The 230686-nt window shown below is 43.0% G+C and carries 215 protein-coding genes, 1 tRNA gene, 1 pseudogene and 1 riboswitch (1 of these 218 cut by a window edge); of the genes and pseudogenes, 130 read left to right on the forward strand and 87 right to left on the reverse strand.

The features are described from left to right. Positions 1-313: cation efflux transmembrane domain-containing protein (locus QQL60_RS04885; protein ID WP_284722608.1), on the forward strand; the 313-nt coding region annotated here is incomplete at its 5' end. Positions 314-316: 3 nt separating this feature from the next. Beyond that, positions 317-616, forward strand: a complete 300-nt coding sequence (locus QQL60_RS04890) for a signal peptidase II (RefSeq protein WP_431356884.1) — start codon at positions 317-319, stop codon at positions 614-616. 261 nt (positions 617-877) lie between these two features. On the opposite strand, the gene QQL60_RS04895 is transcribed toward QQL60_RS04890, so the two are convergent. The 4 genes from QQL60_RS04895 to QQL60_RS04910 form a co-directional block, all read right to left on the reverse strand. Then, a complete protein-coding gene (locus tag QQL60_RS04895) occupies positions 878-1126 on the reverse strand; it encodes a hypothetical protein (RefSeq protein WP_284722609.1) in 249 nt (82 codons plus the stop codon). An 828-nt stretch (positions 1127-1954) separates the two neighbouring features. Next, complete coding sequence (locus QQL60_RS04900) at positions 1955-3232, reverse strand: ATP-grasp domain-containing protein (protein WP_136554454.1); 1278 nt, start codon at positions 3230-3232, stop codon at positions 1955-1957. Between the two features lie 391 nt (positions 3233-3623). Continuing rightward, positions 3624-5033 (reverse strand): heavy metal sensor histidine kinase, encoded by a 1410-nt coding sequence (locus QQL60_RS04905; protein WP_284722610.1) that lies wholly within the window; start codon positions 5031-5033, stop codon positions 3624-3626. Beyond that, entirely contained in the window at positions 5020-5712 is a 693-nt protein-coding gene (locus tag QQL60_RS04910; RefSeq protein ID WP_284722611.1) for a heavy metal response regulator transcription factor, read from the reverse strand. The genes QQL60_RS04905 and QQL60_RS04910 overlap by 14 nt, the downstream gene beginning before the upstream one ends. 154 nt (positions 5713-5866) lie before the next feature. On the opposite strand from QQL60_RS04910, the gene QQL60_RS04915 reads away from it, so the two are divergent. The 7 genes from QQL60_RS04915 to QQL60_RS04945 all read left to right on the forward strand — a co-directional run bounded on the left by QQL60_RS04915 (position 5867) and on the right by QQL60_RS04945 (position 13941). Then, the gene (locus tag QQL60_RS04915) at positions 5867-7672 is read left to right on the forward strand and encodes a copper resistance system multicopper oxidase (protein ID WP_284722612.1); all 1806 of its coding nucleotides are present in this window, start codon (positions 5867-5869) and stop codon (positions 7670-7672) included. Continuing rightward, entirely contained in the window at positions 7669-8634 is a 966-nt protein-coding gene (locus QQL60_RS04920) for a copper resistance protein B (protein ID WP_284722613.1), read from the forward strand. Before QQL60_RS04915 ends, QQL60_RS04920 begins: the two co-directional genes overlap by 4 nt. Before the next feature lie 39 nt (positions 8635-8673). After that, positions 8674-8943, forward strand: coding sequence for a hypothetical protein (locus QQL60_RS04925; RefSeq protein WP_226069897.1), 270 nt, complete (start codon positions 8674-8676; stop codon positions 8941-8943). A 29-nt stretch (positions 8944-8972) separates the two neighbouring features. Beyond that, entirely contained in the window at positions 8973-9518 is a 546-nt protein-coding gene (locus tag QQL60_RS04930) for a c-type cytochrome (protein WP_284722614.1), read from the forward strand. Positions 9519-9771: 253 nt separating this feature from the next. Then, positions 9772-11124 carry an APC family permease gene (locus tag QQL60_RS04935; protein WP_284722615.1) on the forward strand — a complete coding sequence of 451 codons (1353 nt, stop codon included), beginning with the start codon at positions 9772-9774 and terminating at the stop codon, positions 11122-11124. Between the two features lie 32 nt (positions 11125-11156). Beyond that, the gene (locus QQL60_RS04940) at positions 11157-13496 is read left to right on the forward strand and encodes a heavy metal translocating P-type ATPase (RefSeq protein ID WP_284722616.1); all 2340 of its coding nucleotides are present in this window, start codon (positions 11157-11159) and stop codon (positions 13494-13496) included. 208 nt (positions 13497-13704) lie between these two features. After that, positions 13705-13941 carry a hypothetical protein gene (locus QQL60_RS04945; protein WP_104935211.1) on the forward strand — a complete coding sequence of 79 codons (237 nt, stop codon included), beginning with the start codon at positions 13705-13707 and terminating at the stop codon, positions 13939-13941. 499 nt (positions 13942-14440) lie between these two features. Here the strand turns inward: QQL60_RS04945 and QQL60_RS04950 are convergent, their stop codons facing one another. Beyond that, positions 14441-14605 (reverse strand): carbon storage regulator, encoded by a 165-nt coding sequence (locus QQL60_RS04950; protein ID WP_284722617.1) that lies wholly within the window; start codon positions 14603-14605, stop codon positions 14441-14443. Positions 14606-15229: 624 nt separating this feature from the next. Between QQL60_RS04950 and QQL60_RS04955 the strand changes: the two genes are divergently transcribed. The 7 genes from QQL60_RS04955 to QQL60_RS04985 all read left to right on the forward strand — a co-directional run bounded on the left by QQL60_RS04955 (position 15230) and on the right by QQL60_RS04985 (position 21725). Beyond that, positions 15230-16354 (forward strand): AAA family ATPase, encoded by a 1125-nt coding sequence (locus QQL60_RS04955; protein WP_284722618.1) that lies wholly within the window; start codon positions 15230-15232, stop codon positions 16352-16354. Positions 16355-16435: 81 nt separating this feature from the next. Beyond that, positions 16436-16939 carry a hypothetical protein gene (locus QQL60_RS04960; RefSeq protein WP_284722619.1) on the forward strand — a complete coding sequence of 168 codons (504 nt, stop codon included), beginning with the start codon at positions 16436-16438 and terminating at the stop codon, positions 16937-16939. Between the two features lie 141 nt (positions 16940-17080). After that, positions 17081-17584 (forward strand): hypothetical protein, encoded by a 504-nt coding sequence (locus QQL60_RS04965; RefSeq protein ID WP_284722620.1) that lies wholly within the window; start codon positions 17081-17083, stop codon positions 17582-17584. A 691-nt stretch (positions 17585-18275) separates the two neighbouring features. Further along, positions 18276-19481, forward strand: coding sequence for a DNA polymerase Y family protein (locus QQL60_RS04970; protein WP_284722621.1), 1206 nt, complete (start codon positions 18276-18278; stop codon positions 19479-19481). Then, entirely contained in the window at positions 19481-19921 is a 441-nt protein-coding gene (locus tag QQL60_RS04975; RefSeq protein WP_284722622.1) for a hypothetical protein, read from the forward strand. Before QQL60_RS04970 ends, QQL60_RS04975 begins: the two co-directional genes overlap by 1 nt. A gap of 46 nt (positions 19922-19967) precedes the next feature. Continuing rightward, the gene (locus QQL60_RS04980) at positions 19968-20753 is read left to right on the forward strand and encodes an endonuclease (RefSeq protein WP_284722623.1); all 786 of its coding nucleotides are present in this window, start codon (positions 19968-19970) and stop codon (positions 20751-20753) included. 6 nt (positions 20754-20759) lie between these two features. After that, positions 20760-21725: a DUF2971 domain-containing protein gene (locus QQL60_RS04985; RefSeq protein WP_284722624.1), complete on the forward strand. Its 966-nt coding sequence runs from the start codon at positions 20760-20762 to the stop codon at positions 21723-21725. A 127-nt stretch (positions 21726-21852) separates the two neighbouring features. Here QQL60_RS04985 and QQL60_RS04990 read toward each other — a convergent pair whose 3' ends face one another. Further along, the gene (locus tag QQL60_RS04990) at positions 21853-22299 is read right to left on the reverse strand and encodes an NIF family HAD-type phosphatase (protein WP_284722625.1); all 447 of its coding nucleotides are present in this window, start codon (positions 22297-22299) and stop codon (positions 21853-21855) included. Positions 22300-22654: 355 nt separating this feature from the next. Between QQL60_RS04990 and QQL60_RS04995 the strand changes: the two genes are divergently transcribed. The 12 genes from QQL60_RS04995 (at position 22655) to QQL60_RS05045 (ending at position 28075) form a co-directional block, all read left to right on the forward strand. After that, on the forward strand, positions 22655-22960 hold the full coding sequence (locus QQL60_RS04995; RefSeq protein ID WP_284722626.1) for a hypothetical protein: 306 nt from the start codon (positions 22655-22657) through the stop codon (positions 22958-22960). A gap of 2 nt (positions 22961-22962) precedes the next feature. Further along, positions 22963-23094: a hypothetical protein gene (locus QQL60_RS05000; RefSeq protein ID WP_284722627.1), complete on the forward strand. Its 132-nt coding sequence runs from the start codon at positions 22963-22965 to the stop codon at positions 23092-23094. Positions 23095-23130: 36 nt separating this feature from the next. Next, on the forward strand, positions 23131-23724 hold the full coding sequence (locus QQL60_RS05005) for a metallophosphoesterase (protein ID WP_284722897.1): 594 nt from the start codon (positions 23131-23133) through the stop codon (positions 23722-23724). Between the two features lie 315 nt (positions 23725-24039). Next, the gene (locus QQL60_RS05010; RefSeq protein ID WP_284722628.1) at positions 24040-24666 is read left to right on the forward strand and encodes a DUF2026 family protein; all 627 of its coding nucleotides are present in this window, start codon (positions 24040-24042) and stop codon (positions 24664-24666) included. A gap of 98 nt (positions 24667-24764) precedes the next feature. Then, a complete protein-coding gene (locus QQL60_RS05015; protein ID WP_284722629.1) occupies positions 24765-25184 on the forward strand; it encodes a hypothetical protein in 420 nt (139 codons plus the stop codon). Positions 25185-25275: 91 nt separating this feature from the next. After that, a complete protein-coding gene (locus QQL60_RS05020) occupies positions 25276-25722 on the forward strand; it encodes a hypothetical protein (protein WP_284722630.1) in 447 nt (148 codons plus the stop codon). 2 nt (positions 25723-25724) lie between these two features. Beyond that, positions 25725-26096, forward strand: a complete 372-nt coding sequence (locus QQL60_RS05025; RefSeq protein ID WP_284722631.1) for a hypothetical protein — start codon at positions 25725-25727, stop codon at positions 26094-26096. A 91-nt stretch (positions 26097-26187) separates the two neighbouring features. Beyond that, positions 26188-26547 (forward strand): transposase, encoded by a 360-nt coding sequence (locus QQL60_RS05030; protein WP_284722632.1) that lies wholly within the window; start codon positions 26188-26190, stop codon positions 26545-26547. Positions 26548-26666: 119 nt separating this feature from the next. Further along, positions 26667-26876: an IS3 family transposase gene (locus tag QQL60_RS15280; RefSeq protein WP_379006030.1), complete on the forward strand. Its 210-nt coding sequence runs from the start codon at positions 26667-26669 to the stop codon at positions 26874-26876. After that, the gene (locus QQL60_RS05035) at positions 26851-27414 is read left to right on the forward strand and encodes a hypothetical protein (RefSeq protein ID WP_284722633.1); all 564 of its coding nucleotides are present in this window, start codon (positions 26851-26853) and stop codon (positions 27412-27414) included. Before QQL60_RS15280 ends, QQL60_RS05035 begins: the two co-directional genes overlap by 26 nt. A 97-nt stretch (positions 27415-27511) precedes the next feature. Beyond that, positions 27512-27793: a hypothetical protein gene (locus QQL60_RS05040; protein ID WP_284722634.1), complete on the forward strand. Its 282-nt coding sequence runs from the start codon at positions 27512-27514 to the stop codon at positions 27791-27793. Positions 27794-27910: 117 nt separating this feature from the next. Continuing rightward, the gene (locus tag QQL60_RS05045) at positions 27911-28075 is read left to right on the forward strand and encodes a hypothetical protein (protein WP_284722635.1); all 165 of its coding nucleotides are present in this window, start codon (positions 27911-27913) and stop codon (positions 28073-28075) included. Between the two features lie 415 nt (positions 28076-28490). Here the strand turns inward: QQL60_RS05045 and QQL60_RS05050 are convergent, their stop codons facing one another. The 9 genes from QQL60_RS05050 to QQL60_RS05090 form a co-directional block, all read right to left on the reverse strand. Continuing rightward, entirely contained in the window at positions 28491-30947 is a 2457-nt protein-coding gene (locus tag QQL60_RS05050) for a TniQ family protein (RefSeq protein ID WP_284722636.1), read from the reverse strand. 10 nt (positions 30948-30957) lie between these two features. Beyond that, complete coding sequence (locus QQL60_RS05055; RefSeq protein WP_284722637.1) at positions 30958-32031, reverse strand: TniB family NTP-binding protein; 1074 nt, start codon at positions 32029-32031, stop codon at positions 30958-30960. Beyond that, on the reverse strand, positions 31985-34012 hold the full coding sequence (locus tag QQL60_RS05060; RefSeq protein ID WP_284722638.1) for a Mu transposase C-terminal domain-containing protein: 2028 nt from the start codon (positions 34010-34012) through the stop codon (positions 31985-31987). Before QQL60_RS05060 ends, QQL60_RS05055 begins: the two co-directional genes overlap by 47 nt. Then, positions 34009-34659, reverse strand: a complete 651-nt coding sequence (locus tag QQL60_RS05065; RefSeq protein ID WP_284722639.1) for a TnsA endonuclease N-terminal domain-containing protein — start codon at positions 34657-34659, stop codon at positions 34009-34011. Before QQL60_RS05065 ends, QQL60_RS05060 begins: the two co-directional genes overlap by 4 nt. 119 nt (positions 34660-34778) lie before the next feature. Further along, positions 34779-35945: a ribonucleotide-diphosphate reductase subunit beta gene (locus tag QQL60_RS05070; RefSeq protein WP_007145184.1), complete on the reverse strand. Its 1167-nt coding sequence runs from the start codon at positions 35943-35945 to the stop codon at positions 34779-34781. Beyond that, complete coding sequence (locus QQL60_RS05075; protein WP_040576223.1) at positions 35945-38848, reverse strand: ribonucleoside-diphosphate reductase subunit alpha; 2904 nt, start codon at positions 38846-38848, stop codon at positions 35945-35947. The genes QQL60_RS05070 and QQL60_RS05075 overlap by 1 nt, the downstream gene beginning before the upstream one ends. Before the next feature lie 351 nt (positions 38849-39199). Further along, positions 39200-39727: a hypothetical protein gene (locus QQL60_RS05080; RefSeq protein WP_284722640.1), complete on the reverse strand. Its 528-nt coding sequence runs from the start codon at positions 39725-39727 to the stop codon at positions 39200-39202. Between the two features lie 87 nt (positions 39728-39814). Beyond that, the gene (locus QQL60_RS05085) at positions 39815-41962 is read right to left on the reverse strand and encodes a methyl-accepting chemotaxis protein (protein WP_284722641.1); all 2148 of its coding nucleotides are present in this window, start codon (positions 41960-41962) and stop codon (positions 39815-39817) included. A 190-nt stretch (positions 41963-42152) separates the two neighbouring features. Beyond that, positions 42153-42620 (reverse strand): peroxiredoxin, encoded by a 468-nt coding sequence (locus QQL60_RS05090; RefSeq protein WP_284722642.1) that lies wholly within the window; start codon positions 42618-42620, stop codon positions 42153-42155. A gap of 119 nt (positions 42621-42739) precedes the next feature. On the opposite strand from QQL60_RS05090, the gene dapA reads away from it, so the two are divergent. From dapA to QQL60_RS05115, 5 genes are all read left to right on the forward strand, one after another. Beyond that, positions 42740-43618 (forward strand): 4-hydroxy-tetrahydrodipicolinate synthase, encoded by an 879-nt coding sequence (gene dapA / locus QQL60_RS05095; RefSeq protein WP_007145178.1) that lies wholly within the window; start codon positions 42740-42742, stop codon positions 43616-43618. 24 nt (positions 43619-43642) lie between these two features. Further along, a complete protein-coding gene (gene bamC / locus QQL60_RS05100; RefSeq protein ID WP_007145177.1) occupies positions 43643-44674 on the forward strand; it encodes an NlpB/DapX family lipoprotein in 1032 nt (343 codons plus the stop codon). Then, positions 44674-45441 carry an MBL fold metallo-hydrolase gene (locus QQL60_RS05105; protein ID WP_284722643.1) on the forward strand — a complete coding sequence of 256 codons (768 nt, stop codon included), beginning with the start codon at positions 44674-44676 and terminating at the stop codon, positions 45439-45441. The genes bamC and QQL60_RS05105 overlap by 1 nt, the downstream gene beginning before the upstream one ends. Before the next feature lie 10 nt (positions 45442-45451). Beyond that, positions 45452-46162, forward strand: coding sequence for a phosphoribosylaminoimidazolesuccinocarboxamide synthase (gene purC, locus QQL60_RS05110; protein ID WP_007145175.1), 711 nt, complete (start codon positions 45452-45454; stop codon positions 46160-46162). Between the two features lie 152 nt (positions 46163-46314). After that, entirely contained in the window at positions 46315-47271 is a 957-nt protein-coding gene (locus QQL60_RS05115; protein ID WP_007145174.1) for a sensor domain-containing diguanylate cyclase, read from the forward strand. A gap of 1 nt (position 47272) precedes the next feature. On the opposite strand, the gene pyrC is transcribed toward QQL60_RS05115, so the two are convergent. Further along, positions 47273-48322 carry a dihydroorotase gene (gene pyrC, locus QQL60_RS05120; RefSeq protein ID WP_284722644.1) on the reverse strand — a complete coding sequence of 350 codons (1050 nt, stop codon included), beginning with the start codon at positions 48320-48322 and terminating at the stop codon, positions 47273-47275. Positions 48323-48486: 164 nt separating this feature from the next. Between pyrC and QQL60_RS05125 the strand changes: the two genes are divergently transcribed. The 10 genes from QQL60_RS05125 to argF all read left to right on the forward strand — a co-directional run bounded on the left by QQL60_RS05125 (position 48487) and on the right by argF (position 58099). Then, a complete protein-coding gene (locus QQL60_RS05125) occupies positions 48487-50229 on the forward strand; it encodes an acetolactate synthase 3 large subunit (protein WP_284722645.1) in 1743 nt (580 codons plus the stop codon). Between the two features lie 2 nt (positions 50230-50231). Further along, entirely contained in the window at positions 50232-50726 is a 495-nt protein-coding gene (ilvN, locus tag QQL60_RS05130) for an acetolactate synthase small subunit (RefSeq protein WP_007145171.1), read from the forward strand. 48 nt (positions 50727-50774) lie between these two features. Further along, positions 50775-51788 carry a ketol-acid reductoisomerase gene (gene ilvC / locus QQL60_RS05135; RefSeq protein WP_040576429.1) on the forward strand — a complete coding sequence of 338 codons (1014 nt, stop codon included), beginning with the start codon at positions 50775-50777 and terminating at the stop codon, positions 51786-51788. 112 nt (positions 51789-51900) lie between these two features. Continuing rightward, positions 51901-52650 carry a CDP-diacylglycerol--serine O-phosphatidyltransferase gene (gene pssA, locus QQL60_RS05140; protein ID WP_007145169.1) on the forward strand — a complete coding sequence of 250 codons (750 nt, stop codon included), beginning with the start codon at positions 51901-51903 and terminating at the stop codon, positions 52648-52650. Between the two features lie 37 nt (positions 52651-52687). After that, positions 52688-54220, forward strand: coding sequence for a 2-isopropylmalate synthase (locus QQL60_RS05145; RefSeq protein WP_007145168.1), 1533 nt, complete (start codon positions 52688-52690; stop codon positions 54218-54220). Next, entirely contained in the window at positions 54220-54681 is a 462-nt protein-coding gene (locus tag QQL60_RS05150) for a DNA polymerase III subunit psi (protein WP_284722646.1), read from the forward strand. Before QQL60_RS05145 ends, QQL60_RS05150 begins: the two co-directional genes overlap by 1 nt. Positions 54682-54693: 12 nt before the next feature. Next, positions 54694-55164 (forward strand): ribosomal protein S18-alanine N-acetyltransferase, encoded by a 471-nt coding sequence (gene rimI, locus QQL60_RS05155; protein ID WP_007145166.1) that lies wholly within the window; start codon positions 54694-54696, stop codon positions 55162-55164. Positions 55165-55263: 99 nt separating this feature from the next. Next, positions 55264-55845, forward strand: a complete 582-nt coding sequence (sodB, locus tag QQL60_RS05160; RefSeq protein ID WP_007145165.1) for a superoxide dismutase [Fe] — start codon at positions 55264-55266, stop codon at positions 55843-55845. A gap of 155 nt (positions 55846-56000) precedes the next feature. Then, positions 56001-57200, forward strand: a complete 1200-nt coding sequence (locus QQL60_RS05165) for an aspartate aminotransferase family protein (protein WP_007145164.1) — start codon at positions 56001-56003, stop codon at positions 57198-57200. Between the two features lie 2 nt (positions 57201-57202). Next, the gene (argF, locus tag QQL60_RS05170) at positions 57203-58099 is read left to right on the forward strand and encodes an ornithine carbamoyltransferase (protein WP_284722647.1); all 897 of its coding nucleotides are present in this window, start codon (positions 57203-57205) and stop codon (positions 58097-58099) included. A 21-nt stretch (positions 58100-58120) separates the two neighbouring features. Here argF and murU read toward each other — a convergent pair whose 3' ends face one another. After that, the gene (murU, locus tag QQL60_RS05175; protein WP_284722648.1) at positions 58121-58792 is read right to left on the reverse strand and encodes an N-acetylmuramate alpha-1-phosphate uridylyltransferase MurU; all 672 of its coding nucleotides are present in this window, start codon (positions 58790-58792) and stop codon (positions 58121-58123) included. Further along, on the reverse strand, positions 58789-59781 hold the full coding sequence (locus QQL60_RS05180; protein WP_284722649.1) for an aminoglycoside phosphotransferase family protein: 993 nt from the start codon (positions 59779-59781) through the stop codon (positions 58789-58791). Before QQL60_RS05180 ends, murU begins: the two co-directional genes overlap by 4 nt. Before the next feature lie 189 nt (positions 59782-59970). Here QQL60_RS05180 and QQL60_RS05185 point away from each other — a divergent pair, with 189 nt between their 5' ends. Continuing rightward, positions 59971-60381, forward strand: a complete 411-nt coding sequence (locus tag QQL60_RS05185) for a hypothetical protein (protein WP_007145160.1) — start codon at positions 59971-59973, stop codon at positions 60379-60381. 5 nt (positions 60382-60386) lie between these two features. Here QQL60_RS05185 and QQL60_RS05190 read toward each other — a convergent pair whose 3' ends face one another. Together QQL60_RS05190 and QQL60_RS05195 are read right to left on the reverse strand one after the other, a co-directional pair. After that, complete coding sequence (locus QQL60_RS05190; protein ID WP_284722650.1) at positions 60387-60977, reverse strand: Maf family protein; 591 nt, start codon at positions 60975-60977, stop codon at positions 60387-60389. 23 nt (positions 60978-61000) lie between these two features. Further along, positions 61001-62635, reverse strand: a complete 1635-nt coding sequence (locus QQL60_RS05195) for an alpha-D-glucose phosphate-specific phosphoglucomutase (protein ID WP_284722651.1) — start codon at positions 62633-62635, stop codon at positions 61001-61003. Between the two features lie 117 nt (positions 62636-62752). Here QQL60_RS05195 and QQL60_RS05200 point away from each other — a divergent pair, with 117 nt between their 5' ends. The 9 genes from QQL60_RS05200 to lon all read left to right on the forward strand — a co-directional run bounded on the left by QQL60_RS05200 (position 62753) and on the right by lon (position 72747). After that, positions 62753-63616 (forward strand): cation diffusion facilitator family transporter, encoded by an 864-nt coding sequence (locus tag QQL60_RS05200; protein WP_284450793.1) that lies wholly within the window; start codon positions 62753-62755, stop codon positions 63614-63616. A gap of 139 nt (positions 63617-63755) precedes the next feature. Further along, complete coding sequence (locus tag QQL60_RS05205; protein WP_273182924.1) at positions 63756-64280, forward strand: nuclease-related domain-containing protein; 525 nt, start codon at positions 63756-63758, stop codon at positions 64278-64280. After that, positions 64280-65188, forward strand: a complete 909-nt coding sequence (locus QQL60_RS05210; RefSeq protein ID WP_007145155.1) for a 5'-nucleotidase — start codon at positions 64280-64282, stop codon at positions 65186-65188. The genes QQL60_RS05205 and QQL60_RS05210 overlap by 1 nt, the downstream gene beginning before the upstream one ends. 6 nt (positions 65189-65194) lie before the next feature. Continuing rightward, positions 65195-66628 carry an HDOD domain-containing protein gene (locus QQL60_RS05215; RefSeq protein WP_284722652.1) on the forward strand — a complete coding sequence of 478 codons (1434 nt, stop codon included), beginning with the start codon at positions 65195-65197 and terminating at the stop codon, positions 66626-66628. A gap of 70 nt (positions 66629-66698) precedes the next feature. Beyond that, positions 66699-66783 (forward strand) — tRNA-Leu (locus tag QQL60_RS05220). Positions 66784-66844: 61 nt separating this feature from the next. After that, positions 66845-68146, forward strand: coding sequence for a trigger factor (gene tig / locus QQL60_RS05225; RefSeq protein ID WP_284722653.1), 1302 nt, complete (start codon positions 66845-66847; stop codon positions 68144-68146). An 88-nt stretch (positions 68147-68234) separates the two neighbouring features. Continuing rightward, positions 68235-68867: an ATP-dependent Clp endopeptidase proteolytic subunit ClpP gene (gene clpP / locus QQL60_RS05230; protein ID WP_007145152.1), complete on the forward strand. Its 633-nt coding sequence runs from the start codon at positions 68235-68237 to the stop codon at positions 68865-68867. Between the two features lie 49 nt (positions 68868-68916). Then, positions 68917-70188, forward strand: coding sequence for an ATP-dependent protease ATP-binding subunit ClpX (gene clpX / locus QQL60_RS05235; protein WP_091713735.1), 1272 nt, complete (start codon positions 68917-68919; stop codon positions 70186-70188). 138 nt (positions 70189-70326) lie between these two features. Continuing rightward, the gene (lon, locus tag QQL60_RS05240) at positions 70327-72747 is read left to right on the forward strand and encodes an endopeptidase La (RefSeq protein WP_273182928.1); all 2421 of its coding nucleotides are present in this window, start codon (positions 70327-70329) and stop codon (positions 72745-72747) included. A gap of 226 nt (positions 72748-72973) precedes the next feature. On the opposite strand, the gene QQL60_RS05245 is transcribed toward lon, so the two are convergent. After that, positions 72974-73834, reverse strand: a complete 861-nt coding sequence (locus QQL60_RS05245) for a hypothetical protein (RefSeq protein WP_284722903.1) — start codon at positions 73832-73834, stop codon at positions 72974-72976. On the opposite strand from QQL60_RS05245, the gene QQL60_RS05250 reads away from it, so the two are divergent. The 17 genes from QQL60_RS05250 to QQL60_RS05330 all read left to right on the forward strand — a co-directional run bounded on the left by QQL60_RS05250 (position 73780) and on the right by QQL60_RS05330 (position 86975). Further along, positions 73780-74016, forward strand: a complete 237-nt coding sequence (locus tag QQL60_RS05250; RefSeq protein WP_284722898.1) for an SPOR domain-containing protein — start codon at positions 73780-73782, stop codon at positions 74014-74016. The two genes, QQL60_RS05245 and QQL60_RS05250, sit on opposite strands and share 55 nt — an antisense overlap. A 108-nt stretch (positions 74017-74124) precedes the next feature. Further along, positions 74125-74616: a CvpA family protein gene (locus QQL60_RS05255; RefSeq protein WP_007145148.1), complete on the forward strand. Its 492-nt coding sequence runs from the start codon at positions 74125-74127 to the stop codon at positions 74614-74616. A gap of 19 nt (positions 74617-74635) precedes the next feature. Beyond that, positions 74636-76141, forward strand: a complete 1506-nt coding sequence (purF, locus tag QQL60_RS05260; protein WP_284722654.1) for an amidophosphoribosyltransferase — start codon at positions 74636-74638, stop codon at positions 76139-76141. A 27-nt stretch (positions 76142-76168) separates the two neighbouring features. Continuing rightward, a complete protein-coding gene (locus QQL60_RS05265; protein WP_273180321.1) occupies positions 76169-76732 on the forward strand; it encodes a YceD family protein in 564 nt (187 codons plus the stop codon). Positions 76733-76767: 35 nt separating this feature from the next. Further along, positions 76768-76947, forward strand: a complete 180-nt coding sequence (gene rpmF, locus QQL60_RS05270; RefSeq protein ID WP_007145145.1) for a 50S ribosomal protein L32 — start codon at positions 76768-76770, stop codon at positions 76945-76947. A gap of 13 nt (positions 76948-76960) precedes the next feature. After that, the gene (gene plsX / locus QQL60_RS05275; RefSeq protein ID WP_007145144.1) at positions 76961-77980 is read left to right on the forward strand and encodes a phosphate acyltransferase PlsX; all 1020 of its coding nucleotides are present in this window, start codon (positions 76961-76963) and stop codon (positions 77978-77980) included. Next, on the forward strand, positions 77977-78936 hold the full coding sequence (locus QQL60_RS05280; protein ID WP_273180324.1) for a beta-ketoacyl-ACP synthase III: 960 nt from the start codon (positions 77977-77979) through the stop codon (positions 78934-78936). The genes plsX and QQL60_RS05280 overlap by 4 nt, the downstream gene beginning before the upstream one ends. Positions 78937-78954: 18 nt before the next feature. Continuing rightward, complete coding sequence (gene fabD / locus QQL60_RS05285; protein ID WP_284722655.1) at positions 78955-79890, forward strand: ACP S-malonyltransferase; 936 nt, start codon at positions 78955-78957, stop codon at positions 79888-79890. A gap of 1 nt (position 79891) precedes the next feature. Continuing rightward, positions 79892-80635: a 3-oxoacyl-ACP reductase FabG gene (gene fabG, locus QQL60_RS05290; protein ID WP_284722656.1), complete on the forward strand. Its 744-nt coding sequence runs from the start codon at positions 79892-79894 to the stop codon at positions 80633-80635. 141 nt (positions 80636-80776) lie between these two features. Further along, entirely contained in the window at positions 80777-81013 is a 237-nt protein-coding gene (gene acpP, locus QQL60_RS05295) for an acyl carrier protein (protein WP_007145140.1), read from the forward strand. 93 nt (positions 81014-81106) lie between these two features. Then, on the forward strand, positions 81107-82348 hold the full coding sequence (gene fabF, locus QQL60_RS05300; RefSeq protein ID WP_284722657.1) for a beta-ketoacyl-ACP synthase II: 1242 nt from the start codon (positions 81107-81109) through the stop codon (positions 82346-82348). A 13-nt stretch (positions 82349-82361) separates the two neighbouring features. Beyond that, positions 82362-83180, forward strand: coding sequence for an aminodeoxychorismate lyase (gene pabC, locus QQL60_RS05305; protein ID WP_284722658.1), 819 nt, complete (start codon positions 82362-82364; stop codon positions 83178-83180). A gap of 1 nt (position 83181) precedes the next feature. Next, on the forward strand, positions 83182-84192 hold the full coding sequence (gene mltG, locus QQL60_RS05310) for an endolytic transglycosylase MltG (protein ID WP_007145137.1): 1011 nt from the start codon (positions 83182-83184) through the stop codon (positions 84190-84192). Further along, positions 84189-84818 carry a dTMP kinase gene (tmk, locus tag QQL60_RS05315; protein WP_273180334.1) on the forward strand — a complete coding sequence of 210 codons (630 nt, stop codon included), beginning with the start codon at positions 84189-84191 and terminating at the stop codon, positions 84816-84818. Before mltG ends, tmk begins: the two co-directional genes overlap by 4 nt. 2 nt (positions 84819-84820) lie before the next feature. Continuing rightward, the gene (locus tag QQL60_RS05320) at positions 84821-85783 is read left to right on the forward strand and encodes a DNA replication protein (RefSeq protein WP_139031894.1); all 963 of its coding nucleotides are present in this window, start codon (positions 84821-84823) and stop codon (positions 85781-85783) included. A 12-nt stretch (positions 85784-85795) separates the two neighbouring features. Then, positions 85796-86149, forward strand: coding sequence for a PilZ domain-containing protein (locus QQL60_RS05325; protein WP_007145134.1), 354 nt, complete (start codon positions 85796-85798; stop codon positions 86147-86149). A 46-nt stretch (positions 86150-86195) separates the two neighbouring features. Continuing rightward, entirely contained in the window at positions 86196-86975 is a 780-nt protein-coding gene (locus QQL60_RS05330; protein WP_284722659.1) for a TatD family hydrolase, read from the forward strand. Here the strand turns inward: QQL60_RS05330 and QQL60_RS05335 are convergent. Both QQL60_RS05335 and QQL60_RS05340 read right to left on the reverse strand, forming a co-directional pair. Further along, positions 86972-87346 (reverse strand): Hpt domain-containing protein, encoded by a 375-nt coding sequence (locus QQL60_RS05335; RefSeq protein ID WP_007145132.1) that lies wholly within the window; start codon positions 87344-87346, stop codon positions 86972-86974. The two genes, QQL60_RS05330 and QQL60_RS05335, sit on opposite strands and share 4 nt — an antisense overlap. Positions 87347-87512: 166 nt before the next feature. Next, positions 87513-87887 (reverse strand): sirohydrochlorin chelatase, encoded by a 375-nt coding sequence (locus tag QQL60_RS05340; RefSeq protein ID WP_284722660.1) that lies wholly within the window; start codon positions 87885-87887, stop codon positions 87513-87515. 120 nt (positions 87888-88007) lie between these two features. On the opposite strand from QQL60_RS05340, the gene QQL60_RS05345 reads away from it, so the two are divergent. Next, positions 88008-88313 (forward strand): hypothetical protein, encoded by a 306-nt coding sequence (locus QQL60_RS05345; RefSeq protein WP_284722661.1) that lies wholly within the window; start codon positions 88008-88010, stop codon positions 88311-88313. Here QQL60_RS05345 and QQL60_RS05350 read toward each other — a convergent pair. The 5 genes from QQL60_RS05350 to QQL60_RS05370 form a co-directional block, all read right to left on the reverse strand. After that, the gene (locus tag QQL60_RS05350) at positions 88310-88690 is read right to left on the reverse strand and encodes a hypothetical protein (RefSeq protein ID WP_284722662.1); all 381 of its coding nucleotides are present in this window, start codon (positions 88688-88690) and stop codon (positions 88310-88312) included. The genes QQL60_RS05345 and QQL60_RS05350 overlap by 4 nt on opposite strands. A gap of 135 nt (positions 88691-88825) precedes the next feature. Beyond that, positions 88826-90484 (reverse strand): energy-dependent translational throttle protein EttA, encoded by a 1659-nt coding sequence (gene ettA / locus QQL60_RS05355; protein WP_284722663.1) that lies wholly within the window; start codon positions 90482-90484, stop codon positions 88826-88828. 81 nt (positions 90485-90565) lie between these two features. Beyond that, complete coding sequence (gene dacB / locus QQL60_RS05360; RefSeq protein WP_284450809.1) at positions 90566-91972, reverse strand: D-alanyl-D-alanine carboxypeptidase/D-alanyl-D-alanine endopeptidase; 1407 nt, start codon at positions 91970-91972, stop codon at positions 90566-90568. A gap of 79 nt (positions 91973-92051) precedes the next feature. After that, positions 92052-92741, reverse strand: coding sequence for a response regulator (locus QQL60_RS05365; RefSeq protein ID WP_273180346.1), 690 nt, complete (start codon positions 92739-92741; stop codon positions 92052-92054). Next, on the reverse strand, positions 92741-94216 hold the full coding sequence (locus QQL60_RS05370; RefSeq protein ID WP_284722664.1) for a sensor histidine kinase: 1476 nt from the start codon (positions 94214-94216) through the stop codon (positions 92741-92743). The genes QQL60_RS05365 and QQL60_RS05370 overlap by 1 nt, the downstream gene beginning before the upstream one ends. A gap of 157 nt (positions 94217-94373) precedes the next feature. Here QQL60_RS05370 and QQL60_RS05375 point away from each other — a divergent pair, with 157 nt between their 5' ends. The 11 genes from QQL60_RS05375 (at position 94374) to QQL60_RS05425 (ending at position 107510) form a co-directional block, all read left to right on the forward strand. After that, entirely contained in the window at positions 94374-95819 is a 1446-nt protein-coding gene (locus QQL60_RS05375; RefSeq protein WP_284450811.1) for a TrkH family potassium uptake protein, read from the forward strand. Between the two features lie 16 nt (positions 95820-95835). After that, a complete protein-coding gene (trkA, locus tag QQL60_RS05380) occupies positions 95836-97212 on the forward strand; it encodes a Trk system potassium transporter TrkA (RefSeq protein WP_284450812.1) in 1377 nt (458 codons plus the stop codon). A gap of 408 nt (positions 97213-97620) precedes the next feature. Further along, positions 97621-97959: a type 2 periplasmic-binding domain-containing protein gene (locus QQL60_RS05385; RefSeq protein WP_273180350.1), complete on the forward strand. Its 339-nt coding sequence runs from the start codon at positions 97621-97623 to the stop codon at positions 97957-97959. Then, positions 97956-100184 (forward strand): EAL domain-containing protein, encoded by a 2229-nt coding sequence (locus QQL60_RS05390; RefSeq protein WP_284722665.1) that lies wholly within the window; start codon positions 97956-97958, stop codon positions 100182-100184. The genes QQL60_RS05385 and QQL60_RS05390 overlap by 4 nt, the downstream gene beginning before the upstream one ends. A 104-nt stretch (positions 100185-100288) precedes the next feature. Then, positions 100289-100591, forward strand: coding sequence for a DUF1840 domain-containing protein (locus QQL60_RS05395; protein ID WP_284722666.1), 303 nt, complete (start codon positions 100289-100291; stop codon positions 100589-100591). Between the two features lie 194 nt (positions 100592-100785). Then, a complete protein-coding gene (locus QQL60_RS05400) occupies positions 100786-102177 on the forward strand; it encodes an aminotransferase-like domain-containing protein (RefSeq protein WP_284450815.1) in 1392 nt (463 codons plus the stop codon). A 50-nt stretch (positions 102178-102227) separates the two neighbouring features. Continuing rightward, positions 102228-103646: a cytochrome c oxidase accessory protein CcoG gene (gene ccoG / locus QQL60_RS05405; RefSeq protein ID WP_284722667.1), complete on the forward strand. Its 1419-nt coding sequence runs from the start codon at positions 102228-102230 to the stop codon at positions 103644-103646. A gap of 29 nt (positions 103647-103675) precedes the next feature. Continuing rightward, positions 103676-105340, forward strand: coding sequence for a nitrite/sulfite reductase (locus QQL60_RS05410; protein ID WP_284722668.1), 1665 nt, complete (start codon positions 103676-103678; stop codon positions 105338-105340). Continuing rightward, positions 105340-105861, forward strand: coding sequence for a DUF934 domain-containing protein (locus tag QQL60_RS05415; RefSeq protein ID WP_273180358.1), 522 nt, complete (start codon positions 105340-105342; stop codon positions 105859-105861). Before QQL60_RS05410 ends, QQL60_RS05415 begins: the two co-directional genes overlap by 1 nt. 27 nt (positions 105862-105888) lie before the next feature. Beyond that, entirely contained in the window at positions 105889-107304 is a 1416-nt protein-coding gene (gene ccoN, locus QQL60_RS05420; protein ID WP_273180359.1) for a cytochrome-c oxidase, cbb3-type subunit I, read from the forward strand. Between the two features lie 17 nt (positions 107305-107321). Beyond that, the gene (locus tag QQL60_RS05425; protein WP_273180360.1) at positions 107322-107510 is read left to right on the forward strand and encodes a hypothetical protein; all 189 of its coding nucleotides are present in this window, start codon (positions 107322-107324) and stop codon (positions 107508-107510) included. A gap of 31 nt (positions 107511-107541) precedes the next feature. Here the strand turns inward: QQL60_RS05425 and QQL60_RS05430 are convergent, their stop codons facing one another. Beyond that, positions 107542-108147, reverse strand: coding sequence for a response regulator transcription factor (locus tag QQL60_RS05430; protein ID WP_284722669.1), 606 nt, complete (start codon positions 108145-108147; stop codon positions 107542-107544). Positions 108148-108237: 90 nt separating this feature from the next. Between QQL60_RS05430 and QQL60_RS05435 the strand changes: the two genes are divergently transcribed. From QQL60_RS05435 to QQL60_RS05445, 3 genes are all read left to right on the forward strand, one after another. Beyond that, positions 108238-110421 carry a CHASE domain-containing protein gene (locus QQL60_RS05435; RefSeq protein ID WP_284722670.1) on the forward strand — a complete coding sequence of 728 codons (2184 nt, stop codon included), beginning with the start codon at positions 108238-108240 and terminating at the stop codon, positions 110419-110421. 90 nt (positions 110422-110511) lie between these two features. Beyond that, positions 110512-111018 (forward strand): SRPBCC family protein, encoded by a 507-nt coding sequence (locus QQL60_RS05440; protein ID WP_284722671.1) that lies wholly within the window; start codon positions 110512-110514, stop codon positions 111016-111018. Between the two features lie 136 nt (positions 111019-111154). Then, a complete protein-coding gene (locus QQL60_RS05445) occupies positions 111155-112342 on the forward strand; it encodes a YbfB/YjiJ family MFS transporter (protein WP_284722672.1) in 1188 nt (395 codons plus the stop codon). A 300-nt stretch (positions 112343-112642) separates the two neighbouring features. On the opposite strand, the gene QQL60_RS05450 is transcribed toward QQL60_RS05445, so the two are convergent. The 8 genes from QQL60_RS05450 to QQL60_RS05485 all read right to left on the reverse strand — a co-directional run bounded on the left by QQL60_RS05450 (position 112643) and on the right by QQL60_RS05485 (position 123267). Continuing rightward, positions 112643-113527 carry an AraC family transcriptional regulator gene (locus tag QQL60_RS05450; RefSeq protein ID WP_284722673.1) on the reverse strand — a complete coding sequence of 295 codons (885 nt, stop codon included), beginning with the start codon at positions 113525-113527 and terminating at the stop codon, positions 112643-112645. Between the two features lie 55 nt (positions 113528-113582). Beyond that, on the reverse strand, positions 113583-114629 hold the full coding sequence (locus QQL60_RS05455; RefSeq protein WP_284722674.1) for an NAD(P)-dependent alcohol dehydrogenase: 1047 nt from the start codon (positions 114627-114629) through the stop codon (positions 113583-113585). Between the two features lie 207 nt (positions 114630-114836). Then, positions 114837-116813 carry a PhoX family protein gene (locus QQL60_RS05460; protein WP_284722675.1) on the reverse strand — a complete coding sequence of 659 codons (1977 nt, stop codon included), beginning with the start codon at positions 116811-116813 and terminating at the stop codon, positions 114837-114839. A gap of 16 nt (positions 116814-116829) precedes the next feature. Continuing rightward, the gene (locus QQL60_RS05465) at positions 116830-117657 is read right to left on the reverse strand and encodes a TonB family protein (protein WP_284722676.1); all 828 of its coding nucleotides are present in this window, start codon (positions 117655-117657) and stop codon (positions 116830-116832) included. Beyond that, positions 117650-118099, reverse strand: coding sequence for a protein TolR (gene tolR / locus QQL60_RS05470; protein ID WP_284722677.1), 450 nt, complete (start codon positions 118097-118099; stop codon positions 117650-117652). The genes QQL60_RS05465 and tolR overlap by 8 nt, the downstream gene beginning before the upstream one ends. 7 nt (positions 118100-118106) lie before the next feature. Next, on the reverse strand, positions 118107-118808 hold the full coding sequence (gene tolQ / locus QQL60_RS05475; protein ID WP_007145101.1) for a protein TolQ: 702 nt from the start codon (positions 118806-118808) through the stop codon (positions 118107-118109). A 10-nt stretch (positions 118809-118818) separates the two neighbouring features. Continuing rightward, positions 118819-120741, reverse strand: a complete 1923-nt coding sequence (locus QQL60_RS05480; protein WP_284722678.1) for a phytase — start codon at positions 120739-120741, stop codon at positions 118819-118821. 27 nt (positions 120742-120768) lie between these two features. Beyond that, entirely contained in the window at positions 120769-123267 is a 2499-nt protein-coding gene (locus QQL60_RS05485; protein WP_284722679.1) for a TonB-dependent receptor, read from the reverse strand. A gap of 371 nt (positions 123268-123638) precedes the next feature. Between QQL60_RS05485 and QQL60_RS05490 the strand changes: the two genes are divergently transcribed. From QQL60_RS05490 to QQL60_RS05550, 13 genes and pseudogenes are all read left to right on the forward strand, one after another. Then, positions 123639-124553 carry a GGDEF domain-containing protein gene (locus QQL60_RS05490; RefSeq protein ID WP_284451127.1) on the forward strand — a complete coding sequence of 305 codons (915 nt, stop codon included), beginning with the start codon at positions 123639-123641 and terminating at the stop codon, positions 124551-124553. Between the two features lie 3 nt (positions 124554-124556). Next, positions 124557-125588 (forward strand): AraC family transcriptional regulator, encoded by a 1032-nt coding sequence (locus QQL60_RS05495; RefSeq protein WP_284722680.1) that lies wholly within the window; start codon positions 124557-124559, stop codon positions 125586-125588. A gap of 140 nt (positions 125589-125728) precedes the next feature. Beyond that, the gene (locus QQL60_RS05500; protein ID WP_007145096.1) at positions 125729-125923 is read left to right on the forward strand and encodes a hypothetical protein; all 195 of its coding nucleotides are present in this window, start codon (positions 125729-125731) and stop codon (positions 125921-125923) included. Positions 125924-126087: 164 nt separating this feature from the next. Next, on the forward strand, positions 126088-128118 hold the full coding sequence (locus QQL60_RS05505) for a molybdopterin-containing oxidoreductase family protein (RefSeq protein WP_284722681.1): 2031 nt from the start codon (positions 126088-126090) through the stop codon (positions 128116-128118). A gap of 76 nt (positions 128119-128194) precedes the next feature. Continuing rightward, positions 128195-128806, forward strand: coding sequence for a TetR/AcrR family transcriptional regulator (locus QQL60_RS05510; RefSeq protein WP_284451130.1), 612 nt, complete (start codon positions 128195-128197; stop codon positions 128804-128806). A 180-nt stretch (positions 128807-128986) separates the two neighbouring features. Next, a complete protein-coding gene (locus tag QQL60_RS05515; RefSeq protein ID WP_284722682.1) occupies positions 128987-130144 on the forward strand; it encodes an efflux RND transporter periplasmic adaptor subunit in 1158 nt (385 codons plus the stop codon). A gap of 28 nt (positions 130145-130172) precedes the next feature. Beyond that, positions 130173-133358, forward strand: a pseudogene (locus QQL60_RS05520) (efflux RND transporter permease subunit). A gap of 12 nt (positions 133359-133370) precedes the next feature. After that, positions 133371-134792: an efflux transporter outer membrane subunit gene (locus QQL60_RS05525; RefSeq protein WP_284722683.1), complete on the forward strand. Its 1422-nt coding sequence runs from the start codon at positions 133371-133373 to the stop codon at positions 134790-134792. A gap of 238 nt (positions 134793-135030) precedes the next feature. Further along, a complete protein-coding gene (locus tag QQL60_RS05530; RefSeq protein WP_284722684.1) occupies positions 135031-136179 on the forward strand; it encodes a cysteine desulfurase family protein in 1149 nt (382 codons plus the stop codon). An 80-nt stretch (positions 136180-136259) separates the two neighbouring features. Next, positions 136260-136559, forward strand: coding sequence for an EF-hand domain-containing protein (locus QQL60_RS05535; protein WP_050797519.1), 300 nt, complete (start codon positions 136260-136262; stop codon positions 136557-136559). A gap of 129 nt (positions 136560-136688) precedes the next feature. Beyond that, a riboswitch (cyclic di-GMP riboswitch) is annotated at positions 136689-136770 on the forward strand. An 18-nt stretch (positions 136771-136788) separates the two neighbouring features. Further along, the gene (locus tag QQL60_RS05540; protein WP_284722685.1) at positions 136789-140127 is read left to right on the forward strand and encodes a beta strand repeat-containing protein; all 3339 of its coding nucleotides are present in this window, start codon (positions 136789-136791) and stop codon (positions 140125-140127) included. A gap of 121 nt (positions 140128-140248) precedes the next feature. Then, positions 140249-140866, forward strand: a complete 618-nt coding sequence (locus QQL60_RS05545) for a response regulator transcription factor (protein ID WP_273180394.1) — start codon at positions 140249-140251, stop codon at positions 140864-140866. Between the two features lie 521 nt (positions 140867-141387). After that, entirely contained in the window at positions 141388-142635 is a 1248-nt protein-coding gene (locus QQL60_RS05550) for an ATP-binding response regulator (protein ID WP_379008253.1), read from the forward strand. Here the strand turns inward: QQL60_RS05550 and QQL60_RS05555 are convergent. Together QQL60_RS05555 and QQL60_RS05560 are read right to left on the reverse strand one after the other, a co-directional pair. Next, the gene (locus QQL60_RS05555) at positions 142632-145364 is read right to left on the reverse strand and encodes an ATP-binding protein (protein ID WP_284722687.1); all 2733 of its coding nucleotides are present in this window, start codon (positions 145362-145364) and stop codon (positions 142632-142634) included. The genes QQL60_RS05550 and QQL60_RS05555 overlap by 4 nt on opposite strands. After that, complete coding sequence (locus QQL60_RS05560; RefSeq protein WP_007145083.1) at positions 145361-146665, reverse strand: ABC transporter substrate-binding protein; 1305 nt, start codon at positions 146663-146665, stop codon at positions 145361-145363. The genes QQL60_RS05555 and QQL60_RS05560 overlap by 4 nt, the downstream gene beginning before the upstream one ends. Positions 146666-146861: 196 nt before the next feature. Here QQL60_RS05560 and QQL60_RS05565 point away from each other — a divergent pair, with 196 nt between their 5' ends. The 3 genes from QQL60_RS05565 to QQL60_RS05575 all read left to right on the forward strand — a co-directional run bounded on the left by QQL60_RS05565 (position 146862) and on the right by QQL60_RS05575 (position 150150). Further along, positions 146862-147779 (forward strand): GGDEF domain-containing response regulator, encoded by a 918-nt coding sequence (locus tag QQL60_RS05565; RefSeq protein WP_007145082.1) that lies wholly within the window; start codon positions 146862-146864, stop codon positions 147777-147779. A 69-nt stretch (positions 147780-147848) separates the two neighbouring features. Continuing rightward, a complete protein-coding gene (locus QQL60_RS05570; protein WP_284722688.1) occupies positions 147849-149936 on the forward strand; it encodes a two-component system response regulator in 2088 nt (695 codons plus the stop codon). Beyond that, positions 149926-150150, forward strand: a complete 225-nt coding sequence (locus QQL60_RS05575; protein WP_007145080.1) for a cysteine-rich CWC family protein — start codon at positions 149926-149928, stop codon at positions 150148-150150. The genes QQL60_RS05570 and QQL60_RS05575 overlap by 11 nt, the downstream gene beginning before the upstream one ends. Before the next feature lie 68 nt (positions 150151-150218). Here the strand turns inward: QQL60_RS05575 and QQL60_RS05580 are convergent, their stop codons facing one another. Genes QQL60_RS05580 through QQL60_RS05590 form a run of 3 tightly spaced genes read right to left on the reverse strand, consistent with a single transcriptional unit; the run spans position 150219 to position 155971 of the window. Then, on the reverse strand, positions 150219-151631 hold the full coding sequence (locus QQL60_RS05580) for an efflux transporter outer membrane subunit (protein ID WP_284722689.1): 1413 nt from the start codon (positions 151629-151631) through the stop codon (positions 150219-150221). Further along, positions 151628-154798 (reverse strand): efflux RND transporter permease subunit, encoded by a 3171-nt coding sequence (locus QQL60_RS05585; RefSeq protein WP_284722690.1) that lies wholly within the window; start codon positions 154796-154798, stop codon positions 151628-151630. The genes QQL60_RS05580 and QQL60_RS05585 overlap by 4 nt, the downstream gene beginning before the upstream one ends. Positions 154799-154804: 6 nt before the next feature. Further along, on the reverse strand, positions 154805-155971 hold the full coding sequence (locus QQL60_RS05590) for an efflux RND transporter periplasmic adaptor subunit (protein ID WP_007145077.1): 1167 nt from the start codon (positions 155969-155971) through the stop codon (positions 154805-154807). Positions 155972-156158: 187 nt separating this feature from the next. Between QQL60_RS05590 and QQL60_RS05595 the strand changes: the two genes are divergently transcribed. From QQL60_RS05595 to QQL60_RS05605, 3 genes are read left to right on the forward strand one after another with little or no spacing between them, the layout of a single operon-like run. Next, positions 156159-156821, forward strand: coding sequence for a response regulator (locus QQL60_RS05595; RefSeq protein WP_007145076.1), 663 nt, complete (start codon positions 156159-156161; stop codon positions 156819-156821). Next, on the forward strand, positions 156821-158194 hold the full coding sequence (locus tag QQL60_RS05600; RefSeq protein ID WP_284722691.1) for an ATP-binding protein: 1374 nt from the start codon (positions 156821-156823) through the stop codon (positions 158192-158194). The genes QQL60_RS05595 and QQL60_RS05600 overlap by 1 nt, the downstream gene beginning before the upstream one ends. 6 nt (positions 158195-158200) lie before the next feature. Next, positions 158201-158746: a DUF3750 domain-containing protein gene (locus tag QQL60_RS05605; protein WP_284722692.1), complete on the forward strand. Its 546-nt coding sequence runs from the start codon at positions 158201-158203 to the stop codon at positions 158744-158746. Here QQL60_RS05605 and QQL60_RS05610 read toward each other — a convergent pair. Then, complete coding sequence (locus tag QQL60_RS05610) at positions 158743-159744, reverse strand: amidohydrolase family protein (RefSeq protein WP_284722693.1); 1002 nt, start codon at positions 159742-159744, stop codon at positions 158743-158745. The two genes, QQL60_RS05605 and QQL60_RS05610, sit on opposite strands and share 4 nt — an antisense overlap. A gap of 155 nt (positions 159745-159899) precedes the next feature. On the opposite strand from QQL60_RS05610, the gene QQL60_RS05615 reads away from it, so the two are divergent. Further along, positions 159900-160367, forward strand: a complete 468-nt coding sequence (locus QQL60_RS05615; protein WP_284722694.1) for a protein tyrosine phosphatase family protein — start codon at positions 159900-159902, stop codon at positions 160365-160367. Between the two features lie 38 nt (positions 160368-160405). On the opposite strand, the gene QQL60_RS05620 is transcribed toward QQL60_RS05615, so the two are convergent. The 4 genes from QQL60_RS05620 to QQL60_RS05635 all read right to left on the reverse strand — a co-directional run bounded on the left by QQL60_RS05620 (position 160406) and on the right by QQL60_RS05635 (position 162715). Next, positions 160406-160879: a nuclear transport factor 2 family protein gene (locus QQL60_RS05620; protein ID WP_284722695.1), complete on the reverse strand. Its 474-nt coding sequence runs from the start codon at positions 160877-160879 to the stop codon at positions 160406-160408. An 18-nt stretch (positions 160880-160897) separates the two neighbouring features. Continuing rightward, the gene (locus tag QQL60_RS05625; protein ID WP_284722696.1) at positions 160898-161503 is read right to left on the reverse strand and encodes a glutathione S-transferase family protein; all 606 of its coding nucleotides are present in this window, start codon (positions 161501-161503) and stop codon (positions 160898-160900) included. 55 nt (positions 161504-161558) lie between these two features. Further along, positions 161559-162119: a pyridoxamine 5'-phosphate oxidase family protein gene (locus tag QQL60_RS05630; RefSeq protein ID WP_284722697.1), complete on the reverse strand. Its 561-nt coding sequence runs from the start codon at positions 162117-162119 to the stop codon at positions 161559-161561. Positions 162120-162229: 110 nt separating this feature from the next. Next, positions 162230-162715 (reverse strand): peroxidase-related enzyme, encoded by a 486-nt coding sequence (locus tag QQL60_RS05635; RefSeq protein ID WP_284722698.1) that lies wholly within the window; start codon positions 162713-162715, stop codon positions 162230-162232. A 124-nt stretch (positions 162716-162839) separates the two neighbouring features. Here QQL60_RS05635 and QQL60_RS05640 point away from each other — a divergent pair, with 124 nt between their 5' ends. Continuing rightward, positions 162840-163739, forward strand: coding sequence for a LysR family transcriptional regulator (locus tag QQL60_RS05640; protein ID WP_284451169.1), 900 nt, complete (start codon positions 162840-162842; stop codon positions 163737-163739). 52 nt (positions 163740-163791) lie between these two features. Here QQL60_RS05640 and QQL60_RS05645 read toward each other — a convergent pair whose 3' ends face one another. The 6 genes from QQL60_RS05645 to QQL60_RS05670 all read right to left on the reverse strand — a co-directional run bounded on the left by QQL60_RS05645 (position 163792) and on the right by QQL60_RS05670 (position 167011). Beyond that, positions 163792-164244 (reverse strand): DoxX family protein, encoded by a 453-nt coding sequence (locus QQL60_RS05645; protein WP_284722699.1) that lies wholly within the window; start codon positions 164242-164244, stop codon positions 163792-163794. Next, the gene (locus tag QQL60_RS05650) at positions 164241-164993 is read right to left on the reverse strand and encodes an HvfC/BufC N-terminal domain-containing protein (RefSeq protein ID WP_284722700.1); all 753 of its coding nucleotides are present in this window, start codon (positions 164991-164993) and stop codon (positions 164241-164243) included. Before QQL60_RS05650 ends, QQL60_RS05645 begins: the two co-directional genes overlap by 4 nt. After that, entirely contained in the window at positions 164986-165828 is an 843-nt protein-coding gene (locus QQL60_RS05655; RefSeq protein WP_284722701.1) for an MbnB/TglH/ChrH family RiPP precursor modification enzyme, read from the reverse strand. The genes QQL60_RS05650 and QQL60_RS05655 overlap by 8 nt, the downstream gene beginning before the upstream one ends. 29 nt (positions 165829-165857) lie before the next feature. Further along, entirely contained in the window at positions 165858-166133 is a 276-nt protein-coding gene (locus tag QQL60_RS05660) for a BufA1 family periplasmic bufferin-type metallophore (protein ID WP_007145063.1), read from the reverse strand. Positions 166134-166155: 22 nt separating this feature from the next. Next, on the reverse strand, positions 166156-166473 hold the full coding sequence (locus QQL60_RS05665; protein WP_007145062.1) for a thioredoxin family protein: 318 nt from the start codon (positions 166471-166473) through the stop codon (positions 166156-166158). Between the two features lie 61 nt (positions 166474-166534). Then, a complete protein-coding gene (locus QQL60_RS05670; RefSeq protein WP_007145061.1) occupies positions 166535-167011 on the reverse strand; it encodes a YHS domain-containing (seleno)protein in 477 nt (158 codons plus the stop codon). Between the two features lie 291 nt (positions 167012-167302). On the opposite strand from QQL60_RS05670, the gene QQL60_RS05675 reads away from it, so the two are divergent. Then, a complete protein-coding gene (locus QQL60_RS05675; protein WP_284722702.1) occupies positions 167303-168784 on the forward strand; it encodes a phospholipase D family protein in 1482 nt (493 codons plus the stop codon). A gap of 73 nt (positions 168785-168857) precedes the next feature. Here the strand turns inward: QQL60_RS05675 and hflC are convergent, their stop codons facing one another. Together hflC and hflK are read right to left on the reverse strand one after the other, a co-directional pair. Continuing rightward, positions 168858-169799: a protease modulator HflC gene (hflC, locus tag QQL60_RS05680; RefSeq protein WP_284722703.1), complete on the reverse strand. Its 942-nt coding sequence runs from the start codon at positions 169797-169799 to the stop codon at positions 168858-168860. Continuing rightward, a complete protein-coding gene (gene hflK, locus QQL60_RS05685; RefSeq protein ID WP_284722704.1) occupies positions 169796-170848 on the reverse strand; it encodes an FtsH protease activity modulator HflK in 1053 nt (350 codons plus the stop codon). The genes hflC and hflK overlap by 4 nt, the downstream gene beginning before the upstream one ends. A gap of 510 nt (positions 170849-171358) precedes the next feature. On the opposite strand from hflK, the gene QQL60_RS05690 reads away from it, so the two are divergent. The 8 genes from QQL60_RS05690 to QQL60_RS05725 all read left to right on the forward strand — a co-directional run bounded on the left by QQL60_RS05690 (position 171359) and on the right by QQL60_RS05725 (position 183753). After that, the gene (locus QQL60_RS05690) at positions 171359-172906 is read left to right on the forward strand and encodes a type I restriction-modification system subunit M (RefSeq protein WP_284722705.1); all 1548 of its coding nucleotides are present in this window, start codon (positions 171359-171361) and stop codon (positions 172904-172906) included. After that, the gene (locus tag QQL60_RS05695; RefSeq protein ID WP_284722706.1) at positions 172903-174108 is read left to right on the forward strand and encodes a restriction endonuclease subunit S; all 1206 of its coding nucleotides are present in this window, start codon (positions 172903-172905) and stop codon (positions 174106-174108) included. The genes QQL60_RS05690 and QQL60_RS05695 overlap by 4 nt, the downstream gene beginning before the upstream one ends. A 151-nt stretch (positions 174109-174259) precedes the next feature. Further along, on the forward strand, positions 174260-174382 hold the full coding sequence (locus QQL60_RS05700) for a hypothetical protein (RefSeq protein ID WP_284722707.1): 123 nt from the start codon (positions 174260-174262) through the stop codon (positions 174380-174382). Further along, positions 174375-175415: a virulence RhuM family protein gene (locus tag QQL60_RS05705; protein WP_284722708.1), complete on the forward strand. Its 1041-nt coding sequence runs from the start codon at positions 174375-174377 to the stop codon at positions 175413-175415. Before QQL60_RS05700 ends, QQL60_RS05705 begins: the two co-directional genes overlap by 8 nt. Continuing rightward, positions 175412-178543: a type I restriction endonuclease subunit R gene (locus tag QQL60_RS05710; protein WP_284722709.1), complete on the forward strand. Its 3132-nt coding sequence runs from the start codon at positions 175412-175414 to the stop codon at positions 178541-178543. The genes QQL60_RS05705 and QQL60_RS05710 overlap by 4 nt, the downstream gene beginning before the upstream one ends. Positions 178544-179336: 793 nt before the next feature. Continuing rightward, positions 179337-181853, forward strand: coding sequence for a protein translocase subunit SecD (secD, locus tag QQL60_RS05715; RefSeq protein WP_284722710.1), 2517 nt, complete (start codon positions 179337-179339; stop codon positions 181851-181853). An 11-nt stretch (positions 181854-181864) separates the two neighbouring features. Beyond that, positions 181865-182932: a calcium/sodium antiporter gene (locus QQL60_RS05720; RefSeq protein WP_284722711.1), complete on the forward strand. Its 1068-nt coding sequence runs from the start codon at positions 181865-181867 to the stop codon at positions 182930-182932. A 524-nt stretch (positions 182933-183456) separates the two neighbouring features. Next, positions 183457-183753: a hypothetical protein gene (locus QQL60_RS05725; RefSeq protein WP_284722712.1), complete on the forward strand. Its 297-nt coding sequence runs from the start codon at positions 183457-183459 to the stop codon at positions 183751-183753. Positions 183754-183877: 124 nt separating this feature from the next. Here the strand turns inward: QQL60_RS05725 and QQL60_RS05730 are convergent, their stop codons facing one another. Further along, positions 183878-184696, reverse strand: coding sequence for a DUF5677 domain-containing protein (locus QQL60_RS05730; RefSeq protein ID WP_007145048.1), 819 nt, complete (start codon positions 184694-184696; stop codon positions 183878-183880). Positions 184697-184831: 135 nt separating this feature from the next. Between QQL60_RS05730 and QQL60_RS05735 the strand changes: the two genes are divergently transcribed. Together QQL60_RS05735 and QQL60_RS05740 are read left to right on the forward strand one after the other, a co-directional pair. Continuing rightward, entirely contained in the window at positions 184832-185215 is a 384-nt protein-coding gene (locus QQL60_RS05735; protein ID WP_007145047.1) for a 4a-hydroxytetrahydrobiopterin dehydratase, read from the forward strand. A gap of 17 nt (positions 185216-185232) precedes the next feature. Beyond that, positions 185233-185604, forward strand: a complete 372-nt coding sequence (locus QQL60_RS05740; protein ID WP_272941592.1) for a DUF2237 family protein — start codon at positions 185233-185235, stop codon at positions 185602-185604. Positions 185605-185610: 6 nt separating this feature from the next. On the opposite strand, the gene yoaA is transcribed toward QQL60_RS05740, so the two are convergent. From yoaA to fae, 5 genes are all read right to left on the reverse strand, one after another. Beyond that, a complete protein-coding gene (gene yoaA, locus QQL60_RS05745; protein ID WP_284722713.1) occupies positions 185611-187521 on the reverse strand; it encodes a DNA repair helicase YoaA in 1911 nt (636 codons plus the stop codon). Beyond that, positions 187518-188429, reverse strand: a complete 912-nt coding sequence (locus QQL60_RS05750) for a hypothetical protein (protein WP_284722714.1) — start codon at positions 188427-188429, stop codon at positions 187518-187520. Before QQL60_RS05750 ends, yoaA begins: the two co-directional genes overlap by 4 nt. Then, on the reverse strand, positions 188430-189005 hold the full coding sequence (locus QQL60_RS05755; protein ID WP_284722715.1) for a LemA family protein: 576 nt from the start codon (positions 189003-189005) through the stop codon (positions 188430-188432). A gap of 18 nt (positions 189006-189023) precedes the next feature. After that, positions 189024-189557 carry a hypothetical protein gene (locus QQL60_RS05760; protein WP_237701193.1) on the reverse strand — a complete coding sequence of 178 codons (534 nt, stop codon included), beginning with the start codon at positions 189555-189557 and terminating at the stop codon, positions 189024-189026. Positions 189558-189677: 120 nt separating this feature from the next. Next, a complete protein-coding gene (fae, locus tag QQL60_RS05765; RefSeq protein ID WP_091714082.1) occupies positions 189678-190226 on the reverse strand; it encodes a formaldehyde-activating enzyme in 549 nt (182 codons plus the stop codon). 131 nt (positions 190227-190357) lie between these two features. Between fae and QQL60_RS05770 the strand changes: the two genes are divergently transcribed. After that, positions 190358-190759, forward strand: a complete 402-nt coding sequence (locus tag QQL60_RS05770) for a group II truncated hemoglobin (protein WP_284722716.1) — start codon at positions 190358-190360, stop codon at positions 190757-190759. After that, the gene (locus QQL60_RS05775) at positions 190756-191505 is read left to right on the forward strand and encodes a competence/damage-inducible protein A (RefSeq protein ID WP_273180463.1); all 750 of its coding nucleotides are present in this window, start codon (positions 190756-190758) and stop codon (positions 191503-191505) included. The genes QQL60_RS05770 and QQL60_RS05775 overlap by 4 nt, the downstream gene beginning before the upstream one ends. Here QQL60_RS05775 and QQL60_RS05780 read toward each other — a convergent pair. Beyond that, on the reverse strand, positions 191487-192410 hold the full coding sequence (locus QQL60_RS05780; RefSeq protein WP_284722717.1) for an AEC family transporter: 924 nt from the start codon (positions 192408-192410) through the stop codon (positions 191487-191489). The two genes, QQL60_RS05775 and QQL60_RS05780, sit on opposite strands and share 19 nt — an antisense overlap. 206 nt (positions 192411-192616) lie before the next feature. Here QQL60_RS05780 and QQL60_RS05785 point away from each other — a divergent pair, with 206 nt between their 5' ends. Together QQL60_RS05785 and QQL60_RS05790 are read left to right on the forward strand one after the other, a co-directional pair. Continuing rightward, positions 192617-194515 (forward strand): bifunctional diguanylate cyclase/phosphodiesterase, encoded by a 1899-nt coding sequence (locus QQL60_RS05785; protein ID WP_284722718.1) that lies wholly within the window; start codon positions 192617-192619, stop codon positions 194513-194515. Between the two features lie 14 nt (positions 194516-194529). Next, positions 194530-195201 (forward strand): transglutaminase-like cysteine peptidase, encoded by a 672-nt coding sequence (locus QQL60_RS05790; RefSeq protein WP_007145036.1) that lies wholly within the window; start codon positions 194530-194532, stop codon positions 195199-195201. On the opposite strand, the gene QQL60_RS05795 is transcribed toward QQL60_RS05790, so the two are convergent. The 17 genes from QQL60_RS05795 to rapA all read right to left on the reverse strand — a co-directional run bounded on the left by QQL60_RS05795 (position 195191) and on the right by rapA (position 216687). Then, entirely contained in the window at positions 195191-195487 is a 297-nt protein-coding gene (locus QQL60_RS05795) for a DUF3240 family protein (protein ID WP_273180467.1), read from the reverse strand. The genes QQL60_RS05790 and QQL60_RS05795 overlap by 11 nt on opposite strands. Then, positions 195484-198546 (reverse strand): efflux RND transporter permease subunit, encoded by a 3063-nt coding sequence (locus QQL60_RS05800; protein ID WP_284722719.1) that lies wholly within the window; start codon positions 198544-198546, stop codon positions 195484-195486. Before QQL60_RS05800 ends, QQL60_RS05795 begins: the two co-directional genes overlap by 4 nt. A gap of 2 nt (positions 198547-198548) precedes the next feature. Then, positions 198549-199646 carry an efflux RND transporter periplasmic adaptor subunit gene (locus QQL60_RS05805; protein WP_284722720.1) on the reverse strand — a complete coding sequence of 366 codons (1098 nt, stop codon included), beginning with the start codon at positions 199644-199646 and terminating at the stop codon, positions 198549-198551. Positions 199647-199980: 334 nt separating this feature from the next. Next, entirely contained in the window at positions 199981-200667 is a 687-nt protein-coding gene (locus QQL60_RS05810; RefSeq protein WP_007145031.1) for a hypothetical protein, read from the reverse strand. Then, positions 200667-201443: an FTR1 family protein gene (locus QQL60_RS05815; protein WP_284722721.1), complete on the reverse strand. Its 777-nt coding sequence runs from the start codon at positions 201441-201443 to the stop codon at positions 200667-200669. The genes QQL60_RS05810 and QQL60_RS05815 overlap by 1 nt, the downstream gene beginning before the upstream one ends. Before the next feature lie 5 nt (positions 201444-201448). Then, positions 201449-201772, reverse strand: a complete 324-nt coding sequence (locus QQL60_RS05820; RefSeq protein ID WP_007145029.1) for a cupredoxin domain-containing protein — start codon at positions 201770-201772, stop codon at positions 201449-201451. Continuing rightward, entirely contained in the window at positions 201765-203096 is a 1332-nt protein-coding gene (locus QQL60_RS05825) for a sensor histidine kinase (protein WP_284451199.1), read from the reverse strand. Before QQL60_RS05825 ends, QQL60_RS05820 begins: the two co-directional genes overlap by 8 nt. After that, positions 203093-203752, reverse strand: a complete 660-nt coding sequence (locus QQL60_RS05830; protein ID WP_007145027.1) for a response regulator — start codon at positions 203750-203752, stop codon at positions 203093-203095. Before QQL60_RS05830 ends, QQL60_RS05825 begins: the two co-directional genes overlap by 4 nt. After that, entirely contained in the window at positions 203733-204395 is a 663-nt protein-coding gene (locus QQL60_RS05835; protein ID WP_007145026.1) for a tetratricopeptide repeat protein, read from the reverse strand. Before QQL60_RS05835 ends, QQL60_RS05830 begins: the two co-directional genes overlap by 20 nt. A gap of 11 nt (positions 204396-204406) precedes the next feature. Further along, entirely contained in the window at positions 204407-205192 is a 786-nt protein-coding gene (locus QQL60_RS05840) for an SDR family oxidoreductase (protein ID WP_284722722.1), read from the reverse strand. Next, the gene (locus tag QQL60_RS05845) at positions 205180-205848 is read right to left on the reverse strand and encodes an iron-containing redox enzyme family protein (RefSeq protein WP_284722723.1); all 669 of its coding nucleotides are present in this window, start codon (positions 205846-205848) and stop codon (positions 205180-205182) included. Before QQL60_RS05845 ends, QQL60_RS05840 begins: the two co-directional genes overlap by 13 nt. Next, positions 205849-207330, reverse strand: coding sequence for an AMP-binding protein (locus QQL60_RS05850; RefSeq protein WP_284722724.1), 1482 nt, complete (start codon positions 207328-207330; stop codon positions 205849-205851). Beyond that, a complete protein-coding gene (locus QQL60_RS05855; protein ID WP_284722725.1) occupies positions 207323-208033 on the reverse strand; it encodes a thermostable hemolysin in 711 nt (236 codons plus the stop codon). Before QQL60_RS05855 ends, QQL60_RS05850 begins: the two co-directional genes overlap by 8 nt. A gap of 78 nt (positions 208034-208111) precedes the next feature. Next, a complete protein-coding gene (locus QQL60_RS05860; protein ID WP_284722726.1) occupies positions 208112-209371 on the reverse strand; it encodes a TolC family protein in 1260 nt (419 codons plus the stop codon). 80 nt (positions 209372-209451) lie between these two features. After that, positions 209452-212586 (reverse strand): efflux RND transporter permease subunit, encoded by a 3135-nt coding sequence (locus tag QQL60_RS05865; protein WP_284722727.1) that lies wholly within the window; start codon positions 212584-212586, stop codon positions 209452-209454. Beyond that, positions 212583-213821, reverse strand: coding sequence for an efflux RND transporter periplasmic adaptor subunit (locus QQL60_RS05870; RefSeq protein ID WP_284722728.1), 1239 nt, complete (start codon positions 213819-213821; stop codon positions 212583-212585). The genes QQL60_RS05865 and QQL60_RS05870 overlap by 4 nt, the downstream gene beginning before the upstream one ends. 16 nt (positions 213822-213837) lie before the next feature. After that, positions 213838-216687, reverse strand: coding sequence for an RNA polymerase-associated protein RapA (rapA, locus tag QQL60_RS05875; protein ID WP_284722729.1), 2850 nt, complete (start codon positions 216685-216687; stop codon positions 213838-213840). 206 nt (positions 216688-216893) lie between these two features. Here rapA and QQL60_RS05880 point away from each other — a divergent pair, with 206 nt between their 5' ends. Continuing rightward, positions 216894-217478, forward strand: coding sequence for a YigZ family protein (locus tag QQL60_RS05880; RefSeq protein WP_284451208.1), 585 nt, complete (start codon positions 216894-216896; stop codon positions 217476-217478). On the opposite strand, the gene QQL60_RS05885 is transcribed toward QQL60_RS05880, so the two are convergent. The 7 genes from QQL60_RS05885 to QQL60_RS05915 form a co-directional block, all read right to left on the reverse strand. After that, a complete protein-coding gene (locus tag QQL60_RS05885) occupies positions 217462-218106 on the reverse strand; it encodes a class I SAM-dependent methyltransferase (protein WP_284722730.1) in 645 nt (214 codons plus the stop codon). The two genes, QQL60_RS05880 and QQL60_RS05885, sit on opposite strands and share 17 nt — an antisense overlap. Continuing rightward, entirely contained in the window at positions 218107-218829 is a 723-nt protein-coding gene (locus QQL60_RS05890) for a DUF445 family protein (protein WP_284722731.1), read from the reverse strand. Next, the gene (locus tag QQL60_RS05895) at positions 218822-219106 is read right to left on the reverse strand and encodes a hypothetical protein (protein WP_091714020.1); all 285 of its coding nucleotides are present in this window, start codon (positions 219104-219106) and stop codon (positions 218822-218824) included. The genes QQL60_RS05890 and QQL60_RS05895 overlap by 8 nt, the downstream gene beginning before the upstream one ends. 18 nt (positions 219107-219124) lie before the next feature. Next, complete coding sequence (locus QQL60_RS05900) at positions 219125-220417, reverse strand: M18 family aminopeptidase (protein WP_284722732.1); 1293 nt, start codon at positions 220415-220417, stop codon at positions 219125-219127. 75 nt (positions 220418-220492) lie between these two features. Next, positions 220493-220948: a hypothetical protein gene (locus QQL60_RS05905; protein WP_284722733.1), complete on the reverse strand. Its 456-nt coding sequence runs from the start codon at positions 220946-220948 to the stop codon at positions 220493-220495. 43 nt (positions 220949-220991) lie between these two features. Continuing rightward, positions 220992-221420: a hypothetical protein gene (locus QQL60_RS05910; RefSeq protein WP_284722734.1), complete on the reverse strand. Its 429-nt coding sequence runs from the start codon at positions 221418-221420 to the stop codon at positions 220992-220994. Between the two features lie 4 nt (positions 221421-221424). Beyond that, positions 221425-221886 carry a YcgN family cysteine cluster protein gene (locus QQL60_RS05915; RefSeq protein WP_040576208.1) on the reverse strand — a complete coding sequence of 154 codons (462 nt, stop codon included), beginning with the start codon at positions 221884-221886 and terminating at the stop codon, positions 221425-221427. Here QQL60_RS05915 and QQL60_RS05920 point away from each other — a divergent pair. The 3 genes from QQL60_RS05920 (at position 221885) to QQL60_RS05930 (ending at position 225281) form a co-directional block, all read left to right on the forward strand. Then, positions 221885-222364 carry a DUF6231 family protein gene (locus QQL60_RS05920; protein WP_284451213.1) on the forward strand — a complete coding sequence of 160 codons (480 nt, stop codon included), beginning with the start codon at positions 221885-221887 and terminating at the stop codon, positions 222362-222364. The genes QQL60_RS05915 and QQL60_RS05920 overlap by 2 nt on opposite strands. Before the next feature lie 66 nt (positions 222365-222430). Continuing rightward, complete coding sequence (gene ppk1, locus QQL60_RS05925) at positions 222431-224518, forward strand: polyphosphate kinase 1 (RefSeq protein WP_273180506.1); 2088 nt, start codon at positions 222431-222433, stop codon at positions 224516-224518. 7 nt (positions 224519-224525) lie between these two features. Then, a complete protein-coding gene (locus tag QQL60_RS05930) occupies positions 224526-225281 on the forward strand; it encodes a ParA family protein (protein WP_007145007.1) in 756 nt (251 codons plus the stop codon). A 2-nt stretch (positions 225282-225283) separates the two neighbouring features. Here QQL60_RS05930 and rlmKL read toward each other — a convergent pair whose 3' ends face one another. Further along, on the reverse strand, positions 225284-227488 hold the full coding sequence (gene rlmKL / locus QQL60_RS05935) for a bifunctional 23S rRNA (guanine(2069)-N(7))-methyltransferase RlmK/23S rRNA (guanine(2445)-N(2))-methyltransferase RlmL (RefSeq protein WP_284722735.1): 2205 nt from the start codon (positions 227486-227488) through the stop codon (positions 225284-225286). 49 nt (positions 227489-227537) lie between these two features. On the opposite strand from rlmKL, the gene yhbY reads away from it, so the two are divergent. The 5 genes from yhbY to hrpA form a co-directional block, all read left to right on the forward strand. Then, positions 227538-227831 carry a ribosome assembly RNA-binding protein YhbY gene (gene yhbY / locus QQL60_RS05940; protein ID WP_007145005.1) on the forward strand — a complete coding sequence of 98 codons (294 nt, stop codon included), beginning with the start codon at positions 227538-227540 and terminating at the stop codon, positions 227829-227831. A gap of 4 nt (positions 227832-227835) precedes the next feature. After that, a complete protein-coding gene (locus tag QQL60_RS05945) occupies positions 227836-228426 on the forward strand; it encodes a nitroreductase family protein (RefSeq protein ID WP_007145004.1) in 591 nt (196 codons plus the stop codon). 25 nt (positions 228427-228451) lie between these two features. Then, entirely contained in the window at positions 228452-228922 is a 471-nt protein-coding gene (locus tag QQL60_RS05950; protein ID WP_007145003.1) for a pentapeptide repeat-containing protein, read from the forward strand. A 78-nt stretch (positions 228923-229000) separates the two neighbouring features. Further along, the gene (locus tag QQL60_RS05955) at positions 229001-229948 is read left to right on the forward strand and encodes a DUF481 domain-containing protein (protein WP_284722736.1); all 948 of its coding nucleotides are present in this window, start codon (positions 229001-229003) and stop codon (positions 229946-229948) included. 74 nt (positions 229949-230022) lie between these two features. Next, on the forward strand, positions 230023-230686 hold the start of the coding sequence (hrpA, locus tag QQL60_RS05960) for an ATP-dependent RNA helicase HrpA (RefSeq protein ID WP_431356897.1). The gene runs 3179 nt beyond the window's last position; 664 of the gene's 3843 nt are visible here — the first part of the coding sequence; the start codon lies at positions 230023-230025; its stop codon lies beyond the right edge, outside the window.

Below are 230686 nucleotides of genomic sequence, written 5' to 3' on the forward strand. Positions count from 1 at the left end.
GCTCGTAGAGGTGGTGAGACGCTTTGTATTCGGTAGTGAGCCTGAATCGCTGGTGATGATGGCTATCGCATTCGTCGCATTGATTGCCAATACCAGTTGTCTGCTACTCATATCCAAACATCGGGAAGGCGGGGCGCACATGAAGGCAAGCTGGATATTCTCGGCCAACGACGTGGTGATCAACCTGGGGGTCATCACCGCCGGCGTCCTGGTCGCGTGGACCGGTTCCAATTATCCGGATCTGATTATCGGCACCATCGCGGGGGGCATTGTACTTAACGGTGCCAGACGCATTTTGGCGTTGAAGGGTTAAATAATGCTCATTATTGGCAAAAAGCTCTCGCCGTATGCCCTATTGTCCATATCGGGCCTGCTGGCAGCGTCTGATCAGGCTGTAAAGTGGCTGGTGCAGCAATCAATGGCCTATGGCGAGTATGTTTCGGTGACCCCGTTCTTTAACTGGGTGCACCTATGGAACACCGGTGCCGCATTCAGTCTTTTTGCGAATGGTGGAGGCTGGCAGCGCTACTTTTTTATCGGGATCGCGGTAGTGGTCTCGATTTTTCTGATCAAGCTGATCCTTGAAAATCGTCATAAAGGAGAAGCCATCGCTTGACCGTGGATCAGGGGCAGGTAGATTTAGCTTATTTACTTCATATGGATTTTTAAAAAGATAATCGTTTTAATGGAATAACTTGATTATCAGATCGGGTTAGAATTTCCGCTTTGAGATGAAGCTAAAAGCAGATTCCCCATTTTTTTGGCTCTGGAACTATTTTTGTTATTGAGAGAGACTCAAATGTGTAAACCTAAGAATCGGTTTTTAGTGGAATAATCCGAATTGAAATTATTATTTGAATTTACTACTGTCATTGTGTCAGGAATCAAACCAGCCTTCTGGGAGGCCAACTTTTTTCTCCATACGCCTTACTGCAAGATTACCAAAGCTTTTTCTTTCCCTCAGCATCATTGACAGGGTACCCTCTGAACCACCAAATTTTCTGGTGAAATCAGCGATTCCTCCATGTTTATCAATAAACGAAATTAAATTTTTAACCCTTAAGGAGGAAACATTTTCTTTGTTGTAAGATGGTTTTCTTCCTGTTTTAGTGTCATAAGAAGCCATTGACTTAATCCTTCCCTTTACCAGTGATTGAAATTTTGGCGAACGAAAATACAAATTTAACCAATCTTAAGCTTTATATGGATACTTCATCCCCTCTGTTAGCTACATTTATACTCGATTTTGAGGATGGCCCCGTTCATATTAAAGTGAAAGATATTTTGGAATTACATCCAATGACTTATCTTTATTCGTCTTATTGGAATAAATTGTTAACATGCACAACTCCTTCACTTAAAAAAATTTATTATGATGCGTTAATTCAGGAGTTCTTCCTTGGTAAGATTAATCTCAAATTAACTGTTGTTTCTCCATAAACATAGCAATACCTGATTTAACACACTCCCGAGAAGTAAATTATGACTTGCATGAAAGCTCCATCGCTTAGCTCAACAGACACAGTCATAAATTTAATAAGAATTTAATGTGTGAGGACAAGTACTTCTGTGTTGGGGAATACACAAATACCGTCTGTATATCCTAATAAACAAAAACCACATATAAAAACGACTATTAACGTAAATATTTTATCTGGCGGAGTCTGCCTCCTAGATAGTTCTGACTCTGAGTACGTTTCATCCGCAGCAGTTGCACAGATTAGTGGCGCTAAAGATGTGCGCATGGAACAAGTGACCAGTTTGCCGATGTTATCAATTAATCCGCAGCGAGAACATCTGACCCTGCTGGGACTGGACATTGCAACCTTACAAAATGCCTAGCAAATGGTCATTGGCGGTCAGGATCTGGGGCTGATTTATGAGGGCGATAAACTCTTCCGGCTGGTGATGCGGCTCGATAAACAATTACGCCGAGATGTTGATTCACATTCTTCTAACTTTGCTGCAAAAGTAGAGGTGCAAATCCACCACCCGGTGTACGTAAGTTGGTAGCTTGACCTCGATAAAGTCTTGCTGCAGCAAGTAATAATTCCCCTCGGTAAGTATACAATCGCACATCAACCTTGAGCATTTCACGTTCGTTATCAACCATCACAACACGTTCTGAGGGTGGCACATAGGCCTGTGCAACATAATCACTTTCAAGAATACGTGCAAATGTGCTTTTGGTCAGCTTGCTGCCGCGATAGACACCCTTGCTGCCATGACCTGCCACCGGTTTAAAAAACCACTGCCGCCGTTGTTGCCAGAGTGATTGCTCATCATGGGCGGTAACCTGAATGGTGTGGGGAATACCCTTTTTTAAAAGTTCAGCATTTTCAGTACTTAACCCCCAATCTAGTAGAGTCTGCTGATCTGACATTAAGGCCAAGTTTCGCTTATCAGCAAATAGGGCGTGTGTATAAGGATTCGGGGTGATAACTGCTCCACATTCTAACCAAGCAAAACGCAAAGCAGCATGTTCAGGTGCATCTAGTCCAAAGTCGACCAGACGGTTGTAAACCAAATCGATTTTCTGATTATCACCATACAAGACTCCTGATTCGTATTTGAGATCCGTTGGTGAAAGTATGACGGCATCAATGCCATGTTGGATGAATAGCTGTTGCGCGAGTTTGAACTCCGGATAGAGATGTTGTTCTTCCGGTGCATCGTCGATGATTGCAATTCGCTCAGGTTGTCCGCTACCTCTCTGGGCCCGCCATTCACTTATAAATTGCGCAATGACTGCTTCATCGAAATCTTTTGCCCAAGACGCCTGTGTATTGCCGCTACAACATTTTAGTTGGGCGCGAGTCAGGATGGCATTAAGAAAAGCGCCACCGGCATTGGTATTGATTTCGATAAGACGAGGACCATCCTCACTGAGGTGGAAATCATAGCCCATAAAAGCGCCTACTGGACCGGGATTATGCCGTGCACTCTCAGGTGCCCAAGACATGATCTGTTGCTGATATTCTGCAAGTGAAGCAGCGGATTCGATTGCCTTAACAATCGCCTGCATTTGTTCAAGATCAGAACTTGGAACAAAAATCGCGGCATTTGAGAAGAATTGGCGCATGCCCGAAGTAGACAGGATGCCTTCAGCGTTATCACCCAATTGGTTGTTGAGATCGCGAATAATCGCTGACCAATCTAGAGTAACGCAGGTACAGTGATGGTTTAGCCGTTGTGATCTTGTCTGCTCTTGAGAACTATCGATTTTTTTCATTGATTCTCCTCTGTCGGAAAACGTTATATTAATGTCCAACGGTTAACTTTAAATCATAGGTGTTTAGTTTGATTAGTGACCGTTATTGCAATCTTTACCAGCCTGCTTAAAGCCCCTTTGTTGGACGTCCTCTATAGTTAAACAGGATGAACATTCTGCCTGAGGCTTCCATAATCCTTGTAATAAGCAAAGGAAATCGTGAACACAAAAGAATAATTAACAAAGGCAGGTAGGGCAGAATATAGTTCGTATGCTCTACAAACGGTAAAAAAATGCCACTCCAATAAGTAAAAGTGTTGAAGCTGCGTGAAGCTTTATCTAGTATCTGAAATTGTTAATCACATTATATTTAATGTCGCTGATAGGAATAACCACCGACATATCCCAACCATCATTGAATAGCTTTAATCGTCGTGGGTAAATAGATGATGAATGCAGTCTTATCACTTTTAGATGTGACTTCTACCCGCCCACCATGGGCATCAATAATCGAACGAGCAATGGCGAGACCAAGACCGGCACCTTCACCTTGTCTTGACCTAGAAGGATTTGCTCGATAAAAACGGTCAAAGAGATATGGCAAATGTTCAACTGGAATTTCAGGCCCAGGATTCTCAACTGTCAGGGAAACCTCGTTGTCTGAGAAATTTTTCAGTCGAACTAGTACTGATCCCCCAGATTTCGTATAACGAATGGCGTTGGAAAGTAGATTAGAAATTGCTCTGCGTAACATGGCTTTATCGCCTTGAATTTGCTGCACCTGGCCTTCCAAGCTTAGTACTATATTTTTGTCCTCTGCTAAAGCTTCAAAAAAGCCAAATAATTTACTGACTTCATCGGATAAATCCAGCGGTGTTTGTTCAAGTTTGATTAAACCATGGTCCCTTTTTGCTAACCACAACATGTCATTAATCATCTTTGCTAAACGTTCTTGTTCTTCTAAGTTTGAGTAAAGTAATTCACGGTATTCTTCGAGCGTTCTGGATTTGCCTAAGCCAACTTGCGTCTGGGTGATGAGGTTTGTGAGTGGTGTCCGTAGCTCATGCGCAATATCAGCTGAAAAATGTGAAAGCTGATTAAAGCTTTCTTCAAGTCGACTTATCATGTGGTTGAATGAAGACACCAAGTCTTTTAATTCCGAAGGGACAACGGAGGGGGCAATTCGCATATCTAGACGATCTGCTTGTATATCACCCATTTTGTTCGAAAGCCTTCTTATTGGCTCATGTGCTTTATGGACGCCATACCAAGCAGCCAATAGGGTCATAAGCCAAGCAAGGATCATCATTGACCATAAGTCTAGACGAAATTCATGCAAAAATTGAAGGTGAAAATCAATATCAATGGCGGTAAGAACCAAGTAGTTTTGACCCGCTATCGAATTGTGCGTGAGAACACCCCGAAAGTTCTTGTTGTCCTCATGCCAGACTCGAAGGTCACTGGCATTGATTTCTGAAACCTGATGAAGGCTATTTTTTAGTACTGATAGGTTTGCGCCAGCACTTTCAAAAACCATACTACCTTGCTGATCGTGTACTTGATAATAGACGCCATGATGTCCAGAAACAGCACTGGATAGGGCTTTACGTAGCTGTGATGGATTGTTGTAATGCGCTCGCAACACGTTCACCACTGCCTTGTTCACTTCAGCAAGCTCACCTGCATCTTGTTCCACAAAGTGATGTTCCACAGCGTCAAGCACAAGGTTGCCGATTATAAATAGGCTCAAACCTATTGATGCGCCAACGAAAAGCATTACCCTTGCAGCAAGCGAAAGAGATTTATGATTAAAAGGGTTCATCAATGGGCTCAACGTCAAGTTTGTAACCCATGCCACGAATCGTGTGGATAAGTTTTGGTTCAAAATCGTCATCAATTTTGGCACGTAGACGACGTATAGCCACATCTATAACGTTGGTATCAGAATCAAAATTCATGTCCCATACTTGAGAGGCGATAAAAGAGCGCGGGAGTACTTCTCCTTGGCGGCGAATCAGCAACTCCAATAGGCAGAACTCTTTGTGACTCAGGGTGATTTTTTTACCTGATCGCGCAACACGATGTTTTGGCAAATCCAGCGTGAGATCTGCAACTTTGAGTAGCTCAGAAAAGGTTGGAACAGCGCCACGACGCAATAATGTTCGGATCCGGGCTAGCAGTTCGGCAAAAGCAAAAGGTTTAACCAAATAATCATCGGCGCCTAATTCCAGTCCTTTTACACGATCATCCACAGAATCACGTGCCGTTAGGAACAACACTGGTGTGTGGCGCTCGGCCTCACGTAACGACTGCAAAATGCGCCAACCGTCAACATCCGGCAACATAACATCCAGAACGATTAAATCAAATGCTTCTGTCATTGCCAAATGATGACCATCTAGGCCATTTCGAACAAGATTGACCTGAAATCCTGCTTCAGTTAACCCCTTCTGTAAGTAGTTGCCTGTTTTGATCTCATCCTCAACCAGCAGTAATCGCATGCAGGTTCTCCGTTAATTAATTCATTTCTAAGGTTAAAAGACCAACAAGCACCATAGAATTACATAAGGATTACATTTTTGTAATGTTCGGGTCATCCAGATGACAGAGTCAGCGGATTAACATTTATAGAAAGTTTTAATTGGAGCACCCACATTGAAGTTACCAATTCAACCTGTCCTTAATTTTAATCCCAATCGTCGTCGATTTGTGCAGGGTATCGCAGCTGGCGGTGTGCTGGCTTCCTTTCCAATGCTGCTAAACGCCGAAAGTTATCCCAACAAACAAGCGACCCGAGGCACGGCTCCCGTTTTGACAGGGCAGGTTATTGATTTAACTGTTGCTGAATCACTTGTTAATTTCACAGGTGTGACACGAGTAGCGACAACCATAAATGGCTCCATTCCTGCGCCAACACTTCGTTTACGAGAGGGAGATGAAGTTACTATTCGGGTAACCAACAGGCTGAAAGTGCCAACATCCATTCACTGGCATGGCATTATCTTGCCATACCAGATGGATGGAGTACCCGGCATCAGCTTTGGTGGCATAGAACCCGGCGAGACTTTCGTCTACCAATTCAAACTTAAGCAAAGCGGCACGTACTGGTATCACTCTCACAGTGGTTTTCAGGAAATGACCGGTATGTACGGTGCACTGATTATTGAGCCCCGTGAAATGCAATCTGATTCGGCAAAGGACCATATATCAGCAGATCGTGACTACGTAATGTTGCTTTCTGATTGGACTGATGAAGATCCTATGTCCGTGTTCTCTAAGCTGAAAGTTCAGGGGGATGTATACAACTATAATCAGCCGACCGTATCATCATTTTTCAATGATGTCTCAAAACTGGGATTCAAAGGCGCATTTGAAAAACGACAAATGTGGAACCAGATGCGGATGAACCCGACTGATCTGGCCGATTTATCCTCGGCAACATTAACTTATCTTATGAATGGGACAACACCTGTTGGTAACTGGACAGGGCTTTTTCAGCCGGGGGAGACGATAAGGTTAAGGTTCATTAACGGCGCTGGTAATACATTCTATGATATTCGTATTCCCGAACTGAAAATGACAGTAATTCAGGTTGATGGTCAGAATGTACAACCCGTAAGCGTGGATGAGTTTCGCTTTGGTCCCGGTGAAACCTATGATGTCATTGTTGAACCACAACATGATGTACATACCGTTTTTGCTCAGAGTATGGAACGCACTGGTTATGCGCTGGGAACGCTCGCTATTAAGGAAGGCCTTACCGGCGACATACCTGAACTTGATCCGGTTCAATGGCTCACTATGACCGATATGATGGGCGAAATGGAGCATGGTTCGGCAAACGGCAATATGAACCATTCAGAAATGAATCATGGTGAAATGGCGATGGATCACAGCCAACATGGCAAGCAAAATGATTCACTTGCCATACCATCTCAGCAGATTAGACATGCCAGTACAGAGTACGGACCTTCAGTCGACGCTCGTGTCGATATGCCTCGCACAAACTTAGATGATCCTGGTATTGGCTTAAGAGATAATGGACGAAGAGTGCTGACCTTATCAGATCTTCGATCTGTAGATGGGGTATTAAACGATAAACGACCACCAGATCAGGAAATCGAACTACATCTTACCGGAAATATGGAACGGTACAGTTGGTCTTTCGATGGACTTGAATTTGGTAAAAGTACACCAGTGAATCTGCCGCACAATCAACGTATACGTGTCATTTTGCAAAACGACACTATGATGACCCATCCTATGCATTTACATGGCATGTGGAGTGATTTAGAAGATGATCAGGGCAATGTGCTAGTTCGTCGCCACACGATACCTGTACAACCTGCCCAACGAATCAGTTTTTTGACAACACCTCATGACCTGGGTCGATGGGCATGGCATTGTCACTTACTTTTCCATATGGATGCAGGCATGTTTCGTGAAGTGGTGGTGTCATGAAAAATTATTCTATCGCTCCTGCAATTGGGCAGATCATTATTGCTTGTTCAATGTCTCTAATCATTTCCCCCCTGTGGGCGCAGACTGATGATGTCATCAAAAAGCATGAGGTTATGACAGAACAGAGAACATTAACGCAGAAAGATGACATGGAAGGCATGGATCACTCTCAAATGCAGAAAGATGATATGGAAGGCATGGATCATTCAGAGATGAATATGGGGAGTAATCAACCACCATCAGACGCAAGGGATCCACATGCCTATTCAGATGGTTTTACACTGACTAAGGGTCCTTATGCATTCTCAGAGAAACGCGTTCTGAAATTAATGGATGAACATTATTTCGGATCTTTTTTAGCTGATCGACTGGAATATGATGCAGATAATGATGCTGTCATATTTGACCTTCAGGGCTGGTATGGCAGCACCTACAATCGATTTACGGCCAAGCTTGAAGGTGACGTGGTCGATGGCAAGTTAGATGAAAGCCAATCGGATTTATTGTGGACGCATGCTATCAGTGCTTTTTTTGATACTCAGTTGGGCGTGAGATTTGATCAGTACGATGAAGGCGACAATCGTCAATGGCTGGCTTTTGGTGTTCAAGGACTCGCCCCCTACTGGTTTGAATTAGATATGACTGCCTATCTTGGAGAGAGTGGTCGATCTGCAATATCAGTAGAAGCTGAATATGAACTGCTGCTTACGCAACGCCTGATTTTACAGCCCCGTGCAGAGCTGACTGCCTATGGTAAAAAAGATGAAGTTAATGGTATCGGCAGTGGCCTGTCTGATGTTGCGATCGGTATGAGACTTCGTTACGAATTCTCACGTCAATTCGCACCCTACATCGGTATTGAGTGGACCGAGAAGTTTGGAGAAACTGCAGATTTGGCCCAACTAAATGGTAATGATGACAGCGACACTATCTATGTTGCTGGTATTAGGTTCTGGTTTTAATCTCTCTATATAGTTTTACCTCGACTAAGGAGTCGCCGTATGAAACGTCATTTATTGTTATATTTAATTGCTTTACCAGCTCTGGTGCTGACTTTGACTGCGCAGGCACATGATCCAAAAGAGCATATGAATGAGAAGCAGACACCGGACTGTGCTGCGATGAAAGAGATGGATCATTCAAAAATGAATATGAATGATCCCGTTATGCAGGCCATGATGCAAAAATGTATGGGTAAAGATACGAAAATGTCATCAGACGGACATGATGAGGCAGAGGTAAAAGAGCCAGCTAAACACAAACACAAGTAGTAATGGATGACTAAAATTAAGGAATAAACATGGTGTCTTTTGGTTTTGTGCGATGTATCAAGTGTCTTTCTGTTGCAGCTGGGTTGATGGTGCTGACAGGGATAGCGTTTATCTACTCAGGTCTCTACCCGATGGGTGCAGATAATCAGCATACCAAGCTTACTTTTTGGGTGCTGGAAACTTTACGCGAGCGTTCAATTAGTCGGGCGGCTCAAGACATTGAAGTACCCTTAGATCTGGATACGCCAGCACGTTTACTGCGAGGCGGTTCAGATTATGCCGCAATGTGTGCGAGTTGCCATCTTGCGCCAGACAAAAACGAGACAGATTTTACCAAAGGCCTTTATCCGAAGCCTCCTAACTTAACAATGAAACATTCAGGGCATGGTGAATCAAAAGGCCAAGACAGGCAATATTTTTGGATCATTAAACACGGTATTAAAGGGTCGGGTATGCCTGCCTGGGGCCCAGGGCATACTGATGAACAAATATGGAATCTGGTTGCTTTCCTAAAACGATTACCTGAACTGACACCTGCACAATATCAAATATTGACAGCAAACCTTACTGAGTAATTACGCATATCGTCAATTAGTAATGCTCTCCTTAAAATTCGCGGATCGATAGCTTTAAATATGAATCATTTTTTTTGTTCGATAACCTGCAGGATATTTAGGCTCATAATGAGAATGAGTCTTTTGTTAAGCTAAGATGTAAGGTTGGCCTGAATCAAAGTAATAAATTATTAATGCTGCCTAAAATAATAGCTCCAAATTGAGTTTTAAGTTTATTCGCAGACCTTTAGTTGGCAATAAAAACGGAGGATTCATGGATAATCAGGAAGACAGAACACCCCAGTATAAGGAAGGTAGTTTAACTTTGGCTGGAACGGTTATGCTGGGAACAGGTGTTATGATTGGTGCTGGTATATTTGCATTGACTGGGCAAATGGCTGAGATGACCGGTACGTTGTTCCCGCTGGCATTTCTTGCTGCTGCAGTCATTGTCAGCTTTAGCGCTTATTCCTACATCAAGATCTCCAACGCTTATCCCTCTGCAGGTGGCATTGGTATGTATCTGTACAAAGCTTATGGCGACAGGTTGCCAACAGCTTTCAATGCTTTACTGATGTACTTCTCAATGGTGATCGCACAGAGCTTTTTAGCACGTACTTTTGGTTCCTATACCATGCAACTTTTTGGTGGTGATGATAGCGGTATCATGGTGCCTATTCTCGGCGTTTCACTGATATTAGCTGCCTTTGTCATTAATCTTTCAGGCAATCGCCTGATTCAAAGTGCGGCCTCTTTCATTGGTGTTTTAAAAATTGTCGGCATCCTTATTTTCGGGCTGGTGGGTGTGTGGATCGCAGACAGTATCTCAGTTGACTTTTCAAGTCCGGGAGAAGCGGGAACCATGGGTAACTTTCTTGGTGCAACGGCACTGGGAATACTGGCCTTTAAGGGGTTCACCACCATTACCAACAGCGGTTCTGAGGTAAAAGATCCTAAACGTAACGTAGGTCGCGCAATTGTTATTTCTATCGCGGCCTGTGTGGTCATTTATGGCTTGGTCGGTTTTGCTGTGGCGAGTAATTTATCGTTGGCAGAAATCATCAAAACACAAGACTATTCCCTTGCTGCGGCTGCGCGCCCGGCATTGGGTGAATATGGTGTGTGGTTTACGGTTGCTATTGCCATGATGGCGACTGCTGGCGGTATTCTGGCCAGCATTTTTGCCGTTTCAAGAATGCTGGCAATGTTGACGGAAATGAAACTAGTTCCGCATCGACATTTCGGTATGCCGGGTAGTATTCAAAAGCATACGTTGGTCTACACTGTCGCTTTGGGACTTATCCTGACGGCATTTTTTGATCTGTCACGAATTGCTGCACTGGGTATTGTGTTTTACCTCATTATGGACATTGCCATTCATTGGGGCGTGCTACGTTATTTGCGTGATGATATAAAATCCAATAGATGGGTGCCAACGACAGCGATTATTTTAGATTTGCTCGCGTTAGGGGGCTTTGTCTGGGTAAAACTGAATACAGATCCGTTTGTGATTGGGGTGGCAGTTGCTACGATGATTGTTATCGCAGTTGTTGAGCAGGTTTTTCTTAAACATACAGTTAAGTCTGGATCATTTAGCCAGAATAAATCGCATGAGCACAGTGACTGAAATCTGAAATTCTCGAAAAGGATACAATGACTATGTCTGAATACCAGCATGCTCATCATCAAGACCATCCGGTACATGACGTTCATACTGTAAAAGATCCGGTTTGTGGCATGACCGTGGTGCCTGACAAGGTAAAGCACCAAAGCCAGTATGACTCTCAAAGCTGGTTTTTCTGCTCGTCACACTGCAAGTCCAAGTTTGACCAAAATCCGCAGCAATATCTCAATGACCAGCAACAGCCAGAACAGCCGGCAACACCGGGCACGATGTACACCTGTCCCATGCATCCAGAAATCCGGCAGCAGGGGCCGGGAGATTGCCCTATTTGTGGTATGGCCCTTGAACCTGAGCAAGTCAATTTGAATGATGGACCATCTGAAGAGCTCACGGATATGACTCGCCGGTTCTGGATCGGCCTAGTTCTGGCGTTACCAGTGCTGGTGCTTGAAATGGGCGGACATCTGACCGGACTAGATCATATTGTAGCGCCGCAGTTATCTAACTGGATTCAGCTGATACTGGCAACGCCTGTAGTTCTCTGGTGTGGCTGGCCATTTTTTGTCAGAGGCTGGAAATCCGTCATTAGTCGCAATCTGAATATGTTTACTTTGATTGCCATTGGAACGGGCGTAGCGCTGATCTACAGTCTGGTGGCAACCCTGATGCCGCAGATTTTTCCAGATGCCTTTCGTCAGGCGGATGGTTCTGTTGCTGTATATTTCGAGGCAGCTGCAGTCATCGTTGTTTTGGTACTGTTGGGACAGGTACTGGAATTGAGAGCGCGAGAGAAGACTTCAGGTGCTATTAAGGCTTTACTTGATCTCGCGCCAGCGACCGCTAGAAAGCTGAACGATGACGGGACTGATTCTGATGTGTCGTTGGATAAGGTTAAAGTAGGTGACCGGCTTCGGGTTCGCCCGGGAGACAAGGTGCCGCTGGATGGCGAGGTGCTTGAGGGCAAATCTAATGTAGATGAATCCATGGTGACCGGTGAGCCGTTGGCGGTCACGAAGACAACTGGCGATCAAGTGATCGGTGGCAGTATTAATCAGCAAGGCAGCTTTGTAATGCGAGCCGACAAGGTCGGCCGAGATACGATGCTCTCCCAAATAGTACAGATGGTGGCTAACGCCCAGCGCAGCCGTGCACCAATCCAGGGATTAGCAGACAAGGTGGCGGGATGGTTTGTACCGGTCGTCATCGTCATAGCAGTTATCGCTTTTATCGCTTGGTCATTTTTGGGTCCAGTACCACCTATGGCTTTTGGGCTGATTGCAGCTGTTAGCGTGTTAATTATTGCCTGTCCCTGTGCGTTAGGTCTGGCAACCCCTATGTCCATCATGGTTGGTGTCGGTCGGGGTGCTCAAAGCGGTGTTCTCATTCGGGATGCAGAAGCTTTGGAGCGCATGGAAAAAGTGGATACGGTGGTGGTAGATAAAACCGGCACACTGACTGAAGGAAAGCCTCAGGTCACCAAGCTTGTTACAGCGAATGGACTAAGCGAAGAAGACCTGATGCGTTTTGCGGGTGGTATTGAAAAAGGCAGTGAACATCCGTTAGCCCACGCTATTTTAGAAAAAGCCAAGGCAATGGACCTCAAGTTGCCCGATGCTGAAGACTTCGATTCTCCTAACGGTAAAGGGGTCACAGGTTCGATTGATGGCAAGCGGGTGTTATTAGGTAATCGTCTGCTTATGGAAGTAGAAGCAGTTGATATTACAGACCTTGAAAATGAAGCTGAGGCGCTTCGCAGGGATGGGGCTACAGTGATTTTTGCTGCTGTGGATGGCACCGTTGCTGGCTTACTTGCTATTGCTGATCCGGTTAAAGAAACTTCCAAAGCGGCTATTTTGGCACTTCAAAAAGAGGGTATCCGCGTGGTCATGCTGACCGGTGATAATCGTACCTCGGCTGAAGCAGTTGCCCACAAGCTGAATATTGATGAAGTAGAAGCGGAAGTACTGCCGGAAGACAAGGGCAAGATTATTCAGCGCCTTAAAGATGAAGGCCGGATTGTGGTAATGGCAGGCGACGGAGTCAATGATGCACCTGCCCTGGCAACGGCAGATGTAGGTATTGCCATGGGAACCGGCACAGACGTAGCTATTGAAAGTGCCGGTATTACGTTGTTGCGAGGTGACCTGATGGGTATTGTCGAAGCACGCCGGTTGTCATTAGCGACCATGAGAAATATTAGACAAAACCTGTTTTTTGCTTTCATTTACAACATTGCCGGGGTGCCGATTGCCGCTGGTGTTCTGTATCCATTTTTCGGCATACTGCTTTCCCCAATCTTTGCAGCCGCAGCCATGTCACTTTCATCTGTGAGCGTAATCATGAATGCACTTAGGTTGCGGCTTGTTAAATTATAAGGAATAGTTCAGATTAGTTTTATGACCAGCGATTGCTCGAAACTTAAATTAAGTGCTTAAGGTCTAGTTTGAACATAAACATATAAAAGTATTATTGAAAAAAATGCGCATAGTAAGTCTATTACTGCTTTGTTTTTCGTTGGCTTTCGCCAATGTTAGCTATGCGCAGAACCATGAAAAAAATTGCCCTATTGAGCAAGACGGCAGCATGAGTAATATGGATCATGCCAATATGCCAGACTGTTGTAATGATGCCGAGACCGCCGCTAAAACAGGTAAATCCTGTAAAGCAGATCAAGATTGCAGCATCTCTAATGTGGTTATCCTTTTTTCTGTTCCATCATGGAACTTCGTTTTCACTGATAGGCGTTTGGCACGAGCGGGTATACCGTTTGTGCCTACCTTGGCGCCTACTGACCTTTGGCGTCCGCCAACCTTAAGCTGATCTCATTTTTCCGTAGCGTTTCAAGCTGCGACTTATCTCCATGCTTGAAACATTTGCGTTGCATTTGCTGCAACGCCTCTGAATTCATCGGATCCAGCTTATGTCAAACTGTATTTGAAGCTCTTTGGTTAATCCAAAAAGAAAAAATGTTATTTCTAATTTATGTATCAGAAAATCGTGTAACTAAATTCTCAAATTCACGTCGATTGAAAACACCGTGGTTCTCGTTAGTAAGGCGAAAAAAGCGCACTAGCCCATAGCAAGATCGTTATGTGGTCGAAACTAAGGAGAACAGATGCCGGTTTTTGGTTTCCTAATATTGAGTGACATTTTGTCAGCAATGAAGAGCTGATAGAAAGTCTGTTCAACATCTCTGATGTATAAGTATAGAATTAATGCATTTGCATACTAAGTTACAGCACCTAAGTTTACGGCTATTTACTTTGGATCAATATCCACTAGTAAAAAGCCCACATTACTCGGTAGGCTACTTTAGATATTATTTACTCATCTTCTTATAAATCTCCTCTCGATGAACAGCAACGTCCTTAGGCGCATCCACACCGATAGAAACATGTCCAGCAGAATTTACATTTAAGATTTTAATTACAATCTTGTCTGATATAACAATTTTTTGTCCTACATACCTTGTAAGAAACAGCATGTCTTCATCCTTTGAAAACTGAGTTAACTCCTAGAATTTACCTTATCCATTAGAGTGTTGTCTATATCTCGACTTCACGCTGCACAACAAGTTTATTATGAAGCCAATGGATTCATAACATACTGTTAATAAACGATATATTTTTTCTTAGTTATTGCGTCTTTGATTTTTCAGGCGTATAGTTTGCATCAATCGCCTCAAGTGAGGCATTTTGAAAATATGAGAATGTGGTTTAACTACAATTGGAAATTATGATGTTAATAACAACTTCGACAATCTTATGGCAATGACCGTCTAATCACATTCTAAATAGATTTGGTGATTAGGCGTTATCTAATCATCAAGTCGACAGACAAAAACCTCGGCTTGAAACACCGGGGTTTTTTTATACCTGAAATTCAGCTTAGTCCTTTTGGGGCCGGGTGATTGTTATGAAAAACATAAGGGAAAGCGTATGACAATAAACACGACTAAGAATTTAAATTCGTTATGGCGAAGTTAATTTGCCAAGCGCCACCAAACATATTTATGGGGGCGCTTTTGTCCCTATACCCTTCACAAAAGAGAGGTAATAAACGGGATCCCAGTTAATCAAGCCAGTCATGAAGACTTGAGGAAAAAAAGATGGCTCAACAACAAAAGGATGTCGGGAACTCTATGCAGGCGGCTAACAAGATAATTGATGAAATAATACTATCCGACCTTGTTAATTCTATCCCTCCCAGTAAAAGAGAGACTCACGCAAACAGACAAAATCGGGCAAAAAGACAGGACTCAAGACGCTTTGTTTCAATTTTCAACAGAGAGGAAGTAGTAAAAGTTTCTCGTGAAAGAAGCTCTGACGAACATAGCGCTGAACTGAGTAAACTGTCAAAAGAACAAGACATGAAACCCTTGGTAGAAGCGCGTGAGCGTCATTTAAAACGGCTCTCATATCTCAAGCAAAAGTTTCCGAACTTTAAAAGTGTGATTGAACTGTATGAAATGTCTCTGGCGATGGCATTACACACAGCTAAAAAGTCTATCCAAATGAGACCACTCCTATTAATTGGGCCTCCAGGCGTTGGTAAGACACGTTTTCTGTTGGAATTGAGTAAAGCCCTGGGCTGTGACTTTTATAAGATTGATATGAGTAGTGTTACAGCAGGGTTCGTTTTGTCTGGTAATACCAGTCAGTGGGGTGGAAGCAAACCGGGATTTGTGAGTCAGTCTCTGCGTAATAGCAAGGTTGCCAACCCTATCTTCTTTGTTGATGAAATTGATAAAACAAGAGCATACGGCAGCTCTAATCCACTCAATGCCTTTTATACATTGTTTGAAAAACATGCTGCTAACGCATTTCTCGATGAGTATTTAAATGTCCATTTTGACTGCTCATATATCAATTGGCTAGCTTCAGCTAACTACATTGAAAATATAGAGGCGGCGATCCTATCACGGATGCAAGTCATTCATATTGATATGCCATCAGATAAAGAGGCTCAGGTGATTGCTCAATCTATTTATGACGAACTGCTTGAACATAAAGAATGGCTACCTTTATTTGAAAGCAAGCTCTCTAAAGCTGTCTTAACAAAAATGGCGGGGATCTCACCTCGGCAAATGAGTCAGGTGATTGAAGTGGCGTGTCAGAGGCGGTTTACACGTTCAAAATGGAAGCCAGGACGAAATAAACTTCGTCTTCAAGCAAATGATATAGTGATTCCGTGTGTATCTAATAAGACACGCATCGGCTTTGTTCATGAGTAAGTTTAAAGCACAGAGCACTCAGTTTGGCTTGATGCCAAACTGAGTCACTATTATTCAATCAAAGGACTGAAACTAAAGGCAATGAGCAAGAAGAAGATTTTCTTAATCACACTTTCTCTAATTTACGTAGCCATGATCTATGTCGCATTCTGGGAAACGGCGGATGACGTTAGAGATATAAGAAGGCTTCGTCATTATGAGGGCACCATACAATATCTAGAATGTTACGTGCAGGACACTGGCAGAGGAGGCAGAGAAACACGTTTGTATGTTGAGTTAATGCCAAAGCAAGCTGGTATGCCACCCGTTAAGCTAGGTTTTGGCTTGCATTTAAGGTTCTGTGACAAGGTGTTTAGCATCACTTCAACAGAACTTGTAGGACGAGACTTCAACGCTTACTTTACGGCGGGCTCGATAATGCAGCTGCATATCAATGGTAAAGAAGTCATCAATTTTGAAGAGCGTAAACGTGCCTCTCATATACAAGCTTTTATTTTCTGGCCTATTCCTTTCGCTATCGAAGGTCTTCGGAGATACATGCAGAATCGTAGAAAAAAACGTCTAGATGAATCAGTCAAATCCTGAGCAAGACAATTTTCGTAAAAAGGCTGTGATCCCAGTACTGCGGGGTATCCGTAATTAAGTTTAAAAGACACACAAGATTCAGCCCGGCTTAATGCCAAAATGAGTCACTATTATTCAATCAAAGGACTGAAACTAAAGGCAATGAGCAAGAAGAATATTTTCTTAATCACACTTTCTCTAATTTACATAGCATTTATCTACGTCGCACTCTGGGAAACTGCAGATGATGTCAGAGATATAAGAAGGCTTCGTCATTATGAGGGCACGATACAATATCTTGAATGTTACGTACAGGACGCTGGCAGATGGGGTACGCGAAAGCGTTTATATGTTGAGGTGTTGCCAAAACAAGCTGGCTTGTCACCTGTTAAGTTAGATTTTGGCTTGCATTTAAGATCCTGTGATGAGGTATTTAGCATCACATCAACAGAGCTCGTAGGACGAGATTTCAACGCTTACTTTACGGCGGGCTCGATAAAGCAGCTGCATATCAATGGGAAAGAAGTCATCAATTTTGAAGAGCGTAAACGGGCTTCTCGCATATCAGCTTTATACTTCTGGCCTATACCTTTCGCTATCGAAGGTCTTCGAAGATACATGCAGAATCGTAGAAAAAAACGTCTAGATGAATCAGTCAAATTCTGACCAAGACGATTTTCGTAAAAAGGCTGTCATCCCAGTACTGCTGGGTATGTATATCATGCTAATTTTTTTAGGCCTTTGGGAAACCGCTGATGACCTCAATGACATTCGTCGACTTATTCACTATAAAGGAACAATCAGCTCATTTAAGTGTTATAAAACTGAGGCGAACAGAGGGCCAAACTCATTCGTGGTTAACTTGAGTGTTAGTTAGATTAATGAAAAACAAATCAACTTTGAATCACCTTCACGCCCTATAATCCGCTGTAAAGATATTAATGATACGACTTCTGCAGAGCTATCTGGGCAGAAGTTTGATGCCTATTTCACTGCGAGTTCAATAAAGCAACTTCATATCAATGGGCGTGAAATTATAAACTTCGAAGAGCGGAAGTTTGATTCTCGATTTAAGGCAATAATGCTATGGCTCACGCCATTCATAGTCTATGGGATATATCGACTCTTTAAGAAAGCTAGTTTTTACGGCTAAGGCTCAATACCCCCTCTAAAAACACTTGCTTCAAACCAAAATATTCTCTATATTTTCTCTTCTCTTTTTGTTCTCAAATTGTTAAATCAAACCAGACTATTTTTAGCTGATTAAGAGGAGAAGACGGATGCATGCACTTCCACTGAGTATTGGGTTTTTCATCACTATATGAGCTCAAACTCTTCACCCCATCATTGGCCCAAAATGATTGCGCTGGTTGATATGAATTGCTTCTTTGCTCAGATAGAACAGCAAGACTATCCATATTGGCGAAATAAACCTGTTGGCGTCACCAATGGCAAACTAGGGAGTACCATCATTACTGCGTCGTATGAGGCCAGAAGTTACGGTGTGAAAACCGGTATGCGCCTTAAAGAGGCAAGAGAGCTGTGCCCTAATATTATCCAGGCTCCAAGCAGGCCGTATCGTTATGCGGCTGTCTCCACCGAGATTATGGACGCTTTATTCAGTATTACACCGACCGTGGAGGTTTACTCCGTTGATGAGGCGTTTTTGGATTTAACTGCCTGTCAGTCACTATATGACTCACCACAACATATTGGTTTTCTCATTAAAGACACGATAAGCCAGGTATCAGGACTCACCTGTAGTGTTGGCATTAGCGGTGATAAAACCACAGCCAAGTTTGCTGCAAAACTCAATAAGCCGGATGGCATGACCATCATTGCCCCTTGGGAAGCCGAAGAGCGCCTAAGTAAAGAAGACGTGACAGAACTGAGTGGTATCAATAAAGGTATTGCCAGATTCTTAGGTAAGTACGGCATCACAAAATGTGGGGATATGAAAAAAGTCCCGATGAGCCTCATTGCAAAACGTTTCGGTAACCCAGGAAGACGGATATGGCTGATGGCTCAGGGACGTGATCCTGAACCTGTTATCACCACAATAAAAGAACCCAAATCAGTTGGTCATGGCAAAGTGATGCCGCCTGGTACTCGTGATATGAATACGATACTGACCTTCTTTCAGCATATGTCTGAAAAGGTCGGGGCTCGTTTGCGTAAACATCACTTTCTAAGCGATACCTTCTTCATCGGTTTAAAGACACCTTTGGGCTGGCTAGGGACAAAACAAAAAATATATAACGCCACGGACGATGGGGCTCTGATATATGACCTGTGTAAACAATTTATTAAGAGTCGCTATAGCGGTGAAGAATGTGGACAGGTACAAGTCACTGCTTTGAATCCAACCCATCATAAACAGCAAGATATGTTTGTCGATGAGTCATACAAACAAAAGCGTGAGGCGCTTAATACGGCTATTGATAAAATTAATGAGCGTTACGGTGAGTTTACAGTTGCCCCGACACGCGTCATTGGGCGAAGTGAAATGCCCAATGTGATTGCCCCTGCATGGAAGCCTACAGGACATAGGAAAACCATCTGATGTGTGGTGGTGTGTATTTCCAGCATGGCGAGGATGTGCTGCGAATTTTTTATCCTAATCCAAAAGCTGTTTTGCCTGTCTTAACGTCAGAAGGCACTATCAAATTAATTGCCTGGGGAAGGCGACAAAAACAACCTGGTAACTTACCGATGACAGGCTGGGCGAGACTCGATTCTATCTATGCCGGCAGATGGGATAAATATTTTCCTACTCCGGTGAAAATCCCTGTTTTAAGTTTTATGGAAAAAGACCTGGAAGGTATAAGCCACTGGTACGACCTACAAAAGGGTCAATACATTCAGGGTTTATTGGCAAAAGAAGGAAATGAACGACGGGTGTATGTGGTGACAATAGAGCCTGAGCTTGAAGATGCACAAATACATAGCCGCTGGCCAAGAGTGGTACAAAAAGGAGAAAAATCACGACACTTCATTACTTAGCTGACGCCATCCTTTTCACTCATTCACATTCAAAAATAAAAGAAACATGTTCCAAACTCAAAAATCACGTTACACCCCAACAACGCTACTCGAAACGATAATTGTCATTCTGCTTGTCACAGCTTCAACAGCTACCAGTGCTGAGCCAACAGACTCATTTAATAAAGCCAAAAAGCTATTGGAGAATAAGGTCTATTATGACCACCGCGTCACGCTATATTGTGGCGCTGCGTTTGATGAAAAAAAGAATGTGACTTTGCCCAAAGGTTTTGTCACCAGCAAACATAAAAAACGGGCCAAACGTATCGAGTGGGAGCATGTGGTCCCGGCTGAAAACTTTGGCAGAACATTTAAAGAGTGGCGTGAAGGACATCCATTGTGTGTCGACTCTAAAGGGAAGTCATTTAAAGGTAGAAACTGTGCCAGTAAAGTGAATAAAGAATACCGATATATGCAGAGTGATTTATATAATCTTTACCCAGCGATAGGTGCCGTTAATGCAAGCCGGAGTAATTACAATTTCACCATGCTACCTCAGGCAAAACCCAGCTTTGGCAGCTGTGCCATGAAAATTGAAAATCGGAAAGCCGAGCCACCTGAAGCGGCCAGAGGTGTAATAGCCAGGACTTATCTGTACATGGAGCAGCGTTATAAACGTTATAAGATGAGCAAACAACAGCGAAAGTTAATGGAAGTCTGGAATAAACAATATCCCGTTACTGAATGGGAGTGCAAACGAGCTGAACGTATCAGAAGCATTCAAGGTAATATGAATAGTATAGTGAACTCCCAATGTCAGGATATAGTGTCAGAATTTAACTTTCTTAGGTGATGTTAGGTGCTAAAAACTCTCTATAAGTATTCACTACCACACCCACAAATCTTTAATAATTTATTGATTCGTGCAACTCAGAGGTATTCATTGAATGACCCTTTTGAGTTACGACCATCCAGTGAAAATATATTAGATAAGTTGTCAAATGTTTCGGTCAAAACAGTAAATGAATACAAGGCATCTTATGATGACTATGGCGTAATTTCTTTCACTGAAACGTATAATAATTTACTCATGTGGGCACATTATGCAAATGACCACAAAGGCATTGTGATTGAATTTGATCTTTCAAAGCTACATTTTAATTCATACCAAAGTTACCCACTTTTTGAAGTGGATAAAAACGATGAAATATTTGCTGCTAAAAATCCAATAATAAAAACACTAAATGAAGGTAGTCTCCAAAAAGTTAGATATAGTAATAGACGCCCAAGTGAATATGGTTGCGACTCTATTCTTGAGCACTTTCTTGTAAAAAGTGATGATTGGAGTTATGAAAAAGAACATAGAGCAATAATTCCACTTCTCACTGCTGAGAGCATTATTATCAAAAAAGGATATTTAGGTGTAATTGATGATTTATTAGGTCTTGATTACAGTTACGTGACTCATGATTTTGGCAATGGTTTTGTTATGGTCTCGTTTGACGAACCATTGCGCTCTGCTGCCAATGAAGACTATTACATTACAGATAATTTATTAACTGAAGAAGAGTTTTATCAATCGTACAAGCTAGCATTTTTAGCTGAAATCTTATCGACAATATCTATAGATTCATCAAGTATATTTCTGTATAGGCTTCCTCCTAACTCAATAAAGAGAATTTTTTTTGGATGTCGAATGGCAGAAGTCGATAAAAAAGTCATCATGCACAATATAGAGCGTAATTCCGAGCTTCACCAAATCGAATTTCTGAGCGCAAAAACGAGCAAATCTAGATTTGAGTTAGATTTTGTGGAGTTTTACTAACGATAATAGTCAGGCCGTTATTCTGTCAGAGCAGATATATTCCCTTGTACTCTGCATGACTGTACCGATACATTAATTTGCAGCTGTTTCTTTATGAGAGGAGTGAAGCAATATTAATATGAAGCTTTTAATCAAAGTGCTGTTTTAGCTTTTTTAATACGAGAGTTAATTCGTTGTCTGTTTCGTCAGGCGGCTCATGTGAATACGGATCTATATATTGCTTAATCTGTATTAATCGGTGTTTCTGTGATTGTTTGATGTAAGGTGGATAGTCATCAATGATGATGACACTCTCAATATCATCATCAACAAAACGCAAGTCTTTATGCTCTCCAACCCAGTCAATGTAACGAATTTCTGGGAACCAGGAGGGAGCTCTATCATTGTCAGATAATCGTGTGGCAATTCTTCTGAAAGATGCCTCATCAACGCGTGTGAATATACACAGATTATCTCCCCCAAACATTGCCTCACACTCTAACAAAAACGTCATGAGCCCTGGTCTTGGTATTTGCGAAATGGCATTCGTAATCAGAACACCCTCCAAATCTAACGCAAGAGTTAATTTATCCATTCAGAAGCACCCCGGTCATTCCATTCATAAACATCAAAGGATGAGAAAAGCTGACTTTAAATAGAGCCGTCTTTATCAGAAAAGCCAACTTTATTACGTTATTTCTGCCCTGAATTACAGGAAGCTTCCAACTTGGCCGTACATAGTATGTCATCATTTTTTATTTGTCCCACTCCTTACTATTTATTATTAACGTAATATATACATAATACGATATAACATACTGATATGTAATGATAAATATATCATTTTTCTCTTGCTTAGTCTGTCTTTTTGATAGAGACTAATATTGCTTTTGTTCGATGATGAACAAAAAATTTGGAAGCAGTAATGGATAACTAAATAGGAGAGCAGTATGGAAAGCTTAGCGCCGGCAGATGTCGTCATGTCAGATTGGAATATTGTTGTCATCAAGCACAATGGAAATATTATTGAGAAGTTTCTCGGATACAGTGTGAGAGACAGAACGTATCGTATTAGCAGCCAGATTCAAGATTATGATGCTGAGAATAAAACCGGTACAACGCAGTCCGGTTCAAGCTATACATTTTTAGATGCACCAGGCCAACTGCATCCAGTTGCTCAGCCAGTATTTGATATGCTCGATGAGCGTGATGATGTAGAAATTACGTTGAAATTTGCCTGGGATGATGAAAGCTAACGATGAAATTACAGCTCTTCAGTGATTTGCATATTGAAACCATTCCTTCTGCACACTTCAGCTTACCGGTTGTGGACAGTGACGTAATTATACTGGCAGGTGATATTCATATCGGTTTATATGGAATTGATTAGGCAAAAGAGGTTGTAGGGACACATCAAAAACCGGTTATTTATGTGGCAGGCAATCACGAATATTACAGACGGGAGTATCTCAACTTAACTCAAGAACTCAGAGATTTTTCAGCGCAAGTTGATAATCTCTATTTTCTTGAGAAAGATTGCATTGAATTAAACGGTGTTAGGTTCCTGGGGACCACACTCTGGACTAACTACAGAGCAGAGTTTGGTGTGGATGAGTTTGATAAGTTCAAGCAGTCTGCGTCGAGAATTTCGGACCATCAGCTCATTAAATACCGAGACCGTTTATTTACTCCAGAGGATGCTTATGAGGTTAATAGAGAATCGGAAGAGTGGTTAGAATCTGAGATAGACAAGCCTTATCAAGGTAAAACAGTCGTGGTAACCCATCATGGCCCCTCAAACAGCTGTGTGCATCCATATTACGGTTTCGATGATTTAACACCGTCATTTTTATCTGATTTCGATGAGTTATTACAAAAAGTGGATGTGTGGTGTTACGGGCACACACATGCCAATTTAGATACTAACGTGGGTAAATGTCGACTGGTGAGTAATCAGAAAGGTTACCCACATGAGCGAATGCCAAGTGCCTTTAGGGCAGAGTTAGTGGTAGAGCTGTAAAACTGTTTACATGGCATACCCCAAAGACATGAAAGATACTAAGTCTAGATTATTTGCTTGGACTTGATTTCATTCCATACAAAATTTTCGTTATTTAATGTATTGATTAAATGGAAAAAAGTTGTAATTATGAAACACATCGAGAGCGCGATAAAACGATACTAATATCTTTTAGTTTTTCTCTAGTTATCAATGGAGTGAGGCAACACTATGTTCTTCAGTGAAAAATCAGTTTTTGCCCTTCGAACTAAATAATGTTTAACGGACCGAAGGGGCTGTTCAACATACTGTTAGGCATAAACGAGCTATTGTCGAATGAAGTTTGATATTACACTTAAACAGTACGAGCTTATTTATAAAGTAGTTGCAAGCGTTGGTCATGAGCTTTCTCACGGGGCGGGAAAATCATGCCAATTCTACAATGTAAATGGGGCCTTCATTCTAGAAAGCCTTTTTAAGGTAAAGGCCAAGCCCGTTATGGGGGCAGCTTTTATTCGGCTCACAGAAAATGGTGACACGCTGTCATTCGCAGGCGAAGAGGAAGGTAATTTTTATAGTAGCCTTGACGCGTTTCATTGCTGGATTGAGACCGAGAACAATATTATTGATTTCACTGCTCCAGAATATAAAGAAGCGTTTACCCAAACTGGCTCCAATAGCCACGTAAAAAGAAATATGTTCCAGAAATCGAAGTCCTCGGGCTGCACAAGTCCCCATGATCTGGTCAATATTGGGGATTTCTACTTTGAGTCAAATCCAGCATTAACTGCTCACTTGTTACAAAATATGTTTGCAAAGCCTGCCGCTCAAGATTTGGCAAAAATATGCGTAGAATGGTGTAAAAAAAGCAAGAAGAAGCTTTCCAAATTCGAAATCATTGATGACTTAGGTGAAAAAACAACTATTACACCAATAAACCACAGTGTGGTTGGGGCATGGTAATGCCTAACAATCCGCTGAAATTCGTTCCGGCCACAAACGACGTGACCTCCACCGGACTCGCTAACGCTCACCGTTTAGCGGGGCGTTAGGCACTGAATATGGCAAAGAAAAGTCAACGATGGAAAAAGGGAGCTATCTTAGAAATAAATGCCTATGGTCATTTGTGTAGAGCACAAATGCTTCGCTTCCCTGAATTGGCTTTTTTTGACCCACTGCAATCGAATAAATTGTTATTTCGCCTTTGGGGACAACAATCAGCGATTTATGATGGTCGCTGGCAGAAAGTCGGCAAGGATCCTGTTACTGTTGAGCTAACCAGTGAAATTCCTAGATTTAAGAAAGATGCGATCACAGGAAAAATAAGCTTTTATATTTCAGGATCTGAGAGGACTGCCTCGTTAGAAGAGTGTGAGGGTTTAGAGTGTGCTGCTGTTTGGGAACCTGAACAGGTTGAAGATAGGCTAAGAGATCATTGTGAAAACAAAGAAAATAAATGGGTTAAATCAATGGCACTTTGAAGTAGTGCCTAACAAGTCACTACAACTGACCGCTAACGCGTCGGCTGAATGAACCGTTATGTCTAATATCAAGAATCGGGGAGCTGAGTAAATGCCGGAATGGCTAACTGATCTAAACAAGCTTGGATCTCTGAGTTCGATTCTTGGACTCATTGTCACTTTATTCTTGTTGTATGAGGCGAGAAAAATTAGAAACTCATTTCTTCGGCGAGCAAGGCTGCCAGAGGTTAATCGTGAATTGTCGAAATCTACTTCCCTGCTATCTGAAAACCTTAAAAAGTGGAATTCTGATAAGAACCCGTCACTCGAAACATTTTCTACCATTAAAGCACTACTCGAGAACATTAGAGAAAAGCTGCCATCAGACGAAAAACGAAAGATTGACGAATATCTGTCAAACCTACATCCCAAGAAGTTTTGGATTATAAATAACCCACTGTCCGAGTTAACTGAAGATGAGGCTTGGAGTAGATACACCGAGCTAAGTGGTTTGGTTACCAGTCTCCAGCAACTAGCAAAAGATTCTAAATGGGATTAGCCATGAGAACAGAAAGTAAAACCGCACAATTAATTACGAAGTTAATTCGTGAAACCGCAAAAGGCAATGTGATGTGGGAGGTTGTAGATGCCCCCCGAGCTTTAAACGCGGAAACAGAGCAGTCAGTCCCACTTTATTTGCAAACTGAATACAAGGGGAAAACACTAGGAGTATTTGACCTAAGGACAAAGTATTTTACGGATGTTGATGAGTGGTACTGGTCTGAAGGAGTTGGATTCTGCATTGTCGATGACAGGGGGAGAGTTGTCTGGGAGTCGAGAGAAGCGTCCCCGGCACTTTTAGACTTATTTAACACCGCGAGAGAACAAGCTTCAGGTATTGATGACATTCTAGACGATCTGATTGGCGACTAAAACATAACAAACGCAAGCACACGGAACAATTTCCCGTTCGAAGGCTCCCCCCATAAAGTAGACACCTATTTTTAATAGAGGTAGGTGATATATGCCCAAGATATTGAGCGATGAACGAGTTATTGAATACTCAATGGAATTCAAAATCAGAGTTGTCAGGCTAACATTTGAACTTGATGCCAAAGCCATTGATATTGCAAAAATCCTTAATCTTCACCCAGTGATGATTTATAGGTGGCGACAAGAATATAGAGAAGGTAAATTCATAGACAAACCTTCAGGAAGAATAAGCATGACAAAAGATTCTGAGCAACGAAAAGATGAGCAAGTTAAAGACGATGAAATTCGTCAACTAAAGAACGAGCTAGCCAAATTCAAAAAGGAAAACGACTTCTTAAAAAAGTGGGGACGGTATCTGAAGGATCAAAAGAAGAGCGATTCAGGTTTATAGCTAACCATCGTGGCTTTTTTGGTGTCAGGTACCTATGCAGAGCTCTTGGCGTTTCTACATCGGGTTTTTATAAGTGGTTGCACAGACCTGTTTCACCTAGATGTGTGACTAACAGGGAGATGACAGCACTGATTAAAGATGTATTCCAGACTCATAATGGAAACTATGGTAGTCCGAGGGTACATAAAACCCTGGTTGAGCAAGGCGTGATTATTAACAGAAAGCGCGTAGAGCGTATCATGCGAGAGGAACGGCTAGTTGCTAAGGCTGCGACTCCCCCGCGAACAGTAAAACGGAGAATATATGAGCGATTGGGATTTCTTGCATGATATGCATAATGAAGGTTATGGTCCGGATCAAATCGCTGATGCAGCGGCTTGTGGATATAACCCATACGAGCCATTAGATTTTGAAGAGTTTGGTTTTAGTTCTGACGAGTGGGAAGAAATAGATGATTCTGAGCTATCTGATGAAATATTCGCGATAAATCCTGAGGTCTCGTTAGTATTTGAAAATTTGGTTTATAACGCAAAATTATTCTACTCGTTAACGAATCGATATTTGCAAATTTGGGGTGAGTTAGGAGAGTTATTTGGTGAGGTTCATTTTGGTATAAAACGCCACAGGCCTCATACAAAGGGCTCGGACGGTGTGCTTGGTAATGATTTTATTGAGATAAAGACTATTTCCCCAGAGAAAAAAGTAGAAGAAGTAAAAGTTAAACGTGCTGGTAACTTTAATAAGCTTTTAATAGTCAAGATCAACGAAGATTTTTCTTTTGAAAGCCAGCTTATTGCAAGGAAAAATCTACCAAAGGGTGATGGCACACATATACGTGCATCATGGAAAAATAAGAAGGCTACTTAAAATGCATAACAAGTTGCAGCACTTCTACCGTTACGCGGCTCGGACTTACAAAAGCTAGCTTTTTCCACGGTGTGTAAAGCGTTCTGTGTAAATCAGAATGAGTCAGATAAAAGTAAAATTCTCTATATTTATCGAACCGGGCGCACAAAATCCCGTATTTAAAGATGGTGAAGGAATCGAGTACTTCTGGTCTGGTGGAGATAATGGTGAAATGAAGGTGGCGAGCAGGCATTTTTGGGATGTGCTTGGTTACAACAAAGGGCTAACCTATACAATTTCGGATGGGGAAGAAAACGGTGTAACTGACTTATACTGCAATAGCTGCACATCTTATCGAAACAAGGTGGTTTTATACGCTGTTATCTTTCAGATCCTATAAAATGTTTGCTGACAAAGTGTCGCTCAACACATAGTTATGCAATGACCAAATAGCAAGGAAGTTTATATGTATATGATTGGGCCATTCACCCAAAGTGATCTTAATACCATGTGGGACATGCAGAAGAAGGAGACAGGTATCCAAGTCCTCTCTGACGACGAAGTGGAACAGGCCATGACGATAACGACCTTCGACAATGGCACGGTTTCAGTTAGGCGAAAGCCTGGTGGCCTATGGCAAGATATGAACGTCGGCTCAATCACAGAATATGATGATTATTAAGATTGAATAAGTACTCTAATTAAAACTAACAAAAGTGCTGCTTTAGGATACTTTTCTTGCTGTTCTCCAAATTTTCCGAAAAGTTCAGCGTTAACAAGATATGCATCAGTGGTCTGAATGATCAGACGTTCCCCTCCATTGAGCAAAATCTCTCTTTTGCGATGTTTTTCTTACGGTCCCAAAAAGAGTTTATTGAACATGTGCTGAAAGAGCTTTTTAAATATTACCCCCATGATGCAAAGACAATTGGCATCTTGGCTCTCTAACCGGTTACGTAAAAAATTTATCAGCTGAGTACGTCAATGATTTTGCAACTGACGTCTGTAGGACTTTTGTAGAAGCCCACAACAGACATGTAATGAACCAACATAGTTAATACTTTAAGCCACTTTGGATTAGGTGAAATGTTTGATCCTCACCACCAATTCTCATGTCTATGCTTTTCTATTTCTTGTCGATTTAGGAAATAATTACCGTATTCGTCAATGCCCGGTCCAGATACTGGTTGTATCTTGTTGAGCTTAATAAGGTTGGAGAAATAGCTACGGTCAATACCTTTCAATTCTGATGCTTCCTGGATTGAAATTGCTTCATTTTTAAAAAGTTTGAGCTTTTCAAGACTTTCACGGTTTACATATTTATTTTTAAGCCCATCATCTATCGTTGTTATACGTTTATATTTCACCCAAGTACTTTGAAATCTTTCAGGTGACTCACCCATAAATCTGGCAGCAGCTGAATATTCAATCAAATTGGGATTTTCTCTATATCGGCTAATGTAATCATTTAGATCAGCAGTTTTTAGATATTTCTTATAAGCTGGTAATTGTGGATTTTGATATAAATTAATCTCACCTGCTTTTAAAAGTTTACCAAGCATTTGGCTTGATATATCCAGTATTTGAGCAGCCTCGCTTGTGGTTATAAGGGCCATATCTTCGATGAGTTTATGGTAACTAGTTGAGTGATCGCTTTTAGCAATACGCCCGGTGTTAGCCTTATATTTGCTTTTACTGACTATTTTCTTAATATCAACATTTTCAATATCAACACGTCTGAATATGTAGACAATATTATTGTCTATTTTAGGTCCTGAAATAGGTGTAATACCCTCGTCGATAAGTTTGTCAGCTAAGTTGGTAGGATTACACTTATTCTTTGTGGCAATTTCTTTGATGAACACAAACTGCTCATTAAAGCTTTCATAATCTTCAATACGAATGAGTTTTTTACGGCCATCAGCTTTGAATGGTAAAAGACCTGCTTCGAGTGTTCTGTATATCGCATCAGTATAAATACCAATTTTTGAGGCAATAGTATTAACTGAGATATAGCCTGCATTTACCGATGGCTGAGGGCAGAAATTATTAATACATTTAAGACTTAATATGACATTACTTAGACGAGATGTTGGTACGTCGTATATTTTTATTTTTTTACCGAATATAGCATTTATTATTTCGACTAGTGATTTTCGTCTACTAATATCATATGTTTTGATGTATTCATCTAATGAAATAGTCTCTTCTTCTGATATATTTAGCTCTTTAAGGGCTAGTAATGAATCCATAAATTCCTGAAAATACTTCAACGAATACACCGTATCGCCAAAACCATCAATCTCTGGACCACTGATAGGGTGTAGAATTTTTGCTTTAGTTAGTTGTCTGAGTAAATGTTCTGAAATACCGAGATATTTCGATGCGTTGATACTGTTTATGACGTCATGACGCCGCTCGAAAAATGAACTGTTCGTATCTAAGATTGAGTTCATTCTTGAAGGAAATCTATACGCAATATTTTTTACACCAAAATGACGTGCTTTCTGTCGTGTCGTTATTCGTTTAGACGATGAATAATTAACGAGTAGAGCTACATTCTGACCTGTGAAAAAATTCACCATTTTTTGATGAACTTCAGCGTTTGGCTGCCACTGCAAAACATCGTCCATATTTATTCGATTAGTGCGCTTAAAGTTAAATAGCTTATCGCACAAATATTCATTAATTTTTTGGACGGATCGAATTTGATCTAGATGTGAGAATTTCGGCCGAGGTAATTGTAGATCTATAAAATCGTTGGTTTTAATTATAGGCAATGGTGAGTAAGGAAGATTTTTTAGTAGTAGAGGTGGTGATAAAACCGATAGCTTACTCTTAAAATGAATAAAGTGTCTCCTTTCTGTGAGACTAAAATGACGTATTACGAAATTTTTTATAGCTTCATATGATTCCATTAAGGAAAATAAAATTAGTTTATGATCTCTTGAATCGCATTTCTGAAATGCTTTCGCAATCATATAAATGTGATCCATTTGGTTATCGGGAATATCTATTCCTGAATAGCTAAATAAATCGAAACCACAGTGTGAACAGGTAGATATAGAAGAGCGAGACCAAGTCAATTGTTGATGACACTCAGGACACACATCCATTAAAAGTTTTTTATGTATTGGGCAACCTGTTAACGGCACGAAATCCCAGTAAAACCTGTGATAAGGATCGATTCTCATACAGTCAGGGCAAAATCTCGGATAGTTAAACCTAATAAGGTTTGAGGGTATCTGAGCATTTAAAAACAAATGTAAACTCTGACTCCCATCACTACGGTCACAGAGTAATCTGTAACATTTTATTTCAAGCTCTTTTTTATTCTCTCCTGTGATAGCAGAAAGAGAATCAAAATCTATCAGTCCAGATGCAATAGATTTAATGAAATCATTGATTGAAGCTTTATTATTTTTCTTAAATGCCTCTGCATACATAATCAGATTCAGTGGTGACTGAAAAAAATTTTCTTCGGTGAGTCGTAACAAATAGCCCATGAGGCTTTCATTTTCTTTTGGGGCGGGTCTTACTATTAGAGGACGCAAATTTTATTACCTAAAAAATATCACTTGTTTTACGAAGGCTGGACGGCTTATGAGGAATGCCCATCTGAGCATTTTCAATACAAGCCCATTTTTTAAGTTCATCGTAGCTAGCAATAAAAGGATTTCCTTCTGCTTGTTGATTTTGGCCTGGATTATTTTCAAAAGCATCTGCTAAATCCTCAAGGTTTATAGCATCGTTATTTGCATGAATAGCAGAATACCCAGCGTCTTGGATGATTCGCATTGTGTCATCAATATAGCCATTTGAGGCGGCAAAAAATCTTATAGACATTTCTAATTGAGCGAGATTGCTCAACTTTATAAAAGGTAGTGACTTATCAATATGTGCCAAAAATTTACGATAAGTTTTTAGTTCCTCTTCTGAACTAATAGAGAATGGCTTCAATCGTATTTTTTCGGAGATACGTCTAGCCATCTCGGGGTTTTCTACAAATACTTCATTTGCCTTGGTAGTGCCAACGAGTATTACAGGTACTTTTGTTTCATTTATGATGGTTTTAATAGTATCAGCAATATCATTGAGCACTTTTTTACTCTTACTCGAAATCAGATGTTGAAACTCATCTAAGATGATGAGCTTAACTTCAGCAACTGCAATGTACTTATATAGTCTTTTTCTTATTGCTGGCAGGCTTCCTTTCAATAGCTCATCGCTAACATCATCCTCACGTTGATTTGACACTCTGGATACCAATGATTTGAGCACGCTGATAATAAAGTCGCGAATGCTCGTATTGGGTTGAATAATGCTTTTAAATATAGGTATGGTAGTTGTCTTTGCTGTTTCCAATGTAGGATGTCTCAGCATGTATTGTTCGATTAATGTTGTCTTTCCTGAGCCCGTCTCTCCAGTCAAAGACATAGATCTGGGTTCACTAGATATAGTTCTACTTTCATGACAACGTTCAATCTTTTTCAAAATTTTTTCAGCGTCAGGATGAGCAACATAAATACTGTTTAATAGCCTTAATCGATCTTCTTTAGACAAATGTTCAACGTCCACTGTCTTGTTCTCCTTAGGATTGGTCATTTCTTGAATAATCAGCATGCCAATCTGGGTCATCAGCATATATGCTGTCTAAGTCATCATCGTCATTTTCAAGAGGGTTATTACCTTGCTCTGTCACGTATGGATCGAAACCATCATCCTTGAAAATTGTGTGTTTATCTAAAGACAGCGACTCAATTTCTTTAATTGGTATACCTTGCACTTGATTGGTTTGTTGACTGACATTTTTATATCTTGCTTGCTTTGATGCACGGTGTGTTTTCTTAGTTAGAATTTTCTCACTTTCAATGATCTGAATAATTTGCTTTTCAGCACGCATAAGATTGTCGATGTCTAATTTTTTATTATCTTTTCTCAGTACTTTCTTAATTAGTTGATGCTGGAAGAGTGTTTTATATGCGTATGGCAAATCAGTACATGGGACAGTGATGAATTGTTTTGTATCAGGTGTAAGGACATAAATTTCGCTAATGTCTTCCGGATTAAATTTGATTGTCACACTGCCTTTATGTTTTCTGCGAATCATTGATAATTCGACAGAGTTATATTTAAGACTCTCAAAATCAATACCATAATGCTGAATCTTTCGAGATAACGTTCTGCCAAGTGATATTTTTAACACATCCATATTTTTAGGCATTAGCACTGGATGCTTTGATATACCCAACTCCCACATTCGTATAGGGGTTGTATTAATAGATCTATTAACCGTGTGGATAAATTGCTCAATCCACAAGTGAGTCATCTCTACAAGCTTATTCAAGCTAACTACAGCATGCTTTTTCGGATCATATTCATCCTTTTCAAAAATATTGCTGAAAGTTTTTCCCGGTACATCTTTGAGTAAGCTTTCAGAGAAAGTTCTGAAAAATCTCTCTACAGCTCCTTTGTAAGTTGGCGTCCTTACTGGGCTTCGAATAATGCTTATCCCGAGTGAGCTAGCGATTTCTGTAAAGTCACTACTCAAAAACTCCTTGCCATTATCTACAATAATAGTTTCAGGTATTCCATGAGCAGGCCATGATATATCGTGTGATGGATAGAGCGTTTGTAGATTTGTTTTCGGAAGAATTGCATGCCTGAGACATTCAATAATGCTAAGTGTGCTGGGTGGTGTGAAGCTGAAATAGAAACCAGTTGGCATTCTAGAGAACTTATCAATTATGGTAGTTAGTGTCGGACGACCTAGTGGTAGTCGTGAGACTTCATCCACTACCATGAGATCTACGGGTGTATGATCAATTTCAGTTAACTCTAAGGGGCGTGTTGCAACTAACCCTTTTTTATAAGGCTTAAATTTCATGTCAGCAACACGTTTACTGAAGCGCTTACTAATGACTAAATGCTGATCAATTTGGTGAATTCTTTTTCGAAAAGCATCATAACTAGGTAATGATGTAATCTTGTTTGTTTTAGAGTCATTTTCCCATGCCAAATATTGTAAGCGTTGGTAGGCCTTTCTTATGCTAGGTCTTTCCGGAGTAAGGTAATACTCAATCGCACGATGAATCTGATTTTCAGTTGATTCATTAAATCTGGTCGTTCTATTACCCCGGTTTCTCGTTTTACCTATTAAAGAGATTATATTCCTTCCTGACTCTTCATAAGTTTTACGCCATTTGTATATGGTAGCCAAAGATTTAGGAGGATTTTTATCTTGTATCTTTTTCGTTACATACTCTAAAAGTTTGCTTTTATCTTTATATAAACTAGGCTTAATTTTGGATTCTTCAATTGCTTGAATATAAGCTAGCCTATTTAAAGCGCGCTTTTTCTCTGGTTCAGTATAGGATGTAAAATCTATATCAATTGCTTTTTGATGAGTAGGCGTGCGTAGATTTATTTCATCCTCGTCAAGAAATTCAACATCACCATTTGTATACGCTGACAGTAAATCCAACCTGTCTAAATTCAGCGTGTGATTATCAATTAATCGAGTTAATTCAAATGTGTTTTGATTCAGTACAGTAGATATTTTATAAATATCCCCCTCATAGCGGAGATGAACACCTTTTGAGAGGGTGAATGTGTTCATCTCAGTTTCCTGTCTGCAACTATCAATAAAGTATTCTCTGTGAGAGGTACTTTAATATCAAAGTCAAAAACTTTATTTGCTATACAGGAATAGCAGTCTATTAATTCTAGGGAAAATTCTTGTGCAATTTTTTCGAGTTCTGAAAAAGTTAATGAGATGAGACCGCTGCCTTGAAGAGCATGAACGAGCTTACTGACATTTGCCTGGCTATATTCATGAAGTTTATATCGGTACAGTAGTTTTAGATTACTGAGTATCGGTTCTATTCTTATTTCATTATCGGTAATCACTGCATAATCAAAACCGTCTGAAAACATTTTCGCTTTTATAGCTTCTGTTTTTTCTATGAACTCGGGTTTTAGAGTGATGTGATACGGTTTTATTTCAATGAACTTTCGTTTGGGAGTCGAATGGCGGAAGATTTCAAAGTCGGGATAATGATAGTGGTACTTGTTGTCCTGGCTGAACCTGAATTTGATGGGCTGAGACACATAACGTATCACATCGTGGTCAAACTCTAGATGGTATAGAAAATCTCGTTCAATTTGAGATTCCCATTCAACCATTTCCCGCATTTTGGCACTAGCAAAACTACCAATTACACGTCGACGTCCTATTTTGTGTATCGATCTCGCTGGTGTTGCCATAAATAACACTCCCTCGCATCAAGTTGCAGATTACAGCAACTGTGAATACGAGGGCAAGTTTTTATCAAGTTATGGTCGTTTTTTTTGAAGTTATGGTCGTAACTACATTTATTAAATAATCAGTCCCATTTAAGGCCTCCGCCTGTTTGGTACTCTGTCACTTTTGTCTCAAAAAAGTTCTTTTCTTTCCGCATGTTAGCTTGTTCATCAAGCCAGGGCAGGGTGGCTTCGGCACCGGGGAAGGGTTCTTCAAAGCCTAGCTGTTTCGCACGACGGTTGGCTGTGTAACGGAACTGGCCGTGATGCACTTCTTTTGAGTAACCTAAAATTGGGTCACGCAGGATGTAGCCAGCATAAGTCTCTTCAGCAGCATCGGCTTCTTCAAACATCTGTTGGACTTTTTTCGGGTCCAGCGTGACGTTTTCTTCTTTCATGATTTGCTTACAGACGCGAATACCGAAAGAGGCGTGCATAACTTCATCACGCATGATGTATTGCAGCTGTTCGGCGGTGCCTTTCATCAGACCACGACGTTGTAGAGCAAAGATCGGGCTGAAGCCGTTGTAGAACCATGAACCTTCGAAGATGCCAGCGAAGAACGCATATGACATGACAAAGTTTTCGAGTTCGTCACGGTCATGCAGATCAATATCACTACGCATGACGGTGTTTAAACGGTCATTGGCCAGTTTAATTTTTTGGTAAATCTCTGGCACAACACGGTAGCGGTTGTAGATTTCTGACTGATCTAGACCAATGGTTTCGATACAGTGCTGGTATGTCCATGTGTGCAATGCTTCTTCATACACTTGGCGAGCCTGATAGATTTGCAGTTCAGGCGCGGTCATTTTTTCCATTACGGCCAGACCGATATTACGCATCGCCAAGATGTCTGAGGTGGTCAGGTATGACAGCACGTTTTCATAGACATGGCGTTCTTCCAGCGTCAGTTTATGACGATAGTCATGAACGTCTTGCGCCATGTTGATATCCAGCGGTGTCCAGTGATTCTTGTTGGCATTGAGGAAGTAGTTCCATGCCCATGGGTATTTGAACGGTGCTAACTGGTTAATATCGGCTTCACCATTGATAACGCGTTTGTCGTCAGCATTGACGGGTTTGGCGTTCATTAATGGCATTTTTTTGATCTCAGCAGAAGCCGGGGCTTCGCTGAGATCGTTAGCGGCTGGAGCAGCAGGTTGTGCTGCTGCTTTTTCTTCGCTTTGTTTTTTTGCTTCCGCAGTACCGGCTATCGGTGCTGAGAATGGATCATCCCAATTCAACATTACTGACATGCCTCACAATCTGGTTCTAAAATTGAACACGCTTTTGGCGCTTCCATACCTTCACCTAGAACTAAATCGTCTATGCTTGATGACGAGCTGGCAACCGGCGCTGGCGTGCTCGCGGCAGCAACAGGTTTAGGCTTGCTTGGTGCAGGCGCTTCTGTTGCTGTAGTCGGTGCTGTGCTGGTTTTCTCTGCACCTGTTGCCCCCATAGAGCGGAGGTAATAGGTGGTTTTCAAGCCACGAACCCAAGCCAGTTTATAGAGGTTGTCCATCTTCTTACCTGATGGTTCAGCCATATATAAGTTAAGGCTTTGAGCTTGATCCAGCCATTTCTGGCGGCGTGATGCGGCTTCAATTAACCAGCGTGCATCCATTTCAAATGCCGTGGTGTAGAGTGATTTCAACTCGGCTGGAATACGGTCGATACCTTGCAGGCTACCGTCGAAGTATTTCAGATCGTTAATCATCACATCATCCCACAGGTTACGTGCTTTCAGATCTTCAACCATGTATGGGTTGATAACCGTGAACTCACCTGACAGGTTCGATTTCACGAACAGGTTCTGATAGGTCGGCTCAATCGATTGGCTGACACCACAGATGTTTGAAATCGTCGCTGTTGGGGCAATCGCCATGGTGTTTGAGTTACGCATGCCTTGACGTTTGATCTTGTCACGCAGCATGTCCCAGTCCATGGTTTTGCTTTCGTCTTGTTGCAGATATTCGCCACGTGCTTCTTTCAATAATTTGATTGAATCGATGGGCAGAATACCTTTGCTCCATAAGCTACCTTCGTAGGTTTGGTATTTACCACGTTCTGCAGCCAAATCAGAAGAAGCTTCAATCGCGTAGTAGCTGATCGCTTCCATTGATTCATCAGCAAATTGAACGGCTTCATCTGAGCTATAAGGAATGCGCAGTTTGTACAGTGCATCCTGGAAGCCCATCAGACCTAAACCAACAGGGCGGTGTTGTAAGTTTGAGTGACGTGCTTGCGGTACGCTGTAGTAGTTGTACTCAATAACGTTATCTAACATACGCATCGCGGTACGAACGGTTTTTTGCAGCTTTTCTTTGTCCAGCTTACCGTTTTCATCAATATGTTTCACCATATTGACACTACCTAAGTTACATACAGCGATTTCTTTATCTGATGTGTTCAGGGTGATTTCTGTACACAGGTTTGAGCTGTGAACTACACCAACATGCTGCTGTGGGCTACGCAGGTTACATGGATCTTTAAAAGTAATCCAAGGGTGACCTGTTTCGAACAGCATACCTAACATTTTGCGCCATAAGTCTGTGGCAGGCAGTTGTTTGAAGTTACGAATATCACCACGAGCCGCTTTTTCTTCGTAGGCTTCATAGGCTCTTTCAAAATCAAGACCGGTTAAGTCATGTAAGTCTTCAACTTCTTCTGGAGAGAACAGGGTCCATTGACCTTCTTCAGCCACACGTTTCATGAATAAGTCTGGAATCCAGTTAGCTGTATTCATGTCGTGTGTACGACGACGGTCATCACCGGTGTTTTTACGTAAGTCTAAGAATTCTTCAACGTCGATGTGCCATGTTTCTAAATACGCACAAACAGCGCCTTTACGTTTACCACCTTGGTTAACGGCAACGGCAGTATCGTTAGCGACTTTCAGGAAAGGCACAACACCTTGTGATTTACCATTGGTGCCTTTGATATGAGCGCCCAAACCACGAACACGGGTCCAGTCATTACCCAGACCACCGGCATATTTTGATAACAGGGCATTATCACGCATCGCGTTATAAATACCGCTCAGATCATCAGGTACGGTGGTCAGGTAGCAAGAAGATAATTGTGGGCGCAGTGTGCCTGAGTTGAACAGGGTAGGCGTCGAGCTCATGAAGTCGAAGCTTGATAACAGGTTATAGAACTCGATAGCACGTTCTTCACGGTTTAATTCGTTGATAGCCAAGCCCATTGCTACACGCATATAGAAGGCTTGTGGTAATTCGAAGCGTGTACCATCAAAGTGAATGAAGTAACGGTCATACAGCGTTTGCAGACCCAGATAAGTGAACTCGAAGTCCAGTTCTGGTTTTAATGCATTACCCAGACGGTCTAAATCAAATAAGCCCAGTTCTGAGTCAATCAGTTCTTTTTCAATGGCTGTTGAGATATAAGTTTTGAAGTAGTCAGCGTACAAATCGCCCATTTCATTCTGAGAGGCTTGTTTAGGTGTTTTGTAGACAAAACTTAATGCTTCACGACGAATACCATCCATCAGCAGGCGAGCGGCCAGAGTGCTGTAGGCAGGATCTTTTTCGATAAAGGTACGTGCTGACATCACCAGTGCTTTTTCGACGTCGGCCTCTTTAACGCCGTCAAACAGGTTACGTTGGGTGTCACGTAAAATGGCATCACGGTTAACTTCTGCCAGACCTTCACATGCTTCGGTAATGAGGTTGTGTAAGCGATCGATGTCTAGCGGGTGACGACTGCCATCAGCTGCTATGACATGCAGGGGAGATTCATTGGCAGGCTGTGGATGTTTCTTTTCTTCTTCAGCACGTTTTTCTGCTTGTTTTTCACGATAAACAACGTAAGAGCGAGCAACTTTATATTCACCTTCACGCATTAAAGCTAATTCAACTTGATCTTGAATATCTTCAATGTGAACGGTGCCACCATCATCAATACGACGTAAAAGATTGTCAGTGACTTGTCTGGTCAGTTTTGCCACTGTGTCATGAATACGACGACTGTCTTTTGCTGAGTCACCTTCAACCGCTAAAAAAGCTTTGGTGATAGCGACAGCAATTTTGCTGCTATCAAATTCGGTGACTTTACCGTTTCGACGGATAACGCTGTATCCGCTTTCGGATTGTGATGAGGTATAAATGGGTTGTGCTGTTTCGCTCGCCATAATGAAAATCCCTGCAATAATGTTGAAATAATCAAAAAACACAAAACCACTAGAGGTTGTGGTTTCGAAATGATTGAACCACAAGATAGTGTGTTTTTGAAGGCTTGGCAAGTGGAGATTTTGCACATAATTTGTGCACTTTTTGTGGATAACTTACTGTGTGCTTAGAGCTAAGTCAGCGCCTATGCGGGATCACAGCTTTTGTAACTTTTTGGTGCCTGAAAAAACTTTTTTTATTACTGAAAAAAAGGCAGATTTTGTTGTGTCTGGTCCCAGGGGGACGGGCATCATACTGGTGCTGATTGTTTTGTTCAACCAGCACCAGAAGACTTTTCGCTAAGCACTTAAGAACTAGAATGTTTCTGTGACAGAGACAGCCGTCGGGTTCATAAGTTGATGTGCTTTCTTCAGATTTTTGCGACCATCGGTCTGCACAATGAGTGTCCATAAATTATGGCGGCTTGCGGTCACGGTATCGTTAATTAGCGGATCATGATCCGGACGTAGCGACAGTAATCCAGCAAACAACAGGCCAACAAATGTACCCACTACGGCTAATGCTATATAGGTATGGAGTGGACTCGACTGAGTCATCATCGGTCCGGATACTACCATCGCACTGGCAATGACTAGCCCGACTAGCAAGCCAACACCACCAAAAATAAAATGAGAACGTGTAATAAAGCGTGCGATAGCTTTGGGTTCGGATTCAATTTTTTTACTGGTATTACGGTCTTTTGGTTGTATTACTTCGATATCTTGCTGTTTGAAGTGACCGACATTGACGAGGGTTTGCTTGGCATCGATGGCTTTCTGTTCATCATCAAATACAGCAGCGAGTTTACTTGGTTTACTTTCTTGATTGATGTGCATGTCCATAGAGCAGTCTCCTTTTCTGGCTAAACACAGAGTAGGTGACAATAGGAATAAAGCAGATATCCCTATCTGCTTATATTTTCTGAAAATTTACTGAGTGCTGACACTGAAAACGCCAACCAGTTGGCTGAGCTTTTGGGCAGTGTTTTTTACCATAACAGAGCGATGCTGCAAGGCATCAATGGCTTGTGTCATCAAGCTTGCCGAGTGTCCAACGTCCCGTGCAGTGGCGCCGTGCAACTGACTATTCTGATCAAGTTGTTTAATGGTGGAGAACATTTGTTCAACTAACTGATGTAATTGTGTATTTTCAGAAGAGGCTTCTTCCGTTTTCTTCAGGCTGCGGTCCACATTTTCCACACCTGACTCCATAAATTTATACGCTTCCAGCGTTTCAGACTGAATAGTTTCAATCATTTGTTGAATCTCATCAGCCGATGTTGCTGTTCTTTGTGCTAGGTTACGGACTTCATCTGCCACCACTGAGAAACCTCTACCATGATCACCGGCTCTGGCAGCTTCAATAGCCGCATTTAGTGCGAGCAAATTGGTTTGATTGGTAATTTCAGTGATGACGCCAATAATATTGCCGATTTCTGCGGTACGATTATGTAGGGATTGAACCGCTTTAGCTGATGTTTCCACCACATCACGAATTTCCTGTGTACCACTTCGTACCGACTCATATTGCAGTCTGGCCTCTTGAACAACTTCGTCCATCGCTTGCTTCATTGCTTCTGCTGTGTTTGATGCATTGCCAATGTCACGGATTTGATCTTCCAGCAGCTGCAACATTCTTTCTATTGCACTAGCGACTTCATTAGAAACATGAAACGCTTCCCGGTTTGTTTCGAGCATAGCTTCATTCGTGCGTCGGACATTCGTACTGGTTTTGATGACTTGACCAACAATGCCATCCAGATTATCAATAAAGCTGTTTATCCAACGTCCCATATCACCCGTTTCGTCGTTAACAAATTTCGTGTTATCAAGTCGCTGTGCCAAGTTACCTTCACCCTCGGCAATCGTCTGAATAACGTGGGTCATTTGGTCAAGGCGGTTGGCCAGTGGATTGGTCGTCAATTTCTTATACATCATGGCTATCACAGCAATCATGACAATCGATAAAGCATTGACAGCTACTACAGGCAATTGGGTGAAAGCATGTAATGCCATATTGGTACCCAGCAGTAGTGACATTGACCAGACAAAGCCTTTCATTAAACTGACATTGACTGAACGTCGTCGGTAAACTTCCTCAAGATCACCTTCACACATCATGCCCCAACGATCTGGCGAACCTTTTAATTGGAAGGTGACACCTTTACCAATAACAGGGATGTGCCGGTAATCTGAGTAACCAGGATAGGTGACAAATAGGTTTTCGCCGTTGCGAATGGTCTCACGTACACCTGGATGAAGCTCGTTGGTTGCCGGATCGGTAAAGCGTATTTCAAACTCGGTATGGTGTTGAATTTTTACGACACCAAAAGCTGTATGAATACCGCTTTTCAGGTTTTCGCCATGTGAAAACGTATTATCTTCAAAACGAGAGCGGGAGAGGGCTATGCCCTGTTGCAAAGTAGGATCGAACCGCGATTCGACCATAAAAATATAGTTGTCACCTGATTCGGTATAGATATGACCTGCTTCACGCTGGATAAGATCACCTAACACATCATTTGGCACACGGCCACATATGGCTCCGAGGCTCTCACCTTCCACAATCAATGGTTGGTAGAACATCAGTGTAACTTCATCATGGAACTTAGAGCTTGAAGGACCAATTTCTAGGGTTAATTTGTCGACATAAGGGCCGTGAAGGAACGGTGCGGATAGTCCATGCTGCACCGCTTTACTCGATAGGTCTGCTTTATTGACGTGCGAGCTGTACGTTGAGTGAGTGACCTTGCCAGAGGTATCAATGATAAATAATTCAGAGAAATCTGGCGCAGCCTTGAGCCGATCGTCCAACAGCGATGCTTGTAGCTCTGGATAAGAACCCGCTAGCTGTTCAGCTAAGAACGACATTTGATTCCATTGATTTTCTACCCATTGCTGAAGAATTTTTACTCGGGTAGCGGCGATTCCCTCAAATGTTTTTTCGACAGCGGCATAGTTGTGTCGATTAAGACGACACGACCAGGACATAGCCAGTTTCCCTGTTGGTCCAAACCACGGTAGCCACGTTTTTTCTTTGTGGCTAAGATTCATGGAAGTACTTCGTAATTGACTCATTGTTACCCCTAACAGTGTTGTTTAACACTGCGATAGGCAAAAAGCAGACCAATCGCCAAGACTATCTATTTTTGTATACCTACAAAGTGGTATTGACAAAAAGTGCACAAATTTAGTGCGGATGATAAAGATAGATGTTCCATTATGGGCACGGTCATGGTTGTAACATGGCCAAGCCTGTATCCGGTATCTATAGGTCAAGTATTGCTTGTTTTACTTCATCAAAATGATCTTTGACCTTCACATTTCGCCACTCTTGTTGAAGTACACCATTTTCATCGATTAAGAACGTACTGCGGACAATGCCCAGATGTTCTTTCCCGTAGAGTTTTTTAAGTTTGATCACATCAAATAACTGGCAGGCTTCTTCATCAGCGTCAGACAGTAAGTCAAAAGGAAATGCCTGCTTAGTTTTGAAATTTTCATGCATACGAAGGCTGTCACGTGAAATACCAAAAATGACCGTGTTATGCTCATTGAAAAAGTCGATATTATCGCGGAAGTTTTGACCTTCAAGTGTACAACCGGGCGTATTATCCTTTGGATAAAAATAGATCAAAACACGTTTACCTTTGAGCGCTGAAAGTTGGAATGTTTTATCGCCTGTGCTTGGCAGCGTAAAGTCTGGGACAGCTTCACCTAATCGTACTTGTGTCATCTTAGTCGTCCTGTTTGAAAAGATTTAGAAAGCAAAGTACCTTACACAATTCAGTCTGATCTTGTCATCAACAGGCAGGCAAAGTACCATGCCTGTTATTTTTTCGGAGTCATTTAAATATGTTTAGCGGCAGTATGGTAGCTCTTGTCACACCCATGCAGGCAGATGGTGCCTTGGATGTTGACAGCCTGCGAAAGCTGGTCGAGTTTCATATCAGCCAGGGCACAGATGCCATTGTCGCTGTCGGTACGACCGGTGAATCTGCAACCTTGAGCGTAGAAGAACACTGCGACGTGATTCGTCTGGTGGTAGAACAAGTTAATGGTCGTATTCCTGTTATTGCGGGTACAGGTGCTAACTCCACGTCAGAAGCTATCGAACTGACTCAATCTGCAAAAGATCTGGGTGTTGACGCTGTATTGCTGGTCGCACCTTATTACAATAAACCGACTCAGCAGGGGATGTATCTCCATTTCAAAGCTATTGCTGAAGCCGTCAACATTCCACAAATTCTCTATAACGTTCCAGGTCGCACAGCGTCTGATCTCTTACCAGAAACGGTCGGAAGGCTTTCTGAACTGTCCAATATCATCGGTATCAAAGAAGCCACTGGTGATGTATCTCGTGTTCAACAAATTAAACAATTATCACGAGAAGGATTTGAACTTTATACCGGTGAAGATGCCAATACTGTCGATTTTATTCTCGCAGGAGGCCAGGGTGTCATTTCTGTTACCGCAAATGTCGCACCGAAACTGATGCATGAAATGTGTCAGGCTGCTCTTGCTGGTGATGAGACGCTGGCACGCGAAATCAATTTAAAGTTAGTCGCACTACACCAGTTCTTATTTGTAGAATCAAACCCCATACCTGTTAAGTGGGCTTTGAACGAAATGAGACTTATTTCTAGTGGCATTCGTCTGCCAATGACGGTATTGTCTGAGAATTATCATCAATCTGTGCGTGATGCATTGAACACTGCCGGTGTTCTAAACTAAATTCAAGTGAGTGAACTGTATTAAATGAACGTAAAATTATTTAAACAAACATCGCTGGTTGTCATGATGACGACTGCTCTAACTGCTTGTGGCGCTTTTTCATCATTGGATGAGGTGGTTCCTGACAATACTCAGAAATACCGTAAAGCTGAAACCATGCCACCGCTTGATGTGCCGCCGGATTTAAGCACAAGCCGTATTAAAGATGATATTTCCGGTAATCAAACTAATACTGCAACTTACTCTGAATTTGAAGAAGCAGCGACAAATCCGCTGGCAGCTAAATACAACATTACACCGGATACAAAACCCGCACTGTCAGGTGAAGGTAAAGACCGACATCTCGTTGTGCCAGGTGAACGTGAAGTGACTTGGCAGCGCATCATTGATTTCTGGGCTACCAAAAACTTGGGCATTGCTCGCGCAGATGATCGCATTGGTTTGATGGATACAACGCCTGATGCAGATGGTTATGTGTATCGAATCCGAGTGGAACGAGGCGATACCTCTAAGATGGCGAAAGTCTATTTAGGTAACCCTGATGATGAGCAAGCGAATACTCAGAAAGATGAAGCCATGCTTCGTCAACTGGCTGATTATTTAGGTACGCTTTATCAACAGGATATGGAACAGTTTAAATTAGCTACGCCAGCACCACCACCTGAAGAAACAGCGCGTGTCTTACTGATGGATGATAGCAATGGTCAGCAAAGCTTACTGATTGAGCAGGATTTCCAAACTGTTTGGGGCCGAGTCGGACGTGTACTTGATAGCAAAGGTTTCTCTGTAGAAGATCGTGATCGTACTAAAGGGCAATACTTTGTTCGTTATATTGATCCATTCAAGAAAGCCGAAGAAGATGATGAAGGCATGCTGAGTAAGCTGGCTTTCTGGCGTGATGATGTTGAGAAAAAACCAAACGAATACTACTACATTAAGTTGCTGTCTGATGCTGATCAAACACGTGTGATGGTATTAGATTCAAATGAAGTGCGAACTTCTGATGAATCTGCTAAACGTTTGTTAGATCTGATTCAGGAACAACTTGCACCGTAATGCGTTTTGCTTCCCTTGGAAGTGGTAGTCGAGGAAACGCTACGCTGGTAACATCGGGAGAAACCACAGTCATGATTGACTGTGGTTTTTCTGCTCGTGAGGCTGAAAAACGTTTGCAAATGCTGGGCGTCGATCCTCATCAACTGTCAGCTTTATTAGTGACGCATGAACATGCGGATCATATGGCAGGCATCCGGGTCATTGCACGTAAATATCGCCTACCAGTCTATACAACACCTGGCACTGCAGGCTGTTTACCTGAAGATGTTGCACCTCACATTAAAACATTTAATTGCCACGAAACCTTCAGCATCAAGGATTTGGAAGTTGAACCTTTCCCAGTTCCGCATGATGCAAGAGAGCCCAGCCAGTTTGTATTTGGTGATGGACAACACCGTTTAGGATTATTGACAGATGTGGGCTCAATTACACCTTTGATTGAGCAAATATTGTCGGGTTGTCATGGATTATTGTTAGAAGCTAATCACGATATGATGATGCTCGAGCAGGGGGAATACCCCGAACATCTTAAACGTCGAGTTGGTGGCAGGCTGGGTCATTTAAATAACGTGCAATCCGCCTCATTACTTGAGAAAATTGACACCACGAACTTGCAGCATATTATGGCAATGCATATTTCTGAAAAAAATAATTGTCCGTCACTTGTTGTGCCATTGCTCGCTGATGCACTGGCATGTGAACATGACTGGATTGGCATTGCAGACCAAGAGGCCGGTTTTGACTGGCGTGAAATAACTAACCGCTAAGAGATAGCTGATGCAAAAGAAACAAGAATTGTATTCTGGTAAAGCCAAAAGTGTTTTTGCTACGGATAATGAAGATTATGTCGTTCTGAGCTTTCGTGATGACACCTCGGCATTTGATGGTGAAAAAGTTGAACAGTTAAACCGCAAAGGCATGGTTAATAACAAATTTAATGCTTTCATCATGCAATATCTGGCAGATAAAGGTATTCCGACGCATTTTGAAGCGTTGCTGAACGACACCGAATCATTGGTTAAAAACATGAAAATGGTGCCTGTGGAATGTGTCGTACGTAATGTGGCTTCAGGTAGTCTGGTTCGTCGCCTTGGCGTTGAAGATGGACTTGAACTCAATCCACCCGTATTTGAATTTTTCCTGAAAAATGATGCATTACATGATCCGATGATTAATGAATATCACATCGAAACATTCGGATGGGCAAAAGCTGAAGATATAAGCAAAATGAAAGAGTTAACGTTTAAAGTTAATGAACATTTGCAGAAATTATTTGCTGATGCTGGGATGATCTTGGTCGACTATAAGCTGGAGTTCGGTTTGTTCAAAGGCGAGATTTATTTAGGTGATGAGTTTAGTCCAGATGGTTGCCGTCTGTGGGATGCAGAAACACGTAAAAAACTGGATAAAGATCGTTTCAGACAAGGTTTGGGTGGTGTAATCGAAGCCTATGAAGAAGTAGCACAGCGTATAGGCGTTAAATTATAGGTTCAAGTTATTAAGGCTCATTTCGTTAATTGCGAAATGAGCATTTTTTTCACATACATACCTTGCTCTAACGGGTGAATAAAAGATTGCTCATATACACAATAAGTATTGTGATTTATGATGTTTTTGCATTTCTAAAACTGGAGTTTTAAATGAAAACACCAGATTTACCTGAGAACGAACAGGAAAGATTAGCGACACTAAATTCGCTGACGATTCTTGATTCTGCACCAGATGAACGTTTTGATCGACTAACAAGAATCGCTGTTAAATTGTTTGATGTTCCTGTCGCACTTGTCAGCATTGTTGATAAAAATCGTCAATGGTTTAAGTCCTGTCAGGGCTTGGATATAACCGAAACTCCCCGAGATCTGTCTTTCTGCGGTCATGCCATTTTAGGAGAGGGGGCCTTTGTTGTTGAAGATACGCATCAAGATGAACGTTTTGTCGACAACCCTTTATTGATAGGTCAAAAGCACATACGTTTTTATGCTGGTTACCCCATTCGTTACTTGGATGGCAGTAAGTTAGGTACCTTGTGTATCAAAGATGTTAAGCCAAGAGCTTTCACAGAGGAAGACCGACAGTTATTGAGAGACTTGGCCACCATTGTTGAGCACGAAATTCAAGCGGTTGAATTGGCTACGATGGATGAACTTACAGGCATATTAAACCGACGAGGATTTAATATGTCGGCAGAAAAATCCTTGAATATCTGCAAACGGGGTGCGCTGCCCGTAGCTTTAGTTTTTCTTGACCTTAATGAATTTAAACCCATCAATGATAAATTCGGTCATGCCGAGGGTGATAGAGCGCTTCAGCAGTTCGCAAGCGTTTTAGATGACGTCGGCAGAGATTCAGACATAGTGGCAAGAATGGGTGGAGATGAGTTTGTCATTCTATTAGTTGATGCCGACAAAAAAGCTGTCGATCAAGTGATGAAACGATTTTCTCAGCAAATTGAACGCTGTAATGAGCAGCAAGCGTTGGGGTATGACATTACTTTTTCATACGGGATTGTACTCTTTGACCCTGCAAAACACGTGACAATAAATGATCTACTTTCTGAAGGCGATGCGCTGATGTATAAGCGCAAGAAAAGTCGTTAGTTTAACTAACGACTTTCCAGTGTATTTGCTTGCCTGCTCGCATTGGTACCAATGAGTTGTCAGCAAAACTTAACGTTTCTGGTACATCCCAACTTTCTTTAACTAAGCTTATCTTATCTTCGTTTCTTGGCAGACGATAAAATTCGGGTCCATTAAAACTGGCAAAAGCTTCTAATTTATCCAGTGCCTGTGCGGCTTCAAACGCTTCTGCGTACAATTCGATAGCGGCATGTGCGCTATAAATACCTGCGCAGCCACAGCTCGTTTCTTTGCCTGACCGTGGATGCGGTGCACTATCAGTGCCTAAAAAGAATTTTTTACTGCCACAGGTGGCAGCTTGTATCAAAGCCTGTTGATGGGTATTTCTCTTCAATACCGGTAAACAATAATGATGAGGATGAATGCCGCCGACTAAAAGGTCATTTCTATTTAACAAAAGATGATGTGGCGTTATGGTGGCAGCTATATTCTCGCTAGCCGTCGCTACAAATTCCGCAGCATTTGATGTTGTGATGTGTTCAAACACAATTCTTAATTCAGGAAAGTCATTAATCAGCGGAATTAATACTTGATCGATAAATACTTTTTCACGGTCAAATACATCAATATCAGCTGAGGTCACTTCACCATGAACAAGTAATGGCATGCCTATTTTCTGCATCGCATCTAAAGCGTTGTAGCAATGTTTTAGATCGGTGGCACCAGCGTCTGAATTGGTTGTTGCACCAGCCGGATAGAGTTTCACGGCATGAACAAAGCCACTTTCTTTAGCGCGATAAATTTCATCGGCAGAGGTGTTATCGGTGAGATACAATGTCATTAACGGTTGAAACTGACTATCAGCAGGTATGTTTTTAACTATCCTGCTTTTATAGTCGAGTGCCAGGGCGGTACTGATGACTGGTGGTCGCAGATTTGGCATGACGATGGCTCGTCCGAATATTCTGGCGGTATCGACAACTGTACGCTGAAGAGCCAGATCGTCGCGCAAGTGTAAGTGCCAGTCGTCTGGTCGGGTTAACGTTATTTGGTTTTGATTTAATTGTGTCATAGCGGCGAATTATGCCACAGCAAATGCATTAAGGATAAATAGATCTTTTCTTCGCTGAGAGGCGACAGACCTTATTCTTGACCTTATCAAGCATTACAAGTAACTTTACACGTTTACAATTTTTTAGCTCACTAAAAAGAACGGCATACATATAAGGGGAACACGTGGAATTAAGTGGTGCCGAGATATTAGTTCAATGTCTCAAAGACGAAGGTGTTGAATACCTTTTCGGGTATCCTGGTGGTGCAGTGCTGCATATCTATGACGCGCTATATAATCAGGAAGATGTCAAACACATTCTGGTTCGACATGAGCAAGCTGCAACACATGCTGCAGATGGCTACGCTCGGGCTACAGGTAAACCTGGTGTGGTCTTAGTCACATCTGGTCCTGGTGCTACAAATGCTGTCACTGGTATTGCAACGGCATATATGGATTCCATTCCAATGGTGGTCATCACCGGTCAAGTTAGCACTGCTGTTATTGGTAGTGATGCTTTTCAGGAAGTTGATGCAGTTGGGATTACACGCCCGTGCGTTAAGCACAACTTTTTAGTTAAAGATATCAATGATCTCGCTGAGACAGTTAAAAAAGCATTTTATGTTGCTTCGACTGGTCGGCCAGGTCCTGTTGTTGTCGATGTTCCTAAAGACATTACTGATCCGTCTATAAAAGTGCCTTATCACTACCCAGAAAAAGTAGTGATGCGTTCTTATCAGCCAACAGTGAAAGGCCATACCGGTCAAATCAAACGCGCTGTTGATCTGATGTTATCTGCCAAAAAACCCATGATTTACACGGGGGGTGGTGTTGTATTAGGTAACGGCTCAGAGGAGTTGCGAAAATTCGTTCGTCATCTTGGATTCCCTATTACCAGTACCTTAATGGGGCTAGGTGCTTATCCTTCAACGGATAAGCAGTTCCTTGGTATGCTTGGGATGCATGGCACTTATGAAGCGAATATGGCGATGCATGATTGTGATGTGCTAATTGCTATTGGTGCTCGCTTTGATGACAGGGTAACCGGAAAAATTGCAGAGTTTTGCCCCCACGCGCAGATCGTGCATATTGATATCGACCCTTCGTCTATTTCTAAGACGATCACGGTAGATATTCCTATTGTGGGTAGTGTTCCTGACGTGCTTCAGGAAATGAACCACTTGTTGACAAATAGCAGTAAAAAGCCGCAGAAAAAAGCCATTGAAGAGTGGTGGAAAATCATTAATGGCTGGCGTGCTAAACAATGTATGAGCTATGACCGTAATAGCGATAAAATCAAGCCGCAATCGGTAATAGAGATGGTTCATGACATTACCAGTGGTGATGCTTATGTAACTTCAGATGTTGGTCAGCATCAGATGTGGGCGGCGCAATACTATGGTTTTGATAAACCCAATCGCTGGATTAATTCCGGTGGTCTGGGCACCATGGGGTTTGGTTTACCTGCTGCCATGGGAGTTCAGTTAGCTTATCCTGAAGACACGGTTGTTTGTGTTACCGGTGAAGGCAGTATCCAAATGTGTATTCAGGAATTATCGACCTGTCTGCAGTATGGGCTGCCAATCAAAATTGTTGCTCTGAATAATCGTTACTTAGGTATGGTTCGTCAGTGGCAGGAATTTTTCTATGAAAATCGTTATTCGCACTCTTATATGGAATCATTACCAGACTTTGTGAAGTTAACGGAAAGTTATGGCCATGTCGGTATTCGCATTGAAAAACCCGAAGATCTCAGGGCAGAACTCGAACGCGGTTTTGCTATGAAAGATCGTTTGGTTTTCTTTGATATCGTTACCGATCAAACAGAAAACGTATATCCGATGATTGCTCAAGGTAAGGCACACAATGACATGCATATGTCACCATACAGTGCGCCTGCTCAAGAGTCTGAAAGGGAGCTGTCATAACCATGCGCCATATTATTTCTATCCTGATCGAAAACGAAGCAGGGGCTTTGTCGCGTGTGGCGGGTCTTTTTTCTGCACGGGCATACAATATTGAGTCACTCACTGTTGCACCAACAGAAGATCCATCTTTGTCACGTATGACGATTGTGACTAACGGCACAGACCGTATCATCGAGCAGATTGTGAAACAACTAAACAAACTGATTGATGTTGTAAAACTAATGGACTTAACTGAAGGGCCTCACATTGAGCGTGAAATGATGCTGATTAAAGTCAAAGCAGCAACCATGGCTCAAAGAGAAGACGTTAAACGTCTTTGTGATATTTTTCGGGGACATATTATTGATGTGACCTCATCAACGTATACCATTGAATTGACAGGGGCTGTCAGCAAGCTGGATTCATTTATCGAAGCACTTGCTGAACATAAAATTATTGAAACTGTCCGTTCTGGTGTCACAGGTATTGCTCGCGGCGAGAAAAGCTTGCACCTGTAAACTGAATTTATATTCGTTCAAGAAAATCTAAGGAATTCAATCATGAGTTTGAACATTTATTACGATAAAGATTGTGACTTATCAATCATCCAGGGGATGAAAGTCACCATCGTTGGTTATGGTTCACAAGGCCATGCCCACGCATGTAACCTGAAAGATTCAGGTGTTGATGTCACAGTTGCTTTACGTGCCGGTTCTTCATCTATTGCTAAAGCACAAGCTGCTGGTCTGACAGTTTCTGATAACGTCGGTGAAGCAGTGAAAGGTGCTGATCTGGTGATGATTCTGACACCTGATGAGTTCCAATCTCAGCTATACAAACAAGAAATCGAACCTAACCTGAAAAAAGGTGCTGTTTTAGCCTTTGCTCATGGTTTTGCGATTTTATATAACCAAATTCTACCGCGTGAAGATCTTGACGTTATCATGATTGCACCAAAAGCACCTGGTCATACAGTGCGTAGTGAATTTGTGAAAGGCGGTGGTATTCCTGACTTAATCGCTATCGAACAAGATGCTTCAGGCCGTGCAAAAGATATCGCACTGTCATATGCATCTGGTGTTGGTGGTGGCCGCACAGGTATTATCGAAACCACTTTCCGTGATGAAACAGAAACCGATTTATTTGGTGAACAAGCTGTTTTATGCGGTGGTGCCGTTGAATTAGTTAAAGCCGGTTTCGAAACATTAACCGAAGCAGGTTATGCACCTGAAATGGCCTACTTCGAATGTCTGCATGAGTTAAAACTGATTGTCGATCTGATGTATGAAGGTGGTATCGCCAATATGAATTATTCAATCTCGAATAATGCCGAATATGGTGAATACGTAACCGGTCCTCGTGTTATCAACGAAGAAAGTCGTTGGGCAATGCGTGAAGCACTGAAGAATATTCAGGAAGGCAAATACGCTAAACAATTCATTCAGGAAGGCCAGACGGGTTATCCTGAAATGACAGCAATGCGTCGTATCAATGCTGAGCATCCAATTGAACAAACTGGTGCAAAATTGCGTTCTATGATGCCTTGGATTCAAAAAATTGTTGATAAGTCTAAAAACTAATCAATTAATAGTTTGAAAATCGACGGGGGCGGTTGTGAAAACAATCGCCCCCGTTTTGTTTGTGCGTCTGAACTGTCATAATGTAACGACTAATCAACAGGAGCCTGTATTTATGATTAATAGCGAAAAGCCTCAAAATCGCGGTATCTATTTACTACCGAATTTATTTACAACAGCTGGGCTGTTTGCAGGGTTTTACGCCATTGTCGCAGGCATTCGTGGTGACTTTGAAACAGCGGCTATCGCCATATTTATCGCGATGATCATGGATGGGCTGGATGGTCGTATTGCACGTATGACCAATACCCAAAGTGCTTTTGGCGCGGAGTACGATAGTTTAGCGGATATGGTGTCTTTCGGTATGGCACCGGCATTAGTCATCTTTCAATGGTCGTTGAATGGGATGGGCAAGTTTGGCTGGATGGTAGCGTTTATCTATGCTGCCTGTGGTGCATTAAGACTGGCCAGATTTAATACTCAGATAGGAACACAAGATAAACGTTATTTTCAGGGCCTGCCAAGCCCCGCAGCTGCGGCAATTATCGCAGGTTGGGTATGGGCCGGTACAAGTAATGACTTCAGTGAGAATATGATTGCTATTTTCACCATTCCTATCACCTTTGGTGCAGCTATTCTGATGGTCAGTTCGATGCGTTACCATAGCTTCAAAGAGCTTGATTTAAGAAATAGGGTACCTTTTGTAGTGATGCTGGTACTCGTACTAATTTTTGCACTGGTTGCTATAGACCCACCGACAATCTTATTTAGCGTATTCTTAATTTATGGCTTATCTGGCCCTGTTTTTACTTTGTTGAAGCTGCGCCAGCATCGTTCAGAACGCGCTCAAGCAAAAGAAGAATAAAATAAACAATACTATTGATAATCTGGTTCACACATTTATGACTGATAAGCTAATAATTTTTGATACAACTTTACGCGACGGTGAGCAGAGCCCGGGCGCATCGATGACAAAGGATGAAAAAGTCCGTATTGCTAAAGCGCTTGAGCGCATGCGGGTTGATGTTATCGAGGCTGGATTTCCCATTGCCAGCACCGGTGACTTTGAAGCGGTTCAAGCCGTTGCCAAGGCCGTTAAGGATAGTCGTATTTGTGGACTATCCAGAGCATTAGATGCCGATATCGACAGAGCAGGTGAAGCACTTAAACTAGCTAATGCGTCGCGCATCCATACCTTCATTGCAACATCACCCATCCATATGAAAATGAAACTGCGGATGGAGCCTGATCAGGTAATTGAAAACGCAGTTCGTGCAGTAAAACGTGCCAGACAATATACAGACGATGTCGAGTTTTCTCCAGAAGATGCTGGTCGTAGTGAAACTGATTTTCTGTGTCGAATTCTTGAGGCAGTCATCGATGCGGGTGCATCGACTTTGAACATTCCTGACACGGTCGGTTATAACTTGCCCCACCAGTTTGGTTCATTAATTTCAACCTTACGTGAACGTATTCCCAACGCGGATAAAGCCATATTTTCTGTTCATTGCCATAATGATCTGGGTCTGGCTGTTGCCAACTCCCTATCGGCGGTCATGAATGGAGCAAGACAGGTTGAATGTACTATCAATGGTTTAGGTGAACGCGCTGGTAATGCCGCTTTAGAAGAAATTGTGATGGCGGTAAGAACACGTCAAGATATGTTCCCGTGCGATACCGATATTGATACCCAACATATCTTGTCTGCCTCACGGTTAGTGTCTGGTATTACCGGTTTTGTTGTTCAGCCAAATAAAGCGATTGTGGGTGCCAATGCCTTTGCTCATGAGTCTGGTATACATCAGGACGGTGTACTGAAAAACCGTGAAACCTACGAAATTATGCGTGCTGAAGATGTTGGCTGGAATACTAACAGAATGGTGCTTGGTAAACATTCAGGCCGAAATGCCTTCCGAAGTCGCCTTCAGGAGTTAGGCATTGAATTATCATCTGAAACTGACTTGAATGCCGCATTTACACGCTTTAAAGAGCTGGCAGATAAAAAACATGAAGTTTTTGATGAAGATATCCAAGCCTTAGTGAGTGACACAGTGGCCACTGCGGATGAACGTGTGAGTTTAATCTCAATGAAGGTGTGTAGTGAAACTGGCGAAACGCCTTTTGCTACAGTGACATTGTCAGTGGATGGTAGAGAAGTACAGACTCAAATGAGTGGCGGGGGACCTGTTGATGCGGCATATAAAGCCATAGAGTCTATTGTACAGAGTCAAACAGAGCTTCAACTGTATTCGGTTAATAGCATTACAACGGGAACCGATGCACAAGGTGAGGTCAGTGTTCGTCTTGAGAAAGGCGGACGAATTGTAAGTGGTCAGGGTGCAGATACCGATATTGTGATTGCTTCAGCAAAAGCTTATCTCAATGCATTAAATAAAATATTAAGCCCTGTTGACCGAGCTCATCCTCAAGTCTAATGGCATTAACGCAATATCAATACTCAGTATTGTCTGAAATGGGCATACCTGTCTGGACACCACGTCAGAGCAATAATACTGAAATAATAAAGGCTAATGAGTCACTATCATCAGATAATTTGCAGAGTCAGTCTCTGCAAATTCCTGATGATGTCAAACTGCTTATTGTTGTTGAAACTACACAATTAGACGCAGTTGAACGGCGATTATTATCCAGTATTCTTAAAGCCGTCAGCTTAGATACTAGGCAACAACTAATGATTGAGTCGTCAGACTTGGGACTCATGCACCAAGATAATTTTCATAGTAAAACAATTATTACTATGACTCAGACTGAACACAGCTTATCTGATGATATTGAATGCGTTCAGTTACCATCTTTAGCAGCCATGCAAAGTCAACCCTCTTTAAAAGCCGTTGCCTGGCAACGATTAAAACATTATCGCACCGCTTTTAATTAACGGATAAAAAATATGGTCTCCCCAAGAGTAATGACGGATCAGGACTTGCAGGTTGTTCATAATATCGAATGCTCAGCAAATCAGTTTCCGTGGACGCTCAAGAACTTTTCCGATAGTCTTGATGCCGGACATTATGCATGGGTCTATTCTGATGCTTATGATGTGATTTTGGGTTATGCCATTGTGCAGTTAGTCCTGGACGAAGCTCATCTGCTTAACCTTTGTGTCAGACCAGATATGCAACGACAAGGATATGGTCGATTTATACTTGAGCATATCATTGATTTTTCCAAAGCCCGATCCGCTTCGATTGTGGTTTTAGAAGTTAGAGAGTCAAACAAGAAAGCACAAAATCTCTACGAACAGCTAGGTTTTAATGAAATGTCAGTCCGCAGAGCTTATTACCCGGCAGAAAATGGTAGAGAGAATGCAATATTGATGGGTTTGGATTTATCTATGTTATCGATTTTCGGTGATATATAAGTAAACTCAATACCACGGCACTTGATATCATCTGAGTGCTCTTTTAGAATAATTGACTCAATTACTCGGTTATTTTTCACATATTTAGGAGATAAAAACATGGCTTATGAATTGCCACCACTTCCCTATGCTAAGGATGCATTAGAACCAACAATTTCAGCAGAAACGCTTGAATATCATTATGGTAAACATCACCAAACTTATGTGACTAACTTGAATAACTTGGTACCGGGTACTGAATTTGAAGGTAAGTCATTAGAAGAAATCATCACTAAAGCTTCTGGTGGTATCTTTAATAATGCCGCGCAAGTTTGGAACCATACTTTCTACTGGAACTGCATGACACCAAATGCAAAAGGTGCTCCAGAAGGCGATTTAGCTGCTGCTATCGACAGCACATTTGGTTCTTTTGATGAATTTAAAGAAGCATTCAGCAAATCAGCGGCGACAAACTTTGGTTCAGGCTGGACTTGGTTAGTCAAAAATGCTGATGGCAGTATTGCTATCGTTAACACAAGTAATGCTGGCTGCCCGCTGACAGATGGTCAAAAACCTTTATTGACTGTTGACGTTTGGGAACATGCTTATTACATTGACTTCCGTAATGCACGCCCTAAATATCTGGAAGCTTTCTGGGGCTTGGTTAACTGGGACTTCGTATCAGCAAACTTTGCTGGCTAGTTAATCGTGTTGTAGAGTAAATTTGTTTATTACTTTATAACATTATAAAATACACGATTTTTGATAAATGGCAGTTTCATTTGAAACTGCCATTTTTCGTTTATTGGCTTTAAAAAGCCGTTTTTTTAATGCCGTCAGGGCAAGGAGTACAAGCCATGACAGAATCGGTCATGCCCACATACGGACGTCTAGACGTCACTTTTAGTGAAGGTAAAGGCGCTTGGTTAACTGATACAGATGGAAAACGCTATCTTGATGCGTTAAGCGGTATTGCTGTATGTAATTTGGGGCATTGCCATCCTGCCGTGACGCGAGCTATTCAGCACCAGGCGGAAACATTAGTACATACTTCCAATATGTACCATATTGCTTTGCAAGAAAAACTGGCTGATAAGCTAACGGCCTTGTCTGGAATGGATCAGGTGTTTTTTTGTAATTCAGGTGCAGAAGCCAATGAAGCTGCAATTAAGATTGCTCGCAAATATGGCCACAGTAAAGGCATAGATAAGCCTGTAGTGATTGTAATGGATGGCAGTTTCCATGGTCGTACAATGGCGACGTTGACTGCCACAGGTAATGCTAAGGTGCAGGTAGGATTTGATCCTTTAGTGCCTGGCTTTGTCCGTGTTCCATACAATGATCTTGATGCTTTACGCATGGCGATTGGTCACTGGCCTGAAGCCGTGGCAGTGTTACTTGAACCTGTACAAGGTGAAGGCGGAATTAAAATACCTGACAGTGAATATTTAGCGGGTGTTCGTGCCATCTGTACACAACGCAAATTACTGATGATGCTGGATGAAGTGCAGACAGGTATTGCCAGAACGGGTAAATGGTTTGCTTATCAACATAATGCAGAGCTCGTACCTGATGTGATGACCTTGGCGAAAGGGCTGGGTAATGGTATGCCAATTGGCGCTTGTCTTGTTGCTGGTAATGCTGTTGGTATTTTACAAGCAGGTAATCATGGTTCGACATTTGGTGGCAACCCGTTAGCCTGTAGTGCAGCATTAAGCGTATTAAACACGATCGAAGAAGATGGCATATTGGGACACGTCAACGTGCTTGGAAAACAAATGCTGGAAGGTTTTCAGCAAAGACTGCTTGGCAAAGCTGGCGTGAAAGATGTGCGTGCACATGGGATGATGTTTGGTATCGAGTTATCAATGCCTTGTGCTGAGTTGGTTAAAAAAGCACTAGCAGAAGGTCTGTTGATTAATGTCACAGCAGAATCTGTTATTCGCTTATTACCACCGTTAATCCTCAATGTTGAGGAGTCCCAAATGATCGTAGATAAGGTGAGTAAACTCGTACTCGAGTTTTTGTCTTCGCAACAGGTTGAGAGTGTAGCCTAAACATGAGACATTTTTTAACTTTAAAAGACTTGAGTGCTGATGAGTTAGAAGCATTAATTAATCGTGCATCTGAGCTCAAAAAAATGCAGCATAAAGGTGAAATTTACCAGCCTTTGAAGAATAAAGTCCTGGCGATGATTTTTGAAAAGTCATCTACACGTACCCGGGTTTCCTTTGAATCAGCCATGATACAGTTTGGTGGTGGCTCAATATTTTTATCACCTGATGATACTCAACTTGGTCGTGGTGAACCTGTAGAGGATTCTGCACGTGTAATTTCATCTATGGTGGATGCGGTAATGATCCGTACCTTTGAACATGCCAAGATTGAAACATTTGCAAAATACTCTTCAGTGCCGGTGATTAATGCTCTGACCGATGATTTTCATCCATGTCAGTTATTAGCCGATATGCAGACTTATCAAGAGCATCGTGGTTCAATTAAAGGTAAGAAAGTGGTCTGGATTGGGGATGGCAATAATATGTGCCATTCATATATCAATGCTGCGCAACAATTTGGCTTTGAGCTGCATATAGCCACGCCGCTAGGTTATGAACCGAAAGCGGATATTGTGTCGTCGGTAGATGCCACAATTGCGTTATTCAATAATCCAGCAGAGGCGGCAAAAGATGCGGATCTTGTTGTAACTGATGTTTGGGCCAGCATGGGACAGGAAGAAGAACAACGTAAACGTGAAGAAGCTTTTGCTGAGTTTCAGGTCAATAATGACATCATGAAACTGGCAGCAAAAGACGCTTTGTTTATGCACTGCTTACCTGCACATCGTGGCGAAGAAGTCACCGCCGATGTGATTGATGGTGAACAAAGTGTTGTATGGGATGAAGCTGAAAATCGATTACATGCACAAAAGGCTTTATTAGAGTTTTTATGTGCATAAGCAATTAGAGCAAGAGCTTAGTTAATTTAGCTCTTGCTCTAATGCTTCCAGACGCTCTAGCGTACCTATATCAGACCAGCGGCCATCATATAACTCTGCAGTCATCCGCTTATTTTTTATCGCTTGTTCAAACAATGGCCTAAGCGCTTTGCGTTCGACTTTCAGGTGTTGGAAAAGTCGAGGGTGGTAGAGGCCAATGCCACTAAAAGTAAATTTACTCTTGCCATCAAGGCTGACTACATTATCTGCTTGGATTGCAAAGTCGCCATCAGGATTATGAGCAGGATTGTTTACCATAATTAGATGACAGTCAGTATCAGCTCCTAGCGCACGTTTTTTTAGCACAGAAAAGTCAAAGTCCGTCCAGATATCGCCATTGACCACAATGAATGGTTCGTCACCCAGCAGACTTAGTGCTTGAGTTATACCGCCCGCTGTCTCCAAGCTGCCAGCGGTTTCGGGTGAATAAACGATGCGACAACCGTAATTCTCACCATTGCCAAGAACAGCAGGAAACTGTTCGCCCAGGTGAGCATAATTAATCACGATTTCCTGAATACCTGCAGATACTAAATTATCAATGAGGTATTCAATCAGCCGCTTATTTCCTGCATATACAAGCGGTTTGGGGGTGTGATCTGTTAATGGTCGCAAGCGTTCACCTCGGCCTGCAGCTAAAATCATCGCTTTCATTTTATTGCCATAATTTTGGGGGTAAAGGTAAGAAACTCATATAAAGCCTCAAGTTCTTTGTATCGCTCGCAGACTTCCAGTACATAGTGAAGCGTAAGAGGTAAGTCATTAAGGTAATTAGCTTTACCATCACGATAGTTGAGGCGGCAAAAGATGCCAAGCACTTTAAGGTGTCGCTGCAATCCGGTCAAATCAAACCAACGCTGTAGATCGTTAGCTTGGGATTGTGTAATCAGTTTGTTATTTATTGCTTGTTCTTTGTAGTAGTTTAGCCAGTTCTGCTGCTGTTCAGCTGGCCACTGAATGTAACAATCTTTTAATAATGACACTAAATCATAGGTAATTGGGCCGACCACCGCATCCTGAAAATCGATAATACCGAGGGTATTGTCGGCACAGACCATTAGGTTTCGGCTGTGGTAATCACGATGAACAAAGCAGCTAGGTTGCTGTTGTATTTCATCAATAAGAAAATCATAGACAGCGGTGAGTATTTTCGGGACTTTTAAGTCTAAATGTCGACTCAGAAACCAAGCAGGGAATAGTGACATTTCATCCCGTAGTTTTGTCTCATCATAATCAGGCAATGATGTGTTTGCCGGATGAGTTTTTTGCATAGCAACTAACTCATCCATGGCTTTCCGATAGAGATTATCGGCATTGGCAGATGTTAATGACTTTAAAAAGGAAGTATCGCCAAAATCACTGAGCAGTAAATAGCCATTATCTTCATCTTTGGCATAGATATGTGGCACTGCGACATCATATTGTGCAAGAAACTCATCAATTTTGATAAAGCTGCTTATATCTTCATGCTCAGGTGGTGCATCCATCACGATGTAGGAGCTCTCATTTTGTTTCAAGCGGAAATATCTTCTGAAACTGGCATCACTGGATGCTACCGTAATATTTAAATGATCATCAGGAAATAGTTTTTCTACCCAGGTAGTCAGTTGATTGAGTCTGGCATCGTTGATCGCGTTTTTCATGTAATTTTTACTCAAAATCTAAGTCTTTGTTCTTTATTTATAAATTTAGTTTGTGATGAAATCATTGTGACTCTATGAAAAGAGTGGTGTGAATATTATTTATATCTGGCGTATTATCGGGAATTATTTCCTAACTCATCAGTCAATCTGATGGGTGTTAAATAATGCTTTAGCTACAATGGAGTCGCAATGAAAAAATTTTTAATATCGGCACTTTTATTAAGTGCATCTTCAGCTGTTATCGCTCAAGAGTATGTCACACCTGCTGATATGCCAGAAGCAGCACAAACGAAAATGTATTCTATCCTCACAGACTACAATAAATGCATGATGCAAGGACACTTGCATTCGAATCATACAGCTGAAAACCCACAAAAAGCAGCTGAAGCAGTTATGCAAAGTTGTGAAAACCACCTTGATGAACTGAAAACGCATTTAACGTCCAACGGCGTTGAAAGCAGTTTAGTTGAAGGTATGGCTAAGTCAATGCGTTCAAAAGCCGCTCGTCAGCTTATGACAAAAACAATGAACAATTACGCAGCACAAGCTGCTGCTATGGCTAATGCCGAAAAACTGAAAGAGCAATCAGCAAACGAATAAATGTTTTACTCATTGAGTTGAAGAACATCAACGCCTTCCTTGTTCAACAACTCAATGAGTTTTATCAGAGGCAAACCAATCAGACTATTTGGGTCATCACCCTCTAATTTAGTAAATAAAGCAATGCCTAAGCCTTCGGATTTAAAACTGCCAGCACACTGATAGGGCTTTTCTTGTTTCAGATAAAAGTGAATCTGCTTTTCAGACAATGATCTGAAATGAACAGTAAAAGGTTCTACTAAGTGATGCATCGTTTGGCTTTGAGCGTTATACAAGGCTAAGCCTGTATAGAATGTGGCAGCTTTACCCGAAGCAGATAAAAGTTGTTTTACAGCCGTTTCATGATTGCCGGGTTTACCCAAGATTTTTCCATCTATCACTGCAACCTGGTCAGAACCAATAATGAGTGCTTCAGGGTAGTCTTTAGCAATGGCTAAGGCTTTTTCCTTCGCTAAGCGTTCAACCAGTGATGGGGCAGTTTCCCCTTCAAGTGCAGATTCATCTATATCGGGTGAGTGCTGTATAAAGTCTATCCCCAGCTTTTTTAAAACTTCAGCTCTGAACGGTGAGCTGGAGCCCAGTATTAATGTCTGCATGATATTTTTCAATGTTATTAAGTTTAGGTAATAACTGTGGGCACTGTTCTACCTGTTAGCTCAGCTATATTGGCTAACTGGTTTGCCAGCTCGATAAGCTCAGATAAGGCTGTCTGTGTATCTTGATTTAGTCTATCAGGCCTGTCTTCATAAGATTCGATATATACGCGTAATGTGGCGCCTTCTGTTCCGGTACCTGACAATCTGTAAATAATTCTGTCACCACCTTCAAAGCCAATACGAATGCCTTGTTTTTCAGCGATACTGTTGTCGATAGGGTCATGATAACTAAAGTTATCCGCATAGCTGACAACTCGATCTCCGAACTGTTTCTTTGGCAAGCTTGGGAGCTGAGTTTGCAGATGTTGAATTAACGCTTCTGCTTGTTCAGTAGGAACACCTTCGTAATCATGTCGAGTGTAATAATTCCGCCCAAATTGTTGCCAATGTTGATTAACCAGCTCAGCGACGGACTGATGTTTAACCGCTAAAATATTTAGCCAGAAAAGGACTGCCCACAAGCCATCTTTTTCACGAATATGATTCGAGCCTGTGCCAAAGCTTTCCTCGCCGCAGAGAGTGACGCGATTTGCGTCTAATAAGTTACCAAAGAACTTCCAGCCGGTCGGCGTTTCATGTGATTCGATACCCAGTTTTTCAGCAACGCGATCGGCGGCCTGGCTGGTTGGCATTGAGCGAGCTATACCCGCAATACCAGATTTATAAGCAGGGATGTACTGTGCATTCGCAGCGAGAATCGCCAAGCTATCAGACGGGGTGACAAAAAACTGTTTACCCAGGATCATATTACGATCACCATCGCCATCCGAAGCGGCGCCAAAATCAGGCGCATCATCAGAAAATAATTCTGTAACGAGTTGTTCGGCATAAGTCAGATTCGGATCAGGGTGACCACCACCAAAGTCAGGTAATGGAATACCATTTATCACTGTGCCGGCAGGGGCGCCTAGACGTTTTTCTAAAATCTCAATTGCATAAGGACCGGTGACCGCATGCATGGCATCGAAGCGCATAGAAAAGTTGCTGGAAGTTAGTAGTGCTTGTATGGCACGGAAATCAAAAATAGTTGCCATCAATTCTGTGTAATCGACTACTGAATCAATCACTTCAACACTCATCTCTCCTAAACTCTGCGTGCCTAATTTATGAAGAGCGATATCTGCTGCATTGGATATTTTGTATTGGCTGATTTCAGCTGTTTGTTGATAGATTTGATTGGTAATTGATTCTGGCGCTGGACCGCCATTACTCGTGTTAAATTTTATGCCGAAATCACCATCAATACCCGCGGGGTTATGACTGGCAGATAAAATCAAGCCACCAAAAGCCTGATATTTTCTGATAACGCATGATGCAGCAGGTGTCGACAGAATACCATTTTGACCAACCCAGACATGAGCAAAACCATTGGCTGCTGCCATTTTCAGAATTATCTGTATGGCTGTTTGGTTATAATAACGGCCATCGCCACCGACAACGAGGGTTTTACCTTCACAATCACCCAGCGCGTTAAAAGTCGATTGAATAAAGTTTTCCAGATAGTGGGGTTGTTTAAATACACTTACTTTCTTGCGTAAACCAGAAGTGCCTGGTTTTTGGCCTTCAAAAGGTGTGGTATTTATCGTCGAAATTGGCATAAAAACTTTCCTGAATGAAACAATTGAGCAGCATTATTGCTAGACTCACGCTATTTGAATGTAATCCACTATACTAAGTCCATGAACAAGCCTCAACACATTGATAAAGCGCATTTGATGCGGATGGCAACATACGCTTCTGTGGCGACAGCCATCACTTTGATAATAGCCAAGTTATTTGCCTGGTTCCTGACTGATTCGGTCAGTGTATTAGCTACATTAGTCGATTCTAGTTTGGATGTTTTGGCATCTATTTTAAATATGATTGCCGTACATCACGCATTACAACCAGCAGATAGAGAACATCGTTTTGGTCACGGCAAGGCAGAATCACTCGCTGGTCTGGGGCAATCAATGTTTATCGCAGGGTCTGCTGGTATCCTGCTACTTCAGGCTATAAATCGTCTGTTCAAACCCGAAGCAATGGAGCAGGGGATGACGGTGAGCCTCGCTGTTATGCTGTTTTCTATTGTAGCTACATTAGCATTAATGACATTCCAGAATTATGTCATCAGAAAGACGGACTCAACAGCAATTAAAGCGGATGCCCTTCATTACAAAACAGATTTGTTGGTCAATGGCGGTGTCATCCTGGCATTAGTGCTTAGCATGAATGGCTGGTACTTATCTGACCCTATCATTGCTATCGCCATAGCATTGTTTATTTTGCACAGTGCCTGGGGCATTGTGAAAGAGTCGATTGATTTACTCATGGATCATGAATTGCCGGATGAAGAGCGGGAAAAAATTAGTGCATTGATATTGAATCATCCTCAAGCAAGGGGATTACACGATTTACGGACCCGGCGTTCAGGCACAACGGTCTTTGTACAGCTTCATTTGGAGCTGGATGAAAGACTGACCTTAAGAGAAGCACATGAGATTGCCGATAAACTTGAGCATCAGATAGCTGACTTATTCGATGATGCAGAAGTGATTATCCATGAAGATCCGATTACTCATTTACCGCTAAAGTCATAACATAAAGTGAATACAATACGGTGATGATTTCGTATAATTAGCACACAACAATATTGAGGCCAGTACAATTATTACCTTCGATTTATCCACTCAAATAACCATCGCTATCGCGGTGTGTGTTCTACTAGCTTTAGTGTTTGTGATTAAACGTAAAAGAAAACGCTCACGTTATTCAAGAAAGCTGGAACGTTCATTACAATCAATAAAAAAGCAAGAAGCAAAATCTATTATTATTCCTGACGGTTTAGGTGGGGCGATAGAAATAGAACGTTTACTGCTGATTGAGCAAGGGTTATTGATTATTGAAACATATCCGATGTCAGGACATTTATTTGGTGCCGATCACATAGATCAATGGACACAAATTATCGATGGTAGAAGCTTCAAGTTCACCAATCCACTACATCGGATCTACAACACTAAACACGCGTTACAGTTATTAGCACCGAAAGTCCCAATCTTTTGCCGTATAGTCTTTTCTGAGAATAGTAACTTTCCTAAAGGGAAACCCAGCGAAGTCTCTGTTATCAGAACCTTAGATGAAGATTTGCAGGGGCTTGCTAAGGAACCAAGTGTAAATCAACTTGGAGAGATTGCATGGGAGCGAATCATCAGAATTGCTCGTACTGACGGCCAATCATTGTTGAGGGATGTCAAAATATAATGGAAACCAAACCACTTGTTCTTGCTATTTCATCTCGGGCTTTATTCGATTTGGATGAAAGTCATAGAATCTATGAAGAACAAGGCACAGAGGCTTATTGTAACTATCAAATCGAAAATGAAGATGTGCCTCTGTCACCTGGCGGTGCCTTTAGTTTAGTGCGTAAATTATTGGCATTGAATGATAACAATCCCAATACGCCTAAAGTTGAAATTATTCTGTTATCACGTAATTCTGCCGATACTGGACTACGCGTTTTTAATTCCATACAGCATCATAAATTAGCTATTACTCGTGCGGTATTTACATCAGGTAGCAGTCCGTACAGATATGTAGCGCCTTTTAACGCACATCTATTTTTATCAACCAGTCCTGAAGACGTGGGTATGGCGTTGGAAGCCGGTATTGCTGCCGCCACTATTCTGCCATCACATATCAGAAGTAATAATGACAGTGATCAGCTTAGAATCGCATTTGATGGTGACGCTGTTCTTTTTTCTGATGATTCGGAACGTATTTTCAAAGAAAAAGGCTTGAAAGCTTTCACTGAAAATGAGCAGCAGACCGCGCGTGAACCCTTACCCGGTGGACCATTTAAAGATTTCTTGATGGCACTGAATCAGATTCAGACTGAATACGGTGAGAATGCATCACCTATCAGAACAGCATTAGTCACAGCGCGTTCTGCGCCTGCACATGAACGTGTTATTCGTACTCTAAGAGCATGGGATATACGAATTGACGAAGCTATATTCCTGGGAGGAATGGATAAAGGCCCGTTTTTGAAATCATTCGGTGCGGATATCTTTTTTGATGACCAGGAAAAGCATTGTCAATCCGCTGTGGAACATGTTGCTACCGGACATGTTCCGCATGGTGTTGCAAATCAAAAAAAAGCGCAGGATTAACCTCTAGTGGTCAATGCATCGATATCTGATTGGATAAAACAACTCAGTGAAGAGGATATGCCAATCTTTGCTGGCACTGTGGCAAATGTCACCAAGGCATTACATAGTGGTAAAAGTTCAGCATCAGATGTGGCTAATATTATTCTTCAGGATGCCTCTTTAACCAGTCGGGTTTTGAAGGCAGCCAATACCGTTCATTTCAATCCAACCAGACACAGCATCAGCACTGTTTCTCGTGCAGTAATGGTCATGGGGTTTGATCAAATAAAAGTCATTACACTGTCAATGGCGCTCATTGATAATCTGAGAGTAGGTGAACAACGCGCCCAGTTGATTCAAGAAATGGCTTTTGCATTTCATGCAGCTACTCAAGCACAAGAGTTTGCAAAACAGTTGAAGTTAGACGACGCCGAAGATATTTTTGTTGCGACCTTACTTTCACGTCTTGGCTATATGGCATTTTGGGCATTTGCTGGTGAAGAAAGCCTGACACTGTTGAATGAAATGCATGAAGGAATAGAGTCAACCAAGGCAGAGCTGAAAGTGTTGGGCTTCAGACTGACTGACTTAACAAAAACCCTCTGTCATGATTGGTCATTAGGCGAGTTACTTAATGACTATTTGAATAATCGCTTGTCGGCAAAAAATACCAAGGTTATTTCTCTGGCTGTTGATATTGCAACAACAGCACAGCAGGGATGGAAGCAGGTAGAGCTAGAAACAGTATCTAAGCGTGTGGCTCAAATTTGTGATGTGTCAGTTGAAAAAGCAAAAAAATTAGTTCTATCTAATGTGAACAAATCGAAAGAGCTGACAGTGCTATATGGAAGCGAACAAATCAGCAGGGCAATTCTGTTACCCGACCATATCGATGAAGCTGAAGCCTTACCAAAGCTTGATATTCCTGATGTTCTGAATGATTTTTCTGCTCCCGATTTTGACTATCTAATGAGAGTGTCACAAGAGATGACACAGGTACTACAAGAGCTGCCGCTACCATCAATCAGTATTGTCCTGGAAATGACGCTTGAAGGACTCACGCGCGGTTTGGGTATGGATCGGGCTGTGTTCATGTTGCTGAATGAGACACGAACAAAGTTAACCTGCAAAACAGGGCTAGGAAAACAGGTCGATGAGCTTAAACAGCAGTTAATTATTGATCTGGCTTCCAATCAGGTATTTAAAAGAGTAGTAGAGCAGCGTCAGTCTTTATTTCTAGAGAAAAGTAACGAAGACAATATTTCCAAACAAATCAGAGCCATGCTAGAAGGGTCAGCGTATTTGCTCATGCCTGTGGTGGTAAAAAATAAAGTTATTGGCTTGTTTATGGCCGATCGAAGTTCGAGCAAGCGAGATATTTCTCAGCAAGAATTCATTGCATTTCAGCAGTTTTGCCAGCAAACGAACATGGGAATTAGTTTTTTAGCGATTCAAGGCTAGTTTTATCGAAATGTTATCGCTATAATAGCCGACTTCTTTCAGGCATCAGGCATGCCTGATAAATGATTATGCGAGAGTGGCGGAATTGGTAGACGCGCTGGATTTAGGTTCCAGTAGGGTAACCTGTGAGAGTTCGAGTCTCTCCTCTCGTACCATTACTACAATAGGCGGATGGCTAAACCGCCATGCCTAAATCCCCATGTTTGAGGTTAGAGAATGCAAGTTACTGTAGAAAACGTGAGCGAACTTGGTCGCCGTATGACCGTCACAGTCGAAGATGCCAATATCGAACAAGCAGTACAGGAACGCCTTAAGTCAATTAGACCTAATGTGAAAATGGCGGGTTTCCGTCCCGGCAAAGTACCGATGAACATGGTCGCTAAAACACACGGACCATCTGCACGTCGTGAAGTTATTGACTCTCTTGTTCAGGAAAGCATGCGTGAAGCCTTCACCCAAGAAGGTGTTAACCCAGCAAGTCCTCCACATATCGATAGTATGGATGAAAAAGGCAGTAACTTTATCTATACCCTCAACTACGAAGTCTTCCCTGAAGTAGAAAGTGTCAAACTTGATGACATTACACTGGAAAAAACAGTTGCTGAAGTGACTGATGAAGATGTAGATCGTATGTTGGAAACTTTACGTGAACAACGTATGTCTTGGGAACCACTAAAACGTGGCGCGAAAGAAGGCGATGGCATTACTATAGATTTCGTTGGCACCATTGACGGTGAAGAATTCCAGGGCGGCAAAGGTCAGGATGTGTTACTCGAATTAGGCGAAGGACGTATGTTGCCTGAGTTCGAAGAACAATTAATTGGTAAAAAAGCCGATCAGGAAGTTGAAGTTACATTAACTTTCCCTGAAGATTACCGTGCAGAGCACTTACAAGGTAAAGAAGCTAAATTTGCTGTTACCGTCAAACAAGTTGCTAAGAAAAAATTACCTAAACTGGATAAAGAGTTTGCTGAACTGTGTGGTGTCGAAGATGGCATCGCTGCACTGAAAAAAGAAGTGCGTGCCAATATGGAACGGGAACTGAAATCAGCATTAAAAACACTGAATAAACGTAAAGCGATGGATTCATTGGCCAAAAACAATGAAATTGCTTTACCGTCAGCCCCTGTTGAACGTGAAGCACAATATCTTGTTGAGCAAGCAAAAAACAATCTCCGCAATCAGGGCGTAAATGTTGAAGGTTTACCTTTCAATCCTGATAATTTTAAAGAAAATGCAGAAAAGCGCGTTAAGTTAAGCCTTTTGATTGGTAAGATTATTTCTGATAACGAAATCCGTCCTGACGAAGATCGCGTAAAAGAAGCTATTGACGCCATTGCGGCTAGCTACGAAGATCCAGAAGAAGTTGTTACCTTCTACATGAATAATCAAGAAAGACTGTCTGAAATCCAAATGACAGTTGTAGAGGACATGGTAGTTGAATGGATTTATGACCATGTTAAAGTAGAAGAGAGTACATCGACATTCTCAGACGTCGTTAATGCAGTATCGAACTAATTAACAACGCTGATATTGAATGCAGCCCGTACTCATGTGAAATGGGTATGGGCTGTTTTTTTATTGGGACCTTGAAATTAGGATGGTTATGACAAATAAATTTTCTGGTGAAGAAACCAGTATGATTCAAAACGCACTGGTGCCTATTGTCGTTGAGCAAACATCTCGTGGTGAACGCTCATATGACATTTTTTCTCGTTTATTAAAAGAACGTGTCATATTTTTAGTCGGCCCTGTTGAAGATCAAATGGCTAACCTGGTCGTTGCCCAGTTGTTATTCCTTGAATCAGAAAATCCTGATAAAGACATTCATCTATATATCAATTCACCTGGTGGTGCAGTAACGGCAGGTTTAGCTATTTACGATACCATGCAGTTTATTAAACCTAATGTCAGTACATTGTGTATCGGTCAGGCCGCCAGTATGGGCGCGGTTCTTTTAGCCGGTGGCGCAGAAGGAAAGCGTTATTGTCTGCCTAATTCACGTATCATGGTGCACCAGCCATTAGGTGGTTTCCAGGGGCAAGCTTCTGATTTTGATATTCACGCAAAAGAAATTCTGAGTATTCGTGATCGTTTAAACGGAATTCTTGCCAAGCATACTGGTCAAGATATAGAAGCAATTCGTAAAGATACTGACCGTGATAACTTCATGAACGGTGAACAAGCTGTCGAATATGGTTTAATTGACTCAGTATTAACAAGCCGACCTACAGAATAAGCAATCTCGGCCGATAAAATTTATAGATGACGCGTAAGGTAGTAAAAATATGAGCGACGACAAAAATAACGATGATAAATTACTTTATTGCTCTTTTTGTGGAAAAAGTCAGCACGAAGTAAAAAAATTAATCGCTGGTCCATCTGTATTTGTTTGTGACGAATGCGTCGATCTATGCAATGACATTATTCGTGAAGAAATGCAGGAAATGGCAACAGAAGAAGCCGAAAGTAAATTACCTACACCTCGCGAAATTAATGATGCACTAGATAATTATGTGATCGGACAGGAACGTGCTAAGCGTTACCTTTCTGTTGCGGTTTATAACCATTACAAACGTCTTCGTACGGCTAATAAAGATAACGACGTAGAGCTGTCTAAAAGTAATATTCTTCTGATCGGTCCTACCGGTAGCGGTAAAACGTTGTTAGCTGAGACATTAGCCAGGCAGTTAAACGTGCCTTTTACTATGGCTGATGCAACCACGCTTACAGAAGCGGGTTATGTAGGTGAAGACGTTGAAAATATCATCCAGAAGCTGCTGCAAAAATGTGATTATGACGTTGATAAAGCAGAGACTGGCATTGTCTATATTGATGAGATAGACAAAATTTCTCGCAAATCAGACAATCCATCAATAACTCGCGATGTGAGTGGTGAAGGTGTTCAACAGGCATTGCTGAAATTGATTGAGGGAACGATTGCCTCTGTACCACCACAAGGCGGTCGCAAACATCCTCAACAAGAGTTCTTACAGGTAGATACAAGTAAAATTTTATTTATCTGTGGTGGTGCTTTTGCTGGTTTGGATAAAGTTATCAGAAATCGTACCCAAAAAGGGGGTATTGGCTTCTCTGCTGAAGTAAAAAGTGTGGATGACAATAAGCCATTGAGTGAGTCATTACGGACGGTCGAGCCTGAAGATCTTATTCAATATGGTCTTATTCCAGAGTTTGTTGGTCGCCTACCGGTAGTTGCTACATTGGATGAGCTAGACGAAAAAGCATTGGTTCAGATTCTAACTGAACCTAAAAATGCACTAACTAAGCAGTATCAACAATTATTCAATATGGAAAATGCTGAACTTGAGTTCAGAGATGATGCATTAAGAGCTATCGCCAGAAAAGCTATGGAGAGAAAAACAGGCGCTCGTGGTTTACGATCTATCATTGAAAATGTGTTGCTTGATACTATGTTTGAGTTACCGTCAGCAGATAACGTTTCCAAAGTAGTGATTGATGAAAGTGTGATTGCTGGTGAGAATTCACCTATTTTGATTTACGAAGATCAAAGCACTGATATGGCCTCTGGCGATAAATAATCAGTTAACTATACCGTTGTATCTGCACATTAAATCAAGCATACGATTTCTGTATGCTTGATTTTTTATTGTCTGACCCCATATTGAATTCATGTCCTAAATTGGGTGTCTACAGACACATGTAAGAGGTTTGCCTTAATGGAAAATGAACTAACTACCACTTCAAACGATAACAACATAAAGGTTGTTCCTGTTTTACCTTTACGTGACGTTGTCGTGTATCCCTATATGGTGATACCACTTTTTGTTGGTAGAGATAAATCTATCAAAGCCCTTGAGTCGGCAACGGACGAAAGTAAACAAATCCTGTTGGTTGCACAAAAAGATTCATCAGAAGATACGCCTGACTCTGATGGTTTATATGAAACAGGAACACTGGCAAATATCTTACAACTACTGAAACTGCCTGACGGTACGGTTAAAGTATTGGTCGAAGGTGTACAGCGTGCAAATGTGGTTTATTTCCATAATCATGATACGCATACAGAAGCCGAAGTGGCACCATTTATTGATGATATCGAAGATGACCGTGAAGCCGATGTTCTAATGCGAACGTTGCTGGGTCAATTTGAACAATACGTCAAATTAAATAAAAAGATTCCACCTGAGGTGATTTCATCGCTTTCGAGTATCGAAGACGTGTCGCGCATGTCTGATACTGTTGCTGCTCATATGACACTGAAGCTTGAAGATAAGCAAATGTTACTTGAGATGAGTGATGTAAAAGCGCGCGTTGAGAAGTTAATGGCTTTCCTTGAAGGTGAGATTGATATTCAGCAGATTGAAAAACGTATTCGTAACCGTGTTAAAAAGCAAATGGAAAAAAGCCAGCGCGAATACTATCTAAATGAACAGCTCAAAGCCGTTCAGAAAGAGTTAGGCGAAATAGACGAATCAGCAAACGAGACGGATGAGCTTGCTGCGAATATCGAAAAAGCCGGCATGCCGGCCGAAGCACGTGCAAAAGCGGAATCAGAATTGAAAAAGCTTCGCATGATGTCGCCAATGTCTGCAGAAGCGACTGTAGTTAGAAACTATATTGAATCGTTATTGGAAGTGCCTTGGAAAAAACGCTCAAGAGTGACTTTGGATTTGCACAAGGCTGAAGAGGTCTTGGATGAAGACCATTACGGTCTTGAAAAAGTCAAAGAGCGTATCGTTGAATATCTTGCAGTCCAGAAACGTGTAAAAAAATCAAAAGGTCCCATTCTTTGCTTGGTCGGTCCTCCTGGTGTGGGCAAAACATCGATTGCACAATCTATCGCGCGGGCGACTAATCGTAAGTTCACCCGAATGGCTTTAGGCGGTGTTAGAGATGAAGCTGAAATCCGTGGTCATCGTCGCACATACATAGGTTCTATGCCTGGTAAAGTCATACAGAATATTTGTAAAACAGAAGTAAAAAATCCTTTATTTCTGCTTGATGAAATAGACAAAATGGCTCAAGACTTTCGCGGTGACCCTGCATCAGCATTACTTGAAGTGCTTGATCCTGAGCAAAATTCAACGTTCGCCGATCATTATTTAGAAGTTGAATATGATTTATCCGACGTTATGTTTGTCTGTACTGCAAATACATTGAATATCCCCGATGCATTACGTGATCGTATGGAGATTATTCGTCTTGCGGGCTACACAGAAGATGAAAAACTCAATATCGCCATGAAATATCTTTTACCTAAAGCGATTAAAGACAATGGTCTTAAAGCTGAGGAAATTGATATTCAGGAAGATGCCGTCATGGAAATTATTCGTCGTTATACCCGGGAGGCTGGCGTACGTAATTTACAACGTGAAATTTCAAAAATCTGCCGTAAATTAGTGAAACAAATTATTACTGAGCAGCCAAAAGAAAAAGTTATCGTGACTGCCGATAATATCGAAACATACTTAGGTGTATATCACTATCAGTATGGTGTGGCTGAAGAAAGTGATCGTGTCGGTCAGGTAACCGGATTAGCCTGGACTGAAGTCGGTGGTGAGCTATTAACGATCGAATCAGCTATTATGCCAGGCAAAGGTAAGTCTGCTTATACCGGTAAATTAGGTGATGTTATGCAGGAATCTATCCAGGCGGCTACAACGGTTGTTCGGTCTCGTTCAACAGAGTGGGGCATTAGTGAAGATTTTCTTCAAACACATGATCTTCATATCCACGTACCTGAAGGTGCTACACCGAAAGATGGTCCAAGTGCTGGTATTGGTATGTGTACCGCATTAGTCTCGGCTATCACTGGCATTCCTGTCAAAGCGAATGTAGCTATGACGGGTGAAATTACGCTGCGTGGTGAAGTATTAGCCATTGGTGGACTAAAAGAAAAACTGTTAGCTGCTCATCGAGGTGGAATAGATACAGTATTAATTCCTCACGATAACGTTAAGGATTTAAAGGAAATTCCTGAAAATGTTAAACAAGGTTTAACTATCATTCCTGTTAAATGGATCTATGAAGTGCTCGATGTTGCCTTACAGCATATGCCTTCAGCCAATAACGAAACGGGAGTTATTGCCTCTGATAAAAATAAGTATCATGAGGTAAACTCACCCAATCATCATTAATCACTGGAGCAAGCAATGACACTGGTACAAAAGCAACGCTTGATAGGGGCTGCCTTATTACTCTTTGTTATCGGTGTTATTGCTTGGTTGTTATTAGCTTCTGTTGCAAAGAACGATATCGACGATATCGTGGATAAGCCAATTCCTTTTGATTCCATCATTGAGCCTTTAGATGATGAACCGGAACGTGTTGAACCGCCCGTGACACCTCAGGAGGTTGCACCGACTACGCAGTCAGATGACACATCAGTAAATAAAGACAATGAAAAGCTGACTGAAAAGGAACATACTGCTCCAGCTCCAGCTCCAGCTCCAGCTCCAGCTCCAGCTCCAGCTCCAGCTCCAGCTCCAGCTCCAGCTCCAGCTCCAGCTCCAGCTCCAGCTCCAGCTCCAGCTCCAGCTCCAGCTCCAGCTCCAGCTCCAGCTCCAGCTCCAGCTCCAGCTCCAGCTCCAGCTCCAGCTCCAGCTCCAGCTCCAGCTCCAGCTCCAGCTCCAGCTCCAGCTCCAGCTCCAGCTCCAGCTCCAGCTCCAGCTCCAGCTCCAGCTCCAGCTCCAGCTCCAGCTCCAGCTCCAGCTCCAGCTCCAGCTCCAGCTCCAGCTCCAGCTCCAGCTCCAGCTCCAGCTCCAGCTCCAGCTCCAGCTCCAGCTCCAGCTCCAGCTCCAGCTCCAGCTCCAGCTCCAGCTCCAGCTCCAGCTCCAGCTCCAGCTCCAGCTCCAGCTCCAGCTCCAGCTCCAGCTCCAGCTCCAGCTCCAGCTCCAGCTCCAGCTCCAGCTCCAGCTCCAGCTCCAGCTCCAGCTCCAGCTCCAGCTCCAGCTCCAGCTCCAGCTCCAGCTCCAGCTCCAGCTCCAGCTCCAGCTCCAGCTCCAGCTCCAGCTCCAGCTCCAGCTCCAGCTCCAGCTCCAGCTCCAGCTCCAGCTCCAGCTCCAGCTCCAGCTCCAGCTCCAGCTCCAGCTCCAGCTCCAGCTCCAGCTCCAGCTCCAGCTCCAGCTCCAGCTCCAGCTCCAGAAAAGGCTGCAGAACAAAAAAATGAGATTTTATGGGTTTTACAATTAGCCAGCTTTGGCGTACGTGATAATGCAGATGCATTATCAAAAGAACTGGAGTCCATGGGATACAATCCATTAATTGAAATTGTGAAAACGGATAAAAACCCGATTTACCGTGTTCGTCTACAGCCTGTGGCAGATCGCGATAAATTAGAAAAAACAGCAAAAATGCTCAGCGAGAAACTCAAGTTATCTACGCAAATTTTGCAATATCAACCTTAATCTTTGTGTCTAAAACAGACAATGAAATATAACTGTAAAAATACTGGGTTGTTGTTGGTTAATCTGTTAAAATTCACGGTTTAGATCGCAGCTCGTTGCGGGGTAACTATGGTTTGGGTTGACTATCTGATAATAGGTCTGATTTTTTTGTCGGCCGCTATCAGTATCGTCCGGGGCTTTATGAAAGAAGTGCTTTCATTAGCTAGTTGGATTTTAGCTTTCTGGGTAGCCATACTTTTTTACTCGAATCTGTCTACCTTACTAGCTGACTATATATCGACACCATCCATACGATTATTTCTGGCTTTTTTTGTCTTATTTGCAGTGACATTGATTCTTGGCGCTATGGTCAATCACTTAATATCTCAAGTTGTTGAAAAAACCGGGCTTACCGGTACTGACCGTGCTTTGGGTATTATCTTTGGTTTGATACGAGGTGTCGCCATTGTCACTATCTTGGTTCTAGCTGCTGGTGCGACACCAATGCCAGCAGACAGTTGGTGGCAAAACTCTATCTTGCTAGAGCATTTCATCAAACTAGCGGTTTGGGTGCGTGATCTGTTACCAGCAGATATCGCTCAACATATCAACTACAATTAACTTCCTGACAGGGCAAACTATGTGCGGAATTATTGGTATTGTGGGTCATTCTGAGGTTAACCAGGCCTTATATGATGGATTGACCGTACTGCAACATCGAGGACAGGATGCTGCTGGAATTATGACTTGCGACGATGATGGCAAGTTTTTCCTACGTAAGGATAATGGACTCGTTAAAGATGTTTTCCACACCCGTCATATGATTCGTCTTAAAGGCAAGATGGGGATTGGTCATATTCGCTATCCCACTGCAGGTTGTTCAACCTCAGCTGAGTCACAACCATTTTATGTGAACTCACCCTTTGGTATTGCTCTGGCACATAATGGCAATCTAACCAATACAAAAGTATTGAAAGACGAATTGTTCCAGACGGACCGTCGTCATCTCAACACTGATTCTGATTCTGAAGTGCTACTCAATGTGCTGGCTCATGAATTACAAAATAGTTCTAAGCTGACACCACTGCCTGAAGACATTTTCAAAGCCGTTGCTCAAGTGCATCGTCGTTGTAAAGGCGCTTATGCCGCTGTTGCGATGATTTCTGGTGTTGGTGTCATGGCTTTTCGTGATCCATACGGTATTCGCCCAGCTGTCATTGGCAAACGTGAAACAGCGCAGGGGACTGAATATGTTGTGGCTTCTGAGAGTGTCGCTGTTGACATCCTGGACTATGAATTAGTTCGTGATATTGAGCCAGGTGAATGTGTTTTTATTGATACAAAAGGCAACTTTTATTCTCAACAGTGTGCTGATAATCCCATCAAGTCGCCATGTATTTTTGAATATGTTTATTTTGCCAGACCTGATTCTATGATGGACGGCATCTCTGTTCACAAAAGTCGGATGCGTATGGGGACAAAACTGGCCCATAAAATTAAACGTGAGTTTCCGGATCATGATATTGATGTGGTTATCCCGATTCCAGATACAAGCCGTAGCGCTGCATTGCAGTTATCATACGATCTAGGCGTGGTGTATAGAGAAGGTTTTATCAAAAATCGCTATATAGGCAGAACGTTTATTATGCCTGGTCAAACCATGCGTAAAAAATCTGTCCGTCAAAAATTAAATGCGATTGATTTGGAGTTTAGAGGGAAAAATGTACTGTTAGTCGATGACTCTATTGTTCGTGGCACAACATCACAGCAAATTGTTCAGATGGCAAGAGATGCGGGCGCTAATAAAGTCTATCTGGCTTCAGCAGCCCCACCGGTTCGTTTCCCGAATGTCTATGGTATCGATATGCCATCTGCAAATGAGTTTGTGGCACATGACAGAAGTGTCGAAGAAATTTCCAAGGAACTTGGCGTAGATTGGCTTGTTTATCAGGATCTGCCAGATCTGGTCTCAGCTATTAATAAAAAGAGCGATGTTGAACGCTTTGATACCTCTTGTTTTGATGGGGAGTACATCACGGGAGATATTGATGCCAATTATCTATATTACATCGATGCGATGCGAAATGACCTCAGTAAACAGACATCTGATAAAAGTAATGCTGTAATTGAGCTACATAACAATTAAGATTATGAAGCCATATACGTATCCACTTTGCTGTTTTTCGATATTTCTTATATAATCCCGTCGATTATGCACCAGCAATTGCCAAAAGAAATAGATCCGTTTCGTTTTGCTCATAATGGGCGAGAGCTTGAAGGGGAAATTGAACTGACATCTTTGTCACGTTTGAAACCCTCTCTCTTCAATGATGCGGGTACGGTTAAGGTCAAGATGCGATTTGATATTGATCAAATCGGGACTCCCTATATGCAGGGTCAGTTTGTCACAGAGTTGTCGATGACATGTGAGCGTTGTATGGGAGAGCTGCTTTACCCAATAACAATAGAAACATTGTTGGGTTTGGTAAAACATGAACGCTTAGTCAGTAAATTATCTGAGCAATACGAGCCTTGGATAATTGATGAATCGGAGTTTGTGAACCCTGCTGATGTTGTGGAAGATGAGTTAATTTTGGCACTTCCCCTAGTGCCTAAACATGATTTTGATTGTTTGCCGAAAGAGGTATGGCAATCTGGGGACGAAGAGGTAGGGGAGAAACCTGAAAAACAGGCATCTCCGTTCGCAGTATTATCTGCATTGAAATCAAAAAAATAATTTTGAATTTTTAAAAGGCTTAGGAGTTTTTAGTCATGGCTGTTCAACAAAACAAAAAAAGTGCATCACGTCGTGGAATGCGTCGTTCACATGATGCCTTAACCGAAACAACATTATCTGTTGATTCAACTTCTGGTGAATTACACCGTCGTCATCATGTGTCAGCTGATGGCTATTACCGTGGTCGTAAAGTTGTTGCGGATAAAAGCGAATAAGGCATAAAAACAATTGAGCCTGACGATATCAATTGATGCAATGGGCGGGGATCACGGACCTCAAGTCGTGATCCCCGCTGCCATATCAGCATTAAAAAAACATCCGGATGTCACATTAATTCTTGTCGGTGATGAACAAACAATTCATTCTCACCTTCAAAAAAATAATGTAGATAACGAACCCCGCTTAATTGTTCATCATGCTTCACAGCAAGTAGAGATGGATGAGTCACCATCGCAAGCATTACGCGGGAAGAAAGATTCTTCTATGCGTGTAGCGATTAACTTAGTTAAAGAGGGGCGAGCAGCCGCTTGCGTAAGTGCAGGTAATACTGGTGCATTGATGGCAACAGCCAGATTTGTACTAAAAACATTACCAGGTATCGAAAGACCGGCTATCGTTTCAGCTTTACCAACAATGAAAGGACATACCTATGTGCTGGACTTGGGGGCAAATGTTGATTCGAGTGCTGCACATTTAGTCCAGTTTGCCTTAATGGGCTCTGTTCTCGCTGAACTTGTGGATGGTAAAGACAAACCTAAAGTTGGTTTACTCAATATCGGTTCTGAAGAGATAAAAGGTAATGAACGGGTAAAAGAAGCATCACGCCTGTTAGAGCAGACTGATCTTAATTACATCGGTTATGTCGAAGGTGATGGTTTATACCATGGTGAAGCCGATGTGCTTGTTTGTGACGGTTTTGTCGGTAACGTTGCTCTAAAAACCAGTGAAGGTGTCGTTCATATGATTCGTCATTATTTACGGCAATCATTTTCGCGTAATTGGCTCACTAAATTAGCAGGTTTAATTGCTTCACCTGTATTAAAACATTTCCGTAATGAGTTAGATCCCCGTGCCTATAACGGTGCAAACCTGATTGGTTTGCAAGGTATCGTGATTAAAAGTCACGGTGGTGCCGATGAGTTTGCTTTCGCTAACGCTATCAATATTGCGATTATCGAAGCCGCTAAGGATGTACCAAAAAATATAACTAAACACCTGGAAGTGTTGCTGGAAGGACAAGTATTGTGATGTATTCTCGTATCGCGGGTACTGGCAGTTATTTGCCAGAAAAAGTACTCAGCAATCATGATCTTGAGTCTATGGTCGAAACCAGTGACCAATGGATTACTGATCGGACGGGAATAAAAGAACGTCATATTGCTGCCGAGAACGAAACCACAACAGATCTTGCATACCAAGCCTCTGTTAAAGCCATTGAAGCTGCCGGAATCACGAATAATGAGATTGATCTCATTATCGTTGCGACCACCACACCTACCCAAATATTTCCAAGTACAGCCTCATTATTACAAGCGAAACTTGATATCGCTGGTTGTCCGGCATTTGATGTACAAGCTGTTTGTACTGGATTTGTATATGCACTGACCATTGCTGATAAATTCATTAAAGCAGGTGGTGTGAAAAATGTTCTAGTGGTCGGTGCAGAAACCATCTCGCGTATTATTGACTGGTCAGATAGAAATACTTGTGTATTATTTGGGGATGGTGCTGGAGCAGTCGTTCTTCAGGCATCACAACAACCTGGCATTATTTCTACGCATATTCACTCCGATGGCAGTTTCAGCAGTTTATTACAGGTGCCAGCAGGCCCAGGTTCGGATGCTACTGATGATTCTGCTTATATCGATATGCAAGGTAATGAAGTCTTTAAGGTTGCAGTAAAAACCCTTAGCAGCATTGTTGATGAAACATTGGAAGCCAATCAGCTGGATAAAACTGCTGTTGACTGGCTTATTCCTCATCAGGCTAACATTCGTATTATTGCTGCTACAGCAAGAAAGTTACAGATGTCGATGGATAGAGTGGTTGTCACGGTTGATAAACATGGCAATACCTCAGCGGCATCTATTCCCTTAGCCCTCGACGTTGCTGTTCGTGACGGTCGTATAAAACGTGGTGAAACTTTATTGTTTGAAGCCTTTGGTGGCGGATTTACATGGGGTTCAGCGCTTATTCAATACTGATATATTCAGGGGTAATGAATGAAATCAGCTTTTGTCTTTCCCGGTCAGGGATCTCAATCTGTAGGTATGCTTGCTGAGATCGCAGCAGAATACAGCATCGTAAAACAAACATTCCAAGAAGCTTCAGATGCCTTAGCTTATGACGTCTGGAACTTGCTATCTAATGGTCCTGAAGAACGCTTAAATCAAACTGATCGTACTCAGCCAATAATGTTGACTGCTGGTATTGCTATGTGGCGTGTCTGGCAATCAGTTTCAGATATAAAACCGGCGTATTTCGCTGGTCATAGTCTCGGTGAATATACAGCGCTTGTCGCCGCCGATGCAATCGATTTTACTGATGCAGTCAAGCTGGTTGAATTACGTGGCCAATATATGCAACAAGCTGTGCCTGCTGGCGAAGGGGCGATGGCCGCTATACTGGGGTTGGATGATGATGTGGTACGCGAGGTGTGTAATGAAGCATCAGCCGCAGGCGTTGTCGAGGCAGTAAATTTTAATTCGCCTGGACAGGTCGTTATCGCAGGTTCTGCCGAAGCGGTTAAAAAAGCAACTGAAATAGCATCTGATAAAGGCGCTAAACGTGCTCTGATATTGCCAGTAAGCGTGCCATCACATTGTGCACTTATGCAGCCAGCCGCCGAGCAGTTAGCTAATAAACTCAATGAAATAGATATCCGCATGCCCACGACACCCGTTATTCATAATGCGAGTGTGACATCTGCTGTCGATGTCGATGCTATTAAATCATTGCTGGCGCAACAATTATATAGCCCGGTTCGCTGGGTCGAAACTATCCAGTGGCTTGCCGCGCAAAATGTAGATCACATTGTGGAATGTGGACCAGGTAAAGTTTTAGCTGGTTTGACTAAACGTATTGATAAGTCTCTTACCGCATTACCTTTATTTGATATAGCGACGCTTGAAAAAACTCAGCAAGCATTAGGAGAATAGAATGAGCTTAGATGGAAAAATTGCTCTGGTGACTGGAGCGACACGTGGTATTGGTAAAGCTATTGCACTTAGTTTAGGTGAGCAAGGCGCTACAGTGATTGGTACAGCAACCTCTGAAAGCGGTGCTGCAACAATCACTGATTTTCTTAAAGAGGCGAACATTAATGGGCGTGGTATCGTTCTTAATGTTACTGATGCCGATGCCATTGATAATGTGGTCTCTACCATAGAAAATGAATTTGGCGCACCAGAAATTCTGGTGAATAATGCGGGTATTACGCGTGATAATTTATTAATGCGTATGAAAGATGAAGAGTGGGATGACATTATCAACACCAATCTGACACCAATATTTAAGCTGAGTAAACGTTGCCTTAGAGCGATGACTAAAGCTCGTTGGGGACGAATCATTACCATTACCTCAGTCGTTGGTGCAATGGGTAATGCTGGACAAACTAACTACGCTGCAGCAAAAGCTGGGGTCATTGGTTTTAGTAAGTCTTTGGCTCGTGAAGTGGGTGCTCGAGGTATCACTGTCAATACAGTCGCACCAGGCTTTATTGATACGGATATGACCAGTTCTTTACCAGAAGCACATAAAACGGCACTGCTTGAACAAGTGCCTGTAAAACGTTTGGGTGCACCAGAAGAGATTGCTGCTGCAGTGAGCTATCTGGCGAGTATGAATGCCAGTTATGTTACGGGAGAAACATTACATGTCAACGGTGGCATGTATATGAGTTAATGATCACTAAGTGATTATTAATTAAGAATTTTATTTTTGAGTCAAGCAAGGTAATCGCCATTTAGCTTGTCTCAATGGTGCAGGCACTATAAAATGCCTGCACATTGTTTGATGTATTAACCACCAAAGGAAATATTAGTTATGAGTGATATCGAAGCTCGCGTAAAAGAAATTGTTGTTGAACAATTAGGTGTCAACGCTGATGAAGTAACTGCGGATGCTTCATTTATCGACGACCTGGGCGCAGACTCTCTGGATACAGTAGAGTTGGTTATGGCTTTGGAAGAAGCTTTCGAATGTGAAATCCCAGACGAAGAAGCTGAGAAAATCACTACAGTTAAAGAAGCTGTTTCTTATATTAACGCACATCAGTCTTAATATAATCAAAAGCGCTTATGATAGCCGTCTAGTGTGTGAAAGCATGCTAGGCGGCTATGTCATGTATACCTGTAGGTTTGAGGGGAAAACCTGATGTCTAAAAGACGCGTTGTCATTACTGGCCTTGGTGCTGTTACTCCAGTTGGACTAACGGTAAAAGAAAGCTGGGAAAATATTGTTGCAGGTAAAAGTGGTGTTGCACCGCTGACCTTGTTTGATGTCTCAGAATTTAGTGTTCGCTTCGGTGCAAGTGTCAAAAACTTTGATGTCACAACCGTAATTCCAAAAAAAGATGCTAAAAAAATGGATACCTTTATCCATTATGGTATTGCCGCAGCTAAAGAAGCGATTGAAGATTCTGGTTTAGTGGTGACTGATGAGAATGCTGAACGAATTGGTGTAGCCATTGGTTCAGGTATCGGCGGTTTACCCGGCATTGAGTCTGGTTATGACAGTTATTTAAGTGGTGGACCTCGCAAGATTTCCCCATTTTTCGTACCGAGTAACATTATCAATATGATTTCAGGTAATTTATCGATCATGTACGGTATGAAAGGTCCTAATACAGCCATCGTGACAGCGTGTTCAACAGGAACACACTGCATTTCAGCGGCTGGTCGTATGATTCAATACGGTGATGCGGATGTCATGATTGCCGGTGGTGCTGAAATGGCTACATCTAAAACAGGGCTAGGTGGATTTGCTGCTGCACGCGCTTTATCTACACGCAATGATGACCCTGCTGCTGCTAGTCGTCCTTGGGATAAAGACCGTGACGGTTTTGTTCTTGGTGATGGTGCTGGCGTGATTGTGCTGGAAGAATATGAACATGCTGTAAAACGTGGTGCCACAATTTATGCAGAGTTAGTTGGCTCAGGCATGAGTAGTGATGCTTATCACATGACATCGCCTTCTGAAGGTGGTGAAGGTGCGGCTCGTTGTATGGTAAACGCGATGAAAGATGCCGGCATTAATGCGGATGAAGTCGACTATATTAATGCGCACGGAACATCAACACCAGCAGGCGATGCTGCTGAAACCCAAGCCATCAAAAAAGCGATGGGTGATGCTGCTAATAATGTTGCGATCAGCTCGACCAAATCAATGATTGGTCATTTGCTAGGTGCGGCAGGTGGTGTAGAAGCTGTGTTCAGTCTCTTATCTATCCGTGATCAGGTTGCACCGCCCACCATCAATCTCGATAATCAGGATGAAACATGTGATCTTGATTATGTACCCAATACGGCAAGACAAATGAAAATTGACGTGGCAATGTCAAATTCATTTGGATTTGGCGGCACCAACGGTACTGTCATATTTAAAAAGTTAAGTTAAGCTGAGTAAGCCGGTGATTCTGATAAATGGTCAACCTGAAACAATGCTATCAGTAGCAGACCGTGGCCTTCAGTATGGCGACGGTCTGTTCGAAACGATACCATTTCGACATGGTAGGCTTGAATACCTCAAAGAGCATACAGAGCGTTTGTTACGAGGTTGTAAACGCCTGCAGATAGACTTTAATGATATAGCAGCATTAGAGCGAGAGTTGCTTATTGTTTGCAATCAAATATCCGGTGATGGTGTGATTAAAATTATCATCACTCGAGGCTCTGGCGGACGAGGGTATAAACCACCTATAGACTCAACACCTCAACGCATCATCACTTTTCACCCTTTGCCAGATTATCCGCTCAATCGTCAATCAGGTATCACTGTCCAACTGTGTTCGACGCGTTTGGCAAAAAATCCATTACTAGCGGGAATAAAACATTTAAACCGTCTGGAGCAAGTGATTGCCAGAAATGAATGGGATTCAGCAGATATTGCTGAAGGATTAATGCTGAACTATGACGATGAACTTATTGAAGGAACAATGAGCAATGTATTCCTGGTCAGTGATGGCTGTTTATTCACTCCAAATCTGAATAGCTGTGGTATTGAAGGAGTCATGCGTGAGCGCATATTGGCACTAGCCTGTACTTTAGATATACCTCATGAGATAGTCACATTAACATTGGATGATCTCTATCAAGCGGATGAAGTGTTTGTCACGAATAGTCTTATCAGGGTATGGCCAGTGACTGCACTGCATGGCACGAATAAACAATGGCCCCATGGGGATATAACAAAAAGAATTCAAAAGGCATTGGATACTGCTGAAAGCTGACATGAAAAATAATTTGTTACTCAAAACACTACTTCCAGCGCTGATTGCCGCTGGCATATGTACCTATATTGTTATTCAATATAATCGCTTCATGACGACACCGTTGAATATCTCGGAACCCGTTCAGTTTATTGTTACACCAGGCAGTAATCTGAAACGAATCAGTGAGGAGTTGTATGAGCGTAATATCACCTCAATCTCTCCCATCTATCTGCAGTTATATGGACGGGCTAACGAGTCAGCAAGCAGAATCAAGGCAGGCGAATATCAACTTTTACCTGACGATACCTTACCGGATGTACTTAACAGGTTAGTGTCAGGCAAGGTCATTATGAACTCAATGACCATTGTAGAAGGTATGACAGCACAATCCCTGGTGGATATGGTCTCAGCTAACGTTAAAATAAAACATACCTTAGAAAATCCGGATGTGGCCGCTGTGATGGCAGCATTAGGACAAGCTGATCAAAACGGTGAAGGTTGGTTTTTGCCTGAAACGTATCATTTTCCAACAGATACAACAGATATTGAATTTTTAGCACGCGCTAACAAACAAATGCATGAGGTATTGGATAATGCATGGGAATATCGTGCAAAAGACTTACCCTATACATCACCATACGAAGCCTTAATCATGGCATCTATTATTGAAAAAGAAACGGCTGTAGCAGATGAGCGACCTGAAATTGCCGGAGTGTTTGTCCGTCGTTTACAAAAAGGGATGCGTTTGCAAACTGACCCAACGGTGATTTACGGTATCAGAAAAAATTTCGACGGTAATCTGCGTAAAAAAGATCTGACAACGGATACGCCTTATAACACATATACACGCAGTGGTTTACCGCCCACGCCTATTTGTTTACCGAGTAGGGAATCCATAAATGCCGCCCTCCATCCCGCAAGTGGAGATAGTTTGTATTTCGTGGCGACAGGGACAGATGGCAGACATATTTTTTCATCTAATCTGGCCGATCACAATAAAGCCGTAAGAAAGTATCAATTAAAAAAATGACAGGTAAATTTATTAGCGTTGAAGGTATTGAAGGTGCAGGGAAATCTACACAAATCCAGTTCATCAAAAGCTACCTTGAGAATTTCAATAAATCAGTTATCGTTACACGTGAGCCTGGTGGGACACCCTTAGGCGAAGAAATTCGTGAATTATTGTTGCGACCAAGAAAAGACGGCATGAGTGACGATACAGAATTATTACTCATGTTTGCTGCACGTGCTGAACATATCAAGCAGGTAATTTTACCTGCTCTGGCGGCTGGAAAGTGGGTTGTTTGTGACCGTTTTGTTGATGCGACTTTTGCTTATCAGGGAGGCGGGCGAGGTATTCATGAACAACGTATATCGTCTTTGTCTGATTGGACCTTGGATGGGCTAAAAACAGATTTAACCTTATTATTTGATTTACCTGTTCAGATTGGTCAGCAGCGGGTTAACCAACGTCTTTTAGAAAAAGACCGTTTTGAACAAGAAAAGACAGACTTTTTTGAGAAAATTCGTCAATGCTACTTGGATAGAGCGGTGAATGAACCAGAGCGAATTCAAATTATTGATGCCAGCCAGTCTATTGATAATATTCAGCAGCAAGTGTCTATATCATTAAACAAGCTACTTCAATCAGTATGACCATGTCACTCTATCCCTGGCATCAAACACCCTGGCAGCATATTGTTTCACTTTATCAGGCGAAACGTATTCCACATGCCATTCTTATTCATGGCATACACGGACTAGATAACGATTTACTTGCTAGTGAACTGACAAAAAGTCTTTTGTGTTTAAGCGTTACTGAAGACTTTGATAGCTGTGGTATCTGTCATAGCTGTCAGCTATATGCAGCAGAAAGTCATCCGGATCATAGCGTTGTTGCACCTGAAGAAGCAGGTAAACAAATTAAAGTAGATCAAATCCGTCAGTTGAAAGATGTTCAATCGTTGATGCCAAAAATTTCGTCGGCGAAAACTGTCATCATCAAAAATGCTGACCAGATGAATACAAATGCTTTTAACAGTCTGTTAAAGCTGCTTGAAGAGCCCCAAGAAAATACCACACTGATTCTGGTTGCTGCATCGATGCGAAAGTTACCCATCACGATTAAAAGTCGATGCCAGACAATTTCTGTGTCAACGCCTGATCGTAGTATCGCTATAGACTGGCTCAAACAACACAGTGACTTATCTGAACAAGATTTAACTACATTGCTTAACCTGGCACACGGAGCACCTTTGGCCGCGCTTACAATTGGTGAAGAAGGCATTGAACAGAGCAAGAGTGTATTTAGTGGCATGGCAGCATTAATGCGATGCAAGGCTAATCCAGTGCAACTCTCTGCTCAGTGGCAGTCTTTTGATCTGATGTCTGTATTACATCAGCTACAGGCAATGATACAAACCAAGCTAGTATCACTATTGGATAAACAAGAAATGCCTGAGCCTGCATTAATCAAGCATTACTGGGGGATTTCAGATTGCATCATCCATACAATGAAGTTACTATCTTCACAGAATAATCTAAATAAAACCTTACTGATGGAAGATTTGATGGTGTCGATTATGCAGCATGCTAGTCAGATTCAACAACATCAGCAATAAACAGGTAATACGATGGCTTCTAATCCAAGAAAAGGCATTTTGTCACTGAAAATTACCGATCAAAATATGCTTTACCATTCTTACATGCCCTATGTGAAAAATGGTGGGCTATTTATCCCGACAACAAAGAGTTATCAGTTGGGAGAAGAGGTGTTTATCCTGTTATCACTGATGGATGAAGGAGAAAAATTACCTGTTGCCGGCACGATTGTCTGGATTACTCCGCGGGGAGCCCAAGGAAACCAGGCTGCAGGTATTGGTGTGCATTTCAGTGATATTGATGGAAGTGCTTCTGTTGTCAGAGGCAAAATTGAGAATTATTTAGTAGATAAACTTAAGTCTGATAAAGCCACTTACACTATGTAATTGGATGTTATCCGATTCCTTTCCTTATTTAAGTTGTTATTGTTTTATGTATATTGATTCACATTGTCACCTTAACTTATTGGCAGATGAAGAGGGTGGCATTGATGCCATAGTCAGTGAAGCAGAGAGTCAAGGTATTGATCATATTCTGTGCATTGCCATAGACAAAAAAAGCTCCCTTGATGTTAAACATATTGCTGAAAATTTCCCTAATGTCAGTGCTAGTGTAGGCATTCACCCAAATGTTGAGGCTGATGAGCAATATAGCGTCGATGCTTTAATTGCTGAAGCCAATCACCCCAAAGTGATTGCCATTGGCGAGACGGGTTTAGATTACTTTAGAAGTGAAGGTGATCTGGAATGGCAACGCGATCGATTCAGAGTTCATATCGAAGCGGCGAAACAAATCCAAAAACCGTTAATCATTCATACACGTGAAGCGCGTGAAGATACGATGACGATTCTCGAAAATGAAAATGCTCGTGATGCCGGTGGCATCATCCATTGTTTCACTGAAAATTGGGAAACGGCTCAACGCGCTTTAGATATTGGTTTCTATATCTCTTTGTCGGGCATTGTAACGTTTAAAAGTGCAAAGGACCTGCAAGAAGTCGCCAAAAAATTACCTTTAGACAGAATTTTAATTGAAACAGATGCACCATATCTGGCACCTGTTCCTCATCGTGGCAAAACTAATAAACCTGTTTTTGTAAAACATGTCGCTGAGTTTCTCGCCGAACTGAGAGGTGATAGTGTTGAGAACATTGCGCAAGTAACAAGTCGTAATTTTAAGCAGCTTTTCCCTTCAGCAATAGCCACTGTTTAGGTGGGGGATGATGGAGTCGTCTTTAGGTAACTGTCGATAACCGCCAGTATTCCATTTATATCGTGCTGCAACTGTGTGAAAGTCTGTCTGATAGTCTCGTTATTCTCATGCTCAGCTGCACTTTCAATGATCACGCAATCTTCGACAACTCTGGGAGCGCCAATAGCGGATGCACTTCCTTTCAATTTATGAGCAAGGCCTTTAACAGCTTGATAGTCATCTTTTTCTATAGCGAGCGAAATATCGCTTAGAGTTTGCGTGTTACTTTGCTGGAACATGACTAACATTTTTTGCAGAAGTGCTTCATCCCCTAGTAGTCGTTTCAGACTTCCATCACGATCCCATACTGTATTAAACCGCTCTCTCTCCATTGTCATCCCTTTTATTTTGAGCTTGTTTAGATGATTTATTATGGTTAAAACAGATATCCTTTGATGATATTAATATACCATCTTAGGTTATTCAGCGTAGCCCGCATTACGATGCATTATTAACGGCGCTGCAAGAGTACTATATTGGATGAACTTGGCTGACATCTTAATTTATCACGGTATCTGATGCTGTCTGCAAGATTAAGTCGAGCATGACAGGTGAAGCACCTAGATGCCGAGTCAGTGTAATGTTGATGTCCGGATAAAGTGACTTCTGAGCAGAGATTATTTCAGGAATGTCTTTAGTCACATGAGTACCAGAATTCAGAAAATAGGGCACTACGATAATTTCTTTTGCACCGGATTTTATACAGCGCTCTATACCAGTTGGAATTAAGGTCTCCGCTAACTCAAGAAAGGCAGATTCTACGATATCAAAATCATGCTCTTCACGTGTTCTGATTTGCTTAGCAATATTTGTCACTTCATCATTTGATTGATGCCTGCGGCTGCCGTGAGCAATGATTAGTAATGCTTTCATTTTATTTCCTGATATTTAATTCGAACATATTATCAATAAGCGGGTTAAAAATTTCTGTGAAGAAATTAATTCGTTACTTAGAAGTCCTAGTACTCATGTTGTTCGTACAGAGAGGGTGTGATGAAACACTATATCAAGACATTATTATTGCTAGTTTTATATTCTGCAGCTGTTGTAGCTGAAGACGAGCCTGATAAACAATGCTTGCAGATTTCGAGTCTAACGGGGGATTATTTTGCACAACGTTTAGAGGGCAAAACTATGGGGGAGATGCAACAAGCAACACCACCAGAATTTATGCATACAGAGTTTTTCAGAATGATTGATTTGGCGATAAACCTCGCATTTACGTTTCCTGAGTCACAAACAGAAGAGCAGGTAGAACAAGCGGTTTATGATAATTGCTTACAGCATAAAGAGCATTAATAGTGCATTTCACTTGAACGATGCTTATGGCAGCGGGTGACAAGATTTCTGCCTAAGCGGAACTGACTACCTTCGTCACCACAGGTCATGCAGGATTTTGCAGAGCGCATTTGTGCCTGTTTAATAATGTCACTAATGTCTTTGGTGCCATTAATCACGTCACAAATGATTCTTCCCTGATGTTCTTCAATAAAAACGATTCTCGGTAAGAACATACGTTGACGATGTTTTTTGTTGATAGCTTGTGCTTCATCTTCAATAGCTGCACACATGGTGAAGACAAGATCAAACCAGCCTGACGGTATATTGATTTCATGCTGGCGACCCAGCGTGATTGGACAGCGCAATTTTAAGCGGGCTATTTGGGCTTTTTTCATAGCGTGGGTATCACAGTTATGTTACTTATCATCTCATCACTTAGACATACGCATCATGAAAAAAGATTCTGTCATTTTATAATTCAATAGCCAGAATACTGCCCGTGCATTACGTAGACACGGGCAGTTTATTTTTTAACCTATCCGACGATATTTGATACGTTCTGGTTGATGATCTTTACCAAAACGTTTTGCGTAGTCTTCCGCATATTCACTGTAGTTACCTTCAAAGAAGACGACAGATGAATCACCTTCATAGGCAATGATATGTGTGCAGATGCGATCCAGGAACCAGCGATCATGCGATATCACCACCGCAGAGCCAGGGAAGGCCAGAATGGCTTCTTCAAGTGCCCGTAAGGTTTCCACATCAAGATCGTTGGTCGGTTCGTCGAGTAATAACACATTGCCACCAGACTTGAGCAGTTTTGCCATATGCAATCGGTTACGTTCACCGCCCGATAAGTCTTTGACGAACTTCTGCTGATCCGAGCCTTTAAAGTTGAAACGACCACAATAAGCACGTGACGGGGTTTGGTAATTGCCGACAGTGATAATGTCAGCACCATCAGAAATTTCTTCAAATACTGTTTTTTTACCATCCAGCTCACGTGACTGATTCACATAAGCCAACTCAACAGTGCTGCCGATTTCTATCTCTCCAGAATCAGGCTGTTCTTCACCTGAAATCATACGGAATAAGGTCGACTTACCCGCACCATTAGGGCCGATAATACCGACGATAGCACCTGCAGGAATGGATAAGCTCAGGTCTTCAAATAACAATTTCTCGCCATACGACTTCGTGACATTTTTCAGTTCGATAACTTTATCGCCGAGACGTGGACCAGGTGGAATATAGATTTCCTGTGTTTCATTACGTTTTTGGAATTCACGCGAATTCATTTCTTCAAATGATTTCAAACGGGCTTTAGATTTAGTCTGACGACCTTTAGCACCTTGTTTGACCCACTCCAGCTCCGCTTTAATCGCTTTTTGATGGGAAGCTTCTTCTTTTGCTTCTTGCTGCAAACGCTGATCTTTCTGTTCAAGCCAGGAAGAATAGTTACCCTCGTAAGGAATGCCACGACCACGATCCAGTTCCAGAATCCAGCCAGCCGCATTATCAAGGAAGTAGCGATCATGGGTGATAGCAACAACAGTACCTGGATATTCTTGTAAGAAGCGTTCAATCCAAGCAATAGATTCTGCATCTAAATGGTTGGTAGGCTCATCAAGCAGGAGCATATCAGGATGATCGAGTAATAAACGGCACAATGCCACTCGGCGACGTTCACCACCAGATAAGACTGACACAGGCGTCTCCCATGCTGGAAGACGTAAGGCATCAGCGGCACGCTCTAGAGCATTTTCAAGATTATGACCGTCTTTTGTCTGAATCAGATTTTCAAGTTCTGCTTGTTTTTTGGCTAGCGCATCAAAGTCAGCATCTGGATCGGCATAAGCAGCATAAATAGCATCAAGTTCATCCAGTGCGCCTTTGACGTCAGAGACCGCTTCTTCAACGACCTCACGAACAGTTTTACTATCATCAAGCTCTGGTTCTTGAGGTAAGTAGCCGATATTCAGTTCCGGCATTGGTCGTGCTTCACCAATATAGTCTTGATCGATGCCAGCCATAATCCGGAGTAAACTTGATTTACCCGAGCCATTAAGACCAAGCACCCCAATTTTTGCACCAGGGAAAAAGGATAAAGAAATATCTTTCAGTATTTCTCGTTTTGGCGGAACAATTTTGCCCACCCGATTCATACTATATACGTACTGAGCCATGGTTAACTTTCCAAGAATTTGACGTGATAAGAAGCCGAAAATTCTACCTATTTCGGCCTTAAATTGCGAGAGGTGACGCCATTAGAAACGTTGATAAATCGACTCATATAGCGACTTTTCAAATTTCATTACTGGCCAACGAGACTGTTTTTCATCGGCAGGATGAAAATTGGTGACAATCTGTACAAACAATAAATCATGATTACTCTTTGTACGAATCTTTCCTGCCAGATTGTACGTGCCATACAGTGTGCCGGTTTTTGCTTGTATCTGACCTTTTAATGGTGGTTTATTAACACTGCTGCGAAACGCTAGCGTACCACTTTCACCCGATACCGGAAGGTCGTTTATTAAGCCTAACTCGGGATGTTTGAAAATATACGACACGACTTGTATCAATTGTTCTACGGACAGTCTGTTGTTTCTCGATAAACCTGAACCATCGACTAGCATTGCATGACTTAAATCGATATTCGCTTGTTGTTTGAGGATGTGTTGTAACGCGGCGATGCCATTTTCATAGCTGCCTGCCTGTTTATAAAACACATGACCTATGGTTTTTAAGATATTGTCAGCAATAAGATTATCGGAATGTTTAAGCATATCTCTGACCAGAGTGTCTAAAGACGCTGATTGATGTTCAGTAATCACGGTTCCGGTTTTATTGTCATCCCTGACTATCTTCCCCTTAAGTTGAATACCGGCTTTTTTTAATGCATCTTCAATATTGGCTTTTGCATAAGCAGTGGTATTTTGCAGGGCGAATTTTAATTTAATCGGCAGGTAGGATTCATGGATACAGCCACCAATCTGATAGTGATTTTTATTGTCAGCTAATAACTTCATCTGACAATAGTCATCGCTGGTCGGTTTGGTTTTGATGATTTGTAATGTGGAGGTATCGATATGAATCGGTTTTTTTGCTGACAATAAAACCGAGGGTTTGCTGGCACCTGGTTTGATGTATAAATTGCCAGTAGCACAGTTTTTATCCATAGAAATACTGCTTGAGGGGGCGCTGTAACAAACACCCAGATTGTCCCAGGGCAATCCGATAGCACGCTCATAATCATCAAATATCGATCCATTGATATAAATATTGCCTTTGATAACGGATTGGCTGGAGCGAAGTGATTGAAATAAGGCATCTAAATCATCAGAGCTGAAGTCAGGATCGCCACTAAACCGAACAATCACATCATCCTTATGACGTTCAAGACGTGTAACAAAACGAAAGTCATCTTTAAGGTACAGTTTTGCTGCTAATGCGGTCACTAATTTCTGCAAACTGGCGGGAGGCTGTAATTGATCAGCGCGTTGAGCTACCAGTGTTTTCCCTGTCTTCATATCAATTAGCTGAAAGGCAACATCGGTCGCTTTAGGTGTGTTTTTATTGGCTAAGCCATCAACCGTTAGCGTCGCTGCAGACAGGCTAAAGCTGCTGAACAACACAAGCAAGGCAGGTAATGTGACTAGACGTTTGAGCATGCAGATATCCTGATAGAGTGAATGACGCATTGTGAGCGCTGTCGGTGCAGATATTCAAGTGGGGAAGGGAATAAATAGTTTAGTATTTGAATCGATAACCAATCCCTTGCACGGTAATAATAAAACGGGGCTGCATAGGATCATCATTCAGTTTTTGGCGAAGATGACCCACCAGAATTCGCAGATAATGCGTTTCACTGACAAAGTGCTCTCCCCAAATAATTTTAAGTAATTGCTGATGCGTAAGAATCCGTCCAGGCGTTACTGTGAGCTGATACAACAGTTCAAACTCCTTACGAGACAAATGGATAGCTTCATTGTCTAACCAGACTTCATGGCTTTGAGTATCAATTGTTAAATTATCAAACTGTATTCTGGCTTGAGTGCTGGGTTGATTATCATTAATCCGAATCAGTGCGCGAACCCTTGCCATTAATTCACTGATACCAAAAGGTTTGGTAACGTAATCATTGGCACCCGCATCAAGTGCCCTGACTTTTTCATCTTCGCTGGCTCTGACTGATAAAACGATGATAGGGATTTGAGAACGCTTTCTCAGTTCTTTGATGACTTGTTGACCATCTCTGTCTGGCAAACCTAAGTCGAGAATGATGAGGTCAACAGGCTGCTTGCTTGCTAACTCAAGTCCTTCTGAAGCATTTGTTGCTATAACAACTGTGTGTGATTGTGCTTCCAGACTGATTCTGAGGAACTGTCTGATCTGGGCTTCATCTTCAATGATAAGAATAGTTTTGGCTGCGATGTTCATTATTCCGGGCCATAGACGACAGGATGTTTGGGCAGGGTGACATGCATGATTGTGCCACCAGATGGATTATCTAACACGTTAATATTACCGCCATGTGCGGCAATCATCCCTTTCGATATAGCCAAACCCAATCCTGTGCCTGTTTTGGTTTGGGAATCACCATGGGCTACGCTGTAAAACATATCAAAGATTTTTTCTTTTTCTTGATCGGCAATACCCGGACCGTTATCAGAAATATCGATTTCAATGCAGCTTGTTGTTAGTCTGGCTGCTAAATGGATTTGTCCCCCGATCGGCGTTACTCTCGCCGCATTATCGAGAATATTCACTAGTGCTTGTTCAATGAGCAGACCATGTACCCAGATGATAGGCATATTGTCCTGGATATCGATTTCAATATGTCGCTTATCCAATTCATCACGAAGCCGATATAAAGCACCTGCGGTGATGTCTTTAATATCGACCCAGTCACGTTTTAATGTGACTTTGCCCTGGCCAAATCGTGTCATATCTAATAAGTTCTGAATATGTCGATCCAGTCGTTGTGACTCATCCAGAATGGTGGTCAGCAGTTGCCGTTGATCCTGTTGAGACAGTTTTTCATGATATTCAAGTAAGCTTGAAGCTGAGCCAATGATGGAGGAAAGCGGAGTCCTAAGGTCATGTGAAACGGAAGACAATAGTGCAGAGCGTAATTGTTCTGTTTCAGATATCAGCCGGGTTTTTTCTAAATCTTCAGCCAGTAAAGTTCGCTCTAAGGCCAATGCCGCCAGATTGGAAAAGGTATGGAGGGCAGCAGATTGTGATTCAGATAATTGTTTGGTCACATAGATAAGTGCCAGTGTTTTATCGGCCGATCTTAAACTGAAAAACTGACCTTTTACCTGCTGCAAATACGTATTCTCATGCCGCCAGATGCTCTCGAGTATTGCATCATCGGGTACTGATAATGTCGATGGGGTGCAGATGAACTGTTGTTGATGTCTGTTAATAAAACAAAAAGGTGTGGATGTTGTTTGAACAAGGGCATGTTTCAACCTGCTCATCACCTCCTGACTTGTGGCGGCAGATGTCATTTTCTGACTAAAAGAAAAAAAACGATGCTGACGATCTAGTGCCTGTTTTGAGTCGGCAATTGCCAGACGCATTTTCGAGGCCAAATTTCCGGTAATCAAACTGACAGAGATAAATAAAAGTAAGGTCGCAAAATCATGGCGGTGAGTGATATCAAGTGTAAAAAATGGTTCGGTAAAAAAGAAGTTGAACACGGTAAAACTCAGTGCACTGGCAAAGATGGCCGGCCCCAATGCTGTTTTGGCAGAAATAAATACAATGCCAGCCATAAACAGCAGTAATAAGCTGGTATGAGGTAACCAGGGCGTCAACAACTCTGTGATAAGACTAATACCGATAACAGTTAATGTAGCAAGCCAATATCCTGTCAGCAGAGAAGTCGTTTTAGTTATATTGAACACGTTATCTATCGATTGTTTAGGTGATTTTTATATTATTTTTACAATGTGATTAATACTGCAAGGCATAATGCAGTTCAGAAGCGCTTAAGTAATGTTTATTTTTCATTGCTGTCGTTTCTTTTCACAGTTAGTCAGACAAATTGAGGATAGTTAATCTATGCATTGGCGAGCCATTCTAAGACTATTTGGTATCTTATTGATGTTCTATAGTCTGAACTTCGTGCCATCCATCATAGTATCGCTCTATTACCAGGATGGCGAACTGAATGTCTTCTTGCTATCCATGTTATCTGTCATCGCTATTGGACTGGTATTGTGGCTGCTGAACCAAAATCAGCGACAAGAGCTTTCGGTTCGGGATGGTTTTCTCGTGGTGACGCTGTTTTGGATTCTATTAGGATTGGTCGGTGCCTTACCGTTTCTTTTTGGTTTACATCTGGATTTGACCGATGCCGTATTTGAATCAATATCCGGTTTTACTACAACCGGGGCAACGGTTATTACTGGCCTGGATCAATTACCCCAGTCAATTTTGTATCACAGACAGCAAATACAATGGCTCGGTGGCATGGGGATTATTGTACTTGCGGTAGCGATTATGCCGTTACTCGGTGTCGGTGGCATGCAGCTTTATCGCGCGGAAACATCCGGGGTTGCAAAGGATGAAAAGCTCACCCCCAGAATTGCTGAAACAGCACGTTCTTTATGGATTATTTACCTGATTCTGACAAGCCTGTGTGGTGTTGCTTATTACTTAGCTGGGATGACTGTTTTTGATGCGGTTGGCCATGCTTTTACTACTGTAGCAACCGGTGGTTTCTCAACTCATGATGACAGCCTTGGTTTTTATAACAGCCCGCTTATTGAACTGATCGCGATTGTATTTATGTTGGCAGGTGGCGTTAACTTTGCTGTCCATTTCATTGTTTTCAGGAAAAAACTACTTTCCCCTTATGCCAAAGATCCTGAAGTCAGAACCTATGGTCTAGTGTTTTTATTTGCCAGCTTATTTGTTGCGGCCAGTCTTTACCTGTCAAATGCTTATGGCTCTGTTGCAGAGTCTCTGCGTTATGCGGCTTTTCAGGTTGCCTCGGTACTGACCAGTACTGGATTTGGCACCGCTACCTTTGCCAGCTGGCCATTGCATATTCCATTGATTATGGTGATTTTGTCATTTACCGGTGGCTGTGCTGGTTCGACAGCGGGTGGCGTAAAAGTGATGCGGGTGATGTTATTAGCCAAGCTGGGCTTAAGACAGTTATTTCATCTGGCCCACCCCCGAGCTGTTGTCGTTGTCAAACAAGGTGAAAGAGCCGTCTCAGAAGAGGTGTTGTATTCAGTCTGGGGTTTTTATGTGTTGTATATCGTCACTTCGCTGTTCCTGACCGTTGCGATGATGGCGGCAGGATTAGACCTGGAAAGTGCATTTGGGGCCGTGGTTGCCACCATTAATCTATTGGGACCGGGTCTGGGTGAGGTCGCCGTTAACTTTGTCAGTGTGAATGACGTGGTGAAGTGGCTCGGGGTCTTCGGAATGTTAGCAGGTCGATTGGAAATCTTTACCTTGCTGATTTTATTTATTCCCGCTTATTGGCGTCATTAAAAGCAGAGGAAAAACGATGAAAATTATTATTTTGGGTGCGGGCCAGGTTGGTAGCTCAACGGCTGAGAGTCTGGTGAATGAAGGTAATGATGTCACTGTCGTTGATACTGACAGTTACTTACTCGAACGTATTCAGGATCGCCTGGACATCCGTGCGGTTAATGGACATGCCTCATCTCCGGAAACATTAGTAACAGCAGGCATTGAAGATGCCGACATGTTAATCGCCGTCACGCAGAATGACGAAATTAATATGGTCGCTTGTCAGGTAGCCAGTGCTTTATTTAAAACCCCCAAAAAACTGGCACGAATTCGTGCGTCTGATTATGTTGAATATCCCGCCTTATTTTCACCTGAAGCCTTCGCTATTGACGTCATTATCAGTCCGGAACAATTAGTTACTGCTTATCTTCAACGCTTAATTGAACAACCGGAAGTATTACAGGTAGTGGAATTTTTTGATGGCAAGGCACAACTTGTTGCGGTAGAAGTCAGTGATGAAAGTCCGATGGCGGGCCAGCCCATCAGCAAGTTACTTGATATTTTGCCGGATATAAAAATGCGAGTTGCTGCTATTTTCAGAAATAACGACGTTATTCAGGCTACAGGCAAAGTGGCATTACAGCCCGGTGATGAGATTTTCTTTTTAGCACTGACTCATCATATTTCTAAACTGGTTAAAGTATTTCGTCATGCATACAAAACCTATGAACGTATCCTGATTGCCGGCGGCGGTAATATCGGTCGTCAACTTGCCAAACGAATTGAATCTAATCACAAAATAAAAATTGTTGAGTCTGACGCCAAGCGTGCACGCTTTATCGCTGAGGATTTAAAAAAGACCGTTGTTTTGCATGGTGATGCGGGCGATGCCAACTTATTAAAAGAAGAGAATATCAGCAAGATAGATGTATTCTGTGCCGTCACCAATGATGATGAAGTAAATATTCTTTCTGCCATGCTCGCCAAACGCATGGGAGCGCGGAAAGTCATTTCGATCATCGGCAAGGCAAGTCATGTCGAGCTGGTCAGAGGCACCAGTATCGATTTGGCTATTTCGCCGGCACAAATCACTATTGGCAGTCTGCTGACACACATTCGTAAAGGTGATGTGGTGACAGTTCACTCACTTAGACAAGGGGCCGCTGAAGCTATAGAAGTTATCGCTCATGGTGATTTTAATACATCAAAAGTAGTTGGCCGGCATATCGAGCAAATCAAACTGCCATCCAGTGCTTCTGTGGCAGCAATTTTGCGTGAAGGTGAAGTATTGTTCTCAGATAAGTCATTAGTGATTGCACCAGATGATCACTTGATCATATTTATATCTAACCAGCGCGATATCATGGCCGTTGAGAAGTTATTCCAGGTCGACTTTAATTATTTAATGTAGCCAGCCTGAATTTGTGCCAACTGTTTCACGTATTCTACGATCAAAGGAAAAATTCCTAGGTCTGTTATTCATTTTTTAACGGTAGAATTTTAATGTCTTTTAAAAAACAGTTGAGAGATGGCGCGGCGGTGAGCAGTTGCAATGTAAGGTTTATATTATGATGATTTACCGTCTTCTTAAACGCAGTCGTGTTATGACAGCACAATAAAATCACCGACTATAGAATTACTTTCAATAGCTTAAATCAAAATTTAAAAATTTCGATTTGAAATGCGTATGCATTATGCATATTTTTGCTTTTACGATTATTTGCAATTAATAAATAAATCTGTTTTTAATAGGTTTGAGTTGTAAGTCTCGATAAATAAGTCTCATCAATTATTAACCCTTATTAAGAAGAGGAAAAGGATGTCATTAAGCTCAGAGTCAGGTTCCTATATTTCAGCTAGAATCAGTGAATATAAAATGCCTCCCCTGAAAGATATGCTTGTTATGGGCAAAGATGCACCAATAGGTTGTATTGCAATGAAACGGGCTTTGGATCTGCTGGTAAAGACTCCTTACGAACATATCGAAGTAGATGATGATGTCATTGGTGATATCTTGATTCGCCAGTCCTTATTAAGGAGAATCAGCAAAGAGCAATTAATGGATTTTGTTCTGACTCATACAAAATCACTCCTAGGTTCAGACGAAGTACTTCATATCGAACTTAGTATTGATGTGCATTTATCAAGAATAAAATGAATACGCTATTTGCAAAGGATTGTCTAGAAACGGATTCGATTCAGTACGTACTGGATGAAGAACGACCAAGAAAGATTGATAAAAATACGATCTTCGCCGTTTTTAGTGAATCTCCTCATAGTGGCAAGTTTTGTGGTCTGGTGACACTTCAGGAAGTATCAAAACATCCTGACTGGATATTCGCTGATTTGTGTAACAGATCATCTAACATTTTTGTCACGCCTGAAACACCAATAGAACAAAGTCTGGCCATGTTAGATATCAATGGTCAGGATTTATTACCGGTTATTGAAGATGATCGTTTTACTGGCGTTATCACTCGTTCAGGAATATTTGAACGAATCGTCAATAGAAAACAGCATCTTCTCAAAGAATCTCATACTTCACTTGAACAGATTGAAGAAGAGCATCAACAGTTGCTTTCATGGTCAAACCGTCTGGAAGAACTTCATGATCGTTCTCGTGACTTATTAGCTTGTCTAGCGACCATTTCTGCTGAGCCAGAAGTGAAATTCCAAGGTATCAAAGCGCTAGCCAAAATTGTTCAATGCCATTCTGCATCGGTTCAGCTTATTGATAACAATTATTCAATTACTGACACAACAGGTATTGGCTTTACTGCGGAACAGTTATCCGTTTTTCATCAATGTTTGTCATTACACAAAAATATCCTGCCAAATAAACCACAACTACTGAATGAATTATGTGCCGAATGCCAAGAAGGGCAGCATAATCTCTCTTCAGTTTTACTTGTGCCTATTAGACGTGACACTCATACCTTTGGTTATATTCTGCTAAGCGAAAAGCTATCAGGTCAGCAATTTGATAAAAATGATGAATTATTTGCCTTAAGTTTTGCTCATACTTTGTCTCTAGCACTGGATAACGCACAAAAACTAGAGCAAGTTGAAAAGGCAAGACATGATTTAGATTATTTAGCTTATTTTGATGCGTTAACTGGCTTGCCGAATCGTTCATTATTAACAGATAGGCTCCAGCAAGCAGTTAAGCTCGCTGCACAGAAAAAACTCTCTCAAGCACTGTTATTTATTGATTTAGATGACTTTAAAAGGGTCAACGACTCATTAGGACACTTGGTAGGTGATGAGCTTTTATCAGCAGTGGCTAAACGATTACCTGAAAGTTTGAGTAAAAACGACACTTTAACGCGCTTTGCCGGTGATGAGTTTGTCGTGCTGATGACCTACATTAACGAGCCTGTTGACGCAGCGAATATTGCAGAAAATATTATCAGTAGTTTTCATGCGCCTTTCATTATTGATGAGCACGAAGTATATGTATCTATCAGTATCGGTATCGCCTTTTTTAACGATGGTATAGAGAGTGTCGATCAGGCGTTATCTGATGCGGATAACGCACTTCGTCATGCTAAAGCACTCGGTAAAAACCAATATCATTTCTTTAGCGATGATATGAATAGCTCTGTACAAAATCATTTTGAGTTAGAAAACCGTCTTCGTCGTGCCATTGTTGATAATGAACTAGAACTCTATTACCAACCCAAAATAGACATTGTCACCGGTGATACGGTGGGATTCGAAGCATTGCTTCGCTGGCATAGTGTTGAACATGGAGATATTTCTCCGTCAATATTTATTCCTATTGCTGAAAAAAGCGGTCTGATTGTCTCTATAGGAGAGTGGGTGATTGATAAAGCCTGCGAACAAGCCAAACAGTGGTTGGATTCAGGCTTTCCTGCACACATCTCAGTGAACTTATCTGCTAGACAGTTTTTACATACAGGGAAACCAAATAAGCTTTTTGAACTTATCGAAGCCTCTCTAGACCGTTATCAGTTACCGGCCGAATACCTTGAAGTCGAAATTACAGAAAACCTGATGATGCATCATCTAAATGAGAGTTTCGCCATATTAGAAAAACTCAAAAATATTGGTGTAAAAATATTCATTGATGATTTCGGTACCGGTTACTCATCACTCAGTTACATCAAAAAATTTCCTATCCATGCGTTAAAAATTGATAAATCGTTTATTGATGATCTCGTGAACGATGAGAATGATGCTGCCATTGTCACCGCAATTATTGCGATGGCAAAACAACTCAAATTAGAAGTCGTTGTAGAAGGTGTCGAAACCGAAGAACAGCTTGCCTTTTTTAAAGATAATGACTATGAAGTGGTGCTGCAAGGCTATTATTTCTGTGCACCTTTGCCTGCAAATGAAATTCGCTATATTTATGAATAAAGTGCCTGGCTGATAGACACACACCCGCCTCACAATCTTTTATACATCACCTCTTAATTCAACGTAACATGTTGCTTATTGTGCAACAGACGACGGGAGAGCTCATGATTGTCACATTTAAAACTACACCGTATGCCGATATCACCATGTTTGGCGATGTTGCGATTCATTTACTGAAACTTATGGGGCATAGCGGCACGGTTCCAGGGGCTATTGTCGCTGAGGATGTATCAGCTTATCTACAGCGTTTACAACAAGCCGTCAGCGAAGCTAAAGCGAGGGATGGGCAAGACGATGATAGTGATGATGAAGAGAACTCTCATATCCCCATTACAAAACGTGCTTTGCCGTTGATTGAGCTTCTACAGGCAGCAGTTAATGCCAACGCTGATGTGATGTGGGAATAAGTGTAAGCGTTAAACACGCTTTTTTGCGCAAGCACAACATTCAAATTCCATCAAAAAGGCCTGATTGTATGTAATTAAAAAAATAACAACCCATACAATAACTTATTTTGTATGTTTTTATTGCATACAAAGATAGTGAAGCATAGCATCTACTCCAAATTGTACGGCAAATGGCAGTGGGGTAGAGAATGTCTATGTGGTCACCAAGAATTGATACAAATGCCCGGGTTAAATACATCGGTATCGTGGATGCCATTGAAGCGGATATAAAAAATCGCTTATTGAAACCCGGTGATCGTTTGCCAGCACAGAGACAAATGGCTGATGCACTCTCTGTCGATTTGACGACGGTCACAAGAGCGATTAATGAGGCCGCCAGAAGAGGTCTGGTTGAAACCCAGAGGGGAAATGGCTGCTTCATCGCTCAAACCACTTTCTCTCATTACAACTCATCTCAGCTTATTGAAGGCAAACCGCTGGATTTAAGCATGAACAACCCGCCCATTCCGAGCGGACTGAATCTTGAGAAAAAAATTTCAGAAGCTATCAGCGAGCTAAGTCTATCCGGTATTTCTGCATCACATCACCTCTGCTATCAGGAAACAGCCGGTCATCCGGATGATCGTGAAGCAGGTCAGCAATGGCTATCATCGAAACTTACAGGTTTAAATAGCGATCAACTCTTGATTTCAAGTGGTGCTCACAGCGCTTTGTTTTGTTTGTTGAGTTATCTCAAACGTAAAGGCGCCAAAACCATAGCTGCTCCAGAGTTTTCCTATCCTGGATTGAGAGCAATGGCCGAGCAGTTACAACTGGACGTTGTCGGTATCAGTATGGATGAGCAGGGAATCATTCCAGAACAGCTACAACTACAATGTGCGAAACAAACAATCGATGTTTTGTATGTCATCCCCAATATTGATAATCCCACCACAGCGACCTTGTCTGTACAGCGTAGAGAGTCGTTAATTTCCTTAGCAAATCAATATGATATGACTGTTATTGAAGATGATCCTTATTACCAGTTCATCGATGAAAAACTGCCGTCACTCTACAACATGGCAAGAGATCGCACCTGGCATATTGCCACAATTTCAAAATGTCTCAGCCCATCTTTACGTGTTGCTTATATCGCCTCACCCAACATTAATGATGCCTTGGGTCTGACAGAAGAAATGCGAATCAGTCATTTAATGGCACCACCATTGATGACGGCCGTTGTCTCACACTGGATCAGGCACCACAAAATTGATGAGATCACTCAGGCGATTAAGACTGAAAATATCAGAAGACAGTCATTAGCTCAGTCAATTTTTCAGCAAAGTGATATTGCCTCTCATCCTGCCTCACCGCATCTTTGGTTGAGAATGCCACATGGATACAAAGCATTAGATTTTGCCGAACAAGCAAGCAGGATAGGGGTTTCTATTGTGCCTTCAACGGCATTTGTCATGTTCCGAAGTCGTAGTCAGGCCGTTCGAATTTCACTCGGGGCCAGCAGTGACTATGAGTCATTAAAACAAGGGTTAACGCTGTTGTCGGATTTATACCGGCCAGGATTAATTCGTTCAAAAACCATCGTATAACAACAAAAACATACTCGTTTTCAGCATTTAGCCACAGAGGAGTTCCTGTGATGAGCAAACTATCAGAAATACCCATTAAGGTTGAAGTTTATGATGCCTTATCCGACTGGGAAGTACACACCGGTGAGGGTGAGAATGTCATTGCCAAGCGAATGAAAGGCCGGTTCAGGACTTTAAAAAACTTCGGCATGTCTGTCTGGCTAATCTACTTTCTCGGCCCTTACTTGCGTTGGGATGGGCATCAAGCTGTTTTACTTGATATTCCTAAACAACAATTTCATTTATTTGGTTTGACTTTATACCCGCAGGATATCTGGGTACTGTCTTTAACACTATTGTTCTTCGCCATATTATTGGCTGCTGCAACCAGTATTGCTGGTCGTGTCTTTTGTGGTTATTTCTGTTTCCAGACCGTATGGACCGACGTATTTACCTTTATCGAAAGCCAGTTTGAAGGCAATACGCCACAGAAACAGCGTAAATTTAACGCAGCTCCCTTGACGGCAAATAAAGCGATTCGAAAGCTCGGCAAACATGTTGTGTGGTTAGCGATTGCCATCCTCACTGGTATCTCATTTTCAGCCTGGTTTACCGATGCCTATCAGTTATGGGGCGATATTTTCTCTCTTCAGGCCGCCACACCAGTTTGGGTAGCCATGGGCATATTTACCTTTTTCACATACTGGTTTGCTGGCTTTATGCGTGAACAAGTCTGTTTCTGGTTATGTCCTTATGCACGTCTGCAGGGTGTGATGTATGACCAGGAAACGGTTTTACCTGCTTATGATGCTGTTCGCGGTGAACCAAGAGGTAAGTTATCACGCTCTGGTGTACAAGAGGCTAATAAAGGCTCATGTATCGATTGTAAATTGTGTGTTGCTGTATGCCCCACTGGTATTGATATAAGAAAAGGTCAGCAAGAAGGCTGTATCACATGTGGTTTATGTATTGATGCCTGTGACAGCATCATGGATAAAATCAATGAGCCAAGAGGCCTGATTCGTTACGCATCTCATAAAGAGCTTCACCAAGGTCAAACTAAAGTCAGCCTTTGGAAACGTCCTCGAGTCATTGTTTACAGTTTGATCATGGCGTTTTCTATTATTGGTGTCGGCTATGGCTTTACTCATTTTGAACCTACTGAATTTAACGTGGTTCACGAAAGAAGACCTTTGTATATACAAATGAGTAACGGTGACATTCAAAATAAATACACCTTAAAACTGCTGAATAAAACAGATCAGCCACTCGTTGTGAACTATCACATTGAGGGTCTGCCATCAGCCAGCGTAGAGGGTTTAGAGCAGGGCATTACGATACAGCCAGGTAAAATCGTCCCTGTCACAGCCTTAGTCAGATTACCTTCGGATACGACCTCATCTGGCTTGCATGAATTTGACTTTGTCGCCACGAGTGAAGGGAATTCAGCCATCAGTAACCGTTATAAAGCGGTGTTTATTGCCCCTTAATTTAGGTTAGATATTACAAAAGGTTAGTTATGTATCAGTATGATTCTTATGATAAAGCGCTCGTTTTAGAGCGTGTCAGACAATTCCGTGATCAAGTGAATAGATATATCAATGGCGCGTTGTCTGATGAAGAGTTTATGCCACTGAGATTACAAAATGGTCTCTACTTACAAAAGCATGCTTACATGCTACGTGTGGCGATTCCTTACGGCACTTTGTCTGCAAATCAACTACGCACACTAGCGGATATTGCCGATCAGTTTGATAAGGGGTATGGCCATTTCACTACACGTCAAAACATTCAGTTCAACTGGATAACGCTAGAGCAAGTGCCCGATATCCTTCAGAAACTGGCTGATGTCGAAATGCATGCTATTCAGACTTCAGGCAACTGTGTCAGAAATGTCACCACGGAAGCGTTTGCGGGTGTTTCAGCTGACGAAGTGGTTGATCCAAGGCCATACGCAGAAATTATTCGTCAGTGGTCAACGATTAATCCTGAATTCCTGTTTTTACCACGCAAATTTAAAATTGCTGTGTCTTCCTCAACCGAAGACCGTGCTGCAGTAAGAACGCATGATATAGGTCTATATCTTTATCGTGATGCTGATGATGAACAAATCAAAGTTAAAGTGATGGCCGGTGGTGGGCTAGGTCGTACACCGATCATCAGTGAGTTATTAAAAACCGATCTGCCATGGCAGGAAATGCTGACCTATCTGGAAGCCGTCCTGCGTGTTTATAACCGTCATGGCAGACGTGATAATAAATATAAAGCCCGCATCAAGATTTTGGTGAAGAGTCTTGGCATAGAAACTTTTGCCGCTGAAGTGGAAAAGGAATGGCAGAACCTGAAAGGGGGACCAGCTCAGTTAACGCAAGATGAGTTTCAGCGTGTTGCCAAGCAATTCGGTATTGACTCTTATGAGGCAACAGATAGCAAAGAATATGTAAATCTACTGAGTGAAAATAGTGCCTTTGCCAATTGGATTAAACGGAATACACATGAACATAAACACTCAGATTATGCTTCAGTTGTGATTTCGACCAAACCTGGCCCTGCAACACCGCCAGGCGACGTGACATCACATCAAATGCGTGCTGTTGCTGATATGGCAGAACAATATGGCTTTGCAGAAATTCGGGTAACCCATGAGCAGAATCTGGTATTACCTTCGATTAAAAAAGCTGATCTCTTTGTTTTATGGACTGCTCTTCAGTCAGAGAATCTAGCTGCACCTAATATTGGCCTGCTAACAGACATGATTACCTGCCCGGGTGCTGATTACTGTTCGCTGGCAAACGCAAAATCTATCCCAATTGCTGCGGCAATACAGCAACGCTTTTCAGATTTAGATTATCTACATGATATTGGCTCACTGAGTTTGAATATTTCTGGTTGCATGAACGCCTGTGCCCATCACCATATTGGCAATATTGGCATTTTGGGTGTCGATAAGAATGGTGTGGAGTGGTATCAAATTACCATCGGCGGTGATCAAGGCAAAAATGCTCGTTTGGGCAAAGTGATTGGGCCATCATTTCTGGCGGATGATGTGCCAGATGTTATCGACACGCTTATCAATGTCTTTCTTGAATACAGAGAGCTGGATGAGAGCTTCAGTGACACAGTTGATCGTATTGGAATCCCGCCTTTCAAAGAACGTGTTTACCAAACAGCGGAGATGAATTAATGAAAAATATTATTTGCCTTCGTGATACCGAGCAGCCTCTGATTATCGAGCATGATAATTGGATTTTGATCAAAGAATTGGAAGATATTGATCAACATTCCGAGCATGAAAAACTGATCTTACCGTTTAGCCTGTGGGTCGAGTCTGTTGAACATCAGCCAGCTAACAGAGCAAAAGCCGTGTGGCTGCAGAATGATGCCGATATTTATACCTTATCACCCTGGCTTGAACAGCTGGAGCTTATCGCACTCGATTTTCCTAAATTTACTGATGGTCGGGCCTATAGCCAGGCAGTAGAGTTACGAACACGACTGAAGTGGAAGGGCGAGTTGCGAGCGACAGGTGATGTATTACGAGATCAACTGAGCCATATGCATCGTTGTGGTTTCGATAGTTTTGCTGTCAGAGAGGATAAAGATGTGTTTGATGCGATTAAGGGCATTTCTGGTATTAGCACGATGTACGCTGGTTCAGTATTAAATCCTGAACCTCTGTTTAGACGACGCCAGGATATTCGCTGAATAGGGCAAAACACAGAGAGGTATAAAATGGAAACAAAACCCTATAATTACGATATTGTGAAGTTTTTTACGGTCATGGCGTGCATTTATCTGGTGATCGGCACTGGTGTAGGTGTATGGATCGCCTCTGAGCTTGCCTGGCCGGTATTAAATTTTGATAATCCTTACCTGAGTTTTGGACGGCTGCGGCCTGTTCATACCAATACGGTGATTTTTGCTTTTGCCGGCAGCACATTAATGGCGACAGCCTATTATGTTGTTCAACGCACATGCAGTGTCGCTTTATGGAGTAATAAACTGGCCTGGTTCACTTTCTGGGGCTGGAATGTTGTCATTATCGGCATGTTTATCACGCTGCCATTGGGTTATACCCAGTCAAAAGAATATGCTGAGATGGAGTGGCCTCTGGACGTATTAATCACAGTTGTCTGGTTGGCTTTTACTTTTAACTTTATTATGACTATCGCCATTCGTCGTATCTCACATATCTATGTGGCTAACTGGTTTTATCTGGCGATGATGATTGCGATTATTTATTTACATGTCGTCAATAGCCTGTCTATTCCAGTGGAACTATGGAAATCCTATTCTATTTTTGCCGGTGTTCAGGATGCGATGATTCAATGGTGGTGGGGCCACAATGCCGTTGGCTTTTTCCTGACAGCAGGCTTTCTTGCCATCATGTATTACTTTGTACCTAAACAGGCTAATCGTCCGATTTATTCTTATCGTTTGTCGGTTATTCACTTCTGGGCGTTGGTGTTTGGTTACGTCTGGTTAGGAGCTCACCATCTTCAATACACCGCGTTACCTGACTGGACTGGATCACTGGGTGCGGCTATTTCCCTGGCCATGATTATTCCTTCATGGGGTGGAGCGATTAACGGCATGTTTACCTTAAGTGGTGCCTGGGACAAACTGCGTACAGACTATATTTTACGGTTCCTGATTGTGTCATTGGCTTTTTATGCCATGTCGACATTTGAAGGCCCGGTTATGTCATCTAAAACGGTTAATGCCTTATCTCACTATACAGACTGGACGATTGGGCACGTTCATGCGGGAGCACTGGGTTGGGTTGCCATGGTATCTATCGGTGCTATCTATCATATGGTCGAAAAACTATGGCGAGTGCCTTTGTATTCAACCAAACTGGTAAACACCCATTTCTGGATGGCGACCATCGGTACCGTTATCTACATCACAGCTATGTGGGTGTCAGGCATTATGCAAGGTTTGATGTGGCGTGCTTATGATGATTACGGCAATTTAGCGTATACCTTTGTGGAATCAGTCGCACAGATGCATCCTTATTACGCCATGCGTGCTGTGGGTGGTTTGGTGTTTTTCCTTGGTGCTGTTGTTATGCTGTTCAACGTGACGGTCACTATTCGTCAAGCGGTTAGACAAAATAAACCTGTTATTCAGTCAGCCACTTCATAAGCGATAAGGAGTCAATAATGAAATGGTTTATTGGTGAATTTTTTGCAATGGATATTGCTGCAATGACTGCTTCAGACTGGTTGGCAACCTGTATGAGCGTTTTATTAGCGATTGCGATAGGGATAACGTATTACCGGGTTTTTCATCCCAGGTATAAAGCAGAACTTGAGTCTCACCGGCATCATTTAATGCATGACGACAGCTGAAATAAGAGCCCCACTGGATGTGGGGCTTTTTTTACGTATCTAAATATTGTTTAGCTTTCAATACCGCTTCAGTTCGGTTTGAGACTTGAAGTGTATTCAAAATAGCGCGGACATGAATTTTAACGGTACTTTCACTTAAGCCCATATCCAAGGCAATACGTTTATTTGAAGCACCTTTTGACATCATGGCAAATACTTCTTGCTGACGAGGTGTAAAGTCAAAGGTGTTGTTTGAAACGGCTTCACTGGGGATGGCCGGGTGAATCGAAATGCCATGGTTTAATATCAAGGTTAAAGCTTGGATAATTTCCTCATTTTTCATTGATTTAAGGATGTAACCTAAAGCACCTGCAGCCATCGCGCTCTGAGTGTCTTCAGGATTATCTGAAGAGGTAATGACAATTAGGGGAACGTCTGGAAAACGTGTCTTAATCTGTTTAATACCTTCAACGAAATTCAGGCCGGGCATGTGTAAATCCACAATGAACGCTGACCAGTCTTGTTCAGATTGTATTCGTTGAATCAACTCATCAAAACTTGTCGCCTCAGTACAGCTATATTCGGAAAAATGTTGCGTTATCAGCATGACTAAGGCGTCACGATAAAGCTCATGGTCATCAGCAATCAGCAATTTCATGATGTTTATTTATCATTCCTTTTTGTTCTATGGCAAAGTATCGCATGACCTTATTTTGTTGTCTCCTTGATATGACCTAATCACATTGCCATGAATACGCATCAAAAGTGGTTCTTACCAAAACGCGCCCGAACTATTGCAATTTGGGCAGTGGTGGTCATGCTATGTGGTCTGTCATTTTCATTGCTCGGTTTTCTAGAGCTGCAAAAAATCACCCAACAACGACTGTTTCTGGAAACAGAAAAAAATGTAAGGTCTCATATCGAACAAATCCAAACCAATATTGATATTTCACTCGACTCACTGGGAAATGTCGCTGATTTATACCAAGCCAAGGGGGACATCAGTACTGCTCAGCTAGAACGTATATTTGATACCGAAACACATTACCATGCCGGCACCCGTGGTTTAGCCTGGGTGCCTAAAGTGACTGAGCAAGCACTAGCTGTTTTTGAGGAACACGTTCGTGCCGAGGGAATAAGTGATTATCACGTTTATGAGGTTACTGGACATGGCATGCCGAAACCCGTTAATGAACATACCGTCTACTTTCCTGTGCGGGCAGTCTATCCTCCCTTAGGCACTGATCTGCGATATGGCCTTAATTTAGCTGCAGTGGCTACCCGTCAACATGTAATGAGTAAAGCAAGCAATACACACAAAACAGCCATTACCGATCGTGTTTCCATTTTTTATCAACAACAACACTTATATGGCTTTCAGGCATTTCACCCCTTATTTGACCACGAGCAAAACCTGTTAGGTTATGTGGTCGGCTTGTATGACTTTAAAGGGCTGTTTGGCGATGTGTTTGATAATGATGATGTGGGCTTGGCTTTATACGATGGTAGTACAAACAGCCAACAGTTGCTTTATAACAAAAATACGACATTATCCAGTGTCACTCAGTTAAGAAAAAGTAAAGATTTGCACTGGACGTTTCCATTGCAAGTAGCTGATAAACAATGGCTTATCAGTGTTTTTCCTGATGTCAGTTCACACCGGGCTTCAGAGTCACTTATTCCTTATGTTGGTCTGATTGCCGGCACATTAATCACTAGTTTACTGTCTGTTTATCTCTTTCTGGCTTTATTAAGAACCCAGCAATTAACAGAGATGAGCAGCCATCTTGCTGGCACCCATCAGCAATTGGATATACAGAAACAGTTAAAACAATTGGCTGACGAAGCTAATGAAGCCAAGTCCAACTTATTACGTGCTGCCAGCCATGATCTCAGACAACCGCTTCATACCATCGGATTGCTAACGGAGTTATTAGCTCAAAGTCAGAGCAGCGAACAACAAAAAGTACTGTCAGGAAAAATCCATTCTGCTGTTGATAATATGAATAGTATGTTTGGTGCTTTGCTGGACTTGAGTCAGTTGGATGCAGGTAAACTCACTATCCAGACTGAGGTTTTTCCTGTCAGCAAGCTGTTAGATAAGTTATTTGTTGAATTTGAGGTGTTGGCAGAAGATAAAGGGCTTGAATTTCACTATATCTATAGCTCAGCAGTCATTAAAACAGACGCTAACTTACTTGAACGCATGCTGCGAAACCTGCTGAGTAATGCGATTCGTTATACAGCCAAAGGTCGCGTCATTATTGGATGCCGACGCCATATTCAATTTATCCGTATTTGTGTGCTCGACTCAGGTATTGGCATCAAACAGCAGGCACAACAGCATATTTATCAGGCTTTTTATAGGGAGGAAGAAGCCCGTAAAATGGTGGATAAAGGCTTAGGACTGGGTTTGTCGATTGTGAGTAAAACAGCGAAAAGCCTCAATTTGAATTTTGCTTTTGATTCAATAGCAGGTAAAGGCAGCCTGTTTTACATTGATGTGCCATATGCTGACAATGCCGTTGCTATGAACAGCAGCGTAATGCAACCTGCGTCATTTGAACCGTTGCACCTCACTATCTGGTTAATTGAGGATGATGCTGACACTCGATATGGTATGCAACAGCTGCTGGAAAGCTGGGATTGTGAGTATCAGAGCTTTGCAGATAAAGCCACTCTGCAGAAATATCTACAGGCATCACCTCTAAAGCCAGATGTCATTTTGGCTGATTATTATTTAGCTGGAGACAATGGGATTGAGTTGAGCCGGTTGATAAGCAATTTCTACAAACAAACCATCCCCACATTGATGGTGACAGCTTCTATGGAACGGGAACAAACCATTAGGCAAGCCACTATGTTTGATGTTCTTATCAAACCTGTTAAGCCTGAATCTTTATATCTGTGGTTACGAAATAACGTTACTTAGTTCGATCGGACTAGTCCATCAGGAGAATAGTGTTAAATCGTATTGGCTGAAATAATCATACTTCCTCAAAAATATAAGAAGGAAGAGAGAATGACTACACGCACAGTTTTAAAAACCGCATTGACTGCGGCAATCATGTTGACCAGTTTATCCAGCCTTGCAGCAGGTGCTTTATCGGTTGATAAGCAGATTACCGTGAATGCTAATCCTGCCACAGTATGGAAAATGGTAGGTAACTTTAATGGTCTGGATGTCTGGCATCCAGTTGTGGTGATGAGTGAAATCAAGACCGGCCAAAATAACCAGCCGGGTGCAGAACGTCTATTAAGTCTGGGAAATGGCGCAACTATCACTGAGAAACTAACTGCCTATTCAGATGTTGATACCAGCTATTCTTATGCCATTATGGCTTCACCACTTCCTGTCAAAAACTATGAGTCGACGATTACTGTTAGCAGTGCAGGTGAGGGTAAAGCGAATGTTCGCTGGAGTTCATCGTTTGATGCGAATGGTGCTGATGATCAAGCCGCGATTGACGCAATAACAGGCGTTTATGAAGGTGGCTTAAACCAATTACAAAAAGATTTTGCTCAATAATTCCATAAGTTCGTTTTGATCTGTTTAAGACGCTGGGAAGCTATTGCCTCCCAGCGTCTTTATTTTTTCTAGCTAGTCATGATGACCTCAGCAAGTGATACCATGCACGCTGTTTATTCATTTTAATGAAATGTACATGACGCAGATACCATCAGTGATACAAGTTCAGCGAATAAAAGTCATCACGGCTGGTATTTGCGCAGTGATTTTGACAGTGGGCATCGCTCGTTTTACCTACACACCATTTCTGCCATTGATGCTTAAGCAGACAGATTTATCACTGGTCAATAGCGGTTGGCTGGCCACCTTCAATTATATTGGTTATCTGATGGGGGTGTTATTGGTGTCATTCACCAATAACCTGTCATTTAAGTTTCGTTTTTACCAGTGTTGTTTGTTGGTTGCCGTGCTGTCCACCATCGCAATGGGCATGACCACCGAGTTGTATGGCTGGGTTGTATTACGATTCATTGCTGGAGTGAGTGGAACTGCTGGCGTCATATTATCCTCAGGCTTTGTATTGAGCTGGCTGAAGCATCACCAGTTAAAACCAGAACTTGGATTACATTTTATGGGGCTTGGCCTCGGTATAGCGATACCGGGAACAGCCGTAGTATTGATGAACCACTTTTTTGCCTGGGATAGTCAATGGATCCTGATGGGACTGTTTGGCATCGTATTTTTTATACCTGCCTGGTTATGGATACCACCACCACATTCAACACAACACAAAGCCTCGCAAACGCTAGCTGAGCCACCCCGCAGCTGGATGATAAAACTTATCTTGGCTTATGCCTGTGCTGGAGTCGGTTATGTAGTCAGTGCCACCTTTATCGTCGCTATACTTGAAAATATGCCGCAGTTAGCCGGTAAGGGTGACTGGATTTGGGTGGTGCTGGGACTTGCAGCGGCACCTGCCTGTTTTTTGTGGGATAAAGCCGCCAATAAAGCAGGGGAGATCAATACCTTATTGCTCACTTATGTTCTACAGACGGTGGCGATTCTGATCCCGGTACTTTCAGATTCATTACTAGCCAACCTGATTGCTGCCGCAATCTTTGGTTGTACCTTCACCGGCATTGTAAGTTTGATGCTGACCTTTATCGGTCACAAGTTTCCAAAAAACCCGGCAAAAGCCATGGCGCGTTTAACAATTTGTTACGGTATCGCCCAAATCATAGCTCCAGCCGCAGCGGGCTATCTGGCCAGCCATAATGGTAATTACAATCTTGCTTTGATGTTGACCGCGATGATTATGGTGGCTGGAATGGTTTTTCTTATTGCCGTCAAGCGTGAAAAATTTGTCACCGTGAACCTGGATTAATCAAAAACCGTCGTGAAATATTTTAGTAGCAGGCCCGATAGTCTGCTAACGACGTCTTTGGTCGCTAAGAAATAGGGTGATAAATAATGTGGATAGATTGGGCCATGATAAATTTATTTTGTGCATTAATTCAAAATAGCAGCGGATCACATGTTGTGAGTTAAGTTAATTTTATCTAAACTCAATCGCTCGCAATGGAGAGCACTCACAAAAGTACATTCAATTTTTTATTCTAAATTTATGTCGTCCACTTGTGAGTGCTTTCCGCCTTTTTACTCTACAGCTATAGCTTGTGTTATTTCAGACAGCCATCGAGTGAAGTTGAATATCTTTACTGGGCGGCTGACCAAAAAAGCGGCTGTATTCCCGACTAAATTGTGACACGCTGGAATAACCTACGTGCATACAGGCAGTGCTGACATCCATCATTTTTGACAGCATCAGATGTTTTGCCTCATACAGACGTAACTCTTTCTGAAACTGTAACGGGCTCATTGATGTTATCGCCTTAAAGTGATGATGGAATGACGATATGCTCATATTGACGCGCTCAGCCAGTTCATCGACTTTCATTGGTTCAGTGAAGTTGTCCTGCAACCAGGAAATGGCAGCTGAGACTTTTTGCAGATGGGAATCTGTGGTCGCAATCTGCACCACTAGTTTGCCGATATGACTTTGTAACAAACGGATATAAATTTCTTCCATCACTAGCGGAACCAGCAAGGTTGATTCTTCTGTTTGTGCAGACAAACTAATCAAACGGGTAGCCGCTTCGATAATATGCGGGTTAGCCTGACCAATAAAAATCGGTTTGGTGTGTGCGGTTTTAGGTAAACCGTAGGGAAATACCTTTAGTGCCGTTTCGGCCAGCTTTTGCTGATCCATATTGATAATCAAACACAAATAAGGCTCATCTTCACTGGCCTGAATAATCTTGGCTGAGACCGGCACTTCGGTTGAATAAACGGCCATGCTGGAATCGTCATACTCGTAAACATCACTTCCGATAATGGCGCGTTTAGCGCCCTGAGCAATAATGCAGATACCGGGCTGGCTGTTGCCGCGAACAGCAACTTCGTCAATTTTAGATACACGAAAAACACGAACGCCTGCGATAGGTAAATCAAACAGGCCATCGTGTGGGGCATAGCGGCTAAGTAATTCAGCCAACGGTTTTGTATTCATCAAGGTTTATCTAAACAAGGAAAAGGGCAGCCAGCAACTGACTGCCCGTATAGGATTAAGCCGTTAATGATGCCATATCGATGACAAAACGGTAACGCACATCAGAACGTTCCATACGCTCAAATGCGGTATTAATTTCATCCATTTTGATCATTTCACATTCCGGCAGAATGTTCATTCGACCACAGAAATCCAACATTTCCTGAGTTTCTTTAATACCACCAATTAATGAGCCGGCAATACGGCGGCGACCAAAAACCATCGGCGCTGTGTTTGGCCCTTCAATAGGACCAATCTGACCGACCATGACCAGAGTGGCGTCATTATCTAATAATGGGATGTAGGGATTAAGATCATGATTTACTGGCACAGTATCGATAATCAGATCAAAACAGGAAGCGGCAGCCGCCATCGCGTCTTCATCTTTTGATACCAGGAAATTATGAGCACCCAGTTCCCGAGCATCGGCTTCTTTTTTGGGTGATGTACTGATGACTGTCACATCAGCACCTAAACCAACAGCGAGTTTGATGGCCATATGACCTAAACCGCCCATACCAACGACACCTACACGGCTACCAGGGCCTACATTCCACTCTCTTAGAGGTGAATAGGTAGTGATACCGGCACATAATAATGGCGCTGCTTTAGCCAGATCCAGATTTTCAGGCAAGCGTAATACAAACTCTTCACGAACAACGATGTGTTTGGCGTAACCACCTTGAGTCATCTCGCTGGTGATACGATCCGGTGAGCCGTAAGTCAGTGTGAAGGCATTACGGCAGTATTGTTCATGATCGTTATGGCATTCATCACATTCCTGACAGCTATCGACCATACAGCCAACAGCGACATGATCACCGACGTTATATTTGCTGACACTGCTGCCAACGGCTGTCACACGACCAACTATTTCATGACCCGGCACAACCGGGTATGAAGAACCGCCCCAATCATTTCTGGCAACGTGTAAATCGGAGTGACACACACCACAATAGAGAATTTCCATTGCTACATCATTATCGCGTAATTCTCTACGTTCAAAGTGAAATGGGGCGAGTGGGGTATCGGAAGAATGGGCTGCATAACCAACAGTTTTCATAGATGTAACTCCCTTGGATAAAAGAATTAGAGGTGAGAATACTATAGACGGAACGATAAGAAACCACTTGCCTAATACTACAGCCTTTATGTGTGTTTCTACGTAATTAAATATTATCGTTCCAGTCATCCCCGTAATAAACGGGGATAACTTAGCTGTGTATCTATAGTGACTCAGTTACATCCACAACGTTCCAGAAATGGACGTTTAGCTGCCGATAACACCACCATCATTTTTAGTAATCAGCACCGTTGTTGAGCGTGGGCGTGTTTTACCATCAGAAGCCGGGTAGCTTAATCCTGGATGCTGGATATTAACCCACATCGCTTTGTAATCAGGACTCCAGGTAATCCCGGTCAGTTCACAGCCTCTCGGTCCAACTAAAAAGCGTTTGATTTCCTGCGTTTGCGGGTTGGCACATAACACCTGATTACAGCCCATGTTTGCCATGAACGGATCGTCGTCATCATAGTCAGTCATAATCCACAAACGGCCATCCTGATCAAAGCCTAAACCATCAGGTGAGGAGAAAATATCTCCTTGAATATTACCGACTAAATGATCGGCTACTTTGTGACCTTCAGCATCAGTGGCGTCTGGCTTCTCACCTGCAATAACGAATAATGACCAGTTGAATGAGGTAGCTGCCGGATTGGCTTGCTCCTCCATGATTTTGATTATCTGACCATGACGATTATCAGGACGTGGGTTGGCGGCATTAACGGCAAATTCTTTGCCGCGTTTATTGTTGTTGGTCAGTGACACATAGACATCCAGATTGTGTGGATTCACTGTGGCCCATTCCGGACGGTCCATGGGTGTTGCACCTAATAGATCAGCCGCAGCCCGAGCATTAACTAAAACTTCAGCCTGGCTGGGGAAACCATTTTCTGCTGTTAGTCCTTCATTACCATGTACCAATGGTAACCAACGACCCGTGCCATCATCGTTAAAACGCCCCACATACAATGTGCCTTGATCCAATATGTCTTTATTATTGTCCATCTGGGTTTTATCAAAGCGTTGAGACGGTACAAATTTATAGACATATTCACCACGAGTATCGTCACCAGAGTAAAACGCCAACTGACCATTATCCGCCAGTGAGGGTGCTACACACTCGCGGCAGAAACGACCAAAGGCTGTGCGTTTAATGGGTTTGCTTTGCGGATCAAAAGGATCAATTTCGACGACCCAACCAAAACGATTAGGCTCGTTGACGTAACCCTGATGGGGCAGTGAAGCATCCGGTGTTGCATCAAAACGCGCATCAATCGTGCTCCAGCCATAATAATTGTCGTTTTTGTCATTAGAAATGCCATAACGGTGATGAGAGACACGAGACTGGTAATCTGTTTTGTCGTGATTGACGAAATAGTTATGCCAATTTTCTTCACAGGCCAGATAGGTACCCCACGGAGTGAAACCATTCGAGCAATTATTCAAGGTGCCGATAATTTCATTGCCATCAGGATCAGCGACTGTTTTGAATAGGTCATGACCGGCTAAGGGACCGCTGGCCTGCATCGGTGTTAATGTTGAGATACGGCGGTTATAGAGTGAGGGGTAAACGCGTTGCCATTCACCGTGACTGTCTTTATTCACTTCAATGACACTGACACCGTGTGCCGCTTGTTCTTTTTTGACATCGTCGGGCAAACGTTTGCCATTGCCATCATAAATCAATCCATCGGTATGGATGGTGGGATTAATGTATTCATGATTGATCACCATCAAGCCACGATTATTGTTGTCGGGAAAGGCAAAAAAGTGCATGCCATCATGGTTATCACCAGCCTGTTTCAGCTGTTCCTGCCAGGTATTACTGGCATCGGCTTTCCATTTTGTTGCTCCTGTTTCCACCGGATCACCCCAGGAGAAGAAGGCTTTTGCCTGATAGCCATCTGCGACCACCACTTCATCAAATAAGGGATCGGTACGTGGCTGAATAGGCTGAAAACCAATATAAGGGGCAGGGGGGATGGCATTTTCACCGGCAAAGGCAAAACGACTACCCATGTTCAGTCCTAGAAAGCCTATAACGGCGGCATTTAAACTGCCTTTTAAAACATCACGGCGTGATAACACCATTTTATCCAGGCTTTTTTGCTCGGTGCTGTTAATAATCTCATCATCATAAGATGCCAGGCGTTGATGAAAATCTGAGTGTGTCGGCTGTGTCATGGCGAGTTATCTTCTTTTAATGAATACGGTATTCAAAGGTGTTACGAACATTCGGTACAGGTACCGCTTTTCCGTTAACCATACGAGGCGCGTAACGAAAGGTTTTGGCAGCAGCTAATGATGGCCGTTCAAACATCGGATGACAGTCAGCCAATACCTCGGGAGACTCTACACGGCCTTGTTTGTTTACGGTATATCGAACAGTGCAATCACCTTCCAGACCTTTACGCAAAGCAGTTCTGGGATAGTCCGGTACCTGTTTTTCAATCGGTTTATAGTGTTCCACAGAAAATGTTTCAGTTGCTAGCTCGGATGGATTACTTTGTGTTTTTTGTGGCACATTTTGCTTATTACTACTTGTCAGTACTGGGCTGTCAGGCAACTTTTCTGCAGGTTTTTCTTGCTTTGTCGGTTGGCTGACAGGCGGAACCGGCTTGTCTTTAAGTGGTTTTATTTGCTTTTCTATTTTCTTTTTTACAGGTGTTTTTGGTGCGGGTTTTTCTATCGGTTTGGCTATGGGGTTTTCAACGCGTTTAAAGGCCAGTTCATTTTCAACAATACTTTGTTTAGGTTTAACTTTTGGCTCGATAACAGGTTCAGGTATAACCACCGGCTTTACCTCTTCGAACACGGCTTTTTTTACCGGCTGAGGAAGTTCGACCATGCGGATATTCACTGTTTTAACGACCGGTTCATGCTGAGTCACCGGTGTCCATGAGTGAAATAATAATGCGGCAATGGCAATATGAAACAAACCTACTTCAATTAATGCAGATTTGTTTATCTCAGAGGCAGTAAACGGTTTACTTAGATAAAGTGGATCACGCATAGCTAACTCAGGCATCGGGCGACTCCGTAATCAGGCCCACATCATCGATACCCACTTGCTGTAATGCGGCAATCGCTTTTACAACTGAAGCGTAATCCGTGGCTTTATCACCACGGATAAAAAATAGCAGCTTGTCATTCTGCTGTTTAATCTGCTCTATTTTTTCGACCATGTCATCCAAGCTGACTGCTTGATCTGAGCGGGATTGAATATCGACTTCTGAACCCACATTCCAGTAATAACTGCCATCAGCAACCACCGATAAAGTCAGAATCGTTTTCTGACTATCAGTGGGTAACGCTTCCGCTGCAACCTTAGGTAATTCAAGTTTAACGCCTTGTACCAGTAGCGGAGCTGTGACCATAAAAATCACTAACAACACCAGCATCACATCGATATAAGGCACCACATTCATTTCTGCCTTCAAGGCATGTTTAGCAACCGGTTTTCTTAGCATGACGACCTCACGCAGCCTTTGCCAATGGTGCTCTGTGCATCACTCGCTGTAATCGGGTGATGAACTCATTACCAAAATGATAATAAAGCGTACTGATAGCCCCGGCGCGTTTACTCAGCTGGTTATAAGCAACCACTGCCGGGATCGCTGCAAATAAGCCGATAGCGGTGGCAATCAGGGCTTCAGCAATACCCGGGGCCACGGTGTTTAATGTCGCTTGTTCAACCTGGGACAGGCCAATAAACGAGTTCATAATGCCCCAGACCGTACCGAACAAGCCGATGTAGGGGCTGACTGAACCAATGGTAGCCAGGTAAGAAAGACCTTTTTCAAGTTCGGCTTCCTGCTCGCCAATATTCACCAGCATGGCACGTTCTACATTTTCTACCTTTTCATCCTGCGGCATAGTGGCGATATGCTGATATTTCTCATACTCCTGCCAGCCAGCCTGAAATATGGCTGGAATCGCTTTGTGTAAAGTCGCTTTTGTTGTTGCTTCAGGTAATGACGTCATATCCGCCGTTTGTCTGAATTGCTGCTGAAACAGCTTATTTTGTTTCTCCAGACGACTTAATACATTTGAACGCCACAGGATCAGATACCAGCTTACCATCGATGCCAGTACTAAAATCAGCATCACAATTTTCACTAAAACGCTGGCATCACTGACCAGACCCCAAATAGTCATTTCATGCATTGCAGTTTCCATGATTGACTCCTTATTTGCTCAGTTTAGACAGGCCGAGTTGATCAGCAATCTCTGACCAGGGCACATATTTGAAGTTTTGATTTTCCAATGGCATGCGATTGCGTCCATCCTGAACAACTAACATGCCTTGCTGCCATGGTTGGCCAAAATTGACGCTACTGACATCCAGACCATCTGTTTCTGAAACACCATCAATGCCGGATGCTGTATTAAAGCCAATACGAAATACACCGCGATAAGTGAAGGGTGGCAGAGCATCAAGCACAACATAGCTATCATTGCCCTGACTGGATATCACTAGATAATCCTGTTTGTCGTTCTGATACAAACTGATCCCTTCGATATCGTCTTTCAGATGTTCACCGACAGGCATGACCTGAGTCATCACCGTAGATTGATCGGCACGGGCATCAAGTGTCCAGACTGCTCTGTTTTCTTCACCAATAAATAAACGATCATGTTTATCATCGGCCACACAGCCTTCAGGTTGCGTGGCAACTTTAAATTCACGGACCAGTTCACCGGCAATCTTGCCTTGTTTGTCCTGCATCTGATATTGGAAAAAGCGGCCGTCTTTATCATTCACAATGGTGTAGATATCACCTTGTTTATTTTTATACATACACAGGCCATAAATATCCTGTGCCGTGGTGCTAACTTCACCCATTTCAGTGACAAGACGACTTGCTGGATCGATGGCAAACACATGCAGTGAGTTATGATCACGATTGCTGGCAACCGCTAAATCAATCTGTTTACCATTGAAATGAAAACCATGACGGACATCGACATTATTCAGTCGTCCAACAGGCAAAAATTGCTGGGTTTTGCCTTTTAAATCATAAACAACTAAACCGCCTTGTTTATCCGTACCTAATACCAGACTTTGTTCCGGGTTGGCTTTGTTGACCCAGATAGCTGGATCATCAGCCGCATCGCCTAAGCTTGGTACAGCATCGGTTTGTATTGCTGGTTTAACCAGCGGGATAGGCGGGGGCGATGTCAGCGATGTATGCGTCCATGGTAAGGTATAAAAAGCAATTCCAGCATCGTGTTTGATAGCAATCTCTAACTGCTCACCTTCCACTCTTGCACTGATACCCTCAGGCTCTAGCACATTGTGCAGAGCAAATTCGGACTGATGTTGCCAGCTTCCTTTGTTATCAATATAAGTGTGTAACACGTTGGCTTTTGCATCGAGAACTAACAAGCCACCGGGTACAATTGCCATGCCAACAGCGCTTTTTGTAAGCTGTCCAAAAGGGTGGGTCATCGCAATTGGGAAACGGCTCAATTCTGCTTCTGGATGGGCATCATAAGCCCAGATGCCTACCTTTTCTTCATTGATATACAGTCGTGACTGAGCGTCATCTACCTGGCAGTATTCACTATCAGGTGGTGTGCTCAGATGGCGAATTAATTGAGGGAGAGCAATGGGGGAGGTAGCATCAGCTACCAACCATTGCTCTCCTTGTCCCTGTTCACCAACCAGAAACAAGAACCCATTTTGTGCTTCATCCTGATACAGACAAACCCCTTCGATTTTAAAGGCGGGTTTAGGCAGATAGGTGGTTGCTGTCCACTTTTCAGAGCCGTCATTCAGAACAGTCAGCATGGCTTGTTGGCGATCCAGATCTACGGTTGCCAACAGCAATCCTTGCTTCAACTGTCGATGATCTATGCTGCCAAAGTGACCTTTTAATAAACTCAGTGTTTTGCCTTGATTGTTTTCAAGCGCAATACCATTGTGTTTGTAAGACACCAGACGGTCAGCCTTGGGAATACCGGTTTTACTAACTAGCTGTGCTGACTCAATATGTGAATTACCTTCTGCATTGATGGCTTTCAGCGTGTCATCTGCAATCACAGAAAGGGGTAAAGACATCATCATTAATGATGCTAATAATTTCGGTTTTAATGTTAAATTTTTCATTTTATATTCTATATTTATCAATATGTTTTAGAAGTTAGTTAAAGTAAATCCAATTTTTATACTTGGACCATATTCTTCATATTGATTGTTATATGCTTTACTACCGGTATAAACGTAGTAGTGTTCATCGGTCAGGTTTTTCGCTTCCAGGCTGATTTGAGCATTTTTACTGATAAAGTAGCTGCTGCTAAAATCAAGGAACACCTGATCATCTACATACGCGTCATGGTTTTTATCACTGACAGCGGCGACTTCTTTCAGATAAGACGATTTGTAGTTAGCAGATAAACGCATGCTGACTTTTTCGTTTTCCCAACCGAGCATGAAATTACCGACCCGTTTTGATTGACCGGGTAAATCAATGCTGCGTTTGGTATTCTGACCTTCGATATCCGCTTCAGAATGACTGAGTGTGAAATTAGCGCCCACTAATAAGCCATCCCATGGTGAGGGTAGCCAGCTTAACTTTTGACTATAAGCCAGTTCTAAACCATAGACTTTCGCGGTATCACCATTTTTGAATGTTTTAGCTTCTTTGAAATTCTGGAATGCACCTGAGCCTGCTATATCCGTTTCATAAACAAAATCAGAAATATCTTTATAGAAACCATAGGCTGAGATTGCACCAGCCCGACCCATGTAATGTTCGATGCCTAAATCAAAGTTTTTAGCTGTCATTGGATCTAGCGTTGGATCGCCAAAACTGGCTTTGTTACCACTTTCAATAGAAAAACCAGGAGCGAGCGCTTCAAATGTGGGTCTAACAACACTATTGGTCCACGCAGCTCTTACTTGGGTTTTATCATCGATGTAATAACGTGCATGAAGGCCAGGCAACCAGTGGTGATAATTATTTTTGCTGGAGATTTCCTGGAATACATCATCGCGAATACCGGTTCCTTTGGCCTCAAAGTCAGTTTGCTCATAGCGCATACCCGCGATGAGAGTCCAGTTATCCAGATCCAAGGTATTCATCACATAGGCCGCATTAATATCTTCGTTCATAACGTAGTCATTAATACGTGTTTCTTCTGTATTAATATTGCTGTCAAAATTCAGCTTTGACAGCAAATTCTTGATAGCGGAGCTACTGATGCCCGGCCCGTAATTATTTAATGAATAATCAACATTACTGCCGGCAAACGCACCCAAACTAGTATCGTTAGAGCCAAAGTTTTTAAACTCCCAGGCATTGGTGTCATTATCTTTCTCGCGACGTGATAGCTTGCCACCGAATTTCACTTGTGAGGCATAGTTGTGAATAGTGAAATCACGGGCAAGATCAAACTTTAGATTTTTTTCGGTATCGGTGGTTTTTTGTTCTTCCCATTCGATTTTATCCAGTGAAAAACTACTGGGGTCGTAGTAATCAGAACCTGCAAATAAGCGTGGTTTTGAGGTGTCCGTAAATCCGACGTTATCAAAGCCACCCTCAAACTTAGCACCAGCAATATGACCCGGCGTATCCTCACTGGCGCGGCTGTAACCTATCTGACCATCAATCGTCCACAAGCCAATAATCTTTTCTCCACCCAATACATAGGATTGGATCTCTTGTGTTTCTTTACGGTCTTTTAATTCACGATAGCCTGTCGCGCCGGTACCTGATTCACTCGGTAGCTGTGGACTGTCAAACTCCATACCCGCTGCGTTACGAGTTTCGGTATCAGTGAAACGGCTAAATAAGGTACGTAAGTAATAATTTGTGTAAATGTCAGCTTTGTAATCGAAGTTAACGCCTAAACCTAAGCGCTCACGTTCAATTTCATAATCACGTTGTTCAAGTTCTTCTAAACGAGCTTGGTCAGTGAATTCCCATTTGCCACCGGTTTCCACATTATCAGAACCAAACTTTCGTTTTTGCCAGCTCAATGCGGCGGCGACACCAAAGTTATCAACACCATCACCGATACTGAAAATATTACTCACCGCCCCGGATCCTTTAGGGCTGGTTTTATCAATATTGTCATCGTAACTGCCTTCAGCAGACATGGTGTAGAACAAACCATCATGATCAAAAGCCGATAAACTCTCTACATTGATGGTGCCACCCAATGAGTTGGCGTCCATATCGGGGGTCAGTGTTTTGACGACCGATAATGATTGCACTAACTCACTGGGTAATACATCCAATGCCACCGCACGTGTGCCACTTTCTGGCGAAGGGACATTGGTGCCATTAATATTGACAGCATTAAGTTCAGGCGCCAGTCCGCGTACCGTGACAAACCGACCCTCACCCTGATCATTCTCTACCGATACGCCAGGCAGACGCTCTAATGCTTCTGCTGCATTGTCATCGGGTAACTGGCCGATACCGTCAGCATGTACAACACTTTCAATGCTGTTTGAGTTGCGTTGCTCTTTGAGCGCTTCGTCAATCTGTACTGCTTGCCCTACGACACGGACTGTTTCCAGATTAATATCCTCTTCTGCATGAGCACTGCTGATAAAGCTGGCAATTCCGAGTGCAATCAGGCTGAGTTTAAAGCTCGGTCGTTCAATGGTTTTGTCTATTGTTTTCATAACTACCCTTGTCGTCATAGTGGTTTGATGGCGGCAAGTGTATGAAGGCTAAATGACAGTTAGATGACAGTGAAAATTTAAAATATTTAAAATCAATAACTTATCATTTGCGTTTGCTTGATGTTGAGCTGATATGACTTATGATTTACAAAATAAACTGATGCTCAATACTGCAAGCTTGTAAACAAATAAGTTAAATAAAAACAATGATGTAAATAGTATTTTGTGCAACGGGTAATGTAAAAAAATGAAAAAATAAGACAATTTTTGTGAGCTGATTTGACTGCTAACTTTGTCATAAGTCTGTCATTTTTTTCGCGTAGTGTCGCCGACATTCAGTTAATTACTGCAGTCAGAGTTCGGTTAAACCAATGAAAAAAAGACCTTTTTTACACACATCCTATTTTTACGGACTGGCGCTGGCCTTCATTACTGGTTTCGTTATCATGCGAACGTGGGGGGAAGTGAAGGTCATATCAGCGATAAATTGGCTTGATGTTATGTCTGAAGGTGGGATGGTGATTCTGGCCTTATTCTGGCTGGCGTTATTGCTTCGTAGCCGACCGGCGGGAAGGGTGACACAACTATTAGCTCTGGGTTTATGTGCTATCGCCTTTTCGTGGAGCATGGATTTCATGGATGAGTTTATCCATATGCCTTCGACATTAATCTGGCATAACTGGTTGGAGAGTATGCCGATTCCACTTGCTTTAGTGCTGTTAAGCTTTGGCATTTATCACTGGCATCAGGAAGAAATTGCCATCAGTGCCCAAATGGTAAAACGTGAACGTTATTTCCGTGAGCATCGTTTATTTGACAAGCTTATCCCTATTGGTGGTGCGGCATATCTCAAAAAGCAGCTCAAACTCTCTCTCAATGAAAGTAAAAAACAGCAGCAACCTTTAGCACTGATAGCGATTGATTTGGATGACTTTAATGTGATTAATCGTTTGTACGGGGTGGAAGAGGGTGACCATATATTGCAGCTGGTCTGCCAATTGTTATTACTGAACCTTCGTGATGAAGATTTAATCTGCCGCCTGGCGGGAGATCGTTTTATTGTCTTGCTTCACAATACCAATGAAGCAGATGCAAAGCAGCTCAGTCTGGATCTTCAAAATGCAGTAGCCAGTTTTGCTTATCGAACTAAAGCGCATCATCAACGTGTTTACCTAAGCGCCACTTGTGCTATCACCATGGCAAAAACAGATGACTCTGACTCGCTGATTAAACGCTTAAATTTACAACTAAGCCAAGATAAGCAACGTGTGGTCGCGGCTAGTTAACTCATGACAAAACTGGTTAAAACAACAGGGTATGAAATTGATACGCCCTGCATCGCTAGCCATTATCAACCTGCATTATTAGCAGAGTTGGCATTATCGCGTGATATTTCGGCATATCAATTATTAAAGGGCGCGCGATTGCAGTTAGACGACTTTGCACTGGCAGAAAAGCGTATCAGTCCAGATCAATACCTGACATTAATAAAAAATTGTCAAAAATTAATTGATGCTGACGATATCAGTTTTTTATTGGGTCAGCGCTTATTGCCTGGTTTTTATGGCGCGGTAAGCCAGGCTTTGCAACAAGTGACTAACTTGCGTCAAGCCATTGAAATTCTTTGTGATTACCATTCAATTTTGTCGCCCTTATATACCCCTCGTCATTATGAAAATGATGAAGAGGTATTTTTGTTCTGGCTGGACAGCACAGGAAGTCATGAACAAGAGACCTTTATTATTGAATCTCATATCACTGCGTTCGTCTCAATGGTGGCTTGGTTAGCCGGAGAAAAAATGCCCTGGCAGTATGAGTTCACTTATGCTGAGCCAAATTATATTGAGCAATACTGGGTGAATTTTGGACAAAACCTCAGCTTTAATCAGCAGATGAATCGCTTACGGTTACCGAAACAGTGCTTGGATAAACCGTGGCCTAACGCCTTTAAACTCGGCATACACGGTGCGCTAAAAGAGAGTAACAGGCAGTTAGCAGAGGAATATAGTCAGTACAGTTTTCTTGACCAGCTCTATGACTATATTCAATTACATATCAATGAACCGCTCAATCTGGATAAGGTGTCATTTGCCTTTGGAATCAGTCCGGCTTCAATGAAGCGTAAATTAAAAAAACACCACACCAGCTTTCAGCAACAAATTGATCTAGTCAGAAAACATACAGCGATTTATTTGTATGAAGTCAAAAAAATGAATAGTCAGCAAATTGCAGAATATCTCTGCTTTAATGATATGAATAATTTTCGCCGGGCTTTCAAACGTTGGACCGGTATTTCACCGTATCTGTTATTTGCACAATAATTTGAAGTGGTTAACACAATTTTGTTTTATGGCTTAATTACTTAAGCTTGCCTTAATCTCGTTCAGCAAGAATTCAGTTTCGTAGGTTTATAACAGAACTGTAGCTAAGCGTTAGCTAAGTCAATTTAAGGAGTCATCCTATGAACAGATTAAATACCTTTCTCTCTATCAGTGCTCTAAGTATAGCTAGCTCAGCCTCTGTTGCCGTTGCCGATAACAAAGGCTTTGAGTCAAAAAAACTAGATAGTGTCACCAGTACGAGTCTTATTGATAGCCAAGAGCAAACAAGGAATCACACAGATATCAATAAGCACCAAGAAATAACAAAAAAATAAATTGCTAATGATGAATCTTCTAACTGTTACCGATTTCACTCCTCATCGGTAACAGTTTTTTTTTGTGCGATAACAAACGATTCATTTTCTACTGTAATATCTATCTAAACCAAGCAGACAACGACGTCTTTAATTACTGAATCAGGTAATCGGAGAAATACATAATGCGTCGTTCTGAACAAACTACCATCAAGACCTCCTGCCCACGAGACTGTTATGACAGCTGCGGTATTTCAGCCATTGTTATTGACGGCAAAATTAATCGTGTTTTAGGCGATAGCGATCATGAAATGACGCATGGGGCACTTTGTGCTAAATGTGCCTTTGTCTATAACGGTGTCTGGATTGACCCTAAAAAACGTTTAAGCCATCCATTACGACGCACGGGAGCTAAAGGCACTCACTCATACCAAGAGGTGAGTTGGGAAGAGGCCTTAACTGACATTTCGCAGCGGCTTCACTCTATTATCGAAGAGTACGGTGGCCAATCAATTTTACATACTCATTACACTGGAATTTGCTCTCTTATTGCCGGAAATTTTCCTTTACGATTTTTTAACCGTATCGGCGCAACAGAAGTTGATCCGGACACGGTCTGTAATAAGGCCGGACATGAGACGTTAAGCTTAATGTTTGGTCAGTCAATGAATGGCTTTGACCCGCGCACAGCAAAGGATACGGATTGTCTTATCATCTGGGGAGCCAATCCTTCTGCCAGTGCGCCGCATGTGCATAAACGCTGGCTACCTGATGTTAAGCAGCATGCCAAAGTCATCGTCATAGATCCTATTCGCCATGAGACGGCTGATTTCGCCGATTTACATCTGCAACTCAGGCCAGGAACAGATGCCGTGCTCGCTTTTGCCTTACTGCATGTTCTTGCACGCAACGACGATTTGGACCAGACATTTATTACCAATTCGGTGCTAGGTTGGGATCAAATCATCGATGAAATTGACAAAACCACGCCTGAAGTCGCTGCAGCTATTACCGGTGTGGCAGTAACTGATATCGAAACAGCTGCAGAGTGGTTTGGCTTGGGACGATCAATGTTGTGGTTGGGACAAGCATTACAGCGGCAGACACACGCAGGTAATATCATGCGTTCTGCCAGTTTATTAATTGCCGGTACCGGTAATATTGGCAAACCCGGTAGCGGATTTTTGTATATTAATGGGGCTGAGGCTCGTCAAATTAACCTTGATTGGCTCAGTGGTGCGGCATTGAACTCTTCGGCTACACAAGCGATTAGCCATATGGATCTCGCAGAGAGATTAGCTAATTCAGACAAGAGCAAGGCTTTGTTTTCCTGGAATAACAATATTGCTGCCTCTAATCCCCAGCAAAAGGCGTTACATCAGGCACTAAGTCGTGATGATTTATTTCATGTTGCCATTGATCTGTTCCATACCGACACGACTGCCTTTGCTGACTATATCTTGCCAGCATCCTCATTTCTTGAGTTTGATGATGTCTTATTACCTTACTTTCACTATGACGTATCGGCCATAAACAAAGTTATCGAACCTATTGCTGAGAGTCTGCCTAATCAGGAAATATTTCGTCGATTAGCTGCGGCGATGGGATTTACCGATGAGGAGCTATTCGAGTCAGACCAAAGTTTGATTGAGCAAATCTTTCAACAACTTAACATGCCTGTCAGTTTCGATGAGCTAAGAAAGAAAGGCAGTATGCATTGGTCCGAACAGCCACTTATTTATTATTCTGATGGTGTTTTTCCAACAGCCAGTGGCAAAATTGACGTCGCATCAGATAACTGGCTGGCAGCTGGTTTAAACAAAAGCCCTGTAGCCCTCGCTGATCAACCACCAAAAACGCATTATTTACGCCTTTTATCACCGGCTGATCCTTTTCTGATGAATTTCAGTTATGGTAATGACGACAAAATTGCAATGAAAATAGGTAAAGCCAGTGTCAGCATTCACCCGCAAGAACTCGCAGATAGACAACTGGTTTCAGGGCAAAAAATCACACTGAAGAATCACTATGGTGAGCTTGAGGTTATCGTTGTTGCGAGTGACCGGATACCGCGAGGAGTGGCGTTATTACCAAAAGGACGCTGGCCGTCGTTAGAAAAAACAGGTGCCAATATTAATATCCTCAACGACGGGGCAAAGACCGACATTGGCCAAAGCAGTGCTGTACATAGTATTGAAGTGGAGCTAGTTTCCTAAAAAATATAAAACAACAATAGTTGACTAATCAGTCAACTATTGTTTTAATGCAAACGTAATTTAACAACGGTGTTGTATGGGACGTCCAGCTACAGATACAAAGCAAAAATTAATCAGCACAGCATCAGAACTCATATGGAAAAATAGTTATGGTTCGGTCAGTGTGGATGATATCTGCAAAGCAGCAGAGGTAAAAAAAGGCAGCTTTTATCACTATTTTAAGTCGAAAGCTGACTTAGCTTTGGCGTCAATGGAAGATCATTTCGAGAACTCGAAACAAGACTACGAAAGAATTTTCTCGCAGGCAGTACCACCGATAAAACGCTTTGAAGGACTCGTTGAACATATTATTGAAAAACAGTCCGACATCTCAATAACCTATCAACAGGTTTGCGGTTGCCCTTACGCCACCTTGGGTAGTGAAATGGCAGGGCAGGATCAAGATATACGCGAAAAAGTAGACAGTATCTTGAAGCGCTATGAAGATTACTACGCATCAGCTATTCGCGATATGGTAGCGCAAGGTCAGTTGCCAAAATCTACTGATATAGAATGCTTAGCTGCTGAGCTTTATTGTTATATAACGGGACAAGTTATTCTGGCGAGAATACATAACTCGCTTGAACCATTAAAACGTGATCTAAAAAACGGTGTGTTTCGTATTTTGAATGTTAAAGACATGCACTAATTCACTGGCGAACTGTTACAAATAGCCATATCCATTGACCGCTTAATTGCGGTTTTATTTAGTTATTTAAACAAACCAACCGGTCAACTCAAATTAATTTACAAACCAACCAGTCAATTACTTTGTAGAACAGATGACCATTACATATACAGATTCAATTATTAAAGAGTAGGGATGAGGATGAAACGAAATACTATTTCTATCGGCATAGCGGTAGCTTTGATTGGCCTTGGTTCATTCAGTGCCTATCACTTTGCCTATGCCGATAAACAACAAGAAGTCACACAAAATCAGCAGTTTCCAGCCGTAATCGTCAGCCACCCTGCCATTGAAAATATTACCGAATGGCAACAGTATGCGGGGCGATTTGTCGCTGTAAACAATGTGGATATTCGTTCACGTGTTTCCGGCTATTTAGAAAAAATCCACTTCAAAGATGGTGATATCGTCAACAAGGGGGATTTGTTATTTTCTATTGATCCTCGTCCATTTAAAGCCGAAGTATCCATTGCAAAAGCCACCGTTGAAGAACGAGAAGCTACACTAGCCTTGGCTAAGACGGATTCAACTCGCTCTATTGAGCTGTACAAAACACATGCCGTTTCTAAACAACGTGTGGACGAAGATAAAGCCAGGGTAAAACAGGCAGAAGCACAATTATCGGCTGCCAAATCACGCCTAGCCAGAGCTGAGCTGGATTTAGATTTCACACAGATTACCGCCCCAATCACCGGCAAAATTGACCAACATAATGTCGATGTAGGTAACTTGATTCGAGGTGACGATGAAAATGCCAGCCCTCTGACCAATATCGTGTCACTTGATCCGATCTATGTGATCTTTGATGTTGACCAGAATACCTTTCTAAACCTGACAAATAACGAAACAAAGAGCTTCAATGACGTCCATTCATCGTCAGTCAGGTTATCGATTCAAGGCGATACGGACACAAAATATGATGCCAAAATCAATTTTGTGTCCAATAGCATTGACCAACAAACGGGATCAATTCGATTACGTGCTGTCGTTGATAATAATCAAGGCAAGTTCACACCTGGCTTGTTTGCACGAGTTGAACTGGCTAAGCAGGAAAACCCACAGACAATCCTTATTCCTGAAAAAGCCCTGGTGTTAGAGCAAACCGATTATGTCGTCTATGTCGTCAATGATGAGGATATTGTCGAAAGTCGACACGTAGAAGTTGGCCCTATAGCGAATGGATTGCGTGTTATACGGAAAGGGCTAAATGGCGATGAGCGAGTCATTAGTGGTGGTCTTCATCACGTCGCGGTCGGCAGCAAAGTAGCTATTCAATCTGAGCTTGCTCTGAACCCTTAATTAACGACTTTTCAAGAGAAATCCCTCTATGTCAGAACAACATAACGACAATAAAAGCTTTGGCGCCTTTTTTGTTGATAGACCCATCTTTGCGGTGTCATTGTCCGTCGCCATTTTAATTATGGGTATCGTAGCGATGCTGCGTTTACCGATCTCGCTATTTCCGGAAGTGGTGCCACCCACAGTTACTGTTACCGCTACTTATCCGGGAGCTAGTGCTGAAACAATTGCTAAAACCGTCTCCACACCTATTGAACAAGAGGTCAATGGCGTAGACGGTATGCTCTATATGTATTCACAAGCAACAAATGATGGACGGATGAATCTGACCGTCACCTTTGAAATTGGTACCGACATTGATATGGCGCAAGTCTTGGTGCAAAACCGGGTTGCCTTAGCAGAGCCACGTTTACCTGAAGAAGTGCGCAGAACAGGGATATCTGTACGTAAGAATTCGCCTGATTTTCTTATGGCCGTCCACATGCGCTCACCCGATCAGAGCCGTGATCAATTATTTTTGTCTAATTACACACTTCAAAATATTCGTGACCGACTGATCCGTTTGCCTGGCGTAGGCTCAATTAATATGTTGGGTCAACGCGACTACACCATGCGTATCTGGCTCGATCCAGATCGCATGTCAAATCTGAACCTGACAGCAGGTGAGGTTGTTGATGCAATTCGTGAGCAAAACATTCAAGTAGCAGGTGGTCAGCTTGCTCAACCGCCCGTTGATACTGATCGTGCTTTTCAACCGATTATTACATTACAAGGGCGGTTAGAAGAAATTTCTCAGTTTGAAAATATCATCATTAAACGCGGCGATGATGCATGAATCGTCAAGCTGAACGATGTTGCCAGAATTGAAATTGGCGCTCAGGAATACACCACAAATGCCTTCCTAAATGGCGATCCGATTGTGGTGATGTTGCTGACACAACAACCTGGTACCAACGCTATTGAAACCTCAGAGAAAGTCAAAGCCATGATGGCTGATCTTTCAAAAGATTTCCCAAGTGGCATGGAATATATCATCACCTATAACCCAACGGATTTCTTTGTGGTTAAAGCAATTGATAACTTAGTCCATACCATTTACGAAGCCTTAATCTTGGTTGTGTTGGTGGTGTTAGTGTTTTTACAAAAACCACGGGCGACCATTATTCCCGTTGTTGCCATTCCAGTCTCTTTAGTGGGCACCTTTTTGGCGCTGACGGTATTAGGTTACTCAATTAATCTATTAACGTTGTTTGGTATCGTTCTGGCTGTGGGGATCGTGGTCGACGATGCCATCATTGTGGTGGAAAACGTCGAAAGACGTATCCATGAGGGTATGTCGGCTAAACAGGCTTCAAGAGTCACCATGAAAGAGGTGTCTCTAGCCTTGATTGCCACTTCACTGGTACTGGTATCCGTCTTTATACCGACCATGCTTATTGAAGGTTTCTCCGGTCAATTTTATCGACAGTTCGGTGTTGCCGTAGCGGTGGCAACGCTTATTTCCTTATTTAATTCACTGACGTTAACACCCGCTTTATCGGGCATCTTATTAGCGACTAACCCAGATAAAAAACCAACAAAATCAGGTTTATTATCTAGATCGATACATGGCTTTAATTCTGGCTTTGATCGGATGTCGGAAAGCTATGCCACATTGGCCAATAAGCTGATTTCTCTTCGTCCGTGGGTGATGCTGGTTTATGCCGGATTAATTGTGGCGGCTTTTTATGTGGCGGCCATCATTCCCAAAGGTTTTGTACCTGCTTCCGATCAAGGGTATTTAATCGTACCAGTGCAGTTGCCACCGGGTTCATCCCTGTCGCGTACTACTGAAGTCACACTGCGGGTAGCTGAAGAAGCTGTTAAGGTGCCGGGCATACAATATGCCCATACCTTCGCCGGTTTTGACGGGCCTACGGGCACCAATAAAAGCTCATCATCAACCGTGTTTGCACAGTTTTATCCTTATGAGGAACGGCTTAAATCAGGTCGAGATCTGAATAGTATTATGACGGATCTTCAGACTCGTCTTAACAAAATTGTTGATGCTCAAATTACGGTGATTCCACCTCCGACCGTAAGAGGTATTGGTTCAAGTGGTGGTTTCTCATTGCGTCTACAAGATTATGAAGACCAAGGCAGCGAAGCGCTGAATAATGCGAATAAAGCCCTGCTAAAAGCGATTAATTCCAGCCCTGATATGTTATTCGGCTTTTCTCCATACAGTGCTGGTGCACCTGAATTTTTCTTTGACCTAGATAGAGATCAGGCGGAGATGCTGAATGTGCCTATATCTAATGTCTTTGAAACATTGGAAGTTTATCTTGGCAGTGTTTATGTCAATGATTTCAACCTGATGGGGAGAACATTTCAAGTTAGGGCGCAAGCGGACAGTCGCTATCGATTAGATCCTGAACAAATTGCTAATCTTAAAACACGTTCAGCGGATGGACAGATGGTATCGCTTGGCACATTGGGTACTATTCGCCCACAAACAGCCCCCGACCGTGTACCGCGTTATAACTTGTTTAACACCGCGGAAATTATAGGTGCGGCAAAACCGGGGATCAGTTCAGCTGACAGCTTAAAACTGGTGCAGAAAATCGCGGATGATACCTTGCCTTCAGGCTTTGGCATTGAATGGACAGATCTGTCATATCAACAGCAAATTGCTAAGGGTGGCGTCATGTTGTTTGTGCTGGGTGCCATCTTTGCCTTTTTGGTCCTGGCTTCACAGTATGAAAGCTGGTCTTTACCCATTGCCGTCATGTTGATTGTGCCAATGACACTTCTATCGGCTTTAGGTGGGCTGATGCTGGTTGGCATGGATGCCAATATCTTCTCGCAGATTGGCTTAGTGGTGTTGATAGGTTTAGCAGCCAAAAATGCCATCCTGATTGTTGAGTTTTCACGTCAACACGAATTAGAAGGCAATACGGCGATAGAAGCGGCGGTGATGGCGGCGAAACAACGATTACGTCCTATTTTGATGACCTCATTTGCATTTATTTTAGGCGTTGTTCCACTAATGACGGCTACCGGTGCCGGTGCTGAACTGAGAAATGCACTAGGAACATCGGTCTTTTTTGGCATGCTCGGTGTCACTATTTTCAGTCTGATCTTTACCCCCGTGTTTTATGTGGTAATGCGTCAATTAGCCGATAAATTGAGCAAAAAGACACAGGCCGAAACTGCGTCTGTGGCTCAGGAATAGGGGGGAAATAAAATGCTAAAAAATATAAGCACCATGCTGTTAATTATCAGCATGACAGCATGCTCAGCAAGTTTCCGGGAAAATGATAAACCGCAAGTATCAGCAGATTTAGCCGCCAATGATCTGCTATCCATTACTGACGGAAATGATCGTCTGTCGAATGCAAAACCTATCGTGAGGTGGTGGCAACATTTCGATGATCCACTTTTAAGTGAGTTGGTTGAGCAAGCGCTACAAAATAATTTAGATATCAAGATTGGCTACGCTAATTTAATGGCAGCACGAGCGATAGCCACAGAAGTGGGCTATGACAGGTTGCCTTCTGCTGATCTGAATGCCGATTACACTCGTGAAAGGCGTAGTCAAGAGACGGCTACGCCGTCTTCTGGAAAACGTAGTAACAATAGTTATAGTCTTGGCTTTGATGCCAGTTGGGAACTGGATCTGTTTGATCGTGTGAGTAACAGGATTAAAGCCAGTGATGCCGAAAGTGATGCGTTGCAAGAGGATCTAAAAAGTCTGCAAGTGTCGATAGCGGCCGAAGTGGCAAAAACCTATATTGAGTTACGTGGTGCACAATACAGAGTTAACATCGCTGAACGAAATGCTGATGTGCAACAAGATACGCTTGAGCTAACAAGAAATCTGACGCGGGGTGGTGTAGCAAGTCGCCTGGACATTGCACAAGCTGAAACACAGCTATCGTTGACACTGGCAGAAATTCCATTGCGTGAAGCAACAGCAACAGCAGCCATTAATCGTTTATCGGTATTAACAGGACAGAATCCTGAGCGCCTAAGCGAGCAACTCGCTACGAGCAAGCCCATCCCTAGTTTGCCGATGGCTGTGAATATAGGAAATGCCGCTGAATTGCTTCGAGAACGCCCCGATATTATAGCTGCTGAGAAGCGACTGACAGCCGCCACAGCAAACTATAATTTGGCGGTAGCGGATCAGTTTCCAGCGGTAAATATTGTCGGTTCACTGGGGTTTATCGCGACGAATTTATCTACCTTCGGTAGCAGTTCCGCCATTGCCAGTGCCATTGGTCCCAGTTTAAGTTGGGGTGTTTTTGATACTGGTCGTATTCAAGCACGCATCAAACAAAATGATGCCAAGAGTCAGGCAGCATTGGCTAATTACCAGTTGACAGTGCTGAAGGCACTTGAAGAAACAAAAACCGCCATAAGTGATTTTGCCCGTGAAGAACAGCGTCGCGAACGCCTTCAAGATGCCGCACGGACCTCAACGCAGGCCGAGTCAATTGCCACACAGCGTTTTGAGCTAGGGGATACTGACTTCTTACCGGTATTGGATAGTCAACGAACACGACTCAAGTCGGAAGATTCGCTTGCCGTCAGCGAAACACAGTCTGCAGTAAAGTTAATCAGTATTTATAAATCGCTTGGTAAAGGCTGGAGAATTGATAAATAGTCGTCATTAAATATGATGAATAACTATTTTGTCAGCTCTAAACCTATATAGGTGTTATGACTGAGTATATGGAATGATTCCAGAACATTTTTAACATTCAGTATTTATATTCGGGATTTAACACCTATAATTAATCACATTCTTATTCTGATAATGTACTAGGCAGCATAAATAGCATGCTTATGTTCTAGTCATAACTTACCTCAAACAGTAAGTTTGATCTTGTTTGGAGCAGTCAATGCAAATCGGTAGTTCAATTTACCTAGACTATCAGGCGACCACGCCGATAGAGCCTCGCGTTGTTAGCGCGATGGCACCCTACAATCATGAGATTTTTGCCAATCCACACTCTACGGCACATGTGCTTGGTCAGCAATCTGCGGCAGCGGTTGAGACTGCGCGTAGCACGATTGAAAAGTGCATTAATGCCTCAAGTGAAGAGGTTATTTTTACTTCGGGTGCGACGGAGTCGAACAATCAGGCGATTGCCAGTGTGATATTTGGCAATACTACTGAACGTCGTGACATTCTTATCAGTGAAATTGAACACAAATGTATTAAAAATGCCGCCTATTTTTATGCCGCAAAACTAGGTTACAAAGTCAAAGAAATTCCAGTCGATAATACCGGGCTGATTAATGTAGACGCTTATCAATCATTATTGTCTGATCAGACATTGCTGGTCTGCATTATGGCGGTCAATAATGAGATTGGCACCATTCAGGATGTCAAAACCTTTGCTGAAATGGCACATGCGGCAGGTGCGCTGTTTCATTGTGATGCGGCTCAAGCACCGGAAGCGATGGATATTGACGTGAAAGACTGGAATGTCGATATGCTGAGTTTGTCTGCACATAAAGTGTATGGCCCAAAAGGTATTGGCGCGATATTTATCAAAAATGATCTGCAGGCCGAGTTACCACCATTTATTCAGGGAGGAGGGCAACAGTTTGGTATGCGTTCAGGCACCCTGGCCACGCCTCTCTGTGTTGGTTTTGCTGAAGCGATGCGTATCACAAAACAAGAAGCAAAAACTCACCGTGAACAATTAACGCATTTGAAACGTTTGTTTCTACAGCAACTGCAAGCGACGCATATTCCATTTAAATTAAATGGCACACAAAGTCATTGTCATCCCGGCAATATCAATGTGCAATTCATCGGTTGTGATGCGAATAAGCTATTAGAAAAACTCCAGCCGAATGTCTGTGCTTCTACAGGCTCTGCCTGTAACAGCGAAATGGTCTTGCTTTCACATGTATTAAAAGCGATTGGGTTGACGGATGAAGAAGCAGGATCATCCTTACGCATCAGTCTGGGACGTTTTTCAGATGAACAACAAATAACAAAGGCCATCGACTATATAAAAGCGGCTATCGAAAAATAATTCCGATTTTTTATTGTGATAACCATTTGTTAACTTTGACCGGCGTAATCTAAAAATCCCAACCAATACAAGAGGGATTAATGATGAAAACAGCACTTTTTTCAGTATTAGCCGCGATGGCAATGAGCACAGTGACATTCGCTGAACCAGCATCAACTGACGATATGGCTAAACATGATAAAAAAGGATATTTCGCTCATATCGACACCAACGGTGATGGTGTTATTACAAAAGAGGAAGCCACAGCGGCAGCATTAAAACGCTTCGAAAAAATGGATACTAATGCTGATGGCAAGGTGACCAAGGAAGAAGCTGCAGCGGCCCATAAAAAACATAAGGGTGATAAACGCCCATCCTGCAAAGATAAGAAAGAAAGTTAATTTCTTTTATCACACCATATTTAGAAGGGAGTCAGTGACTCCCTTTTTTTATTGCGTATTTATTTTTCTCACAAAATCATACTTTTGGCTGATAGTCGCTATAACCCCATTTCATTATGATCGGCGTGTTATTTAATCGGCCAAACTTGGTGTGAATCAGGGACGGAAAGCCACAGGCCTTGTTGTTTAACAAGGTGGCTGGGTTGCACAAACGCAAGGAATCCGAGTGATGATAAATAAACAACGACAGTTTCTGTCGCTCTCTACTACGTTGCTGTGCAGCTCATTTTTACTGGCGCCGTCAGTTGTGCATGCTGTCACAGGACTCTATGGTACAAACACATCCCCAATCACCGTCAGCGATGGTTATATCGGATTAGATGGATATAAAAACGCGAGTAAAATAACTATTACAGCAGGTGGCCAGCTATTTAAATCGGGTGGTGGTAACGAATTTGCCAATATGACTTCTGGCATTGTAGTTAATAATGGCCTAATCGATAACCGGGGTGCGATAACCAATGAGCACTTAATCGAGAATAATGCCACCTTTGATAGTTATAGAGGCAATATTTGGAATAAAGCGTCTATCCAAAATGGCAGTAACTCCGTCTTTAAGTCTCATTCCCTTGAAAATTTTAGAGACGGTTATATCTCTACCAATGGTAGATGGGAAATGACCGGTGAGCATCGTAACAGAGGCAATATCTCCATTGGCCAAGATGGGGTGGTAACAAACAACGGTATATCGCTGCCTACGATGAATAATACCGGAAAGATTACAAACTCGGGTCTATACGAAAATACGGGATTGTTTTTTAATAACAATTATGGCCGAGTTGAAAACAGAGCCTCAGGCATATTTCAGAATAATAGATTTCTTCATAATAGATTGGGTTCATCTTTTAATAATGAAGGTATTTTTCAAAATGACTCTAGTGTAGAAAATGAGAGTCAATTCCTTAACAAAGGTCAACTAAACAATACCGCCAGTCATTCATTTACCACATTTTATAAATTCACGAATACTGGTTTGATTACAAATGATGGCAGTTTCGTAAATAGATCTGGCAATACTTACATTGGTAATGAGTATAAAAAGGGAAAGCTAGAGAATACTGGCACAATAAACAACAATGCCACGATGTCTAATGAGAAGGATGCCACGTTCAATAACAACGGTGTACTCAACAATAATAGTGGTGCACAATTTACCAACGCTTTCACCTTTAATAATCAAGGTGATGGCATCGTTAATAATCATGGTACGTTCAACAATCAGCAAACTGGCAGATTCGACAACGCTAATATGGCCAGTTTTGTTAACCATACAACAGCAAGTTTGAATAACAATGGCATACTCAGCAATCAGACCGGTGGCACTTTAACCAATCACGGCATTATAAAAAATAACGAAACCGGCACACTCAATAATGCGGGTAGCTTGATTAACTCAGATAGTGGTCAATTTGCTAATGCTGGCACTCTAAATAACAACAAAAACGGGCAAATCCTCAACAGCGGTGTGTTTGCCAATGGTGGTGTGCTGAACAATAAGAGCACATTTACCTCCACTTTATATTCCACTATGGCAAATTATGGCGATATCAATAATCACAGCCAATTTATTGATCAGGGTAAATTTGTTAATGGCGGCACAGTAAATAATTACAGTCAGTTTTTGATTGATGACTATGCAGACTTTACTAACGTTAATACCCTCATCAATACATCTGATGGCACCCTTAACCTGAAGGGCAAATTGCTCAATCAAAAATATTCACCCTCGAACATCACCAATGAAGGTGAGTTTAATATGAGCTATTACAGTCAGCTTGATAATGAAACCTTATTCACCAACAGTGCTTCGGGCACCTTAACGAACGATGGCACGCTGAATAACTCAGGTACCTTAGCGAATAATGGCACCTTGATTAATAACCGACAAATAAATAATACGGGTGCATTTTCAAGCAGTGGCCAGTTAACTAACTACAATTACATCAGTAATACTGGTTCGGCTGAGATGACACTGTCTAGCACTGGCACGATGACAAATCGGGGAATGCTGTCAAATGACGCTCGGCTGATAAATTATGGTGTCATCAATAATGCGATTAACGGCACAATCAATAACACGAAAGAGTTTTTTAACAATGGCACCTTGAATAGTGAAGGGGCAATTAACTCTTTCGGCCTTCAAAATACGGGGACTATTGCCAATGCCGGCACGCTGACAAGTTATTGGCTGCTGGATAATGAAAACACCATTACCAATACTGGCGTGATAAATAATAATGACACCAGTACGTTCAATAACTTCGCTAATGTGAAAAACCTGGCTGGAGGCAATATTGTCAATACTGGCGTGTTTGTAAATAGTGGCACCGTTGAGAATGCGGGCACACTGACTAATGCCTCTGTATTAAAAAATAAAGTAGGTGCAACGCTCAATAATACCGGCGTGCTCAATAATAACGATGAGTTCATCGTTGAGGGGGTACTGAGCAATAGCGGTCAGCTGACTAACTCAGCCTCAGGTGATCTCAATGTGGCTTCATCCGGCCAAATCAATAATAGCGGTCGATTCATTAGCGATAATAGACTCACCAATGCAGGTCGCATAACGAATAACGCGGGTGCGCTTTTTAATAATACCGGGGAGTTTTATAACAACAACACATTTGCTAATGCCGGTGAGTTCAATACTCTGGCCATGGAGAATAACGGTGTCATCACTAACACCGGTGAGTTTAATAATCACTGGCTTTTGTATAATAAAAATAGCCTCTCCAATGAAGGAAAACTGACCAATGCCTCCACTGGTTCGCTATCGAATACCTCAAAGATAAGCAATAAAAGTAGCGGTAACTTCACTAACTTTGGTGAGATCAACAACCAAGCAACGATTGAGAATGCCGGTGTCTTATCCAACCAAGGGACATTGAAAAATAACGGCATCATCACCAACTCTGGTCAATTTATTACGACGGATGGCCACATTGTGTCTGGCAGTGGTGAGTTTATTCAAACCGCTGGCAGCACCACAGTAAATGGCAGCATGACCCAAAAGAACGTCAACATTAATGGCGGTAACTTGAACGGTCACGGCGTGATTAATAGCAATGTGTTAGTGAACGGCACCAGCTATAGCGATTATGCCAGCCTGACCCCAGGTAACTCTATCGGTAAACTGACGGTGAATGGCAATTACACCCAAGGTACATTTGGTGTAATGAATATCGAGTTTGACGGTAATAGCGCGGATGTATTTGCTGTAAATGGTGTGGCGACATTGGCCGGTGTGTTGAGTTTTGACTTTATCGGTTCAGAACTTAAAGCCGGGATCTTTAATTTCATGACCTTCAGCAGCTTAGTCGGCAGTTTTGATAACATCATTCTGCCGCTGATGAGTGGCTTTGATTTTGATGTGATCTTCGGTGATACCTTTGCCAATCTGGTGATTACTGAAAGTGTCAGTGCGGTACCCGTACCGGCAGCCATTTTCTTGTTTGCACCTGCACTGATGGGATTCATTGGTATACGTCGTCGTATGAGCCAACGTTAAAGTCAATGTGAAACGCGAGGAAAAAGCCGTCGTTAATGACGGCTTTTTTTCATTTAAACTAGGCTGATTTTTCAATTTTATGAATAATGACCTATAAAAATAATAAAAGGCAGGCTCAGACGTGAAACTATTACTAGTTGATGACCATCAGTTATTTTTAGATGGCTTATCAGCCTTACTCAGCAAGGCAGATAACATCGATATCATTGATACTGTCAATAACGGCAAAGCGGCTTTTGATAAATTAAGTTCGGGACAATATGACGTGGCCTTAATTGATCTACGTTTGCCGATCATGGATGGCTTTCAGTTGTTACAGTCTTTATCGGATTCATCATCTCTGGTGCCAATTATTATTGTTTCAGCTTCATCTGATCCGATAGATATTGATACTGCCTTTAACCTCGGTGCTATGAGTTTTATTCCTAAGTCGTCATCAGGAGAGACCATTCTTCAGACCATCGAGCAAGTGATGTTGGGTCAGAAAGTGTTTCCAGACAGTGACATGGACAAGCTAAAACCAAAAGCAGAACAGTGGGCGAGTCAGCACAATCTTACCCAGCGTCAGCTTGAAGTGTTAAGGCTGATGAGGCAGGGATTCTCAAATCAGGCGATTGCTGAACAGCTCTCGATAAGCATGCCAACCGTGAAATCACACGTTAGTGCCATTTTTCAAGCACTGGGTACACAAAGCCGTAGCGAAGCCGGTAAAAAAGCTCACCAACTTGGTTTGGATTAATGTTTCGATTTACTAACCAACAATCATCTACTGATCTGGGGCGATATCAACAAAAGATAGATCTTGAAAAAATTCTGATTGCCCATCGTAATTGTCCCGCCACCCTTATCGGTAATGCACTTGGCGCGATACCCATGACGTTGGTGATGCAAAATACAGCCTATTCGCTCAGCGCTATTAGCTGGTTTAGTGTGCTGTATTTATTGATTATGGTGAGGTGGTGGCATTATAAAAGTTTAGATACGACCCACGCAGATACGGAAACGATATTTCATTACGGTAAGGTCCAAGTGCTATTGGCATGTCTGTCTGGTTGCGTATGGGGGAGTGCGGGTATCTTATTCTTTGATGCAGCACAAATTTCTAATATCGCCTTTGTCATTTTGACATTAGTTTGCATGCTGGCAGGCAGCTTGGCTTCGCTCTCGGCCAGACCCATAGCCTATGCCGCGTTTGCATTACCCGTCATGTTACCCCTCAGTTTGATTATGCTGTTTCAGGATGAGCGTTTTTATAACTGGATGGGATTTGGTGCTATTGTTTATTTGGCCGCCACATTTGCTTTTTGTCTGAACCTTTACAAAGTCATTATCCAGTCATTGAAATTACAATATGAGAATCTGGATCTTATTAAAGATTTACAAGAACAAAAAGAAGTCGCTGATAAAGCCAATCGTGATAAATCCCGTTTTTTAGCTTCCGCCAGTCATGATCTTCGTCAGCCTTTACACGCGGTTAATTTATTTACAGAGCTTCTCAGCCAGAAACTGACATCACCATCTCAACAACAAGATATAGGGAATATTCAACAGGGCCTTCAATCGCTAAATGAGCTATTGGACGTATTATTGGACATGTCTCGTTTAGATGCCGATATCGTTCATGCCAATAGAGTCAGCTTCGATATCAGTAGCTTGTTAGAAAAAATAGAGCCGCCGTTTCAGCATGATGCAAGCAGATACCAGCTCAGTCTTAATATTGAGAAAACGCCTTACACGGTATTTAGTGACCCACTGCTGCTGGAACGGGTCATCACCAATCTTCTGGTGAATGCCATACGTTATACAAAGCAGGGAGGAGTGGAAGTATTCATTTCTGAAAAAGATAAAACGCATATCCAGTTACATATTGCTGACACGGGCATTGGCATTCCCAAATCATCGCTTAATGATATTTTTGATGAGTTTGTTCAACTGCATAATCCAGAAAGAAATCGGCAAAAGGGCTTAGGTCTGGGCCTGGCGATAGTACGGAGAATTATGAACCTGCTTGAACACCCAATCCAGATACATTCGCAGGTTAACAAAGGTACGGAAGTTATTTTATGTCTGCCTTTGAGTAATGAACAAAATAACGCTGAAGGTTCAACAACACCTAAATTATCATCACGTCAAAATAAACTAGAAAATCTTAACGTCATGATTGTGGATAATGAGGTCAGTATTGTTGAGGCGATGACCGCGCTACTCAATAGCTGGGGATGTGATTGTCGTGCTTTTACATCGACGGCAACGGCGATTGAAGCCATTAAAGATGGTGAAAAACCCGATTTTCTGCTGGTCGATTACCGAATGCCTGGTGATTACAACGGTTGCGCTTTTGTTTCTTATATTGAATCTATTATAGGAAAAACATCCGCCATTATTATCACCGGCGATACCAGTGAGGCGGTGATTAATGAGATTAAACACCATGGCTTTTTACGACTACAGAAACCTATCAAACCGGTTCAGTTACGCTTATTAATGGAAAAGATACTCCAGCGTTAAAGCCATTTTTTGAGTATATCTAACAGGGTATCAGGCATAATCGGTTTCGTTATATAGTCAGACATGCCGGCGGCAAGACACTTTTCTCTCACACCTTCCATCACATCAGCGGTTAGAGCGATCACCGGAATAGATAGATTTAAATTACCGGCATGACCATCACGTAAGTGTTGTGTAGCAGTAAAACCATCCATAATCGGCATCATGCAATCCATAAATATCATGTCATATTGTTTGTCTCTGAGTCTCATCAGAGCTGCTTCGCCATTTTCTGCAATATCGACATTAATGCCATATTTTGCCAGCATACCACTTGCTACCATCTGATTAATGTCATCATCTTCAACCAATAGCACCTCAGCAGAAAATTGCGATTGGCTGACACCAATTTGATGAACAGTCGCATCTTGTTCAGTTTGCTGATTAAGTTGTTCGGTTAATAATCGGGTTGCATTAAACAGTTCAGAAGCCGATACCGGTTTGATGACTGTCTCATCTGACAATTCGGCTAATATTGAGCGACTAAAATCATCTGCTAATGATGACAGCAAGACAATTCGGATATTTTTTGCTTTTAGCTGTTTGAGTTTTCTCTCATTGATTTGATTAAGCATCACGCTATCAACTAATAAAACCAAATCAGCGTCTTCTTCTCGCACTTTTGTTTCAATCACCAGTAAGTTTGATGTGACTTGTAATTCACTTCCCCATTTAGAAAATAAGCTTTGTAGATACAACCCCATCTTGTCATTATTGGTATAAGCAAAAAACAGTGTGTCTGGGGTGGAAAGTTTTCGAGCTGTAGGCCGCTGTTCCATTTTTACGTCAATAGTGAAGTAGAAGGTTGTACCTTTACCAACGGTAGAGTCAACCTCAAGCTGCCCCCCCATCATTTTGACGAGTTCAGAACTAATGGCGAGACCAAGTCCAGTGCCGCCCGCTTTTCTGGTTAATGCTGAATCGACCTGACTAAAGCGTTCAAATAAGCTTGTTAATTCAGATTCAGAAATACCTATGCCCGTATCTGTCACCGCGAAATAAATACTGAGTTCATCCTCATTTATCGCTTTTATGGTGACAGTGAGCTCTACCGAGCCACTTTCAGTAAACTTGATAGCGTTAGACAGCAGGTTGAGTAATACCTGTCTCAGACGAATTGAATCAGCAATGATCTGCACGTTTTCAATGGCATTAGCAGGGCATAATAATTGAAGCCCTTTGGTATGAGCATTCGGTTCAACCACTTTACCAACATCGGAAATCAGTTTTTCTAATCGAAAAGGGGTTTGTTCAATCGATAACTTGCCAGATTCGATTTTAGAATAATCAAGAATGTCATTGATAATTCTCATTAAAGACTCTGCGCTCGATTTTATATTTTGAGCAAATTGTTGTTGATTTTCGCTTAACTTTGTATCGTTGAGCAGATTAATCATGCCCAAAATACCATTCATTGGGGTTCTGATTTCATGACTCATATTGGCCAGAAAGGCACTTTTTGCATCAGCTGCTAAATTAGCCTGTTTAGCTGATAACTCTAGTTCAACCTCTCGCAAGCTCAATGTTTCTGCTAATTCCTTTGTTTCTTTCAGTAAGCGTTTAGTCTCGTCAGCACTTTGTTTAAACAAGTTAGCTGAGCGAGCGAGTGTCCCTATCTCATCCTGGCGATCTATTCCGGGAATAGCGGGTGTTTGGCGGCCATGGCTTATATCATCAAATGTAGAACTGATAGCAGAGATAGGAGCGGTAATAGCACGACTGACTCTGCCCGAAATCAGCAGAGCGATAACCATTAATAAAAAAGATCCAATAAAAGCGATGAGTTCATAAAGTCTAAGGTTCTGGTTAGTATTCTCATACAGTGCCATTTGTTTATTAATGGAATAGTCTTTTAACTGGACTGATAAGTTTTTTAATTCTGAGGCTTCTCCGGCAATGACAACATTGACCAGAAAAATAAAATTACGATCCGCCTGAATGGTTCGAAAGAAAGTGTTTTTAATTGTGTCGAGTTGTATAAGAAGGTTGCTAATTAACTTTTTCTCTTTTTCCACCGTCGTTTTAAGGTCAGCGTAAAGCGCCATATCGGTTCGTACGAGATTGAATTTCTCAATAAAGTTCAAACGGCGGCTGTTAGCGCGATTCTGAAAATACTGCATCATCTGATTTTGAGACATAGCGATAGATGAGTGTATTTCATACAGCGGAACAACTTCCGGTGTGTTTTTATGTCGTTTTATCATGGTGTCTAACATTTCATACACTTTATTAAAGCTCTGATCTAACTGTGTATGTAATTGTTTCAACACCATTCGTTCATCATTCAATTTAGCAGTTTGTTCAGATAGTTTTTGCAGGGATGCTAGAAATTTAGGGTAAATTTTTGCAGCTTCCTGACTGGATTCGGGTGACTTTGACAGTGCAAGAATGCTTGTTTTTAAACTTGTAAGAAGTAGTTGAATATCTTTTATCGAAGATTGACTATCAGTGATGCGAAACACCAGGATTTTTCGATTAAGTTCAATGATATCTGCTTCCACTTCAGACATCAGACGAGTTTGAGCTATTGACTTTGTGTAATCACTAAATAATTTTTCGACGTTGGTGAGTGAAAATAAATTCACAATAACAATAAACAACGAAATCAGTGTAAGACTGGCAAACCCGATAAAGACACGCTTACGTATCGATAGCTGACTCATCAGAGTGACTTTATGCCATTTATTCATGCCAGCAAAAACTCGTACCATTTTTGTAAAGAATAATCATAGTTTGGCATAACCGTATTCCAAATGGCGATATGACTAAGTCGTTTGGTGTAAGAACCACCGGTGCGCATATCACCTGCTTGCACTGAAATACGACCATCAGTACCTTTAAGTGGTGCGGTAGTTTCTTTACCATCGTACCAGTAGCCCCATTCATTTTCACTTAACAACGGTCTGGAGCGTTCTGGGGTCGATATGTAATATCCCTGGCGGGCAATAAAAGCGCCAGCCCAACCACTCAGCCACCAATTCATATAGTCATAAGCGGCATCTTTTACATGCCCCTGACATTCGCTGGATAAACACATTACCCCATGCCAGGCACGATAACCTTCTCTGGGGGCAGCGTAGGTGACGGGAATACCTTGACCATTTAAAGCTGAAACCGCTGGGGAAAACATACTTTCCAGAGATACTCTTCCCTGACTCATATAATCAATAGACTGGGGAACAGAGTTCCAGAAACCCGCAAAATGATGGCGCTTTTTATAATCGATCAGAATAGAAAATAAGGTATTGAGCTCATCTTGACTCATGTCACTCATATCGTTGAATTGAATCAATCCTTTGCTCTGAGCGGCAAGCGCTAAATCAAAGATACCAATGGTCGGCGAGTTAACAACAGCAACCTTTCCCTGATATTGTTCATCCAGTAACCAGGACCAGCTTTCCGTTTCATAAGGAATACCTTTTTTTACTTTATTGGTGTTATAGCCAAATGAATCCACGTTATGTACATAGGGTAAAAAACTAATTTTGCCTGTAAAATCTGTTCCTAAACTGTCGTCGTCTTGCACATTCAAAATTTTATGTGGCGCATCACCAAGACCAATTTGTGCCTCTGGTGAAACCTTTCCTGTTTTAGCAAGTGCATTGATTTCATTCCAGTAATTCAATCTTTCAGTGTCGATGGGTTGAATAGCTGAGGCCTGCCAGAGTTGGCGTATGCTGTCTGTCCATTGTTCGTAGATGTCAAATGAGCCGGGCTGCGTGGTTGCTTTTTGGATGAGCTCAGCTTCACCGCCCGGTTGAAACACAATATTGATACCTAAATCGGCCATTGCTTTCTGGCGAATTTCTTCCTGAAGTGTGACGTGTGTTCCCATTACTCGAAGGGTAGGAGTCGTTTTGGCAAAAACAAAAGGGGCCTTAGTGGATAGGGCTGACAATCCAGTGAGTAATGCAGATTTTTTTATAAAGGAGCGTCTGTCATCTGAGATGGTTTCATTTATCTGAGAAGACGGTGCAGTTCTGTTACTCATTTTGATATCCCTTATATATCGCTTATTAATAGCTGCCATATTTTTTATGGTATCGACATCAGTCTTGCTTAATTGAGCAATTAAACATTTTTTATCAACAATCGTATACCAAATAACAAAAAGTTAAGCCAAAGACTTGATCAGGATGTAATAGCAGTAGAAACTGAGCGCTACAGCCATATTTATGGATAAAAAAATGCAAGTATTAGTCGTGGATGATAATGAAATTGACTGTCTTACCACGGGCAGTTTTGTAGAAAAAGCGAATATGAATCTACTTGTAGCGAATGATCCATATAGTGCACTAGAGATAATTGCTAACCAAGAAATAACGCCAGAAATTATTGTCGTTGACTGGATTATGCCCAAAATGAATGGGCTTGAACTCTGTCAAAAAATCAGAGAGCTTAAATTCACTATTACACCTTATATCATCATGGTCACCTCAAATTCACTGGGAGAGAACGAGCAAAATGCACTTGATGTAGGTGCGGATGACTTTATCGAAAAACCCATTCATGGTGCCATTTTTATCTCTCGTCTACGCGTCGGCGCTCGCATTATTAATCTGCAAAAAAAGTTGTTATCACTGGCGCATACTGATGAACTGACCGGATTGTTGAATAGACGTGCTGCTATTGATGCCTGTAAAACCCATCTATCCCGACTGGCACGCACTGAAGTACCGCTTAGCCATTGTCTTATTATTTCTGATATTGATTTTTTTAAAAAAATTAATGATACATACGGTCATGAGATGGGAGATCGGGTCTTAGTCGATGTGTCTAAACGTTTGCGAAACAGTCTCCGACCTTTTGAAACGGTCGCTCGATTTGGAGGGGAAGAATTTTTACTCTACTGTGAAGCAAATGAAAAAGAAATAAAACTGATTCTGGAAAGAATGCGAAAGGCCATCTGTACAGATCCCTATACTCTTAACGATGTATCACTGAATCTAACTATGAGTTTCGGTTGCGTTGTAATTAAGCAGAATGATACTCATCACGATATCAATGAATTTATTAAGACAGCTGATAGTTTGTTATACGAAGTAAAAAATGCGGGTAGAGATAATTTTAAAGTTGCTACTTTTGCATCAATGAAAAATGACTAAATATGAGTGAGTAAAGCCTGACTAAATCTGTTGATAAGAGCTCGTTATATAACGAGAAAAAGGTACAACATGGACACCGATAGAAAAATTTTAATCGTTGATGATGATCCGATCATAATTGTGGAATTATCCTCGACTCTTAAGGATTTAGGAGATATTTATGTTGCCACCTCAGGCGAGAGTGCAATAGCCACAGCAAAAGATATTGTCCCGGATATTATTCTCCTAGATATTGGCTTGCCTGATATAGACGGTTTCAATGTTTTAACGGAGATTAGTAACAATGAACGCTTGAGACATATTAATGTGATTATCGTCACGGCCCATGGTGAGTTTGATAATCATCTCAAATCATTGTCCATTGGTGCCGTGGACTTCATCAGTAAACCAGTCAATAGACAGCTGCTGGAGAAGAAGATTTGTTCTATCCTCATCAATCGAACCCATATCACCAATACCGTTAAAATCAAGTCACAGACACAATTAGAACAACTCAATAATCAATTTATGAACCTGTTAAGTATGCTGACTGAGGCCGTCATCATTACAGATACACAGGGACAGATAAAGCTGGCAAATGACTACAGCAAATCCTTATTCGGTTATAAAGAATTAAGTGATAAAAACATCAATCTTATTATTCCCGCAGAGCAGCTTACACATCAGAATAGGGTGGATGAATTAACGGATCAAAAAGACTTCACACCCATTTTCAGACATATGGACTTGATAAAACACAATGGTCAAGTGATCGATGTTGAAGTAGGTATTTCATTACATAAAAATGAGATGGGCTATCTTTTTCTTTATGTGATACGCGATAGATTTGAAAAGAAATTAACACAAGCACGTTTATTGAAAGCGGCCCTTTATGATCCGTTAACCGGGGCCTACTCGAGAGAGGCACTCGAAGTAGACTTAGACAAAACTTATGGCAAAAAAAGCAATAAGGCGTGTTATGTAGGTTGTTTGCTTGATGTGGACAGGTTCAACGAACTCAATGCTGTCTATGGTCATAGTCACTGTAATAAGCTGCTGAGGGATATTACCAATGAGCTTAGGAAATTATTAGAAAAATTGCCATTGAGACTATACCGGGTCGGTGGTGACTTGTTTATTATAAAATCCATCCAGCCTATAGAAAAAGTCAATTATGCAGCGACGAAAGAGGCTATCCAGCATGCCTTTTCAATGTTGTTAAAGAATGTCAGTCAACAACTTGAGCATAAACTTTCAATCAGCGGCGTGATGTCTTTCTTCAGCACTGATATTTTAAAAAGTGGTGCAATGCTGCCTATGCTTGAAGATGCAATTAAAAACTGTAAATTGAAAGGCAACTCAGGTGAGTTAATATTTGTAGAAAACACCAATTATAGTCGTACGATAAAAGTGGCAGAACTGGCTCAGTCCATGTTGTCCGGACTAAATTACGATACATTGAGTGTTGTATTTCAGCCTAAAGTTAACGCCGCAAACGAAGTAGATTCAGCCGAAGCATTACTACGCTGGCATAGCACCAATCCATCGCCGTTGAATCTCTTAGACTTTATCGGTGTCGCTGAAAGTACCGGTGTTATTATAAATATCGGTTACTTTGTGCTTGATCAGGTCTGTGACATGCTCAATGCCATTCGACAAAGCCAACCCAACTTTGATAAAAAAATATCCGTCAATTTAAGTATTCGCCAACTTGCGGATCCAACTCTGGTCGATACGTTTAACGCAATATGTCAGCGCCATGCTGTTCCATGCAAACAAATTATTTTTGAAATTACCGAATCCGTAATGGCTGAAAACATCAAAGTCTTAACTACCGTGATTCATGACTTAAAAACAGCAGGCTTTGGCATTGCTATTGATGACTTTGGTACCGGACAATCCAATCTTAGCTATATCAGTCAATTACATCTTGATGAGTTAAAAATTGATAAATCCTTTATTGATCAAATCACTAGTGAAGACGGTCAATACCCCATTGTTGATACCGTGATTAATATGGCGAAGGCAATGAAATTAACGGTAGTCGCTGAGGGAGTTGAAAGTCTGTCTCAAGCTAACTATTTACGAGCCAAGTCCTGTGATTTGATACAGGGATATTATTTCTACAAACCCATGCCACGTGATGAGTGGTTGAAATTAGTGACAGATGGCAGCTGAAGCCTCTGATTCTCTTTTATGCCCGTTATGTGGTGGCCCTAATGCATGTGGCAATATATCAGCGGCTGACAATCCGGCTGATTGTTGGTGTCATCAGCCGGACAGGGTATTTAGCCAGAATCTGTTAGATAGTGTGCCCGCTAAGTACAGAGGTAAAGCCTGCATTTGTCAGCAGTGTGTTGCAAAGCAAGCAGTAGAACCATACAGCGCCTGAAACTATCCATTCAGATTACTTAAATAAAATAAAAAGAAGAGGGCGGAGTTTCCGACGTTCTACATATACTAGGGCTGCTGAGCTTTTACCTGCCAGCCACCACCTAACGCTTTGTAAATAGCCACTAAATTAAGACCTGATGTAATTTCGCTGTTTGCCAGCGTATCTTCAGCTTCGAGCAGTGTACGCTCAGCATCCAACACATCAAGAAAATTATCATAGCCACTATCAAAACGATTTCTGGCCATGGTGGCAGATTGCTTCGCCGAAGCAGCCGCTTGTTGCAGTTCGGCACGTCGTTGTTCTTCATTTGAGAAGTCACTCATGGCGGATTGAATTTCTTCAAGCGCGGATAACACTGTTTTTTCATATCGTGCCAAGGCTGCGTCCGTTTGGGCATCAGTCTGGTCGACATATGCTTTAAGACGATCGCGATCAAAGACTTGCCAACTGATTGATGGACCAATTGAACCCGCGAGGGCTGATGTACCAAAGCTACTTAGGTTTGTCGAAATGAACCCGAGTGAGCCGAGAATACTTACCTTGGGAAATAAGTCCGCCACCCTTAGATTGTAATCAGCCACGCTGGCTGCCAATGAACGCTCTGCTGAACGAATATCCGGGCGTCTGTTTAGCAGTTGTTGAGCATCACCGACTGCCACGCTGAGTGGTAAAGATGGCAAGGCTTTGCTCTGAGACAAGTTGCTACGCAGAGCATCCGGCACTTGCCCGGTGAGAACCGACAGGCTGTTGATAGTTGAGTCTATCTGCGCTCTCAGCGGTGGAATAGTTGAACGAGTCAGACTTAATTGTGTTCTGGCCCGACTGACGTCCAGGGCGCTGGCGCCACCAGCATTGAGTATTTTTTCTGTTAATTCAAAGGTTTCTTTTTGGTTCTCAGCATTGCGCTGAGCAATATGCAGCCGATATTGAGCACCACGCAATACAAAGTACTGTCTGGCGACTTCTGCAGCGACACTGACATACATTTGTTGTAAATCAGCAGCGATAGCTTGTTCCTGAGCAAGCTGAGACTGAATACCGTAACTGACACGACCGAAAATATCTAATTCCCAACTGGCATCAAATCCGGTCTCATAAACATCCGCTGCTCGCGTTGTTGAGTTTTGTGCTTCTTCAGAATACAAATTCCGGCTGTAGCCAGCGTTTGCGTCAACAGTCGGGTATCTATCTGAGCCAACCGCTCTGGATAAAGCCCGAGCCGCTTGCAAGTTTGCCAGTGCGATACGTACATCAAGGTTATGTGATAAAGCCTCTTCAACCAATTGACTGAGTTGGGGATCCTGAAAGGAAGTCCACCAGTCAGCAATCGGTTGCTGTGCCGTAGCAAATTGGTAGCTCTCATCGCTCAGTTGGGTGCTTTCAACTGAACTATCCGCGGTGGGGGACTGATAATCACGAAATTGAGCACAGCCGCTAATGGACAGGCTGATTAATGTACAAAGCATCAATTTTTTCATGATGTTTCTCCTGTCGTTTTCTCAGGCTTAAAGTGAAGTGCGACCCGACGACAAATCACATAAAACACCGGCGTAAATATCAGGCCGAAGAAGGTTACCCCTAACATGCCCGAAAATACAGCGACACCTAATGCTTGTCGCATTTCAGCACCTGCACCTTGAGCAATGGCCATGGGTACAACCCCAAGAATGAAAGCAAATGAAGTCATCAGGATTGGACGCAGACGTAATCTGGCGGCTTCAACAGCCGCATCCCAGACAGACCGGCCTTGACGTTCCAATTCTCTGGCAAACTCGACAATCAAAATAGCATTCTTTGAGGCTAAACCAACCAGAACAACCAAGCCTATTTGCGTCAGAATATTGTTATCCATTTTTGCCAGATAAACACCGGTAATAGCGGATAACAAACACATCGGCACAATCAGGATGATAGAAAACGGCAATGCCCAACTTTCATACTGTGCTGCCAGTAATAAGAAGACAAATACCACGGCCAGCAGGAAAGCCAGGGCGGCTGTGTCACCGGTCGCTTTCTCCTGATAAGCTATTTCAGTCCACTCATAACCAATGCCATCAGGCAGAATTTTGGCGGCTAAATCTTCCATCGCATCAAGTGTTTGACCACTACTAAAGCCATCAGCACTACTGCCCATGACACCCGCTGCTGGATATAAGTTATAGCGTGGCACACGCGAAGGGCCAGACGTATCCCGTACTGTGGCAAAAGAGCCTAACGGCACCATATCACCATTGGTGCTTCTGACCCGGATTCTCAGCGCATCATCTACCGTTAAACGATCTTCTGCTTCAGCCTGAGCTGTTACTCTAAATGTTCTTCCTAAATAATTGAAATCATTAACATAGACAGAGCCAATAAACACTTCTAAAGCCTCAAATACGTCAGCGACGGGCACGTTAAGACGTTCGGCTTTATTACGATCAATATCCAGGTAGATTTGAGGATTATTGGTATTAAAGAACGAATACACCGCTGTGGTGGCAGGACTATCAGGACTATTCGCGGCGGCTGCCATATCGGTAGCGGCCTGCTCTAAAACTTTTAATCCACGACCACCACGGTCCTGCAGCATCATTTTGAAACCTCCCGCACTACCAATACCGGGTACAGGAGGACGCTCAAATACCGCTACCTTGGCTTCTTTGAAGCCAGCAGCAACAGCCCGCATATCACTGAGGATGGTTTGATATTTAATCCCTTTAGCAATACGATCTTCAAACGGCTCTAAAGGTGTAAATATGACGGCCGCATTCGATTGTATGGTTCTGGTCGCACCAGAAAAACCCGTAAAGCCAACCGCGTTTTTGACACCTGGCACTGACAACATTTGATCAGTAACAGCCTGAACCACTTTATCCGTGGCATTAAAGGAAGCGCCATCAGGCAGTGTAATGGCCACAATCAAAGAGCCTTGATCCTGCGTTGGAATAAAGCCAGTAGGTACGCGGTTAAATTGAAATGCGGTTAAGGTCATCAAGCCCGCATAAATCACTAACATAATGAGTCCCATACGGATGGTTTTACCAACAAACCAACCATAGCGAGCAGATAAACCTTCCATCCCCCGGTTGAAGCCATTAAAGAACGCTTTAACCGGTGAGCGATACCATTTAACCGGTTTTTCTGGCTTATCCTTATCATGAGACTTCATCAAAATCGCGGCTAAAGCCGGTGATAAGGTTAACGATACCGCCACAGAAATCATTGTCGCCACAGCGATGGTGATACCAAAGGCTTGATAAAATTCGCCTGAAATCCCTTCGAGGAACAGGGTAGGCAGGAACACCGCAACTAATACCAGCCCCATGGCAATTAATGCCGAGCCTACCTCATCCATGGTTTTAGGTGCTGACTCACGGGGAGAAAGACCATTTCGCAGGTTTCGTTCCATGTTTTCAACAATAACAATCGCATCATCCACCACGATACCGATGGCTAAGACCAGGCCGAATAACGTCAGGTTGTTTAACGAGAAACCAATGGCTGACATCACTGCAAAGGTACCAATAAGCGATACCGGGATAGCCACAATAGGGATAATCGCTGCACGCCAGGTTTGCAAGAAAACCAGAATGACAATCACCACCAGAAATACGGCTTCATAAACCGTCATTTTCACCGCATCTACCGATTGTTCGATAAAGTCAGTCGGGTTATAAGCAAACTCATAGGTCATACCTGGCGGGAAATCGGCCGCGATATCTTCCATTTCAGCTTTGATCTGATTGGCCGTTTCAATCGCATTGGTGCCCGGACGTTGGAATATAGGCAAGGCTACGGCTTGTTTACCACCTAAGTAACCTTTTGTGATGTATTCCTGTGCCGCTAATTCGATGCGAGCTACATCACGCAGCCGAACGATACGGCCATCATCACTGGCTTTGACAATAACTTCACCAAACTCTTCTGGGGTGGTTAATCGTCCTTGCGTCTGAATAATATATTCATAATAGTTCTGATCGGGTTGTGGAGCACGGTTTAAGGTACCGCTGGCAACCTGAACGTTTTGGCTGCGGATAGCCGATATCACATCACCCGCTGCAATATCATACGACTGAAGTAAGTCAGGTTTTAACCAGATACGCATCGCGTAATCTGATGCGCCATATACCGGTACTTCACCGACGCCATCAATACGACGAATACGGTCACGAATATTCAATACACCATAATTAGCGAGGTAGTTTTGATCGTAGGTACCGTCGGGAGAGGAGAGGTTGATAACGATCATCAGATCTGGCGAGTTCTTCTTGGTGGTGACACCTAAAGCACGGACACTCTGTGGTAATTTTGCTTCAGCAATCGCCACCCGGTTTTGTACTAAGACTTGCGCGGTATCCAGATCGGTTCCCAGCTCAAAGGTAACTGTCAGGGTCATCGAGCCATCGGCAGATGATTGAGAGTACATATAAAGCATGCCCTCAACCCCATTCACTTCTTGCTCAATCGGTGTGGCTACCGTTTCCGCCACGGTTTCGGCTGTTGCGCCAGGGTAAGTAGCGGAGACTTGTATGGTCGGTGGTGCTACTTGTGGGTATTGCTCAATCGGTAAACTCAGGTAAGCCATGTAGCCAATAATGACAACGATGATGGAGAGTACCGAAGCAAAAATAGGCCTATCAATAAAGAATTTTGGGAAATTCACAGTCGCTTATTCCTTATTAGTGTTTGTCGTGTTCGTTGTTTCATCAGAAGCTTGCTTGCCTAAAACATTGATAGGTTTCCACTCAAGCTCGACCACATTCGGTGTCACTTCCTGCCCACTGGCTTGTATACGTTGAATGCCATTCACCACCACTTTTTCATTACCGGTTAAACCTGTGCTGACCACAATCAGATCATTTTCAAGTAAATTACCGACAGTGACATACTGACGTTTGATGGCATTATTCTCATCAATGAGATAAACAAACTTTTTATCCTGATCCGTATTGATAGCATTTTCAGGTACCAATACGGCGTCGTAATTGGCACGGCCCAGCAAGCGAGCACGGCCAAACAGTCCGGGATAAATAATCCCTTCATCATTATTTACCGTCGCAGTCGCCTGGATAGTGCCTGTGGCACTATCGACCACATTGTCGACGAAGTGCATGGTGCCTTCGTGGTAGAACTTATCTTCGTCCATCAATTTGATATAGATAGGATTAGGGCTGGAATCACTACTTGGGCGTTGGCCTGCACGATCAAGACGGATGTATTTCAATAAATCGCCTTGTGAACCTTCGAAACGGAAGTGGATAGGATTGGTGCTAACGATACGGGTCAAAATGGTCTGGTTTTCTTCGACCATATTGCCAACATCAACATAGCTATCACTAATTTTACCGTCGATAGGAGAGGTCACTTCAGTAAAGCCTAACTGGAGCTTGGCATTGTTTAATGAGGCTTCGGTAATCTGAAGCTCCTGGAAACGTCTGTCGACTTCTTCTTGCGAAATTGCATTGGACTCACGTAATAGATGGGCACGATCCAATTCCTTTTTAGCGAGCTCATATTGAGCCTGAATTTGCCTTAACTCATAACGAAAAGGACGCGGGTCAATCACGTACAACACATCACCTTTTTTAACTTGCTGACCATCTTTAAACTTTTTCTCGATAAGGTAGCCAGTGACACGGGCCCGTAAATTGACGTTGCTAATGGCTTCAAAGCGACCTGTAAACTCATCCCAATCCGTCAGTTTGTGTTGAAGCGGAATGGCAACATCGACTTCAGCAGGCTTGGCTTGCTGTTGTGGTGCCTGACTCTCTGGCTCAGAGCAGGCAACCAGCATCAGGGAAAAAGCAGAAAGCAGTGTTAAAGGAATGGCTCGCATGATAAACATCTCTATATAAATAAATTCAATCAGGTTGTTTGCTTAAGCAACAAAAGGCGAATATATACACCTTGATGTGTAATTTTCATCAAGTCTAAGTGGCTATTGTTAGCCCTACATTAGGCTGATCTTAATGTTCACTTAATGTTATTAACCATAATAAGTGTGTAATTCTTAGGAATCATCTATGTATATTTTACTGGTTGAAGACAATGACATTGTCGGTGATGGCATTAAACAAGGTCTGGAAACGCTCGGTCACAGCACTGACTGGGTGACAGACGCTAATACCGCCAATCAGGCCATTCAACATGTCGATTACGATGTGGTGATTCTTGATCTATCACTGCCAGATTACGATGGTATGACATTACTCACCAACTGGCGTCAGAATAAGATATTGATTCCTGTGCTTATCCTCACGGCACGTGACGCCATACCAGACAGAGTGACTGGATTATCAGCCGGGGCGGATGACTACCTCACTAAACCTTTTGACTTTGATGAGTTGGTGGCTCGGCTGCAATCCATCACCCGTCGCATCGCTGGTCGGGCAGACAACGTTATCACCTTTGCCCATATCAGCTATAACCCCACTAAGGGGGAAGTTAAAGCTAACGGTCTGCCGGTGAAATTATCCAAAAGTGAATTGATTGTACTGGAAGCCTTAATGCACCAACCAGGTAAAGTTGTTAATACAGACCAACTTCAGGACAGACTTTATGGCTGGGCTGAAGGTGTGGCAAGTAATGCCGTCGCCGTGCATATACACAATCTGCGTAAGAAACTCGGTACCGATCTGATATGTACTGAACGTCGCTTAGGCTACTTTTTGGCCGTTGATAAATAATGAAAGGCAGCTTAAGAAATAAGTTATTAATCTCAGTACTGCTGGTCACGGGTATTTTATGTCTGGCTATCGGTCCGTTTATGTATCACACCATCAAAAGTGATGTGAAAGAGATTTTGGATGACCGCCTGGCTGCATCAGCAAAAATGCTGTCTCACATAGTGCACCAATATGATGTGAAAAATGAAAAACCATCATCGTCACTGACTAATGAACTCATACAACAGATTGAACAAAATAAAGATAATACTGAGGTTATTGTGTGTAATGTCACACGCATCGATGGTGAATTAATTATTAGCACAGAAGACGGTAATCAGGACGTGCTGACTTCTGTGAAAGATGGTTACAGCTTTATTCGTGACAATGGCACCATCTGGCGTGTATTCAAACTGACCGAACATGGTATTTCAGTCACCACTGCTGAGAAGCTGGATAAACGCCGTCAGCTCTTCAATATTGTATTAATTGGAGTACTTATTCCCTGGATTCTGGCTGTTCTGACCTTAATTATCTCCCTGTATTTTATTATCCAGCGTGTCTTTAAACCGATGACACAGCTACAGGATCATTTTGATAAACACACGGGTAACAGTTTAACGCCAATAGAAATTGAGGATGTGCCGAGTGAAGTTAAAGGTGTGATTGCCGGCTTTAACGCCTTACTCGCCAGAGTCAAAGCGGTGCTGGAGAGCGAGCGCCGTTTTACCGCAGATGCAGCTCATGAGCTGAGAACACCACTGGCGGGTATTACTACACAGCTTCAAGTGGCCATGCTCAAACAAGGTGAAACCGTTGATAACAATCTCAAGCAAGCGAACCTGGCCGTCAAACAGCTAACGGAATTGCTGGATCAGTTATTAATGCTGGCAAGACTGGATGCCGAGCAAATGGCGTCCATTACTGTCAGCAGTTCGGCGAGTGAGATTACCGCAAAAGCGCTAATGCCACTGCAGGATATGATTCAAGAAAATCAGATCCAGATTCACAAAATTATTCATAGTGAACAGGACTTGTTGCTACCACAGGAGTTAGTAGCGGTGGCGATTAGAAACGTGATCAAAAATGCCATTCAATTTTCTTCAGCGGAACAATCGGTGTCTATTCTGGTGACTGAGCAACCAGACTTTGTCACCTGGCAGATCACCGATGAAGCAGGGGGCATCAATCCCGACTTATTACCCAATGTGACCAACCGCTTTGTACATGACAAGAAAAAAGGTAATTTCGGTTTGGGATTAAGTATTACGAAAGCCGTCATTGATATCCTGAATGGTAAATTGACCATCAGTAATACAAAAGCAGGATTACGTGTCGATATTTCATTGCCATATTCCAGCCATGAGCTCAACTCAGAGCAAACACTCAACTAGCTATTTATGATGAATAACAGCTTAAAAGCAATGTGTATTTTGTTGGTTTCGGTGTTTTCACTAAGCGCCTGTACAACAAAAGATTGGCGAACAGCCAGCCGTGAATCAGCCGGTATTGCAGCCGATCCGGCGACACAGAAACAAGCCATTATTGAAGTCTATGCCGCGGATGCCTTTAGCTGGCGCGGCTGGTTTGCCGTGCATACCTGGATTGCCATAAAACCAGAAAATGCAGCAAGTTATACGGTCTATGAAGTGGTTGGCTGGCGTGTAAAGCGAGGTTTACCAGCATTACGGGAATATCAAACCACCACACCTGACACCTATTGGTATGGCGCCAGACCGGAAAAAATCTTATCTCTGCATGGGCAGAAAGCCGCCGAGCTGATCCCCAAAATCAAAACGGCGGTATCGCATTATCCTTGGGCTAATGACTACACTTTATTTCCCGGCCCTAACAGCAATACCTTCCCAGCCTGGGTGGGGTTACAAGTCAAAGAGCTGGGCTTAAAAATGCCATTTCGGGCTATCGGTAGTGGTTACGCAGATTAATCAGCCGTCTTTTTAGGTAATAGAGCTAAAAAGTTATCATGAGCAATGGCTTTAGCCACATCGGCGGGTAAGGCATCCAATACCGGATCAAAGCCATGCATAATTTTACCCAGGTTATCAAAGCTACCGACCACATCACTACCAATCACAAAGCGGCTTGGGTACTGTTCTAACAACGCCAGCCATTTAGCACGAGGCTGACCTTTTTCATTTAATAAATAGGGTTCAATCATCGTCCATGACAAATCAATGGTCAGATTATCGTATTTAGCTAATAGCTCTTGCAGAAGCGGTCGGATAAAGTCCAGCTCCTCCTGATGACGATGTAACTCTTTACTGGTGCCAGCATGGGCCCAGATAAACTTCACGTCAGGATTCTTTTTTAAAGCATCCTCTAACTCTTCTAAATACAAAGGGTTACGCTCACGTTTTGAGGTGATATTACTGTGCAATAACACCGGTAAATCATACTCAGCAGCCAACTTATAGACTTTCATCATCGCTTCACTATTGGCACGGGGTGCACTGCCGTGAATCAATGCCGTTAAATCATCATGGCGGGTAAAGACTTCGCCAATGCCTTGCCAAAAGCCGGGATTTAATTCTAAAGCACGACGTATATGATTCACCGAGTTTTTATCGTCGGGATTAAAACCAGACAAAAATGGAATAAAGCGTTTTTGTTGTTCGGGGTTGAGTGATTCTATGGCAGCGTGTAATTCAAAGTCGGTAGCGCTGTACCAATAAATAGCTGCGTCATCACCGGCATAATAACGGGGCTTTTTGGGTTCATTTTCATGCCATGTTTTCGCAACCGGAATCCCCATAATCACCGCTTGCGTAATATCACTTTCATCCATGGCCTTCAGTAAGGCCGGCATGCCATCTGTTTCCTGGAAAAAGTCGACGTAGTGTAAATGTGCGTCGATGTAATCACGAGCTGACACAAGCTGACTGGTCAGCAGTAAAGAAAAAGCGAGTCCTGTTTTTAACGTCATTGTTAAGTGTATTTTTATTATTAAAGGTATTCAGAGTGTCATTTCAGCCGAGAGTTCACATGGCTATTCAGGCAGGCATAATGCCATAGATATACTGATAAGTGTTTCCTGATAATAAGCCATGATAGGCTTACCCTGACGATAAAACATGGAGTATGACTGCTGTGCAGACCAATATTAAAAACTACTTAGCGGTAACAACGACTATTGCCAGTTCAGGCCAGCCTGCAGTCAATGAGTTTGAGCAAATTGCAGAGCAAGGTTATCAAGTCATTATCAATCTGGCGATGCCCGATTCCAGTTCAGCTATTGCAGATGAAGGCCATATTGTCACCAGCTTAGGCATGACCTATGTTCATATCCCCGTACCCTTTGATGCCCCTAAACAGAGCCATTTAATCCAATTCTTTAATGTCATGGCCGGACTTTCGGATAGAAAAATCTGGGTTCACTGTGCGTTGAACTACCGGGCATCCGCATTTTTGTATCTTTATCTGCGTATCATTGAACAACTTCCTGAGCATGAAGCCAAGCAAGCAATGCTGCCATCGTGGCAACCCAATGAAACCTGGTCTACGTTTATCACTCAATCTGAAACAATGCTGTTAGAAGCGGTAAAATAGCCCCGGGCTGATACACCGACCCGGAGCCCTGTCATGGTTTACAAGTTTAAATCACTCAAACTCGGGTGGTCATCTGGTCTTCTGCCTAATGCCCAGTGAAATAAACGGTCGGATTCTTTAATAGGCAAATCATTAATGCAGGCAAAACGACGCTGCATTAAGCCTTGCTCATTAAATTCCCAGTTTTCATTACCATATGAGCGAAACCAGTTACCGCTGTCATCATGCCATTCATAAGCAAAGCGCACAGCAATACGGTTTTGTTCAAACGCCCACAGTTCTTTTATTAAGCGATAGTCGAGTTCTCTTGACCATTTTTTCTGCAAAAACGCTCTGACTTGTTCGCGGCCACGTGGAAATTCAGCACGGTTACGCCAAATCGTATCTTCGGTATAAACCTGTGCAACACGATCTGGGTCGCGACTATTCCAGGCATCTTCAGCCATGCGGACTTTCTGTGTCGCCGAGGCTTCATCAAATGGCGGAAGAGGGGGCTTAATGTCAGTTGTCATAGTGTTTGTTCTCCAATATTAGATTTGTAGGTTGATGCCTGGCATGGACACATAGTCTGGTAAAGACTCAAACCGTGCCAGCCAAGCACTGATATTCTGATAGTGACTGAGATTGACCTGGCCTTCATGAGCCAAGGCCAGATAAGGGTAAATAGCAATATCAGCAATGCTTAACTTGTCAGCGACTAGCCACTGTCTATTGGCTAAATGACGGTCAATGATGTTCAACAACTTCGTTGTAGTATCAGTGGCGTGTTTAACGTCGATAGGTCGGCCCATTTTATGGTGCAGACGTAATCTGGCCGGACCATTTTGTAGCTCATTCGCGGCTGTAGATAACCAGCTTGTGATCTCGGCTAATAGAATAGGATCCTCAGACCACCATTGTTCACCGCCATACTTTTTAGCCAGATAAACTAAAATCGCCTGACTATCACGAACCACCACACCTTGATCATTAATCACAGGTGCCTGCCCAAATGGATTTAATTTCAAAAAATCTTCACTTAACTGTTCAGTCGTCCCCAAATCTAAATCGTATATTTGATAGTCCAAGCCTAAAAAGCAAAGCATTAGCCTGACTTTATGGCAGTTACCCGATAATGGAATGTTATATAAAATCATAATCAAGACGCTCTTTTAAAGGCTAAATAAAATAGCCTTATCAATTAATTACACGCTAATCATCAACTAAAAACTGCGCTATTTCATCCTGCGTATAACGCGGCGTAATATACTTTGGGCAATTCCAGTCCATCGCTTGCAGCGTGATAACAATGCCTCGCTCAACAGGGGCCCGAAACTCAGCCACCTCAAGTTGTTCAACCAGACTGGCATTATCCTGTTCCTGAACCAATTCAGCACGGCCCCATAGTTTCAGCCGGCGTTTTTCGGCATAGTTCATCAAAAATAAACACACCTTATTATTGCCAAGAATATTACCCACCGTGAGATATTGCCGGTTGCCAGCAAAGTCAGCAAAGCCAATTTGTGTCTCATTCAACACTTTCAGAAAACCTTTTGGCCCGCCGCGGTGCTGAATATACGGCCAACCATCCTCATTCGTGGTTGCTATATAGAAGCTATCCTGTTGTTCGATAAACTGTTTTACTCGGGCATCAATAAATACTTCATCCGTTACACCATGTTCCAGTGTCTGATAAAGCGCGCGACTGCCCATATCAGACTGCACCTGTTTCACATGATCGGTGAACGCGATTTTGGTAAAGGCTCTGGCCATATTACTCTCCTCAGAATAACTGCCCGGCCAGAAGGCCGGGCACGCTCTGCTCTACGCCGCCTGATTCAAATCGACTTTAGGAAAGTCAATTTCGACACGACTGGCTTTACTCAGAATATCGTTAATAAGTTAATGCCTGTATGGGTAATCACTTCGACAATATCGGCATCAGTAAACCCTGCATCACGCATTTCCTGTAGTTCAGCGGTCGTCACATCACCTGTGTGCTCAGCTAGTTTGCGTGCAAACTTCACAGCCACAGCGGCTTTCGCATCATGGCTGTCACCCTGACGGTTGGCGGTAATCTCATCACTGTTGAGTCCGGTTTTACGTCCGATAGCCGTATGCGCTGATAAGCAATAGCTACATTCATTTTTCTGGGCCAGCGTTAATGCAATTCGCTCACGTGTGGCGGCATCCAAAGAGCCATTGCCAGCAATATGGTGAAACCCCAGAAAGGCTTTCAGTGCATCCGGTGAATTGGCAAACACCCGAAGGAAATTCGGCACGATGCCTAATTTTGCTTTAATGGCTGAAAATAATTCGGCTTGTTCGTTATTAGCCATATCGTCTGTGACGGTAGTGATTCTGCTCATGTTTGTTCTCCTATTGTCAGTAAATAATGCTGTTGTGTTTCCAGCGAGAACATTATTGGCTATTATCAGAAATATAATAATCAGACAAATGATTAATTAACTATTGCATAAAGTGGAATAATAAATGGACCGATTACACTTAATGACGGTGTTCGTGGCCGTGGTGGAAAACGAAGGTTTTGCTAGTGCCGCTCGTAAACTCAGACTAAGTCCCCCAGCCGTCAGCCGGGCCGTATCAGAACTGGAAACCCGGCTGGGTGTAAAACTGTTGCACCGAACCACCCGACACCTGCAAATCACCGATGCTGGTCAACGTTATTACAAAGATGCCAAACAAATTGTGGCTTTATCAGAAGAGGCCGATGATGCTGTCAGAGGCAGAAATGCCATCCCCAAAGGGCTGGTCAGAATTACTGCTTCCGTATTATTCGGGCGGCTTTATGTGATGGATGGGCTTATCAGTTATTTGAAAAACTACCCGGACATGCAGGTGGATGCCTTATTCGTTGATCGTGTGGTCAATATGCTGGAAGAGGGTGTCGATGTCGCAATACGAATTGGTGAACTACAGGACTCATCGTATAAAGCCATTAAAGTCGGGGCTATTCGTCGGGTTTTATGTGCATCGACGCCGTATCTGAAGGAACATGGCTACCCGAAAAAACCAGAAGACTTAGCCGACCACAGAATTATTCTAGCCAGAGGACTCAGCCCAAGTAACGAGCTTAAGTTTATAAATAAAGGCAAAGCCACCAGTGTCAGAGTCAATCCATTTTTAACCGTCAGTGATAATTTCTCGGCAGAAAAAGCCGTGTTAGCTGATATGGGCATCTCTCGGTTTCTGTCTTATCAAGTCGCCGATAGCCTCGAGAGCGGGGCATTAAAAATCATTCTAAGCGAATACGAACATCCACCCGTCCCCGTGCATGTGGTGCACAGAGAAGGCCGTTATTCTTCAGCCAGAACACGGAGCCTGATTGACTGGATGGTAGAGCACCTACGTTCACAAACGTCGTTGAATTAAACGCAAAACAACTAGCTATCCAGAGTCGATATGCTCTGGATAGCCGATATGATCAGTGTGTATCTCTACTATTAAATACGAACTTATCCAACGCTATTTTGCCTGGTCCCCAAAGCAATAGAGAAAATAGCAATCCACCCCAGATAACGTGTAATAAAAAAGCCGCCGCAGGCATTTCTGCCAAACTGATAACAGCCACAAAATTAAATATAAACAAACCGATAGCGGCTACCGGGGTTAATAAGCCAATTAGCAGCAACACCGGTAAAGCGATCTCTGCGGCCGTGCCAATATAAGCCGCAATATCATGTCTTAAAAACGGCACGCTATATTCATATTCAAATAAAAACAGGGTGGACTCCCAGTCTTTTAATTTATTAAAGCCAGCAAAGAAAAAGACAGAGAACAGGTAAAACCTGACACTGAGTAAAGTCAGTGATTCAACTACCGATCGCGCCTTTATAAGTTGCCCGCTATACGGGACGCGTAAATTAAGATAAGTCATCGTGTTTTCTCCTGATAAAAGCCAGTGATAAGCCCCTCACTGATGGATTGTTGTAACCATGTTTCAAAATTAAATTGAGGATTAACCTGGTCCAGTGCATCAGAAATACCGCAGCCGGAAACAGTGATCCTGAGCCAATCGATCTCTGCCTCATCCACCTCACGGACATTGGCCTTCCATTGAGGCCGCCAAACCAGGGCGTGTTGACCGCTGCCATCTGAGAGTTTGTTTTTTGCCTGTTGAAAAAAAGATTGGCGTTGATGTTTATCTGAGGCCTGATGTGCCTGCCAGATATAAACCACGGGGTAATTCGATTCAAGCAGCGCCACGCCAGCACAATATTGAAGTTTCAGGCTTGCCAAGTCTGCTTCTGATGCAAGATCAAACCCGCTCATATTAACCACATCACACGCACGCTCGGCTTTATGGCAAAGCCAGTCGAGCCTGGCACAGTCTTTAATGAATGGATAATCGTCCAGATCCTGATGTTGTTCTAACCAGTCTGGTAGGGTTTCCCCCCACATGCCCCAGTCACCTTCGGTCAATAGTTCATGCTGGATAAAGTCCCTTATCAACAAGCTAAACACGTCCTCACCCAGCAGTTGAACGACGGTTGGATAAGTGATGGCTAAGGCTCTATTGGCATTCATCAACAGATTATTTCTGTAGATAGAAACCGCCTCTATGCTGTAAGTGGAAGTTGTCTGCAGCCAAAGTGCCTGAAATAAATCTGACTGATAATTAGCCATGGTCAGACACCTTATTTGCATAGTCCTTAGCGCGCATAGCTTCGTCGATAAGTTCGGACCATTCGGGTAATCTGCTATCCCATTCAACTAAGGTAGGTACATGACCAAAACGTTGAATGGCCGCTGAATAAGCCATCCAGCAGTCATCACTGACTGGGCCACTATGATCATCAATCCACATTTCAGCTGAAGGCTCGGCAATGCCGGCTAAATGAATTTCACCGACAAAGTTCGTATCCAATTCTGAAATGAACTGTAAAACATCATCTAAAGGTGATTGTGACTGTTGATTGACCGCATTGACATGAAGATTGTGAACATCCAGCAACACAGCACAGCCTGTCGACTGACAAAGTAAATTAAAAAATTCTGCTTCAGGTATGACAGAGTCAGTTATGGGTAAATACGACGAAATGTTTTCAACAAGTAGTTGCTGACCAAAAACATCCTGCACGCGTCGGATATTACGACACATGACTTTCAACGTTTCTTTATCAAATCTGATAGGCAGTAAGTCACCGGCATGCACAGTCTTGTCACCCTGACTCGACCAACTAAAGCAGGCATGATCCGATACTAATAAGGGTGAATAGCGTTCAATCAACCGTCGCATTTTCTGGATATGGGCCAAGGGCGGGGGAGTGAATGAACCCAACCCCAGTGAAGTACCATGAAAACTCAGCTTATACCGCTCAGAAATACGCTCCAATATGGCATGAGACATACCACCATCGGCAAAAAAATTCTCTGCATGCACTTCAACGAAGTCTATGGAGGCCGGTTCTAAGGCGGCTTCATAATGTTTGGATCGTAATCCTACACCGACTTGTATCATCTCAGCCTCCATAGGTTCGTCACGGGTCATTAGTTTGTAAGAAGCTTCTTCGCTTCATCTTTGGATAAGCCACCCAGATCGGTACAGGTACCGGCTGGCACCAGTTTCCATTCACCTGGATCGTTGTCCGTTTTAGATTGAGCGGCACATGAGTGCGTACCCGCCAAGTTGGCACAGTCGTTTTGACCTGCTTTCGCCACGCCGTAGCATTTTTCTTTACTCGCCGCATAGGCATTGATTGGGGCTGTTACGCCCAGTGATACAGTCGCTGCAATTGCAGCAGCAATAATTGCGTTGTTTTTCATCACTTCATTCCTTATATAAGTATTAAGCTTGGATAGTGTGGTCAATCCAGGCATGCACGTTTTCAACCGCCTGTGAGCCAATCAGCGAATCAACTGCACTGCCATTTTTAAACATGATGAGTGTCGGTACAGAGCGAACATGAAAGGTCTCACGAATGGCGGGCATATCATCGACATCCACTTCAGCCACACTAATATCGCTACGAGTCTTTGAAACTGACTCAATAATCGGGCTATAAATTTGGCAAGGGTTGCACCAGGAAGCTGAGATTTTCAGTAATAAATAGGCATGACGCTGTGCCTCAGCTTCTAGCTCGTCATGAGTAGTAATTCTTCGCATTGTTAAACTCCTTAATGAAAGCCCTGACTTACTCGAGCAAGTAAAGCCAGGGCTAAAGCACCTAAAATGTTTCAAGTGTTTTATCACTGAAAGTTTTGATGGTTGGCCAGGTGTCATTGGCATTGGTGATATAGCCAGGAATATCTTCAACCCAGAGTTTTTGCACATCTTTATTCAGGTTCAGATAGAGCTTGCCATCCACCACACGCCAAGCAGTTGGGTCTGTATCAAACTTTCTGCCTTTGGTGACGCCATAAGCACAAAAGCCACCGAACTGTGGGGCATATTTGGCTGGCTCAGCACGGAATAAATCGCGATTTTTTTCACTGCTAAAGTGATAAATCGCATTTTTATAGGTCGCGGTATATTCACTCGAACCTTTAGTGGGTGCCGCTTTGGTGAAATACGCCACTGGGTCATAACCCTGAATAGCCAGGTCATTGGCATTGGCATTCATATCAATATCTGCTGCCAATGTTGCTGCTGAAAGCGTGATCGCAACCGCTGCTGTAGTCGTCATTAAAAATTGCTTTATCATGGTTTACATCTCCGTTATAGGTATTTGTATTAATTACAGTTTCGATTCGTTACACATTAAGTGACTGATGATTTTCGAATCAGCGGAGACATTATTTCTCATTCAGATTTATAAAATAATAGGACGAATGATTAAAAAACTATTACGCAAACTGAAATAATTAAGCTGCAATGTTTTTCATAAAAATCAGTAGTCAGCCAGCTTGAAAGGGGAGAGACGAGATAACGTGGTTTATCACTATCGATAAATAGTGCTACTTTATGAGATTGATTATTACTTAGATCATCCAATATGCCATTCAGAAAAAAACAGCAACACAGAGCCTTATTCGGCACGAAACAGCAGAGAAGGAATAAGGGAAAATGGCGTTGGATATTCTTTTTACTTTTGCTAACAATGGTTTGTGTCGCCATTTATCACGTTAACAAGCCTTTGCCCGCAGGTGTTAATTTCACCAGCCCCCAACGCACAGCCACGGATGTACAGTTTCTGGCAGACAGAACCTACACCGTTGATGGCGAGCGCCAAACGCAGCAACAGATTTTCGATACCGTATTTGAGATGATTGCCAACGCACGCCATATCGTGCTGGTTGATATGTTTTTATTTAATGACTATCTGGGCAAGGGCTCGGAACAACATAGACCACTTTCAGATGAACTCAGCAAAGCGTTGATTGCTCAGAAAAAGCGTTATCCGGGTCTACAAATACACGTCATTTCCGATCCCATTAATAGCCTTTATGTCGGGCTTCCTTCCAAACATTTTGCTGAGCTTAAAGCGGCAGGCATACCCGTCACGCAAACTGACTTAACTCAATTACGTGATAGCAACCCGGCTTATTCCGGTTTTTGGCGTTTGTTGATTCAGCCATTTGGTAATAGTGAAGGCGGATGGTTACCCAATCCGTTTGGTGAAGGACAAGTCTCTGTAAGAAGCTATCTCAACTTACTGAATTTCAAAGCGAATCACCGCAAGTTACTGATCGCTGATAATGGCTCAGAATTAACCGCATTAGTGACCTCGGCCAATCCACATGATGGCAGCAGCGCCCATGGCAATGTGGCCTTACGCTTTAATGGGCCGACGGCATGGGATTTACTGGAGAGCGAAAAGGCCGTGCTGGCATTATCAGGTAAAGCCTTAGCCAAAGTGGCACTTCCACAAAAGGCTGAAAACACGGACAGTAATCTCAGTGTGCAAGTCGTCACCGAGAATGCCGTAGAACAAGCCGCATTAGCCATGATTAACCAAGCTAAATCGGGTGATAAGCTGGATATGGCGATGTTCTACTTATCTGATCGGGATATTGTGGAAGCACTGAAATCTGCACAAACGAGAGGTGTCGTGTTAAGAGTATTGCTGGATCCCAATAAAGATGCCTTCGGGCGACAAAAAAATGGTATTCCGAATCGTCCAGTGGCCCATGAATTAACGCAAGCCGGTATTACCGTTCGTTGGTGTGATACCCATGGCGAACAATGTCATGCTAAATGGCTGATGCACCGTGGCGCTGGTGAAACAACCATGTTACTTGGCTCAACCAATTTCACCCGACGCAATTTACACAATCTTAATCTTGAAACCAGTGTGATTGTAAAAGGGCCAGCCAACGCAGCACCTTTTCGGCGTGGTCGTAGCTGGTTTGATGAACGCTGGCATAATCTGTATGGCCGTCATTACAGCGTGGACTATGAAAACTATGCAGATGAAAGACGTTGGCCCCAACTGTTATATCGCACCATGGAAGCCACAGGGCTCAGTACGTTTTAGTTAAAGCTAAAAATGGGATAACCCAAAAGAATGTCACGCCCAGGTGGGCGTGACGATTCTAACAGGCAATGGTTTACTGAGCTTGTGGCTCTTCCAGATAACGGAAGAAGTCCGAGTCAGCATTGAGCATAAGCGTACTATTCGCACCCAAGGCCCGGTAGCTTTCCAGCGTACGGAAGAAAGAATAGAACTCGGCATCAGCGCCGAAAGCTTCACCATAAATACGCGTCGCTTCAGCATCTGCCTCACCGCGTATTTTCTCGGCATCACGCGCGGCTTCAGAACGAATGCGACGTAGATCGCGTTCCATATTACCCAGGATTTCCTGGCTACGGCCCCGACCTTCAGAACGGAAACGCTCAGCAATAGACTGACGTTCAGCAATCATCCGACTTTCTACCTGACGACGAACTGATTGAATGTAATTGACGCGTTTAATACGCACATCATCAAGCTCAATCCCCAGTGCTGGCATAGAATCCCGAGCCCGTTTCAGGATACCGGCTTCCAGTAATTCACGCCCCAGTTTCGGTTGTTTCTCCAGATTAACGTCACTGCGTTCAGCCAGGGCGGGGTCATCTAACTCCGCGACATTCACTTGCCAGTCTTTCGAGCGAACGATCTCTTCCAGTTCGGTGGACGACACCATATCTCTCACCACCGAATCAATGATGTCATCGAGTCGAGTACGTGCACCGGCTTCATCGCGAACACTGGTTAAAAAGAGTAGGGGATCAGTGATTCTCCAGCGTGCCGTGGTATCCACAAGAATAAACTCACGACCCAGTGTCGGAATCTGAGTTACATCACCATCCCAGACCAACAGACGTTTATCGAAATAACGGACATTCTGCCAGGGGAGTTTGAACTTCAGCCCCGACTCATTAATGACATCGCCAATTGGTTCACCGAACTGGACCAGAATGGCTTGTTCAGCTTCATCTACGGTATAGAGAGTAAGGTTACCGAGGATAACGGCTAACACAACGATGAAGGCAAGTAGTGAGGTTTTCATTTGTCACCTCCAATGGTTTTACGATTCACATCGATCAATGGCAACGGCCCGACTTGGCCATCCTGTACCACCAAAATTTGGCCGATATTCGGCAGGATCTCATTTAACGTTTCCAGATAGAGACGTGAACGCGTCACCGTGGGGGCTTGTTGGTATTCACGCAAAACAGCACTAAAACGTGTACTTTCACCATCGGCCCGGTTCACCCGTTCCGTGGCATAACCTTCAGCCTCAGCGACGGTTCGAAGCGCAGCACCCTCAGCGTTTGGAATCTCCTGATTCACTCGTTTTTGTGCCTCATTAATCATACGTTCGCGCTCCTGACGGGCTTCATTCACTTCATTGAAGGCAGGTTGAACAGCAGGGGGCGGCACCACATCCTGCATTTCAACGGTACTAATACGAATCCCGGCATCGTATTGGTTGAGTATCTCCTGAATCTCATCACCGGCTTTCTGCTGAATCTCCACCCGGCCGATAGTCAGTACCTCTGAGCCCAGCATATTACCGACAATGCGACGCATCACAGACTCGGAAATATCACGCAGGGTTCGGGTAGGTTCACGCATCTGATAGAGAAACTTGATAGGGTCTTCAATACGGTATTGCACCACCCACTCAACATCGATCATATTCAAATCGCCAGTGAGCATTAATGACTCATCTTCAAATTCGGCCGCACTGTAGGTGGAGCTTTCTCCCTGACGGGTTCCCCGAGTGCGAAAGCCAAACTCCTGTTTCAACACGCGTTCAGTAGCGACCAGTTGTATTTGATCAATACCAAACGGAATTTTGAAATGCAGACCCGGATCAGTAATCCCTTTGACGGAACCGAAGCGTTTCACCACAGCGCGCTGTTCCGGTTGCACCGTATAGAAAGAAGTCATTGCACCCCACACCAGCAGAATAACTAGTAGGACGCCAATAAAGCCGCCACCTAACTTGCCACGCGAAGGGCCGCGGCCACCACCAGTCAACTTTTTTATTAATTCAAACAGGTCAGGTGGCCCAGAAGGCCCTCGACCATCGTCTTTTACAGATTGAATCATCTTCTCTCTCCTTTATTTGAAAGGCCAGTCTACTCTTTAGGGGCGGCTGTGTACGGTATTGGGGCAAAATGGTTAAGGAGTCTGGCGTCGGCAAGTAGTAATGACGTGGTGATAATGCTGAGGGATAGGTATAGTTTTTTTGTTGGGATGAGGTGATCGCAACATTTCAAGCCTCTATAATTTAACTTCAACTCGTAAAATGCTAGGCAAAGCTTAAATTCGTGATAACCTCTGGCCTTACTCAAGAACAAGACAAATAAAGGCATAGCCGTGATCCGCTACTATCTCGCCCGCAGGATGGTAAATGCGTATTGCAGATGTAGCCAGAGAAAATATTTAATAACGTTGATCTACAAAGAAACGTTTCAAAAAGTCGCTCTGGAAGTGATTGAAAAGCTATTGCTGTTATTTGATTGTAAGCTAGATGAACACATAAAAAACTGCCATAACGAACAGTTACATATTCGTTTATACCATCATTGAACACATTAAATTGGAAATAAGGAAAGCATGACAAGCACACAACAACGCGCCGCCCTACAACGTCAGATATGGGCTATTGCCAACGATGTTCGCGGTGCGGTAGACGGCTGGGATTTTAAACAATATGTCCTCGGTACACTGTTTTACCGCTTTATCAGTGAGAACTTTGCCGCTTATATAGAAGGTGGCGATGACAGTATTCATTATGCTGAATTACCTGATAGCGTGATCACACCCGAAATCAAAGACGACGCTATCAAAACCAAAGGTTATTTCATTTATCCCAGCCAGTTGTTTATTAATGTAGCGAAAGCAGCTAATACCAATGAAAGCTTAAATACTGATTTAGCTGCTATCTTTGCTGCCATCGAGACCTCAGCTAGTGGTTATCCATCTGAAGTCGATATCAAGGGTTTGTTTGCGGACTTCGATACCACCAGTAATCGTCTTGGTTATACCGTAAAAGATAAAAATCAACGCTTGGCTCATGTGCTAAAAGGTGTGGCAGGTTTGGATTTTGGCCAGTTTGATGATGCCCATATCGATCTATTCGGTGATGCCTACGAATATTTAATTTCCAATTACGCCGCCAATGCAGGTAAATCAGGCGGGGAGTTTTTCACGCCACAGCATGTATCCAAGCTTATTGCCCAACTGGCGATGCACAAACAAACCAGTGTCAATAAAATTTATGACCCAGCCTGTGGTTCCGGCTCACTACTGCTGCAAGCCAAAAAGCATTTCGACGCCCATATTATCGAAGAAGGTTTCTTCGGCCAGGAGATTAATCACACCACTTACAACCTGGCACGGATGAACATGTTTTTGCATAACATCAATTACGACAAATTCAATATGCAGCTGGGCAACACTCTGACAGAACCACACTTTGGCGATGAAAAACCCTTTGATGCCATCGTTTCCAATCCGCCGTACTCGGTGAAGTGGGTTGGTTCAGAAGATCCAACCTTGATTAACGATGAACGTTTTGCTCCAGCCGGTGTGCTGGCGCCGAAATCCAAAGCAGATTTTGCTTTTGTTTTACATGCACTCAGTTATCTATCCGGCAAAGGCCGCGCTGCCATCGTCTGCTTTCCGGGGATTTTTTATCGCGGTGGTGCCGAGCAAAAAATTCGCAAGTATTTGGTGGATAACAACTATGTAGAAACTGTCATTTCGCTGGCACCTAATCTGTTTTTTGGCACCACTATCGCCGTGAACATTCTGGTCTTGGCTAAAAACAAAATCACTACCGATACTCAGTTTATTGATGCCAGTGGCGAGGCTTATTTTAAAAAAGAAACGAATACCAACGTACTCACAGATAAGCATATTGAAGACATCATGCAGGTGTTTGGTAGCAAAGAGGATATCGAGCACTTTGCGAAGTCAGTCCCGTTTGAGCAAATTGCAGACAATGATTACAACCTATCGGTGAGTAGTTATGTTGAAGCCAAAAATACTCGCGAATTAATAGATATTGCTGAGCTTAATGCCGAACTCAAAACCACTGTCGCCAAGATCACTCAGCTGCGTGAAGACATTGATGCGATTGTTGCGGAGATCGAGGGATGAGCGAATTGAGCTTTATGGAGAAACTACTGGGTGGGGTTGATATTGGATGGCTGCCTCTAGGTGAAGTTACAAAATACGAACAGCCAACTAAATATCTGGTGAAGTCCAAAAAGTATGATGATGATTTTGATACACCTGTTTTGACAGCAGGTAAAACCTTTATCCTCGGGTATACAGATGAGACCGAAGGGATAAATCAAGCCTCAATCAATCCTGTAATTATCTTCGATGACTTTACAACCGCCAATAAATGGGTTGATTTTGACTTTAAAGCTAAGTCATCCGCTATGAAAATGATTACTTCAAATGACAAAGAAAAGTTTTCTCTTAAGTACGTTTACTATTGGCTTAACACTCTTCCAACTGGATTGACTGAAGGCGATCATAAGCGTCAGTGGATTAGTAATTACTCTAATAAAAGCGTCCCCATCCCCTGTCCAAATAACCCAGAAAAATCCCTCGAAATCCAGGCCGAAATCGTCCGTATACTGGACGCATTTACCGCCATGACCGCCGAGCTGACCGCCGAGCTGACCGCCGAGCTTAGCCTACGTAAAAAACAATACAACTACTATCGCGATAAACTGTTGAGTTTTGAAGAAGTAGAAGTGGAGTGGAAGACGTTAGAGCATCTTTGTACATCCATATCTGCGGGTGGGGATGTGCCTAAAAACAGTGTTAAAGGCCAAACGCACCCAACTGTCGAATATCCGTATCCAATCTATGCAAACGCTATTGAAGAAAAAGGGTTATATGGCTTCACTGATGACTTTAAGATTGATAGTGATGCAGTAACTATCTCTGCGCGTGGGGCAAAAGTCGGATACCATGCTGTCCGAGAAGCTAAGTTCACACCGATAATTCGGTTAATTGTTTTAGTTGCCAACAAGAAACTTATTAGTACTAAGTATCTAAATTATGTTTTAGATATGTCTGCCATAGGAGGAACTGATGCTGGAATACCGCAGCTAACTGTACCAATGGTAAAAAAAATTACGGTTCCAATTCCTTTTCCAAATGACCCAGATAAGTCACTTGCAGAACAAGCCCGAATCATCTCGATCCTCGACAAATTTAATGTACTGACCACCTCCGTCACCGAAGGCCTACCTCGCGAAATCGAGCTACGCCAGAAGCAATACGAATATTATCGTGATTTACTGCTGAGCTTTCCAAAGCCAGATACTAAGAAAGTGGCTTGATATGTTGATGATGTTGGGAAGGATTGTCCTGCAAAGAGTAGAGAAGAAGCTATGTGAGCTGAGAGGATGTAGAGCACTCATAGTTATGGTGTCGGAGTTATTTTTCCATTCAAACCGTTCATTCATTAAATCAAATTCAAGGAAGGATCTGATGATAAATATGAAGCAAACTCGCTATATCAGTAGCGATAACCAGACATTCGCGTTTCCACAAAAGCGCAGGGTGCAAAAAGCGCATATTGCCTATGTCGCTGAGGAGCTTACTCATGACTAATAAGCTCAGTCTACAAGATCAAACCAGGGAGTTTTTGCTTTATACCGCACCGAGTGGCGATATTAAAGTTGAGGTGTTGCTTAGCAATGAAACTATTTGGTTAACGCAAGACCGAATGGCGGCGCTATTTGGTGTGGGTGTGCCAGCTATTTCCAAACATTTGAAGAATATTTTTGAAAGTGGAGAGTTAAACCCTGAAGTGGTTATTTCCATTTTGGAAACAACCACTGAACACGGTGCTATTGCTGGAAAAACACAAACTAAAAAGGTTAAGTACTATAACCTTGATGCAGTGATCTCGGTTGGATATCGGGTTAATTCCAGGCAAGCGACACAGTTTCGTATTTGGGCCACAGGGCTGATTAAAGAATACATCATCAAAGGCTTTGCCATGGATGATGAGCGCCTAAAAAACGGCCGTTATTTCGGTAAAGACTATTTCAAAGAACTACTTGAACGCGTTCGATCTATTCGTGCCAGTGAACGCCGAATTTATCAGCAAATCACTGATATTTTTGCCGAATGTAGTATTGATTATGATCCTAAGTCTGAAACTACGCGTTTGTTTTATGCCCATGTGCAGGACAAATTTCATTTTGCCATTACCGGCCATACTGCAGCTGAAATCATTTCGTTAAAAGCTGATGCCAGTAAACCATTAATGGGCATGACCACGTTCAAGAATGCGCCAAAAGGTAGAGTGTTAAAGTCCGACACGATTGTTGCCAAGAACTACTTATCTGAGCAAGAGATCAAACAGCTGGAGCGAACCGTATCATCGTTCTTTGATTATATTGAAGGCATCATTGAGCGACGTAACACCTTCACCATGGAAGCCTTTGCGGCCAGCGTAGATAAGTTTTTGGCATTTAATGAGTACCAAATTTTAGAAGGTTACGGACGAATATCACGTAAAGACGCTGAAAATAAGGCCTTTCAAGAATACGAGCAATTCAACAAGCAACAACGCATTGAGTCTGATTTTGACCGAGAAATCAAGAAGCTGTTGCACAACAAGGATGCTAAGAAATGACAAGCTACAGAGCCATCGCTGAGTCTAAAAACTTCATCGTACTGGATAAGTACGAGAAGCAATGGGAAGTGAATGAAAGCTACCAAAGCGAGGGTGATTTAGAACGTGAGCTGGTTCAGGATTTGGTGAATCAAGGGTATGAGCTGGTTCCTGGCTTGAATCATCCCGCGGCGATGCTCGCAAATCTCCGTGTGCAATTACAATCCTTAAATAAGGTAACCTTTTCAGAGGGCGAGTGGGCGCGGTTTGTTGAAACCTATCTGGATAAACCCAGTGATGGCATCACTGATAAAACCCGCAAAGTGCATGACGATTATATCTATGACTTCGTGTTTGATGATCGCCGTATTCAAAACATTTACTTGTTTGATAAAAACAATATCGCCCGTAACAAAGTCCAGGTCATCAAACAGTTCGAGCAAACCGGCAGCCACGCTAACCGATACGATGTCACCGTTTTAGTTAATGGTCTGCCTCTGGTTCAGATTGAGCTAAAAAAACGGGGTGTGGCTATCCGTGAAGCCTTTAATCAGGTACATCGTTACAGCAAGGAAAGCTTTAACAGCGAACATTCGCTGTATAAATATCTGCAGTTATTTGTGATTTCAAATGGCACCGATACCCGATATTTTGCCAACACGGTCAGTCGTAACAAAAACAGCTTCGACTTCACCATGAACTGGGCGAAGGCTGATAACAGTCTGATAAAAGACCTCAAGGATTTTACTGCCACTTTCTTCCAGAAAAATACGCTACTGAAAGTGCTGCTGCATTATGCTGTGTTTGATATTAGTAATACGCTACTGGTGATGCGCCCGTATCAAATCGCCGCAACCGAAAGGATATTATGGAAGATAAACAGCTCTTTCCAAGCCAAAACTTGGAGCAAGCCAGAAGGCGGTGGCTTTATCTGGCACACCACAGGCTCAGGCAAAACGCTGACCAGCTTTAAGGCGGCGCGTCTTGCCACTGAGCTTGAGTTCATTGACAAGGTATTTTTTGTTGTAGACCGAAAAGACCTTGATTACCAAACCATGAAGGAATATCAACGCTTTTCACCTGATAGCGTTAATGGTTCTAAAAACACCGCAGCCTTAAAGCAAAACCTTGCCAAAGATGACAACAAAATTATTGTCACGACTATCCAGAAACTCAATAACTTAATCAAAAGCGAGGGTGACCTTGCTGTTTATCACCAGCAGGTGGTATTTATCTTCGATGAATGCCACCGCAGCCAGTTTGGTGAAGCGCAGAAGAATCTTCAAAAGAAATTTAAAAAGTATTATCAATTTGGTTTTACTGGCACACCTATCTTTCCCGAGAACGCATCGGGTGCTGAAACGACCGCTAGCGTGTTTGGGCAGGAGTTACATTCTTACGTCATTACCGATGCTATTCGGGATGAAAAGGTGCTTAAGTTTAAGGTGGATTACAACGATGTCCGCGTGAAGTTTAAAGCCATTGAAACCGAGCAGGATGAACAAAAGCTCAATGCTGCAGAAAACAAAGAAGCACTGTTACATCCTGAACGGATCCGTGAAATAGCAGAGTACATTCTAAAAAGCTACCGCCAAAAAACCCATCGTTTACAACCCGGCGCTCGTGGTTTTAATGCCATGTTTGCGGTCAGCACTATTGACTCAGCCAAGCTTTACTATGAGTCACTCACTCAACTACAGAAAGACAGTGAGAAACCACTTAAAATCGCCACTATCTTCTCCTTTGCAGCTAACGAAGAGCAAGAGATGATCGGTGCTATTGCCGATGAGAGCTTTGATGTCTCAGCCATGAATAGCAGTGCCAAGGAGTTTTTGAACAAGGCGATTGCTGACTATAACACCCACTTCAAATCAAGTTTTAGCGTTGATAGTGACGGCTTTCAAAACTATTACCGCGATTTAGCAAAACGGGTAAAAGGCGAGGATGACTATGGCAACAAACTACCACCAGAAGAAACCGTCGACTTGTTAATTGTTGTCGGTATGTTTTTGACCGGATTTGATGCACCGACTCTGAATACCTTGTTTGTCGATAAAAACCTGCGTTATCACGGGCTGATGCAGGCTTTTTCACGTACCAACCGTATTTATGATGCAACTAAAACCTTTGGCAATATCGTCACTTTCCGTGATCTTGAAAAAGCGACCGTGGAAGCCATTACCTTATTTGGTAATAGCAACACCAAAAACGTAGTATTAGAAAAAAGCTATACCGAATACATGGAAGGCTTTACCGATGTGATTACTGGTGAAGCAAGGCGGGGCTTTATGGAAGTGGTTAGTGAACTGGAGCAGCGTTTTCCTGATCCATCCAACATTGAAAAAGAAGCTGACAAGAAAGCCTTTGCCAAACTCTTTGGCGAATATCTGCGTGTCGAGAATATCCTGCAAAACTACGATGAGTTTGCGAGCCTGAAAGCACTGCAAAACGTCGATATAAGTGACTCTGAAGCAGTTGAAGCTTTCAAGGCTGATCATTACCTAGATGATGATAAGTTCGCTGAGTTGCAAAGTATACGTTTGCCTACTGAGCGTAAGGTTCAGGATTACCGCTCGACCTATAATGATATCCGTGAGTGGCAGCGTCGCCAAAAGTCAGCCGAAGATAAAGAAAAATCCACTATCGAGTGGGATGATGTCGTGTTTGAGGTCGACCTGCTTAAATCGCAGGAAATTAACTTAGATTACATTCTCGAGCTGATCTTTGAGCACAACAAAAAGACCAAGAGCAAAGCCGATTTGGTAGATGAAGTACGTCGCGTCATCCGAGCAAGTCTCGGTAACCGAGCTAAAGAAAGCTTGGTGGTCGACTTTATCAATCAAACTGATCTTGACCAGATTGGCGAAAAAGCCACTGTAATCGAAGCCTTCTTTGCCTTTGCCCAAGCTGAGCAGCAACGTGAAGCCGAGGAGTTGATTACTGCTGAAAGCCTGAATGCTGAAGAAGCCCGACGATACATCACTACTTCGCTAAAGCGAGAGTTTGCCAGTGATGCGGGTACAGAACTAAATACCCTTCTACCCAAAATGAGTCCATTGAACCCACAATACCTGACTAAAAAACAAAGCGTGTTTCAAAAGATTGCTGCTTTTGTTGATAAGTTTAAAGGTGTAGGGGGCAAGGTTTAAACTCATCTAAACCTTGGACTAGATAACCACAGCGATCAAATTACAAGAACTGGTCGCGGATAAATTCCAAATACATATGGAACATCGTGTACTGGATTCGTTAATAGACAGACTAAAAAGCATTTATTAGACGATTTTGAATTTTAAATTCTGCAGGGTGATACCCCACAATGAATGTCAGTTTTTAAATTTTGAACCGCTCTAAAATCGACACAAAAACATTCTGAATAACATGGTGTGATGCTTACTAATCGTGTCTATTAATAATTAAACAGACTTGAATGAAAACGTGATACGATTTCGCCATCGAGTTAATGGTATATCCCTGTACCTCTAATCCAGTCATGTATAAATCCGAACAATCTCTCTCTCAACGCTATGTCTTATCCCTTTTTGGGATCTGCTTCTTGTCGTTGTTGTTGCTGACTCTGCCAATAGCTTCCTATGCTAAAAGCGACTCAAGCAATGAGATTAATCACGGGCTTATTAGTCATCTTGATTCATTTAATACGCAGGGATACTTTCTTCGAATAGCTGAAATTAAACATCAGTCTGTTGAAGAGTTTTTTCCTGATATTGACTTACCTCTGTGGGCTATTTGTCACTCACAAAATCAACATCCGAAAAACTGGGGTTCAGTCTGTTTTGTATTTAAAGACATTACAGATGCAACGCCTTTTTCTCATTATTACCTCTATCCGCCTTTGAGAGCACCCCCTCTAGCTTAGTTTCGTCCATACAAATCGGCCCTTTGGTTAGGGCTTTGTTATTTCGAAAACGTTAGAGGTTTTTCATGAAATCATTGTCTTCACGGACCATTGTTTATGGTTTGTTGATTGTGTTCGGGCTGCTGTGCAGTTTACCTAACATTCTTCCTTATTCTTTGTCTCAAAAACTGCCTGCCTGGTATACCGACACGACCATTTCTATGGGGTTGGATTTACAGGGTGGTTCACACCTGCTTTTGGAAGCGGACACTAAAGAGTTATTAAACAAACAATATGACTTGCTGCAGTCTGAGCTGACCAGCGAGTTGCAAAAGCAGGGGATTTACTACACGAGTCCTGTCATTTCTGAGTCAGGCTTATATATACCCATTCGTAAAAGCGCTGACATCGACAAATCCGTTGAGCTTGCTAGTCAGTTAGCCCGTAATTCAACAGATGGCAAAAAACGTTTTGACATCAAAAAAGAAACGGACGGGATTCAAATAAGCTTAGATCAACGATGGGTTGAATCACTTGTCACGGATGTTGTTAATCAAAGTCTTGAGGTGGTCAGAAAACGCCTTGATGAGACGGGGCTGGTTGATCCGAGTATTACCCGTCAAGGCAAGCAGGATATTCTGGTTCAAATGCCGGGTGTGGCAGATCCTACTAAGATTCGTGAACTGCTGGGTACAACAGCAAAAATGACATTTCATTGGGCAGCCACTGATACAACAAAAAATACGGTGATCTACCCCGATATCAATACGGATAGCCGCTACCGTCTCGAAACTCAGGTGGCCATGGAAGGTAAACATATACGTGATGCTCAGGTAGGGTTTAATCAGAAAACCGGCGAACCCGTAGTTAATTTCAAACTTGATAGTGAAGGGGCGAAATTATTTGGCAATATGACCCATAACAATATAGGTCGGGCACTCGCTATTGTGCTTGATGGAAAAGTCATTACAGCCCCTGTTATTCGTAGTGAAATACCGGGTGGAAGCGGTGAGATTAGTGGCAATTTCACTACCTCTGAAGCAAATAATTTAGCGTTATTATTGAGGGCAGGGGCTTTGCCTGTTCCGTTACATGTGATTGAAGAGCGAACCGTTGGTCCTGATCTTGGCAGTGATGCCATACAAATGGGGCTAACAACCGGTCTGTTAGGCGCAGCGATGGTCGTGATTTTCATGCTGGGAATCTATGGCAGATGGGGACTTATCGCGTGTACAGGTCTTGCTATTAATCTTGGGCTGATTTTTGGTGCACTGGGTTTACTTGGCGCAACACTAACGCTGCCTGGTATTGCCGGTATTATCCTGACCATTGGCATGGCGGTGGATGCCAATATTCTTATTAATGAACGCATCAGGGAAGAATCAAAGCGAGGTAAAGAGGCTTGGAAAGCGCTTCGTGAGGGCTTTGACAAAGCCTATACCACCATTCTGGATTCAAATTTAACGACGCTTATCGCGGTAAGTTTGTTATTTATGTTTGGTACAGGACCTGTTCAAGGCTTTGCTGTGACGATAGGAATCGGTTTGGTGACTTCAATGTTTACTGCCGTTGCCGTGACACGATTACTTATGGAATGGTCTATTCGAGGTAAAGAAAAGCAACCTTTAAAGATCAACGGTTTCAATTTCTTAGATAAATTAAGCGGCAAGGGCATTAATTTTCTGCGTGGGCGTTATGCAGGCCTTACAACGTCAGCCATTTTGTCTATTGCTGCTGTGGTGTTGTTCTTTCAGCCGGGTCTGAAATATGGCGTTGATTTTACAGGGGGAACGTTAGTTGATGTTCACGCGATGGATTTATCTGTTGAACAAATCAGAAATACGCTGGGAAGCCACCACTTATCAGATGCGCTTATTCAGGAAACAGGGAAGGCGGGGGACTTTCTGGTCAGGCTGCCTGTGACATCAACTGAACCTGGTGCCACATCACAGCAAGTTAATGATTTAAAAGAAGCTGTACTGACTATTCAGCCTGATGCTGACTTTCCTAAAGTCGATATGGTGGGTCCTAAAGTCAGTGGTAATTTTTCTGATAACACGATCCTGGCTATCTTGTTAGCTGGAGTAGGGATGTTAATCTACCTGACACTGCGGTTTGAATCTCATTTTGCTATCGCTGCAACATTAACGATTGCTTTAGATTTAACTAAAACCATTGGTTTCTTTGCGTTAACAGGCGTTGAATTTAATCTGACGGCAGTGGCGGCATTGTTAGCCCTTATCGGTTATTCCATCAATGACAAAGTGGTGGTGTTTGATCGGATCCGAGAAAGCATACGGGCCACACCGGACAAACCGATTATTCAACTGATGAATGAGAGTATTTCGTCGACATTAACCAGGACCGTATTTACGTCTGTTACCACATTTTTGGCACTTTTACCGATGGGTATTGCAGGAGGATCAGCCGTTTCAAGTTTTGCCTTACCTATGCTTTTTGGCATAGTGATTGGTACAAGTTCATCAGTATTTATTGCGGCTCCTATTTTGTATTTCTTGAGTCAACGCAGAAGCCAAAAGGGTCTGGCACTGCTGAGACCAACGACAGAAGAAATGCGTGAGAAGTTGGCTCAAATTCCTTAGAGAGGATAAGTATGGTTTGGCTATTGCTGTTAAGTGGTTTAGTACTGCTCATTGTTGGAGCGGATATGCTGGTAAAAGGGGCTGCCAAGCTTGCCGGTAGTTTTGGTGTGCCACCCTTAGTCATTGGCTTAACCGGCGTCGCCTTTGGAACAAGTGCTCCTGAACTCGCTGTCAGCGTTAAATCTGCCTGGTCCGGCCAGGCAGAGCTGGCTATTGCGAATGTGATTGGAAGTAATATTTTTAACATTCTATTCATTCTTGGTCTGGCTGCACTCATATCCCCATTACTCGTTTCCAAGCAGCTTATCAGACAGGATGTGCCTATTATGATTGCTGTATCAGCCATAGCGACAGTCATGGTATGGAATGGATTACTTGAGAGATGGGAATCAGCCATTTTGTTTTTAGCTTTACTTGCTTACACCGGTTTTCTGTTTATCCAAGGAAAAAAGCAAAACGATAAAGAGGGAATAGCTGAAATCGATGAATTACTCTCCGTGAATACACCGACATGGAAAAGCGTATTGTATTTCTTTGTCGGCCTGATATTACTGGTGTTAGGTGCTCGCTGGTTAGTACAAAGTGCGGTTAGCATTGCTACAGGACTAGGTGTTAGTGAGGCCGTTATCGGACTAACCATTGTTGCAGTCGGCACGTCATTACCCGAAGTCATGACCTCAGTTATGGCAACAATACGAGGGGAGCGAGACATTGCAATTGGTAACGTCGTCGGTAGTAATATTTTCAATATACTCTGTGTGCTTGGCCTGGCAGGACTCATCTCACCAGAACCATTAATTGCGGGCCCACAACTGGCAACATTAGATATACCTGTCATGTTGGCTGTTTCAGTTTTATGTCTACCTTTATTTTTTGTGGGTGCCACATTAACCCGGTTTGAGGGATTTTTATTCCTGCTTTTATATACATCTTATGTTTCGTACATGATTTTAGTGGTTACTCAGGCTAACTTCGCAACGACATTAGAACAGGCTTTAATCTATGGCTTGATTCCAGCTGTATTTATTTATGTCAGTTTTACTTTAGTAAGAGATTTGATGCAGCGGGAGAAAGAATAATCAACGCTAGTAAGTCCAGTTTGAGACAAAATTACAGAATACAAAATCGTCCATCTGGACTTACTAACATTTATTTATTAATGATTGTTTTGGATCTCTGATTAACCAGAATTTGAGATCTAATAAATAAAACAAGCAGACAAAAAGTGCTGAATAACCACTTTTTGAATTTAAAAATCTGCAGTGTGATTACCCGAAATGAATGTCAGATTTTAAATTTCGAACACCTGCAAAACGACACAAAAAACATCCTCAATGACAGCAAACGATTTGTCATAACGCATATTATAAGAACAGACCAGAAGCGGATTTGGACATCTTAAAAATCGAGTCATTCGGCTCTCGTTTTTGCGTCTATTTAAGTTCGCATAATATATATTATGTTAAATAGCATATATAATAATGCTTTCTAAAGTAGATGTGAGTATTTACATGGATTTCTTAAGACCAACCTCTTTTGGTGGTTAAAAGCACAGATATTTGTGATGAAGATAACGTTCAGACAGGCTCGATATGCAGCCAGAATGACAAAGAAACAAGTGGCTGAGTACCTGGAAATATCACCAGGCACTGTGGCTAATTATGAGAAAACAAACCATGCCCCCAAAGTAATTATTGAGTGTCTTTTATTGCTTGGTGGCAAGATGCCAAGTATCGGCCGTCGGAATTGTTTTGAGGGTTGGTCTTTTGGCAATGGTTATCTGTGGTCACCCTCTGGAGAGAAATTTACCAGTGGAGAAATTCTCGCATCGCGTATTACTAAAAAATTGGCGGATGAACTTTATGAAGAGAATCTGAGGCTAAGAAAACAAAAAACATAGTCGCCAAAAAAAAGAGCGATTAATTTGCATAATCGCCCCCTCTTCTTTGTATGTTCAAAATTTAAAATCTGAAGTTGATTTCGGGTAATTACCCTGCAGATTTTAAAATCTGAATATGTCGATTTTAGCGGTGTGCTACTTTGACAGTCGTGTTTTGCCAGACTTTGTGAACTTGTCTTTTGATTTGTTCAAAGTGTGCTGATTGTTCTGGCTGTTTATGAAGTTCAAGCATTATGCTAATGCCGTCTATCAGATAATCAGCCGCGTTCATTAATAAACTGGCTAAACGATTGGTGTCTTCAGCTCGGGTGGCAATACCGACAATAATCTGATGATCATCCATTTCAAGATCTTGTTCGACAGAGTGAATTCGAGAATGAACGGTTTCGCTTAAAAAGGCATATTCTGTGCGATATTCGCTCATCAAACCGGCCATTTCAGCTTTGATAGCAGTACTGACATCGCCACGGTTAATTTCATCCGCGCTGTTTATCATGCGTTCCAAATCATTCATCTCAAGTTCGGTTAAAGCATGAATCTCGAGCTGTTTCAGATAAAAGCGTGTCAGCACTTCCCTTCTTTGATCAGTATCACCATCAGTCATGGCTTCGAGAAAGTCTTCATGACGATAAAATGCCGCGAGATTGAATAAGGCCTCTAGTAAACAACGCGACATGATTTCTGTTTCATGAATCATGCCCCGTTCGGCCATCAGCAGAATAGATTGAAAGTGAGAGAGCATGCGTTGGAAATAAAGACTTAGATAGACTTCATTTTTATCATCAGGATGAATGTGGCAGTGATTTAAAATCGATTGCCCCAACTGGCTTAAATCTTCACAAACAAGGTATTGTGGAGTCTGGTGCATTTCAACACTGAGCGTTCCTGTTCGTGATTGCTCTGATAGAAAGCCTGTATCCTTAAAACTTGTTTGCTCTGACATAAAAACCTCTTTTATTGCTTAGTGGTTATCTATCTTACGCTTACCTGCTTGGCTTACAAAGCCTGATCTGTTTTTGACTCATGATTTCATTTCTGTATAACTGGTGTGAACAGATACATAGATAAGGAGAATAATATGGGATGGCGTGAAGATGGTACAGAAAAAACCTATACAGATGAAGAAGTTGAAGCACGTTTAAAACAAGAGCTTCCACATTGGTATTTAGAGAACGGCTGGATACGTCGCAAATATAAAACCAGTGGCTGGAAAAGTACCTTGATGGTGGTCAATACCATCGGTCATTTAGCAGAGGCGGCATTTCATCATCCGGATTTAACGGTGTCTTACGCGTTTGTTATCGTCAAACTAACCAACCATGCAGCCAAAGGCATTACGGATAAAGATTTTGAGCTGGCCAAGAAATTTGAAGAAGTTGTGATGTGGCAGCCTGGCCTGGATGATGGTGCATTAGTTGGCACCCCTGATGATGCTCGCTTTAAATATATTAAATACGATTAGTGGATAGCTAAATGGATATTGATGAGTCACTAAATGTCTTTGGTGAAAAGTTAGAAAGTTGTAGTGAAGAACCTCTCACAGGCTTTTACCGTGATGGTTGTTGTAATACCAGTGATGCTGACTACGGTCAGCACACGGTTTGTGTGCAAGTTAGTCAGGCATTTCTGGAATATTCACGTTTCCGTGGTAATGATTTAACCACGCCGGTGAAAGAATTTGGTTTTCCTGGTTTGAAACCAGGCGATCGCTGGTGTTTATGTGCTCAACGCTGGTTGGAAGCCTATGAGCATGACATGGCACCAAAAATCTATCTGGCTGCCACGCACCAACGCGCAACTGAAGTTATTCCGCTTGAAGTATTAAAAGAATATGCGGCAGATCTAAATTAGTCCGTATTACGTGTGGCTGGCAAAAAACCTTTCCACATCTTCAATATTCTGACTTATTGGCATGGGCGGTAAACTACGCATAAACACTTTACCGTAAGGTTTACTTAAAAAGCGGGGATCGCATAGTACCAATACCCCGGAATCATGGGTGTCACGAATCAGGCGGCCAATCCCTTGCTTCAGCTGAATAACGGCAGCCGGGATTTGGATTGTTCGAAAAGGGTTACCGCCCCGCTCTTTTAAGTCATTAATACGGGCTTCCAACACGGGATCACCAGGTGAAGCAAAGGGGATTTTATCAATCAGTACACAGGATAAGGCTTCACCCCGCACATCCACGCCCTCCCAGAAGCTATTGGTGCCAAGCAAAATAGCATTGCCATGACTGCGAAATTCTTCTAGTAATTGGGTTTTGGCGCCTGAGCCTTGTACCAGCACCGGATAATCAGATTCTTTCAAGGCCTCAGCAACTTCATGCATGGCTTTGTAGCTGGTGAATAATAAAAAGATGCGTCCCTGACTGTGTTCAATCACCGATTTCGCCACTTCAGCAACATGACTATTGTAGTTCGGGTGTGAGGGCTCAACTGGAATGGTGGGCATATAAAGTAAGCTTTGTTTGCCATAATCAAACGGACTTTGCCAGCTGGCAGTTATCGGATCTTCCAAACCTAACTGATGTGTGAAGTTATTAAACTTGCCTGCCACAGTGAGTGTGGCTGAAGTGAATATCCAGGCCTGCGGTTTATCTTTTATCCAGGTTTGAAAATACTGACTAACTTCTTGTGGTGTGGCATGCAAAATAAAACTCGAGCTACGGTTATCCAGCCACAACACCAGTTCTGTTTGTTCGTTTTGCTGAAATAAAGACAAACGTTCGATCAAATCCTGACAGCGTTGGTGACACTGTTCCAGGCCTCTGCCCCGCTCGGCTGCAGCATCAAGTTGAATTTCCAGTTTTTCTAATGATTCCAATAAGATATTAAGCTTTTCTATAATATCTTGAGACTTCTCTAACACAGGCTGCCAGGGAACACGTTGCTCATGCTCGCCCAGGGACAGATTAAATTGGTGTAAGCGATTATCCAGTTGTTCTGCCGCACTGCGAATATCGTTCATATCGGTAGCTTCAGCTTCCATTTCACGAATGCTGTCGCGACTTAATTCCTGAATTTGATGACTGCTGACTCGATGTCCGAGGAATTGACTGGCAATTGCCGGAAGTTGATGGGCTTCATCAATAATATATGCATCGGCATCAGGTAAGACCTCGCCCTGGCCCGACGATTTCAGTGCCATATCCGACATCAGTAAGTGGTGGTTAACGACTACTATATCGGCTTCCTGAGCTTTGCGTCTGGCTTCAACAATAAAACATTCGTCATATTGTGGGCATTGCTGACCAAGACAGTTATCAACAGTTGAGGTGACTTTCGGCCATAGCGGGGAGTTTTCGTCTAATAAATCGGTTTCACTTAAATCCCCAGTAGTCGTTTTACCGCTCCATTCTCGTAAGGTTTGCAGGGTATGTTGATGGTATTGCTGACCGGGTTCAGACTCAGCCAGACCAAGACGGTGATGGCATAGATAATTACTTCGACCTTTTAATAAAGCAGTTTTTAAAGGTACAGAAAGTACTTCACGAAGTTTCGGTAAGTCTTTGTTAAATAATTGGTCTTGTAAGTTTTTTGTACCCGTTGAGATAAAGACTTTTTGGCCAGAAAGCATCGCTGGTGCAAGGTAGGCAAAGGTCTTACCTGTGCCTGTGCCGGCTTCAGCGATGAGAATATCGCCATGCGTTAGCGCATCACCGACTTGCCGTGCCATCTCCAACTGTTGGGTTCTGCTGGTGTATCCTGAAATGTGTTTTGATAACAAACCATTGTCTGCGAATAGTTCATCAATGCGTTCGATCATGCTATCCCTATTCGTTGATTTATCATCCACACCAGAACAACGCCAATGGCATAAAATGCAAGCAAACAAGCATAAGCGATTCTTTTGTTATGCTTTATCAAGTTAGCTTCTGACTCGGTAGACAAAATAAATGGCTGACCTTTATGTGGTGACACTTTAAGTACACTAAGTGATTTTTCAAGCGCCCGAGCACCGATTTCAGCTTTAGCCAGTTGATAAGCGTCATGCCTGGCCTTTTCCCACTCTTGTTGGCTCAGCTGTCCATCACCATTTTTATCATAATGATGTAACAGATTGTTTGGATCGTTTTTCCATTCTTTCAAGATAGAGGTCATCATGTTTTTTATACTGGAATCTTCAATACTGGCAACGGTTTGAAAATGGCCAAGGGCATAGAGATAATCACCTTCAAGAATCGTCCACTCCGTATAGCGGCGAGCAGGAAAGCTATCTTGTTTATACCAGCGTTTTTTTCGCTTGGTGATGACGTTGGCATCATCCGGGTCTATAACACACTGATCAGAACTGTCATCTAACAGGAAAATATCGTCACTGTTATACTTTTTTATGACTTTCCAGCGTGATTTGATACGCCCTTTTCCTTCATATTCAGTCACTTCTTCTTCAATGGTATAGCGAAACCAGACACATCTTGTACCTGATATCGGCGAAATAATCGGTGGACCATCCATCAGTTTGGTTGTGCCAATTAATTCAACATAGCCTTGTGGTGCTGAGCGGATTTTCGCTGTCGGCACGTTTTGAAGCAGCCTTGCATATTTATAGTGTTTTACCATCTGATAAAACAATACGATCACTATCGCTGATAAGACCGCCGCAGCAATATAAAACTCAGTAACAGTGAGCTTGTTTATCTCAATAGAAAGTGAGGCCAGCCAATCCTGCATTTAGCGTTCAAACAAGCTCTTGATGTCCAGGTCGACAAGTTCTTCAGATGTAAATTCGAGCAAGGTAAACGATTTAAAACCAAAAAAGCGCGCCAGGATAACATCAGGAAACTGCTCGATACGGACATTATTGATATTGACGCTTTCATTATAAAATTCACGGCGATCAGCAATGCTGTTTTCCAAGCCGGTAATCCGTGCCTGTAAATGCTGGAATGATTGATCTGCCTTCAGTTCGGGATAGGCTTCTGCCACAGCAAATAAACTACCCAGTCCCATTCTTAATGCGCCTTCGGCAGAACCTAACGCTGAAATATCGCCATTTTGTTGGGCAGTGGCGACCGAAGCACGTGCCTGCATGACTTTTTCCAAAGTGTCCTGCTCATACTGCATATATTGACGGCAGGTTTCAACCAGTTTGGGGAGTTCATCGTGACGTTGTTTTAGTAAAACATCAATGTTTGACCAGGCTTTACTGACATTGTGTTTCAACGTGACCAGATTGTTGTAAATGATGATGAGATAGACGATTAGAACAACAACAACTGCCCAAAATATAAATCCGGTAATAGTCATCCATTTTCCCTCAAATAATTAGTCGTCCTGGTTGTCCCATACTTCGGTTTCCGACCCATTTTCACGTGTCCATACCCGTTCACCGATAATTTTGAACTGTGCAATCGACATGGCACCGCGTTTTTTTCGGTTACTGTCTTTTTTATTATCTAAGGCTTCTGCGATAGCTTCGCGGCTTGCTTCATAGATTTCATCGACTTCATAGTGCTCATCAAACAGCACTAACACAGCGAGGTCCCAATCCTGCTCTGGATTTAATTGTCCAATTCTTGGGCTGGCTTTACTGCTATCAAAAATCGCACGCCCTTTGATAATAATGCGTTTATCCTGACGACTGCCCTCTTTACCCGTCGCATCAATCGGGCTGTTAGGATCATTAATCAGAGAAAGGTTCAGTGCTCGAGCAGCATCAAAACGGGCAATCTCTCCCGTAATAGGTAAGGTACTTCCGGTCGCCTCACGGTATTTGGCCGCGAGCTGTCGGGTTTCATGCATTAATTTATCAATGGAATAGAGGTCCATATCTACCTTGAATGTTTTTTCATTTGCCACCGATTATACATGGCAAAAAAAACGGTCTGTCCAGTTAAATAGACAGACCGTTTAAAACTTGAGGCTGTGAATATTTCCTCTTATGAAAAGACCACAGCTAACTCATTGAGTTTCCGGTTTTTATTTTTTTGCATCAAGTTCTTTTTGGTAATATTTGTGAACCAATTTATCTTGATTTTCCAATAAATAATCGATGCTTGGTTCGTTATTCATGGCTTTTTCGATAGCACGGCGAGTCGCTTCGCGGTGAATATTGAATAAAGCTTCATGATCTAAATCTTCAACAGTCACGATGCTTGGGTTCAACCAAACAGAAACGATGATACCTAAATCATTGGCTTTTTCTTTTGGAATAGTGCCGTTACGAACCGCATCTAATACACCATTAGCGATGGCGCCTTGAACTGTACCCATCAAAATATTGGTATACGCCGTTTTCTTAACAGTCACTTTACTGACCATTAATGTCGCAGGTTTAACTTGCATGTCAGTGTTCATCAGCGCTAATACGCGTGAGTGACCTTGAACCTGGTCGCCCATCAGGTTAGCAAATGCGGTACCAAATGGACCGTCTAATTCACCGATAACCACTTCTGGCTCAGCCGCTGTAAAAGCAGGGCCACCGGCAACTAGTGCTTCACCTGTACGCATGACAATTCTATCGCTCATAGGATAATTCTCCTGTTGGATTGCTAAAAGATGAAGTAATTATCCCGGTCTAGGCACGAGCTCGCAACCTTGATTGGCTTTATCGTCTTGTTCAACAAGGTTAAACTAGTCTTTTTTTGTTGAATTCGATCATGGCTGAAATAGCAACTCCCTACGAACGTATCGGTGGCGAAGCCGGTGTTAAACAATTATGCAAAACCTTTTATGAGGTTATGTGTGAGACACCCCAAACACAACATATTCGCGACTATCACCCAAAAGACATCAGCATCAGTGAAGAAAAATTATATTTATTTCTGACTGGCTGGTTGGGTGGCCCTTCCTTATATACGGATAAATACGGTCATCCCAGACTCAGAGCTCGGCATCTCCCCTTCTCTATTGGTATAGAAGAGCGTGATCAATGGTTGTATTGCATGGCGCAGGCATTGAAATCGATGGATTTAGATCCGTTATTTTCAGAGCAACTCATGGCGTCGTTTGTGCAAACAGCTGATTTTATGCGTAATCGTCCCGAGACCACAGAACAATGAATATCGGCGCGCTAATCATTGGTGATGAAATTCTGAGTGGCAAACGTCAGGATAAACATTTCGCTCATTTGCAATCCGTTCTGGCCAAACGTGAATTAGAGCTTAGCTGGACCTTAATTGTCGGTGACGATCCACAACAACTGGAACGGGCCTTACGCTTTTCAATGAGCAGTCCTGACCTGGTGTTCAGTTTTGGTGGTATTGGTGCTACTCCGGATGATAGAACCCGCCAGACGGCTGCTTTGGTGAAAGGCGTTGAGATTAAACCTCATCCTGATGCAGTCAAAGCAATTGAAGGTCAGTTTGGTGAAGATGCCTATCCTAATCGTATTTTGATGGGCCACTTACCCGAAGGCAGCCGAATTATTCCCAATACGATCAATCGCGTGCCTGGCTTTAGCTTGGATAACCATCACTTTATGCCCGGGTTTCCAGAAATGTCATGGCCTATGTTGGAATGGATTTTAGATACACATTACCCACACTTACAGGGTTTACGTCCGAAATCTGAAAGAATTATTACCATTACTAAAGGTCGTGAGTCGGATTTACTGCCAACAATGAATGAAATTGTCGCCCAGTATCCACAGTTAAAATTGTCGAGCTTACCTAAACTCGGCGCTGAACCTCAGATTGAGTTCAGCTTGCGTGGTGACGCTGAACAGATTGAAAAAGCCATGCAACATGTGATTTCAGCGGTTGAAGCAGCCGGTTTTATCTGGTCTGACTATACGCCGGGTAAATAATGAAACCATAAAGGCAGAGTGACGACACTTAATAAAGTCGTCAATGTGACTGCCGCAGCATACAGTGGACTGTGCAGTTGGTAACGTTCACAGATCACTACGCCAAACACCATGGTCGGCATTGCGGCCAAAAGCACCACGGCCAGCGCGATATCAGCAGGTAGGTCAAACCAACCGCCCGTAAAAAAGACAGCAATCGGTACTAGTAACAAGGTAATCACAGCAACAGGAAGTAACAAAGGCAGATAGCGTAATCGCAAGCTGTCCCAGCGAATGCTCATGCCCAAGGCAATCAACATCAGTGGCACCACACCGCCTGATAATGTGCTTAATGTGTGATGAATCAGTTCAGGACGCGGCACATGCAGCACGTTTAATAAAAGCGCAATCACTACAGCCCACAAAGGTGGCACTCTGGTCAGTTCTTTTAATGGATGGACTTTATGCTGGCCGGCACCCCCATAGTAATGAGCCATTAAAATGCCAAAGGTCATCAAGGCTGGCGTGCAGGCAAACAAGTCATATTGCAGCACAATGGCATTACTCCATGACCCCAGTACCTGATTAGTGACAGGTAAACCTAGATAAGTCACGTTCGGAAAGATGGCAGCCAGCATTAGCGCACCTTTCTGTTCGGGTGTGGTTTTGATAAACCGCAATAAACACCACATGATGATGCCTGCTGTCAGCAATCCAGAAAATGCTGTGAGAGAAATTTTCAGTGAGGTCTCGTCAATCGGCGCGCCCCAAATGACATCAAGCACCAGAGCTGGCAGCAAAATAAAGAAAACCAGATCGGTTAAGGCACGGCGATGCGCCAGGGCTGGGATGTGTCTTGGTGCCCACTGTTTCCAGGCAAAACCACAGGCAATAAGCAGGCCCATCTGCACTAACACTAATAACATCTGTATCTCCTATAAATGAAACGTAGATCGTAGCAATCTACCTGCTGAAACAAAAGTACTATCGCCCGTGATGACGGCGCTTGCTGTGATGCCTTGGTCAGGGTATTGTTAGCGTTTTGGTGATAATTCATCAGATTCCATCAAGTTAGCCGATATACATCAGGCACTACTTAAAATGGCCTGAACATCGTAATAAGGAAATCAATATGTCACTTTCTAAGCAGTTGTTAATTCTAATCAGCTTACTTTTTCTGATTGTTTTTTCAGCAAGCTTTGTGATCAGCATGGGCAGCATCCGTGACTATCTCGAAGTTGAATCTGAAATACATATGCAGGATACCGCTACATCGCTTGGTCTTTCACTTAGCCCACACATGGAAGACGAAAATGATCCGATATTACAAACGATGATGAACGCTATTTTTGATATGGGTTATTACCGTGAGATGCGTTTGGAAGATATTGATGGTAAAACGCTGGTCAGCTTGAAAAATCCGGTCAAAATGGAAGGTGTACCAGAATGGCTTATCAATTGGTTGCCTATGAAATCCGCCACGGCATCATCTGAAATCAGCTCTGGCTGGTCAATATCCGGCACTCTCTATGTCAGCAGCAACCCGGCTTATGCCTACCTAAAGCTCTATAAACAAGCGAAAGAAACCTTACTGTATTCAGCCATTATTTTTGTCGGTGCCTTTGCTTTATTAATGCTGGTGTTACGGTTTACGCTACAACCCCTTAAAGCCATACAAAAACAGGCTAACGAAATCTCTTCCGGGCAATTTACCACCATTGAGCGTTTACCCTGGACCAAAGAAGTGCGTCAGGTAGCCCAATCGATGAATAGTATGTCAGTCAAGATTGGCGATACGATTACTCGTCTCAATCAACGGCTGGACTCACTCAATGACAATCTTAAACGTGACACTCTGACACGATTGCTAAACCAGGCCACGTTTACCGCCGATGTTAAACGACGCCTATCCAGCGGACATACAGGCTATGTCAGCTATATCAAATTTCTTGATCTGGCCGCCATCAGCAAACAGAAAGGTAATCAGCTGGCAGATACGCTACTGAAAGATATGGCTCGTATTCTGAATAATGCGGTGGCAGGTAATGGTCATGCCTACCGGCTCTATGGTGCTGAATTTGCGATTATTTACGATGAATCTGATATCAATCTCATTCAGTCATTTGCTAAAAACCTGCAACAAGCACTGACAGAGTTGGCTGAGCATTATGAAGTGGAAGATCTGGTTCACTTTGGTTTAGTGAAATTTGACCGCACCAGCGAGTTTGAACGCTTAATGCCGGCATTGATCGAAGCTTATGAACAAGCCCGTATTATTGGACATAATGCCTTTTTCATTAAAGATGATTCGATCAGTTCCTTATCTGAACAAGAATGGAAAGCGGTTATCACCCATGCTATTAACCGTGATACACCCGAAATCTATTTCACCGCCGAAGCCTATAATTACGATGGTCCCAAGCCTGTCAAAGTGATGCAGGAAGCCTTTAGTTTTGTTAAAGATAAAGCCGGTAAGACCTTGTCTGTTGGTACTTTTTTCTCTATGGCACAAGAGTTTGGGCTGGCAGAATCTGTTGACCGCTGCATTGTGAACAAAGTCTTGCTCAAAATGGAACAAGATCATATTACCTGCCCTGTCAGCATCAATCTGACCATGGATTCTATCGATTCAGCCAGTTTCCATAAGTGGTTGGAATCTCGCATCGAGCAGTCAGTTATTTCTGCTGAGTTACTGACTTTTTCTGTTTCGGCCTATGCCGCTACCAAAAATCTAAAAGCCTTCACTAACTTCAGTCGTTTTGTGAAGTCATTGGGCGCTAAGAGTCTGGTAAAGCGTTACTCTGCAGATATTATTGCGGTCGATGAGTTGCGTCATTTGCATCTTGACTACATCAGACTGGCACGTGATCTGACGCAAAATATTCGTGGCAACGCCAGTAAACCCGACTTTCTGGAAATTATGCATGAAGTCTCACGTTTGCTGGATATCAAAGTACTGGCTGAGGCAGTGACGGCGGATGAAGATTTTAATACGGTTAAACAAGCTGGCATTTACGGTATCAGTCGTTAAAGTCTGAGCTATCCATGCTGTTAAAACGCCCCTTGTCATTATTGGTGATACTGACATTTTTGTTATTGTCGTTGCCGCTTGTCGCCGACCTCAATATCAGTTCACGCGTATTGGACAAGATTGAGGCGCAATATAATAAATTTGCCCGCAAGCGTGTTGAAGACTGGCAAAAACTGGTGGCAGAAAATAAGGACTTACCTGAAGCGGAAAAACTGGAGCTGGTGAATCAGTTTTTTAATACCAATGTGTTGTTTATCGACGATATCGACCTCTGGAACAAAAAAGACTATTGGGCAACGCCACTGGAAATGCTGTCAATTGGGGGGGGTGACTGTGAAGACTATTCGATCGCGAAATATTTCACGCTTAAAGAATTAGGCGTGGATGAAGATAAATTACGTATCACTTATGTCAAAGCGAAAGAACTCAATCAAGCCCATATGGTGCTGACCTATTTCAAGACAAAACGCTCTGTACCGTTAGTACTGGATAATTTAATCACCGACATCAAACCAGCCACTCAGCGTAATGACTTAACCCCGGTTTATAGCTTCAATGGTACCGGTTTATGGCTGGCAAAATCACGTGGGGAAGGCCAGCGTGTCGGAGGCTCTTCGCGTTTGTCTTTATGGCAAGACTTAGAAAAACGTATGCAAAAACAAGCAGAAGAAGCTACTAGCGAATAATGCCACTGGCGCTGAGAGGTAACTGCCAATAATGTATCTCGGCGCCAGCAAAACTCGACGATAAACCATCAAGAACCGTTTTTACTCGTTCATCATCAAGTTCTAACCAGTAAATCATTTGTTTGCGTTGCCCCTCTACCTGTTCGCTAATACTCATCGCATGACCAGCACCATGACCGGAGGCGAGTTGCGAGGTAAAGCCATCAATCTGCGGATGAAGTAATAACCAGTCGCTTAATGCTGCTTCTAACGAGGGTTTTACGATAAGAGCTAATAGACATTTCATTTTGCGACTCCAAATCGTCTGAACAAGAGTGGCAGTAACACCAGGGTTAATAAGGTGGCGCTAACTAAACCGCCAATCACCACAATAGCTAGCGGCCGCTGAATTTCTGAGCCCGGCCCGCTTGCGAACAGTAAAGGCACAAGACCAAAGGCCGCAATCGTCGCTGTCATCATCACTGGTCTTAAGCGGCGCATCGCGCCCTCTCTGACCACGTCATCTACTGCCATACCTGTTTCTAACAGCTCATTAAAGTAACTCACCATTACCACGCCATTTAATACAGCAATGCCGAGTAAAGCGATAAACCCCACAGAAGCTGGCACAGATAAATATTCGCCCGTCAGCCAAAGTGCAGTGATTCCGCCCACCATGGCAAATGGCACATTACTCATCACCAATGTAGCTTGGCGTAAAGATCGGAAAGTGGAAAACAATAATAAGAAAATTAAAGATAAAGCCACAGGAATGACCACCATTAAGCGTTTTGCGGCTCGCTGCTGGTTTTCAAACTGACCACCCCAGGAAAACTGATAGCCGCTCGGTAAATCGATATCTTTTGCCACAGCGGCCTGAGCTTCTTCTACAAAACTGACTAAATCACGATCGGCCACATTCGCCACCACCACCGACATTCGCTGTCCTTGCTCTCTGCGAATAGATACTGGTCCTTCGACCCGTTTTAAAGTGGCCAGATCCGAAATCTGTACCTGTCTGTTACCCGCCACATTCAATCTCGCATGGGCAAATAAGCTCACCACTTTCTGTAAACTGCGTTCGCCTTGAATCACCAGTGGATAGCGTCTGGCCCCCTGATAAATCGTGCCTACCTGACTTCCCTGAATTAACATTCGTAGTTGCGGCAGAACGTCTTCAACACTTAAGCCGAGACGGCCGAGCGTTAACGCATTCAGATCAATTTGATAATACTGAGCACCATCATTCTGACTGGTGATGACATCTTCCGCACCGCTAATACTGGACACAACTTGCACAACACGTTTAGCTAACTCATTGAGTGTGTCACCATCTTCACCAAATATTTTTATGGCCAGATCGCCTCTGACGCCGGTAAGCATTTCAGACACACGCATTTCAATTGGCTGCGTAAAGCCATAATTCAACCCCGGAAACTGCTCCAGAACCTGCCTTATTTTTAGCTTTAGATCTTCTTTTGTTGTTACCTGCCATTGCTCACGAGGCTTCAGAATTAAAAACATATCCGTTTCATTTAGGCCCATCGGATCCAGGCCGAGTTCATCTGCACCGGTTCTGGCGACTACGCCGGTGATTTCAGGCACATTTTTTAATAATGCCTGTTGCACGCGCGTGTCTAAAGCAACGGATTGTTCCAGGGTAATTGAAGGCAGTTTTTCTAATTGCACAATCAAATCGCCCTCATCCATAACTGGCATAAAGGCCTTACCCACTTGGGTGTATAAAACAGCGGCAAAGGCGAGTAATAACAACGCAATCATCACCACACTTTTTGTATGATCCAGTGACCAGGCTAATACCGGCGCATAGAGCCTTTTTAATACTCTGGGTAAAAATGGCTCATCATGAGACACGTGTTTCAATAAAAAAGAGGCCAGCACCGGAATCACCGTCAGTGATAAAACTAAGGAACCAGCCAGTGCAAACACAATGGTCAACGCCACAGGAATAAACAGTTTGCCTTCCAGGCCCTGTAAGGTCAGTAATGGCAGAAAAACAATGACGATAATAATGATGCCTGAGGTAACTGGCACCGAGACATTTTTTACTGCACGATAAATCAAATGCAGTCTTGGCAGCACCGCTGCACGTGATTTATCCGCTAACTGTGACACGATGTTTTCAACCACGACTACCGCAGCATCAACCAGCATACCAATGGCAATCGTTAGTCCACCTAAACTCATCAAGTTGGCTGATAAACCAAACTGTCGCATCATGATAAAAGTGATCATGGCTGAAAGCGGTAATACCAGTGCAACCACAATCGCCGCCCTGAGATCACCCAGAAATAGCAGCAGAAAGACCAGAACCAGCACCACCGCTTCAATCAATGCTTTGTTCACACCATGAATTGCATCTGCGACTAGCTCACCACGGTTATAAAAAACATTGATGCTTACATCATCTGGCAAGGAGGCTTGTAATTCGGCGAGCCGTTTTTCAATACCGGCTACGACTTTTTTGGCATTCGCACCTCGTAAACCCAACACCAAGCCTTGTACCGCTTCGCCCTGTCCATTGGCACTGACTGCACCATAACGCGTCAGTGAGCCAATTCTGCATTCCGCGACCTGTGAGAGTAAAACAGGTTCATCGGCATCGGACTTCACCACCAGGCGTTTTATATCGTCCAGATTTTGCAGACTACCCTGAGCACGAACCAGTAACACTTCTTCGCCTTCATCAATGCGTCCCGCACCATCGTTACGGTTATTGTTTTCCAATGCCTGTTGGATATCAGCAAGGCTGATATTTAATGCGGCAAGTTTGGCTAAATCCGGGATAATTTCAAAGGTTTTGACATAACCGCCTAATGAATTGACATCAGCCACCCCTTCAACACTGCGTAAGGCTGGCCTGATGACCCAATCCAATAATTCACGCCGTTGCATCAAATCCAGCGTGGGACTGTTCACAGTAAACATGAACATTTCACCCAACGGAGTCGTTAACGGTGCCAATCCTCCCTGAATATCGGTGGGCAAGGTATCTTTGATAGCTGATAAACGTTCAGCCACTTGCTGACGTGCCCAATAGATATCCGTGCCCTCTTCAAAGTCCACGGTAATATCGGTCAGGCCATATTTCACTACAGACCGTAACATGCGTTGTTTGGGTATCCCCAGCATCTCAACTTCGACCAGGGCGGTAATGCGGCTTTCCACTTCTTCCGGTGTCATACCCGGTGCTTTGAGGATAATTTTTACTTGTGTTGTCGAGACATCAGGAAAAGCATCGATCGGCGTATCGTTAAAGGCCTTCCAGCCAAACCCAATCAGAACAACCACCAGAATCAGCATCATCAGACGCTGCGTCAATGAAAAACGAATCAGACCATCCATGTCTATTGTCCCTCAGCTTGCCAAGCAGACTTCAGCGATGACACGCCTTCATCAATCACATATCCGTTACTTAAAAAAGCATCTGATACCGTGACACTATTCTCTGATTGAGAAACGATATGTACTGGTCGCAGGCTGATAGATTGACCATCAAAATAAAAGATATGGGTTATGCCTTCGACACGTAATATGGCTTTGTAAGGAATCTCATAAAGCATCGACTGTGTATTTTGCACAAAACAAACCTGTACAAATTCGCCGGGGGTTAATAACTCCGTATTGTCAGAAGTTTCAGCACGTACCAGCACACCCTGATCAATATTATGAACTTGCCTGCCAACCGTCATCACTGACGCTGAGACATCCCTGTCGCACACCATCACTTTTGAGCCAATATTGATGTTACTGGCGACCAGCAGTGGCACATGGATTTCAAGCCATAATGTTGATAAATCAGCCACCTCATACAACACATCAGATGCCATCACGCGTTGGCCAATCACGGTATTTTGCGCCATGACCACCCCCTCACTGACCGCACGGACATGTAAATGACTGTCCATGGTTTGTTGTTGCTTTAATGTTTTAATGGCATCTAAGGGCATTCCTGCTAACTGCAAGGTTTTTATTTGGCTATCAACCAAGGTTTTTTGTTGTTGATAACGGGTTTTAGCATCAAGATAACGGCGCTCAGCAATAATGCCTTCATTAAATAACTGCTTATCACGCTGCATGTCTGTGAGTAATTGATTAAGTAGTCCTTCAGCCTGTAAGTACTGAGTCTGCAACGTTAACAAGGCCGGACTATTAACGGTGGCCAACACTTGACCTGCCTTAACAATATCGCCTTCAGCCACTAACATTTGCGTGACTACGCCTTCCTGACTGGTATGAACAATATGCCGATTCGCATTAGGAACAGACACTTTGGCGGGATAATGATGACTTTTTGTTTCGGAAACAGACACCGCCGCTTGATAGCTCACTCCAAGGTTGTCCATTTGGGTTTTATCCAATTGCAAACTTTGCGAATAAGCGGGGATGGATAAGCCGAGTGTAATAGTGATCAATAAGGGGCGTAACAGATTAGTCAACATCATGTTTTCCTAAACAAAAGAGTGGAGAAAAAAGCATAAAGACCAAAGAAAATACATCGAGAGCCAGTGCTTGTAAGACGAGTATCAGATGGCAAATCAGCTTGCCAGTTTTAGGAAAAAACGCAGGTGATGTCGACAGATACGAAGTTTGCTCTGTCTTTTTCAGATGTCGCTGTTGAGGCGAATAAATTGGCTTTGCCAGCTCATTGTCTATCGTGACTGGCTTTTTTATTATCGTCCCTGTTTGCATCACTTGGTTCTACCGTCATAAAGATAGCACCATATTAGTGATGGCTTATTAACAGAGTCTTAAAGTGTTAACAAAACTTTACACAGACTAAAACTCAAACTCGGTCAGAAAACGTAAGGTGGCGTCAGGAGATTGTTTACCAACACCAAATAATATTCCGGTTTCCCAATGGAGTTTTTTACCAGCAGAAAAGCGCACATCTCCCAATGCAACCGGGCCAATGGCGCGGGTTTCATCACCGGCATAATATTCAATGGCAGGCTCAAACATAGGTGACAGTCGATAACGCGCCTGCATGCTTAGGGCTGTTTCGAGCTCTTCCTCAATATCATTACCCCATTCGTATTCAAGCCAAAGATTGGCTGCTCCGACCCAATCACCCCACTCCTTTTCCATAAGTAATGCTGTTGCTGCTTCCCACTGATCACGGATATTGGATTTTTCCAGTTCGGTGACCAGTCCCCAGTCAATGGCATACTCTCCCTGCTCAGTCAGTTGCCACTTGGCTTCGAGTTCATAACTATACAAACGGAAATTATCATTTTCTTCACTGGCGGTAAGGTAACCTTCAACATAAAGGCGATCAGATAAAGACTGGCCATAACTCAGTTTTTGCAGACTATCGCCTTCAGCAGTAATCATCCGCCACTCTACTTCCTTTTCCAGCGGCTGCACATACGGATGGTAGACTTTATCCACTGCTGATCCATCCGCTTGGGCCAGGATAGGCGCAATTAATAAAGCGCCAGTAACGGTCATTACACGGTATTTCATTAATTTCGATCTCGTTTTATAAAGCTGAACATCGCCACACAAAACAAAGCGACCATGCTACAAATATAGGCGATGACCTGACTTGTTTGGGGCGTAGCTTCATAACCTAATAAAGCAAACAGAAGTTGCCCGGCAACAGAGTGTTCATCAATGATATTAGAGCTATTCCAGATAGGTTCTGATGAGGTTAACAGATCCGCCTGAATCAGAAACTCAACCGCCTGCGACATTAAACTTCCTGCCACCAGTAATAATAATAAATAGCCAACCCATACACCGTGCCGGGGGATAAGGTTTACGATGAAATAATAAATAAACACACCAACACTTACACCGAGTCCAGCCCCCACAGCTCCTCCCATTAATACGGGCCCCAATAAATCCGGCACGCCAATAAAGCCAGTGATAAATAACAAGACTTCTGAACCTTCGCGCATAATCGCTAAGATAACGGTGCTCATAATAGCTATCACGGTTAGGCGACGACAACGCTGCATATTCTGATGCGGTACTGCTGTGACAAAAATAACTAAAGCCATGAATATAAGGATATTAATCGTTGCATTGACGATTTCCTGTCCAATCCCACCAAAGGCCGTTGAGACAGTACTGATGGTGCCAGCGTAGATAAAACCACTGACTAGCCCTAAAACTAATGCGAGCAACATCCACTTTAAGCTTCGGTTCAAAATCTGGCTAAGCGCCAAAAACACGCTGATAATCAACGAGGCTTCCAGCACCTCACGTAAAACAATCACTACCGCATTCAGTAACACTATTTCTACTCCGCTATGACTTTGCCTTGTGCCGTTTTAGGGAAAAACTCACCAAAAAACGGATACACCCCGGCTGGCAGTGGACCAATAAAGATAAATGCCTGACTGTTTCCGGCAATTACCTTTTCGCGGTTTAGTTCATAACTTTCAAATTCTTCCGCTGTCGGATCCATATTTTTCACCAACAGTTTGACTTTGGTATTGGCAGGGATTTTAACTTCATCGGGAAAGAAAAGATGATCACGAATTTCGATTTCAATCACCGGAGGGCCAGCGAACACCGGCATCACCAAAAACGATAAGAATAAAAATAACCCAACTCTACGCATAATTGACTGCTCTCAGAGGAAATATGACATCGACCTTTAATCCATGGCCCCAAGCGGATGTCCCCAATTGGATGTGGGCACGATGCAAATCAGCGATATGCTTAACAATAGTCAGTCCTAATCCACAGCCAATGACACCACTATTATGCTGATCACCATGCAGGCGATAAAAACGTTCAAACACACGCTGATATTGTTCTTCAGGTATGCCTGGGCCAGAATCTTCGACTCTCAGTAACACCCCTTCTTCATGACGCCTTACCACAACATGAATACGACCTTTCTCCGGTGTGTATTTATTCGCATTATTTAATAAATTGCTTATCAGGGTTTCCAGTGCAAACACATTACCTTCGATGATGTGTGACTCACCATCCATTTCAATTTCTTGCTGTTTAGACTCAAAAGCATGATAACTTCGTGCGATAAGTGATTGAACTAATTTAAATAAATCTACACTTTCAAATTTGACTGCCGCCTGATCAGGCGAGGTACGGTACAGCGCCAGAATCTGTTCGATAAGGTGCCCCATACGTTCGACACCATCGCGTAATAAGATAATGTCTTCATCGTCATTACCCAGTCTTGCACGTAAATTATGTAAATGTACTTTAAGCACGCTGACGGGGGTACGTAACTCATGCGCCGCATCAGCTGAGAAACGTTGCTCACGATCAAAGGCTTCAGCCAAACGTAATAACAGACTATTCGTATTATTGACTACTGTTGTGAGTTCTTTCGGCACACGGTCAAGCTCAATCGGACGGAGATCATCCGCTTTTCTCTCACTCAACTGGCTGGCAAACGCGTTAAGTGGTTTGAGACCAATCCCGACGGCAAACCAGATAATTAACGCGGCTACAGGTATTGCCATCACAATCGGCAGTAAGGATTCCATCACCACATCTTCGGCAAGCATATAGCGAATATCGATACGCTCGGCCACTACGACCCATCGCTGCAAAACCGTGTCGCGGTAAACATAATTTCGCCAGCGATAGCTGCCAAAGTTAATGATATGAAAGCCCTCATCCAGTTCTCCCATCACCTTATCTGGGGCATTCTCAGAACGCGTTAATAACTGACCGCTATCATCAATAATCTGAAAAAAGGTGTAAGGTGTTTGCTGATTGGTTACCGTTTCCTGGCCCACCTGACGAGAGTTAGCTGAGGCGATCAATATCGCGGTACTTTCTAAACGAGAATCAAATAAATTTTGTGCCTTTTGCATACTCGACTGATAACCATGCAATAACGACACAAAGTTCACCAGCGTTATTGTGGCTAATAACGCCAGTAATAAATAAAGGCGAATAGACTTCATTGCGCTTTAATTGTGTAACCCACACCACGCACCGTTGTGATGAAGTTCTCCGGTAGTTTCTTTCTTAAATGATGAATGTGGACTTCAATCGCATTACTGGCAATTTCTTCTCCCCAGCTGTAAAGCTTACTTTCCAGACTATCGCGGGTCTGCACGCGGCCAACATTCTCCATCAACATTTTTAACAGCATGTATTCACGACGGAAAAAATCGACATTCTCACCATTAACTTTCACCTGTTGAGCGCGCGTATCGATGGACACGTTGCCTACGGTCAGATCAGCATGTTTCAGGCTACTGAGCCGGCGTTCCAACACGCGCAGGCGCGCGAGTAACTCATCCATTTCAAACGGTTTTGCCAGATAATCATCCGCGCCACTATCAAGCCCGGCGACTTTATCCTGAATAGAGTTACGAGCTGTAAGAATCAGCACAGGCAACTCGGCATTACGCCGTCGAATTTGTTTCAGGACTTCATTACCGTCCATATCTGGCAGGCCCAGATCCAACACCACAATATCCGGCTCAGAAGAAGCAATGCTGTTAATGGCCTGCTTGCCTTCACTCAAATGATTAACGATAAAACCTTCCCTTTTCAGGCTGGTTTGTAAGCCTTTTGCGAGTGAAACATCATCTTCAATGAGTAATACCTGCATGTTGTTCATTCCCTAGTTTGTATCTGACCTGCTGTAAGGCTTTTTCGATTTCTTGCTGTCTTCCTTTATCTGCAAGGGGTCTACTTGGTCTGGCAGGTGCTTGTTGTGCTTTTAACAGATAAGTTTCTGCTTCTTTATACTGGTTATTATCTATTAAATACTGTGCATAGAAGTAATTACTATCTATGCCAGTTGGATTGATGGTCAAGGCTTTTTTCAACATCATTTCGGCTTTGTCATCATCACCAAACCCAATAGGCCAGCCGGGTACTTTGGCATATAAGGTACCTAAGCTGGTATAAGCCGAACCGTCCAGCGCGGTATCATTTATTTTCATCGCTTCTTCCAAATCGGCTTTTGCGGCTTTCGCCAGAGATAAAGCGCCAAGTCCGCCCTTGGCACCGGCATAACTTGATTCAATAATGCCACGCCAGATATGTGATTCCGCCGCCTCTGGATATTGCTTCACCACACTATTCGCTTTTTCAATCAGGCTTTCAAAGGCTTTTTCCTGTGCATCCCCCGTTAGAGTGTAATTCACTTTAGCCCAGTCATGCTGCAGATCAGCGACGCTTTGCATCACATCGGCACTGACAGGCAGACTCACTAGCCCCAGAATCATTGAGAATATATACGCTTTCATCATTTTCTCCATTAAAAATAACGTTTTATGATAGGTAGTTGTTTAATAATTGATTTATCAACAATGCCTGGCAGGATACTGTTGATTTTGACAAACAGTTTTTCAGGCCAGCCAAAATAATGTCTTCGATTATCCGTCAGCAAAAAGTCGACAATGGCATTGGCTACTTGCTCAGGGCTGTCCATCGCACTGCCTAATGCTTTGTTCATTTCATTGACATTGTCGTTATTAAGCGCTGTTTTTGTGGCGCGAGGTGCAAAGTAACGCACATCCACCCCGCTGCCAGCCAGTTCACGATGAAGGGCTTCACTAAAACCCCGTAAGCCAAACTTGGTAGCACAATAGACGCTATAACCGGGCATGCCGATACTTCCCAGAATAGAGCCAACATTGACGATGGTTGATGGCGCATTTTTTTCCAGTAAAGGAATAAAATCGCGTGTTAGTGCAATCTGTGAACTCAGATTAATCGTTAACATCCGTTCAATATCATTATCTGAATGATCGGTGATGGCAGCAAAACGGTTGATACCCGCCAAATTAATGATCATTTGCAGCGGATAAGGCAGATTTTCACAATAATCCAGCAGTGACTGGCGCTGCGTTGTCTTGCTAACGTCAGCTACAAAGTCGTAATGCTTTTCGCCTAAGCTGACGTTCAGTTCAGTTAACTTGTCTGCATTGACATCCGTCAATATCAACTTAGCGCCCTGATCGTGTAATGCCTTAGCTAACTTTTGCCCGATACCACCGGCGGCACCGGTAATCAGAATGGTGACATCTCTCAGACTGTGCATGGCATCTTCTCTTCAGTCAGGCTACGGAAGATGTTGCCGTAGAGATAATAAAAGCGTTTGGCACTATGAATAATGAGATCTTGTTCGGCGGGATCGGTGATTTGATTCATCAGACCTTCGAAGAATTTGACATGATCCTGATCCAGCGCTCCATGTGATCTCAGATAACTAAAGGCTTTAGTCGGTAAACCTAGTGCATTTTGAATACTTTCTGCGGCTTTGTCTGCAGTGGTGATACTGGTACCTTCCAGCACATGTACCATGCCAAAAAAACCTAAGGGATTGATGCGATGTACCATGTCATAAGCATAGGCGACCATCATTTCTGTCTGCAGATTTGGCTGACTGTGTCTTACCGCTTCTTTATCAGCACCACAGGCTGCGATATCGTTCAGTATCCACTCCTGATGGCCTAATTCTTCTTCGATATATTCTGCCACGGCATTACGTAGCCATTCTTTCTGTTCCGGCAAAGCGCCACCGACACTCATCAGCAATGGTACGGTATGTTTAACGTGATGATAGGCCTGCGTCAGAAAGTTAATATAAAGCTCGGTAGTGATATCGCCTGTCATCGCTTTAGCAATGATCGGTGCACTGAATAATTGTTCACGTGCTGCTGCTGTTTCTGTTTTTAATCTGTCGAAAAAAAGCATTTATGCCTGCTCCTTGTATAAAGCATTTATTTGATGATGGTAGCTCTCTAATATTTGTTGTCTGACAGGACGACCATTTGCCGTCAACGTGCCGTTTTCCACACTGAGTGGCCATTCAAAGCGCTGCCAGTCTGCCAGTTGTGCGTAATCTGGCAGGCGTTTGTTGACCAGGGTGATCCATTGGTCAATCATGGCGTCAGTGATATTGTCAAAACGAGGCTGAACCAAGACACTGCAATGTGATTTTGCATCTCCAATCACCGTGCAATAGGCCAGAATAGGATTAGCCAATAACTCGCTTTCCACCCACTCCGGATTGATATTTCTGCCAAAGCTGCTGATTAACAGGTTTTTACGGCGACCATTAATGTGCAAATAGCGGTTTTCATCAATAAACCCTAAATCACCAGTAGCTATCTGCTCTGGATACCAGCTATCAGGATGATTGATATAACCTAAAAAGCAGTTGCCGCAAACGATGATTTCGCCGGACTCAATACTGACTTTTACATGATCAAGCGTCTGACCGACACTGCCTATTTGACGTTGTTTTGGACTATTCAGGCTGACAACCGAGCTGCATTCTGACAAGCCATAACCTTCGTAAACCGGTAAGCCTAAATCATCAGCTTTACGTAATAAGTCTGCTGATACCCGACTGCCACCCACCGCAATAAATTTCAAACTGCCAGGTACTGGCCAGCCTGTTTCAGCGGCTGACACCAGGGTTAATAATAATTCGGGTAATAACACCACACTTTCTGGCTGTTGTTTGCTCAGCGTTTGTAAAAATTGCTGAACATCAAAACCTCGTCCACCATTAAAGCCGAGCTCGGCTGCTGGTAATAAGGTGACCGATCCTCTGCTAAGTAATGGTGCGTAAATGCCGGCTAGATTTTCCAGTAAGGTGGTCAGCGGTAATACACAAAGGTGTTTGATAGCTTGTAATTCTGTACGTTGAATAATGGCATCAGCCACAGCTAATTGATTATCTGTGCTCAAACACACCCCTTTAGGCTGACCAGTAGATCCCGATGTAAAGGTAATTTTTTGGGTTTTCTCTGGAATTTGACTCTGACCATTCTTGGCTAATGGAAACAAAATAAGATTGTCCGTTAACGACAGATGCAGCTGGTCAAACAGCTTGAGTGATTGAAATAATGTCGTGCCTTTCGATTCGATTAACGCTAATGCGCCACTTTCACTGATGGCATGATGTTGTTGTTCGGCCGAAAAAAAGGCAGGAATAGGCAAACTGATGACTCTGGCTTGATAACAGGCCAGATCAATACACGCCCAGTCGACACTGTTGTCGGCATATAAGGCAACGACATTCTGTGCATAAGGTAAAAGCAGTTCCGTTAGTCTATCCACTTCGTCTATCATCTGACGCCAGGTCAGCTGACGATATGGGTCCTGCAAGGCCAGTGCGTTTGGCTGTTGTGCCGCAATCCGACGTAAACGTTCGACTAACTCAGCCATGACGGAAACTCGCGACAAATTCATCTAATTGATGCTGATAGCTTTGACGCAAATATAGCATAAGCGGATTGTCAGTCAGTTTTGCCATGGTTTGTCGGATATTTCCGGCCACTACCACTGGCTTATCATCGTAATAACTACCCCAGCTTGCCCCTTTATCTGGCAACCTGGTCGGGTCTGCAACACGGATGGCAATAGTCTCAATATCTAATTTTGCCAACCACTGTGAAACGGCTGAATTAGCCGTAAATACAACCCATTCATAACCGGCTTGATAGAACAACTCAGCAAGAAGTAAAAATAGTGTTTGAGTCGCACGTTGTCGGCCGGAGGCCAGATTGCCTATTTCCACAATCGCATCACGTTGAACGACTGTTTGGGTAAGAATACTGAGCGTCGTTTGAATATCATTCTCAAGATAATACTCAAGAAAAAGGTGTGATGAATAACTGGCTGGCTGAAAACCAAGTGCTGCTGAAACTAAACCGCCTGTCCTGGCAGACAAGATAAACGGCAGAAAATGGCTGATCTCTGCACCGTGTTGTTTTTCAAAGCGCTGATAAATAAATTGTTCAGCGTCCATTCGTCCCGGCTCATTCGCTTTTGCCAGCGTGAGTGGAAAAACAGGCTGAATAATTTGTCGCTCAACGACGCGTTGAGAGCGACTTTTAGTGACAGACTGTGCAAACGATCTAGCTTCCATAAAATTCCCCTTGGGAGGTGGTATGGAAGCTAGATTAAAAAAAAAAGCTTAACGAAAAATTAAGCTTAGAGGGCTTTATTAATTATTAGACAAAATCATCCCATATGATTGATTTAATTCAGAAATCTGTTGCTTTATTTGAACTTCCAACAGACGCTTTCTGCTCTCATTATCATTCGCCAGCGCCTGACTGCGCAATAAATCAATCAAATTAATTTCACCTAAATCAAAGGCACGTTTTTGTAATTGGTAATACTGCTGGGTGGTTTTATTTTGTTCCGTGATCAAGTCCAGCTGCTGTCGACTACTGTTTAATTCTTCCTGAAGGGCGACTTGTCGTGTTTTTAGCTGACGCCATAATGATTGACGTGCAACCTGAGCATCAGCTAATTCGGCTGAGGCCTGAGCGATGGCAGGTTGTCTGTATGCCTTATCATCCAGCGCCATGCTGAATCCGATGCCCATACTGTTGGTATAGTCTTCCGCCCTATCTCCCCGTTCTCGTCTTACGCCTACAGACAGGCTGGGATTTACTGCGCCATCATATTGTGCCAGCCCCATTTGTGCCTGTAGTCTGGCTATCAACTGATCCTGTAACTGCAACTGCGGATGTTGCTGTAAGTCCTCAGTGGTGTTGCTAACGGCTTCTTCCACCTGCTGCGGCAAGGCGTTCTCACCGGTAATCAGTTGATAAATTTTCAGCCGCTGTTGAAGCTGCGACTGTGCATTCACCATTTTGCTGTGCGCTTCAAGCGTGTTACTGCTCGCCAGTAAACGTTCAGTTGAAGCTAAATCCCCGGCTTTTACTCGCGATTCAACATCATTTTGTAATTTTTTCGCGTTTTCCCAGGTCAGTTTGGCTTGTTCAAGTTGGGCTTCGGCCAGTTTCACCTGCCAGATTTGTTGTCTCACTTCACCAGAAGCTTCCAGTTTCAATGCTTGCTGATAAGCAGGCAGTTCGGCTGCTATTTTGTCTGACAAGGCCTGTTGCTGTTGTTTTTGACCTGGCAACCATAACGGTAAATCAACACCGCCTTCCCATTCTTGAAAACCGTGTCCGGTCCCCACTTCATCACTGAACAGGCTCAGATTCCCGGTCACCGGCTCGGCAAACAAGGCCTGACTGTATGTATCATTCGCCTGCAGCAATTGGCGGTATTTATCTTCAGCTAATAATCCCGGTAATCGCTGATATACCTTATCCGTTAGTGAAGCTAAATCCAGGTTAGCTGCATAAGGCACGCTGCTACTGACCGTCTCACTATCTTCTGCAAAACTCACCACAGGACTCAATGTGCCTATCAAGGCAGCTATAACATATGAGGTATAACGTCGCATGAAAAATCCTTAAATAAATGCTGATCTATCCAAATTACAACAGCATGCACAGTGATTGTTAAATCAGACTTAACACAGTATCAAATTGTCACTGAGTCTGTTCGTTTCGGCAGAAATTTATTAGCAACTCGTTCGTAAACGGCCAGCATGGCGGGTATCACCAATAAGACTAAAACTGTTGAAAACATCAGTCCAAATGACATGGAAACCGCCATGGGGATTAAAAACTGTGCCTGTAATGATGTTTCAAATAATAAAGGCGTGAGTCCGGCGATCGTCGTGAGTGAGGTCAACAACACCGCGCGAAGACGTTGTGTTGAGGCTTCAATAATGGCTTGCTGTGCCGGCATTCCGGACTCGGTGAGTTGTTTGAAAAACGTCACCAGAATGATGGAATCATTCACAACAATGCCTGATAAACCAAAAATACCAAACAAAGACAAAATGGTCAGATCAATACCGAGTAACCAATGTCCAATTAAGGCACCAATCAAGCCAAATGGAATCGCTGCCATTACCACCAGTGGCCAGCCATAGGATGAAAACACCCAGGCCAGCACCAAATAAATCATAATAAAGGCCAGCAATGTGCCTTGTGCCATATCTGACATGGTATCAGCCTGCTCTTCTGCTCGGCCTTCATAACCAACTTTCACGCCGTATTTAGATGATATTTCAGGTAAAAAAGCCTTTTTCATATCTTCTAAAATGACATTATTGTTATTCACTACAGAGTCTACTGTCGCGGTGATATGTATCGCTAACTGACTGTCGGTATGCCTGAGCACATCAAAGCCGCGGCGTGACTCAAACTCAACGACACTGGATAAGGGCGCACTCCCGCCATTAGGCAAACGCAACATGAAGTTTTCTAATGTCGCCAGGGTGTTACGCTCGGCATCAGGCAACATGACACGTACTTCAACCTCATCATCACCATCCTGAAAAATCTGAACTAATTGCCCATCAAACGCGGCCCGTAACTGGCGCCCTACGTTTTCAACGGTTAACCCCAGCACTTCGCCCTGGCCTTTTATCCGATAAATCAGCTGTTCCTGACCATAAGGCATATCATCTTCAATGGCGCTGACACCGTTGTAATTTTTTAATTGTTCAGCCACCTCATGTGCGGCTTTTTTTAATTGCTGCGCCGCAGCGCCAGTGAGGCGAATATCAATATCACTCCCAGGTGGGCCACCACGCGCTTCACTGATGGTAAATGTCTCAATCCCCGGCGGTAAGCTGATATGTTCACGCCAGTCGTTAATAAAATCTTTGTTTCTGATATCACGTTGGTCTGGCGATATCATCTCCAGCTGAACAGAGCCGAAACGCTCGTCTGCTTGGCTGCTACTGACATTAGAATTTGCAGATGAAGCACTGCCCAGTCGAGTGACCGCCATTTTGACAATGCGTTGTTCATAGTCCGCTTCAGCTTCATCGAGTGCCAGATTGATATGTTGTAAAAATTGCTCAACATCCTGCTTCGGTGTGCCGGCGACAAAGCGAGCATTAGCGGTAATTGTGGTGCCTTCCGGTGATGGAAAGAAGTTAAACAGGATTCTGCCACTGGCCAGCAAGCTGATTGAAATGATCAATAAAGCCAGTGTGAGGCTAATGGTCACCGCACTGTTTTTCACAGCCATAGTCACTAACGGTCTGAAAAACTGCTCACGAAAATGCTCAAACTTTTCATCCAACCAGCGTCTTAACCGACCTGGATCAAGATGATGCATTGTATGAAAAGTATGGCGTAAGTGGCCGGGAAGTATAAGAAAACTTTCTACAAGTGAAGCAATGATTACACAAATCACCACAAAGGGGATATCGAATAAGATATTGCCAATCACTCCACTGATAAGCATCAGCGGTAAAAAGGCTGCAATGGTGGTTAAAGAAGAAGAAATCACTGGCGCCAGCATTCGCCTTGCCCCGCCCTCAGCGGCTAATAATGAGCGTTCTCCACTTTGATAGTGTGATAACGCATCTTCACCCACCACAATCGCATCATCAACAATAATCCCCAGCGCCATGATCAAGGCAAACAGGCTGATCATATTAATGCTACCGCCCAATATATACAGCACGGTCAATGCAGCCATAAAAGAAACGGGAATACCCACGGCTACCCAAAAAGCCACTCTGCCGTGTAGGAATAAGAAAAGGATAGCCAACACCAGTAATAAGCCACTGAGACCATTACTGAGCAGCAAATTGATGCGTTCCTGTATCAGTGACCAACTGGCATCATAAACGCGGATATCTACACCTTTGGGTAAGCTGGGTTTAGCCTGTTCCAGCCAGTTTTCCATAATCCTCGCTGATTCAAGGGCATCGGCATTTTCTGTTCGTTGCAATGCAATTTCAACGGCGGGTTGTCCGTGATAAAAGACTTTCACCTGATCACGCATAGCGCGGCGTTCCACATCAGCCACATCGTCAAGCAGTAGACGACGTCCCTGATAATCACTTTTTAAAGAGATACTGCCAAAGGCATCAGCATTCCGGCGTTGGTCAAGACTACGAATTTGCCGGGTCGTTTCACCATTGCCAATCTCGCCTGCCGGTAAATCCTGACTCTGGTCAGCGACGCGTTGACTGACATCACCAAAACTTAAACCCAAAGACTCTAGTGTCGAGGTGCTGACTTTAATCGCCATCTCTTCATCTGGTAATCCGGTGATAGTGACTCGTGAAATACCGGCATCCAGCAGTTCGTGTTCAATTTGATGAACTAAGCCACGGAGTTCGTCTAAATGACCGTCGGTAGTGACCAATAATCGGGCAACATTGTCATAGTGTGTGGCAATGCTGATTTCGGGTGTTTCAGCATCCTTAGGCAGGTTGCGGAGCCGGGCAACATGATCTTTCACCTGATCAAGCGCCGGGCCCATCTCAGTGCCTTCATCAAACTCCAATGTCACCAGAGACGAACCATAAGATGAGGTCGAGGTCATTTTGTCGACATAATCGATGGTGCGAAGCTCTTGCTCAATACGGCTGGTTAACGAGTCTTCCACATCTTCTGCACTGGCACCGCGCCAGACCACATTGATAGTAATCACATCCAAGGCGAAGTTTGGAAAAAACTGGGTATTGAGTTTGCTCAATGATACAAAACCACCAATCAACATCATCAGCATCAACAGGTTTGCTGCAACCTTATGTTGAGCAAAAATACCAATGATATCTGCGCGATGGGTGGTGGAACTCACAACTTGGTCTCAACCGCTAAACCGGTGATGGCATTGGGAAGCTGAGTAGTGACAATTAAATCACCGCTAGCAATCTCGTCACTTCGGATTAATAAACGATGTTGATTATCTTTGCCGACGACTTCTCCTACGCGTTCAATGGTGACGGCTTTTAAGTGACCATCTTCAATCAGATAGACACGGTCCAAACCATATAAAGCACTGAATGGCAGCTCGATCACGTTGTGCTGTTCTGATAGCTGTAACTGCAGCTCAACAAAGGTACCAAGCGGTAAGTTATTTGGATGATTCACTAAGCGAAACAAGCCGTCGATACCACCACTATCAAGCCTGACTTCACCTGAAAGCCGTTTTAATTCAAGCTTAACCAGTTCATCATCAATCATCGCCGTCGCCTGAATAAGCTGATGGCGTTGCATCATTTGTCGGATTTGTTGGCTATAACGTCCTGGAATCTGCGCCCGCACTTCCAGATTATTGAGATCGTAGACATTAATCAGACTATCACCGGGTCTGACCCGATCACCCACGGCAACATTTAGCTTCGCCACCCGGCTCGGGAACGGTGCTCTGATATCTGTTCGTTCTAGATTGACTTCACTTTGCTTCAGCAAGGCTTCTGCCCGTTTTTTTGATGCTTCTAGCTGGGCGATTCGTGAAGGGTGCTCAGCAATATCATTTTGTAACTGCTTTAGCGCCAGCTCTTGTTGCTGATAAGCGGCCGAAGATTCATCCAAAGCCGCTTGTGAGGTTAATTTATTTTGTTCGAGTTTTTTTGTGCGTTGCACCGCTTTATCGGCGAGGTTAACAAGTTGTTTTTGATTTTCTAATAATGCGAGATCACGTTGATAGCGGACATTTTCATTGGCAATTGAAGCGATAATTTCATCGACATCGGCCTGACGCTGCTGTTTTACTAGTTCAACATCTGTTTTATCCAATTGCAGCAGCAACTCTCCCTGAGTCACGGTTTCACCTTCTAACACCAGAACTTGCTCGACATCGGCTTCGACAGCCGCTTTTAGCGTGGCATCACGAGGGGTTTCAATGCGTCCATATACGGTGACTTGAGGACTTACCGTGGTCATCTGCGCTGCTATCGCATTCACCAGCCAGGCTTTTTGCTGTGTATCCTTTGGCGTGGCTTTTGGTTTCGTCGCAACAAGCACCACGACAATCAGAATGGTCAGGCCAAGAATTAATACCGGTAATAAAAATTTTTTCAGCTTGACCATCCTGGGCTCAGTCTCTTTAGTTATTGGGTTCTGTCACTATAGCAACCCTGATGGCATCCAGTGATAATGAAGCCGATTGGATACCGCTATTCAACTTATCTTGACGCTGTTTCAGGTAATCCAGTTCTTGTGGGCGGATATTTGGATTGACCTTCGCTAGTGCGCTGAGCCGTTGATACTCTTGCTCCAATTCATTGTTCATATTGTCCAGCGCTTCTTGTTTAAGCGTTTTTTCCATATCAACAACCGCTTTTTTGGCTTGCTCCAGCAAGTTTTCCACGGGACTTCGGGCATGACGAATCAGTTCTTGTGCGGTGGCGCGCGGAATACGCCCTGCCATTTTATTAAAATCCTGCTCTTCAAACAGGGTTTGATATTGCCTGCCACGCTCATCAACCACCAGTCTGATATGGCTTTCAGAAATAAAACGCTGAATCTGTAAGTCACGTTCAGACACGGTTCGCATAACAAATATCGCTTCAAGTAACAGGCTGCCAGCTTTCACCTCATCTGTTGCCAGTGTGCAGAAAGCGCTATTACCAAGCTCACTATTTAACACCATATCAATGGCGCCCAGCACCATAGGATGTTCCCAGGTCAGGAATGTCATGTCTTCACGCCCTAAGGCTTTATGACGCTGATAGGTGGCGGTTAGACCTTCATCTGGCAGCTCTGGGAACTGGGTCTGCATATGAGTGCCAGGCTCGATAATAATACTGTCGCTACTATGCGGCTGTTGATCCACACCAAAGGCATCAAACACATCATCCATAAAGCCCGCTAATTCAAGTGAACGTGACAGCGACTCGACTTCGCCGACCACATATTCGGCATGGGATTCATTATAAGAATGGCGTTCCAGTAAACGGTGACGACCCGACTGTAATTCAGCCAGGGTTTGCTCAGTCACTTTTTGTGTTTGTTTTATTAAACTGTCTAATGCTTTGTTGTTTCCAGGTTCTGCCATTGCGGCTTGTAACTGTTGTTTGGTCTCTCCGGCAATACGTTGCCCTGCTGCCAAAACCTGTTCAAACGCATTCATACCATCGTGATACCAATGCAATAACACAGACTGAGCTGTACCCGCATAATAAGGCACATGAATATGCACATCATGATGCTGACCGATACGGTCTAAACGGCCGATCCGCTGTTCCAGCAAGTCCGGATTTACCGGTAAATCAAATAACACCAGATGATGCGAGAACTGAAAGTTACGCCCTTCACTGCCAATTTCAGAACAAACAAGGCATTGTGCCCCTTCTTCATCATCGGCAAAATAGGCCGCCGCCCGGTCACGGTTCACCAGGCTTAAACCTTCGTGGAATACCGCTGAACGGATGCCTTGATTAATATTCAGGTAGTTTTCAAGCTGCTGAGCTGTGTCAGCTTGAGCACAGATAATCAAAATCTTGTCATCACGGTGTGCTTTTAAGAAATCGACCAGCCAGCTCACACGGCTATCATTTTTTAACCAGTCAGCCTCAGTAAAATGCTGCTCTGGCAAAATAATATGGCTCACCTCTTCACCGACCAACGCTTGCGGAAGTGACAATTCATACTGATGAAGAATACGGTTGGGGAAACCTTTCACTACATCACGTGTATTGCGATACAACACCCGACCAGTACCGTGTCTGTCGAGCAATTGTTGAATCGCATCCACTTTAGCGACTGTAAACTGGTCTTCTGAGCTTAATTGCTGAAATAACAGCTCATCGATGTAGTCCTTAAGCTGCGACTGCTGTGCTGCTGATAATTGTGCCCAGGTTTCAGCCGCATCAAGCTGTTCAATTAATTCGCTGACCGGTTGATAAGCTGCTTCCTGTTTCACGAAGTCATCAAAATCAAAGAACTTATCTGAGTCTAATAAACGCAGACGCGCAAAATGGCTTTCGATGCCTAATTGCTCCGGCGTCGCAGTTAATAACAATAAAGCAGGAATTTGTGCGGCCAGTGTTTCTATCAGTTGATAACCTTCGCTTGACTGTTCAGGTGACCACGCCAGATGATGGGCTTCATCAACAATTAGCATATCCCACTGGGCTGCCAGCATATCCATTTGCATTTGCGGATTGGCTAATAAATCGTTCAAACCACACAGAACAAATTGTGCACTGTCAAAAGGATTACCTTCATCCAGCTCTTGCAGTGCTTCATGGCGCTCATGATCAATCAATGTGAATGTCAGATTAAAACGGCGTAGCATTTCAACCAGCCATTGATGTAATAAGGCATCAGGTACCACAATAAGCGCGCGTCTGACCTGGCCCGATAACACTTGTTTATGTAGAATCAAACCCGCTTCGATGGTTTTACCTAAGCCCACTTCATCGGCTAATAACACCCTCGGCGCGAAACGCTGTGCCACTTGTTGAGCAATATAGAGTTGATGAGGTAAAAGCTGAACTCGTCCACCTAATAATCCATATACAGGTGACTTCACCAGTTCATGTTGATAACTGAGTGTTTTGGCACGTAATTCAAACTGACTGTTTTTATCGACCTGCCCGGCAAAAAAGCGATCCTGCGGTTGATTAAAGTGCACACGGCTATCCAAATCCATTTCGTGGATACTGATCGGCTCACCCGCCTCTGTATCACCTTGATAGATATAACAGCCATTAAAGGGCTGCACGGCACTAATCACAAAACTCACGTCTTCACGGGTGCTGACCTTATCACCTTCAGAATAGATAACCCGACTCAATGGCGCATTATCGGCAGCATAAAAACGACTTTCTGCTGCGGCAGGAAAAAATACTTCAATACGACGTCCGCTGCTTTCCTGAATAATACCCAGACCCAGCTCTGCTTCACTGTTACTGACCCAGCGCTGACCTACGATAAATGCACTATCTGACAATGTGGTTTGCTCCGTAATTTCATAATTTTTTATTCAACACCTTGTTGCTAAGCTGTTATGCGGCGATAGAATGAGATCATCCTCTTCAATCAGACTGACGCTAAGCCATAAACTAGGCTCAGCAAGTTGCCTTATAGCCCCGACAAAATGTTGGTAGGCACAATATGGTAAATTGTTGGCTTATTTTTTCCTATAGCCGAGTGTTCATGGCCACAGAATTTTACACTGTAGAAACCACGACTGAAGTGGAATATGAAATAAAAAAATCCCGATTTATTGGCGTTATCATGCCCTGCCAAAGTGAAGATGACGCTCTTCGTAAATTAGGTCAGCTGGCCCGGCAACACCCACAAGCTAATCATCTCGCTTTTGCCTGGCGTATTCGCCAACCAGAAGGTTTTTTGACCGAACGTTTTCATGATGCAGGTGAACCCTCCGGCACCGCAGGTCGTCCGATACTGGCGCCGTTAGAAGGACAGGATCTGATTAATACCGTGATTGGTGTGATCCGTTATTTTGGTGGCATCAAACTCGGTACCGGCGGTCTTACCCGTGCTTATGGTGCAGCCGCAAAACAAGCGATTGCCGAAGCGAATATTGTTAAATGGGTAGAAATGGCACAAATGACATTAGAGATTGATTACTCCCAACTTCAGTTGCTGGAATATCAACTCAAACAGCTACGCGGGGAAATCATTGAGCAGAATTTTACTGATAAAGTCGTCGTTACCCTGGTGTTACCCGCCCAACATCAGCAGGCTATCCGCCAACAATTTATAGCGAGCTATTAGCTTGGAATTGAATTAAGCGACCTTCAATCATTGCTTTCTTAAATCCATATTTATCAGCAATATAACTTACAGTATTACGATGATACATGAAGACATGTGTCGGGTCGTTTTTATAATTCCAGCGATGAAAATCGATACCTTCATGGTAGATTTCTGTCATACAAAACAGTCGACCACCAGGCTTCAAGAGCTTTCTTAACTGAGCAAAGCTTTGTGCAGGGTGATGAAAATGTTCAATGACTTCGCAACTGCAAATATAGTCATATCGCTGCTCTAAAAGTGCGTCATCATTAAAAAATAAAGGGTCATACGCGGCAATAGCAAAACCTGCTTGCTGCAGTACATGAGTAATGACCGGGGCATGACCGGCACCGAAATCCAACCCCTGTTGGTGAGATTGAAACAATTGCTGAACGAGTTGGGTAATCGGGGCAACAAATCGCTGAAAGCGGCTGTCTTCCACATCATTCAAATGTTCCAGATAACGCCGTTGTTCTGCTTCACGATCCGGCCATAAAGCCGGATCCATGAAAATGCCATAACAAAACTGACATTGATGATATAAATGTTTTTTGAACTGATAAAACTCACTGGCCTGATGCTGGCACAGCGGACAAATAACACTCATCTATAGTGGTAAGAAGCTGGTAATAAAACCAATCAAACCACCAAATACCCCACCCCAGACAACTAACCAGCCTAAATGGGTACGAATCATGTCCTGAACAATGTTTTTCACCATTTGTGGTGTCAGTTCTTCCAGTCGTGATTCCACAATATGCTCAATTTGTAGATGAATATCATCAAACACTGCATGACTGTTTAACTTAGATCGGACACTTTGCTGAAAAGAATCGCTATGGGCAATATCATCCAGCGAGCGCGTCATCTTTTTAATAAAAGGTTCACGTAGCGGCTCTAAAGCAGACTTGCCGCCAAACATCGATAACATACTGCCAAAAGACGACTCCATGATTGTAGCGACAAGGCTATCGTAGACGGGCTCTAAGTCAGTATTTTCAATCACATCGGAGAAATCCAGCGGATGTTGAGAATTATCTGACACTAATTCAGCCAGAAACCGATCGACATTGTCTTTACTGAAAAATTGCTGCATCACCAGCTTATGAATGCCCGCTTTAAACTCTTCAAAGCGCTCAACAATCACGCCAGAACCATATAGTCCTGGGACTTTCTCAAACAGCATATGAATGGCAATCCAGTTAGTCAGACTGCCAGCCAGAGCAAACAAACCTGTGGCCAGAATGGCTTTTGAAGCTAGAGAATCAACAAATAAACCGGTGGCAACAAAGGTGGCAGCCACCAGATGGGTAATTAAACTCTTATTCATCGGTCCATTTAGTTAATGCGTTGATAATCTGCGATGCTTGATCACGGCTGGAAATATTAAATTTCGAGCGTTGGCTGTACTCGCCATTACGCTTCTGGTATCGACGAATGGTGTATTTATCCGGACCAAACTCGCCTGTTTTACGATCTAAATCCTGATAACGGAACATCACTGTTGCCCACGCACCTTTGGTTAAGATGACTTTATCTAACTCTTTAACCGTCATGGTATCGCCTTCATGATATTCAACGGTTAATTCGTCTACTGTCTCAGCCATAGAATAAAAACTCCTAGATTATTTTTGATTAAAATAGGCGGTCAGCACTTTACAGAGCATCACCGCGTCCTGACTACCTGCTAATTCACGAATCGAATGCATGGCAAATGTGGGTAAGCCTATATCGATTGTTTTAACGCCAATATGAGAAGAAGTAATGGGGCCAATCGTGCTGCCACAGGCCATATCTGTTCTGACCACAAAATCCTGCACTGGCACATTATGCTGCTGGCACAATTGCCTGAATATGGCGCTGGTTTGACTGCTGGTGGCATAGCGCTGATTAGCATTGGTCTTAATGACCGGTCCTTTGTTTAATAAGGGACCGTGTTCAGCATCATGTCTGTCGGCGTAATTCGGGTGTATCGCATGGGCGTTGTCAGCCGATATCATCATCGATTGTTCCACCATGCGTTGATAGGCCTCAGTATTCATCGCAAGACGTTGCAGTACCGACTGCAAAAATGTGCCTTGCGCACCGGAAACAGATTGACTGCCCACTTCTTCATGGTCATTGCACACCAGTAAGGCAGGTCGTGTTTTATCAGCAGCCAGCAAGGCCTGCAAACCGATATAACAGCTCAGCAAATTATCCAGTCTGGCACTACTGATAAAATCAGCAGATAAACCAATCACTGCGGCTTTTTGGGTGTCATAAAAACACATTTCATAATCCAGCACCCGACCAATATTGATATCTGGATACTGTTGCCGACATTGTTGTTCCAATAAAGCGCGGAAATCCAGGCTATCGCCATCATCGACTTGAGCCAGAATCGGTGGTAAATGCAATTGCGGATTAATATTACGGTTCTGATTCACTTCACGATCCAGGTGAATCGCTAAGCTTGGGATCGTCGCAATCGCCTCTTTAAAATCAATAATGACCTGTTCAATCTGCCCTTGAGCATTCTCATAACTCACTCTGCCAGCCAGTGATAAATCACGATCAAACCACGGATTTAATAAAGCACCACCGTAGACTTCAACACCAAGTTGCAATAAGGTCTGTTTCACCTTTTCCGGTTTGGGTTTCACTTTCAGGCAAGGGCTATCAGTATGTGCACCGACCATGCGTATGCCACTGCTGACTAATTCTTGTCCGTTTAGCGTAAACGCAATGATAGATGCCTGACGAATAACAAAATACTGACCAGCGTCTAACTGTCCCCAGCTGTCAGCTTCATGAAGCTGAGTAAAACCATTGTCTTCCAGTAATGTCTGCATGGATGCAACCGCATGATACGGTGTTGGTGATGCATCAAGAAAATCACACAAACCGGGATTAAAATCACTTGGAGTATATTTCATAGTCAGCGTCATATTATTTGGAAGAGGTTAAAGTCGGCTTATGATACCGATTTTCAAGTTGGCTTGTTACTGATGTTAATCTTCTAAAATTTGGCCACGGTAGATTCGTAATGGCTTTTTCACTTTTTCACGTGGCTTATTCGACACAGTTGAGGTTTCAGCTTCCTCAATTTCAACACCACGGTAAATGCGTTTTTTACTTGTCGACACGGGTTTAGCAGCCTCGCTGCTGCGCTCCTCAAATGACACATTTAAAAACTGAAATATGTCGATGTCATCATCAAGAAAGCTGCGTCCGGCTAATGGCATTTTCAGATTAGGTTTAAAAGAATACCGCTCAATATCCAAATTAAACCAGTGTTTTAATACTTGTTCGCCACGCAGAGATCCGTGTGATAAAGCGACGACCCGGCCATTTTCCAGCAGAATATGACAGGCCCGGTTTTCTGTTGTTGTAATAAAGACAGTTCCTGTCTTGCCAGCTTGAGACAGCGTGTAAATTTCTTTAAGAACGTCCGTATTATCTATCATCAATTATCAGGCAATGGCTCAGGCTTGTTTATTAAAGGTTAGATTACAACAGCTCGTCATCATCTTTCACTTTTTTTCTTGGCCGTTTGGATAAGCCGCCATGTAAACGACAACGATCAGCCAATGCACCGATGCCCCAGCCTTCGGGTGGTCTGATAGCGACTGAGCGTTTACAACGCTTACCCCCAGTAAGACGAGCGCCGCATTCAGGGCGGTAGCGTTTCGCTTTTTCCCAACCTTCCAGTGTTTGTGAGGCTTTGCGTATCACTTTCACTTCGCGGGGTGACAGTTGACTCTGGTCAACCGGATGGTTTTTTTGATCCGTTTGCCGCCACCAATAACGTACAACCGGTACAGGAAGGCCAAATCGCCGAGCCAAGTCATCAGGTTTACGGTAAATTTCCATCTCAAGCAGCAATATAGCGGCTTGTTCTAATCGGGCAGTAAACTCTCGGCTCTCTTGTGGTGTCATTTAACTAATTGGCCTCATAGCTCAGCGAAATAATAGCTTCAGTCAGCTCTTCTATTTCATCTTCCGGTTGAGCAATACCACGCACAGAAATACCCGCTTGATGAACACTATCCGGATCACCGCTAATCAGCGGATGCCACTCAGGCAAATCTTCACCTTCAGCTAGTAAACGATAAGCACAGGTTGCAGGCAACCAGTCAAAATAGTGCGCATTTTCGATGCTTAATTGAATACAGTCCGGAATGACGGTTTGACGATTCTCATAATCCTTACAGCGACAGCTATGGATATCTAATAAAGAGCATGCGGCTTTTGTGTAATACATGCGTCCATCATCTTCATCTTCCAGTTTGTGAAGACAGCAACGCCCGCAGCCATCACACAGGCTTTCCCATTCATCGTGTGTCATCTGACTGAGTCGTTTGTGTTTCCAGAATTCAGTAGATGTTTTATGCTGCTTAGTCATGACAGATTCTATCGCCCTATCCAGCTTGCTTACCCCTCTCATCAGGCAGTTCAATCCTAAAACGATTTTAACGGCCGGAGAGACAGCAGCTAGTTGTCTGCAAACCGATAATGATACTAGATTGCAGCATCTGACGACACCGTTTAAACAGCAGCAACTGCATGATATTGAACCAGTAGACCTGGCCGTTATCAGTCACTTAACGGAGTCACTCGAAAAACCAGCAGCCCAAGCCTGGCTTGGTATGATCAAGAATCAATATTCGCCTCATGTTATTCTCATCAGCCATACTGAACTGGCGGCTAAAAACGACTGGCAATTCACCGACTATCTGGCAATGGGCTTTAAACATATTGCGGGTACAGAGGAAGGCTTGCGCATTTTTAGTTATGCGATAGAAAACTATCAGCCTAAACGTGATTGGCTGAATAGCCGGTTCTGGGCCAACCCCGAAATGTACGACAAATACCGATGGTAATTCATCGCATTGTCATAAAACTGCATTATTATAAAAAAATCTGTGTAAAACGATCTGAAAGGCAATATGACTGAAGAAAACGCTTTAGATTTAAATAACCCGGCTCTGTACATCAACCGTGAATTAAGTTTACTTGAATTCAACTGGCGCGTTTTGCAGCAAGCGCTTGATCCTAATGTGCCTTTGCTGGAACGTCTTAACTATTTATGTATCTCCAGTACCAATCTGGATGAGTTTTTTGAAGTACGTGTTGCCGGCCTGATTCAGCAGATCGAAATTGGTGATCCTTACATTGAATCCGATCAGATCACTGCACAGGAATGTTTGAAATTAATTAACCAGCGCGCGCATGAACTGGTCGAAGAACAGTACCGTGTCTTGAATGACGTGTTATTACCTGAGTTAGATCAGGAATCTATCCAGGTTTTACCACGTGCACAATGGACAGATGAGCACAATGCCTGGCTGAAAGACTATTTTCAGGAAGAAATTTTACCTATCCTCAGTCCAATGGGTCTGGACTCGGCGCATCCCTTCCCACGTTTACTCAATAAAAGTTTGAACTTTATTGTGTCACTGGTCGGCAAAGATGCCTTTGGTCGTGACCGTGGTTACGCCATATTACAAGCTCCTCGCGCACTTCCACGAGTTATTCAGCTTCCAGCTGAAATGGTAGCTGAAGGCGAATACAAATTTGTGTTCCTGTCATCCATTATCCATGCCTTTGCTGAAGATCTATTCTTTGGCATGAAAATAAAAGGTTGTTTCCAGTTCCGGGTGACACGCAACAGTGATCTGGCCATTGATACCGAAGAAACCAGTGATTTACTTGCCACCATTGCAGACGAACTAACACAACGTAACTACGGTGATGAAGTGCGTTTGGAAATTGCGCATAACTGTCCTGAAGATATGGTTGAGTTTCTGCGTAATGAATGTGCGATGGAACGTGACAACGTTTATCTGGTAAATGGCCCAGTTAACCTGAGCCGTATTCAAACTGTCTGTTCTCTGGTGGATAGACCGGATTTAAAATTCAGACCATTCACTCAAGGTCGCCCGAGCGGTTTAAGTCTGGATGTCGATATTTTTGATGCTCTGCGTAAGCAAGATATGCTGTTGCACCACCCTTATCAGTCATTCACGCCAATTATTGACATGATTCGTCAGGCAGCGGCTGACAGTAGTGTCCTAGCTATAAAACAAACCTTATATCGTACCGGCGCTAAATCACCGATTGTTGATGCCTTAGTTACGGCTGCTCAGGCAGGTAAAGAAGTAACCGTGGTGGTGGAGCTGCGTGCACGCTTTGATGAAGAAGCTAACGTCGCATTAGCATCACGACTGCAGGAAGCGGGTGCCCATGTGGTATATGGCATTGTCGGTTATAAAACCCATGCGAAAATGCTGCTTATCCTCCGCCGTGAAAATGGCAAGCTACGTCGTTACGTTCACCTGGGTACAGGTAACTATCACCGCAGTACATCGCGTATTTATACCGACTACGGTCTACTGACTTCTGATAAACAAATAGGCGAAGACGTTAACAATCTGTTCATTCAGTTAACCAGCCTCGGTAAAATTCCTCAGATGCATAAATTGCTGCATGCACCATTCACTTTGCATGAAGGCTTGCTGGCAAAAATCGAAAAAGAAATTGATTCAGCAAAAGCAGGCAAACCAGCCCGAATCATCGTTAAAGTGAATGCTGTTGTTGAACAGGAAATGATTCAGGCGTTTTATCGCGCCTCAATGGCTGGCGTTAAAGTCGATCTGATTGTCCGTGGCATTTGTTGTCTGAAACCAGGAGTTGAAGGCCTGTCTGAGAATATTCAGGTCAGAAGTATTATCGGTCGTTTTCTCGAGCACACTCGTGTTTTCTACTTTGAAAACCAGGGTTCACCTGAAATCTGGGCTGGTAGTGCAGACTTAATGAAACGGAATTTATTACGTCGTGTTGAAACCTGTTTCCCGATTGAATCGAAAAAATTACGCACCCGTATTATGGAAGATTTAGAACTCTATCTGACTGATAACACACAGGCATGGATTCTAAATGCTGATGGTCGTTATCACCGTGTCGACAAGGAAGAGTCAGCGCCCCAAATTTCGGCACAAACCGCCTTGCTGGAACAAATGGCGAAATCGTTTTAGATTTACTATGGAAACCATTGCTTTTTTTAATTTAAAAGGCGGCGTCGGTAAAACGACGTCCGCCGTTAATATTGCCTGGCATGCCGCCAATGAGGGAATTCCGACTCTGATATGGGACTTGGATCCTCAAGGCGCGTCCAGCTGGTTATTTAATACCACTGCAAAATCAGAAACAAAACCGAAAAAATTATTAACTGGCAAAACGCCTATCGGCGATTTAGTCAGAAGTACAGAATTTGAGAATCTGGATATTATTCCAGCTGATTTTTCCTTCCGTCATTTGGATCACCAACTCAGTGAACAAAGTGATCAAGGTAAACAGAATCTGATTGCTAAGCTGGTTGAGCCATTCAGTGAAAATTATGCGTTGATGATTTTGGATTGCCCACCGAGCTTTTCTTTACTCACAGAACAAATTTTCGCCACTGCCGACTCGTTATTTCTGCCATTGATTCCAACGCATCTGTCTCTGCGAACATTTGAGCAGACTCGTGACTTTTTTAAAGAACATAAATTAAAGCCAAAACGTCTGCATGCCTTTTTTAATATGGTCGACAGACGCAGAAGCATGCATCGTGTCATGCTTGCTCATCCGCCCAAGATGCTGAAAAATGGTTTAAAAACAGCGATTCCTTACGCAGCAATCGTCGAAAGAATGGGTGATTATCGCCAACCTCTCCCTGCCTTTGATAAACAATCGACCGTTAGTCAGGCTTATGCCGAATTATGGCGTGAAATTAAACAGACATTGTCTGATTTTTAATATCACGCTCTCGGCTTAATTCGCCAACAACGGTGAATTTTTTTATTTCTCTCAAAATCTCGCGGTATGGTGGCCGTACTGATATCTTCAATTACAAATTGATTTAAAGCGTCGGTATCTAATTCGAAATCACGACGATTTGTGGAGAAAATCAATTCTCCGTCTGATGTCAGTAACGCACCTGCTTGCTTGATCAGCGTGCTGTGATCTCGCTGAATATCAAAGACCCCTTCCATCCGGCTTGAATTGGAAAACGTCGGTGGGTCAAGGAAAATTAAGCCGTAACGTTTTTCATCTTCCAGCGCCTGTTCCAGCCATTCAATACAATTAGCCCGAATATACTGGTGCTGTTCACCGACAAAACCATTTAGCTTCATATTGTCTTCAGCCCATGCCAAATAGGTATTGGACATATCGACGCTGGTTGTTGATCTTGCCTGACCTGCCGCCGCATAAACACTGGCCGATCCGGTGTATGAGAATAAATTGAGAAAGTCCTTGCCTTTGGCTAATTCTCTGACAAGTTGTCTGGTCTCACGGTGATCAAGAAATAAGCCTGTATCTAAATAATCGGTCAGGTTTACCCAAAAGCGCAGCCCATTTTCACGCACTTCAAAGCGTTGGTTTTTAGCAGCCTGTGCTTCGTATTGTTCTTTACCACGTTGTTTTTTCCTGACTTTTAATGCCACATGGGTGACAGGTACTTCGAATACCTCAGGAATAATCTGCATCGCTTCCTGCAGTCGTTCTACAGCTTTTTCAGGATCGATCTGCTTGGGTGGTGCATATTCCTGAACGTGGATATGGTCGTCATAAAGATCGATGGCTAGCGCATAGTCAGGTAAATCAGCATCATAAACCCGATAACAACTCAATGCTGACTTACGCGCCCACTTCGCCAAGTGTTTTTTATTTTTCTTTAAGCGATTAGCAAACATCGCACCTTGTTCTGTCATTTCAACAGGCGCTTGTTCGCGGCTTTCTTCTTCGTCATCGACAAACTGGGTTGGCGATGCTGTAAGTTCGTTTGTACGTACCGGGCGTGGTGCACGATAGAAAAGCACGTCACAGGAGATGGGACCATTATCAAAAGGCACGGTATCAAATAGCGTCAGGCCAGTAAATTTACCTAATTGCGCATTATCTGTTATCAAGGCTGTGCGCCAGCCTGCGAATGACTCATTAATAATATTGCCGAGGCTTTCGTACAGATAATGTAATTCATCCGTACGGCCAATACGTTCACCATAAGGGGGGTTACAGACAAATAAACCTGTTTTCGGTAGTTCTGTTGCCAGTCTTGGCCATTCAAGCAAATCACGTTGGCTAACGTGTATACGGTCACTGAGACCTGCTTCTGCAATATTATTTTTAGCGGCTTCAACCGCGGACGCATCAGCGTCACCTCCCACAATCACAGGACATCTGGCTAACCCTGATTGTCTTCTGCGCTCAGCATCTGCTTTAAGTTGTTTCCAGATGTCTTTATCGTGCTGTTTCCAAAAACTAAAGCCGTAATAGTCACGTAAAATGCCGGGGGCAATATCAGCAGCCATCATTGCGGCTTCGATAAGAAATGTCCCAGATCCGCACATGGGATCGATTAATGCCCAGCCTTGTCGTGCCAGTTTAGGCCACTCTGCACTCAGTAAGATGGCTGCAGCCAGATGTTCTTTCAGCGGCGCGGCGGTATTACTGACTCGGTAACCACGCTTGTGCAAACTTTCGCCCGATAAATCAATGCTAACCGTGGCTTGATTGTGCTTCAGATAAACATTAATACGCACATCAGGCTGGTAGAGATCAACGGAGGGTCGTTGACCAAACAGCGTACGAAAACGATCAACAATCGCGTCTTTTACGCGCTGAGCACCGTATTGAGTATGTTTTATCTTTGAACGAAAACTATTGAAGTCAACAGCAATAGTGCTATCAAGCTCATTAATATGGTCTTCCCATGGAAGTGCATTAATCCCTTCGTAAAGCTGTTCCGGGGTTTCTGCTTGCAGGTGAGCAATTGGCAACAACACTCGAATAGCGACACGAGACCACAAACATACTGTATATGCATCGGCCAACGTGCCTGTAAAACGGATATTTCCCTGATCTTGCTTAGTATTTTTAATACCTAGCTGTTTTAGTTCTTCCGCAAGCAGTGGCAACATACCTCTCGCTGCTGTCACCGTAAACTTGTGTTGTTTAGCCATATTGCCTTCCTGATATAATCAAAACATTTTAATACAGGTGAGCACACTAATGGCAGTTACTGACAAACAAAGACGTTATCTCAAAGGGCTTGCCCATACCTTAAAACCGGTTGTTATGATTGGTAACAGTGGTTTAACTGATTCGGTGCTTGCCGAAATTGATAATGCACTGGAACATCACGAGCTAATCAAGGTCCGAGTAAGTGGTCAAGAACGCGCAGATAGAAAGGCCATGTTAGATAAAATTGCTGAAGAAAGTGGCGCAGATTTGGTTCAAGTGATCGGTCATATCGGTGGATTTTATCGGCCATCAAAAAAAGCTTTAATCCAACTACCAAGGTGATTATATGATTCAAAAACCAGCAGACACAGCTCAACCCATAGAAAAAGTAATGGCAGAACGTTGGAGTGGTCGTGCTTATGATCCCACCGTTATGGTGACATTGGAAGAAATCACTGCGCTTTGCGAAGCTGCCCGCTGGTCTCCCTCTTGTTTTGGTGATGAGCCATGGCGCTATCTGGTTTGTGATAAAAATACTGACGAATCTGCTTGGAAAAAAGTGCTTTCTGCACTTGTGCCTGGCAATCAGGAATGGGCAAAAAATGCACCTGTTTTAATAGTTACTGCCTCTGTCCCCAACTTTAGTCAAAATGATAAACCCAATCGTTGGTCTGGTTATGACACGGGTGCAGCCAGTATCAGTCTATGTTTACAAGCTACAGCGATGGGACTGATGAGTCACCAGATGGGGGGATTTGATGACAAAGTGCTACGTGAGTCTTTCAATATTCCTGCTGATATCCACATTTGGTCTGTTATTGCTATCGGACACCAGGCTGCATTAGATAACCTCACTGAAGAACAACTAGAGAGGGAATTGTCCCCTCGTAAACGTCGCCCAGTTGAGCAAGCATTTTTCATGAATAAATGGTCATAAAATAAAAATTACCAGGAGAGAGAAAATGATGAAAAAAATGCTTCTTTTAGTCGGCTTATCAATAATAGCAACAAATGCTTCTGCTTACGACAAAGTGTATCTCGACAGATTACTTAAAACCTTACAGTGTAACTTCTGTAACTTGAGTGAAGCTGATCTGACAGGTCATGATTTGAAAGGCGCTGATATGAGTGAAGCCAACCTCAAAGGCATTAACCTCACTGATGCTAAATTACACGGTGTTTGGTTTACCCATTCCAGAATGCAAGGAGCCATTTTAGAGGGTGCTGATGTAAGTAATGCACTGATGGATTACACAGAATTGGCTGGTGCGAACCTCAGAAAAACAAATTTATCAGGCACTCAGCTTATCTTTGCTGATTTAAGTGATGCAGATTTAACAGGTGCTAGCCTCGAAGGCGCTGAACTTCGTGGAGTCACCTTCTGTAACACCATCATGCCGGACGGTGAAATAAACAACAGTGGATGTCAATAAAATAGGATCTAAGCCATTACTTTCAAGCAGCCTGATTCAGGCTGCTTTTTTTATGCAGTTATGCGGAGGAATTCGCTAGTGATATATATCAGATATCTACTCTTAGCTATTTTGTTAACACCACTAGTATCTCAAGCAACCCCCAGTAAGATTGAACTTGTTAACGGTGATACGCTGACGGCTGACATCGTCTCCGAAACCGATGACACCTTAAAGTTAAACCACCCGCTACTCGGTGTCATGATTATTCCGCGATCGCGCATTAAAAGTCTGGTCTCATCGACCAATACAGAGCCAACCCCTCCGCCACCACAAGCAAAACCAGAAGTACAGCATGTCGATGCTGATGATGGCTTATTTGGTACAGGTCTTTACACAAACTGGAAACGAAGACTGGATCTAGGACTGGGTGGTACTGCCGGAAAATCCAGTACAAATCAGCTCAATATTGGTTTTAACGCTGATTATGAGTCAAAACAAATGCGTACATCTCACAAGACGGCATTCTTCCGAGCTGAATCTGATCACGAATTGTCAGCACAAAGTTTTTTTACCTCAATGAACCGAGACTGGCTACGCCCTGATTCACCCTGGTTCCAGTTTGCCGGTGGCCGTTTTGACCTGGATAAGTTCAAAGACTGGGATTACCGTACTAACGCCAATGCCGGTTTTGGTTATGAGTTTGTCAATACCGACACATGGTTTTTTGTTGGCAGAAGTGGTTTAGGTTTTAATCGAACTTTTGGTGGCGAACAACAAGATTTCACGCCTGAGGGAATGTTAGGTATTGAAACCAAATGGGATATGAATCAATATCAACACGTAGAGTTCTCTAATACGTATTACCCCAGTCTCAATGATAGAGACTATAGGAATCTCACTTCTCTGGACTGGATTCTTGACTTAAACAGTTTCGTCGGTGTTGCATTGAAACTGGGTGTTACCAATGAATATGACTCTACTGTGCATGACGATACCGATCCCAATGACTTTAAATATACTGTCTCATTAGCCTGGAAGCTGTAGAATACCTCCCTTTTTGCTATAAAATTCTTGTGACTAATTCTGAGAAAAACTTAACGCAACTTATCCAATCCGCTATGCTGACAGACAGATACCGTCTTCAACGTCAGTGGCAGCAATTACAAAAGAATAAGGCAAATGCTGAGGCTATTGGTCAGTTTACTCAGCGAGTACTGAAATCAGTTGAGCGAGCCCAAACCCGTCTCAAGAATATCCCGAAACCAGACTTCAGTGCTGATTTACCCGTTATTGAACGTCGTCATGAAGTGGCGAAAGCCATTCAGGATAATCAGGTGATTATTCTTTGCGGTGAAACCGGTTCAGGAAAAACAACACAACTCCCTAAAATCTGTCTGGAACTGGGCCGTGGTGTCACAGGTTTGATTGGGCATACACAACCACGTCGTATTGCTGCCAGAACTGTTGCGACACGTATTGCTGAGGAACTGGGCTCAGAGATCGGTCAAACGGTGGGTTATAAAGTCCGCTTTCATGATCATGTCAATGCAGAAAGCAGCTACATCAAATTAATGACCGATGGTATTTTGCTGGCAGAAACACAAAATGACCGCTTTCTGAATCAATACGACACCCTGATTATTGACGAAGCACATGAACGAAGCCTCAATATCGATTTTTTACTAGGTTATATCAAACAGCTGTTACCCAAGCGTCCTGACCTCAAAGTCATTATCACTTCTGCAACCATCGACACCGAGCGTTTCTCCAAACATTTTGATA

Origin of the sequence: Methylophaga thalassica (assembly GCF_030159795.1) — a bacterium.
Classification (GTDB): domain Bacteria; phylum Pseudomonadota; class Gammaproteobacteria; order Nitrosococcales; family Methylophagaceae; genus Methylophaga; species Methylophaga thalassica.

Excerpts from the sequence above, each read along its gene's own strand:
- QQL60_RS04890 (WP_431356884.1), top strand. The coding sequence starts at position 317 with ATGCTCATTATTGGCAAAAAGCTCTCGCCGTATGCCCTATTGTCCATA.
- QQL60_RS04895 (WP_284722609.1), bottom strand. The coding sequence starts at position 1,126 with ATGGCTTCTTATGACACTAAAACAGGAAGAAAACCATCTTACAACAAA.
- QQL60_RS04900 (WP_136554454.1), bottom strand. The coding sequence starts at position 3,232 with ATGAAAAAAATCGATAGTTCTCAAGAGCAGACAAGATCACAACGGCTA.
- QQL60_RS04905 (WP_284722610.1), bottom strand. The coding sequence starts at position 5,033 with ATGAACCCTTTTAATCATAAATCTCTTTCGCTTGCTGCAAGGGTAATG.
- QQL60_RS04910 (WP_284722611.1), bottom strand. The coding sequence starts at position 5,712 with ATGCGATTACTGCTGGTTGAGGATGAGATCAAAACAGGCAACTACTTA.
- QQL60_RS04920 (WP_284722613.1), top strand. The coding sequence starts at position 7,669 with ATGAAAAATTATTCTATCGCTCCTGCAATTGGGCAGATCATTATTGCT.
- QQL60_RS04925 (WP_226069897.1), top strand. The coding sequence starts at position 8,674 with ATGAAACGTCATTTATTGTTATATTTAATTGCTTTACCAGCTCTGGTG.
- QQL60_RS04930 (WP_284722614.1), top strand. The coding sequence starts at position 8,973 with ATGGTGTCTTTTGGTTTTGTGCGATGTATCAAGTGTCTTTCTGTTGCA.
- QQL60_RS04935 (WP_284722615.1), top strand. The coding sequence starts at position 9,772 with ATGGATAATCAGGAAGACAGAACACCCCAGTATAAGGAAGGTAGTTTA.
- QQL60_RS04940 (WP_284722616.1), top strand. The coding sequence starts at position 11,157 with ATGTCTGAATACCAGCATGCTCATCATCAAGACCATCCGGTACATGAC.
- QQL60_RS04945 (WP_104935211.1), top strand. The coding sequence starts at position 13,705 with ATGAGTAATATGGATCATGCCAATATGCCAGACTGTTGTAATGATGCC.
- QQL60_RS04950 (WP_284722617.1), bottom strand. The coding sequence starts at position 14,605 with ATGCTGTTTCTTACAAGGTATGTAGGACAAAAAATTGTTATATCAGAC.
- QQL60_RS04955 (WP_284722618.1), top strand. The coding sequence starts at position 15,230 with ATGGCTCAACAACAAAAGGATGTCGGGAACTCTATGCAGGCGGCTAAC.
- QQL60_RS04960 (WP_284722619.1), top strand. The coding sequence starts at position 16,436 with ATGAGCAAGAAGAAGATTTTCTTAATCACACTTTCTCTAATTTACGTA.
- QQL60_RS04965 (WP_284722620.1), top strand. The coding sequence starts at position 17,081 with ATGAGCAAGAAGAATATTTTCTTAATCACACTTTCTCTAATTTACATA.
- QQL60_RS04970 (WP_284722621.1), top strand. The coding sequence starts at position 18,276 with ATGATTGCGCTGGTTGATATGAATTGCTTCTTTGCTCAGATAGAACAG.
- QQL60_RS04975 (WP_284722622.1), top strand. The coding sequence starts at position 19,481 with ATGTGTGGTGGTGTGTATTTCCAGCATGGCGAGGATGTGCTGCGAATT.
- QQL60_RS04980 (WP_284722623.1), top strand. The coding sequence starts at position 19,968 with ATGTTCCAAACTCAAAAATCACGTTACACCCCAACAACGCTACTCGAA.
- QQL60_RS04990 (WP_284722625.1), bottom strand. The coding sequence starts at position 22,299 with ATGGATAAATTAACTCTTGCGTTAGATTTGGAGGGTGTTCTGATTACG.
- QQL60_RS04995 (WP_284722626.1), top strand. The coding sequence starts at position 22,655 with ATGGAAAGCTTAGCGCCGGCAGATGTCGTCATGTCAGATTGGAATATT.
- QQL60_RS05000 (WP_284722627.1), top strand. The coding sequence starts at position 22,963 with ATGAAATTACAGCTCTTCAGTGATTTGCATATTGAAACCATTCCTTCT.
- QQL60_RS05010 (WP_284722628.1), top strand. The coding sequence starts at position 24,040 with ATGAAGTTTGATATTACACTTAAACAGTACGAGCTTATTTATAAAGTA.
- QQL60_RS05015 (WP_284722629.1), top strand. The coding sequence starts at position 24,765 with ATGGCAAAGAAAAGTCAACGATGGAAAAAGGGAGCTATCTTAGAAATA.
- QQL60_RS05020 (WP_284722630.1), top strand. The coding sequence starts at position 25,276 with ATGCCGGAATGGCTAACTGATCTAAACAAGCTTGGATCTCTGAGTTCG.
- QQL60_RS05025 (WP_284722631.1), top strand. The coding sequence starts at position 25,725 with ATGAGAACAGAAAGTAAAACCGCACAATTAATTACGAAGTTAATTCGT.
- QQL60_RS05030 (WP_284722632.1), top strand. The coding sequence starts at position 26,188 with ATGCCCAAGATATTGAGCGATGAACGAGTTATTGAATACTCAATGGAA.
- QQL60_RS15280 (WP_379006030.1), top strand. The coding sequence starts at position 26,667 with ATGACAGCACTGATTAAAGATGTATTCCAGACTCATAATGGAAACTAT.
- QQL60_RS05035 (WP_284722633.1), top strand. The coding sequence starts at position 26,851 with ATGAGCGATTGGGATTTCTTGCATGATATGCATAATGAAGGTTATGGT.
- QQL60_RS05040 (WP_284722634.1), top strand. The coding sequence starts at position 27,512 with ATGAGTCAGATAAAAGTAAAATTCTCTATATTTATCGAACCGGGCGCA.
- QQL60_RS05045 (WP_284722635.1), top strand. The coding sequence starts at position 27,911 with ATGCAGAAGAAGGAGACAGGTATCCAAGTCCTCTCTGACGACGAAGTG.
- QQL60_RS05055 (WP_284722637.1), bottom strand. The coding sequence starts at position 32,031 with ATGACCCAGATTGGCATGCTGATTATTCAAGAAATGACCAATCCTAAG.
- QQL60_RS05060 (WP_284722638.1), bottom strand. The coding sequence starts at position 34,012 with ATGAACACATTCACCCTCTCAAAAGGTGTTCATCTCCGCTATGAGGGG.
- QQL60_RS05065 (WP_284722639.1), bottom strand. The coding sequence starts at position 34,659 with ATGGCAACACCAGCGAGATCGATACACAAAATAGGACGTCGACGTGTA.
- QQL60_RS05070 (WP_007145184.1), bottom strand. The coding sequence starts at position 35,945 with ATGTTGAATTGGGATGATCCATTCTCAGCACCGATAGCCGGTACTGCG.
- QQL60_RS05075 (WP_040576223.1), bottom strand. The coding sequence starts at position 38,848 with ATGGCGAGCGAAACAGCACAACCCATTTATACCTCATCACAATCCGAA.
- QQL60_RS05080 (WP_284722640.1), bottom strand. The coding sequence starts at position 39,727 with ATGGACATGCACATCAATCAAGAAAGTAAACCAAGTAAACTCGCTGCT.
- QQL60_RS05085 (WP_284722641.1), bottom strand. The coding sequence starts at position 41,962 with ATGAGTCAATTACGAAGTACTTCCATGAATCTTAGCCACAAAGAAAAA.
- QQL60_RS05090 (WP_284722642.1), bottom strand. The coding sequence starts at position 42,620 with ATGACACAAGTACGATTAGGTGAAGCTGTCCCAGACTTTACGCTGCCA.
- dapA (WP_007145178.1), top strand. The coding sequence starts at position 42,740 with ATGTTTAGCGGCAGTATGGTAGCTCTTGTCACACCCATGCAGGCAGAT.
- bamC (WP_007145177.1), top strand. The coding sequence starts at position 43,643 with ATGAACGTAAAATTATTTAAACAAACATCGCTGGTTGTCATGATGACG.
- QQL60_RS05105 (WP_284722643.1), top strand. The coding sequence starts at position 44,674 with ATGCGTTTTGCTTCCCTTGGAAGTGGTAGTCGAGGAAACGCTACGCTG.
- purC (WP_007145175.1), top strand. The coding sequence starts at position 45,452 with ATGCAAAAGAAACAAGAATTGTATTCTGGTAAAGCCAAAAGTGTTTTT.
- QQL60_RS05115 (WP_007145174.1), top strand. The coding sequence starts at position 46,315 with ATGAAAACACCAGATTTACCTGAGAACGAACAGGAAAGATTAGCGACA.
- pyrC (WP_284722644.1), bottom strand. The coding sequence starts at position 48,322 with ATGACACAATTAAATCAAAACCAAATAACGTTAACCCGACCAGACGAC.
- ilvN (WP_007145171.1), top strand. The coding sequence starts at position 50,232 with ATGCGCCATATTATTTCTATCCTGATCGAAAACGAAGCAGGGGCTTTG.
- pssA (WP_007145169.1), top strand. The coding sequence starts at position 51,901 with ATGATTAATAGCGAAAAGCCTCAAAATCGCGGTATCTATTTACTACCG.
- QQL60_RS05145 (WP_007145168.1), top strand. The coding sequence starts at position 52,688 with ATGACTGATAAGCTAATAATTTTTGATACAACTTTACGCGACGGTGAG.
- QQL60_RS05150 (WP_284722646.1), top strand. The coding sequence starts at position 54,220 with ATGGCATTAACGCAATATCAATACTCAGTATTGTCTGAAATGGGCATA.
- rimI (WP_007145166.1), top strand. The coding sequence starts at position 54,694 with ATGGTCTCCCCAAGAGTAATGACGGATCAGGACTTGCAGGTTGTTCAT.
- sodB (WP_007145165.1), top strand. The coding sequence starts at position 55,264 with ATGGCTTATGAATTGCCACCACTTCCCTATGCTAAGGATGCATTAGAA.
- QQL60_RS05165 (WP_007145164.1), top strand. The coding sequence starts at position 56,001 with ATGACAGAATCGGTCATGCCCACATACGGACGTCTAGACGTCACTTTT.
- argF (WP_284722647.1), top strand. The coding sequence starts at position 57,203 with ATGAGACATTTTTTAACTTTAAAAGACTTGAGTGCTGATGAGTTAGAA.
- murU (WP_284722648.1), bottom strand. The coding sequence starts at position 58,792 with ATGAAAGCGATGATTTTAGCTGCAGGCCGAGGTGAACGCTTGCGACCA.
- QQL60_RS05180 (WP_284722649.1), bottom strand. The coding sequence starts at position 59,781 with ATGAAAAACGCGATCAACGATGCCAGACTCAATCAACTGACTACCTGG.
- QQL60_RS05185 (WP_007145160.1), top strand. The coding sequence starts at position 59,971 with ATGAAAAAATTTTTAATATCGGCACTTTTATTAAGTGCATCTTCAGCT.
- QQL60_RS05190 (WP_284722650.1), bottom strand. The coding sequence starts at position 60,977 with ATGCAGACATTAATACTGGGCTCCAGCTCACCGTTCAGAGCTGAAGTT.
- QQL60_RS05195 (WP_284722651.1), bottom strand. The coding sequence starts at position 62,635 with ATGCCAATTTCGACGATAAATACCACACCTTTTGAAGGCCAAAAACCA.
- QQL60_RS05200 (WP_284450793.1), top strand. The coding sequence starts at position 62,753 with ATGCGGATGGCAACATACGCTTCTGTGGCGACAGCCATCACTTTGATA.
- QQL60_RS05210 (WP_007145155.1), top strand. The coding sequence starts at position 64,280 with ATGGAAACCAAACCACTTGTTCTTGCTATTTCATCTCGGGCTTTATTC.
- tig (WP_284722653.1), top strand. The coding sequence starts at position 66,845 with ATGCAAGTTACTGTAGAAAACGTGAGCGAACTTGGTCGCCGTATGACC.
- clpP (WP_007145152.1), top strand. The coding sequence starts at position 68,235 with ATGACAAATAAATTTTCTGGTGAAGAAACCAGTATGATTCAAAACGCA.
- clpX (WP_091713735.1), top strand. The coding sequence starts at position 68,917 with ATGAGCGACGACAAAAATAACGATGATAAATTACTTTATTGCTCTTTT.
- lon (WP_273182928.1), top strand. The coding sequence starts at position 70,327 with ATGGAAAATGAACTAACTACCACTTCAAACGATAACAACATAAAGGTT.
- QQL60_RS05245 (WP_284722903.1), bottom strand. The coding sequence starts at position 73,834 with ATGCATCTGCATTATCACGTACGCCAAAGCTGGCTAATTGTAAAACCC.
- QQL60_RS05255 (WP_007145148.1), top strand. The coding sequence starts at position 74,125 with ATGGTTTGGGTTGACTATCTGATAATAGGTCTGATTTTTTTGTCGGCC.
- purF (WP_284722654.1), top strand. The coding sequence starts at position 74,636 with ATGTGCGGAATTATTGGTATTGTGGGTCATTCTGAGGTTAACCAGGCC.
- rpmF (WP_007145145.1), top strand. The coding sequence starts at position 76,768 with ATGGCTGTTCAACAAAACAAAAAAAGTGCATCACGTCGTGGAATGCGT.
- fabD (WP_284722655.1), top strand. The coding sequence starts at position 78,955 with ATGAAATCAGCTTTTGTCTTTCCCGGTCAGGGATCTCAATCTGTAGGT.
- fabG (WP_284722656.1), top strand. The coding sequence starts at position 79,892 with ATGAGCTTAGATGGAAAAATTGCTCTGGTGACTGGAGCGACACGTGGT.
- acpP (WP_007145140.1), top strand. The coding sequence starts at position 80,777 with ATGAGTGATATCGAAGCTCGCGTAAAAGAAATTGTTGTTGAACAATTA.
- fabF (WP_284722657.1), top strand. The coding sequence starts at position 81,107 with ATGTCTAAAAGACGCGTTGTCATTACTGGCCTTGGTGCTGTTACTCCA.
- mltG (WP_007145137.1), top strand. The coding sequence starts at position 83,182 with ATGAAAAATAATTTGTTACTCAAAACACTACTTCCAGCGCTGATTGCC.
- tmk (WP_273180334.1), top strand. The coding sequence starts at position 84,189 with ATGACAGGTAAATTTATTAGCGTTGAAGGTATTGAAGGTGCAGGGAAA.
- QQL60_RS05320 (WP_139031894.1), top strand. The coding sequence starts at position 84,821 with ATGTCACTCTATCCCTGGCATCAAACACCCTGGCAGCATATTGTTTCA.
- QQL60_RS05325 (WP_007145134.1), top strand. The coding sequence starts at position 85,796 with ATGGCTTCTAATCCAAGAAAAGGCATTTTGTCACTGAAAATTACCGAT.
- QQL60_RS05330 (WP_284722659.1), top strand. The coding sequence starts at position 86,196 with ATGTATATTGATTCACATTGTCACCTTAACTTATTGGCAGATGAAGAG.
- QQL60_RS05335 (WP_007145132.1), bottom strand. The coding sequence starts at position 87,346 with ATGGAGAGAGAGCGGTTTAATACAGTATGGGATCGTGATGGAAGTCTG.
- QQL60_RS05340 (WP_284722660.1), bottom strand. The coding sequence starts at position 87,887 with ATGAAAGCATTACTAATCATTGCTCACGGCAGCCGCAGGCATCAATCA.
- QQL60_RS05345 (WP_284722661.1), top strand. The coding sequence starts at position 88,008 with ATGAAACACTATATCAAGACATTATTATTGCTAGTTTTATATTCTGCA.
- QQL60_RS05350 (WP_284722662.1), bottom strand. The coding sequence starts at position 88,690 with ATGAAAAAAGCCCAAATAGCCCGCTTAAAATTGCGCTGTCCAATCACG.
- ettA (WP_284722663.1), bottom strand. The coding sequence starts at position 90,484 with ATGGCTCAGTACGTATATAGTATGAATCGGGTGGGCAAAATTGTTCCG.
- dacB (WP_284450809.1), bottom strand. The coding sequence starts at position 91,972 with ATGCTCAAACGTCTAGTCACATTACCTGCCTTGCTTGTGTTGTTCAGC.
- QQL60_RS05365 (WP_273180346.1), bottom strand. The coding sequence starts at position 92,741 with ATGAACATCGCAGCCAAAACTATTCTTATCATTGAAGATGAAGCCCAG.
- QQL60_RS05375 (WP_284450811.1), top strand. The coding sequence starts at position 94,374 with ATGCATTGGCGAGCCATTCTAAGACTATTTGGTATCTTATTGATGTTC.
- trkA (WP_284450812.1), top strand. The coding sequence starts at position 95,836 with ATGAAAATTATTATTTTGGGTGCGGGCCAGGTTGGTAGCTCAACGGCT.
- QQL60_RS05385 (WP_273180350.1), top strand. The coding sequence starts at position 97,621 with ATGTCATTAAGCTCAGAGTCAGGTTCCTATATTTCAGCTAGAATCAGT.
- QQL60_RS05390 (WP_284722665.1), top strand. The coding sequence starts at position 97,956 with ATGAATACGCTATTTGCAAAGGATTGTCTAGAAACGGATTCGATTCAG.
- QQL60_RS05395 (WP_284722666.1), top strand. The coding sequence starts at position 100,289 with ATGATTGTCACATTTAAAACTACACCGTATGCCGATATCACCATGTTT.
- QQL60_RS05400 (WP_284450815.1), top strand. The coding sequence starts at position 100,786 with ATGTGGTCACCAAGAATTGATACAAATGCCCGGGTTAAATACATCGGT.
- ccoG (WP_284722667.1), top strand. The coding sequence starts at position 102,228 with ATGAGCAAACTATCAGAAATACCCATTAAGGTTGAAGTTTATGATGCC.
- QQL60_RS05410 (WP_284722668.1), top strand. The coding sequence starts at position 103,676 with ATGTATCAGTATGATTCTTATGATAAAGCGCTCGTTTTAGAGCGTGTC.
- QQL60_RS05415 (WP_273180358.1), top strand. The coding sequence starts at position 105,340 with ATGAAAAATATTATTTGCCTTCGTGATACCGAGCAGCCTCTGATTATC.
- ccoN (WP_273180359.1), top strand. The coding sequence starts at position 105,889 with ATGGAAACAAAACCCTATAATTACGATATTGTGAAGTTTTTTACGGTC.
- QQL60_RS05425 (WP_273180360.1), top strand. The coding sequence starts at position 107,322 with ATGAAATGGTTTATTGGTGAATTTTTTGCAATGGATATTGCTGCAATG.
- QQL60_RS05430 (WP_284722669.1), bottom strand. The coding sequence starts at position 108,147 with ATGAAATTGCTGATTGCTGATGACCATGAGCTTTATCGTGACGCCTTA.
- QQL60_RS05435 (WP_284722670.1), top strand. The coding sequence starts at position 108,238 with ATGAATACGCATCAAAAGTGGTTCTTACCAAAACGCGCCCGAACTATT.
- QQL60_RS05440 (WP_284722671.1), top strand. The coding sequence starts at position 110,512 with ATGACTACACGCACAGTTTTAAAAACCGCATTGACTGCGGCAATCATG.
- QQL60_RS05445 (WP_284722672.1), top strand. The coding sequence starts at position 111,155 with ATGACGCAGATACCATCAGTGATACAAGTTCAGCGAATAAAAGTCATC.
- QQL60_RS05450 (WP_284722673.1), bottom strand. The coding sequence starts at position 113,527 with ATGAATACAAAACCGTTGGCTGAATTACTTAGCCGCTATGCCCCACAC.
- QQL60_RS05455 (WP_284722674.1), bottom strand. The coding sequence starts at position 114,629 with ATGAAAACTGTTGGTTATGCAGCCCATTCTTCCGATACCCCACTCGCC.
- QQL60_RS05460 (WP_284722675.1), bottom strand. The coding sequence starts at position 116,813 with ATGACACAGCCGACACACTCAGATTTTCATCAACGCCTGGCATCTTAT.
- QQL60_RS05465 (WP_284722676.1), bottom strand. The coding sequence starts at position 117,657 with ATGCCTGAGTTAGCTATGCGTGATCCACTTTATCTAAGTAAACCGTTT.
- tolR (WP_284722677.1), bottom strand. The coding sequence starts at position 118,099 with ATGCTAAGAAAACCGGTTGCTAAACATGCCTTGAAGGCAGAAATGAAT.
- tolQ (WP_007145101.1), bottom strand. The coding sequence starts at position 118,808 with ATGGAAACTGCAATGCATGAAATGACTATTTGGGGTCTGGTCAGTGAT.
- QQL60_RS05480 (WP_284722678.1), bottom strand. The coding sequence starts at position 120,741 with ATGAAAAATTTAACATTAAAACCGAAATTATTAGCATCATTAATGATG.
- QQL60_RS05485 (WP_284722679.1), bottom strand. The coding sequence starts at position 123,267 with ATGAAAACAATAGACAAAACCATTGAACGACCGAGCTTTAAACTCAGC.
- QQL60_RS05490 (WP_284451127.1), top strand. The coding sequence starts at position 123,639 with ATGAAAAAAAGACCTTTTTTACACACATCCTATTTTTACGGACTGGCG.
- QQL60_RS05495 (WP_284722680.1), top strand. The coding sequence starts at position 124,557 with ATGACAAAACTGGTTAAAACAACAGGGTATGAAATTGATACGCCCTGC.
- QQL60_RS05500 (WP_007145096.1), top strand. The coding sequence starts at position 125,729 with ATGAACAGATTAAATACCTTTCTCTCTATCAGTGCTCTAAGTATAGCT.
- QQL60_RS05505 (WP_284722681.1), top strand. The coding sequence starts at position 126,088 with ATGCGTCGTTCTGAACAAACTACCATCAAGACCTCCTGCCCACGAGAC.
- QQL60_RS05510 (WP_284451130.1), top strand. The coding sequence starts at position 128,195 with ATGGGACGTCCAGCTACAGATACAAAGCAAAAATTAATCAGCACAGCA.
- QQL60_RS05515 (WP_284722682.1), top strand. The coding sequence starts at position 128,987 with ATGAAACGAAATACTATTTCTATCGGCATAGCGGTAGCTTTGATTGGC.
- QQL60_RS05525 (WP_284722683.1), top strand. The coding sequence starts at position 133,371 with ATGCTAAAAAATATAAGCACCATGCTGTTAATTATCAGCATGACAGCA.
- QQL60_RS05530 (WP_284722684.1), top strand. The coding sequence starts at position 135,031 with ATGCAAATCGGTAGTTCAATTTACCTAGACTATCAGGCGACCACGCCG.
- QQL60_RS05535 (WP_050797519.1), top strand. The coding sequence starts at position 136,260 with ATGATGAAAACAGCACTTTTTTCAGTATTAGCCGCGATGGCAATGAGC.
- QQL60_RS05540 (WP_284722685.1), top strand. The coding sequence starts at position 136,789 with ATGATAAATAAACAACGACAGTTTCTGTCGCTCTCTACTACGTTGCTG.
- QQL60_RS05550 (WP_379008253.1), top strand. The coding sequence starts at position 141,388 with ATGGGATTTGGTGCTATTGTTTATTTGGCCGCCACATTTGCTTTTTGT.
- QQL60_RS05555 (WP_284722687.1), bottom strand. The coding sequence starts at position 145,364 with ATGAATAAATGGCATAAAGTCACTCTGATGAGTCAGCTATCGATACGT.
- QQL60_RS05560 (WP_007145083.1), bottom strand. The coding sequence starts at position 146,665 with ATGAGTAACAGAACTGCACCGTCTTCTCAGATAAATGAAACCATCTCA.
- QQL60_RS05565 (WP_007145082.1), top strand. The coding sequence starts at position 146,862 with ATGCAAGTATTAGTCGTGGATGATAATGAAATTGACTGTCTTACCACG.
- QQL60_RS05570 (WP_284722688.1), top strand. The coding sequence starts at position 147,849 with ATGGACACCGATAGAAAAATTTTAATCGTTGATGATGATCCGATCATA.
- QQL60_RS05575 (WP_007145080.1), top strand. The coding sequence starts at position 149,926 with ATGGCAGCTGAAGCCTCTGATTCTCTTTTATGCCCGTTATGTGGTGGC.
- QQL60_RS05580 (WP_284722689.1), bottom strand. The coding sequence starts at position 151,631 with ATGAAAAAATTGATGCTTTGTACATTAATCAGCCTGTCCATTAGCGGC.
- QQL60_RS05590 (WP_007145077.1), bottom strand. The coding sequence starts at position 155,971 with ATGCGAGCCATTCCTTTAACACTGCTTTCTGCTTTTTCCCTGATGCTG.
- QQL60_RS05595 (WP_007145076.1), top strand. The coding sequence starts at position 156,159 with ATGTATATTTTACTGGTTGAAGACAATGACATTGTCGGTGATGGCATT.
- QQL60_RS05600 (WP_284722691.1), top strand. The coding sequence starts at position 156,821 with ATGAAAGGCAGCTTAAGAAATAAGTTATTAATCTCAGTACTGCTGGTC.
- QQL60_RS05605 (WP_284722692.1), top strand. The coding sequence starts at position 158,201 with ATGATGAATAACAGCTTAAAAGCAATGTGTATTTTGTTGGTTTCGGTG.
- QQL60_RS05610 (WP_284722693.1), bottom strand. The coding sequence starts at position 159,744 with ATGACGTTAAAAACAGGACTCGCTTTTTCTTTACTGCTGACCAGTCAG.
- QQL60_RS05615 (WP_284722694.1), top strand. The coding sequence starts at position 159,900 with ATGACTGCTGTGCAGACCAATATTAAAAACTACTTAGCGGTAACAACG.
- QQL60_RS05620 (WP_284722695.1), bottom strand. The coding sequence starts at position 160,879 with ATGACAACTGACATTAAGCCCCCTCTTCCGCCATTTGATGAAGCCTCG.
- QQL60_RS05625 (WP_284722696.1), bottom strand. The coding sequence starts at position 161,503 with ATGATTTTATATAACATTCCATTATCGGGTAACTGCCATAAAGTCAGG.
- QQL60_RS05630 (WP_284722697.1), bottom strand. The coding sequence starts at position 162,119 with ATGGCCAGAGCCTTTACCAAAATCGCGTTCACCGATCATGTGAAACAG.
- QQL60_RS05635 (WP_284722698.1), bottom strand. The coding sequence starts at position 162,715 with ATGAGCAGAATCACTACCGTCACAGACGATATGGCTAATAACGAACAA.
- QQL60_RS05640 (WP_284451169.1), top strand. The coding sequence starts at position 162,840 with ATGGACCGATTACACTTAATGACGGTGTTCGTGGCCGTGGTGGAAAAC.
- QQL60_RS05645 (WP_284722699.1), bottom strand. The coding sequence starts at position 164,244 with ATGACTTATCTTAATTTACGCGTCCCGTATAGCGGGCAACTTATAAAG.
- QQL60_RS05650 (WP_284722700.1), bottom strand. The coding sequence starts at position 164,993 with ATGGCTAATTATCAGTCAGATTTATTTCAGGCACTTTGGCTGCAGACA.
- QQL60_RS05655 (WP_284722701.1), bottom strand. The coding sequence starts at position 165,828 with ATGATACAAGTCGGTGTAGGATTACGATCCAAACATTATGAAGCCGCC.
- QQL60_RS05660 (WP_007145063.1), bottom strand. The coding sequence starts at position 166,133 with ATGAAAAACAACGCAATTATTGCTGCTGCAATTGCAGCGACTGTATCA.
- QQL60_RS05665 (WP_007145062.1), bottom strand. The coding sequence starts at position 166,473 with ATGCGAAGAATTACTACTCATGACGAGCTAGAAGCTGAGGCACAGCGT.
- QQL60_RS05670 (WP_007145061.1), bottom strand. The coding sequence starts at position 167,011 with ATGATAAAGCAATTTTTAATGACGACTACAGCAGCGGTTGCGATCACG.
- QQL60_RS05675 (WP_284722702.1), top strand. The coding sequence starts at position 167,303 with ATGCCATTCAGAAAAAAACAGCAACACAGAGCCTTATTCGGCACGAAA.
- hflC (WP_284722703.1), bottom strand. The coding sequence starts at position 169,799 with ATGAAAACCTCACTACTTGCCTTCATCGTTGTGTTAGCCGTTATCCTC.
- hflK (WP_284722704.1), bottom strand. The coding sequence starts at position 170,848 with ATGATTCAATCTGTAAAAGACGATGGTCGAGGGCCTTCTGGGCCACCT.
- QQL60_RS05690 (WP_284722705.1), top strand. The coding sequence starts at position 171,359 with ATGACAAGCACACAACAACGCGCCGCCCTACAACGTCAGATATGGGCT.
- QQL60_RS05695 (WP_284722706.1), top strand. The coding sequence starts at position 172,903 with ATGAGCGAATTGAGCTTTATGGAGAAACTACTGGGTGGGGTTGATATT.
- QQL60_RS05700 (WP_284722707.1), top strand. The coding sequence starts at position 174,260 with ATGATAAATATGAAGCAAACTCGCTATATCAGTAGCGATAACCAGACA.
- QQL60_RS05705 (WP_284722708.1), top strand. The coding sequence starts at position 174,375 with ATGACTAATAAGCTCAGTCTACAAGATCAAACCAGGGAGTTTTTGCTT.
- QQL60_RS05710 (WP_284722709.1), top strand. The coding sequence starts at position 175,412 with ATGACAAGCTACAGAGCCATCGCTGAGTCTAAAAACTTCATCGTACTG.
- secD (WP_284722710.1), top strand. The coding sequence starts at position 179,337 with ATGAAATCATTGTCTTCACGGACCATTGTTTATGGTTTGTTGATTGTG.
- QQL60_RS05720 (WP_284722711.1), top strand. The coding sequence starts at position 181,865 with ATGGTTTGGCTATTGCTGTTAAGTGGTTTAGTACTGCTCATTGTTGGA.
- QQL60_RS05725 (WP_284722712.1), top strand. The coding sequence starts at position 183,457 with ATGACAAAGAAACAAGTGGCTGAGTACCTGGAAATATCACCAGGCACT.
- QQL60_RS05730 (WP_007145048.1), bottom strand. The coding sequence starts at position 184,696 with ATGTCAGAGCAAACAAGTTTTAAGGATACAGGCTTTCTATCAGAGCAA.
- QQL60_RS05735 (WP_007145047.1), top strand. The coding sequence starts at position 184,832 with ATGGGATGGCGTGAAGATGGTACAGAAAAAACCTATACAGATGAAGAA.
- yoaA (WP_284722713.1), bottom strand. The coding sequence starts at position 187,521 with ATGATCGAACGCATTGATGAACTATTCGCAGACAATGGTTTGTTATCA.
- QQL60_RS05750 (WP_284722714.1), bottom strand. The coding sequence starts at position 188,429 with ATGCAGGATTGGCTGGCCTCACTTTCTATTGAGATAAACAAGCTCACT.
- QQL60_RS05755 (WP_284722715.1), bottom strand. The coding sequence starts at position 189,005 with ATGACTATTACCGGATTTATATTTTGGGCAGTTGTTGTTGTTCTAATC.
- fae (WP_091714082.1), bottom strand. The coding sequence starts at position 190,226 with ATGAGCGATAGAATTGTCATGCGTACAGGTGAAGCACTAGTTGCCGGT.
- QQL60_RS05770 (WP_284722716.1), top strand. The coding sequence starts at position 190,358 with ATGGCTGAAATAGCAACTCCCTACGAACGTATCGGTGGCGAAGCCGGT.
- QQL60_RS05775 (WP_273180463.1), top strand. The coding sequence starts at position 190,756 with ATGAATATCGGCGCGCTAATCATTGGTGATGAAATTCTGAGTGGCAAA.
- QQL60_RS05780 (WP_284722717.1), bottom strand. The coding sequence starts at position 192,410 with ATGTTATTAGTGTTAGTGCAGATGGGCCTGCTTATTGCCTGTGGTTTT.
- QQL60_RS05785 (WP_284722718.1), top strand. The coding sequence starts at position 192,617 with ATGTCACTTTCTAAGCAGTTGTTAATTCTAATCAGCTTACTTTTTCTG.
- QQL60_RS05790 (WP_007145036.1), top strand. The coding sequence starts at position 194,530 with ATGCTGTTAAAACGCCCCTTGTCATTATTGGTGATACTGACATTTTTG.
- QQL60_RS05795 (WP_273180467.1), bottom strand. The coding sequence starts at position 195,487 with ATGAAATGTCTATTAGCTCTTATCGTAAAACCCTCGTTAGAAGCAGCA.
- QQL60_RS05800 (WP_284722719.1), bottom strand. The coding sequence starts at position 198,546 with ATGGATGGTCTGATTCGTTTTTCATTGACGCAGCGTCTGATGATGCTG.
- QQL60_RS05805 (WP_284722720.1), bottom strand. The coding sequence starts at position 199,646 with ATGATGTTGACTAATCTGTTACGCCCCTTATTGATCACTATTACACTC.
- QQL60_RS05810 (WP_007145031.1), bottom strand. The coding sequence starts at position 200,667 with ATGAAATACCGTGTAATGACCGTTACTGGCGCTTTATTAATTGCGCCT.
- QQL60_RS05820 (WP_007145029.1), bottom strand. The coding sequence starts at position 201,772 with ATGCGTAGAGTTGGGTTATTTTTATTCTTATCGTTTTTGGTGATGCCG.
- QQL60_RS05825 (WP_284451199.1), bottom strand. The coding sequence starts at position 203,096 with ATGAAGTCTATTCGCCTTTATTTATTACTGGCGTTATTAGCCACAATA.
- QQL60_RS05830 (WP_007145027.1), bottom strand. The coding sequence starts at position 203,752 with ATGCAGGTATTACTCATTGAAGATGATGTTTCACTCGCAAAAGGCTTA.
- QQL60_RS05835 (WP_007145026.1), bottom strand. The coding sequence starts at position 204,395 with ATGAAAGCGTATATATTCTCAATGATTCTGGGGCTAGTGAGTCTGCCT.
- QQL60_RS05840 (WP_284722722.1), bottom strand. The coding sequence starts at position 205,192 with ATGCACAGTCTGAGAGATGTCACCATTCTGATTACCGGTGCCGCCGGT.
- QQL60_RS05845 (WP_284722723.1), bottom strand. The coding sequence starts at position 205,848 with ATGCTTTTTTTCGACAGATTAAAAACAGAAACAGCAGCAGCACGTGAA.
- QQL60_RS05850 (WP_284722724.1), bottom strand. The coding sequence starts at position 207,330 with ATGGCTGAGTTAGTCGAACGTTTACGTCGGATTGCGGCACAACAGCCA.
- QQL60_RS05855 (WP_284722725.1), bottom strand. The coding sequence starts at position 208,033 with ATGGAAGCTAGATCGTTTGCACAGTCTGTCACTAAAAGTCGCTCTCAA.
- QQL60_RS05860 (WP_284722726.1), bottom strand. The coding sequence starts at position 209,371 with ATGCGACGTTATACCTCATATGTTATAGCTGCCTTGATAGGCACATTG.
- QQL60_RS05870 (WP_284722728.1), bottom strand. The coding sequence starts at position 213,821 with ATGGTCAAGCTGAAAAAATTTTTATTACCGGTATTAATTCTTGGCCTG.
- QQL60_RS05880 (WP_284451208.1), top strand. The coding sequence starts at position 216,894 with ATGGCCACAGAATTTTACACTGTAGAAACCACGACTGAAGTGGAATAT.
- QQL60_RS05885 (WP_284722730.1), bottom strand. The coding sequence starts at position 218,106 with ATGAGTGTTATTTGTCCGCTGTGCCAGCATCAGGCCAGTGAGTTTTAT.
- QQL60_RS05890 (WP_284722731.1), bottom strand. The coding sequence starts at position 218,829 with ATGAATAAGAGTTTAATTACCCATCTGGTGGCTGCCACCTTTGTTGCC.
- QQL60_RS05895 (WP_091714020.1), bottom strand. The coding sequence starts at position 219,106 with ATGGCTGAGACAGTAGACGAATTAACCGTTGAATATCATGAAGGCGAT.
- QQL60_RS05900 (WP_284722732.1), bottom strand. The coding sequence starts at position 220,417 with ATGAAATATACTCCAAGTGATTTTAATCCCGGTTTGTGTGATTTTCTT.
- QQL60_RS05905 (WP_284722733.1), bottom strand. The coding sequence starts at position 220,948 with ATGATAGATAATACGGACGTTCTTAAAGAAATTTACACGCTGTCTCAA.
- QQL60_RS05910 (WP_284722734.1), bottom strand. The coding sequence starts at position 221,420 with ATGACACCACAAGAGAGCCGAGAGTTTACTGCCCGATTAGAACAAGCC.
- QQL60_RS05920 (WP_284451213.1), top strand. The coding sequence starts at position 221,885 with ATGACAGATTCTATCGCCCTATCCAGCTTGCTTACCCCTCTCATCAGG.
- QQL60_RS05915 (WP_040576208.1), bottom strand. The coding sequence starts at position 221,886 with ATGACTAAGCAGCATAAAACATCTACTGAATTCTGGAAACACAAACGA.
- ppk1 (WP_273180506.1), top strand. The coding sequence starts at position 222,431 with ATGACTGAAGAAAACGCTTTAGATTTAAATAACCCGGCTCTGTACATC.
- QQL60_RS05930 (WP_007145007.1), top strand. The coding sequence starts at position 224,526 with ATGGAAACCATTGCTTTTTTTAATTTAAAAGGCGGCGTCGGTAAAACG.
- rlmKL (WP_284722735.1), bottom strand. The coding sequence starts at position 227,488 with ATGGCTAAACAACACAAGTTTACGGTGACAGCAGCGAGAGGTATGTTG.
- yhbY (WP_007145005.1), top strand. The coding sequence starts at position 227,538 with ATGGCAGTTACTGACAAACAAAGACGTTATCTCAAAGGGCTTGCCCAT.
- QQL60_RS05945 (WP_007145004.1), top strand. The coding sequence starts at position 227,836 with ATGATTCAAAAACCAGCAGACACAGCTCAACCCATAGAAAAAGTAATG.
- QQL60_RS05950 (WP_007145003.1), top strand. The coding sequence starts at position 228,452 with ATGATGAAAAAAATGCTTCTTTTAGTCGGCTTATCAATAATAGCAACA.